The following is a 230686-nucleotide window of genomic DNA, read 5'->3' on the forward strand; positions in this document are numbered from 1 at the left end:
TCGACCAGTTTTTTATCTACACTGTCGAGCCAATATGGTTTAATGAGTGACATTTATGGTCTGTTCCTGCAGACAACCCGAGTAGTGCTGCCTTAGTTACGCTGTATACAGCGTGTATCTTAGGCATTTTTATTGGGTCGTTTTCAGGGAGATGGTTAAAGCATGAACAGCGGACTGGCAACAGCCAGGTTCAAACAGAAAGGTCATCGATGAGCTGGATTGAACGAATTCTTAACAAAAGCAATATCACACAAACCCGTAAAGCGAGTATTCCTGAAGGGGTGTGGACGAAATGTGACAGTTGCGGTCAGGTACTTTATCGTGCCGAATTAGAGCGCAATCTGGAAGTTTGTCCTAAGTGTGATCACCACATGCGTATGTCAGCCCGTGCACGGTTACATATGCTGCTGGATGCAGGCAGTGAAGTTGAATTGGGTAGCGAGCTGGAACCAAAGGATATCCTGAAGTTCAAGGACTCCAAAAAGTATAAAGACCGCATTTCTGCCGCACAAAAAACGACGGGCGAGAAAGATGCTCTGGTTGCCATGAAAGGGACCTTGCAAGGTATGCCGATTGTTGCTGCTTCATTTGAGTTTGCCTTTATGGGCGGTTCAATGGCGTCAGTGGTTGGTGCTCGCTTTGTTCGTGCTGTAGAACAAGCTCTGGAAGATAATTGTCCGCTGGTGTGTTTCTCTTCCAGTGGCGGTGCTCGCATGCAGGAAGCATTGATGTCTTTGATGCAGATGGCAAAAACCAGTGCTGCATTGGCAAAAATGCAAGAACGTGGTTTGCCGTATATCTCTGTGCTGACTGACCCAACCATGGGTGGGGTTTCGGCCAGTTTGGCAATGCTGGGCGATATTAATATTGCTGAACCAAAGGCCTTGATTGGCTTTGCTGGCCCTCGGGTTATCGAGCAAACTGTGCGTGAAAAACTGCCGCCGGGTTTCCAGCGCAGTGAGTTCTTGATTGAAAAAGGCGCTATCGACATGATAGTTCGCCGTCCGGTGATGCGTCAGACGCTGGCCAGTATCTTGTCTAAATTGACCAATCAGCCGCAACCAAGCGTGGTTGAAGTCAAGACCGATGCTGTTACGACTGATAATCAAGCTGATGCCTGATTAACCCAACGGGCATTACCCTGATAAGGTGGTGCCCGGTTATTGTGCATTATCGTAGCTTAAGCTCTTGAGCTTTAAGTCAGAAAAGAAAAGGCCAGTGACGGGACTCATGAACAATCATCTCATTCCCCAAGCCACGTCGCCTTTGGCCGCGTGGCTTGACTATCTTGAGCGTTTGCACTCTCAACCAATCGAGTTGGGTTTGGAACGTGTTAAACAGGTTGCTGAGCGTCTGGACTTGCTTAAACCTGCCCCTAAAGTATTTACCGTTGCCGGTACCAATGGCAAAGGCACCACTTGCTGTACCCTGGAATCAATTTTACTGGCGGCGGGTCTGCGGGTCGGGGTTTACAGCTCACCTCATCTTTTGCGTTATACCGAGCGGGTTCGTATTCAGGGGAAAGAACTCTCTGAAGCTGAACACAGCCACTCTTTTGCTCAAATTGAAGCCGGGCGTGAGGGTATCTCACTGACTTACTTCGAATTTGGCACCTTATCTGCACTGCAACTGTTTAAGCAGGCTAAGCTTGATGTGGTGATCCTCGAAGTGGGGCTGGGCGGGCGCTTGGATGCGACCAATATTGTTGATTCTGATGTTGCGGCTGTCACTAGCATTGCCATAGACCATACTGACTGGCTGGGGTTCGATCGCGAGAGCATTGGCCGTGAAAAAGCCGGGGTATTTCGGGGTGGAAAACCTGCAATAGTGGGTGAACCTGATATGCCTCAGTCGATTGCTGATGTTGCCACACAGTTAGGTGCATCACTGTACCAGCGAGATAAAGCCTGGCAGTTCAGTCAACATGACCAAAGCTGGGACTGGCAATGTGATGGCCGTCAATGGTGCAATTTACCGTTACCCAATGTCCCTTTGGCCAACGCTGCCACGGCACTGGCTGTGCTGCATTATTCCGGATTACCATTAAGCGAAGAAGTTATACGCCAGGGCTTACAAGCTGCCAGCTTACCCGGACGTTTTCAGATAGTCAGTGAACAACCGCTGCTCATTTTGGACGTTGCTCATAACCCCCATGCTGCACGTTATCTGACTGACAGGCTCGCGCAATTGCCGAAACAGGGCAAAGTTCGGGCGGTGGTGGGAATGCTATCAGATAAAGATATTGGTGGTACGCTGGCGTGCTTATCTGAGCAAGTGGATGAATGGTACTGTGCGCCGCTGGAAGGGCCGCGTGGGGCCAGTGCGGAGCAACTAGCCAAGCATCTCACGTTATCGCGTCAGTTCAGTGATGTAGAAACCGCCTGGCGTCAGGCGATGCAAGATGCAGGATCACGGGATGTGGTCATTGTCTGTGGATCTTTTCATACGGTTGCTGATGTGATGGCTGCATTGAATCTGTGACAGCATTAGGTTTGTAACGGCTGGATTTGTAAAGGTATTGAAGGAGTTCGAGTGGCAAGTAAGTTCCAGAACCGTTTAGTCGGGACCATTATTCTGGTGGCTTTGGGCGTGATTGTGCTGCCGGGGCTATTAGATGGTAAAAAGAAACATTATGAGGATGAGTTTGCTGCCATCCCATTAGTGCCAAAACCCGGTGATAGCCAGGAGATTGATGCGGTTCCTCCGGTCAGTCAGCCTCTGCCTATTGCGCCGCCGGAAGGTGCCGCGCAAGCCGTTGAAGTCCCTAAAGATGATTCCGCTTCTCAGGCTGCTAATGATGCCGGCAATCTGCCATCTGAACCTACTATAGTGGCACCGCCAGCACTGCAAAATAAGCCAGTTGAGGTAAAACCCGTTGAGAAGAAACCGGCCGAAGTTAAGCCGGTTGAAAGTCGACCAATTGAACCTAAACTGACTCCGGTTGAGAAAAAACCGCAGGAAGTGAAGCCAAAACCTGAAGTTCTGCCAGAGAGCAAACCGGCCACAGAAGAAAAAGCACCAGTAGGGCAGGCTTATGTCGTCCAACTGGGGGCGCTGAAAAATGCGGCCAAAGTGAATGAAATTGTTGCAACGTTGCGCTTGTCGGGCCATCGGGCATTTACCGTGCCAGCGACGCCGGTTCAGGGGCAAATTACCCGGTTGTATGTCGGGCCGGATGCGTCAAAACAGAAACTGCAATCGGCTTTGCCAGAGCTTAACTCATTGAGTGGCTTGAGTGGCCAGGTTCGGCCCTATAGTACGGGGCGTTAAAGTTTGACCAAGGGTTAAGATATCAGGGTGTACGGGGTTCTAGCGGCTTCGTTGGTGCGGCGATTGTTGTTTTTAAAATCGCCGCACTTTAATTTGTCGCGGGTAAGAATTCCGCTACGCAAACGTTTTCTTTTTCTGTTAGAATTCGCCGCGAACAGGATGCAGCGGCGATTTCGTCATTGGAATAGTCATGGTCTGGATTGATTACGTCATTATAGGGATTATCGGATTTTCTGCTTTAGTCAGCTTAATCCGGGGTTTTGTCCGTGAAGCATTGTCACTTGTAACATGGGGATGTGCGTTTTTTGTTGCCAGCCATTTTTACACTTACCTTGCTGTCTACTTCACCCGTTTTGAGGATGAAGTGGTTCGCAACGGAATTGCTATCGGCATTTTGTTCATCGCGACATTGATCGTCGGGGCTATTGTTAACTATGTGATTGGTTCGTTGGTTGAACGTACTGGGCTATCGGGGACTGACAGGGTGTTGGGGATCTGTTTTGGGGCGCTGCGAGGTGTTCTGATTGTCTCTGCCATGTTGTTTTTTCTGGATACGTTTACGGGGTTCTCACAGAGTGTTGACTGGAAGCAGTCACAATTAATCCCGCAGTTCAGTTATATCATCAGGTGGTTCTTTGACTACCTGCAGAGCACGTCGAGTTTCTTACCGAATCAATTACCGATTCGGAGCGGCTTATGAGGAAAAGACAACATGTGCGGTATTGTCGGTATCGCCGGTTTTTCACCGGTAAATCAGTCGATTTATGATGCGCTAACGGTGCTTCAGCACCGAGGCCAGGATGCTGCGGGCATCGTTACCATTGATGCCCATAATGGGTTCCGGCTGCGTAAAGCAAACGGCTTGGTGAAGGATGTATTTGAAACCCGGCATATGCTGCGCTTACAGGGGAATATGGGTATTGGCCATGTTCGTTACCCGACAGCAGGTAGCTCCAGCGCTTCCGAGGCTCAGCCTTTCTACGTTAACTCACCGTTTGGCATCACTCTGGCTCATAACGGTAATCTGACTAACGCTCACCAACTGAGAAAGAAATTATTCGAAGTTTCTCGCCGTCATGTGAACACCACTTCTGACTCAGAAATTCTGCTGAATATTTTTGCCAGTGAATTAGACCGTTTCCAACATTATCCATTGGAGTCTGACAACATTTTTGCCGCTGTTGCCGCAACGCATCAATTAATCCGCGGGGCATATGCTTGCGTCGCAATGATTATTGGCCACGGTATGGTCGCGTTCCGTGACCCTAATGGTATTCGTCCGCTGGTGATTGGTAAACGCACTTTAGCTGATGGCCGCAATGAATACATGGTTGCGTCTGAAAGTGTGGCATTGGATACCCTTGGTTTCGAATTCCTGCGTGATGTCGCGCCGGGTGAAGCGGTATACATCACCGAAAAAGGCCAGTTATTCACCCGTCAATGTGCTGAAAATCCAAAATACAATCCATGCTTGTTTGAGTATGTTTATTTTGCGCGCCCAGACTCCTTTATGGACAAAATTTCTGTTTACAGTGCGCGCGTACGCATGGGGCAGAAATTGGGGGCGAAAATTGCCAAACAATGGGAAGACTTGGATATTGATGTGGTTATCCCTATCCCGGAAACCTCTTGCGATATTGCACTGGAAATCGCCCGTATCCTGGATAAACCGTACCGCCAAGGGTTTGTGAAAAACCGCTATGTTGGCCGTACATTCATCATGCCGGGCCAGCAGGAACGCCGTAAGTCAGTGCGCCGCAAACTCAATGCCAACCGTGCAGAATTCCGCGATAAGAATGTGTTATTGGTCGATGACTCTATTGTGCGTGGTACTACGTCGGAACAGATCGTCGAGATGGCGCGTGATGCCGGGGCGAAGAAAGTTTATTTCGCGTCAGCGGCTCCTGAAATTCGCTTCCCGAATGTGTACGGTATTGATATGCCAAGTGTCAATGAATTGATTGCCCATGGCCGTGAAGTCGATGAGATTCGTCAGTTGATCGGCGCTGATGCGTTGATTTTCCAAGATCTTACAGACCTTATCGAAGCAGTACGCGAAGATAATCCTGACATCATTCAGTTTGAGTGTTCCGTCTTTAATGGCGTTTACGTCACTAAAGATGTGGATCAGAGCTATCTGGAGTATCTGGAGTCGTTACGTAACGATGATGCGCAAGCATTACGTAATCATAACGAAGCAGAAAATTTAGAGATGCATAACGAGGGTTAATCCCCTTCATCTTTCAAACTGCGGCCTACTTGCGACTTAAAGATATTGGGTATAGGTGCTTTCTGTTATCTATACCCAAAGAACGTAGAGTTGCAGGTAGGCAGCAAGTGAACTCATCCCGATGAGCTTACTCAGGTCAGTGATTCGGGTGTGTGAATGTAGCTAACACCCCTGCAACTTTAAGTATGAAGGGTTTGTGAATCAAAAAGGTGCAACCGATGTTCAGACGCGGTGCACCTTTTTTGTTATAGAGTCGGGCCGCTATTCTTAATCGTTCATCACCTAAGACAGTAAATTGGCCTGATTTCTGGTTATACTGTCGATAATTTGTTATTCGTCATTTGGTTGAGGCAGTTCCCATGAAACGACTTATTATCGGCATCAGTGGTGCCAGCGGTGCCATTTATGGCGTTCGGCTATTACAGGTGCTGCAACATGTCGAGGGCGTGGAAACCCATCTCATTCTCAGCAATGCGGCACGTCAGACATTGGCGCTTGAAACTGAGTTCAGTGTTAAGGATGTGCAGGCGTTAGCGGATGTTGTGCACGATGCTCGAGACATCGCTGCGTGCATATCATCTGGCTCATTCAAAACCAGCGGTATGGTTATTTTACCCTGTTCAATCAAAACGTTATCTGGCATTGTCCATAGCTATACCGATGGCTTACTGACCCGCGCTGCGGACGTGATATTGAAAGAGCGTCGGCCACTGGTGCTATGTGTGCGCGAAACTCCGCTACATTTAGGGCACTTACGCCTGATGGTACAAGCCGCCGAGCTAGGGGCGGTCATTATGCCGCCAATGCCGGCGTTTTATCATCGTCCACAAAGTATTCAAGATATTGTCGATCAGACGGTTAACCGAATTATCGATCAATTCGATATTGAGCTGCCTAAAGATCTGTTTATCCGTTGGCAAGGTTCAAATTAACATTATTTCCCTTAATTGATACATTTGTGCAACATCGCACTGAAATGGGGCGGATTATGCACCACAATGATGCTGTGTTAGGACGCATGCTGGTGCATGGCATTCGCATTTAGTTTCTGTTCATGGCCCGACGCCCGTATTTAGTAGTGATTCTGCTAAGAAATGGATGATGGAATTCGCTTTCCTTTCCAATAATTACTGGCACGATTACTGCAAATTGATTTATGGACGCTCTGGGTTATACAGAAAACTAACGCGCTTTGTGGCATCGAAAATCAATTTGAGGGTTATGTATGAATAAGAAGATTTTGGTTCTGCCTTTAGTATTAGCATTGGCTGCTGCCAGCAGTGCTTTTGCCGCCATTCCTAAAGATATCAAAATTGGTACTGATCCAACTTATGCTCCTTTCGAATCGAAAAATGCCAGTGGTGAGTTGGTAGGTTTTGATATCGATATAGCAAAAGAATTATGCAATCGGATTGATACCAAATGTACTTTTGTTGAAAGTGACTTTGATGCATTAATCCCGTCGCTGAAAGCTAAAAAAATTGATGCCATTATCTCCTCGCTCTCCATTACTGAAAAACGCCAAAAAGAAATTGCCTTCACAGACAAACTCTACGCCGCCAATGCCCGTTTAATTGCGACTAAAGGCAGCACTATTGAGCCAACGTTAGTCGCTTTGAAAGGCAAACGTGTTGGGGTATTGCAAGGCTCGACTCAGGAAGCCTTCGCCAATGCTGAGTGGCAACCAAAAGGTATTGATGTTGTTGCCTATCAAAACCAGGATTTAATTTATGCTGACTTGGCCTCTGGTCGCATCGATGCGGCTTTCCAGGATGAAGTTGCTGGTAGTGAAGGTTTCTTGAAACAAGAAGTAGGTAAAGGTTATGCCTTCGCCGGTCCATCAGTGAAAAATGATCAATTCTTTGGCGTAGGTACCGGTATGGGCTTGCGCAAAGATGATGTCGAACTGAAAGCGGCATTGGATAAAGCCTTTGCTGAAATACGCAAAGATGGCACTTACGATAAGCTCGCGAAAAAATATTTCGACTTTGATGTTTACGGCGGTTAATCCTATTTGCCGCTATGGCCTCAGCCGATTCAGGCTGGGGCCAACACAGAGCAATTAACCAGACTCCTTACTCAGTAAAACAGGATAACCCAGATGCTGGATGGATATTCGAAACTGATATTTGAAGGTGCGCTGGTGACGCTGGAGTTGGCACTGTGCTCAGTGTTGCTCTCAGTGATTATCGGCTTGATTGGTGCCGGTGGAAAGTTATCATCAAACCGGCTGTTATCTGGCTTGTTTGAGTGCTACACCACACTGATTCGCGGTGTACCTGATTTGGTTTTGATGCTGCTTATTTTTTACGGTTTGCAGATCACCTTAAACACCATTACTGAATCACTTGGTTTTGAGCAAATCAATATTGACCCTCTCTCTGCTGGGATTATCACTCTCGGTTTTATCTATGGTGCTTATTTCACCGAAACTTTCCGTGGCGCTTATATGGCAGTTCCTGCTGGCCAAATTGAAGCCGCGAGGGCATTTGGTTTTAATTCCAGCCAGATTTTCCGCAGAATCATGTTCCCTGCCATGATGCGCTATGCCTTGCCGGGGATTGGTAATAACTGGCAAGTCATCCTCAAAGCAACGGCATTGGTCTCTATTTTGGGATTGAATGATGTCGTCAAAGCGACACAACTGGCGGGAAAAGGCACTTATCAGCCTTTCTTCTTCGCGTTGGTGGCTGGTGTGGTTTATTTGGTGTTTACCACGGTTTCGAATGGTGTTTTGCTATGGTTGGAACGGCGCTATTCCCATGGGGTGAAGAGGGCTGAACTATGATTGATATTCTGCATCAATATTGGCAAGCCCTGCTCTGGAGTGATGGTTACCGCTTTACCGGGCTGTCCGTCACTTTGTGGTTATTAATTTCCTCCGTCGTGATGGGTGGGATGTTGGCCATTCCTTTGGCGGTGGCACGTGTCGCTGAAAGGCGCTGGATTCGTTTACCCGTCTGGGTTTTTACCTATATTTTCCGTGGTACGCCGCTCTACGTGCAATTATTGGTATTCTATTCCGGCGTGTACAGTTTGGAGATTATCCGAGGTAACGATCTACTTAATGCATTTTTCCGTAGTGGATTAAATTGCACTATTTTAGCGCTGACATTGAATACTTGTGCTTATACCACCGAGATTTTCGCCGGTGCTATTCGTTCAGTTCCTCATGGTGAAATAGAGGCGGCCAGAGCTTATGGTTTCTCACGTTTTAAAATGTATCGTTGCATTATTTTGCCTTCAGCATTGCGTATTGCTTTACCGGCCTACAGTAATGAAGTTATTTTAATGCTGCATTCCACCGCGTTGGCTTTTACCGCCACGGTGCCAGATATACTGAAGATAGCACGTGATATTAACGCTGCGACTTATCAGCCGTTTTATGCTTTTGGTATTGCTGCCGTACTTTATCTGATTATCTCCTTTACGCTAATTAGCCTGTTCCGCCAGGCAGAGAAACGTTGGCTGGCACATATAAAACCTCAGGCATCGCATTAAGTACGGAGAGACTATGACTGATACATTAAAAACTATGACTGACACATTAGAAACTAAAATAGCTGAAACCAAACTGTCTGTGACGGAGTTGCATAAGCACTATGGTGAGCATGAGGTTTTAAAAGGCGTTTCACTTTCAGCCAAAGCTGGGGATGTGATCTCCATTATTGGCTCTTCTGGCTCAGGGAAAAGTACCTTCTTACGTTGTATCAATTTCCTTGAGAAACCTAGCGAAGGGTCGATTAGTGTCAATAACCAGAATATCCGGCTGGTTCGTGATAAAGACGGGCAATTAAAAGTTTTTGATAAGAAAGAGCTGCAATTATTGCGCACTCGACTAACGATGGTATTCCAGCATTTCAATCTGTGGAGCCATATGACCGTGCTGGAAAATGTCATGGAGGCTCCAGTTCAAGTGTTGGGATTGAGTAAATCCGTAGCAAAAGAGCGCGCTATCCGCTATTTGGATAAAGTGGGGATTGATGAGCGCGCGCGGGCTAAATATCCGGTACATCTTTCTGGTGGTCAACAGCAGCGTGTCTCTATTGCCCGGGCATTGGCCATGGAGCCGGACGTATTACTGTTTGATGAGCCAACCTCAGCTCTGGACCCTGAGCTGGTTGGTGAAGTGTTGCGTATTATGCAAAAGCTGGCAGAGGAGGGGAAAACCATGGTGGTAGTGACTCATGAGATGGAGTTTGCACGCCATGTCTCCAGCCACGTCATCTTCTTGCATAAAGGTGTTATTGAAGAAGAGGGGCCGCCAGCCGAGCTTTTTGGCAACCCCAAGAGTACCCGCCTACAGCAGTTCCTTTCTGGCGCACTGAAGTAACAATGTAGTGGGATAGCTAACAGAGTTATCCCACTAAATACCTATGTTTTGGATGTTCTTTCCGGTCCCCTTCTCCCAACTAAATAGTTAGTTAATATATTCTTATATAATACAATAAATGTTTTTTAATTATGTGACATCAATATTAAATAATATAATTTTAACTAAATTATCTTGGTAAATAATATATTAATATGAGGTGTTATTTTGTCATTAATAGAGCAGTATTCTTTTGATTTTTCTCAAGGACGTGACTTGGTCAAAAAATTGGAGACATCATTGTATGAGATAGGTTATTACTCCGTTACGCCAGGAGATGTTGACGGCGCTAAAAAAATTTCAGGGGCATTATGTTACGCACTATCAACCAAGTTTATGATGGAAGAACGCAATGGTAATGTGGGGGGCGGGAAGCGGTACTTTTCCTGGTTGCAAAGAGCAATTGATAGTTATAAACAAAATGCTCAAATAGTTGATAGAGATCCGAGTAATATTCAGAGTAAATTACTAATGCAATATTATAGACAATTTCTTCATACCGAGTTGGAGAGAATATTAATATTGCAGAATAGTCAGTATGTAAATAACAATTATAAAGAAATAAAAAAGAACTTTGGTGGTGTTGCTAACCTTATGAAATCAGGTAAGCACGATAAGACCATGATTAGTCTATATGCTTTAATACAAGAAATAAAAGAAAAATCTGTCGGAGGTAGAATATCCCATAATGACTTAATTGATGTTATAGAAAAGTATGTGGCCTGTAATGACGAAGATTTTAAAAGTACTCTCAATAAAATACGTGAAAAAGGGAAGGATAAAAAATACTTAATTAGTTATATTCTGGATGATTTAGTTGAGCATCATAGTAAAATAAATAGAGTTTATAGTGAAGATGGGCAGCATGTAATGATGCCGAAGGATAAAGTGAAATCTGATCTTTTTGGTACAATGCTGGGTGCTGCAATAGAGAGTGAAAAGAGACGAGCCGCTGATATGTATGGTGGTCTTTTATTGGAAAGAGGATTAATCCGCAGTGGCGATAGGAGTGAAGATACCCGGCGCACTGAAATGAAAAATAATTTGATAGAAAGCAGTAGAAAATTAAAGCTTTTACTAAATGATATAAGTAATATTTCTCATAATACATATATTAGTATTTCGTCACCTAATCACACTCTTGCAATATCTATTGTTAAAAATGAAAAAAATAAAATAAGTTGGACTTTTTTCGATCCTAACTTCGGAGCGAAAACATTTGATAATCATACAGATTTTAAAAAACACATACATAATCATTTGAATAAGAAGATAACAAGAAACGGTTCCGAGATAGTGGTAGGAAAATACTATGATTTTCCTGTAGATGCTTTAGAAACGCTGGATTTTAGTGTTGCCTATATTAAATATGAAGACGACATGAGACCTCATCACGATTACAGTGTATCTAAAATATCTCAAGATGGTGAGCGGGTTTATATTATAAAATCACTCAAAGAAAATAAAATAGTTTTTAATTTATCACCAGAGTCTACGGCTAAAGTGATTGATTTTTCTGCCAAGGAGAAAGCTTCAGGCGAATGTCAGATTAAAAGTTTGGTCATGGAGATAACAGCAAGTGGAAAAGTATTTAATGTACATATGTCGGTTGATAGTTTTGATAATGCATTAAGCACATTAAAACCTAATATAGATATGCTAATTAATTACAAAAAAGATAATCCGACTGTTATGGATATCGATTTTACTCATGGGGTGATTAAAAAATATGCAGCGTCATCTTTTGATTTTGCAAAGCCAGGGAATTATAGCGAAATATCAATATATAACTTTGAGCTAGAGTCTCTTAGTTCACGCACTAAAAATGCCATCCAAATGTTAGACCGATTAGCCGAAGGGCGTATTTCCTTGACCCAATTAAGCTCGGAGACCCGGAGCTCACTTGCCGAATTTTTAGATGGTGGCAATGATATATTGGCAAATCGCAACATTTTAAAAGCCACTACTGATCCTGATTATTATCTGCAACTACGATTGGAATTATCTGAATTACAGCAAGTTAGTGTAAATAATCCTCAATTAGAATCAATTAAGATATCTGCAGCATTAGAAGTTAGTAAGCAATGGCATATTAATCAGAACAATAAAAATTCAAAATTAGTGACTTTCTCACATGAATTAGGTGCTAAAGGAGTCACTGCGGTTAATCAACTTTTAACCTTATCACTAGATTTAACAAAAGCAACAAAAAAACAGATTGACTTAGGTGTTTTATATTTTTACTCCTTGTTAAAAGGAGACTCTGTAAAATTCAAACAGCAGTTACTGGAGCATCGAAATTTAACTTATCTAAAATCAAATAATATAGCAACAGATAATGAAAATAGACAGTTAACTAATTTTAATAATTTAATTAATATCTTAAATGAACATCAACATAGTAATATTCGCACTTTCACTGCTGATGGTTTTTTAAATCAAGGTGTTAATTTATCAGATGTTGGCTATCATCAATTAATGACTGATGAGTTTTTATTAAATATTTCCATTGAAAAAACACGTGATCAATATTTATATCGTATTTACGATACTGAAGGCGGTGAGTTTACTCTTAGTGGTATAACGCTCCAAGAGATAAATAAAAAGCTAAATTCATTTATAGGACTGTATACGGCAGATAATATTAACACACCCTCCAACCAATCATATAAATTATATCGTATTAACCTGTCAGATAATGTGAATAATGGTTCTCAGTTGCTACTGGAAAATGTATTTAAACAAAACTTGACTAGCGAAAGGCAGCGATTAACTGAGCAAGGTAACATATTCTTTAACGGCGAAGTTATCGCTCTCCATACTCTTTATGATATGGGCGCTACACTAAATGGTAAAATTATTAGTGTAGAGGCTATTTTATCTGATGCTGACTGGCAACATAAATTACGCTTTGACCCTCTGCTGTTAAATGAATTTTATATACTCCCTGATGGGCGCAGCATTGAACAACAACAGTCGGTTAAAGTTCTGCGACAATTATTAACTGAAGATAATAATCATAAAATACTGGACAACGTCGTTGACTCTTTCGAGAGAGGGGAAGCTATTACACGACTGAATACCATAAAGCACCATGTCGAACGTGATGGAAATATTGATACTAAATTATGGCATGATTTAACACGGACTACCGCCACATCGAGGCGTTTCCAATCAATTGGCCAGACAGTCGGTAGTGGTGCTCAGACTCTGGGTTTTATTACCTCATCGATCTCGACGTCAGTCATGGTGAAAAGACTGCAAGATCCTGATATTACAGATAAAGAACGCGATGAAATAATGAAGCAGTTGGCGATCACTTGGGGTTCGAGAGGGGTGGATATTAGCACTGACTTGATGCAACCCACTTTTAACAAACTGCATAACTATTTTAGTAAAAAACTCTTGTCAGGTGCCCGCTCTGGCATTGGTCGCACGGGTTATAGTCTGGCAGCTAAATCAGCTAAATATGCTGGGACGGCATTTAATCTGGCTTCTGCTGGTTTTGACATCCATGATGCTGTCGAGAATTTTGACAAGGCAGCGAATGAAGAAAATACGGATTTAAAAACTGACTATTTGGTCAATGCTTCTCTTTCTACTATTAGTGCAGTCGTCTCTGTGACGACTGCTATTGCATTGGCTTTGGGCTTCGCGTCGGCGGGACCAATAGGTATTGTTGCGGGGGCAGTTATTATGCTGGCAAGTGCGATGTATAATGCAATACGGCAGACCCAATATATAAAAGAACAAGTCAGCCTTAGTTTAGATGAAGAGGTTAATACCGGATGGAATTTATTTGTCGGGGCAGAACCCCCGAAGTCTGTCAGGGATAAGTTGGCTCAAAAAAATCAAGAAGATTTGGATAAATATTTTATTCAATCAGTAAAGAATACATTAAAAGATCAACTGCAACCGATGGGGTTTAATCGATACTTTCATGGTCGCCAGAGATTTAACTCAGCATCAGTAACTAAATTTTGTATCATACATAAAGATGATGAGAAGTATGAAAAGTATTCAAAAGAAGAGCTGTTAAAAATATACTTACACCTAGATGCTAAAGTATATAGTGAAGATAAAATAATAAATAGAAAATATTCTAGTAGAGGTTCGGTAAGAAGATATTTTGTTATGCGCTACATGGTAGAACCGCTCAATTATTTTGAATATAACCGCTGGGCAGAGATTAATGCTTCTGATAAGCTGATATCTATCAGGATACAAGAAATTAGCTATAAGAATAGCTTTACCAGAAGTGTTGTCATCATAATGAATTATGAATTATTTAATTCTTATTTACTTCCCCATAATAAAAATTATTTACTGGGTCGAGTAAATAATAAGGATTTGTATGAAGAAGCCATTGACCCTGATGGTGATAATAATACTCACTTCCACATTGATAGCTCAAATAATATAATTTTTGGCTATGGTGATGCTAAGAATAGTTTTTACGTTAGTAAATTTAATAACATTTTAGTGGGTGGTCAAAAAGACGATATATTTTCTCTTTCTAGTTATTTGCCTCATAGTATGCAAGTAGTTCCCAATTTTCTTGATGGGCAAGGCGGTTCCGATACCTTATTGCTCTCTGGTCTTCGCATAGGTAATAAAGGTTTTAATGCAAATCTTTTAGAGGGCTATGTTTATATTAGAGGGAACGAAGGTAAAGGTGAGTGGGCGAAAGAAGCTAACTTGAAAGATATAGAAAATGTTATTGGTCAGGCATATTTAAATGATATTCTTCACGGTAACAATAATGACAATTATATCAATGGAATAAGTGGGTTTGATAATATAAAAGGTCTGGATGGTAATGATAAAATGCAGTTAATTAATGGTGTGGCAGACGGCGGGAGAGGTAATGATTTGTATCTCATTACCGCGCAAGATAAAGGTCATCATCAAGTGAAAATTATAGATTCTGGTCTGGATGAAATCAGTAGCATTCTCATGTCGTATTCTGTAACTGATCTAAGATCAATAAATTTGGATGACAATGATGTGATTCTTAAGTGGGAAAAGTCTGACCGCAGCCATACAATAATATTAGAAAATGCTTATAAACAGAAAAAATATAATAGCAAAAGAGTATTGAATCATAATTATATGTTTACTACCTCAGATGGCTTCATACTTTCAGCAAATTGGCCTGAAGAGGTGGATTTTAACGCCAATAGGTGGTTGTTATCACTTGAATTTTCAGCAGTATATAATTATCTGTCAGATACTACTCTCTATAAAAAAGATGAAGTGCCGATAAGCCCAAAAAAAATAAAAGTATTTCTTAATAAAAATAATAACAGTATGATAATTGATAGTAGAGTGGTGAAATTTCCCAACTGTGTAAATCCACTATTAATAGCCTATCCAACCAGTCAGAGTACACTTCTTACTGGCAATATAAAAAACAATGTTTTTCACCGGTTGAAGGCTGGCAGCCGTTCAGTCGGTTTTTCAGGGGATAACCGATACGAAATTTCTGATATTTTACGGGCGGATAATACTGAAAACTCGTTTATTGATATTGAGTTCTTTGCCGGTGATACTGTTGAAAATATTAAACAAAATACGATGACTATTGTATTTAATGATGTCAATGCTTACGATCTCAACGTAAGATACGACGAACGTCACTTAAGATTGTACATTGAACATCGGGACCAACCCAATGACTTTGCAATTGTGCGCATTGAACAGTTGGCCGAGGCAGTTTCATCGGATGGTAAAAAACTAATCACTTTAATAGATAAAAATAAAAAATCATTCTATATAGATATAGAAGGTGGATCATATAACATTCTAGAAAGCATACCGACTAATATTACTGCGACTAAATTTGATGATAATATTATTGTTCCTGATGGCTATCGTTTGGAGAATGATTTTTTAGATCTTTATGGTGGAGATGATACTGTCAGTGATTTAAGTGGTCAGGGTAACACTATTATATGTGGGAGCGGAAATGACATTATTTATGCTGCTGCCGGGAATAATGACATTCAGGGAGGGCCGGGAAATGATGAATTATTTACTGGTGATGGTGATGATATAATAAAGGGTGGTGATGATAATGATTTATTGAGTAGTGGTAATGGAAACGATAATCTGGACGGTGGGAATGATGATGATCGTTATGTCATTGAAAAAGGATATGGAAAAACTACTATTCATGATAATCATGGAAGGAATAGCATAACATTTAAAGATATTGATCATACTGAATTACAGTTTGAAAAAGAAAAAAATAATTTAAGGATCTCGATCAGGGGCTCAGCGAAGGTGGTAGTTATTAAAAACCACTATTTATATAATAATATGCGTTCCAATTTTGTTTTTAAGACCAATAATCATATTATTGAAGGTGATAATCTTGATTTATTGTTTAGCTCGATGACTGCACTCTCTGATAATATTCATAATAGCATTCAGGATCCCGGAAGTAGAATATATGGTTCGATGCACCAGAACTTGTGGGTACCTATTACTGTAGGGTGATTTTCATTATGACCAGGATATTCCTTTTTGAAGGAATATCCTGGTGATGAAAATGACAAATATATTATGGCGAGAGTTTAATCCTGAGAATGTTTTCTCGTCGGTTTCTTCAGCACATTACGCAAAGCTTCTTCCAGTTCGAAATAGCGGAATGCAAAGCCAGCTTCTTCCAACCGTTTTGGCACTGCCCGTTGCCCCCCTAATACCAATGCTGCAGATTCTCCCAACAATAAGCGAATGGCTGCCGCTGGGGTACGAATCACGGCAGGGCGTTCGAGTACTTCTGCCAGCGTAGCAATAAATTGTTCATTATGGACCGGATAAGGTGAAACCATATTGAATGGGCCATGCAACCCATCTGTGGTTAGTAAATAATGGATACCATGAACCATATCATCAATATGTATCCAGGGTAGGTATTGGCGACCATCGCCGATTGGGCCACCCAGACCCAGGCGTAATAGCGGTACCATTTTAGCTAATGCACCGCCATGAGGCGCTAATACAATACCGGTACGTAGCAAGCAAACCCGGGTTTGACTGCTTTGCGCTGCCAGTGCCAGGCTTTCCCAACGTTCGCATAACTGATGAGTAAACTCATCATGGGGTATCTCATCTTCGGTGACTAATGCTTGCCCCTGATCGCCATAAAATCCGACTGCAGATCCTGAAATAAACACTGTCGGAGGTTGACTGCTGGCTTTAATTAATGCGGTTAGTCTTTCGGTGATCTGCCAGCGACTCTGGCATAAAATTTCTTTTTGTTGTGAAGTCCAACGCTTCTCAGCAATAGGCTCACCCGCCAAATTAATCACCGCATCAAAACCATTGAGGTCATGCTTATCATTCAATGTTGACCAACAGGTGACTTGCGATCCAAGCACATGACTTGCTCGTTGTGGGTCACGGGTTAAGGCGGTTATTTGATGGGATTGCGACAAAAGAAAGGCGCAAAGACTACGCCCGATCAGTCCTGTAGCTCCAGTGATTAATATACGCATGGCCAATCTCCGTTTATCCCTTATTGTTTTGGTGTTATCGCGATAAATGTCTACTTATCCAGCTTCTCTTTTAGCATAGGTGATTCTGGGGTCTTCTCCTACGATGCTGAGCACATCCTGTGTTAATTTTTTCATTAAGATAGTATGTCGATCGCAGGCCACTAGCGGGTGAGAAGAATGTCCTAATGTTGTCAGCAGCATCATTTGAGAAAATAAAAAAATAATAACTAATAAATTCCGCATTCTGTCCGATTAATACAGTATTGTGCGCTCAGGTACTACCAGTTTGCCGACGTAGTTATGGCCTAAAAACTTTATTACTTCTGAGTGCTGACAATGGTTGAAAGGCCTACGCGACGACTTTTAAAACACTGAATTAGTGATTTTCTGCTAGAGTAAACATACTAATTTGAATAGAAAAGAGGCTACCAGCCTTTTCACCTTGTGAAGTTGGATGTTTTATAAAAAATGTTGGGTGTTTTATAAAAACTCACGGTGGCTTATAAATCCTCCGGCTGAGATCTGGTTGTGATCTCATTGTTGTTCATACACTTTTTCAGGTGCGCATGAAGCTAAACATCGAAGTTAATTGTTCTTATGTGTGTGAGCCTATACATAAGCAAGACGGTAGTTTATTAGCGGTTGAGCTATTAAGCCGATTTTCAACTAAATCTGTCGATTCGCCCATTGATGTCGAACATTTCATTAAAGAATTGGATGTGGGTGAAAAGACTAATTTATTCCAAGACCAATTACGTGCGGTGAAAGCCTATAGCGATTGGTTTATCACTAACAATGTTTTGCTTTCAATTAATATCGATTTTGACTTGGCCAGTGTGATTGTCACGGACAAACTGACTCGCCAAATCCTAGATGAAATGCCTTTCTTAAGGTTGGAGATTATGGAGACATTCTCCAATTTATCCGATGGAATGAATAACCCATTACTGCGTGAGTTGGCTGAGCTATATCCCCTATGGCTCGATGATTTAGGCAGAGGTGACTCCACCCTTAATGCGGTCACTGCCAATATTTTTGAGTATGTCAAAATTGATAAGCATTTCTTCTGGCAGCATAACAAGCATACTTTCCCAATCCTGATAAATAATATTAAGAAATATTGTCTTGGGGTTATTGTCGTTGGCGTAGAAAATCAAGATGAGTCAGAACAGCTTAAAGGCAGTAGGATTGATGCTATGCAAGGATATTTATTCAATCAGCTCACACTGGATGAACTGGTATCTCAATCTTGATTATAACGATTTCTCTCCCACTTGAGCTCACATTATGCTGACATGATTCTGTAATGTTAGCTTTGTCTTTTACGATAAAATTTTCTTATGGCAGATAGTGGCTTTTATCGGATTAATCCGACGGATTGGATGATAGAATAAAGCCACATTGAGTGCTCATTATCTGCCTGGGCTGACTGTATAGCCTGATTTAATCGAGTTAAATCTAAGAGACGACGATACCATGAAGTTAATGTTTGCTTCTGATTTGCATGGGTCGCTACCGGCCACAGAACAGGTTCTGGAAATTTTTGAACGTAGTCAGGCACAATGGTTGGTGCTATTGGGTGACTTGCTCAATCATGGGCCCCGCAATGCATTACCGGCCGGTTATCAACCGGCAGCGGTAGCAGAATGCCTTAATCCCTATAAAAACAACATTATTGCGGTACGCGGTAATTGCGACAGTGAAGTCGATCAGATGTTATTGCAATTCCCGATAATGGCGGGTTGGCAGCAGATTATTATGCCAGAAACGCGTCTATTTTTGACGCATGGTCACCTTTATCACCCTGCGGCTCTTCCTCCGTTGCGTCATGGGGATGTCTTAGTTTATGGTCATACACATCTGCCTCAGGCACAGTGGCAGGATGAGGTGATATGCTTTAATCCTGGCTCCGTCAGTATCCCAAAAGGAGGATATCCGGCGAGTTATGGCATGTTGGATGGCGGTGTTTTACAGGTTCTGGCCCTACAAGATGATGAACCTATCGCCCAGTTGGCATTAAAAACTAAATAAATATACCTCTTGATTAACAATTGCGCGGATACGCGCCCAGATAGAAGGTTTCAGAGGATGGTGGAGCAAAATCCAGCAGCAGTCATCGAGTGGGTTGATATTGTTGATGAGCAAAATGAAGTTATTGCTCAATCCAGTCGTCAACAAATGCGAGCTCAACGACTACGCCATCGTGCTACTTATATTGTGGTGCACGATGGAATGGGCAAAATTCTGGTACAACGTCGTACTGAGAACAAAGATTTCTATCCCGGAAAACTGGACGCAACAGCCGGTGGAGTGGTGCAAAGTGGTGAAAACTACCTTGAATCAGCTCGGCGCGAAGCGGAAGAAGAGTTAGGCATTGCAGGGGTGCCTTTTGCCGAACATGGTCAGTTTTACTTTGAAGAAGAGTGCTGCCGCGTGTGGGGTGCCTTGTTCAGCTGCGTCTCGCATGGCCCATTTGCATTACAGGCGGAAGAGATAGATGAAGTTCGTTGGATGCTGCCGGAAGAAATTACCGCCCGCTGCGACGAGTTCACGCCAGACTCCCTAAAAGCCTTGTCGCTGTGGCTAACACGCAATAATGAACAGGATTACGGAAAAATCACTCCGCGGGAAGATTAATCTACATCAGCCATAAAAAAAGCCCCTTACAGGGGCTTTTTCGTTCTAGCCTTTATCTTGCTGATTATCGAACAATAATACCCAGCAAAATACCCAGAGCACCGAAGTCGGCATCGCTGAATGTGGTGTTGGCAAAACCAATATCGCCCAACACTGGCAACAGGAACACTGGCAGGAAGGTAATTAATAAGCCTTGTGCGAATGCCCCCAGAATGGCACCACGACGTCCACCGGTCGCATTACCAAATACCCCAGCAGCAGCACCGACGAAGAAGTGAGGCACGACACCTGGGATAATGACCGTCATGTTCATTAAATACAGCGCGAACATCCCGATAAGACCTGCAGCAAAGCTGCTCAAGAAGCCAACTAATACGGCATTTGGCGCGTAAGGGAAGACGACCGGGCAATCCAGCGCGGGTTTAGCATTAGGAACTAATTTGTCTGAAATCCCTTTAAATGCGGGCACGATCTCGGCAATAACCATACGCACACCTTGCAAGATGATGTACACACCTGCGGCGAAAGTAATGGATTGCATCAGTGAGAACATGAACCAGTTTTTGCCGCCGCTCAGGCTTTTCACAACTTCCGGCCCGGCAAACAGGCAGGTTACGATGAAAATGATACACATGGTAAAGGAGATAGCCACTGGTGTATCACGCAAGAACAGCAGACTTTTCGGCACATTCATGTCTTCAGTCGAATGTTCTTTATTACCAAATTTACTGCCGATAAAACCGGCTAATACATAAGACAGGGTAGAGAAGTGGCCGATTGCCACGTCATCAGAACCGGTCACCTTTTTCATATAAGGGTGGGCGATGGCAGGGAAGAACACCATTGCAACCCCAACGACTAGTGAACCGATAACAATCAGTGTTACACCACTGACCCCGGCAGTTGCCAGAATAACGGCCACCATCATCGACATAAACAGAGTATGGTGCCCAGTCAGGAAAATAAATTTCCAAGGTGTAAAGCGAGCAATCAGAATATTGATAACCATAGCGAAGAACATAATCATCGCCATTTCTTTACCGAAACTCTTTTGTGCTACTGACACAATAGCTTCGTTATTTGGCACGACGCCCTGAATACCGAAAGCATGTTGGAAAATATTGGCGAAATCACCTAGAGATGACACTACCAAGCCAGCACCGGCACCCAAAATCACAAAACCCATGATGGTTTTTACGGTGCCTTTGATACATTCCGTGACCGGTTTTTTCTGGGCAATCAGACCGATTAAAGCAATCAGACCCACCAGCACCGCCGGTTCGGAGAGAACATCACTCATTAAAAAGCGAAAGAAATCCATGCCAGCCTCCGGTTACAAAGCGCCTAATTCGGTTAATGCCACAGATAAACGCTCTTTCATGGCTTTTTTATCGATCATGTTATCCAGAGCAACAATTTTGCCACCGACAGCCTGAGCAATTAACTGCTCAGCAATATCTTTGGTGCCGATGAAAATATCACTCGGCGTTCCTTTGGCTGAGCCCAGGTCAACATGATCAACCTCGGCACTGACTGCCAATTCTTTCAGAATATTTTTGATGCTGATTTCCATCATCAGGCTGGTGCCTAAACCATTACCGCAAACCACTGTAATTTTCATTTTCTTTCCCCTTAAAATTATTATCCAAACCTAATGTGGTGATTAATAACGCGCAATAACGGACAAAATATCCTGCTGCGTTTTGGCATTAAGTAAGGCGGTCACATCTGTATCGTTATCGAACAACTGCGCGAGTTGAGAAATAGCCTCGATATGGCTGGTACTGTCTGTCGCGCTCAACACTATGAGCAGTTTTACCGGATCGTTACCTTCTGCATTGAAAGTGACGCCCTCGGTGATGACGGTTAATGCCAGAGAGAGTTTATTCGCCCCTTCTTCTGGACGGGCATGCGGCATGGCAATCCCCGGCCCGACAACGTAGTAAGGGCCAATGGCCTCATGGGAGCGATAAATCGCCTCGACATAACGAGGTTCAATCGAGCCATTATCAATTAATGGCTGGCATGAAATCGCGATGGCATCACGCCAATCTTTTGCATGGCCGACCACCTGAATGACGTCTGGCGTTAACAGTGTTTTTAACATGATATTTATGACTCCCAATGACTGTTAACAGGAGAGTAGATAGTTATCACTGCTATTAATGTGATGAATATCTCAATTGATAGCGCTACCTGATAGCGCTATCAAATTTTGTGATAGCGCTATCATTTGTCGCACTATGGGCTTTGGCTATCTAGGAATAAGCCATATACAATGCAATGTATTGTCGGGGCCAATACGGAATGGCTGGTTGCTATAAGACAAGAAATTTTAATCAGGCAGGAAATCAGCATGGAAAAAACGCGCAAGCGTCGTAATACCGGGCGAGTCACTCTATCGGATGTGGCGAACTATGCCGGGGTAGGCTCGATGACTGTTTCCAGAGCGCTGCGAACGCCGGAGCAGGTTTCAGATAAATTACGTGAGAAAATAGAACAAGCGGTTGAAACTCTTGGCTATATTCCTAACCGTGCTGCTGGGGCATTAGCATCAGGCCACAGTGATACCGTCGCTGTTTTAATTCCGTCATTAACGGATAAAGCCAGTTCCCGATTTATGCAGGCGCTGCAACAGATTCTGAATAAAAATGAGTTTCAGCTATTACTTGGTTGCCACGAATATAATCAGCGCAAAGAAGCTGAAATATTGATGACCTTGTTACAGAGTAATCCGGCCGCTGTGGTGATATTTGGCTCACAACTGGCGGATAAAACTTATCAACTGCTTGAGCGGGCGAATATCCCAACGGTTAACGTGGTGGGTTCTTATTTCAAAGGGGCGAAAATTACCCTTGAGGCGGCTTTCTTTGAGTCAGCCTATGAACTGAGCCGTCATTTGCTGGAGCGGGGTTACCATAATATTGGTTTTATCGGCGCTCATATGGATAACCGTTTGCAGCGTCAGCAATTAAATGGTTGGCATAAAGCCATGTTAGAGCACTACAAAAATGGCGATCAAACTGTCACAACGCCGGAGAGTGCCAGTTTACAGTTTGGTCGTTATGCTCTGACAGAAATACTCCAGCGCCAACCTGAATTGGATGCAGTGATATGTAGCCATGAAGATATTGCTCTTGGCGTGTTATTTGAGTGCCAACGACGGCTATTGAAAATCCCTAGCGGAATTGCCGTGGCCTGTTTAGACGGTTCTGACAGTTGCGACCAAACTTATCCCACGCTGACATCGATGCGAATTGACTATAAAAAGATGGGGAAAGAAGCCGGTAAAATGCTGATTAATATGCTAGATAATGACGACGGCGAGGAAGATGAACCTCTGAGTCAGAGTTTTAGCTATAAGTTCGAACCACGGCAAAGTACCTGACAGCATCAGTCGACGGTATAAATAACTAAACAAAAACGCCAGCACGAGGCTGGCGTTTGTATACGGCTTAACCGGAAGATTAAGACGCGTCAGCTTGTGCTGACTGAATTGCGGTCAGTGCTACGGTATAGACGATATCGTCAACCAGCGCACCACGGGACAAGTCGTTAACTGGCTTACGCATGCCTTGCAGCATCGGCCCGATAGAGATCAGGTCGGCAGAACGCTGTACCGCTTTATAGGTGGTGTTACCGGTGTTCAAGTCAGGGAAGATGAACACGGTCGCTTTACCTGCAACTGGCGAGTTAGGCGCTTTGGATTTTGCCACGTCAGCCATGATTGCCGCATCATACTGTAATGGGCCATCGATGATCAGATCTGGGCGTTTCTCTTGAGCCAAGCGAGTAGCTTCGCGAACTTTTTCTACATCGCTACCTGCACCAGAATTACCAGTGGAGTAAGAGATCATCGCAACACGCGGTTCAATACCGAATGCCGCAGCAGAATCAGCAGACTGGATAGCAATTTCTGACAGTTGTTCCGCGGTTGGATCTGGGTTAATCGCGCAGTCACCATAAACCAGAACTTGGTCAGGCAGCAGCATGAAGAACACAGAAGAAACCAGTGAACTGCCCGGTGCGGTTTTGATCAACTGCAACGGTGGGCGGATAGTGTTTGCGGTGGTATGAACGGCGCCGGATACCAGACCGTCAACTTCGCCTTTCTCCAGCATCAATGTGCCGAGAACCACGTTATCTTCCAACTGCTCACGCGCCACCACTTCGGTCATGCCTTTGCTCTTACGCAGCTCAACCAGACGTGGAACATATTGCTCACGCACTGCAACCGGATCGATGATTTCAACACCTTTACCCAGCTCAACACCTTGAGCCGCGGCAACACGCTGGATCTCTTCTGGGTTACCTAACAACACACAAGTCGCGATGCCGCGTTCTGCACAGATAGAGGCGGCTTTCACTGTACGTGGTTCGTCACCTTCTGGCAGTACGATACGTTTGCCAGCTTTACGTGCCAGCTCAGTCAGCTCATAACGGAATGCAGGTGGAGACAGGCGACGTGAGCGTTCAGAAGTTGCGGTCAGAGAATCAATCCACTCGCTGTTGATATGGCTGGCAACATAGTTTTGCAGCTTCTCAACACGCTCATGGTCATCAGCTGGCACTTCCAGGTTGAAGCTTTGCAGGCTCAAAGAGGTCTGCCAAGTGTTGGTATCAACCATAAAGACCGGCAGACCAGTTTGGAAAGCGCGTTCACACAGACGTTTGATAGGCTCGTCAATGGCATAGCCACCGGTCAGTAGGATAGCGCCGATCTCAACGCCATTCATCGCTGCCAGGCAGGCAGAAACCAACACATCTGGGCGGTCTGCAGAGGTTACTAGCAGAGAACCCGGACGGAAGTGTTCCAGCATGTGTGGGATGCTACGGGCACAGAAAGTCACAGATTTAACGCGGCGAGTGTTGATGTCACCTTCGTTAATAATGCGCGCATTCAGGTGCTTGCACATGTCGATTGCGCGGGTTGCAATCAGTTCGAAGCTCCAAGGCACACAGCCCAGAACAGGCAGCGGGCTGTTGGCAAACAGCTGTTTTGGATCGATTTTTGCGACGCTAGCCTTGGTGGAATCATCAAAGATTTCAGACAGGTCAGGGCGGGTACGACCTTGCTCATCAACCGGGGCATTCAGTTTGTTAATGATAACGCCGGTGATGTTTTTGTTTTTGCTGCCACCGAAGCTGGAACGAGCCAGTTCGATTCGCTCTTTCAACTGATCCGGTGAATCATTACCCAGTGAAATCACAAACACGATTTCAGCATTCAGGGTTTTGGCGATTTCATAGTTCAGTGCATTGGCAAACTGATGTTTGCGGGTTGGCACTAAACCTTCAACCAGAACCACTTCGGCGTCTTTGGTGTTTTCGTGATAACGAGCAACAATTTCTTCCATCAATACATCTTGCTGGTTAGAACTTAGCAAGGCTTCCACATGATTCATATTCAGTGGTTCAGCAGCAGTGATGCTGGAGTTTGCACGAATGATGGTGGTAGTTTGGTCAGGAGCATCGTTACCAGCGCGTGGCTGTGCGATTGGCTTGTATACGCTAAGGCGTACACCTTTTTGCTCCATAGAGCGGATGACACCCAAGCTGACGCTGGTTAAACCAACGCTGGTGCCGGTAGGGATCAACATTATTGTACGGGACACGGCTAAACCTCTTTTAACGGTTGCTCGTTAGTCAAAAGTAGCACCGCAGCCAGAGGGCTGCGGTGTTGAGAATACTTACGCAGTCAGACGAGAGGCGTCTTGCGCGATGACCAGCTCTTCGTTGGTCGGGATAACCAGAGCTAGACGGCTGCTATCTTTGGTGATGGTGCCAGACTTGCCGAAGCGAGCTGCCATATTGCGTTCGTGGTCAATTTCAAAGCCCAGCAGAGCCAGTTTGTTTAACGTCAGTTCACGCACCATAGCGGCATTCTCACCGATACCGCCAGTGAAGACGACTGCATCCAAACGACCATCCATCAATGCAGCGTAGGCACCGATATATTTAGCCAGGCGGTGACAGAACACATCCATAGCGCGGCGTGCATCTGCTTTGGTTTCATAATTATCTTCAACATAACGGCAGTCACTGGTCACTTCAGTCAAGCCCAACAAGCCAGATTCTTTGGTCAGCAACTTGTTGATTTGATCAACGCTCATCCCCATTGAATCATGCAGGTGGAAAATGATTGCAGGGTCAATATCACCACTACGGGTACCCATGACCAGACCTTCCAGTGGCGTCAGGCCCATAGAAGTATCAACACATTTACCGTTACGCACTGCAGTGACTGAGCCACCATTGCCCAAGTGGCAAGTGATTACGTTCAGTTCTTCCAGTGGCTTGTTCAGAATTTTAGCGGCTTCCTGGCTCACATAGAAGTGGCTGGTACCGTGTGCGCCATAGCGACGGATACCGTGATCTTTGTATAAGCTGTACGGCAGGGCGTAGAGATAAGACTCTTCCGGCATGGTCTGGTGGAAGGCAGTATCAAAGACTGCGACATTTTTATCAGCCAGATTTGGGAAGGATTTCAATGCTTCAGCGATACCGATCAGGTGAGCAGGGTTATGCAGTGGTGCAAACGGGATGGAATCTTTGATACCCTGAATAACTTCGTCGGTAACGATAGCTGATGCAGTGAATTTCTCGCCGCCATGAACAATGCGGTGACCGATCGCGGTCAGTTGAGCGGAAAGCTCTGGTTTTTGTGCCAGAATAGTATTAACGATGTAATGTAGTGCTTCGCTGTGTGCTGCACCAGCACCCAATGCGGCTTCGTGTTTACCGCCATCCATTTTCCATTTGAGGCGAGCCTCTGGCAGGTGGAAGCATTCGGCTAAACCAGAGAGATGTTCTTCACCGTTGGTTGCGTCGATGATTGCGAATTTCAGGGAAGAGCTACCGCAGTTAAGAACCAGTACTAGCTTACTCGACATGGAAGTACCTATTTATAGTCGTGTTCAACATCTGTTTTTTTGCATGAACGATACAGTAGTGCATCGGGAGTACAAAACAGCGAAAAACACGTGGTTAATAAAACGTCAATCTGTCCAAAAGCGTAGCGCATATTGGCGTCGACATTAATGATTAACATCATGCGTCAGCAAAAAAGGCATGATGATGAAAAAATCGCTGATAAAACGTTAATGCCTGGTGGTAAAAACCTGTGCGATTTAACAAAATTGATTTAAATGCTGCGAAAAGTTGACATATTTAGCGTCATCTTCTAGCGGCCTAAAGGCCGGACTAGGATACCGATAGCGTCGGCTAAAAACAAAATATATTTAACAGACTAATTTTTAGTTTGTGAATTACAAAAAAAATTTTAATTTTTGCTTGTGAAGTTGAGGTGAGCCATGACAACAAAACCTTCTGATACCGTAAGCTGGTTTCAGGTACTCCAGCGTGGTCAGCACTATATGAAGACCTGGCCTGCTGACAAACGCCTGGCTCCGGTGTTTCCGGAGAATCGTGTGTCAACCGCCACTCGTTTTGGTATCCGCTTTATGCCTCCGCTGGCCATTTTCACGTTGACCTGGCAGATAGCGCTGGGGGGCCAATTAGGTCCTGCGATTGCCACTGCCCTGTTTGCCTGCGGCTTGCCGCTGCAAGGGTTATGGTGGTTGGGTAAACGCGCAATTACGCCGTTACCGCCAACATTATTACAATGGTTCCACGAGGTGCGTAACAAGTTGGCAGAAGCGGGGCAGGCGGTTGCACCGATTGAGCAGACGCCAACTTACCAGTCACTTGCCGATTTGCTAAAACGCGCCTTTAAACAGTTGGATAAAACGTTTCTTGATGACTTGTAGCCCTTGTTGAGGGCTGCTGCTCTTTTTGATGCCTACAGTGGCGTTGCCGAAGAACAGATACCGGGGCTTGGTATGCTGCCGGGGTTTCTTATGCATCGATTAACAGCAGCGCAAAATCCCCTGTCAAATCAAAGTATGACCCAACTCTGTATGCGATGATTTCCTCATTATTTATGTTTTAGGAGTTTAGTGATGGATATGACCAACGCCCAACGACTGATTTTGTCGAATCAGTACAAAATGATGACCATGCTGGATCCGGAAAACGCTGAGCGCTATCGTCGCCAGCAGACGATTGTCGAACGTGGCTTTGGTTTGCAGATGCGCGAGCTGGACCGCGACTTTGGTGAGATGAGCGAAGAGACTTGCCGGACCATCATTAATATCATGGAGATGCATCACGCTCTGCAAGTCTCCTGCGGGAATCTTAAAGACAAGCAAGACCTGGATGAACGCCGTATTGCGTTCCTCGGTTTTGATGCTGCCACTGAATCCCGTTACCTGAGTTATGTACGCTTTATGGTGAATACTGAAGGGCGTTATACCCATTTTGACTCTGGAACACATGGTTTTAACTCCCAAACGCCAATGTGGGACAAATACCAACGTATGCTGGCCATCTGGCAATCATGCCCGCGCCAATATCACTTAAGTGCCGTAGAGATTTCGCAAATTATTAATGCCTAATGTGCTGATTAGGTTATTGAATATATTGGTTTATTGATGAGGATGTGCTTGTGGAGTGTAAAGGTTTTCTTTTTGATTTGGACGGGACTCTGGTTGATTCATTACCTGCTGTTGAACGAGCGTGGATTGGCTGGGCGCAAGGTCGCGGCATTGATCCATCGGAAGTACTCGAATTTATCCATGGCAAACAAGCAATTACCTCTCTTCGTCATTTTATGCCTGGCGCAAGTGAAGCGGAGCTTCAGGCGGAGTTTCTGGCACTGGAACACATTGAAGCCAACGACACCGATGGTGTGACGGCGTTACCGGGGGCGGTATCGCTGCTGGAGCGGCTTAATAGCCTATCTATTCCGTGGGCCATCGTCACGTCAGGGTCTGTTCCTGTGGCTTCAGCTCGTCGTGCGGCGGGTCATTTAGCGAAACCTAAAGTGTTCGTGACTGCGGAGCAGGTGAAACATGGCAAACCTGAGCCGGATGCTTACTTGCTCGGAGCTGAGCGTTTAGGGCTGGCACCGGCTGATTGCATCGTGGTGGAAGATGCTCCGGCTGGGATTTTGTCCGGGCTGGCTGCCGGTTGCCAAGTGATTGCTGTGAACGCACCCGCTGATACACCAAAACTGGACCAAGTAGATTTAGTGCTCAGTTCACTTGAGCAAATAGCGGTTGAAGCCACCGCAAATGGTGCGGTTGTTCGTGTTATTGGCTAATTATTTGGACATATTGAATGAGGGCGCCTGATGGCGCTCTTTAATTATGTGAGGCTGACGGCTCAGGGTTGACCCTGGATGGATGATGCGGGCAGAGGGTGAAAACTATCCTCCAGACTATGCAAGTTTTGCGGTCCGACTCGAATAATCCCACCACGTGGGCTATCAATATCGGCGATGAGCATAAAAGAGAATGAAATCACCAACGGCAATATCAGTGTCATAATCTTGCCATTTTTGCCCTGTTTCGAACCATAACCCACCAAAGTACAACTGCAAACTGCAATAATCATCATCAATAACCAAGCTGCATGCGGGATTCTATTCCACCACGCCGCTTGTGTGTAACTCGCAGAGTTTAATACATCATTCATTCCGACAACGACCAACGCCCTTACCGGGTCAGGGTGTTGATTTACTGGTTCTTGTAGCACGACCCAAAGTGCATTTTCCAGTTGATTGGTCCGGTTATTAATCTCTGTCAGGCGGTTTTCATTGCGGGTGGTATAAAAAAGGATTCGTTGATCAAGATAGTGGATTAACAGCGTTTTGGTGGCGGAACTAGATGCTGCTGGCAGATAATCGGCACGCAGATATTCAGTGCCAATAGCATTGGCTTCAGCCTCTTCGTAATTTTTACGTAGATCATAGCGATTGATGGCCATTGAAAAACTAAATCCAATAATCAGGCCGAGTAAGGTCAGTGTCGCCCCTTGAATCACGGCGAAGTTCTCACGAATGTTGTCATCCAGGTCTTGTCCACGTCGGAAAAAAGCTTGCCCCACATAAGCTGAGCTATACAGCAGGGCCAATGACAGCAGAAAAAGGACAATTGGATAATCCGTGATATTGCTCATTCAGTACCGTACTCCAGTCCAGATAATTTTAATGACTGCCTGCTCTTCACTATTACCAGTATAGTCAGAGGGTTAAATACGGGTGAAGATCCAACTATTTGAGCCCGTTTTTTTAACTAACGAATGCTTCATCACATATTGACGAATTTTTTTTTCAGAAAAAAATGCAATTAATGCTGTCGTGGGATGGTAAGCGCATAAATTGGCAGTCATTATTGATCTCAAGCAGCGGTATAGACTTAATTTGATGTTTTACTACCATAGCTGGATATTCCTTTTCACTTTTTTGCCAACGAGGCCATTTTGAACAGCGAACTATTGTGGGTGTTGACGCTACTTCTAATAGCTATTGTGCTGTTTACCACCAATAAACTGCGGATGGATGTCGTGGCATTGTTGGTGATTATTGCCTTTGTGATGAGTGGTACGCTGTCATTAGGTGAGGCCACCAGCGGATTTAGTGACCCCAATGTGATTTTGATTGCGGCACTGTTTGTGATTGGCGAAGGGTTAGTGAGAACCGGCGTGGCCTATCAGGTCGGGGATTGGCTGGTAAAAGTCGCCGGTCACAGTGAAACCAAAATGCTGGCGCTTCTGATGGTGACCGTAGCAGGATTGGGGGCCTTTATGAGCTCTACCGGCGTGGTAGCGATTTTTATCCCGGTGGTACTGAGTGTGGCCAGTCGGATGAAAATCTCACCAGGGCGTTTGATGATGCCCCTGAGCTTTGCCGGGCTTATCAGCGGCATGATGACACTGGTTGCGACCCCGCCAAACATGGTGGTGAACAGTGAATTATTGCGCGAAGGTATGAAGGGCTTTGGTTTCTTCGGTGTCACGCCAATCGGCCTTATTATCTTGCTGATGGGGGTTGGCTATATGTTGGTAGCCCGGCGCTGGCTGGGAGGCAAACAGGAAAACTCAGAGAAAGAGCAGCAGTGGAAACGCCGTACTTTTCGTGATCTTATCCGCGATTACAAATTGACTGGCCGTGCTCGTCGTTTGGCCATCCGCCATGATTCACCGCTAATTGGTCGTTCCCTTGATGAACTGCATCTGCGTGTCCGCTATGGTGCGAATGTCGTGGGGATTGAACGCTGGAAGCGTTTTAGGCGGGTGATGGTGAGTGCGACCGGTTCCTCTGAATTGCATGAGAATGATGTATTGCTGATCGATATGTCTGATTGTGACATGGATTTACGCGAATTCTGCACCGAGCAAATGTTAGAACCGATGGTGCTGCGCGGTGAATATTTCTCTGAGCAGGCGCGCAACGTCGGGATGGCCGAAGTTTCTCTGATTCCAGATTCTGCCTTGTTGGGAAAAAGCTTACGTGAAGTCACTTTCCGCACCCGCTATGGCCTGAATGTGGTGGGTATTCGCCGCAATGGTAAGGCGTTGGAAGGTAAAATAGTCGATGAAAAATTGCAGTTTGGCGATATCTTATTGGTGATTGGCGACTGGAAATTGATCCGCCAATTGCAGCAAAAAACACGCGATTTTATCGTGCTGAATCTACCCGCTGAAGTTGACGAGGTGGCTCCGGCTATCTCCCAAGCGCCTCACGCCTTGTTCTGTTTGGCGCTGATGGTGGCAATGATGTTGACTGACGAAGTCCCGAATGTGATTGCGGCGTTGGTGGCTTGTTTGTTGATGGGGCAGTTCCGTTGTATTGATATGGAAAGTGCTTATCGCTCAATCCATTGGCCAAGCTTGATTCTGATCATCGGGATGATGCCCTTTGCACAAGCATTACAGAAAACTGGAGGGGTCGATTTAATCGTCCGCGGGCTAATGGATGTTGCCGGTGGGATGGGGCCTCGGGTGATGTTGCTGTGCTTATTTGTGTTGTGCGCCACTATTGGGCTGTTTATTTCTAATACGGCCACGGCGGTCTTGATGGCGCCGATTGCGATTGCTGCAGCCCGTGAAATGTCGGTTTCCCCCTATCCCTTCGCGATGATTATTGGTATTGCGGCATCGGCGGCTTTTATGACGCCAGTATCATCTCCAGTCAATACCTTGGTGTTAGGCCCAGGGGGTTATAAATTTGGTGATTTTGTCCGTATGGGCGTGCCGTTTACTTTCCTGGTCATGATTGTGAGTGTGATGGTGGTGCCGTTACTATTCCCATTTTAACCTTTGTCCTTGGCCCTACCAGGGTGTTGGCTGCATTCATTCACCCGAATCACTGACTTGAGTAAGCTCATCGGGACTCTTTCACTGGCCGCCTACTTGTAGTGCCAATGACGTTGGTTAATGACAGTTGGTTTTGGCCCTACAAGGGTGTTGCCTGCATTCATTCACCCGAATCACTGGCATGGGCCAGTTCATCGGGATTTATTCACTGGTTGCCTATTTGCAGCAGCAATAACTTTGGATACTCGCCTGGTCTGAGAGAAGCTTTTATGTCGTTCAATCCAGTGAGTCGAGGCTGATTTCATCCAGAGACAAACTGAAGCTGGGAACAAATACTGCCATAAAGTAATCCATTTCTGGGCTTTGGCGCATGGCGAGGGTTTTCTCCAATCGCGCCTTGGCTTGAATAAATTCATTATTGCCTGCAGATAACTCTTCCAGACATTTTAGATAAGCGCAAAGGGCATCAGCCTGTTTAACCAGTGCCTTTTCCTCTTCACTGTAATAATGCTCATCCAGCAGGCAGCGAAAATCGTGCTGCAACTCTTTGGGTAACATTTCAATCAGCTTTTGCTGTGCGACTTTCTCTATCTTCTTATATTCATGAGCAATTTGAGGATTGTAGTACTTGATAGGCGTGGGCAAGTCGCCGGTTATGACTTCACTGGCATCATGATACATCGCCAGCAGTGCTACACGGTCGGCGTTAAGATTGCCATTAAATTTACGGTTCTTAATAATAGCCAGCGCATGAGCAACAAATGCAACCTGCAGACTGTGCTCAGAAACATTCTCAGTGCGGACATTACGCATCAGCGGCCAGCGGTTGATGAGTTTCAGGCGGGATAGGTGAGCGAAGAAATGACTCATAATTTTCTCTCTTTTTAATATCAGAACCATGTAAATGAGGGCAACAACCCTCAGCCCACAAGGATAACACCAAATCGATTCTCTCGATGAGACAATGAGTTAATTAAACATCCTTACAATATCTCATCCTCTTATTAAATCCTCATTCCCCCTTGGTATTTCATCTTTATTATTCTCATCTATCTTATTAATTATAATATAAATTATTTAGCATTAACTCTATTGAATATGATAAGCGAAATAATTATTGTTTTTTTGTCCAGCTGACTGGGTATCGAATAACTACATGATTTGTTTATATTAAAAAACTAAGGATGGTCAGATGAAATTATTGTTTATTTCTGTATCCCTTTTATTATTCAGCACCGCCGCGCCAGCTCAAATTAAAATTTGTGAAGGTGGGAATGTGGAACCGTTCGGTGAGGAGTTTTGCGCCCGACACATTGCAGCGGAGCAAAAGCAGCGATGTAATAAATTGAAAGCAAAACAACGCTCGGCGCGAGCAGTTAGCCTGGATGATAATATTAAGGTTTTAGTGGATCGTCACGAAAGGGAGATACTCGGCTGTACAGGATAATCGCGGTATGAAAAAACAGGGCTTGTTAAACAAGCCCTGTTTCATTTTATTGGTGATATGTTTCGAGGAACCGCCCTAATTTACGCACCGCCATCTCTAACTCATCTACTCGGGGTAACGTCACAATCCGCACATGGTCCGGATATGGCCAGTTAAAGGCACTGCCTTGCACCAACAACACTTTTTCTTGCAGCAGCAGATCCAGGACTAACTTCTGATCGTCGTGCAGGTTAAATCGCTTGGCATCAATGCGCGGGAACATATACAGCGCGCCTTGAGGTTTTACGCAGGAAACACCGGGGATCTGGTTGATTAGCTCCCAAGCTCGATCACGCTGCTCGTATAAACGCCCGCCGGGCTGGATAAACTCACTGATGCTCTGATAGCCACCCAGCGCGGTTTGAATCGCATGCTGCATTGGCACGTTGGCACATAAACGCATGGATGCCAGCATTTCCAAGCCTTCAATATAACCTTTGGCGTGTTTCTTCGGCCCATTTAGAACCATCCAGCCTTGACGGAAACCCGCAACGCGATAAGTTTTGGACAAACCATTGAAGGTCACCGTTAGCAAATCAGGTGCCAGAGCGGCAATCGAATGATGCTGAGCGTCGTCATATAAAATCTTATCGTAGATTTCATCGGCGAAAATAATCAGGTCATTCTGGCGGGCAATTTCGACAATCTCCAGCAACAGTTCTTTGCTGTATACCGCACCCGTCGGGTTGTTTGGGTTGATAATCACTATGCCGCGAGTTCGTGGGGTGATTTTACTGCGGATATCATCCAAATCAGGGAACCAGCCTGACTCTTCATCACACATATAATGCACAGCTTTACCGCTTGAAAGCGACACTGCCGCCGTCCATAACGGGTAATCAGGAGCTGGCACCAGCATTTCATCGCCAAGATTGAGCAATGCTTGCATGGATTGGACAATCAACTCAGAAACGCCATTCCCAATGTAGATATCCTCTACCGTCAGGTCGCGCATCTCACGTGCCTGATAGTGCTGCATAATGGCTTTGCGCGCCGAAAACAGGCCTTTGGAGTCGCAATAGCCCTGTGCAGTCGGCAAATTACGGATCACATCCACCAGAATTTCATCCGGTGCATCGAAACCAAACGGGGCAGGGTTGCCAATGTTCAGTTTCAGGACCTTGTTACCTTCTTCTTCAAGACGCTTAGCTTCTTTTAGCACTGGGCCACGAATGTCATAACAGACGTTGTCCAGTTTGCTGGATTTCTCAATAGGGGACATAAAAAATTGAGCCTTTTACTGGTAAAAGCGTGTCCTCAGCGTGGAACACTGCAAGATGTCCAATGTACTCCGCCGCCGCCGATTTTTGAAGTTATATGCATATCTTTAGTGCAAATGTCTGTTGAGTAAAAAAGGTGGGACCTTGCACAGGGCTTTTTGCTGTTTAACTTGCTCGGTTATGCCTGATTGATGAGTTTGTCTGAAGTTTTATCCTGACCCATCTTGAGATACACAACCGTTAACAAAAAAAGTTTTTTCGCCGCGATATGGTCCATTTTCGTTTACACCAAGGCCTGGCAGTAAAACAGTATTAGCCTCTGTATATGTAGCACGACTGTTATAAAGATCTCAATTCAACAGTTTATATCATCATACATATTTAAAAGTGTGGAAAAGAAAAGGAATTGTAAATAGGAAAACTATTAAGAATGATTAATGTTATTCTTGCATGATCTCGCCAGTCACTAGATCTTAATAGTTGAATTTACTCAATTCAATACAAAAACCACAGAAAGATATATTGATAATTTTTAATAGTTCCTAACTGGTTAGCCCCGATAATTTAATTAAAATGGAGTTGAACTTTCATATAAGCAGCTCAAAAAATCAGAGTTGCTAAAGGAAAAAATCTTCATTTATCGAAGATTTAGCGATTTTTATGACCGAACTCATATACAGATACAGGGTTATACCAATAGTTTCTTTTAAAAAGAGATAGCGGTAACGAAATATAAGTAAATTTTTTGCCCTACTCTAATGAGTGGGGTACTGTCATACTTAGCGTTGTTCCTTATTGATGGCGCTAATACTTAAACACCAGGGTAGTTTGTAATTAGAATTCAAAAAAGTGAAGAATACACTATGACAAATGCAAATCGTCCGATAATTAATCTCGACCTCGATCTGCTTAGAACCTTTGTAGCTGTTGCTGACTTGAATACTTTTGCCTCTGCTGCGGCAGCGGTTTGTCGAACTCAGTCAGCAGTTAGCCAACAAATGCAACGGTTAGAACAGTTGGTTGGTAAGGAGTTATTTGCCCGTCATGGGCGTAACAAATTACTCACTGAACATGGTCTCCAGTTACTTGGCTATGCCAGAAAGATTTTGCGTTTCAACGATGAAGCCTGTACGTCACTTATGTACAGTAATATAGAAGGGTCACTTATTATCGGCGCATCTGATGATACTGCCGATACGTTGCTGCCTTTCTTGTTAAACCGAGTGGCAACACTGTATCCTCGGCTGGCAATCGATGTGCGGGTGAAACGTAGCCCACTCATCGCTGACATGCTGAGCCAAGGCGAAGTCGATCTGGCTATTACCACGGCTAAGATAGAAACTCATCCTCATGTGATCTTAAGAACATCACCCACGCTTTGGTATTGTTCCGCCGACTATCAGTTCCAGCCCGGTGAATCAGTACCTCTAGTGGTGATGGATGAGCCAAGTCCATTCCGTGATATGGCAATAGAGCATCTAACTAGAGCGGGCATAGCGTGGCGTATCGCCTATGTAGCTTCTTCGCTTTCTGCCATTCGAGCGGCAGTGAGGGCAGGGCTGGGGGTTACCGCCAGACCAATAGAGATGATGAGTCCTGATTTACGCGTATTGGGTGACACAGAAGGGCTACCTCGCCTGCCTGAAACAAATTACTCACTATGCAAAGACAGTCAGTGTGGCAACGAACTGGCATTAGCCATCTTCGATGCTATGCAGACGGGTCATCAACATGGCCCACAGTCTGGATCGGATTTAATGCTGGATTCTGATTATTTAATCGATGATCAAAGTTAAGCATTTACTTTAAGTAATCATCATAAGCCCCTTATTTAAGGGGCTTTTTTTGTCTAAATATTATTTTTTTCCACTTCAGTTTAATTTCAGCTGAAAAGTGTCGTTTTATTTTACTTATCGTCGTTTATCGGTATCTGATGGTGACTAATAAGCCTGATAACACAATGGTTAATATCTGCTTTTATAATCAGCGATTTATTTTTTAATAAAACAACGTTTCATTTTTTTTGAGTATTTAATAACAACTTTTCATGCCGAATATTTATGAAATAACACTCAAAACGTGTTCTGGATCAAAAAAATACCCCTAGCTAGTGAGTGGAAGAACCGGTTATTCCTGAGACAATGGTATAGTTAAACAGAACTATTCATGTTGGTTTATATGTGTATGTTCTGACTTAACAAATTACTGACTCGATTTAGCTTATCAAGTCGCACCAAATGTTAAGTAAGATCGTGCGTTTGTAAATTAATCTGTAGTTACTTTTGTCAAAGTTGACAAAAGGTTACTGAAAGGAGTAAAAAGCCCACAGTAAAACGCTGGCTAAACAGTTGTAAAGACAGTGTGTTTTGTGTGGTTTTTATCCTTCCCTTTGAATCGATGTGGTGCACTAACTGCCAACATAAGAGCAGGATGTCCGACGCCACTTTTGATGAGTAAGCAATGAGTATGTCAACAACCACTGAAGTTATCGCTCATCATTGGGCGTTCGCTGTATTCCTGATCGGCGCTATCGGGCTGTGCGGTTTGATGCTGCTAGGTGCGTTCTTTCTGGGCGGGAGAGCTCGGGCCCGTGCCAAAAACGTCCCCTATGAGTCTGGTATTGACTCAGTAGGCTCCGCGCGCATGCGCCTGTCGGCTAAGTTCTATCTGGTCGCCATGTTCTTCGTTATTTTCGATGTTGAAGCCCTGTACCTGTATGCGTGGTCAATCTCTATCCGTGAGAGTGGCTGGGTAGGCTTTATCGAAGCAACCATTTTCATTTTGGTGCTCTTGGCTGGTTTGGTTTATCTGGTGCGCATCGGCGCTCTGGATTGGACTCCTGTGCGTTCTAATCGCCGCGTGAGTAAACCGAGCATAGTCAAATACGCCAGCAGTCATCCGCAAGCACAAGATAATCGCCAATAATATAGCGAGGCATTAACATGGACTATACGCTCACCCGCATAGACCCTAACGGTGAGAATGACCGTTACCCCCTGCAAACTCAGGAAACCGTCAGCGGCGATCCTCTCGAGCAACATGTCCACCGTAGTGTTTACATGGGTAAACTTGAGAACGCCATGCATGACATGGTGAACTGGGGGCGTAAGAACTCTCTTTGGCCGTATAACTTCGGCCTTTCCTGCTGTTATGTGGAGATGGTGACCTCGTTCACCGCCGTACATGACGTGGCACGCTTTGGTGCAGAAGTATTGCGTGCTTCGCCACGTCAGGCCGATTTCATGGTGGTAGCCGGTACCTGCTTTACCAAAATGGCTCCGGTTATTCAGCGTTTGTATGAACAAATGCTGGAACCTAAATGGGTTATTTCCATGGGGGCCTGCGCCAACTCTGGCGGTATGTACGATATTTATTCCGTAGTACAAGGCGTGGATAAATTCCTGCCAGTAGACGTGTATATTCCTGGTTGCCCACCGCGCCCAGAAGCTTATATGCAAGCACTGCTACTGCTTCAGGAATCTATCGGTAAAGAGCGCCGTCCTCTCTCTTGGGTTGTTGGCGATCAAGGTGTTTACCGTGCCAACATGCAACCAGAAAGAGAACGTAAGCATGCTGAACGAATTGCAGTAACTAACCTGCGTACCCCTGACGAGATCTAAGTTTGCTATTTTTGTAAAAATAGCGGCTAAGGCCTCGGTGCGTAAGTGATTTGTTTTTGGATAGAACCGTTTTTCTTCCAGAACATGTGTGCGGCAAATGACCACAAAATGACACATTCAGTGTGGTGAAAAAACAGTGTGGTGAATAAATAATGACCGATTTAACGACGTCCGACAGCACCCAGCCTGCATGGCAGACCCGGGATCATCTCGATGATCCGGTGATTGCTGAACTGTCGAACCGTTTTGGGCCAGAGGCCTTTGTTGTTCAGGCCACCCGTACCGGTATGCCCGTGGTATGGGTTAAGCGTGAACAATTACTGGAAGTAATGTCGTTCCTGAGAAAACAACCGAAGCCGTATGTCATGCTGTTTGACCTGCATGGTGTAGATGAACGTCTTCGAACTCACCGCCAGGGCCTGCCTGATGCGGATTTTTCTGTTTTCTATCATCTGCTCTCCATCGAACGCAACCGTGACATTATGCTGAAAGTGGCACTGTCTGAAAAAGACATGCATGTGTCCACAGCCACCAAGATTTTCCCTAATGCCAACTGGTATGAACGTGAAACTTGGGAAATGTTCGGTATCACCTTCGATGGTCACCCACATCTGACGCGCATTATGATGCCGCAGAGTTGGGAAGGTCACCCGCTGCGTAAAGATTACCCAGCGCGGGCTACCGAGTTCGATCCCTTTGTGCTGACCAAGCAGAAAGAAGATCTGGAAATGGAATCACTGACCTTCAAACCAGAAGATTGGGGCATGAAGCGCGGGACCGAAAACGAGGATTTCATGTTCTTGAACCTCGGCCCGAACCACCCCTCTTCACACGGTGCGTTCCGTATCGTGTTGCAGCTTGATGGTGAAGAGATTGTCGACTGCGTGCCAGATGTGGGTTACCACCATCGTGGCGCGGAGAAGATGGGCGAACGCCAGTCTTGGCATAGCTACATTCCTTATACCGACCGTATCGAGTACCTCGGTGGCTGCGTGAATGAAATGCCTTATGTGCTGGCAGTTGAAAAACTGGCCGGTATTGAGGTGCCGGATCGCGTTAAAACCATTCGTGTGATGCTGTCTGAGCTGTTCCGTATCAACAGCCACTTGTTGTACATCAGTACTTTCATCCAAGACGTGGGTGCCATGACACCGGTGTTCTTCGCCTTTACCGACCGGCAGAAAGTGTACGACTTGGTTGAGGCTATCACTGGTTTCCGTATGCACCCGGCCTGGTTCCGTATTGGTGGTGTGGCGCATGACTTGCCACGTGGCTGGGAGCGACTGCTGCGCGATTTCCTTGACTGGATGCCAAAACGTCTGGATTCCTACGTCAAAGCGGCGTTACAGAACAGTATCCTGAAAGGACGCTCGATCGGTGTGGCTGCCTATAACGCCAAAGAAGCCTTGGAGTGGGGTGTGACCGGTGCTGGCCTGCGTGCTACAGGCGTTGAGTTTGACGTGCGTAAATGGCGCCCTTATTCCGGTTATGAAAACTTTGACTTCGAAGTACCAATCGGTAACAACGGCGACTGTTATGATCGCGTGATGCTGAAAGTGGAAGAGTTGCGTCAAAGCCTGCGCATTCTGGAGCAATGTTATAAAAACATGCCAGAAGGGCCATTCAAGGCTGACCATCCACTGACGACACCGCCACCGAAAGAACGTACGCTTCAACATATCGAAACGCTGATTACTCACTTCCTGCAAGTTTCATGGGGCCCAGTGATGCCAGCTAACGAATCATTCCAGATGGTTGAAGCAACCAAAGGGATCAACAGCTACTATCTGACCAGTGACGCCAGTACCATGAGCTATCGCACCCGGATACGTACCCCAAGTTATGCCCATTTGCAGCAGATCCCATCGGTTATCCGTGGCAGCCTGGTATCTGACTTGATCGTCTATCTGGGCAGTATCGATTTTGTAATGTCTGATGTGGACCGCTAATTATGAGTGATCAAAAAGAGACTCAGGTAAGTAACGAAAGCCAAGATGTGGCGAACCTGGCAGTCAATGCGGCTGAACCGGCGACCACGACCGACGTTTTCGAATTGAGTGCTGAAGAACGTGATGCTATCGAACATGAAAAGCACCATTACGAAGATGCCCGCGCTGCGTCAATCGAAGCACTGAAAATCGTGCAGAAGAAACGGGGTTGGGTACCGGATGGCGCGATTTATGCCATTGCTGATGTGCTGGGTATCCCGGCCAGTGATGTTGAAGGTGTGGCGACATTCTACAGCCAGATTTTCCGCCAACCTGTTGGGCGTCATGTGATCCGTTACTGTGACAGTGTGGTGTGCCACATCACCGGTTATCAGGGGATCCAGGCCGCAATTTCGAAAAAACTCAGTATTGAGCCGGGTCAGACGACTTTTGATGGCCGTTTTACATTGCTGCCAACCTGCTGCTTGGGTAACTGTGATCGTGGCCCGACCATGATGATCGACGACGATACTCACAGCCATCTGAAACCTGAAGATATTGAGAAGTTACTGGAGCAATATCCATGACAACAACTTCAGGTTTTACCAAAGAGATCGTCCGCACCCCGGAAATGCACCCGCTGACCTGGCGTCTGCGTGATGACAAACAGCCGGTGTGGTTGGATGAATATCGTAGCAAAACCGGCTATTTGGGCGCGGAAAAAGCTTTAAAAGGCATGGCACCACCTGATGTTGTTAGCTTGGTCAAAGACGCCGGCCTGAAAGGGCGTGGCGGTGCTGGCTTCTCCACGGGGTTGAAGTGGAGTCTGATGCCAAAAGACGAAAGCATGAATATCCGGTATCTGCTGTGTAATGCCGATGAGATGGAACCGGGCACCTATAAAGACCGCTTGCTGATGGAGCAGTTGCCTCATTTGCTGGTGGAAGGGATGCTCATCAGTGCCTTCGCGCTGAAAGCCTACCGGGGCTATATCTTCCTGCGTGGCGAATATATTGAAGCTGCCGCTAACTTGCGCCGTGCGATTGCCGAGGCTACCGAAGCCGGTTTGCTGGGTAAGAATATCATGGGCAGCGGCTTTGATTTTGAGCTGATTGTGCATACCGGTGCTGGTCGTTATATCTGCGGTGAAGAAACGGCATTGATTAACTCGCTGGAAGGCCGCCGTGCCAACCCGCGCTCCAAGCCACCTTTCCCAGCATCTTCTGGTGTTTGGGGTAAACCGACTTGCGTGAATAACGTTGAGACGCTGTGTAACGTTCCGGCCATTCTTGAGCATGGTGTGGAGTGGTACCAGGGGATCACGGCCGGTAAAAGTAACGATGCTGGTACCAAGTTAATGGGCTTCTCTGGCCGGGTGAAAAATCCAGGCCTGTGGGAACTGCCGTTTGGTATCACTGCCCGTGAAATTCTGGAAGATTATGCCGGTGGTATGCGTGATGGCTTGAAATTCAAAGCTTGGCAGCCGGGTGGGGCAGGTACTGACTTCCTGACTGCCGACCATCTGGATTTGCCGATGGACTTTGAGAATATTGCAAAAGCAGGCAGCCGTTTAGGGACTGCACTGGCCATGGCGGTTGACCATGAAATTGGTATGGTTACGCTGGTGCGTAATCTGGAAGAGTTTTTTGCCCGTGAATCTTGTGGCTGGTGTACGCCTTGCCGCGATGGTTTGCCATGGAGCGTGAAGATCCTGCGTGCACTGGAGCGCGGCGAAGGTCAGCCGGGCGACATCGAGACGCTGGAGCAACTGTGCCGCTTCTTGGGGCCGGGCAAAACTTTCTGTGCTCACGCGCCGGGCGCGGTTGAACCCCTACAAAGTGCGATCAAATATTTCCGGGAAGAATTCGAAGCCGGGATCGCAGCTAAGGACTATGGCAACACCCGAGCCATAGCCGGTATTCAACCGAATAACTTGCTGAAGCAGCGCTGGTAATACCTTGGTTCACAATGAGATGCGTTAAATGTAGCGGCTCAGTGAACCAGGTAAGAAAGTTTTTATAATTAATGCTTGAAAATAACCAAATAATTTGCGTGGCAGCAAGGCGGCAACGGAGAGAAGCGCCGGGAGTTTAGTGAACTAAATGACCGGGGTGAACGAAGGCAGCCAACGCCGCAGCAACGCAAAGAATGATGGTTATTTCAGGTCACTTGGAAGCATGCATATGGCTACGATTCATGTAGACGGCAAAGAATACGACGTAAATGGGGCCGACAACCTGTTACAGGCTTGTCTCTCCCTGGGACTCGATATTCCTTATTTTTGCTGGCATCCGGCGCTGGGAAGCGTCGGCGCTTGCCGCCAATGTGCGGTAAAGCAATACCAAAACGCGGACGACACTCGTGGGCGTTTGGTGATGTCCTGTATGACCCCGGCCACCGATGGAACCTTTATATCCATTGATGACGGCGAAGCCAAAGCGTTCCGTGAGAGTGTGGTTGAATGGTTGATGACTAACCACCCACACGATTGCCCGGTCTGTGAAGAGGGGGGTAACTGTCATCTGCAAGATATGACAGTGATGACCGGTCACAGTTTCCGCCGCTATCGCTTCAGTAAACGGACTCACCAAAATCAGGACCTCGGCCCGTTCATCTCCCATGAAATGAACCGCTGTATCGCCTGTTACCGCTGTGTGCGTTACTACAAAGATTACGCGGATGGCACTGACTTTGGTGTCTACGGTGCGCACGATAACGTCTACTTTGGACGTACTGAGAGCGGCACGCTGGAAAGCGAATTCTCCGGTAACCTGGTAGAAGTGTGCCCGACTGGGGTATTCACCGACAAAACCCATTCCGAGCGTTATAACCGTAAATGGGATATGCAGTTCGCGCCAAGTATTTGCCAGCAGTGCAGTGTGGGTTGTAATACCAGTCCAGGCGAACGTTATGGTGAATTGCGCCGTATCGAAAACCGCTACAACGGCACGGTAAACCACTACTTTATGTGTGACCGTGGCCGCTTTGGTTATGGCTACGTCAACCGCAAAGATCGTCCACGTCAACCACAGCAACTGCGTGGTAACGACTGGATCCATCTGAACGCTGAACAAGCGATGCAAGGTGCGGCAGATATTCTGCGTCAGGCGAAGAAAACCATTGGTATCGGTTCACCGCGTGCCAGCCTGGAAAGCAACTTTGCGTTGCGTGAACTGGTTGGTGCTGAAAACTTCTATACCGGTATCGCTGCAGGTGAGCAACAACGCCTGCAACTGATGCTGAAAGTACTGCGTGAAGGCGGTATTTACACGCCAGCATTACGTGAAATCGAAAGCTACGACGCCGTGCTGATTCTGGGTGAAGATTTGACTCAGACTGGCGCACGTATCGCGCTGTCAGTCCGTCAGGCGGTGAAAGGCAAAGCCCGCGAAATGGCCGCCGCACAAAAAGTGGCTGACTGGCAAATTGCCGCCATTATGAATATTGGTCAACATGCCAAGCATCCGCTGTTTATCACTAACGTTGATAACACCCGCATGGATGATATCGCGGCATGGAATTACCGTGCTCCGGTTGATGATCAAGCCCGTTTAGGTTTCGCCATTGCTCACGCATTGGATGAGTCGGCCCCGGCAGTCTCTGACCTTGACAGCAAGCTGAAAGGCAAAGTGGATATCATTGTACAGGCTTTGGCCGGTGCGAAAAAACCACTGATTATTAGCGGCAGCAGTGCGGGCAGTGATGCCATCATTGAAGCGGCCGCCAACGTGGCAAAAGCGTTGAAAGGCCGTGGCTCTGACGTCGGTATCACCTTTGTTGCCAGCGCGGCCAACAGTATGGGCCTGTCAATGATCGGCGGCGGCTCACTGGATCAAGCTCTGGAGTTGTTGACCCAAGGTGATGCGGACAGCGTTATCGTGATGGAAAACGACCTGTATCGCCATGCCGCAAAAGACAAAGTTGATGCTGCCTTGGAGAAAACCGCCAATCTGATCGTGGTCGATCACCAGCGCACGGCGATTATGGATAAAGCAGATTTGATTCTGTCTGCTGCCAGTTTCGCTGAAAGCGACGGTACATTGGTCAATCAGGAAGGCCGTGCTCAGCGTTTCTTCCAAGTGTATGACCCAACTTACTACGATGATCCGAAAAAACCGGAAAGCCGCAGCATTATGCTGGAGAGTTGGCGTTGGTTGCATTCCCTGCACTCAACTTATACCAGCCGCCACGTAGACTGGACTCAGCTTGATCACGTGATTCAAGCTTGTGTGGCTGCATTGCCACAGTTAGAAGGTATTGTTGAAGCCGCGCCAGATGCGACATTCCGTATTCGTGGTCAGAAACTGGCACGTTCACCGATTCGTTACAGTGGCCGTACAGCCATGCGCGCAGATATTAGTGTGCATGAACCACGTCAGCCGCAAGATATCGACACGCCGTTTGCCTTCTCAATGGAAGGGAACAACAGCCCACTGGCTGATCGTCAGCAGATTCCATTTGCTTGGGCACCAGGCTGGAACTCACCGCAAGCATGGAACAAATTCCAGGCAGAAGTGGGTGGCAATTTGCGCTTCGGTGATCCGGGTGTTCGTCTGATTGAAGCAGGGGAGGGAACTCTCGGTTACTTTGATTCGGTACCCGCAGCCTTTACCGCTAACACGGAAAGCTGGCAGATAGCGCCTTACTATCATCTGTTTGGTAGTGAAGAGATGTCTCAGCGCTCAGATGTAATTCAGCAACGGATGCCTTCACCTTACGTGATGGTCAACCCGGCTGATGCCGCCACGCTCGGGGTTAACCTCGGTACGCTGGTGGAGTTCAATTGCGCGGGGCAAACGTTGCGCCTGCCAGTCCGTTTGAGTGAAACCTTGGCTCAGGGTCAGGTCGGCTTGCCGCTTGGCTTACCGGGCATTCCACCGATTATGGTGGGTGCACGTGTTGAGAATCTGCGGGAGGCAGTACTATGAGCTGGTTTACCCCTGAATTGATTGAGATTTTAATCTCTGTCCTGAAAGCGGTAGTGATTCTGTTGGTGGTAGTGACTTGCGGCGCCTTTATGAGCTTTGGCGAGCGCCGCCTGCTGGGTCTGTTCCAAAACCGTTACGGGCCAAACCGTGTCGGTTGGGGTGGATCATTGCAGCTGGTTGCTGACATGATCAAAATGTTTTTCAAAGAGGACTGGGTACCGCGCTTCTCTGATCGGGCTATTTTTACTCTGGCACCGGTCATCGCCTTTACCTCACTGCTGCTCTCTTTTGCCATCGTCCCGGTCAGCCCGACCTGGGCGGTTGCAGACCTCAATATCGGTATTTTGTTCTTCCTGATGATGGCGGGGCTGGCGGTGTACGCGGTGCTATTCGCCGGTTGGTCCAGTAATAACAAATACTCTCTGTTAGGGGCGATGCGGGCATCTGCACAAACCCTGAGCTACGAAGTGTTCCTCGGCTTGTCGCTGATGGGCGTTGTCGCGCAGGCAGGCTCGTTCAACATGCAGGATATTGTTAACTCTCAAGAGCACGTCTGGAATGTCATCCCGCAATTCTTTGGTTTCGTGACCTTTGCCATTGCGGGTGTTGCAGTCTGTCACCGTCATCCCTTTGACCAGCCAGAAGCTGAACAAGAACTGGCCGATGGTTACCACATTGAATATTCCGGTATGAAATTCGGTTTGTTCTTCGTCGGTGAATACATCGGTATCGTGACCGTCTCTGCACTGATAGTCACCTTGTTCTTCGGTGGTTGGCAAGGTCCGTTCTTGCCGCCATTTATCTGGTTTGCGCTGAAAACGGCTTTCTTCATGGTGATGTTCATTCTGATCCGTGCATCCTTGCCGCGCCCACGTTATGACCAAGTGATGTCATTCGGCTGGAAAGTTTGCCTGCCGTTGACCCTGCTGAATCTGCTGGCGACTGCCGCGGTCATTTTGTACAACGCTCAATAAGGGGTGAATGAACCATGACGTTGAAAGAGTTAGTGGTTGGTTTCGGCACCCAAGTGCGCAGCCTGTGGATGATTGGCTCACATGCCTTCCACAAGCGTGAAACCCAAATGTATCCGGAAGAACCGGTTTACCTGCCGCCGCGCTACCGTGGCCGGATAGTGCTGACGCGCGATCCTGACGGTGAAGAGCGCTGTGTTGCCTGTAACTTATGTGCCGTTGCTTGCCCGGTTGGCTGTATCTCATTGCAGAAAGCCGAGCATAAAGATGGCCGCTGGTATCCGGAGTTCTTCCGTATCAACTTCTCGCGCTGCATTTTCTGTGGTCTGTGTGAAGAAGCCTGCCCGACAACGGCTATCCAGCTCACACCGGATTTTGAAATGGGTGAATTCAAACGCCAGGATCTGGTGTATGAGAAAGAAGATTTGTTGATCTCGGGGCCGGGTAAGTATCCGGAATATAACTTCTACCGGATGTCCGGTATGGCGATTGACGGCAAGCAGAAAGGCGAAGCCGAAAATGAAGCCAAACCGATCGACGTTAAAGGTCTGATGCCTTAGGAGCCAGCTTCCATGGAATTTGCATTTTATATTGCAGCATTGGTGGCAGTGGTGGCGACTATTCGCGTTATCACTCATACCAACCCGGTACATGCGCTGCTGTACCTGATTATCTCTTTGCTGGCTATTTCGGCCGTGTTCTTCTCGCTGGGGGCTTACTTTGCCGGTGCGTTGGAAATCATCGTATACGCTGGTGCCATTATGGTGCTGTTCGTGTTCGTAGTGATGATGCTGAACCTTGGCAATGTTGAACAACAAGAGCGCGACTGGCTGAAACCAAGCTTGTGGATTGGTCCCGGCTTACTGGCATTGGTGCTGTTGTCGGTACTGATTTATGCCATTAGCTCAGTCACCGATTCAGGTATCAGCGGTGAAATGGTGGATGCCAAAGCCGTCGGTATTAGCTTGTTCGGCCCTTATGTGCTGGCAGTTGAACTGGCTTCAATGCTGCTGCTGGCAGGTCTGGTGGTTGCCTTCCATATCGGGCGTGAACATAAGCCGGGTGAAGTGCTGGGCGCCAGCGATTCAGCGAAAAGAAAAACGGAGGAACAAGCATGATCCCTCTACAACATGGTCTGATTCTGGCGGCCATTCTGTTTGTGCTGGGGCTGACGGGGTTGCTGATTCGTCGCAACTTGCTGTTTATGCTGATAAGCCTTGAAGTGATGATCAACGCAGCGGCGCTCGCCTTTGTGGTGGCGGGCAGTTATTGGGGTCAGGCTGACGGTCAGGTGATGTATATCCTGGCGATTACGCTGGCGGCAGCGGAGGCCAGTATTGGTCTGGCATTGCTGTTACAGCTGTATCGTCGCCGTCATACTCTGAATATCGATACAGTCAGTGAGATGCGCGGATGAACCTATTATATTTAACAATTCTGCTGCCACTGCTGGGCTTCTTGCTGTTGGCATTCTCCCGTGGGCGTTGGTCTGAAAATACCTCCGCCACTGTCGGGGTCGGCTCTATTGGTCTGACGGCGCTGGTGACACTGTATGTCGCCGTGGATTTCCTCAGTCAAAAGGCAACCGGGGTACAGGTGTTTAACCAAACACTGTGGAACTGGATGTCTGTCGGCGCTTTCAACATTCCGTTGACTCTGACTCTGGACGGCCTGTCGCTGACCATGTTGTCTGTGGTCACCGGGGTGGGCTTCCTGATCCACATGTATGCCTCTTGGTATATGCGTGGGGAAGAGGGCTATTCCCGCTTCTTCGCTTACACCAACCTGTTTATCGCCAGTATGGTGGTCTTGGTGCTGGCGGATAACCTGATGCTAATGTATCTCGGTTGGGAAGGTGTTGGTCTGTGCAGTTACCTGCTGATTGGTTTCTACTACACCAACCCGGCCAATGGCGCGGCGGCAATGAAAGCCTTTATCGTGACCCGCGTGGGTGACGTGTTCCTGGCCATCGCCTTGTTCATCCTTTATCAAGAACTGGGCACGCTGAACATTCGCGAGCTGATGGTGTTGGCACCGCAGAAACTGGAAATGGGTTCTACCGCCATTACCTGGGCGACGCTGATGCTGTTGGGTGGCGCGGTCGGTAAATCGGCGCAGTTGCCGTTACAAACCTGGTTGGCTGATGCGATGGCGGGTCCGACACCGGTTTCTGCACTTATCCATGCGGCAACCATGGTCACCGCCGGGGTCTATCTGATTGCCCGTACTCACGGTCTGTTCCTGATGGCACCGGAAATTCTGCATCTGGTAGGGATTATCGGGGCGGTTACCTTGGTATTGGCAGGCTTTGCCGCCTTGGTACAAACCGACATCAAACGGGTCTTGGCCTATTCCACCATGAGTCAGATTGGCTACATGTTCCTGGCGCTGGGCGTGCAGGCGTGGGATGCGGCGATTTTCCACCTGATGACCCATGCCTTCTTTAAAGCATTGCTGTTCCTCTCTTCCGGTTCAGTCATTCTGGCCTGTCACCACGAGCAAAATATTTTCAAAATGGGCGGTCTGCGCAAGACTATCCCATTGGTTTATATCTGCTTCCTGGTGGGTGGTGCGGCGCTGGCAGCATTGCCAATCGTCACCGCAGGCTTCTACAGTAAAGACGAAATTCTGTGGGGCGCATTGGCCAGTGGCCATATCAATCTGATGGTTGCGGGGTTGGTTGGGGCATTCCTCACCGCGCTGTATACCTTCCGAATGATTTTCATTGTGTTCCATGGCGAGCCAAAAACCAAAGCGCATCCGGTCAAAGGGATCACTCATAGCCTGCCACTGATGGTGTTGCTGGTGCTGTCGACATTTGTTGGCGCGCTGATAACCCCACCGCTAGCGGGCGTGTTGCCAGAGCTTCACTTCGGTGAAGAGGGCAAAATGCCGCTGGAAATCTTCTCTGGTGTGTTGGTCGTGATCGGTATTGCACTGGCAGCGGCACTGTATCTGGGTAAACGTCAGTGGGTAAACAGCATCGCGCAAAGTGCACCGGGCCGCTTCTTTACGGTCTGGTGGTTCCATGCGTGGGGCTTCGACTGGCTGTACCGAAACGTGTTTGTTCGTCCGTATCTGTGGATTGCGAAACTGTTGCAACGTGATCCGCTGAACTCACTGATGAATACCCCGGCGATACTTTCGCGCTGGAGTAATCGCGGTCTGGCCGTCAGTGAGAATGGACAGGTGCGTTGGTATGTCGCGTCTATGGGTTTGGGTGCAGTCGTTGTACTGGCTCTGTTGCTTTTCGTTTAATTAGGGACACAAAACGCCATGCTATTACCTTGGCTAATTCTTATCCCCTTTATCGGCGGCTTACTGTCTTGGCAGTGTGAGCGCTTCGGTACTAGAGTACCGCGCTGGATAGCGCTACTCGCGATGGGGCTGACATTGGTGCTCTCCCTGCAACTTTGGGTGCAGGGCAGCTATTCACTGGTTAACCCAGCGGGTATCCCGCAGTGGCAATCAGAATTTACCTTGCCGTGGATCCCACGGTTCGGTATTGCTTTCCATCTGGCTTTGGATGGTTTGTCACTGCTGATGGTGGTGCTGACTGGCTTACTCGGCGTGCTGGCTATCCTCTGTTCGTGGCGTGAAATTCAGCGCAATCAAGGTTTCTTCTATCTGAATCTATTGTGGATTCTGGGTGGGGTCATCGGCGTGTTCCTCGCCATCGACATGTTCCTGTTCTTCTTCTTCTGGGAAATGATGTTGGTGCCGATGTACTTCTTGATTGCTTTGTGGGGTCACAAAGCATCAGACGGTAAAACTCGAATTGCGGCGGCCACTAAGTTCTTCATCTATACCCAGGCCAGCGGCCTTATCATGCTGATTGCCATTTTGGGGCTGGTGTTTGTGCACTACAACGCCACCGGTATCTGGACATTCAACTACGAAGACCTGTTGAAAACTCCGATGTCCCATAATGTCGAATATCTGCTGATGCTGGGCTTCTTTATCGCTTTCGCAGTAAAAATGCCAGTGGTGCCATTGCACGGTTGGTTGCCAGATGCACATAGTCAGGCACCGACGGCGGGTTCTGTTGACTTGGCTGGGATTTTGCTGAAAACGGCGGCCTATGGTTTGCTGCGTTTCAGCCTGCCACTGTTCCCGAATGCTTCCGCTGAGTTTGCTCCTATCGCCATGTGGTTGGGTGTCGTCGGCATCTTCTACGGCGCCTGGATGGCATTCTGTCAGACAGATATCAAACGCCTGATTGCTTATACCAGCGTATCGCACATGGGCTTTGTGCTGATAGCCATTTATACCGGCAGCCAATTGGCCTACCAAGGTGCGGTTATTCAGATGATTGCTCACGGCCTTTCTGCTGCCGGTATGTTCATCATCTGTGGTCAGCTTTACGAGCGCCTACATACTCGTGATATGCGCCAGATGGGTGGCCTGTGGGGTCGAATCAAATACTTGCCTGCGCTGTCGCTGTTCTTCGCGGTAGCCACATTGGGGATGCCGGGTACCGGTAACTTCGTCGGCGAATTTATGATTCTGTTCGGCAGCTTCCAAGTGGTTCCGGTGATTACCGTGATCTCGACTTTCGGGCTGGTTTTTGCTTCGGTTTACTCGCTGATTATGATGCAACGTGCTTATTACGGTGCGCCAAAATCACAAGAAGCATTGCCGGGCATGAGTGCAAGGGAACTGTCCATCATCCTGCTGTTAGTGGTGTTGTTAGTGTTGCTGGGGGTTTACCCGCAGCCGATTCTCGACACTTCCCATGCTGCGATGAGTAATGTACAGCAGTGGTTCTCAGCTTCATCTATTCCAACAACAAGGCCGTAATTCGCCATGACAATAACTCCTCAACAACTGATCGCAATGCTACCGCTGTTGATCGTCGGATTGACGGTGGTGGTTGTGATGCTGTCCATTGCGTGGCGACGCGATCACTTTCTTAACGCCACTCTGACGGTTATCGGGCTTAACCTGGCACTGCTGTCACTTTACTTTGTCGGTCAGGTCGGGCCGATGGATGTCACGCCGCTGATGCGGGTTGACGGCTATTCGATGTTCTATACCGGGCTGGTGATTGCTGCCAGTCTGGCAACCAGTACCTTTGCCTATCCGTGGCTTAATGGCTATCCAGATAACCGCGAAGAGTTTTACCTGCTGGTGCTGATTGCGACCATGGGTGGCATTCTGCTGGCCAGTGCCAATCATCTGGCTTCGTTGTTCCTGGGCATTGAATTGATTTCCTTGCCGCTATTTGGCCTGATTGGCTATGCCTATCGTCAGAAGCGCTCACTGGAAGCCAGTATCAAGTACATGCTGCTGTCTGCGGCGGCATCATCATTCCTGCTGTTTGGTATGGCGCTGTTGTATGCAGAGTCCGGTAGCTTGTCTTTCGCCGGTCTGGGCAAAAGCTTGAGTGACTCGGTTATTCACCAGCCGCTGATTCTGGCGGGGCTGGGGATGATGATTGTCGGCCTCGGCTTTAAATTGTCACTGGTGCCATTCCAACTGTGGACGCCGGATGTGTATCAGGGTGCACCCGCCCCGGTATCTACTTTCCTGGCAACAGCCAGTAAGATCGCCATCTTTGCAGTGGTGATGCGCTTGTTCCTCTATGCGCCTGCGGCCGACAGTGAAGCAGTCCGTTTGGTACTTTCACTGATTGCGGTGGCATCCATTCTGTTTGGTAACCTGATGGCTATCAGCCAGACCAATATCAAACGTCTGCTGGGTTATTCCTCTATCGCGCATCTTGGCTATCTGCTGATTGCGCTGGTCGCGGTACAAACTCACCAGTTGGCACTGGAAACTGTCGGTGTCTATCTGGCGGGTTATCTGTTCAGCAGCTTGGGTGCTTTCGGTGTGGTCAGCTTGATGTCTAGCCCGTACAAAGGCCCGGATGCAGAGTCGCTGTTCTCGTACCGTGGGTTGTTCTGGCATAAGCCGATTCTGTCTGCGGTGATGACGGTGATGATGCTATCTCTGGCCGGTATCCCAATGACACTGGGCTTTATCGGTAAGTTCTTTGTGGTGGCTATGGGTGTCAGTGCTAACCTGTGGTGGCTGACCGGTGCGGTGGTATTGGGCAGTGCTATCGGCCTGTATTATTACCTGCGTGTAACGGTCAGTTTGTACCTTAGTGCCCCGGAAACCTTGGTCCGCGATACGCCAAATAACTGGGCATTGACTGCCGGAGGTGTCGTAGTACTGATTTCCGCGATTTTGGTACTGGTGCTGGGTATCTATCCACAGCCATTGATTACCTTGGTACAAATGGCTCAGCCACTGATGTAATCATGCCGTAAAGAGTCAATAAACCCCCTGTGAGCATCGGCTGACAGGGGGTTTTGTTTTTTATATTGGGCAACTACATATCTTCGATAAATTTAAAACCCAGCTTGTTTTTCACAATTGCCGAGGGTTGGGATATCACAATCGAAACCAAACTTTTTTTGTTTTTTTCTTTGAGATGCTGGGCGAGCGCATGCACTGCGGCAGTACCGCTGCCTCGAACCGAACTTTCCGCTATTGGGTTAATAACATAAGCGGGTGCGGTAATCGATGCGGCCAACCCAACATTATCATTGCCAATATCTGTGGCGACAGCCAGGCTGATAATTTCTCCCCGCAACCTGACGACAACATAAATATAATCTTCACTGGGGGTGCGCAACCAGCTTCGGATAATATCACTGACTGTTCGACCCGTTTGTATAAAGGTGGCATCTTGAGAACTTGGCTGCCCACTGGGGACACGGGGAAGGCTGCGGCTAAAATAGGTTTCACGCCACTGTTCGGCGGTTTGTAGTATCCGTTGACGAGCTGCTGACGTCTCTTCTGGTGTACCACTAATGACCTCGACGTCAAAACGTAATTCAGGGTGTTCAACCCATTGTTGATATTCACGAATTCTGGGGATGATTTCCCTAAAAGTATAACTCTCAAGCTGAAGTTCATAGCGACCCATTGGCAGAGACTGTGCCTGTATAGGTTCTCTTGCCAGGGTAAATAACTCTTCTTGTTCGGCATCCAAAGCATTGAGTTCTTGATAGCCAACATAAGTCAGCTGAGCATAATCAAAGGCTGTTTTAATATGAGCTAGTTCAGTTGGACTTGTTGGGTGCAGGTGCTGTAATACCGCCGCAATCAGCCGATCTTCTATAATAGTATCCCGGACGGCGTAGCCAGTGGAGCCGCGAGCCATGATATTACTGATGATTTGGCCAAAATGATTACGATTCCAAGTAATAATGCTGCTGCCAAACAGCAGGGTATAATCAGTTAGAATATCCATGGTCCACAAAATACAGTTTGAACTCTGGCTCGGTTTTATCTGGCGATGGGTAATACGATGAGTTCCACCCACTAAGGGGTTTTTACAGGCGAATGTAGCTCCCGCGATGGACAAAGTATGTCCACGGGTATCAGCATTAATGTGAGTGAGCTGCATCAGCAGAGGATGAACCCTTGCAGAATGATCTGGCATATTGTTTTGTAGTGGTGCCAGCGGCTTGGCACTGCCAGCTACTTGCAGTATCTTTTCAGGGTGTCCCTCAATGTTGCTATTAAACAGTTTCTCTAGTTTGGTAACGAAGAGTTCAGGCTGATTACAGCGACCTTGCACAACATAGTTATAAAGCCCTAGCAATGGGTTGGTAATACAAATCATAATGTCATTGGTATTTCTTTTAGGTAGGGAGAACCCTCTGTTTACTGCAAACACAGCACTATTAAGAATTAATGGCCACTCTACTTCTTTATTATTAACAATAATACTGGGCTCTATTTTACTCATATCTATCGAATCAGATATAATCAGTGGTGAACTATTTATATATTGTTTGTTATAAGATTCGACATATTGAATTTCAACCACAGGGTCACTGATTCTGATAAGTAATGTGATCTCATTAGAGCTTTCATTTAGATAGAAGCTGAGGTCTTCTTGCTGGTTCTTTTGTCTAAAGGTGATTGTGGCATAGTTAACCAAGACATGATTATCCTCTAATAATATGATTTCATAATTATCATTTTTCGTTCTTTTCATATTTAACAGTATATATTTATGCGGGAGGTTATCATTAGTCCAATAGCTGTCAAATATTGAAGAGAGAGAGTAGGTTATTGATTTTTGAATAACACAGTTATCGATACAAAAAACGAACTTTTCATTGTATGTTCGTATGCTTGATATATCATTAAACATACCTATTTTACGTAATCCATCAGCATCAATGCTCTCATGAATGGAATAATAAGGCAGGTTAAAGTCATCATTTTTATATATAGAAACTAGCATATCTCTAGGGACATAAATTGATGAGATACTGTCATTTTTAATGCCATTAGTTTTTTTTGAATAAAAATCCTCGCTGTGGTCGGCGGCTAAACAATGTTGAGAGCCAGAAAAATGGTCTTCAGTATGAAAACATGCGGCAGAGGTTATATAAAGCGAACTGATATTATCTTGAAGCCCTAAATTCTTTAACTCATCCATACTGGTATCAGAATAAATTATCGTATCCCCTCCTTTATAAAAATAATCTTGATATATACTTACAGCTAAGCCTTTAGGGACTTTAATGGAAGATATTGAATTATTGTAATTACTGTTTAATTTACCCACGGCATTGTTATTTTCCAGGCAGAATAATTTATTTGAATAGTTTTCATCCTTATAAAAACACACATTGTCTTCGATAGGTGTAAGTTGGTCGTTATTCTTACTTGTCATGGCTGTTTGGCTATAAACAATAATTGGGATTACTATATAAATTAAATAGTTCATTTATATAACCTCATTATTATAAATGTTGTTTTTAGATTTTTTAGAGTAAATTAATTAATGACCAGAATAAATAATATATTTTAATTGTTATTTTATTAAAATAGTTACTTTGATATAGTTCCTCATTAAATTTTTACACTTTTTAGTGACTATTAAGTGTTTATATCTATTCGTAGGTGACGCCAGAAATTCTGCTGATGTGATTGCCTGTTATCTAGCCTCTTCATATTGGATTTTTGTGTGATATAAATCACATTGTAAGTCTTTTGTTTGCATTTCTATCATTTAATTTGTGACTCAACAAGCAAAATTCTACGTAGTTTTGGGTAAAATATACCCACTGTTCGATCCCTATTGATTGAATTTTATCGTGAGTGACGTAAATGAATATTATTCTGATGATTGCTATTACCACCGGGGTGCTTTCAGGCATTTGGGGGTGGGTCGCGGTCAGCTTGGGACTGATCAGTTGGGCGGGTTTTCTTGGTTGTACTGCGTATTTCGCCTGTCCGCAAGGTGGCTTGAAAGGGTTGCTTATCACTCTACTTACCTGCATGAGTGGGGTCTTCTGGGCGATGATGATTATTCAGGGCAGCGCTTTACAGCCAGAATGGGCAATCCTTGGGTATGTTCTAACGGGTATGGTGGCGTTTTTGATGTGCATTCAGGCGTATCAGCAATGGCTATCCTTTGTGCCCGGTACCTTTATCGGTGCTTGCGCCACCTTTGCCGGTAATGGTGACTGGAAATTAGTGACTGTCTCGGTATTGGTCGGGGTGGTGTTTGGTTATGCAATGAAAAACAGTGGATTGTGGTTGGCTGCAAGGCCGCGCCGTCAAGGGAAGGGTGCGACTTTACAGCATTCAACTGATGCAGAGTAAAATTGTTTTTTTACTGCAATAAAAAGCCCATGGAATAATATGGGCTTTAAGGATTGTGACTCTGGCTCGACGGCGGCCCCTCCTGACGAGATATAGACATCCAGTGCTGTCAGTAAGGCTATCGACCCCAGCGCCATATGCCGCCAGCGAAAACTAACCGCCACTTTATTGATATACGTAATAGATGTAAGGCAGGCATTGCACATAAGTGCCCGATAGAGTCCATGGAAACTCATCGCATCGCATAACAATACCCAATTTTTGAATATTAATTGAATGCGGCGAGCAGGAAAAAGTATTAAGCCGGGCATTGATGGCAGGCAGTTTCAGTGCTGGGTTTTTCTATCTGATAAACAACGGGATATTGTCGATTGTTTATCAGCAGGATCTCATCACGCCAGAGGCATTAGAAAAAAGACTGGCGGTGATGAAAGCCATTATTGCTTGCTGGATTAAACCTTAGCAAAATCACATCACAACAGATGATTCGCAACCTTAACCACTATCTTGCGCAGAGGGGCAACCTCAGCCAATGTCCCCATTGGGCGATGCAGCTCGCCTGGGAATAGCAGCACAATATCGCCAGGAGCCAGTGTTAACAAAGTTTCCGTGCTGATCCCCTCAAACAGGCCATAGTCTCGCTCAGTATCAAAATCCATTGTTGGGCGCTGGCCCTGAGCTGAGGGTGAAGCTCCAATCACCTCGTTGCCTTCCAGCAAAATATGAATATCAATGTAGTAACGATGCAATTCAGGGGCCTGTTCATAGAGTGGCTTGCTGTTGGCAATAATGTGATTCAGGTAAATCTCGCGGCCCTCAATCTCTTGTTCGCCCGCGGGCAGATTAGCTAAATCCATATTACTGATTGCCACCAGGGTGCGGCGGATAGCATCTGGATAGAGTGGGTTATTCACCGCATTTTTCAGTTCATCAAGTATCATAATAATTCCTAAATTCTTACGTCGGCATGATGCAAAGAGTACCTAAGCGCAATGGCTCACGTTGCTCTCTTGCTCTAGCGCGGCAATGCAGTGTTCAACAACACTGGCAACATTGGGCGAAATATCGATGGCAATCACGTCTGGCTCAAGGGCATCTGGGGTTTCCAGTGTCGCGAACTGGCTCTTTAACAGACTCTCCGGCATAAAGTGCCCGGCCCGCTGCTGCATCCTGTGCAATACCAAATCATAATCGCCGGTCAACCACAGAAAACGCACCCCCTGATTACCTTCGCGCAGGCGGTCTCGATACTGCTTTTTCAAGGCTGAACAAACCAGAAAGCCCACTTCATTTTTTTGTTGCAGGCTATAGGCCACGTCACTCAATCGCTCTAGCCAAGGGGCACGGTCTTGGTCATTAAGAGGCTGACTTGATGCCATTTTTTGGATGTTAGTGCGAGGATGCAGGTCATCGCCGTCTATAAATTTGGCACTCAGCGCTTGTGCTAATGCTTGGCCGACACAGGATTTACCGGTGCCGGAAACGCCCATAACAATAATGCATTTACCGGACATAACTTCCCTCGGCGATTTATTAATGGGTTAACACGCCGCAACGTGAATAGCGAAGATTAAACGGCGACCAACATGCCACCATCTACAAATAACAGATGGCCATTAACAAAATCAGAAGCTTTGGAAGACAAGTACACTGCGGCACCAATCAACTCTTGCGGATCCCCCCAACGGGCTGCCGGAGTACGTTTACACAGCCAATCAGTGAAGGCTTTGTCATCAACCAGTGCTTTTGTCATCTCTGTTTTGAAATAGCCGGGAGCAATACCATTGACCTGAATGTTGTATCTGGCCAACTCGACACACATACCGCGGGTCAGCATCTTGACTGCACCTTTAGAGGCGGCATATGGCGTGATGGTGTCGCGACCTAATTCACTCTGCATTGAGCAAATATTAATAATTTTGCCGCGTTGGCGTTTGACCATATAGCGGGAGACCGCTTGTGAAACCAAGAATACGGATTTTTGGTTGACTGCAATAACATCATCCCAATCTTTCTCCGGAAATTCAGTAAAAGCATGGCGACGTTGAATACCGGCATTATTAATTAAAATATCAATAGCGCCAATGCTGTTTTCTATTTGTGTAATAGCATCATTAACTGCATCATGGTCGGTAACATTAAAGGCTGCAGCATGAGCAATAAAACCACTGGTACGCAATTCAGCAACTGCTTTATCTGCTCGCTCAGCGGTAATATCATTAATAATTATTTCTGCGCCAAATTCGGCCAAGCCTTTTGCTAATAAAAATCCGATTCCTTGTGCGGAACCGGTAATTAATACTTTACGTTTTTCTAGCGAAAATAAATTCTTCATAATAAATTCCTGATGGTGCGAATTAAGCGACATATAAAATAAAAATCATTGCCGGATGACTACCGAATTAATACAGTAATAACTTAACTGTCAGTAATATGAAATGCTATAAAGTGGTGCCTGAAAACATGTGTCTATCAAACCGTTTTCTGCCTTGGCAAACCGTGATGTAGATCACTTTAAATCATGTTACGGCAAGCTGTTACCGCTTACGTGAGCTATATCGCCTTGATGAGGGGGGAATTGCGCTATCAGTCAAAGTTATGCCCATTTTAGGGTGGAATTTAAAATTAAACTATTGATAGTAAAGTAAATTAATAATGAATGGCATGCTTGTTATGGTATTTTTAACCTGTAACATGCTTTTCATTATCCGCACTAACAGTGCATAATCATTTCACTCTTCCTGCACACCACTTCCAGGTATAAGCCATGAAAAACCAGCGTGTTACGTTACAGGATATCGCGTTACTTGCCGGTGTGACCAAAATGACCGTCAGCCGCTACTTACGCACGCCGGAAAAAGTGGCTCCGGAAACCGGCGAGCGCATTGCTCAGGTGATGGCTGAAGTGAATTACAGTGTTGATTCTGATGGGGAAAGCAGTCTTAATCAAAAGAGCCCACGCATTGGTATCTTGGTGCCATCTTTTAATAACCAGATTTTCTCTGATTTACTGGCGGGCATTGAATCGGTCACTGCGGCGAGTGGCTATCAAACGTTAGTGGTTAACTATAATTACAATAAAGAACGTGAAGAGGAGCAGATAATCAATCTACTCTCCTGCCAGATTTCAGGACTGATTCTGACTGACTCTGAACATACCTTACGTGCTGATAAGTATTTGAATGCTTTGGAACTTCCCGTGGCACAAGTCATGGATCTGGAGCCACAGTCCAATCGTATTACTGTGGGTTTTAATAATTATCAGGCCGCCTATGATATGACGGCAACACTGCTGGCCAGTGGTAAACAGAATATTGTCTATTTTGGTTCGATGTCTGATGTGCGAGATCGCAAACGTTATCAAGGATATAGCCAAGCAATGAACGATGCTGGATTCTCGCCTTTGCACATTACCCCAAATAAAGTTTCGTCCGTCTCTATTGGTGCTGGCATGTTGGCATTGGCACGACAAATGTATCCGCAGGTCGATGCCATTTTCTGTACCAATGATGATATGGCTGTGGGTGTGTTACAAGAATGCTTAAAACTGGGCATTGCGGTGCCAGCAGAAATGGCCATTTCCGGTTTCCATGGGCTAGATATTGGTCAAGCGACGACACCGGTGCTGGCCAGTGTCACCACGCCACGTTTTGAAATGGGCAAAGTTGCGGCAGAAATATTGATTAAGAAAATAAAAAATATCCCTACAATTGAACAAGTTGATCTCCATTATCGCATTTCACTCGGTGGAACTATCTAACCTATCCACGGTTGTGCAAAGGATTGTCTACTGCCAATAACGGCCATTGTGCTTTTTGATGGCAGCGGCTTTCTTCTCTAATTATCCAGCCATAATGGTATTTCCTGCCATAACAAATAGCACCAATCGATAACATTTCAATTAATGCATTGCATAAGTCATTAACGCTCATCTGATTGGCTGAAACAATTCAGCTTAAGCAATGATAGGTCGGTCACGTTACCGGTAACATGTTTTCTTAACATGATTTACAGTGACCTTCGTCACAAAATAAAACATTGAAAACAGGTCTCATAACGACACTCGCTGAATGGCTCAATCATCCAATGATTACCTGTCGCCATTCTGGTTTTTTTTGATTTATTGACATGATCAGGTACTCGTAATGAAAAACAGCAAACAAGCCGTATTGATTATCGCGCCGGTAATGGACTATTTAACTGAGAAGCTGGAACAAAACTTCACTGTTCATAAACTCTTCCAATTTACTGATCCGGATGAGTTTCTGGCAGAGCAGGGCAAGAATATTAAAGCTATTGTGACTCGCGGTGATATTGGCGTGACCAACGAGGTGCTGGCGTTATTACCTGAAGTGCAGATTATCTCAATATTCGGTGTGGGCACCGACGCTGTGGATCTGGATATGACTCGTGAGCGCAATATCATTGTGACTACGACACCGGGTGTACTGACTGACGATGTGGCAGACACCGCGCTGGGGTTGATTATTGCCACCTCTCGTCGTTTATGTCAGGCCGATAAGTTCCTGCGTGCCGGGCAGTGGCCGCATAGCAGCCTGCCATTATCTTCTAAAGTGACGGGTAAACGTCTGGGCATTTTTGGTATGGGCCGTATTGGTCAGGCCATTGCCCGCCGTGCTGCTGGTTTTGATATGCAAATTGCTTATACCGACACCGTACACATCGAGAGCCTGCCGTACCAATATGTGCCGGACTTAATCACTCTTGCCAAACAAAGCGATATTTTGGTGGTGGCTATCTCGGGTGGGAAAGACAGCGCCGGTCTGGTGAATAAAACCACTTTTTCTGCTATGCCAAATCATGCGCTGCTGATCAATATTGCTCGTGGCAGCATGATTAATCAGGATGACTTAATTCACGCATTACAGCAGCAAGAAATTGGTGGTGCTGGTTTAGATGTATTTGCAGATGAACCTAATGTGCCACAAACCTTGATTGATATGGATAATGTTGTATTACTGCCGCATATAGCCAGTGCTACAACTGAAACTAGAATTCAAATGAGCGATATTGTTTTCTCAAATATTCTTGCCCACTTTTCAGGTGAAAAAGCGCCAACTGCAATCATCTACAAATAAATAAAATATTAGGAATAATAAGAATATTTCGTGATTTTTAATTAACAACAGAAAATATTTATTATTTGCTTTCGCTCTATCCTGCACTTTTATTCTTGGTGCAGGGTAATACTTTGCTATTATCATAAGGCGTATATATATGGACAGTAAGATCCCTAATGCCCGTTGGTTCCGCGTTATTGTTCCAATAATGATTGCTTGTATTATTTCTTTTATGGACCGGGTTAATATTAGTTTTGCACTACCGGGCGGTATGGAAAGTGATCTGGCTATTACCAGCCAAATGGCCGGTTTAGCGGGCGGTATTTTCTTTATTGGTTATTTATTTTTGCAAGTACCGGGTGGCCGCATTGCTGTTCATGGCAGCGGCAGAAAATTTATTGCTTACTCCCTTATGGTTTGGGCCGTCGTTTCTATTTTGACAGGCTTTGTCACTAACCATTATCAACTGTTATTCCTGCGCTTTGTGCTGGGGGTTTCTGAGGGCGGCATGTTGCCGGTGGTGTTGACCATGGTCAGCAACTGGTTCCCGGAACGTGAGATTGGCCGCGCCAATGCTTTCGTGATGATGTTTGCTCCTATCGGTGGCATGTTCACCGCGCCGCTATCCGGTTTTATCATCAATGCGCTGGATTGGCGCTGGCTGTTCTTCCTGGAAGGTTCGCTGTCAGCCGTGGTGCTGGTGATGTGGTGGTTTGTTATCAGTGATCGGCCAGAAGAGGCCAAATGGCTGTCAGCAAAAGAGCGTGATTATCTGGTCACCGAACTGGCGCGGGAACGTGCTGAGCGCAAGCTGGAAGCACCAGTGACTCATGCACCGCTAAAAGCTGTTTTCCTGAATAAAGGTTTGATGAAACTGGTCGCGCTGAACTTCTTTTATCAGACTGGAGATTATGGCTACACCTTATGGCTGCCCACGATCCTGAAAAATCTCACTGGCGGCAATATGGCCTCAGTCGGCATTCTGGCCATTCTGCCTTTTATTGCCACAACCGCCGGTATTTATCTCATCTCTGCGCTGTCGGATAAAACCGGTAAACGCCGCCTGTTAATTATGATTTCCCTGTTCTGCTTTGCCGCTGGTCTGGTGACATCGGTTATTTTCCGTCACAACGTGTTGATCTCTTATCTGGCATTGGTGGTGTGTGGTTTCTTCCTGAAAGCCGCGACCAGCCCATTCTGGTCTATTCCTGGGCGTATTGCCGTGCCGGAAGTGGCGGGCGGGGCGCGTGGTGTGATTAATGGATTAGGCAATCTGGGTGGTTTTTGCGGCCCGTATCTGGTGGGGGTGATGATTTTCTTCTACGGCCAGAGTGCCGCAGTTTGCATGTTAGCCGGTTCCCTGATTATTGCCGGGCTGATTACCCTGAGCTTGCCGAAAGAGTGTGATGTTGAAGTTACCGCCAAGGGGATTGCTGACAAAGGTTTAGCCAAAGCAAAACGCGCCTAAACCGGTAGGCGGCATTCGCTGAAATAGCCATGCCGCCGGCCCGCTAACACTGGAGAAATTCATGAATTTACCGCAGCAACTCGCCCACAGCCAACAGCATCAACAGCTGTTGCAATTGACACATTTCAATCATGAAGCTGTCTGGCTGCTAGGTGAAAAAATAAAGCATCAGGCAGAGCAACAAGGTGTGGCTCTGGCCATCAATATCACTGTGAACGGGCAGACTTTATTTAGCTACGCCATGCCCGGCACCAGCGCTGAAAACAGTGATTGGTTGCGGCGAAAACGTAATGTTGTGGAGTTATTGGGTACCAGTTCCTATGCCGCCGGGTTAATGCTGCAACAGCGGCAGACCTCGCTTGAGGCTCGCTATGGCGTCAGTTCGCGAGACTATGCCGCGCTAGGTGGTGGGTTCCCGCTACAAATTAAACAGGCCGGTATTATTGGCAGCGTTAATGTTTCTGGCGCACCACATTTAGATGACCACAATTTGCTGTTGCAAGTATTGGCAGACTTTATCGGTCTCCCTGCCGGCAGTATTGAACTTTTGACTCCCTTAAGTGAATAAGGAATGGCGATGAACCCGACTCTCACCCGTGTGACGCGGCGTATTATTGCGCGGTCTGCGCCGACTCGTACGGCTTATCTACAGCGAATCAGTGCGGCAAAAGAAAATACGGTTCACCGTTCGCAACTGGCTTGCGGCAATCTGGCCCATGGTTTTGCTGCTTGCCAACCGGATGATAAAGCCGCACTGAAAAATATGGTGCGCAGTGATATTGCCATTATTACTTCCTATAACGATATGCTGTCCGCCCATCAGCCGTATGAACATTATCCACAACAGTTGAAAGACGCGCTGCATCAAGTGGGGGCGGTCGGGCAGGTGGCTGGCGGGGTTCCCGCCATGTGTGATGGGGTGACGCAAGGGCAAGATGGTATGGAGCTGTCACTGATGAGCCGCGATGTGATTGCCCTGTCAGCGGCTATCGGCCTATCACACAATATGTTTGATGGCGCTTTATATCTTGGGGTGTGTGACAAAATCGTGCCAGGGTTACTGATGGCTGCTTTGTCATTCGGCCATTTACCGGCGATTTTCGTTCCCGCCGGGCCGATGAGCAGCGGTTTATCCAATAAAGAGAAGGTGCGGGTGCGCCAACTCTACGCTGAGGGGAAAGTTGACCGGCATGCCCTGCTGGAAGCCGAAGCGGCCTCTTATCACAGTGCCGGGACTTGTACGTTCTACGGCACTGCCAATTCGAATCAGATGGTGATGGAAGTGATGGGTCTACACTTGCCCGGCTCTTCATTTATCCAGCCTAACACGCCACTGCGTGGTGCTTTGACTGCGGCAGCGGCTCGTCAGGTCACTCGCTTGACCCAAATCAGTGGCAACTATCTGCCGGTTGGTCAGTTGGTGGATGAGAAAGTGGTGGTCAATGGCATGGTAGCCCTGCTAGCCACCGGGGGTTCGACGAATCACACCATGCATCTGGTGGCGATGGCACGTGCCGCTGGCATTATTATTGATTGGGATGATTTCTCCGAACTGTCGGAAGTCATTCCTCAGCTATGCCGCATTTACCCCAATGGCCCGGCCGATATTAATTATTTCCAGGCCGCCGGCGGGGTGGCCCTGCTGGTAAGGGAATTGATGCAAGGCGGTTTACTGCATGAAGATGTGCATACCGTGGCGGGGTTTGGCCTGCAACGTTATACCCAAGAGCCCTATGTGGAAAACGGCGAACTGCAATGGCGCAGCGGGCCGGTGCAGTCGTTGGATGACCAAGTGATTGCCAGTTTAGCTCAGCCGTTCTCGCCGCATGGCGGCACCAAAGTATTAAGTGGCAATCTAGGGCGTGCGGTGATGAAAACCTCTGCTGTGCCTCATGACCAGCAGATTATCGAAGGGCCTGCGGTGGTATTTGAAAGTCAGCATGATGTTGGGCCCGCATTTGAATCCGGTGCGTTGGACCGAGACTGTGTGGTAGTGGTGCGTTATCAAGGGCCGCGGGCTATTGGTATGCCGGAGTTGCATAAACTGATGCCGCCATTGGGGGTGTTATTGGATCGTGGTTTTAAGGTGGCATTGGTGACCGATGGTCGTTTATCCGGGGCTTCAGGTAAGGTGCCATCGGCGATCCATGTGACTCCAGAAGCGTATTGCGGCGGTTTATTGGCAAAAGTCCGTAATGGTGATTGGGTGCGGGTGGATGGTGTTAGCGGCGAACTTTCACTGTTGGTGGATGAAGGCGAATTGGCCACTCGCCACCCGAAATTGCCGGATATCTCGGCTTTCCATGTGGGTTCTGGGCGAGAGTTGTTTGGCGCACTGCGGGAGAGATTTACCGGAGCAGAGCAGGGGGCATGTAGTATTTATGATTGATTTGGTTCGAGGGGGGCCGGTTCGGCTGTTAGGACTGCGCGGCTCACTTAACTTACGAACCAATCCCCCTGCCGAATCAATCAAATAGCCAAACCAACCCCCATAACTCCCCATCCTCTTCGCAGATAGACTATCCTTACAGGATGCTCTTTTTTTAATCATGGAGAATGCATATGAACCGAGATAAAGAACAGCAAACCTCACTGGATGACGATCTGACTATGCTGACTGATACGCTGGAAGAGGTATTGCGGGCTTCTGGCGATGCTGCCGATGAAAGCTATCAGCAAATCAAAGCACGGGCGGAGAAAGCATTAAAGGAGGTTCAATACCGTTTGAGTGGCCGCAGTGAATGCTATATCAAACGGGCAAAAGCGCTTGCGTGTTGTACCGATGATTATGTGCGCGAAAAACCTTGGTGCAGTGTGGGAATTGGCGCAACGGTGGGGCTAGTCGTGGGCTTATTACTGGCTCGTCGCTAAGCTATTTCTGCCACCAGCCATGCCCTATAACCCATGAGAAAGGTAGGTGTATTCCTGCCTTTTAACCCTATTAAGAGGTAAGGATGGGGACCGATATCAAATATTAGTGTGATAACGAACAATAACTTTTCAATCTGACTTTTTTTATTATTCATGGCCCGTATAATCCCACTCTTTCTGTTGATTTGCCGAGGTGGTCGTGAAGCAACTTTCTGGTTTGTTGGGCGAATTACGGCAAAAGCTACGTGCCGGTTTCCCTAACCAGGCAGGTATTCGGCAAATTGTTTTGCCCGCGCCGGGGCAAGTGGGGAGTCAATTGCTGGAGTGGCTGGCGGCTCAGTGCCATTTCCCACAATTCTATTGGCATCATCGTGATGGTCATGAAGAGGCCGCCGTCTGTGGTCAGACCCGGCAATTTAATGATGTGCAATCGGCCGATCAGTTTATTCAACAGCACCACGCGGTCAGCGGGCTGCGAGTTTGGGGGCTGAATGCATTTGAACCCGTGAGTATTATTGCGCCCTCAACGGATGACCACTCTGATGGTCAATCTACACAAACCAGCTTCCTGTTTGTGCCCCGCATCGAAATTTTGCGGCGCGGTAATAACACCCATTTGACCCTCAATCTGGTCAGTGATTTTTCCCTGCAGCAAGATGCATTACTCGCTATCACCTTTATTGACCAGCTGGTTGCCGCCAAACCACTTCCTGCACTAGACCAGGTTATTGAACATGCCAGCCAAATACCGGAATATCCGCAATGGAGTAGCCTGATTCAGCAGGCTCTGGGTCGCATTGAGCAACAAAAGATGGAGAAGGTAGTGTTGGCGCGGGCCACTCGTTTAAGGCTGAATAAACCGCTCTCTTGTACGGCTTTTATGGCCGCCAGCCGCCAGGTCAATCATCATTGTTTTCACTATATGCTGCGCTTTGATGCTAAGCGGGCATTTCTCGGCTCTAGTCCGGAGCGCTTATATTTGCGCCAACTTTGCCATCTGGAAACCGAAGCATTGGCGGGTACGGTGTCCAATGACGATGATGCCGCGCAAGCCTGCGAACTGGCTAATTGGCTGATGAATGATGAAAAAAATCAGCGGGAAAATTTACTGGTGGTCGATGATATTTGCCAGCGTTTACACGGCGGAGTGGTGGCGGTGGATGTGATGCCGCCGGAGGTTATCCGCTTGCGCAAAGTGCAGCATTTACGCCGCCGTATTCATGCCGAACTGAATCGGACCAGTGATACTGATTGCTTGCAACGGCTACAACCAACAGCAGCGGTGGCCGGTTTGCCGCGCAATATTGCCCGGCAGTTTATTGCAGAGAACGAACCTTTTTCGCGCGGCTGGTATGCCGGTTCGGCGGGATATCTTTCACAAAAACAGAGTGAATTCAGTGTGACTCTGCGTTCAGCATGGGTGGAGGAGCAATGGCTCCAGTTGTATGCCGGTGCCGGTATCGTCGCGGGTTCTGATGCCGAGCAAGAGTGGCAAGAAATTAATAATAAATCGGCGGGCCTGCGAACATTGCTAGCTCAGCAACAGCAAGATAATAATTCATAAAATGCGGTAATTAACCGCACCAGTTATGTGGGCGGATTGTGGCTCCCCTGCGGCAGGTGTAAACTGTCAAAAAAGGTCACAACTCGGCAAATATAAGCTGCTTATGTTGTATAGATCGGTAAAAATTTAACCATTAATCAGTCACTCCGGAATTTTTCAGAGAACAATTTTGTTCCTCGAGCTGATTATCGGGATCGCAGTGTCTGTTAACTGACTTTTGGGCGAACCATGTCGACAAGCGTTTTTAACCGTCGTTGGGCGGCATTACTACTGGAGGCGTTAACTCGCCACGGTGTACGTCATATTTGTATTGCTCCGGGTTCCCGTTCTACACCGTTAACGTTGGCGGCTGCCGCGAACTCGTCACTGGTTTGCCATACCCATTTTGATGAGCGTGGCTTAGGGCATCTGGCCTTAGGATTGGCGAAAGCCTCCACTGAACCGGTCGCCGTGATTGTCACTTCAGGCACTGCTGCCGCCAATCTCTATCCGGCTTTAATTGAGGCTGGGCTGACGGGGGAGCGTTTGATATTACTGACGGCTGATCGTCCGCCGGAGCTAATTGATTGCGGGGCTAATCAGGCGATTCGCCAACAAGGTCTGTTTGCCAGCCACCCCACTGTCACGCTTAATTTACCACGACCGACGCCGGATATTCCGGCCAGTTGGCTGGTATCGACCCTCGACAGTGCAATGGCGCAGTTACATCATGGTGGTCTACATATTAACTGCCCATTTGCGGAGCCACTCTATGGCGGTGATGACCAACTTTATGCAGATTGGTCTGCCAGCTTGGGTGATTGGTGGCAAGATTGCCACCCGTGGCTACGTCAATCCCGCAATTTACCCCAGATAAAACAAGCTGATTGGTTCTCTTGGCGTCAAAAACGTGGTGTGGTCATTGCCGGTCGTATGAGTGCCGAAGAGGGGGTTCAACTGGCTGAATGGGCACAACTGCTGGGCTGGCCATTGATTGGCGATGTTCTGTCACAAACCGGCCAGCCATTACCTTGTGCTGACCTGTGGCTCGAGCATCCAGGCGCTCAACGTGTTCTGGCACAGGCACAGATAGTCTTGCAGTTTGGTAGTAGCCTGACCGGCAAGCGCCTGTTGCAATGGCAGGAACAGTGCCAGCCGCAGGAGTATTGGCTGGTGGATTCATTACCGGGCCGCCTTGATCCGGCTCATCATCGTGGGCGTAGAATTATTTCGCCAGTGAATGAGTGGCTGGCACAGCACCCGGCACAGCGCCGTACTGCGTGGGCAACCGAACTTATTTTATGGTCAGAAAATGCCCATGCCCATGTGGCACAAGCACTAAACGACCAATTCAGTGAGGCGGCACTGGCACATCAGTTGGCCGAATTATTGCCGGATAATGGCCAGCTTTTTGTTGGTAACAGTTTGATTGTTCGCTTGATTGATGCTTTAGGTCAATTACCGGCGGGCTATCCGGTTTACAGTAACCGTGGGGCCAGCGGCATTGATGGTTTGTTATCGACCGCCGCTGGTGTTCAACGAGCCACTGCCAAGCCGACGCTGGCGATTGTCGGGGATTTATCGGCTTTATATGACCTTAATGCCCTTACATTACTGCGCCAAAGTTCAGCGCCGACGGTGCTGTTGGTGGTGAACAATAATGGCGGGCAGATTTTCTCTCTGTTACCGACACCAGAAGCTGACCGCCAACGCTTTTACTGCATGCCACAGAATGTAAATTTTGAGCATGCAGCTGCCATGTTTGGCTTAGGTTATGCTCGGCCAGAAAGTATGTTGATGCTACAACAGCAGATAGAACAATGCTGGCTACACGGCGGTGTGACGCTGATTGAAGTGGTGGTGCCACCAAGCCAAGGGGCGCAAACGCTGCAACAACTGGTTCAACAGGTGGCCCAACTATGACTCTGGCTTGCCGTAAACTCGATCCGTATCCGCAATCTTCTACGCGGCAACATACCGGGCCATGGTTGGTCTGGCTGCATGGTTTATTGGGTAGCGGTCAGGATTGGCTGCCAGTGGCTGAATTGTGTGGCAATTATCCCTCACTGCTTGTTGACCTGCCGGGCCACGGTCAGTCTGCCGCTCTGACCACCAGCGGCTTTGCTGATATCAGCCGCCAGTTAGCACAAACATTGCAGGCTAACGGCATTCGCGAGTATTGGCTGGCAGGCTACTCTTTAGGCGGCAGAATCGCGATGTATCATGCCTGCTATGGTAGCCATCGTGGTATGCAGGGGCTATTGGTTGAAGGGGGAAACCTCGGGCTGGAAAGTGATGAATTACGTGGTCAGCGATTACAGCAAGACCGCCAGTGGGCACAACGTTTTCGTCACGAACCTTTGCCCCAAGTATTGGCAGATTGGTATCAGCAGGATGTGTTTGCTGATTTAGATGCGCAACAGCGGGAACAATTGGTGTTATTGCGCGCCGCTAACCATGGCCCGGCAGTGGCCGATATGCTGGAAGCCACCTCACTTGGGCATCAGCCTTGGCTGTTACCGGCCTTGCAGCGACTCAGCATCCCCTATACTTATCTGTGTGGCGCACGAGATGATAAATTCCAGCGATTGGCGCAGGAATTCAAGTTGCCATTACGTACATTGGCCCGCGCTGGGCACAATGCACATCGGGCAAATCCCGGCGCTTTCGCCGCACAGGTACTTTCATTTTTATCACAGTCTTCATTTTTGCCCCTCCCCCGTTAAAGGAATGCTTACTATGCTTTATCCGAGTGAAGAACAACTGTACGCCGCCATCGAATGGCAGGACTGCTCCGATGGGTTTGAAGATATTCGTTATCACAAATCCAGCGATGGGATTGCCAAAATCACCATTAACCGTCCACATGTGCGTAATGCATTCCGCCCGTTAACCGTGAAAGAGATGATCCAGGCGCTGGCTGATGCTCGCTATGATGACAATATCGGCGTGATCATTCTGACCGGTGAAGGTGAAAAAGCCTTCTGTTCTGGCGGCGACCAGAAAGTCCGTGGCGACTACGGCGGCTATCAAGATAATAGTGGTGTTCATCACCTGAATGTTCTGGATTTCCAGCGCCAGATCCGCACCTGTCCAAAACCTGTTGTTGCCATGGTTGCTGGCTATTCTATTGGTGGCGGCCATGTTTTACATATGATGTGTGACCTTACCGTTGCCGCCGATAACGCTATTTTCGGCCAAACTGGCCCGAAAGTGGGTTCATTCGATGGTGGCTGGGGCGCGGCGTATATGGCGCGTATTGTGGGCCAGAAGAAAGCGCGCGAAATATGGTTCCTGTGCCGCCAATACGATGCTAAACAAGCACTGGATATGGGGCTGGTCAACACTGTGGTGCCGCTGGCTGAATTAGAAAAAGAGACCGTGCGCTGGTGCCGTGAAATGCTACAAAACAGCCCAATGGCGCTGCGTTGCCTCAAAGCGGCATTGAATGCTGACTGCGACGGTCAGGCGGGCCTGCAAGAGTTGGCGGGTAACGCCACTATGCTGTTCTATATGACAGATGAAGGTCAGGAAGGGCGTAATGCATTCAATGAAAAACGCCAGCCGGACTTCAGCAAATTCAAGCGTAATCCATAATGCGCGCGGCTACCCTTTACCGCTATAGCATTCCGATGGAAGCCGGGGTGATCTTGCGTCATCAACGGCTGAAAAGCCGCGATGGATTATTGGTGAAGTTGCAGCAAGGCGAACAAACCGGCTGGGGGGAAATTGCTCCTCTGCCGGAGTTCAGTCAGGAAACCTTGGATCAGGCGCAAACGGCGGCCACCCAGTGGCTACAACACTGGGTAAAGGGGGAGGATCTTTCACTCGACATACTGCCTTCGGTGGCTTTTGGCCTCAGTTGCGCGCAAGCAGAGCTTGAGCAATCCTTGCCAATGACCGCAGATTACCGCAAAGCGCCACTTTGTACTGGCGATCCTGATGAGTTGTTTGCCGTGCTTCAGGCACTGCCCGGTGAGAAAGTTGCCAAGGTGAAAGTCGGTTTGTATGAAGCGGTGCGTGACGGTATGGTCGTCAATGTGTTGCTGGAGGCTTTACCAGACTTAACACTGCGGCTGGATGCTAATCGCAGTTGGACCAGAGCGAAAGCCGATGGGTTTGCCAAATATGTGAACCCTGAACTGCGTTCGCGCATTGCCTTTCTGGAAGAACCGTGCAAAACCCGTGCTGAATCGCGCGAATTTGCCCGTGACACCGGGATTGCTATTGCCTGGGATGAAAGTGTTCGCGAGGCTGATTTTCAGGTGGAAGCCGAGCCTGGTGTTGCCGCGATTGTTATCAAACCGAGCTTAGTGGGCAGTATCGCACGCTGCCAACAACTGGTGCAGCAAGCGCATCAGGCAGGCTTGGTGGCAGTTATCAGCTCCAGTATAGAGTCGAGCCTGGGGTTGACTCAGTTGGCGCGGTTGGCGAACTGGCTGACGCCAGCAACTATTCCGGGGTTGGATACACTGGATTTGATGCAAGCGCAGTTAATACGCCAATGGCCTGAGAGCCGTTTGCCGTTAGTGACCGTGGACCAACTGGATGTGTTATGGCACAGCTAAACGACTGGCCCTGGCAATATTGGGCCAATCAACGGCCTCAGGCTGTGGCGCTACGTGTGGGGTCACAACTGATCAGTTGGCAACACTTCGCGACTGATATTGATAATCTGGCCTCTGCTTTTCAGCAGCAAGGTGTGGCGCCCGGCAGCGCTATCGTGTTGCGGGGTAAAAATAGCTATTCATTGCTGCTGGCCTATCTGGCTGGGTTGCGGTGTGCGGCGCGCGTTTTACCCCTGAATCCTCAATTGCCAGAGGCGTTGTTAGCATCACTGCTGCCACAGCTTGATATTGATTTTATGCTGAATCTGGCTGATCCACTGCCTGCGCCATTAACCTTTCTTCCACTGCACCTCAGTACCGAGAATTGTGCGCCAAAGGCGGTGCCATGGGATAGCCAACGGCTAGCGACCATGACATTAACCTCTGGCTCCTCGGGTTTACCCAAGGCGGCGGTACATACTCTTGCGGCCCATCAGGCCAGTGCTGCGGGGGTATTGCAGCTCATGAATTTCACGGCAACTGACAGTTGGTTGCTCTCGTTACCGTTATTTCATGTTTCGGGGCAGGGAATTGTCTGGCGCTGGTTAAGTGTTGGGGCCAGGTTGGTGGTGCAAACTGGCATGAGCCTCTCTGAGGCATTAGTCGGATGTAGCCATGCATCACTAGTGCCAACCCAACTCTGGCGTCTGTTAGAGGGGGGCGACAGCAAGCTCAGCTTGAAAGAGGTGCTGCTAGGGGGGGCGAGTATCCCAACTGAACTGACCGAGCAAGCCGAAGCTCGTGGTATCCGTTGTTGGTGTGGCTATGGTTTGACTGAAGCCGCCTCGACAGTTTGTGCCAAGCGGGCTGACGGTTTACCCGGTGTCGGTGTCGCCCTTGCAGGTCGGCAAGTGAAGTTGGTCGAGGAGGAAGTCTGGGTCAAAGCCGATTGCCTGGCTGCCGGTTATTGGCGACACGGCCAGCTACAACCACTGACCGATAGTGATGGCTGGTTCCACACCCGTGATCGCGGTATATGGCAACAAGACGAACTGCGGATCCTTGGGCGGTTGGATAATGTATTTTTCAGTGGCGGTGAGGGGATACAGCCAGAGGATATCGAGCGGGTTTTACTGCAATATCCCGGCATACAGCAAGCTTTTATACTGCCGGTCCCCGACCCTGAATTCGGTCATCGCCCGGTAGCCGTTATTGATAGCAACCTGGCAGTGGATGAAATGGCACTAGCAGATTGGCTTAGGCCACAATTAGCGGTATTCCAGCGCCCGGTGGCTTTTTATCGCTTACCTGACGAGCTAAAAAACGGCGGAATTAAGGTTTCGCGGCGATTGGTGGCTGAGTATGTGAGTCGTTTGATCTGAGTCGCTAGAAGTTAGAGTCTGCATGTGGACAAAAGTTAATGATTTGTCTATCATGAGACTCAGTGACCCATCAGATGATCAGGAGAAAATCACATGACGAAGTCTCTTAACCCAGCGGCAAAAGCGGGTAGTCATCGTGACCTGATCGCTGTCAGGGCTGCTATGAACATCATGGATAAATGGGAATGTTCTGCCGAGCAACAACAAAACATCCTGCAACTCTCCAAGGCGACTTTCTACAAGTACCGCAGCAAGGCGACTAAAACCGCCTCCCTAAGTCATGACCAATTGACCAGAATCAGTTACCTGCTGAATATTCACTCTGCTCTGCGCGTTGTATTCAGTAATCCCGAAAATGTCTATGGTTTCATGACTATGAGCAACAACAACCCATTCTTTAATGGCATGACCCCATTATCACTCATTGAGAATGGTGAGTTTGGTCATCTTCATGAGGTGGCCAAGCGCATCGACGTGCTTCGTGGGGGGCTGGTTGGATGATTTATCCTGAAATCGCCAGGACGGCGGTAGTTCCCATCAAAGGTTATCGTCTGATTCACACCAAGTATCCCCCAATATCCATTTTTGCAGATGTTGCCAACCCAGAAGAGTTCGATATTCTATTTGAAATTCAAGAGATAACGAATCCTCGCTTATCAAGCGAAGTGGGTAATCTCAATCTACTTTCTCGTGAAGAATGGGTACTTGGGATACCCGGTGCACACTATGCTATGGCCGCTTTTACTCATGTTAATCCTGATGGGAGCCGTTTTTCGAACGGTGACTATGGGGTTTACTACATTGGGGACAGCAAAGATACGGCGATCGCAGAGGTGCGGTATCACTGCGAACGTTACTGGCAGAATGTGCCGGAGCTAAAATTTGAGTGCTTTGAGTACCGCTGTCTTGCGACTGAACTTGGTGGCGCGGTTTTCGTGGACGTGACCAGCCTGCCGGACGAACATGATTATTATCATCCGACCAACTACCGTGAAGCTCAAGTATTTGGTGCTGGTTTGCGCAGCGCCCGCGAGACCGGGGTTACATATCGATCAGTCCGTCATTCTGGTGGCGTCTGCTGGGGGCTTTTCACGCCAAAGATGATAACCAGCATTATTCCGTCCTCTCTGCATCAGATAATCTGGGACAAGGGCATTGTTTCTGTCAGTCAGGTGACCTAAAGAAGAATTTCACCTACTGCTCAGTCGTCAATACTGGGATGTAGGGGATAATGGTCAAGGGTATGCGCTCACACACCCTTGACTGGTTGAGATGCTGGAGGTCAGTTGAGCATAAATCCCACATCAACCGAACCTACCAACTCGCAAATATAAACGTCTTAATTTAATCCCAGCGCCTTCTTCACACCATTCCCGTAATCAGGATGAACCTGGGTAAACAGGGCGACCTGACGACGTTGGATCTCTTCAGGTACTTGCGACAACTCACCGGCAATGCGGGCAAACATCCGCTGATGCTCTTCTTCACTAAGTAGGTTGAATAGCGCCCGTGGTTGTGAGAAATAATCTCCATCTTCGCGGTGATTCCAGTGGTCAGCAGCCCCTTCCAGGGTTAGTGGTGGCTCGCTGAAATCAGGTTGTTCCTGGAACAAACCAAAGCTGTTTGGTTCGTAAGTCGCGGTATTGCCACTGTTACCATCAACACGCATTGCACCGTCGCGATGATAGTTGTGGAATGGACATTTGGCACTGTTTACTGGGATCTGATGATGATTAACCCCTAAACGATAACGTGCAGCATCGCCATAGGAGAAAAGACGGCCTTGCAGCATCCGGTCAGGGGAGAAACTGACCCCTGGAACGACGTTGGCCGGGTTGAATGCAGCTTGCTCAACTTCGGCGAAGTAGTTTTCTGGGTTACGGTTCAACTCAAAGTAACCCACATCGATTAATGGATAATCGCCGTGCGGCCACACTTTGGTCAGGTCAAACGGATTATAAGGTGTTTGTGATGCTTCGTGCTCTGGCATCACCTGAATCTGTAGATTCCAACGCGGGAAGTCACCGTGTTCGATAGCTTCGTACAAGTCACGCTGGGAGCTTTCTCTGTCTGTGCCAACCAGTTTTTCAGCCTCGTCATCCATAAGATTTTCAATGCCTTGCTGGCATCGGAAATGGAATTTAACCCAGAATCGCTCATTATTGGCATTGATAAAACTGAAAGTATGGCTGCCGAACCCGTGCATGTGGCGATAAGATTTTGGCAGGCCACGGTCACTGAAGTCGATGGTGAGCTGGTGTAGCGATTCGGGTAACTGGGAGAAGAAATCCCACTTATAAATGGGGTTACGCAGGTTGGTTCGTGGGTCGCGTTTTACTACGTGGTTTAAGTCGGGGAACTTCAGCGGGTCACGTAAATAGAACACTGGCGTGTCATTACCGACTAAATCCCAGTTGCCTTCCTCGGTGTAATATTTCATGGCGAAACCACGGATATCACGTTCAGCATCCGCAGCACCACGTTCACCAGCGACGGTCGAGAAGCGAACAAACATGTCGGTTTGCTTACCGATCTCGGAGAAAATTTTTGCTCGCGTGTATTGGGTAATATCATGAGTCACGGTAAACGTACCGTAAGCACCAGAACCTTTAGCATGCATGCGGCGCTCAGGGATAACTTCGCGATCGAAATGGGCGAGTTTTTCCAGGAACCACACGTCTTGCAATAACATCGGGCCACGTCGGCCAGCAGTGACAACATTATTATTATCAACAACGGGAGCACCAGCTGCGGTCGTCAATCCTTTCTTTTTGCTCATCATTTTCTCCAGTATAGCTGTTGAATTGATTGCGTTTTCGGGTTTTTTAAAGCATTACATTTCACCAAAAGCCTGATTGAAAAGATAATAACGTAAACAACATCAGGGATTTATTCTTTGATCTCCACACTAGTTGTAGCCTTATTGCCGCGATTCAGCAAATAGGCACGCCTTATCATTACCATCGCCAACATTAGACATATAAATTACATTACTATTTACAATCATATGAAAAATAGGGGTATTTAATCATTTTTTTCGGTTAAACTCGGTACAAGAAAAACCTGTTAGCCAGAGTCTGCTCATGGGTGACATCACGAATAATGAGAGAATAATATGAAGAAGCATTTAATTGCGGGCGCTGCCAGCTTGCTGTTTGTGGCGGGTTCAGCCAGTGCGGTGAGTTTCAACGCCGAAACCGGGCGTCATTACACCAACTTAGGGTTCGGCCTTGGCACTAATACTGGCGGCTTGGCAGTCAGTGGTAACTGGGCGCGTAGCGACCATGACGGCGATATCTATGGCATGGGGCTGGGCTTCAATTTACCCATTGGCCCAATGATGGCCACTGTCGGTGGAAAAGGCATTTATATGTCACCGGAAGACGGTAGCAATGGTGGTGCGATTGCGATTGGCGGCGGTTTAACCTATCCAATCAACAAGTCATTCACTTTATACGGTGAAGGCTATTTCGCCCCTGAAGAGTTGACCAGCGGTATGAAATCTTACAGCGAAGCCAATGGTGGCCTGCGCTGGAGCATCTTCCGCCCACTGACTGTTGATGTTGGTTATCGCTATATCAATATGGAAGGGAAAGAAGGCCATCGCGATAATCGCCTGGCGGATGGGGTGTATATCGGCGCTGGCTTGAACTTCTAATTCCCTGGTTTTAAATTAGCGGCTACTGCGCGTCGTCACTCTGAGATTGCGCAGTGCTCGGCCTCCTCGTGTACTATTGCGTACACTCTGGGGCACTCCGCGCTGGGCGCACTCAGACTGACTTAGCTCGCTACACCTTACGGGTTGTGTTTACAGGGGAAAGCTTACCCCACTGCGGGGAGTGCGCCAGTGACAATCCCTACCTGAATACTAATGACCACAACTCCACAAGCAAATACCGCGGCCAGTGCCGGTTTCCCACCCCAGACCCGATAACTTCCCTGATGAATTTTTCGTGCTTTCCACGCCAGCATGGCAGGTAGAATTAACGCCAGCACTGATAATGCGACGGCGGCAAAGCCCAGCGCCATAATAAAACCGCGTGGGTAAAACAGCGCAAACAGCAGCGGTGGCACAAAGGTAATGGCTCCCGTTTGCAGGCGGCCGCGTACTGAATTACGGCGTTTAAATAAATCAGCTAGATAATCAAACAACCCTAATGCGACCCCCAGAAATGAGGTGGCCAGCGCCAAATCGGCAAACAAGTGAACCGCCAACTCAACATGGGGTGAGGCCACTACATCGCGAACTGCTTGTAATAACCCATTCAACCCAGCTTGTTGCGCCAAGATACTCATAAAAGTCGGGGATGAAATAGATCCTAACGTGGTCAACTGCCAGAAAATGTAAGCAATTAGTGGGATGGCGCTGCCGATAATAAATACCCAGCGCAGCTTACGAATATTGCCACCCATATAATTAACAATACTTGGCACGCTGCCATGAAAACCAAATGAAGTGAAGATCACCGGAATAGCCGAGAGAGCCAGCCCTTGTTCCAATGGCAACGTTAATAAATTGGTTTTTTCAATATGTGGCATCATCAATGCCAACATCACAATTAGGAAGATAATTTTGGCGCTGAATAAAATGCGGTTAAACAAATCGACCGAGTGAGTCCCGATACAGACCACTCCACCGGCAACCAATGTAAACAGCAATACACCGAGTGAGGTGGGAAATGAGTGCTGAGTCCATTGGCTGATACTGGTTGCCAGCAATTCGCCAGCACCACTGATATAGGCTGCCGTCAGTGCATACATCAGAAACATCATGCTAAAGCCGGTGATCCATTGACCTCGATTGCCGAGATAACGTTTAGCCAAGGTACCCAGCCCGGTATCTGCCGCTTCATGCTGATAAACTTCAACCAACAGCAGTGCGGTGTAACACATTAATAACCATAGAGAAATTAATAGCGCAAGGGTAACGCCAAAGCCAACACCGGCGGCGGCCAGTGGCATCGCTAGCATACCGGCACCAATGGTGGTACCGGCAACGATAAATATACTGCCCAGAGTGCGATTCTTCACGTTTTCCTCTACTACATGACAATTTATTGGAATTATTGAGTGCAGCAGAGTAGTGGATTGGCTTATTTGTGTCAAATCGACGTTACGAATGGTGTAATTTTATATTTACACTGGTAGGTATATGAAAACAGATACATTTATTGCGCTTATTTTTTCTCCTGACGGGAAATGATTGTGTTTAGGTGCTGAGATTCATAAAGTGAATGGTATGGGTTGAACGGAGAAGAAAATGATCAGAGTTGAGATGTTGAGTACCGGGGATGAAGTGCTGCATGGGCAGATTATTGATACCAATGCTGCATGGCTGGCAAATTATTTGTTTAATCAGGGATTACCCATCAGCAGTAGGGAAACCGTCGGTGACTCACTCTCGGCTCTTATTGAGGTGTTAACTGAGCGTAGCCAGGTTGCCGATGTGTTGATTGTGAATGGTGGACTTGGGCCAACCAGTGACGATTTGAGTGCCTTGGCTGCGGCACGGGCAGCCGGAACTGAACTCATTGAGCATCCGGAATGGATTGCACGCATGGAGGCTTTCTTTCATGAGCGCGGCAGAGTGATGTCGTCGACCAACCGTAAACAAGCGCATATCCCAGCCAATGCAGAAATGCTGGATAATCCGGTCGGTACTGCTTGCGGCTTCGCATTACAGCTTAATAAGTGTTTGATGTTCTTTACGCCTGGCGTACCGTCAGAATTTAAAGTGATGGTTGAGCAGCAGATTATGCCGCGGTTACGCCAGCATTTTGATGTGGACGAACCGCCATTATGCTTACGAATGACCACCTTTGGTCGCTCAGAAAGTGATTTGGCGCTGGAATTAGATCCATTGCCACTCCCACAAGGAGCGGTGCTCGGTTATCGCTCATCGGCACCTATCATTGAATTGAAGTTAACCGGGCCAGCCTCACAGCGCCCAGCCATGGAGCAAGTGTGGCAGCAGGTCAGGGCAGTAGTGGGTGAGAGTATCATCTTCGAGGGTACGCAGGGCTTACCGGCATTGTTGGCCGAGCAACTGACGCTGCGCGGATTGCTGTTGGCGGTCAGTGAGCAATTTACTGCTGGGTTAATGTACTGGCAGTTACAAAGCGCGAGTACGCCATTGGCCGGGGGCGAGCTATTGCCAGCCCATTGTCAGGAATCTTTAGCCGAAGTTGCCAGCCGCGCCCAGTCATTATCTATGCTGTGTGCTGCGCAGGTGGTATTGGCCGTGAGTGCGATGCAAAATGACTGTCTGAGTGTGGCGCTACATACTCCTGATGGGACTTTTGCCCAGACAATACGTTATCAAGCCAGTCGCCATGGTTTACGCATTCGTCAGGAAAGTAGTGCCATGCTGGCATTGGATATGTTACGCCGTTGGCTGAAAGGCAGCCCAGTCTGCGGTCAACACGGCTGGTTGGAAGTGGTTGAGATGTTGTAGTTATCGGAGAGACAAAAAGGCAGAATATCAATTCTGCCTTTTGTGCTAGGTACTCTATCGTGCAGGATTATTTCACTTGTGCACTTCTGACTTCGTTGCCTGCTTCCCAAATCCGGTATTTCACGTCAACGCCTTGCGGTACATACACCACAATAGGCAAGCGGCTGTTGTAACGCTGCATCCCGGCATCACCCAGATTGGCGGCGATAAATTGCGGACGGCGCGTATTATCTGGGCAGGCCATCATGGTAGAGGCCGGTTCTGAGATTTTATCCATCACCAGATAATCAAATCCCCAGCCAGATAAGGTTCTGGTTTCCAGATTGCCGCCGAGCATATGGCGGTTACAGTCAACTTCAAGTGTTTTTCCGATTAGCAATTCAACTTTGAAGCGACTTTCATCTTCTTGTGGATCAAGGAAAATTACCTGGCGGCTCATGCCTTTTTCAGCCTGTGGATAAGGCGCAATCTTCTCTAACGGCTGCTGCCGATTGAGCGGCTGCTCTGTGGCAGCAATAGTACTGGCCGATGCTGCCATTAACAGGCTGGTTATCGCAATTGATACTATTTTCATCTTTTGTCCCTATGGTTTATCAGGTAATACCGGAGGCAAAATATCACACAACCGGGAGTCTGATTATAGGTGAATTCCGAACTTTACTGATGAGGAATACGCCAAGCTTATGTTTTGACGGCACAATATTTTTTGATGACGGTCTATCACTAAAGCTCGATTTCAATATCACCCTTTGGCTGACAGCAGCAGGGCAGGATCTCACCGGCCTGGATAAAGGCCAGCGGTTGCTGTTGATAACAGACTTCACCCTTCAGTAAACGTAGGCGGCAAGAGCCACAATAACCGGAACGGCATTGGTACTCGATGGGTATCTGATGGTGTTCGAGCGTTTCCAGCAAATTGCGGCTATTGGCAGGGGAGATAAGTTGAGCACCATTGGTGCTCAACGTGACAAGAAATTTCATCGATTACAACTCGAAATCACTCAGGTCATCAGCACTGACTTCTGAATCAATCTGACCGACCAGATAAGAACTGACTTCAACTTCCTGTGGCGCAACCTGCACATTATCGGAAACTAACCACGAGTTGATCCATGGAATCGGGTTGGTACGGGTATTAAATGGTATACCGAGACCGACAGCTTGCATGCGGATATTCGTAATATATTCCACATACTGACACAGAATTTCTTTATTCAGACCAATCATCGAGCCGTCACGGAACAGATATTCAGCCCACTCTTTCTCTTGCTGTGCGGCGAGAACAAATAAGTCATAGCACTGTTGCTGGCATTCTTCAGCAATTTCAGCCATTTCCGGATCATCTTCACCTGAGCGCATCAGATTGAGAATATGCTGGGTACCTGTCAAATGCAGGGCTTCATCGCGCGCAATCATTTTGATGATTTTCGCATTGCCTTCCATCAGTTCGCGCTCAGCAAACGCAAATGAGCAGGCAAAGCTCACATAGAAACGAATAGCTTCCAGCGCATTCACACTCATCAGGCACAGATAAAGCTGCTTTTTCAGCTCGCGCAGGTTAACCACGACGGTTTTGCCGTTAACCTGATGAGTTCCTTCCCCTAACAGATGGTAGTAGCTGGTCATCTCAATCAGGTCGTCATAATACGCCGAGATATCTTTCGCGCGTTTAAGGATCTCTTCGTTGGTCACGATATCATCGAAAACAATCGCAGGGTCGTTAACGATATTGCGGATGATATGGGTGTAAGAACGTGAGTGAATGGTTTCAGAGAATGACCAAGTTTCAACCCAGGTTTCCAGCTCAGGAATAGAGATAATTGGCAACAGGGCGATATTAGGGCTACGGCCCTGAATAGAATCCAGCAAGGTTTGGTATTTCAGGTTGCTGATAAAAATGTGTTTCTCGTGTTCTGGCAGATTCTGATAATCGATACGATCACGAGAGACGTCAATCTCTTCCGGACGCCAGAAAAACGACAGTTGTTTTTCGATCAGTTTCTCGAAAATAGCGTGTTTTTGCTGGTCGAAACGCGCCACGTTGACGGGTTGACCAAAGAACATCGGCTCGAGTAACTGGTTATTTTTATTTTGCGAAAAAGTGGTATAGGCCATGATTTCCTCAGGGAACAGCAAAGGGCAAATGAAGAGAGGCCCATGACATTCTGTATTTAGCGACAAAATGATTCATCCCCCGGCTGGTGCGTGATCTCATACGCGCCAGCCGGGGGAGGGCCTAAACTAAAAATCAGATCTTACATGCACCGCCTTCACAGTCATCATCACCAGGCTGACTCTGAATATCTTCCTGCACATCATCAGCACCATCACGGGTGTTTTGGTAGTAAAGGGTTTTTACGCCAAATTTGTAAGTCGTCAGCAAGTCTTTCAGCAACTGCTTCATCGGTACTTTACCTGACGGGAAGCGGGTTGGGTCGTAGTTGGTGTTAGCTGAAATCGCCTGATCGACGAATTTTTGCATCAAACCGACCAGTTGCAGGTAACCGTCGTTATTTGGCATATCCCACAGCAGTTCGTATGCATCTTTCAGGCGCTCATACTCAGGAACCACCTGGCGCAGAATACCGTCTTTCGATGCTTTGATACTGACATATCCACGCGGTGGCTCAATACCATTGGTGGCATTGGAGATTTGCGAAGAGGTCTCGGACGGCATCAGCGCAGATAACGTGGAGTTACGCAGGCCGTAAGTTTGAATATCTTTACGCAGCGTTTCCCAATCGTAATGCAGCGGTTCGTCGCTGATAGTGTCCAAATCTTTCTTATAGGTATCGATCGGCAGAATACCCTGTGAATAGGTGGTTTCGTTGAACCACTGGCAAGCACCTTGCTCGCGAGCCAGCGCATTCGAGGCTTTCAGCAAATAGTACTGAATAGCTTCAAAGGTGCGATGAGTCAGGTTGTTGGCGCTGCCATCGGAATAACGAACACCATTCTTCGCCAGATAATAAGCAAAGTTAATCACGCCAATACCCAAGGTACGACGGCCCATAGCACCACGTTGTGCCGCAGCAATCGGATAATCTTGATAGTCCAACAGGGCGTCCAGCGCACGTACCGCCAGCACGGCCAAGTCTTCTAAGTCATCAAGGCTGTCAATGGCACCTAAATTGAATGCTGACAACGTACACAGCGCGATTTCACCATTTTCATCGTTGATGTCATTCAACGGCTTGGTTGGCAACGCAATTTCCAGACACAGGTTTGACTGGCGCACCGGCGCAATTTTCGGGTCAAACGGGCTGTGGGTGTTGCAGTGATCCACGTTCTGAATATAGATACGGCCAGTAGAGGCACGTTCTTGCATCATCAGAGAGAATAACTCAACCGCTTTCACCCGTTGCTTACGGATGCTGCTGTCTTGCTCATATTTGGTATAAAGGCGCTCAAATTCATCCTGATCGGCGAAGAACGCATCATACAACCCCGGCACATCGGATGGGCTGAACAGCGTGATATCTTCACCTTTCAACAGGCGCTGATACATCAGTTTGTTGATTTGTACGCCGTAATCCATATGACGCACGCGGTTGCCTTCAACGCCACGGTTGTTTTTCAGAACCAACAGGCTCTCAACTTCCAAATGCCACATTGGATAGAATAAGGTGGCCGCACCGCCACGAACACCACCCTGTGAGCAGGATTTAACGGCTGTCTGGAAGTGTTTGTAGAAGGGAATACACCCAGTATGGAAAGCTTCACCACCACGAATTGGGCTACCTAATGCACGGATTCGACCCGCATTGATACCAATACCGGCACGTTGTGACACATATTTCACAATGGCGCTGGAGGTAGCATTAATAGAATCCAGGCTGTCACCACATTCAATCAACACGCAAGAGCTGAACTGGCGAGTTGGGGTACGAACACCAGACATAATCGGCGTTGGCAGCGAGATCTTAAAGGTAGAAATCGCATCATAGAAACGCTTGATGTAATCCAGACGGGTTTCGCGTGGGTAGTTTGAGAACAAACAAGCAGAAACCAGAATGTACAGGAATTGGGCACTTTCATAGATCTCGCCGCTGACGCGGTTCTGCACCAGATATTTGCCTTCCAACTGCTTAACCGCCGCATAGGAGAAGTTCATATCGCGCCAATGGTCGATGAAAGTGTCCATCTGTTCGAACTCTTCTGCGGTGTAGTCTTCCAGCAGATGCTTGTCGTATTTGCCCATCTCCACCATTTTCGTCACGTGGGCGAATAATTTTGGTGGCTCGAACTGACCGTAGGCTTTTTTACGCAGATGGAAAATGGCCAGACGTGCGGCCAGATACTGATAATCCGGTGCGTCGCGCGAAATCAGATCCGCTGCCGCTTTGATGATAGTTTCATGGATATCAGCAGTTTTAATACCATCATAAAACTGAATATGTGAACGCAACTCTACTTGAGATACTGAGACGTTATGTAAACCTTCCGCGGCCCAGTCGATGACCCGGTGGATTTTATCCAAATTGATGCGTTCTTTGCTGCCATCGCGTTTAGTAACAAGTAGGCTTTGGTTCATGTGTTCGGGACCTTTTTTCCCCCTTACTCTATGTCTATACAGCACAAATTTACGCTCTCCATGATTGCGATAATCATTGAGGCTGTAGTGTATTGTTCAGTATGTAAACACAATATATAGGGGGTGGGTAGTAGATAGATAACAAGATAGTGAGTATTGAGACTTTTGGCAAGTGAACAAGATCGATGAATTGTGTGGATAACTTGGGGGTGAATTGTTACGAAACCCTCACAACCTGCGTCAGCACTGGCGATCTTCGGTTGCCAATCTGGGGGATAAGATTCTGCTGAAAATCTTAAAACTTTGACCGTTTGCCGATTTATTAAACGCTGGAAATACCCTTTATCTTTCGCGCCGCAGTGATGTTAACCACAACGCGAAATCTATCGGGCATTGTTTAGTTTTTATACGTCATGCAGCGGTGCTATCGTCTGCCATTTGAGTATGAACCATATAATTCACATCGACGTTACGGCCGAGCTTAAAATGGTCAGTTATCGGGTTGTAGTGTAGCCCGATAATATGGCGCTCGCGCAGTGGAGTTTGATCGACCCAGCCGATAAGTTCTGATGGACGGATAAACTTTTTCGAATCATGGGTGCCTTTGGGCACCATTTTCAGAATATATTCCGCCGCGACGACCGCCATCAACCAGGATTTGGTATTGCGATTGATAGTCGAAAAGAATACATGGCCGCCGGGTTTGACTAGCTGCGCGCAAGCGCGAATAACAGAAGCGGGGTCAGGAACGTGCTCAAGCATCTCCATGCAGGTCACAACATCATAATGCTGCGGGCGCTTTTGCGCGTGGCTTTCAACGGTTTCCTGAATATAATCCAGTTTAACGCCGGTTTCTAGCGCATGTAGGCGGGCGACTTGTAGCGGCTCATAGCCCATATCCAGCCCGGTAACTTGTGCACCTTCACGCGCCATACTTTCAGCCAGAATGCCGCCACCGCAGCCCACATCTAGCACTTTCTTATCGAAAAGACCGCCTGAGCGCTGCAAAATATAATCAAGACGCAGGGGGTTGATGCGGTGAAGGGGCTTAAATTCACCCTCTAAATCCCACCAACGGGAGGCAACTGCCTCAAACTTAGCGATTTCTTGTTCATCGACATTTATTTGTTCAGCAACATAGCGATGAGGAGCTGTGGTATCTGCACGCATGACGGGTTCTCACTGTTGTGTTTCTTTGCGCAGATTATACATGTTCCCCATCAATTGGCGCAGTTTTGTGTCTACGACTTAAGCGCAATGCTGTTTCACCCAAACGTAATGTAGTTTCGCCAAAATCAGGGTTTTGTGATATAGTTTCGTACCTTTAAATCCGGTAATTAGTAGAGGGATAGCGGCTCAATGAGCGACCTTGCCAGAGAAATAACACCGGTCAACATCGAGGAAGAGCTGAAAAGCTCCTATCTGGATTATGCGATGTCCGTTATTGTCGGACGTGCTTTACCAGATGTCCGGGATGGACTGAAACCGGTTCACCGTCGCGTACTGTATGCGATGAATGTACTGGGTAATGACTGGAATAAACCATATAAAAAATCGGCCCGTGTAGTCGGGGACGTTATCGGTAAATATCACCCGCATGGTGACAGCGCGGTCTACGACACAATAGTGCGTATGGCCCAGCCGTTCTCACTGCGCTATATGCTGGTGGATGGGCAGGGTAACTTCGGTTCCGTTGATGGCGACTCCGCCGCAGCGATGCGTTATACCGAAATCCGTATGTCTAAAATTGCTCACGAGTTGTTAGCGGATTTAGAAAAAGACACCGTTGACTTCGTGCCTAACTATGATGGTACAGAACAAATCCCTGCCGTGATGCCGACCCGAATCCCTAACCTGTTGGTTAACGGTTCGTCCGGTATTGCCGTCGGGATGGCAACCAATATTCCGCCGCATAACCTTTCTGAGGTTATTGATGGCTGTCTGGCCTATATCGAAGATGAAAACATCAGCATTGAAGGGCTGATGGAATATATTCCGGGGCCAGACTTCCCAACCGCTGCGATTATCAATGGTCGTCGTGGTATTGAAGAAGCTTATCGTACTGGCCGCGGCAAGGTGTATATCCGTGCCCGTGCTGAAGTTGAAGCTGACGCTAAAACAGGTCGCGAAACCATTATTGTTCACGAAATCCCGTATCAGGTGAACAAAGCGCGGTTGATTGAAAAAATCGCCGAACTGGTAAAAGAAAAACGTGTAGAAGGCATCAGTGCGTTGCGTGATGAGTCTGATAAAGACGGCATGCGTATCGTGATTGAAATCAAACGTGATGCAGTTGGGGAAGTGGTTCTTAACAACCTCTATTCTCTGACGCAATTGCAGGTGACTTTCGGTATCAATATGGTGGCTCTGTCTCAAGGGCAGCCTAAATTGCTTAACCTGAAAGACATTCTGGTTGCCTTTGTGCGCCACCGCCGTGAAGTGGTGACACGCCGTACCATTTTTGAACTGCGTAAAGCTCGTGACCGCGCGCATATCCTTGAAGCGCTGGCGATTGCATTGGCTAACATCGATCCGATTATCGAATTGATTCGCCGTGCAGCAACCCCTGCGGAAGCGAAAGCTGGCCTGATTGCCAACCCATGGGAATTAGGTAACGTTGCATCAATGTTGGAACGTGCCGGTGATGATGCTGCCCGCCCTGAATGGCTGGAAGCTGAATTCGGTATTCGTGACGGCAAGTATTACCTCACCGAGCAACAAGCTCAGGCAATTTTGGATCTGCGCTTGCAGAAACTGACCGGCCTGGAGCATGAAAAACTGCTGGATGAGTATAAAGAGCTGCTGACCATCATTGGTGAGTTGATCTTTATTCTGGAAAATCCAGAGCGCTTGATGGAAGTGATTCGCGAAGAGTTAGTGGCAATTAAGGAGCAATATAATGATGCTCGCCGCACTGAAATTACTGCGAATACCTCTGACATCAATATCGAAGACCTGATTAATCAGGAAGATGTGGTCGTGACATTGTCCCATCAGGGTTATGTCAAATATCAACCGCTGACTGATTACGAAGCTCAACGTCGTGGTGGTAAGGGTAAATCTGCAGCACGTATCAAAGAAGAAGACTTCATTGATCGGCTGCTGGTTGCCAACACCCACGATACTATTTTGTGCTTCTCCAGTCGTGGTCGTCTCTATTGGATGAAGGTTTATCAGTTACCGGAAGCCAGTCGTGGTGCTCGTGGACGTCCGATCGTCAACTTATTGCCGCTTGAGCCAAATGAGCGTATTACCGCCATTCTGCCGGTTCGGGAATATGAAGAAGGTCGCCACATCTTTATGGCTACCGCCAGCGGTACCGTGAAGAAAACCGCATTGACCGAGTTTAGCCGCCCACGCAGTGCCGGTATTATTGCCGTCAATCTGAATGAAGGCGATGAGCTGATTGGTGTGGATCTGACCGACGGCAGCAATGAAGTTATGCTGTTCTCTGCGTTGGGTAAAGTGGTTCGATTCCCGGAAACACAGGTGCGGTCTATGGGCCGAACTGCAACCGGGGTCCGTGGTATCAACCTCAATGGCGATGATCGGGTTATTTCTCTGATTATCCCACGTGGTGATGGCGAAATCCTGACGGTAACTGAAAATGGTTACGGTAAACGTACCGCAGTGGAAGAGTATCCAACCAAGTCCCGTGCGACTCAGGGGGTTATCTCCATTAAAGTCAGTGAACGTAATGGTAAAGTAGTGGGTGCCGTCCAAGTGACACCAACTGACCAAATCATGATGATCACGGATGCAGGTACTCTGGTGCGCACCCGCGTCTCTGAAGTGAGCATTGTGGGTCGTAATACCCAAGGTGTGACACTGATCCGCACAGCGGAAGATGAGCATGTGGTCGGCCTGCAACGTGTAGCAGAGCCAGAAGAGGATGATGAAATCCTTGATGGTGAATCATTGGACGGTGAAGAAGGTGGCGAAGAAAACGCGGCACTGAATACACCAGAAGAAGATGAACCTGCTGCCGATGAAGCAGAAGACGACAACGCATAATGCATCATCTGTAAATGAAACAGCCAGCTTACGAGCTGGCTTTTTTATGGCTTATTGGTAGTGTATTGTGTTACTCACACAACCTGTCCGGCGATGCTTTAACCATGGTATCAGATTGAAATATCTTTCTTCATTTCGCACCACACTAAAAATATCCCGTTACCTATTTCGGGTATTGGCCGTCATGCTATGGTCACTTGGCGCGCTGCTCACTACCTTTTATATTCTTAACATTCTTAACGAGAAAAAATCTGATATCCGTCAGGAATATAATACTAACTTTGATCAGGCGCAGAGCTATATCCGGCATTCTTCCGATATTATTCGCGATATCAAGTACATGGCGGAGAACCACTTAAACCAGAATTTGGCGAGTAGTGATATTGCAGCGGGTGCTTTTGTCAAAAGTAAGACAACACCTAAATATTATCCGCTCAACTCACAAGCCGACTGCACCACACTGAATTCATCCCGTCACTCATCATTAGATTCTCTCAGTAGCCTTATTTTGTACTGGAAAGAGAACTTTGCCGCAGCCTATGACCTTAACCGGATATTCTTCATCGGCACTGACACGTTGTGCATGGTGGACTTCGATATTCGTAATGTTCCTATGGAGCATGAGAGTTTACTTAAATCACTGAATGAACATATTTTAAAATATCGTGAGGCCAATAATCAGGATAAAGACGGCCCACTGTATTGGATTGTCCCTGGCGTGCGGCCTGACATTGGTACCTTATATGTCATTAGCCCACTTTATGTCGGCAACAAGTTAGAAGCTTTAGTGGGCACTGAGCAAACTATCCGTTTGGAGGACTTTATCTCGTCAGGGCCGCTGCCCGTGGGTGTGACTCTACTGGGGCAAGACAATGAACCCGTATTACGGTTAGCCACCGGGGAGCGCTCTGCCTCAATGTTGAATGATTATCCAGACACCCCATCTTATTTTGGCTATGTAGATGATTACAATTATCTTATTCTGAAAAAGAATTTACTGCCATCCACACTCAGCATTGCTTATTCTTTACCTGTTAAGACCATTATAGAGATATTCAAGCTATTAATTTTTAATGCATTATTGCTCAATGCGCTCTCTGCTGTGGTGATATTCACCCTGGCCTGGTTATTTGAGCGGAAAATGTTCCACCCGGCTGAAGATAATGCTTTAAGGTTGGAAGAGCATGAACAATTTAACCGCAAAATTGTGGCTTCTGCGCCGGTGGGAATTTCCATCCTACGGATTAGTGATGGCACCAATATCCTCAGTAATGAATTAGCACATAACTATATTAACTTACTGACAAATGAGGATCGCGAGCGAATTACGCGCATTATTTGTGAGCAGCAAGCAAATTTTGTCGATGTGATGACCAGTAATAATAATAATCTGCAAATCAGCTTTGTTCACTCGCGTTATCGCAATGAAGATGTGGCTATCTGTGTACTGGTCGATGTCAGTTCGCGGGTGAAAATGGAAGAGTCATTGCAAGAAATGGCCGCCGCAGCAGAGCAGGCCAGTCAATCAAAATCGATGTTTTTGGCGACAGTCAGCCATGAATTGCGAACCCCGCTATATGGCATTATTGGTAACCTCGATTTATTGCAAACCAAAGAGTTGCCTCAAGGTGTTGACCGGTTAGTCACCGCAATGAATAACTCGTCTGGCCTATTACTGAAAATTATCAGCGACATTCTGGATTTCTCCAAAATAGAATCTGAGCAACTAAAAATTGAGCCGAGCGAGTTTTCTACCGTGGAGGTGATAACGCATATTACGGCGAACTATTTACCTCTAGTTGTGAAAAAACGCTTAGGTCTGTATTGCTTTATTGAGCCAGATGTCCCTCGGTTGATGCAGGGGGATGCGGTTCGCTTGCAACAAGTGATTTCTAACTTGTTGAATAACGCTATTAAATTTACCGATACTGGCTGCATTATCTTGCAGGTTCGGGTCCGTGGCTATTATCTGGAATTCCGGGTGCGGGATACTGGGGTGGGAATTAATGCGCGCGAAATAAATCAGCTATTTGATCCTTTCTTCCAGGTGGGGACTGGGGTTCAGCGCCATTTTCAAGGTACGGGATTAGGTTTGGCTATTTGTGAGAAGTTGGTCAACTTAATGGACGGGGACGTTGAGGTTGTTTCTGAGCTAGGAATGGGCAGTATTTTTGCTATTCGTATTCCGTTGTATCAGGCTAAAAATACGGTATTGCCACAAAGTGATCGTTGGCAAGGAAAAGTATTGTGGTTGGATATTCGCAATGCGCGCCTCGAAAGCTATTTGTTCGATCTATTAAGTCATTTCGGCGCAACCATTCAACGCTATGACAATGAACAGACTTTGCAGGAACAAGTGCTTATTTGTGATCATCGACCACAAATAAACTCGCCGCTGTCGGCTTGGATTCAGCTATCCATCGAACATATTGGCTTGCCGCAAGAAACACGGCCAGGATATTGGTTGCTGAGTACATCCACGCTGCTGGAAATCATCCCATTATTAGATAGTATATTACTTGAACAACCATTGGTTGATAATACGTCACTGCAATTGCCAGCCCCAAAAGCTAATCAAGATGATAATGCTGACCTGCAAATATTGGTTGTGGATGACCATCCTATCAATCGGCGACTATTGGCAGACCAGCTTACAACATTGGGCTATCGAGTAATTACAGCGAATGATGGGTTGGATGCTCTGGCGGTACTGAGTACTAATGACGTTGATATTGTGCTGACCGATGTGAATATGCCCAATATGGATGGTTATCGTTTGACGCAGCGCCTGCGGCAATTGAATCAGAATTTCCCGGTGATTGGCGTCACGGCTAATGCATTGGCAGAAGGCAAACAACTTTGCATTGAAGCGGGTATGGATAACTGTTTATCTAAACCGGTAACTTTGGATACCTTACGTCAAATGTTGCGTTATTACAGTGACAAGGTGCGACGCGCACGTTAAATCCGTAGAGTTCATTTGCCGCCAATCTGCAACCTCAATGACTTTGGGTATAAATTAGGGATAGCTAATACATTGGTAATACTAATGGAATGGGAGAAAAATAAACCCGGCACAGTTGCTTTACACCGGGTTTAGGAACGAGAATTATTCTTTATCTTGGCCGATAGTGACTGACGAAAGATAGTTTAACAACGCAATATCATTATCAACGCCCAGTTTCAGCATCGCCGACTTCTTCTGGCTACTGATGGTTTTAATGCTGCGATTAAGCTTTCTGGCGATCTCCGTGACCAGAAAACCTTCAGCAAATAACCGTAAAACTTCACTTTCTTTCGGGGATAAACGTTTATCGCCGTAGCCATTCGCACTGATTTTTTCTAGCAGTTTAGCCACACTTTCCGGCGTGAACTTTTTCCCTTTTTGTAATGCAGCCAAGGCCTTAGGTAAATCAGCTGGTGCGCCTTGTTTTAATACTATCCCGTCAATATCCAAGTCCAGAACTGAACTGAGAATAGCGGGGTTATTATTCATTGTTAGTACAATTATGGCTAAATCAGGGTAGTGCCGTTTTATATATTTAATCAACGTGATGCCATCACCGTACTTATCTCCTGGCATAGAGAGGTCAGTGATTAGCACATTAGCATCAAGTTTAGACAAGCTGTTAATAAGCGCTGTGGAGTCTTCAAACTCGCCAACAACGTTTACCCATTCAATTTGCTCAAGCGACTTTCGGATGCCAAACAACACAATTGGATGGTCATCAGCAATAATTACATTAAGGTTGTTCATGGTTATGGGTTACCTTGCTGCAACAGTCTGGTGATGAAAGAATCAATTTGACTGATGCTATTTTCGATCTTCAACCGATCGCCATCTGCGATATGCTGTTCTAATGTTTCACATAGTTGTTTGCCGAGAAGCAGATTCAACATAGCAAATACGCCTTTCAATCGATGTGCGGTCTGCGAAAGCGATATGAAATCACGTTGCTGAAGTTCAGTATACAGTTTCTTCAGATCTACCGGTACTGTCTCAACAAATAAGGAATAATAGTCACTGGATTTTAGCTGTTGCTCGTATGCACTTATATCATCATTAGCTATGGATTCAGACGTTTCAGAGGATTCATCCGATAAAATGCGCTGTTCAATTAGTAATAATATTGCATCAATGACTGCACTTCCTAAATTATAATTTACCCGAATATAATTATCCTGCAACTGCTGTAAACCCACTTCGTCCGGAGCAAGTAATAAAGTAAATTTATCATAGTGTTGCGGGTTATCCGTTACCGTTACATCGTAGTCTCTACCGGGTAAACGGTCATCTACGATAATGCAGTTAGCACCGAATGAATTCAATAATGTTGTGATGATGGAACGCACTTCTTCAGACGTTATATCTAATAAAGCAGTGACACCGTCCAATAACTTCTCTTGTTCCTCCTGTTGTTCATTTTGGACAGCAATTGTCACTCGGATAGTATAACGAGTGCCTATATCCACTTTGCTGCGAATCTCTAATTGACCGTTTAATTTTTTACATAATTGGTTACATAAAAAGAATGTTAATCCCGAACTGTGATTGTATCTATCGACCAATGTTTGGCTGAGGAAAGGATAATTAAGATTACTGATCTCCTCATCAGAAATACCTGCACCGGTATCGATTATCTGAATAAGTAGTTGTTCAGGGTGACCCGGTTCGTGGTCAACATTTAGTGTAACTTTGCCATAAGACGTCGTAATAATTGAGTAATGCAGCAGCAGTGAAAGTATCTTGCGTAATACTTTTTCATCACCCATATAATTCTGATCAATATTGATACGGTAGTGATTAAACAGAGTTAGCCCTTTCTGATTAATCGCCGGTAGCATCTCCAGCAACAGTTCATCGATTAATGCTGACAGGGAAAAACTGCGCTGCTCCGGTTGCCAGTCTTGTGTTTCCAAGCGGGTAAGCAGGGTAATATTGTCAATCAACTCAATGATATCTTCAGATTGTTTGACCAATTTATCCGTCAGTTCATGCTGCAACTGGATATCAGTGATGTTTTGTAATTCTTTGGCTATCTGGTTGAGGTGGTTCACGGGCTGATTCAGCTCAATACCCAAATTATGCAACATCAGTTTCCGTGCTTGCAGGCTCTTATCATATTCACGCCTTGCCTGTTGCAGCCTTTTATTGACCAACACTTCTTTATCCTGATCATTTAATAGGAAAAGATAGGTTTCCGGGGAAATCTTGCTGCGAAACATGCGAATTTCATAAACTTCATTATTCACGGTGCCCTGAATCACCCCATGGTGCTGCTCGGCCATATGGGCAATCTTTTGCAAATTAAGGTGGGGCATCAAGTTGTCTGCGATCTGATTGCTGGCGACCACGACATTATTGCTGAAATTATAAACCAGTAATCCTTGTGGCAGGTTGGTAATAATTTCTTGGCTCAATGAACTTTGTGTTTCTAATTGGTCGGCCATATCTGCACTTGGGTGTACGAATTGGCGGCGAATAAAATAGATCCCTAACATCGCCAGTGACAGCAGCAGAATATTGGCCAGGATCAACCAGAAGTTGTTCCTCAGCAAATCAATGGCCAGCACATTAATAGGCACGCGATAAACAATTTTCAGTGCGGCGTTTGTCAGCGGGGCGGAGAACTCTACCCAATAACCATTGAGTGTGACGTTGGCCGCGGTAATATCCTCTGGAGCCAGACCTTCATTAATGGGGGTTTTATCTGGTTGAAGCAGGAAGCCTGAACGCGCCATATTCGGTGGAATTAAATCATTAATCGGCAAATCAAAGGCGATCACTGTCGCCAGATGACCGGGATGATTAAAGGTGGTTCTGAGCGTAAAATAGTAGGCATTCTGAAAGCGTAATTTTCGCAGTGGCGAGAAACTTTCTCTTTCATCTAAAGTATTGGCCTGCTGCAGCATTTCCGCGCGTCGGGACTCTGCGGCAACCGTCAGATAACTCTCTTTAAATCGTGAAGTGACTTCTTTTAATGCCTGAGTCGTGATGAGCGACAGGCTATTATCCTGACCGTTCAGATAATACATTGAGTAGGTATCATTCTGCGAGCCCCAGTGGCTGTCGAGATAATTGGACAACTGCAATGTCATGGTCAGTGTCGCGGGCTCATGATTACCAAAAATGACCGCGTCAGTTTTTCTGCGCGTTTTTTCAAGATAGTAAATATCAGGGCGCAGACGGATTTCCTGCGCGGCGATCATCGGCTTGTCAGAGATATCGGGGCTATTGGCTAAGTCATAAATCTGATAAGTATGGTAACGATAGTCATCAATACGTTGTTGCAAACCGGTGGCAATATTGGTTAATGCATGCTTTTTCTCGGTCAGGTAAGCATTGGTATAGTTGTAGCCATACAACCCAATGGTGATGAGCAGCAATACAATAAACAGCCAGAAGCCGCGGGTGATATTAACTGAACTGGTAGATGACGAGTTATTTTGCATAGAAATAATGCATATTCCTTGGTTAGCGTGTGACGGCTCTGGCGCTGGCAGTCACTGTCAGTAATAACAGCGCCACGCAGCCAAAAGCGACCGATAAGCTACTTAGTTGGGCGACAAAACCAATTGCCGCAGGGCCAGCCAGAATCCCGGCATAGCCAATAGTGGTAATAGATGCGACGGCCAAATTGGCTGGCATCACGGTTTGATTGCCAGCGGCAGTGAATAAGATAGGGACCACGTTCGATGCACCCAATCCCACCAGCATAAAGCCAATAATCGCAGCCAGTGAATTATCAACACTTATCGCGGTAACTATCCCAATAGCGGCGCACAAACTCCCCCCTAATAATACCTTGTATCGGCCCAATCCGTTGACAATCCGATCACCATTTAAGCGACCCAGAGTCATCGCGATGGCGAATACCGCATAACCTACACCGGCTTGTGAGGGTTCCATACCCCGCAATGTGGTGAGGAAGACAGCACTCCAGTCAAGCATGGAACCTTCAGCCAGAAACATGACAAAACATAAAAAGCCGATAAACATCACCCAGCCACGCGGTAAAACGAATAGCGGGCCATCATGGGGTTCGCCGCTGCCTTGCAACAGGTTTTTATTGGCGGTTAGTAGCAGGATAATCATTAACACCACTGTGGCAATAATGGCGGTTAGTGGGCTTAAGCCCAGCCACAATAAAGCACTCACGCCACCCGCGCCGGCAATGCCACCAACACTGAATAATCCGTGGAACCCGGACATCATTGCCCGACCACTGGCTTTCTCGACAATGACCGCCTGAATGTTCATCGCAACATCTATTATGCCCATGGCGGCACCGAAGACTAACAAAGCCAGAGCCATGGTGACAGGGGTGTTCATTAAGACTAACAAGGGGAGGTCGAGACAGAGCACCGCGCCTGCCAGTAAAATCACGGCCCTGCAGCCCCACTTCGCAGTGAGTACCCCAGTCAACGGCATGGCGAGCATCGAGCCGACACCAATACATAATAGCAGTAAGCCCAGCGATGCATCATTCAGATCAATACGTTCCTTGGCAAAAGGCACCAACGGCGCCCATGCGGCCATACCCAGCCCAGCGATGAAAAAAGCCAGACGAGTCGAGATTTGCTGTGCAACACCGGGTTGCACTGTTGATTGGCGTGTTTTGGTGCTCATGAGGTATCAGATCTGCGATTGATATGAATCATAAATATAGACAGACGTTTCTATCACAAAGCGAAATGCGGGTCGAAGGGATTTATCCGGATTATCATAATACTTGGCAATAAATGACTTTACTGCAGATAATCACCTTAATGGGGCTGAGTAAAAAGTCAGTCAGACATTGAGCGGCACAACCCGCCATATTGAAATTGGCCGTCTAGCTATCATCACATTTATGTGCGCACTCATCGGGCTGATTTGACGAATAAAGTTGGGAAGTCATTGCCATATTACCGGGAATGGTGGTGAGTGTAGAAATTAAAACCGGCCAGAAAACGGTGTTAAACGACCTAATAAAGCCGCTAAATAAAGTGAATTAAGCATTGCGCGAGCGCTAATAACTCTGCTTAATTATTTGTCTCTATTGACGTTTTGCTACTGACGCTGAATACCCTTTATTATCTGATAAATATTAAACTATGTTAATAAATAGGTGGCTGCTAGTTAATCGATTAGGTTAATTATTAGCCCGAGATATTTAAGCTATTCGTGCTAAAATATTATAATGAAACTATATATCTTGCAAATCATTTCATTTTGAAAATATATCGTCATTGTAAATATACTTCACTATATATTTCAGGCAATAAAAAAGCCGGTCAAAGGACCGGCCGTAACGCTAACGAATTATCTGGCCGCGAAGGCCACAATGAAAGTAATAGTAAAATAATGATGATAGCGGATTTATTATAGTTGCTGTTTCTTAGATATTACTTGTCAATTTGTGCGGTGATGGTTTTATTATAACTAATTGTATTTATTTAAAAAATAATCATTCTTGATTATAGGTGCTATATTTTTTAGTATTTTAAGTTTTTGTGAAAGTTCGCAGTAATTTACATTTTGAAATGATTTTTGGAGGTATGAAACATTATCCGAGACTTGGTAGCATTTTCTGTATAGATAAATCCTAATCTTATTACCACAATAGAATAACCCCATTGGGATTATATGCTCGCAAGAGCAGTGGCATAGTTAGATCTAATAATTAGAGGATAATAACGATGAAACTTCGAGTTCTTTCCCTGCTTGTTCCAGCCTTATTAGTTGCAGGTAGTGCAGGTGCGGCTGAAATTTACAACAAAGACGGCAATAAGCTGGATCTGTACGGCAAAGTCGATGGTTTGCATTATTTTTCTGATGATAAGAGCAAAGATGGCGACCAGTCTTACATGCGTTTTGGCCTGAAAGGCGAAACTCAGATTAGCGACCAACTGACCGGTTACGGCCAGTGGGAATATCAGGCAAATTTAAACAAAGCTGAAGATCAAGACCAAGGTAACTTTACCCGTATTGGCTTCGCTGGTTTGAAGTTCACTGATTTTGGTTCTATTGACTATGGTCGTAACTACGGTGTGCTCTACGACGTTACTTCCTGGACTGACGTACTGCCAGAATTCGGTGGCGATACCTACGGTGCGGATAACTTCCTGTCACAACGTGGTAATGGTATAGCGACTTACCGCAACACCAACTTCTTTGGCCTAGTTGATGGCTTGAACTTTGCTCTGCAATATCAAGGCAAAAATGGTGACGGTACTGAAACCAACAATGGCCGTGATGTAGAAGGTCAGAATGGTGACGGTTACGGTATGTCCGTATCCTACGACCTTGGTTGGGGCGTGAGCGCTTCTGCGGCGATGGCAAGCTCTAAACGTACCGATGATCAAAATAAGCTGGCCTTTGGTCATGGCGATCGTGCTGATGCTTATACCGGTGGTCTGAAATATGACGCGAACAACGTTTATCTGGCCGCAACTTATGCCCAGACTTACAACCTGACTCGCTTTGGTAACTTCAGCAATACCAGTTCTGATGCGGCTTACGGTTTTGCTAACAAAGCACAAAACATCGAGTTAGTAGCCCAGTATCAGTTTGATTTCGGTCTGCGCCCATCAGTAGCTTACCTGCAATCTAAAGGTAAAGACCTTGGCAACGGCGTTGGTGACCAGGATCTGCTGAAATATGTTGATGTCGGTGCCACTTACTTCTTCAACAAAAACATGTCCACCTATGTTGATTACAAAATCAACCTGTTGGATGAAAACCAGTTCACCAAAAACGCCGGTATCAACACTGATGATATCGTAGCAGTAGGTTTGGTTTACCAGTTCTAATCCTGATAACAGGGTAGGTTCTGATAAAACGCGGTCACTTGGCCGCGTTTTTTTATGCCTGCGGTAGCGATAACCGAGCAGTAGTCTAGTTTAAACTAGCTGTGTTTTTGACCAGATTGGTTTTTTTTGACCAATTTCGGCATGAAGTTTAACCAAACGAATCGAATTTCAATTTTTTCTGAACCAAACACTAGACATATCATCACGCTATAGATGATAATGCCGCTCATTGGAAGGATGGCCGAGTGGTTTAAGGCAACGGTCTTGAAAACCGTCGACTGTAACAGGTCCTAGAGTTCGAATCTCTATCCTTCCGCCAAATTACGCCGGCATAGCTCAGTTGGTAGAGCAACTGACTTGTAATCAGTAGGTCCCGAGTTCGACTCTTGGTGCCGGCACCAATTAAAAGCCCGCTATCTGAATAAGATAGCGGGCTTTTGCTTTGGGCTTTAAATCACTTATCCAACAGGCAGAGTTACTCGCCGCCCTCTAAATGGCGGCAGTTTTTATCTCTGCCGCCGCTAGAATCAACTGTTCTTGGCTAATTGAGCAACCAGTTGGTTAACGCCATCACTCATATTGGTGAATTTAGTCAATTGAGTGCGTGTTACGACGACGAAAACGCCAATGTTTTTTTCTGGGATCATGGCCATGTAGGTGATGAACCCGCCACCGCCACCGGTTTTTTGCATAATACCCGGTAGTTCATCATTGGGTGCCATGTAAACCCAGCCTAAACCTAGTGCATCCGCCTGACCGGCTACATCCATTCCTTTTAATGAAACTAAATCGCGACGTTGGAAATACAGAGTTTGTTCACGTTTGGCTGAATTCTTACGCGCGCTGTTATCTGAAGATAAGAATTGTTGCATCCAGCGCTGCATATCTTCCGGTGTGGAGTAAATCCCGCCACTGCCGGCGGCGGCTGTGGTATTTTCACAACGGCTACTGCCAACGCCAATCATCAATCGGCTACATTGTTCAGCCGTCGGGGTCAGGGTGGTATTACGCATTCCTAGTGGGGCGGTGATTTTATCGCGCAATAAGCTGGTATAAGGTTTTCCAGCGGCCCGTGAGAGTGCATCCGCCAGTAAATCGTAGGCCAAGTTGGAATAAGCTGCTTTTACACCGGGGGGAACAGTGACAGCCGCCTGTTTAAGCCACTGCCAGCGGTTATCTTTAGTTGGCCAGGTAAACACCGGCCTTTTCTGTGGGCCACCCGGTTGTTCACGCGGCAGGCCGCTGGTATGGCTGGCCAGATTCAGCAGAGTAATGGGCTGCTTACTATTATAAGCCGGAACTTTGGCTCCACTTGGCGCATATTTTCGCAATGGGTCGGTCAATTTTACCGTGCCATCTTCAGCCAGCTTAACCATCACTTCGCTGGTCATCAGCTTGGTGATAGAAGCAATGCGAATCAATGAGTCTGGCCGTGGGCGAAGATTATTACCAGGCTTGGTTTCACCAAAACTACGGTTGACCACTTGGTTGTTATCGATAACCACTAATGCCATCCCCATAGCTCCACTATTATAGAAGATATGTTCGGCATATTGATCAACAACTTGTGATGTCAAAAGCTCAGTATCAGCATAGCTGTGCAAAGAGATCGCGAATAGTGCAGAGGCCAGCAATGGGGAGGAGAAATGTTTCAGCAATCTTTTATCCATATTCAAAAAAATAAATAAGTGGTCGTGGACTTATAGTAATCGGATATTTGTATAAAACATGCTGAAATTTTCAGATAGACGAATAATTTACATTGGCGGGCAGAGCTTGCCGGAGCAATAGTTTTATTACGAGTCAACCCAGAAAGACAATCAGCAGTATTTTCTCTGCTTTACCTCATGCTGAACTCCTGTGAGCGCCAAATGCCGTCTGAGTCCTGCTGTGTGTCTGACTGGGACACAACCATGCCAGGCGCTTACAATCATTCTAGCCAGTATCTTGTTGCCGCGAGGGGAGTTAAACAACATAGCATGTTAGAAAAGGAAAACTAGAGAGAGAAAATAGTAAGATTGTAATGATATCCCCCGAGCTAAAAAAACCGCACCGAAGTAGGGTCGGTGCGGTTTGCGGTGACTATCAGAAAGCAATTAACTTTCAGTGACTGGCTTAGGTACTATGCTAGGTGACTCTTTCATGCCTAGTGGGTTATTGCCCCAACACTGTTCGTACTTCCAGCCGGTGAGTTCTTCCGCGACAGCTCTGGCATGGGCCGGAATATCCGCCATGGCACCGCCACCTTTAATCCGCTCAATTTCTTCCAGCAGGATTTTGTGATTCTTGCGATCCAGTTTCATCTGTGTGGTGTAGTAGATAGCCACCAATGCCAGGGCGACCACCCCGATTGCGAAGACACCGACAATGGCTTGCACAGCCACTTCCGGCTGACTCGATTGACCGGAGACAAAGCCAAAGCGACTTAATGTCCACCCCATGGCGAAGACGATAATCGAACGTACCATTTTACCGGCAAAAGTCATGGCGCCAGCATAAATACCTTCACGGCGACGGCCGGTCAACACTTCGTCTACATCTGCCAGGAAGGTATAAACCGTCCATGGAATGTAGTAGATGCCACCGGTACTCAAGCCGAAAACAGCGGTGATGCAGAACAGCACAATTACTGTTGTGCTCTGAGACCAACCGGTGAAATAGAGTGCGGCATAAGCAATTACACTGACAATCACGACTTGCAGCGCAATCCGGAACGGGCGAGCAAAGCCCATTTTGACGCAGATTCCAATAAAGACGGCAGTAGAAATCAACTGCATGATTGAGCTGAAACTATTGAGCTGGGAGACCAGCGCAGCGTCTTGGCCTAAACCAAAAATAATAAAGTAGGTAAATGCGGAGGCAAACAACCATTCAGCACCAAAGCCAAACAGATACATCCCTAAATGTTTGCGGAAAATACGTAGATGGAAGGTTGATGCCATATCCACACACAGTTTTTTTAAGGCCTGCCCTAAGCTGCTCGTGGTTTCTCTAACTACTTCGCTGGCCGGACGTTCCCAGGATGAACTGTAAAGCCAGATCATGGCGCAGCACATAATCAGGCCATAGGCGATACCGGTATAGAGGAATGGTGTCGCCGAATCTTTACCATAAATGGCAATAAACTGGCCGGGAATGAAAGCGGCTAAAAAGTTAGCGACTTTGCCAAAGATAGCTTTAGAACCGGTCAGTTTTGAGCGCTTGGCAAAATCGGTGGTCATCTCGGTTGCCAGTGTTTCATAAGGCACCATGATGGAGGTGTAAATCAGTTCAAACAGCGCGTAGGTCAGTAGGTAATACCAGAAACCAAAGCCGCTCATCCACAGCATCGGATAGACCAATACCAGTGGGATCCCTAGCAAAATAAAGAAGCGACGGCGACCAAATATGCGGCCCAATCGGGTGTTGTAAAAGTTATCTGTGATATAACCCATTACCGGGTTACTAATAGCATCGAGAATACTGGCGATTGAAAAGATAGTGGCCGCTTCGACGACGGAAAGTCCGCAAAAGGTGGTGTAGAAATACATCAACCAAGCACCGCTGATTGCCAGTGCTCCGCTCCCTAGTAAGTTGGCACTCCCATACGCCAACGTATGTCTTGTTGTAATAGCTTTACTCATTTTTACCGCCACCTCAAATTAAAACAATGTTTCATTAATAATGGATAAGCGTTTTCTTTATAAAGGTATGGCGTTCATAAAAATGAGTGTTTGATCACGAAAAAGGGTTTTGTGGCCAGAAATGGCGCGTATTACAGTAAAAATTGATGTGAATCAAATTCATGGATGGAGGGAATATTCGGTAAAAAACAAAATATCCATAAAACGGCTAATGAGTGATAATGCATTTTTATGGCAATCATCACCGTGACAAATGTGGCAAGATTTCGATCAGTGACATGAAATATCCCTATTTGTATAAAGTTGGCTGCTTACATTGTGAAAATATCAATGTTTGATATACGTGAGCTGTGACGTAGCATATGAATGTATTCTGGCTGCACCAGTGGCTAGCAGTGAAGGATGTAAAATGGCGAAGAAAAACCCTTATTATGATGCCAGTAAGCCACACCACACAGAGTTTGGATTTCAGAATCTGGAACCTGTAATCCACCATCCACAGGATCTAAAACGTTGGCGCGAAGAGCGTAAACGTCAGTCGTTACCCAAACCGCCACAGCAGGGCTATGCGCAGTTTGTTACTGACTGGTGGCAAGCGGCTGATTTCAGTGGCCATCAGGATGCTTTATGGTGGCTGGGCCATGCTTCATTATTATTGCGTGTCGGTGGAAAAACTGTTTTGTTTGATCCGGTGCTTTCTTGCCGAGCTTCGCCCCTCAATTTTTACGGGCCAGTACGCAGAACCCCGGCTCCCGCCAGTGTTAAAGAATTGCCACATATTGATGTGGTCGTGATTTCTCATAATCACTATGACCATCTGGATGTCACGACCATTAATCAATTGATAGGTCGCTTCCCCGATGTGATTTTTTTGGCCCCACTGGGGCTGCAAAGTTGGTTTGTGCAGCATGGTGCCCATCATGTTCATGAGTTAGATTGGTGGGATAAGCATCTGGCGGCTGAATTTGAGTTTCATTGTGTCCCGGCGCGTCATTGGAGTATGCGCACACCGTGGGATCGTAACCAAAGTTTGTGGTCGGGTTGGGTGGTCAAACGCGGCAATATTAACTTCTATTTTACCGGGGATACTGGCTATTGCCAGCAACTGCTAACCATTGGGGAAAGGTTGGGGCCATTCAACTATGCGGCCTTGCCGATTGGCGCTTATGCGCCACGTTGGTTTATGAATGCACAACATATGGACCCACAACAGTCAGTACAATTGTTTCAACAATTACAGCAGCCGATGACCGTTCCTATTCATTGGGGCGTATTTGAACTGGCAGATGAGTCACTGGATGAACCACCGCAACAATTAGAGCAGGCGTTAACTGCAGCGGGTGTGTCACAAGATAATTTTGCCCCGATTAAGATTGGGGCGCGGATAGCGTTAGGGTAGGAGAGTTTCAGCGGATTTAATGACCATCCGCTGAAACTCACTATCAGTTTTTACTGAATTTGATGAGTTAGATCCTGAATTGATTTACGGCGCCGGTCAAATCAGCGGCTTGGGCTTGTAATGCAGCAGAGGCGGCCGTTGATTCCTGCACCAGTGCCGCATTTTGTTGCACCATGGTATCCAATTGAGCTACCGCACTATTGATCTCATGAATGCCACGCATCTGTTCATCCGCAGCATTGGTGATTTCTGACATTATAGTGGTGACATCAGATACGCTGCTGACAATCTCGGTCATGGTGTTACTGGCTTGACGTACCTGACCAGAACCTGATGCTACACTGCTGACGGTTGATTCAATTAATGTTTTTATCTCTTTCGCGGCCTGTGCACTACGTTGTGCCAGTGTGCGAACTTCACCTGCAACTACGGCAAAACCACGACCTTGTTCACCTGCCCGGGCAGCTTCCACCGCAGCATTCAGTGCCAGAATATTGGTCTGGAAGGCAATGCCATCAATCACGCTGGTGATATCCCCGATTTTGCCAGATGCTGCCTCAATTGATTCCATGGTAGTGATAACTTTGGCGATAACATCGCCACCACGTGAGGCATCATTGGCAGCAGAGAGCACTGCCGTGTTAGCTTGCCTTGCTGCACTGGCCGATTGAGCCACAGTTGCCGAAATTTGTTCTAATGCTGCGGAGGTCTGTTGCAAGCTGGCCGCCGCTGATTCTGTCCGGCCCGACAAGTCCTGATTCCCGGCGGCAATTTCATTGGCTGCAATTCGAACCGACTCACTGGTATCACGAATTTGTGCCATTACTGCACTAAGTTTGTCAGCAAAGTTATTGAATGAAAGCGCTATTTTTGCTACTTCATCGCGGCCCTCTACCGGCAAACGCTGTGTTAAATCTTCGGTACCCGAACTGATGGCATCCATAGCTTTATGCACATGAGTTAGTGGTGTCAGAGCGCGCTGGGTAATAAGACCAATAATTATTGCCGCGATGAGAATAATCACGATTAGCGTCACCAGCGAGGTGATTAATAATGAGCGCATTCCGGCGGTGGACTGAGCTTTGTCCAGTGCCACCACGGTAAACCATTGGGTGCCAGGTACCGCTTGTGCCAGCAGCAACTTACTGCTGCCACCGATGTCGGCAGTAATAGGCTGAGTGGCGGACAAAAGTGCTTTCAGATCCAGCGTTGGGGCAATCTCACTCAGTGGTTTTAGGGTTAATTGTGCATCCTGGTGGGCGATAATGGTGCCATCGGCATCAATCAACATACCGAAGCTATCATCCGCTGGATGTATAGACTTAACGTTTGCAATCACACTGTCCATGGTGACATCGGCAGCTAATACCCCTTTAACAGTGCCATCTTCAATGATAGGCAAGGCAAAAGTGACCACTAACTGGTTAGTTCCCGCGTCGACGTAAGGTGGTGTAACGACTGGTTTTCCTGCTTTCACTGCCTGCAAATACCATGGGCGCCCAGTGGGGTCGTAACCTGCGGGAATACCATCCGGATTAGAGAAGATGGCGGTCTTATTTGCATAACCAAGATAAACATTTATGAAATTACCGGCGGCGGCAACCTGACGAAGTGCGACAGTAGGGTCAGCAGCCAGAGCGGTGTCTTTTAATGACACAATCATTTGTGTTTTAGAAGTGACCCAATCTGCAATCCCAACACCATGGCTGGCAGTCACCGCCGTCAGAGTATTATCAATGGCACTGTTGTTGTATTTGTTAGCAACGGAATAGTTAAAGTAAGTATTAATGGCAAGCGAACTCGCCACGATAATGATACAGGCAGCCAAGATACGTGAACGAATGGAATCGAGCATAGAGCGTCCTAAGTAAAGGGGAATGCATGATTCAAGTAACGGCTTGGCGTGGAAAAACTTGAGCTGGGTCACGGTAACAAAGTGTAATATATGCACCATTGTTAATTATTTTTTATGTAATAGTGACGGCAGTGGTCGATTTTGTTGATATTGATATCCAATAAAAACATAAACTTGGTTGTTTTTTGATCTTGATTTTATTGGATTGAATAGCGAGAAAGTTGAAAAAAATAGAGATATTTAAAGTGTAAAATAAGCATCAATCAGGTGAAATGTGGCTATGTATTGAGATTGATGCTGAATATTTGAGCCTATAAGATAATCATAATTCACTGACTAACCATTGGTCGGCCTCGTCAAACATCTCTTCAACTAAACGATTAAGTACCGATTTTTCTTGTTTGCTGGCATCGGTATTTATGCCGTTAGCTTGCATCGGCTTGACCTTAACTTCCGCATTAGGGAAGACCTGATGCACGCGTTTGGTCAACTCTGCTTTAATCAGTTCATTAGCATTTGTCAGGCCGGCGACATTTCGTTTGTCATAAATTAATTCAACTCGCATCGCTTTTTTCCTAAGATTTTCCCATGTAAAATACTGTGTTAATATACAGTTATATTGGATGCGAGACAATAATATTTTAGCTATTTTAGCGGGGAACAGGCGAATAGGCTGTTTTTTTGATGATTTAGTTATATTTAAAATAACCGCCAGTGATTTATTGACTAATCACTGGCGGTTATTTTTTGTTTAATGTCTTAACTGATTGTTTATACAAATGATTTAGATTTTTTACTGGAGTCGTAAAACGATAAGGATAGCTGTATTGGGTTAATCTATCTCTAACCAGCGCGCATCGACCACCACGCCGAGTATCTTGCAGTTACCATTGAGTTCAATTAATCGGTAGGCGGGATTCAAGGGTTTCAAGTACTTAACCCCGGCATCGACAATTAATTTCTTGAATGTGGCTTCGTTATCATCAGTGAGTTTGGCGACCACAAAATTACCTGGCATCGGTTCTTTTTCCGGATCGACGAGAATAATCATGCCTTCGGGAAAACTGATACCTGACGGCGAGGTCATTGAATCGCCTTTTACACTCAACCAAAATGCATTGTCATGCGCATTCTTGGTCGACTCCGGCCAAATTTCAATATCGCGCAAGGTATAGGGCTCTATTGCTTCATACCAGTTGCCCGCACTGATCCAACTGATGAGTGGATAACTGTTGGCGACGGATCCGGCCGGTTTATCATTTAGCCCGCTACGGGTAGAGATAGACAAACTTTCAGCCATCTTTGCCAACTCCTTTGCCAATGAAGGACTAAAGCTGCTGATGGGTTCATTCAGCACTTTGGCAAAAGCAGCGGCATTGGTCACATTGAGCGGATTTATACCGTTCAGGAATTGGTTAACCGCACTTTGGCCGACGCCTAATTCATGCGCAACAGACTCCTGGGATATACCCAGTGCTTTTTTCTTGGCATTAAACAGCTCTTTCAGCCGCTTAGCGTCGTCTAACTGTTCTGGCGTCAATGGCTTCTTTTTCATGAGTCAATTTTATTACCGTTAGCAATAATATCCAATCACCTGCGGTATTGACTATAAAATCACTTGCGGTAATAATCAATCAAAATATATAAGAGAAACGCATGGAATCGCACCTGCAACACGTACTCTTGGTCGTGTCATCAGCCTTCGTGCCGTGAGTTGCTCTGGTTATCACAAGAAGACGGCAGCCAGGTGTTTCGGGGCTTCCGTTGCTGAACAATCGATAGGTTGAGGTGTCATCCTGTGGCCCCGCCTTTTGTGGAGTAGCTATATATGAGTTCAATCAACGGCCCAAAAGGCATAAGCCATAGTCAGAAGATGCCCGGCATGAGAGACATTCAATTAGTATTAGCACGCTGGGGGGTATGGGCGAGATATAGCTCGGGGTTGGATTACTCATCGATTGCCGCGGGTTTCAAAGGACTCCTACCTGATACGTCTAAAAGTAAAGCATCATGTTGCGACGATGATGGCTTAGTGGTGGATGGTTGTGTGGCCCGATTAAAACAATACCGACCAGATGAATATGAATTGATTATTCGTCATTATGTCCTCAATCAATCAAAGCGAGCCATTGCACGCCAGCAAAAAAGAGATGAAAAGTTAGTGAGAATTAATATGCAAATGGCCGAAGGCTTTGTTGATGGTTGCTTGGCTATGTTGAATATAAAATTAGAAATGGACCCATTAATTGAAAATTTACATATTTATGAAAAAACATTAACGCGGTCCGCAAAAAGTGTATTAGTCTGATATTACTGGTTGGTTTGTTACGCAAGAATAATATTTTAAGACCCCGCTTAGACGGGGTTTTTCTTTTCATAATCCCAACGTTTAGAGTTAATAAATAAATTTAAAATTTTAATAAAAAGCATTAACGCGGTCCGCAAAAAATGTATTAGTCTGATATTACTGGTTAGTTACATACTGATTAAAAACAGGAAAGCCCCACAATGTTGGGGCTTTCCTGTTTCTGTTGGCAATACACGCCAGTGTATCTGAGTAGGAGGTAATAAATGAATGAACAAAGCCAACTGCCCTATTGGTGGACAGGATCACTGGCACTATTTTCAGCTCTGAGCTTACAGGATTACATCTTTATTCTCGGTACAGTGATTAGCGTGATATTCACGATTAAAACTTATTACGTCAATTTACATGAGAAGGCCGAAATAATTAAAGAGGAGCAGCGTCGAACTGAGATATTACGAGATTTTTTACGTAATAAAACAATAGAAAATATTCCGGCTGCCATTGCGGTATGCAATGACGCATTGCACAAGATGGAGAGCTGATATGACGCCCACGTTACGTAACAAAGTGTTGGGCGCTGCTGCTGGAGGGGCTATTGCGATTGCTGGTGCATTACTTGGTGGGCATGGCGGCGTCGAGGGCCGTGAATATCGTGCTTATTATGATGTCGCAGGTGTTCTGACGGTATGTGATGGTCACACTGGCAGCGACATTATTCGCCATAAGCAATATAGCGATCAGGAGTGTGATGCACTGCTACAGCAGGACTTACTGCCTATAAAGGCACGGGTTGATCGTGCCGTACAGGTCCCGGTAGGGGATTACACTCGCGCAGCACTCTATTCCTTTACCTACAACATCGGGCAGACCGCATTTATCAACTCAACTTTATTAAAGAAATTGAATAGTGGCGATATAGCAGCTGCGTGTGACGAATTGCGGCGCTGGATTATGGCGGGTGGTAAACGGTGGCAAGGCTTGATTAATCGGCGCGAGATTGAACGCGAGCTGTGCATGATGCCAGCGCCGGTTGTAAAGAAAGTCGCGGAGGATAAATGAAGAGGCGAATGATCAGCATGGTGTTGCTGTTGTTCTTGCTACTTGGCCTTACGGCCAATACTTACCGGCTTAGCACCAGGCAAAAGCAAGAACATGCCCAGTTACAGGCGGAACTGCTGGTGAATCAAACCTTGGGTAACATCATTGATGCCTACCAGTTAAACGACGCAGCCAATCGAGCGGCTACCCTCCGACAGTTAGAAAGCGAAAGGGCGTTACGACATGAAACAGAGGATCGCCTCAAGCGCTTTGCGGCTGCGGCAGCAACTGACAACTGTGCTGTTAGTCGCATGCCTGAGTCTGGCATTAGTATCTTGCGCGAATGAACCGCGTGCTCTGTTAGTCAATTCCCCGCAGTTATTGCCGCCAGAGTCGGCGATGACTGAATGTGAAATTCCACAGTTTACCGGATCAACATGGGGTGACAGCGCCTTATATGCCCTGAACCTCAAACGGGAGTTACTCATCTGCAAAGGGCGGTTAGATGAAGTCATTCATTGGCGTAATACCCTCCACCCTTGAGGTATTCGTTCTATTCCATTACTCGCCCTTAGTGGTCGACCGCGTTTATCCCCCTAACGGGGCAACTATTCATCAGGAGAATAATCATGGCAGGTATTGATGTCGGAATAGGTATTTTTTATCGGGTGAAATCATGAATGCAGCGCAAATCAGGCAACTGGCAGCCGCAGCGCTAGTCGGGAAAACCGATGCTGAAGATCGGATCTATTCAACTGACGCATGGCCAGTAACCACTTATCCAGCCATTTTGTTACAGACACCGGAGGAAGTTAAAGAGTCCATTGGCCGTAATGCGCCACAGTTCAAGACCATGACAACCTTGCGAATCAGTGGGCATATCCAACTCAGTGAGGCGGAAAGTCGGGTCACGGAAGCTGCATCTGCACTGGAGCGTTTGTGTGAGCAAATTCAACGCGCGGTGATTAACAGCTATGAGCTAACCCGACAGATTCAGCAATTTGCCAAAGTGCGCACCACCATGGGCATCGACACCAGCAGTGAGCAGCACTTTGCTGAAGTTAAAGTGGAGTTGGATCTTGAGTATTACCAAGGGCCGGAAGATTTCTTCCCGCATGAAACCACCCCATTAGAGGGCATCGACATCACTATTGATATGCCCGATGGTGCCACGGATCCCCTGATCGCCATTACCTTCCTGGAGTAACCCTATGTTCGTGAAACCGATGGCCGGTCGCGCGGTGCGTGACCCGGTCAAGGGCACCCTTTTGCCTGAATCCGGCACCGAGGTTCCTGATAACACATTTTGGCGTCGTCGAATTCAAGACGGCGATGTGATGCAGATAGCCGCTAAATCAGTGATATCTGCATTTGAAGTATCAACAACGGAGAGTACAACACTATGACCATTCCTTTCACTAATATCCCAAGCAATTTACGCACGCCTTTGTTCTTTGCGGAATTTGATAATTCCCAGGCTAATACGGCGAGTACCACCCAACGGACATTGATTATCGGGCAAGCATTGCCAGAAAGTAGCTTGCCTGCCAATGTGCCATTACTGGTTTCATCAACGGCAACGGTGGCCGGTTTAGCGGGGGCCGGTTCGATGCTGCATGGGCAAATGGCTGCTTATTTGGCAAACGACACTGCCGGTGAGGTTTATCTTCTGCCGCTGAGTGACACTGATGCCATGGTGGCCGCTACGGGTAAAATCACCGTCACCACACCAGCCTCGGCGACTGGGGTTATTTCACTGTACATCGGCGGTATTCGGGTACAAACCACCGTGGTTGCGACGGATGACGCGAATGCTGTTGCCACCGCACTGGCCGCGGCCATTGAGGGTAAACCCGAATTGCCCGTGACGGTTGTTCATACTGAAAGTGTGGCGGCGGAAGATGGCATCATTGTCCTGACGGCGAAAAATAAAGGTGCACATGGCAATAATATTGACTTGCGCTTGAACTATTTAGGCAGTGCCGGTGGGGAAGTGACGCCAGACAGCTTAGTTCTAACGATTACCCCGATGGCAGGTGGCGCAGGTACTCCTGAGTTGGCTGGTGGATTGGCGAATTTGCAGGATCGCACCTTCGATTTCATTATCAATCCTTATACCGATACGACGTCGTTGGATGCTATCAAAGCTTTCCTTTCCGATAGCACCGGGCGTTGGAGCTACAGCCAACAGTTGTATGGGCACAGTTTTGCCGCACAATCGGGCACTTATGGCCAACTGACCGCTGCCGGAGAGCTACGTAATGACCAGCATGCTTCACTGCTGGGTATGCATAACTCACCGACTCCGGCTTACATCTGGTCAGCAGCTTATGTGGGGGCAATCGCTCAGAGTCTACGCAATGATCCCGGTCGTCCACTGCAAACGCTGACTGTCAGTGGGGTGTTAGCACCGCCGTTGTCTAGCCGTTTCACACTGACGGAACGTAATAACCTGCTGCACAGCGGTATTTCCACCGTGACCGTGGCGGATGACGGTACGGTTCAAGTGGAAAATATCATCACGACCTATCAGACCAATAAATACGGTGCTGAAGATGATAGTTACCTACAAATCGAAACCTTGTTCTTGTTGATGTTTGTCACCCGCTACCTGCGTACACAAGTGACGTCCAAGTTTGCTCGGATGAAGTTAGCTGCAGATGGCACCCGTTTCGCTGCCGGTTCGGCGATTATTACTCCAAATGTTATTCGTGCTGAGTTGATTGCCCAGTATCAGACTTTGGAATTTAACGGCTATGTGCAGGATGCCAAAGGCTTCGCCCGTGGGCTGATTGTTGAGAAGAACGCCAGCAACCCAAATCGCGTCGATGTGCTGTGGACAGGGGTGCTGATTAATCAGCTACGTATCTTTGCGGTACTCAATCAATTCCGTCTGCAAGCGGCTGTTTAACTCTTAACTTTTTAAAAATAAAAGGAAATAAATTATGAGCGATTCTTCAAACCGCCTGGCGGGCACTGCTTATGTCACTGTTGATGGCATTACTATCATGGTCGCTGGCCAGTTCAAATACAGCCCGTCAAAAGTCAAACGTGAAACCGTAATGGGGATGGACGGTATTCACGGCTATAAAGAAACCGTGGTTGCACCGTCAATTTCTTGCACCATCCGCGATAGTGGCGGTGTTTCCATCAGTGACTTCAATGACCAAACCAACGTCAATATCGTGTGTGAATTGGCAAATGGCAAAACCATTATCGGTAGCGGTATGTGGTCAGTGAGTACTTTGGTGGTGGACAGTACCGAGGGCACGGTTGATGTCAGTTGGGAAGGCGGTTCGGTGACGGAGAACTGATATGGCTGAATTGGAGCGCAGTAAAACCATTTCGCTGGTTAAACCCATTTCGCATGAGGCGACCAAGACCACTTATGAGGTGATCGAACTTTGCGAGCCAACTCTATTGCAAGTGCAGCAATTTTACGATGAGCAAACCAAGACCGGCTCGCTTAGCGGCATGGGATTGCTGATCGCATTAGTGTCTGGGGTGCCGCGTGAGGCCATCAAAAAAATGGCTTTCACCGACTACAAAACTTGCGAGGTCTACATGATGGGTTTTTTAGCCTACTCCCCAATGGGGGACGATGGCGCGAAATAGTCGCTGACGTCACTTACTACTATAGCTGGGGGCCAGGCGATGCCTGGTCCCTGACCTACAGCAAATTAATGTGGTGGTGCCAGCAGGCCGAGCGGATTAATAAAATTAAGGCTGGCAAAAATGGCTAATAAATTTGATTTTGAATTAACCACTAATGCTCAGATAACTGAGTCAGTTAAGCGTATGAATAAGGCAGTAAAAGAATTAGTGCCTCAATTTTATGAGCTACGTAAAAGTGTCGTGGCGGTTGAACAGGTCATTCCTCTACCAATTAAGGAGATCGAAAAACGTCTTGAAAAATATAATAAGAGTGTAAAAAGCAATGCTGTTAGTGCAGGTTTAGAGAGCCAAGAAGATAAAACCTCAGATAGAGTGAAAAGTATTTATAAATTAACTAGACGAGCTAATCTTATTTATACAGCCAGCGCTGAGGTTGCCAGTGGATTAAATAGAGCGGCTGAGCAGGCCCATACTGTAAATACAGCAGCTCGAAATGTCAGTGCGCCTATTAGCCAATTTAGCCAGGTTAGTGGTGCTATGCGCATTCGCAGTGCTGAGGAAAATGCTTCAATCAAATCGACTGAGCAACTCTATAGTAAGTTGAATGATATGCTTTGGGGGCATAATGAGCAGGGGTTAGCTCAGCTACGTAACTTCGGTTTTGATATTATCAGTAATAAAAATGGCACAGCGGACGTTCCTGCAACTATGGTTAACATTGCCAGTGGTTTTTTACAAATGGATCCCAAAGCACAAAGCATACTGATTAGCACTCTTGGCTTGGACAGTAATGCTATTGAGTTATTACGAGAGGGGGTACGTCTAAAAGACTTACTGGCTAAATCGACTAGATTTGGGTTAATGATTGATCCTGAACTCAATACACAGTTAACGGAATTAGACCGCAAAACTAATGAGTTAAGTGTGGCTTGGGATGGGTTGAAAGATAAAGTATCCAATAAATTATATGGCATTCTAGTTTCCGATGGCTCTATAGCTGATGGTATAGGAGGAGTCACTGATTTGATGACGTACGGTCTAGATAGCTTCGCTATTATGCGAACCCTTGGGGGAATCAGTGGCGAAGAATCCGATAAAATGCGTTCGGCATATAATGATGCGGATTTTTATCGACAGCTAAATCGATATGAAAAAGAAATGCTTAAGCTTGGTTTGATGACTGATGGTTTTCGCAAAAAGTACCAAGGTTATTCTGAGTTCAAAAGTGCCGAGCCATTAGTCTACAAAGAAGTTATTACAAATGCTATTCCTGGACTTACATCATCTCCACCTGAACCTAATCCATTGACGGATATATTTAATCTGGGGAACAAATCTAATTCTGATAACAATACATTTGATCTGGAAACTGAAAATACTTGGAATAATAACCGAGTCCGTGATCTTACAGTATCGGATCCTTACTCCCTTGAACCATCAATTACTATTTCACCCGATGGTAACTTAGTCACTAGCTCTGAAAATATATCACCCAACGACAATATCGTCAGCAACACTGCCAATATATCGCCTATTTATTCTGAGTCGGTGAGCGGCTTTAATGCCGGTGATATTACCGATGTTATTGCGACTGCTATGCAAAATAACCGAGTGCAGATCGAACTGACATTAATCGACAGCCGAACCGGGGAATCTTCAGTGTTATTGGGGCAGGGGGGCGGGCGGATTAGCTACGCCATGGCCATGCCAATGTAATTGCGTGAATTATGTCATTTCGACTCTATAAAAACCCGCTTCGGCGGGTTTTTAACTTTCTATCGTAAGAATCCTAAACAGGAGAATGCCATGTCACTCATCGGCAATACCTTATCAGCGCTATTAGGCGGCGGTGACAACAGTTGGCAATGGTCGGAACATCTGCATCAAGCTTCATTTCGTGGTGTTCCTTTTGTCATTGATAAAAGCACTGGCACCTTTGGCCGCCGTCAGGCAGTACACAGCTACCCTTATCGTGATATCAGTTATATCGAGGATCTGGGGCGCAATGCCAGAAGTATGACTCTGGACGGTTTTCTGGTGCAAAACAGCCAGATTTATACCGCACCAGATGTAATGACTCAGCGTGACTCATTGATCGCCGCCTGTGAAATGCCGGGGTCAGGAACCTTAGTGCACCCGACTCTTGGTGAAATGACAGTCAGTGTGAGTGAATTGAAAATTAATGAAAGTACCGCCGGTGGGCGGATATTTTCATTCACCTTAACGGCGCATGAATCTGGTTTACGTGCCTTTGCCATCACCGGTGCGACTGAAATGAGTGCATCAATTCAATCTTCCTGGCTAGGTTTGAGTGCAAAAGCTGTCGCGGGTTTTATCGCTACAGTGAAAGGGGAAATGCGCTCTACGACTCAGGCGCTAAAAACACTGAAAAGCACGGCGGCGTTTTGGGCGCGCATGGTCACGAATACCGCCAATGAAGCCAGTAATCTGGGGAATGCACTGCGCTCAACTTTTGGTCGCAAGCGCTATGGCCGCTACAACCACGGCACGGTAGGCGGCAGCAGTTCGGGGGCCACAGAGGTCGTCAATCTGGAAAGTGATACTACAGATCTGGCACTTTTGGTGTCGCAGCGGTTGGCATTAACAGTTGAGGGGCGAGCGGCTGTCGATACAGCGGTAAATGAACTGCTCGAGGTAAACAGCATTGATGCTCATGCCGACAAGATGTTGGCGCTGGTCAATACACTGCAAAGTAGCGGCGTCAGTATCTTAGATGTTATTCGCATGATGGAAAATCTGGCGATAACTCAAGACGATATATTTCGTGCCAATGATAACGATGTCGCGGTTGCTGACGCCAGCCAGCATTTAATGACGACATTATGCACGGGCGCCATGGTCCATGCCGCGTCGCAATATCAGCCGGAAAGTTATGATGATGCTATCGATATTTTAGCGCGAGTGTGTGGGGTCATCGACAGCAGAGCTCTGGCTGCCGCCGACAGTGGCAATGATGAAACCTATGGTGCATTGATGCTGATGCGGGAATCTATTGTGCTGAAATTACAGCAAGCTGGCGCAAATTTATCGCGTGTTGGTGAGGTGAATTTTAGCCGCTCACAACCCGCCTTAATGTTGGCAAATCGTCTGTATCAGGATGCCTCGCGCACCGATGCCTTGGTGAAAATGGCCAACCCGGTTCACCCGGCATTTATGCCGATCCGCTTTAAGGCATTGAACTTATGAGTGATAAACGAATAAACGATGATCTAACACTCGAGGTGGGCGGCCGGGCAATCACCGGCTGGAGTAAAATTCAGGTTACCCGAGGCATTGAAAAGTTACCCAGCAGCTTTGAGCTGTCATTGATGGACCGCTATCCCGGCAGTGAAGGGCAGCAATGGATAAATCCCGGTGATCCCTGTGTGGTTAAACTGGGTAATGATGCCGTCTTGACTGGCTATATCGACAGTTGGGATAGCACCATCACAGCCACCCGCCGCGAGGTTACAGCTAAAGGACGCAGCAAATGCCAAGATTTGGTGGATTGCTCCGCTGAATGGCCCAATAGCGTAATCAGTCAGTCTACGGTATTGCAAATTGCACAAAAACTGGCCGAGCCATATGGCATTAAGGTGACATCAGACATTAACGACATGGTCGTGGTGCCGAAATTCACCCTTAACTGGGGGGAAACCGCACAGGCGGTTATTGAGCACGTCACCCGCTGGGCAGCACTGCTCTATTACGACCAACCCGATGGCAACTTATACCTCACAAGGGTTGGCACGCGCCAAGCTGCCAGCGGCGTGGAGCAGGGAGTCAATATCTTGAGTGCCAATCTGCATACGGATATCAATCAGCGTTTTATTGACTATACCGGTGTCGCCCTTTCCAGCAATACAGTCGCTCGCCGTTCTGCTCCGGGCGGCAATAATACCTCGGTTCTGGTGAAAATTCAGGATACGCAACTGGCTGAACAATTTCCGGCTCGCCACCGAAACAAGATAATTATCGTCGAAAATACCCTTAACTCACCAAACTTAGTCAGGAACAGCCTTGATTGGAGCATGAATCGTAATAATGGTCGTTCCAAAGCCCTCAAGGTACAAGTTGATAACTGGCGTGATCGCGAACAGCAGCTATGGCAAACCAACTCGTTGATTCCTATCGCTATCCCGTCCTTGGGGCTGAAAGATGAATTGTGGCTGCTATCGGAGGTGGTTTATCAGAAAGATGCCAGCGGAACGGTGGCGACCATGACGCTGATGCCTCCTGAGGCCTTCGCAGTTCAAACCTATAAAATTAAATGAAACCGGGGGTTATATGCACGACGTAAGTGGGCAAATCTCAACCTTGTACCGGCAGATAAAAATGCTACTGGGGCTCGGGCGGGCAACAGCTTTCGATGACAGTGACGGGGTACAAACCGTGCAATATCAGACATCGTTGGAAGTTCACAGCGACACGCCACGGTTAGCTGAGTTTGGTTTTTCGTCAGGATTACCGGCGGGCAGTGATGTGGTGATAGGGTTTCTGGGGGGTGATCGCTCCAGCGGCATGATCATTGCATCTAACCATCCGTCTTTTCGCCATAAAGAATTAAATCCAGGGGAAACAGTGATTTACTCCCAATGGGGGCAATTTATCAAATTGACCGAAAGTGGGGTGATCATTGAGGCCAATAACCAGCCAGTGACGGTAAATACTGCCACCGAGGTGACCGTCAATGCATCGGTAAAAGTACGGTTAAACACCCCGCTACTGGAGGTCAGCGGCGATATTATGGATAACGCCGACAGCAATGCGACGACGCTAAAAACCTTACGTGATACCTACAACAGTCACAATCATCAACTCAAAAATGTACAGTCGGGTAGTGCAACACTCACCAGTGAGACACCCGCTAAGGTGGTGCAATGACAACAGATATTAAAACAGTTTGGGATGTCGATGCTTCGCTGGGGGATTGGCGGACAGGCGGTGGTGGGTTGCTGGATGGTGATGATCTGCATACTGCCATTTTGTTGAGTCTATTCACTGACCGTCTGGCCCGCGCTGATGACGATATCGATGGTGATGATCGTCGGGGTTGGTGGGGGGACAGTGGTGCGACATCGGCTATTGGCTCACGGCTTTGGCTATTGCGGCGGCAAAAGTTGACCACTCAAGTTGCTATTAAAGCTGAAGATTATGCGCGGGAAGCATTGGTCTGGCTGATGGAGGATGCCGTTGTCACCACTATTAGCACTCAGGCGAAAATCATCTTCCCGAATACATTATTGCTGGTTATTGCTTATCAGCAACCGGGTAAAACTCAATCATCCGTTAAATTTTCATGGGTATGGGAGGAGTAATTCATGCCATTTAATCGACCCACATTAAGCGAGTTGCGCCAGCGAAATCAGTCCTATATCCAGTCTGAACTGAAAACCGGTGGCAATTTATTGCGTTTCTCTAACATTGGTGTGATCAGTGACGCGGATGCTGGGATGGCTCATCTGCATTACGGCTATCTTGATTATATTGCCCGACAAGCGACACCTTATAATGCCAGCGATGAATACCTTGCGGCTTGGGCGGCACTGAAAGATGTATTTCGCAAAGCCGCCAATCCGGCCCGCTGTGCAGATGTGCGTTTCAGTGGCATTGTCGGGCAGGTTATTCCTGCTGGCCGACGGCTGAATCGGGCTGATGGTTATCAGTACTTGCTGGACAATACAGTAATAATCGGCACCGATGGCAGCGCAATCGGTGAAATTACGGCTATTTTACCCAGCCCGTTGGACGATGCAACTGGCGGAGGAAATCGAGGTAACAGTGCGCCAGGAACCCTACTGACGCTGGATATCGCCATTGATGGTGTGCAGGCTACGGCCACGGCATTGAGCAAAATTACCGGAGGAGCCGATATTGAATCCGAAGATGCATTTCGCTCTCGCATGTTATTGGCTTACCAAAATATCCCGCAAGGAGGTAATGATACTGACTATCAATCTTGGGCGTTGTCAGTGCCAGGTGTTACCCGATGTTGGGTTAAACGGCGCTTGATGGGGGCCGGTACTGTCGGCATCTATATCATGTGTGATGATAATGATTATGCGGGTTTCCCACAGGGCAGTGATGGGATTTCATCTCTTGAAGAGTGGGGAGCGGTGAAAGCCAGCGGTGACCAACGGCGAGTAGCGGATGCGATTTATCCGCAGCAACCGATTATCGCGTTGGTTTATGTTTGTGCCCCTGTCGCACAACCCATTGATTTTGTTATTAGTGGTATATCTCATGCCGACAGCGCAACCACCGCGGCCATTAATGCGGCCATCGACGAGGTATTTTTCACCGAAGGAGAACCTGGTGGAAAAATTCTATGGTCATCGCTGCTGCTGGCCATCGGCGAGGTCGCCGGCACCGGGGGCTTTATTATGCAATCTCCGGCAGCCAATATTGAGCTGCAAACCGGTAAACTCCCCATCAGGGGTACAGTGAGCTACTTATGAGCCGCTATTCTGTCAGTGAATATACTGAAGCTTTACAGGCGCTAATGCCAATAGGTTTGGTCTGGCCACGACGGCCTGACGGAGTACAAACCGAAGTTCTACGGGCATTGGCTCATGCTTATCGGCGCAGTGATGAAGAAGCTCAAGACTTATTGTCTGGCGCTTTTCCGGCAACCGCCACGTCAATGCTACCGGAGTGGGAAGCAACACTCGGGTTACCGGATTTGTGTGCTATTGGTGAAGTCGACAGCATGATCCAGCGCCAACGCGCGGTGGTGTCGAAGTTATTTGGTATTGGTGGGCAGTCCGCAGCTTATTTTATCCGGGTAGCAAAGGCGCTAGGTTACTCCATTACGGTGACCCAATACCGACAAGCTTGCGCAGGTATGGCGGTCTGTCGAGATGCCTTGAATGGTGAAGAATGGCCATTTACCTGGTTAATTACCGCCCCGAAAACCACCATTCATTACGCCCAAAGTGGCTTAACCTATTGCAGTGACCCATTACGTTCATGGGGTAATAAACAACTTGAGTGCAGATTAGCAGTATTAAATCCGTCTCATACGATTTTGAAATTCGGCTACGTTAGTTAACTAATCCCTGTTATTCATTTTTAAGTGCCTTAACTGGCGAGGATTTTCTATGCAAAAAATTGGCGATATTCCTAATACACGCGCCGACAATAACGGCGAATTTACTGACGGCAATGTTGCCGCCGGTGTTCCACCAACGATATTACCAGCTGAATGGTTTAATACCCTACAGCGGGAATTAATTAAAGTCGTTCAAGAAGGAGGATTAACATTAGATCCCAATGACGATACCCAGATATTAGCTGCCCTGAATAAACTGTTTTTACAGTCGGGTAATAACCTATCCGAGATAAAAGCCGCCGGCCCAACAGCCGTTGCAGCGGCTCTCGCAAACCTTGGTTTGGGCGATGCCGCACATTTACCGCAATTGACCGGCGTGGTGGGTACCTCACGTAATGCTCGAATGAGTGTCACCGCCGCCTCAGCAACAGCCACATTTACCGCCGATGAATTGATTGTTCAGACAGCATTGGGAGGGTGTCAATACAAATTAAGTAGCTTCAATAAATCAGTTAATCTTGCCATAACCGGTGCTGGTGGGATGGACACTGGCACGGTGCCGGTAGCCGGATTTGTGGCTCTGTATGCGATTTATAACCCGACAACTCAAGCATCAGCATTACTTGCAGTGAATGTCACGTTAATCACCGCCCCAGAGATTTACGGCGGTGCTAATATGCCAGCTGGTTATACAGCATCGGCGCTTGTTTCTGTGTGGGCGACAAACGGTAGTGGACAATTTATTCCTGGCTTTTTGACGGGTAGAAATTTAATTTTTATGGCTAATGCAGTTATTACGTCATCCTCAATTCCTGCAACCATCACTGCACTCTCGCTTGCCACAGCAATCCCGTTAAATGCTGTAGACGTCAGGGCTTCAGTCCGATTTACATCTATAACTGGGACTGGGGCCGCAGGGTATGTAGTTGCATCTGATGCACAAGAAATTTGTAGGTCTGCTTCAGGTGCTTACGCTTCAAGTTCAGTGATTCCTGAAGCAACACCATTTTCGTTGGGTATCATTACCAAGCAAATGTGTTATCACCGCATCTCTCTTTCAGGGGTAACCGGATATACATATGTTTTATATATAACGGGGTATTCAATATGATATATGTACAATTTCTTGAAGAAGAAAAGTTAACGATTATCAGCTGGTTCGCTGGACCACAAAACCCTGATGATTACCCTTACTTTGATACTATCACCACAGATGATCCCAAGTGGATTGCTTATTATGACTCACAAGATGAAGTGGTGAAGGAAATTTTGCCTAAGCCAATATATCCATAAGTGTATACCGGGCTTAATTGCCCGGTTTGTATTTGCTACACAGGTTCAGTCATCCCTGGAACGGATGGCTTCATCATGTCATAAAAAACTTTCCACCGTGGATCGCTGACCTCTACCTCTCCAAGGTTTATTACTCCATTTCTGTCTCAGTATTTACCTCTGCCTCAATTTCTAAATGTGCCTTAATTTCAGGCTCAGTTGCTTCTCTTGCCCCTTCTATTTTGTCTCCTGTGTAAATAAACCCGTCGTTATTGATATAAAATTTAATTTTAATGTTTTCCATAATTTCACCTAATACCAGACTCTGAATATATAGTGCCAGTTACTCACGGCGGAGTTAGTTATCAATTCCCCAGTAGTTCTATTTATAAATTCAATGCCTGAAATCCCACTGGCGGGGGCTGGGGTAAATAATCGAATATCTGTTAATGAGATACTAGGGACAACCGAAAGCGTGTGATATGCAACAGCATTGATCGTAAATGATGCCGAAAGTGCCGTTTCTCCAACTGCATACCCATCACCAGCAATCGCACGTTTTAAGACGACATCACATTTACATCGCAACAGATCTAACCCAGTTACCCCGTGGGTAACTATGGTTACAGTGTTATTAACTGGTGTGTATTCGTTTGATACCCAAAGTCGGGTATTTGGAGCATCAACTTTCATATAGCGGGTATCACCAATAGAAATATCAGGAACATTTGTGCTTCCCGTTCCTATGGTCCTTTTAGCGGCATCGCCCAAACCAAGGTTTGTTATCCCGCATTCTTTCAAAGCCATTTTTCCTATAGATTCCTTGTGACAAATTTCGGCTATTTCACAAGGGGAAATAAGGTGCTTATTGGCTATATTAGGGTGTCAACAAATGACCAAAACACAGAGTTGCAACGCAACGCGCTGGTTAGTGCGAATTGTGAGCAGATATTTGAAGATAAAATAAGCGGAAAATCATCAGATCGACCGGGTTTAAAACGAGCCATGCGTACAATGTCCGAGGGAGATACTCTAGTTGTGTGGAAACTCGATCGGCTGGGGCGTAGTGTTCGCCACCTGATTGCTCTGATTGAAGAGCTGAAAAAACGCGGGGTACATTTTCGCAGCCTGACTGATAGCATCGATACTGGTACAGCAATGGGCCGATTTTTCTTTCATGTTATGTCGGCACTAGCTGAAATGGAACGTGAATTGATAGTGGAGCGGACCCTTGCCGGATTAGCGGCTGCGAGAGCAGAAGGACGAATAGGGGGTCGCCGCCGAATAATGACCCCTGAAGTTGTCGAGCGAGCTAAACGTATGTTTACCAACGGGGCAAGTTTACATCAGGTTGCTTTGGTCATCGATGTCTCACCTAAAACTATCTACAAATACATTTCGGCTGAAGAGCGCCGTAAATTAATATAAAATCCAATGTGAAATGAGAACGGCCAATTAGGTTTTTAACTATAGATTTAGCGGCTACTTTGTAAGGGCTAAATCTATAACTCTCAATGGCTCATCTCAACCCCACACCAATCCCCCTCGTGACTCTCCCCATTTCATGGTAAATTCTCATATCACAGGCTAATGCATCGTTTTAGGTACCAGTATGTTTACATATAAAGAAATATCATCGCTAAACGAACTGGAACTGATTGTCTATAACTACATCATAAAGAACACTGACAAAGTGATGTATATGACCATCAGAGAACTGGCTGATGCTGCAGGTGTTTCTACCACTACGGTTTTGCGTTTTTGCAAAAAAATGAATTGTGATGGCTACTCTGAATTCCGCGTTCGTTTTAAATTATACTTAGAGCATGATGAGAAACCGCTAGCTAGCTTTGGTATTAGTGAAATAATTAGTTATTTTAAAAGTATCAATAATAGTGAGTTTGATGAATTACTTGATATGGCCGCGGCACAAATAGCAGCAACACGGCGAGTTATTTTTGTTGGAATAGGGACCTCTGGTGCATTAGGTAAATATAGTGCTCGTTTCTTTTCTAATATAGGGAAATATAGCACTTACATTGACGATCCTTATTACCCGATCAATAGTGATATGTATCAAGATGCTATTGCGATTATCCTCTCGGTCTCCGGTGAGACGGAAGAAATTATCCGCATTGCCAATCAGTTCAGTTTGCACAATTGTAAGATTATCAGCCTGACTAACAGTGATAACTCTACGTTAGCCAAGATGGCCGATTTGAATATCTCTTATCATATGCCGCCGATTGTTTTGGACGGTCATTATAATATTACGACTCAAATTCCGGTGTTGTATATTATTGAAACTATAGGCAAGAAACTCCCACCATTAAATAATAAAAAAACCTAATAAAACAGGGTGTTTTTTATCTGTTACATATTCCAAATCACTGTTTTTGTTATATCGTGACTTCACTTCTTTTTTTGTTAAACTCCAGTCTCAATCGACCAAAAATATTAATAATAAACCGATAACACTCTGTTTATCTTATACCAGCGTCCGTAGCAGGAGACTCATAATGGCAATTGATTACTCATTAACCGCGCAGGAAATTATAAAATATATTGGTGGCGACAATAATGTGATTACCGTCACACATTGTGCGACGCGTTTACGTTTTATATTGAAAGATAATAAAGCGGTCGATAAAGAAAAATTAAATCGTGTTAAAGGCGTTATTACCGTTATCGAAGCTGGTGGGCAAATGCAGGTGGTGATTGGCAACCATGTCGGTGATGCCTACAAACATGTTACCCACTTGATTAATATCGATGAAAGTGCGCCAGTAGCCGCTCCTAAAGTCGGTATTGTTAGCCGCTTGATGGATATTATCTCCAGCATTTTTGCCCCTTTTCTTTACCCATTGGCGGCATGTGGTATTTTACAGGGGATTATTTCATTCCTCGCGGCTATTGGTTGGATGGATGCCGCCAGCGGTACTTATCGAATTTTGAACTTCGTTTCCTGGACCGGTTTTACTTTCCTACCAGTTATGGTGGCTTTCACCGCAGCTAAAAAATTCAATGTTAATCCTTTTACTGCCGTCATTACGGCATGTGCGCTGATCAGCCCCGATTACATGAGTATGCTGACTGCCAATAAGATAGTCACTATCAATTCAGCGGACCCGACGGTTCAGCAACTGATGCATGAAGCCGTGAATAACCCACAAATTGCTCAGATTTTGAATACGATTGCAGGTATTCCGTTGTCCTCTCCGACATTGGATTTCTTCGGTATTCCCGTGCAATATCTGAGCTATACCGCCTCGGTTATTCCGATCATTTTGATGGTTTGGGCCATGTCATATGTGCAGAGATTCTTTGAGCGCATCTTGCCGATGGTGGTGCGTAACCTGTTTACGCCAATGTTCTGTATTGCCATTATGGTGCCATTAACTCTGCTGGTTTTCGGCCCAGTAGGTAACTTGATTGGCGGTGCTATCGGGGGCGTTTACAATACACTTTATAATCTTAGCCCAGCGATTGCAGGGTTTATGGTCGGGGCATTCTGGCAACCCTTGGTCACTTTAGGAGTCCATTGGGGCATTACACCGGTGACTGTTGGTAACTATGCAACACTGGGTTACGACACCTTTACAGGCTTGCAAGCTTCAGCCGTCTTTGCGATGGCTGGCACCATGTTTGGGGTTTATTTAAAAACCCGTAACCGAGAAATGAAAGGTATTTCATTGTCGGCTGGCATCACTGCTTTATTCGGTATTACCGAACCAGCCATTTACGGTGTGGCATTACGACTGAAAAAACCTTTCTTATGCAGCTGTGCCGCTGGTGGGATTGGTGGGGCTATCGCCGGAAGTTTTAATGCGGTGTCCTGGAGCTACTGCCTGCCGGGAATTGCGGTGTTACCGGTCTTCTTTAAAGAAGGACATATGACTCAATTCCTCGGCTTATTACTGTCTATTACTGTCGCATTCGTATTGGGTGCGGTGTTTACCTGGTTGGTTGGGTTTACCGATGAGAGCGAAAGTGCAGAGGAAAAAACATCAGCAACACCAATTGCTCAGGCACAAATGAATCAGGGCTAAAATAGTTTTAAGGTTTAGGCGGGCAATCAACCGCCATTGAATTTCATTTTCAGGGCGAATAGTTGCCCACAGTACTAAGGGAGAAAGTTATGAGCCACAAACAATTACCGAAAGATTTCTTATGGGGCGGCGCGGTCGCAGCACATCAGGTTGAAGGCGGCTGGAATAAAGGCGGGAAAGGCGTGAGTATTGCCGATGTACTTTCCGGCGGTGCACATGGTGTTGACCGTGTAATGACCGATGGTGTGCAGGAAGGTTATCGTTATCCAAACCATGAAGCGGTTGATTTTTATGGTCATTATAAAGAAGATATCGCATTGTTTGCCGAAATGGGCTTCAAATGTTTCCGTACTTCTATTGCCTGGACTCGTATTTTCCCGCAGGGCGATGAATTGCAACCGAATGAAGCTGGCCTGCAATTTTACGACGATATGTTTGATGAGTTGCTGAAATACGGTATCGAGCCAGTCATTACTTTATCTCACTTTGAAATGCCGTGGCATTTAGTTAAAGAATATGGTGGCTGGAAAAATCGCAAAGTGGTCGATTTCTTTGTGAAATTCAGTGAAGTGGTCATGGAGCGCTATAAAAGCAAAGTCAAATATTGGATGACTTTTAACGAGATAAATAATCAACGTAACTGGAAATATCCGTTATTTGGTTATTGCTGCTCTGGCGTAGTGTTCACTGAACAAGATAATCCTGAAGAGACGATGTATCAGGTTCTGCATCATCAGTTTGTTGCCAGCGCTAAAGTGGTCAAACTGGGCCATGCGATTAATCCTGAGTTCAAAATTGGCTGTATGGTCGCGATGGTGCCACTGTATCCATTCTCCTGTCACCCTGACGACATGATGTATTCCGTGGAAGCCATGCGTGAGCGTTATCTATTCGGTGATGTTCATATGCGCGGTTATTACCCTTCGTATATTTTGAATGAGTGGGAGCGTCGCGGTTTCACCATCAATATGGAAGAGGGCGATCTTGAGGTCCTGCGTGAGGGATGTGCTGACTACATGGGGCTGAGTTACTACATGAGTAACGCAGTTTCGGCGACCCATCCAGGGAGCGGTAATTCCCTGTCTGGTTTCGAGGGCAGTGTGCCTAACCCACATGTTAAAGCCTCTGACTGGGGATGGCAGATTGACCCAGTGGGCTTACGCTATTCACTCAGTGTATTGTATGAGCGTTATCAAAAACCATTATTTATTGTTGAAAACGGCTTTGGTGCCATCGATAAAGTGGCTGATGACGGCATGGTCCACGATGATTATCGTATTGCTTATCTCAAAGCACATATTGAACAGATGAAGAAAGCGGTGTTTGAAGACGGCGTTGATTTGATGGGTTATACCCCATGGGGTTGCATTGATTGCGTGTCATTCACTACCGGTGAGTACAGTAAGCGTTATGGTTTTATCTATGTGGATAAAAATGATGATGGTACCGGCACAATGGCGCGTTCGCGTAAACTGAGTTTTGATTGGTATAAAAAAGTCATCGCCACCAACGGTGAAGAACTTTAAATCTGTAATGCGTTAGATATATAGCCTGTTATTGGATAAGGCCGTTTAATATAGAACGGCCTTACTTTCTTATCCATCATCTTTTATTATTGAAGCAGAGCAAGAGCTCAACTTCAATTTAAAGGATGCCAATGACCTCGTTACCCCCTTCATTGATTGTCAGTGCTTTTTTCCTTGGTTTAATGTTTTCGTCCTCAATTGCTGTTGCTGAGTCTGGGCTAAGTGCTGAAAGCCGAGAATATAAATTACTGCTGAAACCAGGTCGACTCAGCGATAAACAGCAAGCAATGGATTATTACGGGCAAGCGATACAACAGGCTGCCATTCAAAGTGGGCTAACAGTCAAACCCGCCAAACATCCTCTAAAACAAAAAACGTCACTCTACACTTATCTGGATACAGTGGATCAACAACTCAATGCCAAGCACATTATTTTAAGAGTGGTTCAGCCGCTAAAAAATAATCAGCCAGAAGACAAGAACAATGTCACTCTGAAATATCGGGTATCTGGGGATAAAATAGTAAAGGCCTCCGAGCTTAACGTTTCTCCGAGTTATCCTGTAGTGGTTAAGTTTGAGACGGATGTGGTCGGTTTTATTGATGCAAAAGTAGGGCACAATGAGCAACAAAATTCGTTGTCTGCGCAAATTAAAGGACTACCTGTGATACCGGCGCGTACTGTTCTAAGCCAATATGCAGAGTTGTTCCCAACTTTGGCGAAACTCGGGATAAAGCCAGATAGCCCACTCAATATTGTTGGTAGCACGATTCTTAATGAAGAGTTGTCACTTGGCTCGCTGCATTTTACCGATGGCACTAAAACTAAGTTAGCGATGGTCATTTGGTCTGATAATCAAAGTCACAAATTAATTGTTGGTGAGATTTCTTTTGCTATTAACTTGAAACCAGAAAGTCCTGCACGGGTAGAGCAGAGCCAGAAATTTTTTGATGCGCTACAGCAACAATTAAAAGATGATTTGCTGCCGGGAGCGACTAAAACCTCTGTGGTTTATCAGCGAGATAACTGAAGTATTGCGCGTTTTATTGCGCGTATTTCTGATCCATCCCACAAACAAAAAAACCAACCCTAACAGGTTGGTTTTCTTAAGGTATTTTGGTCGGCATGAAAGGATTTGAACCTTCGACCCCCGACACCCCATGACGGTGCGCTACCAGGCTGCGCTACATGCCGATGCTCTGGCATTTATACTACATTTTACAGTGGGTAATGCAATACCGGATAAAAACAGTTGCCGGTTTTTTAAGCGCATCATGCTTGGTTTTTAGAGCTAGTTCGCAATAAAACGTTTTATATCCGTCAGCACTTGCAATAGTAATGGGAGCTGAGGCTTTTCATCTTTAATTTCATTGCCTTGCTGATCATAGGTTCGATATTCACCATTATTATCTAACACGATCGTTTGTGTTGGTGTCGTAATAACCAACATGCCGTTATCGCCGGTAGCCACCCAGTTATGATTACGTTGCGCTGCGAATAAATCTTCCCCTTGCGAGTAATCCTCTGATGCCGTTTTGACGTGTAATAACCGCTGCATCAGGGTTGTCATGATGTCTTCGTGGTTAGTTAGCTTATTAACGGTTTGTGCCGGTGTACCAGGCCAATGAACGATGAGTGGCACTTGTAGCTGTTGGCGATTGAAATTGCTGCCTGAGCCCCAATTATCATTGCCGTAGTCATTAAATTCAACACCATGGGTAGCCGTAATAACAACCACAGTTTTATCGAGTTGCCCACGTTGCTTCAGAGTGTCCAGGATGGCGGCAATCTGCTGATCCACATCTTGTGCTCCCGCCTTATAGTGGCGGATAAAATCGGTGGGTAAGGCAATTTTATTACCTTTGATGGGATCTTGTGCTTCAACTGCGCCATTGAGATTAATGTATGAGAACCACGGCGCACTGCTGGTCAGGGTTGATAACCATTGTTGCCATTGTGCGGTCGTTTCACGGTCCATCTGCTCGGTCGGCGCAGGTAAGGTGAAATCAGATAATAACGCTTGGCGGTAGAGTGGCGATGCAAAGCCATCAGATGAGAACAGACCAAACTGGTAGCCTTGTGCACTTAATGCGGTAATGAATGCAGACGGTTTCCGGGCAGAGAGAACACCGTCCAGATAAGTTGGAGATATACCATAAAACAGGCCAAACAAACCGGTATCTTGGCGGTTACCCGAGCTGTAATGCCGGTCAAACTGAATGTTTGAGCGACTAAACTCGGCTAATGCTGGCATATCTTTTTGCAGGCTATCGGCGCGGATACCATCAACCACAATCAATAGCAGATTATAGCCACTACCTTTATCACTAAAAGTTATCGGGCTGAGGGGATATTCAACCGTCAATGCATCTGGATTCCCTTGTTCCACCAAGCGGCGCTGATATTCCTGTTGGTCAAGCAGGCCATGCTTTTCAAGGAATTTACGCGCGGTCATTGGGTATGACAGCGGCAAGTTGGCGCGTTGCATACTGATCGGGCGATAGAAATTAGCATCGGCCCAGATATAGATCAGGTGTGAAGCAAAGAATGCGGAAATAAACACTGCAACCAATGGCTTAACAAAGCGTTGTCGATTGAGACTGCGCAGTTTTTGCCATGCCCAGGTGCCGAAAAGCATCTCGACCAGAAAAATGACTGGCACGGCAATAAACATCAGTTGCCAATCACGCGCCAGCTCAGTTTGGTCTGGGTTAATCACTAACTCCCATACTACGGAGTTAAGATGCAAGTGGAAACGGGTGAAAACTTCAGTATCGACCAAGAGCAGGGTTAAACCCGCAGTGGCAAAAGCCGCGGAAAGGAAGCGCAGCAATCGTTGTGACATCACCACAAAGGTTAGTGGGAATATAACCAATAAATAGGCGGCAAAAACGATAAAACTAAAGTGCCCGAGCCAACTGACAAGGGCATAGATACGGCCAATTAGCGATGACGGCCAATCGGAAACAAACAAATAGCGACTACCCAGCACCAGGCTGAACAGGATATTAAACAAGGCGAACCAGTGCCCCCAGCTAATCATCTGGGAGACTTTTTCACGATAGCGCTGACGATTTGTCACCATATTGAGATTGCAGTCTTGGCCGATAAATTAATGAGCTTTATCTTCACGTACTGAAGCTTGAAGGGCTTCAGCGAAAGAACGAGCCAATACTTTGCGTTGCGCAGGGGCGACGCTGGTATTGATCAGATTTGTTACCATATTTCCCAAAACCATCAAAGAAAGATCGGTTGGGGTACGATGTTTTTCCAGTACGCTGACCAGTTCAGACAGCAATTTTTCAACGTGTTCGTCGCTATAACGGGATGACTGTGGCATAAAAATTGTGCTCAACACCTGACAAAGTCCCATATCTTACCGTATAGAGTCGCGCTTTTCCGCTATTTTATAGCATTAAGAATCATTAGCCATTAATTGAGGGCGGCGATAGCTTTTGGGTTGCAGCTCTCAGGTATCAGTGATTGAATACGCCCCTAGCCAAAAGGAGTATTTATCATGAGTCTGGATATTGACCAGATAGCCTTACATCAGCTTATCAAACGTGATGAACAAACGCTTGATGTGGTGTTGCGCGATTCGCTGTTACCTGCCAATGCTGTAGTTGAAGAAATGATGGCCGAGCTGCATCGGGTCTACAGTGCCAAAAGCAAAGCTTACGGCTTGTTTAATGAGCAAAGTGAGCTGGCTGAAGCACTGAAACGAAGCCGTAAGGGTGATGAAGACTTCCTCAGCTTTAGTCGTGCGGCAACCGGGCGTTTACGTGATGAGTTAGCCAAGTATCCCTTTGCTGAAGGCGGGGTGGTGCTATTTTGCCAATACCGTTATCTGGCGGTGGAGTATTTGCTGATTTCGGTACTGAGTAGCTGTAATAGTATGCGAGTAAACGAGCAGTTGGATCTGAGTACCACCCATTATCTTGATATAAATCGCGCTGATATTGTGGCTCGTATTGATTTAACTGAATGGGAGAATAACCCGGAATCAACCCGTTATCTGACATTCCTGAAAGGGCGAGTCGGGCGTAAAGTGTCTGACTTCTTTATGGATTTCCTGTCCGCAGCAGAAGGGTTGGATACCAAAGCGCAGAATCGTGGATTATTACAGGCGGTCGATGACTATTGTGCTGATGCTGAGCTGGGTAAAAATGAACGTCAAGCCTATCGTCAGCAAGTTTATAGTTATTGTAATGAGCAGTTGCAGGCCGGTGAGGAGATTGCTTTACAAGAGCTTGCACAAGAGTTACCGAAGTTGGGTGAAAAAGATTTCCAACAGTTCTCTGCTGAGCAGGGTTATGCATTGGAAGAGAGCTTCCCGGCAGATCGCGGTACTCTACGTCAGTTGACCAAATTCGCGGGTAGCGGCGGCGGGTTGAGCATCAATTTTGACGCGCTATTACTGGGTGAGCGTATTTTCTGGGATGCCGCAACAGATACGTTGACCATTAAAGGCACTCCGCCGAATTTGCGCGATCAGTTGCAGCGCAATGCAGGGAAGTAGAATGGGGCGAGTGATGAGTAAATCACTTGATTAGCCAATAAAAAACGCCGCATAAGCGGCGTTTTTTATTTCGGCGTCCCGAATATCGAAAGCGACGCGATTAAACGCGAACGAAGTCGATATGAGTCAGTTTTGGCTTGAAAGCGTGACGCTGAACAGCCTGTACTTTAACTTTGGTTTCTTTACCGTCAACAACCAGAGTCAGTACTGAATCATAAAAGCCCGGTTTCAATTCAAGGTTCTTGGTGGTGTCATGATCAAGAGCAATAGAAATTGCTGCTTCAGAACCACCGTAAATGATTGCCGGAAATTTATTTGCTGCACGCAGGCGGCGGCTCGCACCCTTACCCTGGTCGTTACGTACTTCTACATTGATAGTGGTCATTTTGTTTTCTCTTAAAGAAAATTTACCCTGCTACAGGCGACCCAGCAACAGGTTCGATACTCGGCTTTGATTGGGTAAACCCAGAGCAAAGCGGGCGATATTCTAGCGAAGTATCAACCAGACAGCAAACAATACCGCATATAACCTACTTACTTGACGCCGCGGCAGTGTTGGCAGCGCGTGCTCGCCCGAATCACTTACTGGCCTGAAGTTGTCGTGGTATCCATTAAGCCAGTGAGTCTGCTTTTCTAAAACGCCCCTGATAGTCAAAGATCTTTTCTCGGATTTGCCACCATTGCCCACGAGGACGAGCGACAACAAAATCCGGGTAACGCAATAATGCCTGTTGCGCGATAATATCTGCGGCATTTTGCCATTTGAGGGGAATACCTGGCGCCCGCTGGTGGGGGCGCAGGAAAATTTGTTCAAATGCCATCCGCTGGGCTGGCGTGGTTAAACGAAAACGTTCAGTGGTATTGGTACCCTCTTCATCGTAATAAGTGATTTTTAACCATTCACCTTTCGCATCATTCCCAGCTTCCAAACTCATTCCGCCGCAACGCAGTACCAGAGCATCTTTCAATTTCAGTGCAGCTTTTAGCATATCATCGGGGTCGACCAGCACTTCCTGACACTGATGACAGCGACGCGCAGCAATATCATTCTCAGCGCCACAATGTGGGCAGGATTTAAAGCGAAAGCGGTAGTCACATTGTGCTCGAGCCCCCGCATCATCTTCAAACCAGCCCTGACAGCGACGACCATAGTGTTCGATAATCTCGCCAGCTTCAGTACATTTTCCCCAGAAAATATTGGCAAAGCCGCAGTCAGGGCAGAAGACTTGCACTGGTTGGCTATCACTGTGAGGTTTGCTGGTACCCACTTCTGGCGTGAATAGGTCGTGGGGATTGCCAGCATAATCCAGAATCAGACAATCTTTTTTACCCGGTGAGAGTCGCAAGCCACGGCCGACAATTTGTTGATATAAGCTGACCGATTCAGTCGGGCGCAGAATCGCAATCAAATCAACATGTGGGGCATCAAAGCCGGTCGTCAGCACGGCAACATTGACCAAGTAACGTAGTTGCTGCTGCTTAAAAGCGCTAATAAGGGCATCGCGCTCTGCTGGTGGCGTTCCGGCACTGACCAGTGCGGCCTCACCTTTGGGCAGAAGCCCGTAAACCTCTTTCGCATGTTCAACTGTGGCGGCGAAAATCATCACCCCACGACGATGAGCGGCATACTCAATTATCTGGCTAACAATATGTGGAGTAATTCTTTGCTGTTGTTTAAGCTCGCGGTCTAGATCGGCCTCACGGAACATGCCGTCACTGTTGCTGGTCAAGCGGCTGAAATCATATTGTACCACGGGCATATCCAGCCGCTCTGGTGGCACCAGAAAGCCGTGCTTAATCATGTAGCGCAGGGGTAATTCATAAATACAGTCGCGGAACAGCGATTGTCCATCACCACGGGTGATACCGTGATAGTGGAATTGATAAATCCAGCCCTTACCTAGACGATAAGGTGTGGCTGTTAGTCCCAGCAGCCGTAAGCGTGGATTAGTGCTACGTAAATGCTGAATAATTTGCTGATATTGGCTGTCATCATCGTCACTAATACGATGACACTCATCAATAATCAGTAACGAAAAAGCACTATCAAACAAAGCAAGATTGCGTGCCACAGATTGCACACTACCGAAGACCACTTTCCCTTCACTTTGACGTTGTTGCAGGCCAGCGGCGAAGATATCTGCCTCTAAACCATAGGCACAGTATTTGGCGTGATTCTGTGCCACCAGTTCTTTAACATGAGCCAGCACCAAAACGCGTCCACGTGCCAGTTTTGCCAGTTCGGCAATGACCAGACTTTTCCCAGCACCAGTGGGTAAGACAATCAATGCGGGTTCGGCATGGCGACGAAAATGGGCAAGAGTCGCATCCACGGCTTCTTGCTGATAGGGGCGTAATGTGAATGCCATTACACTGCGTGACCATTGGCTGGATACATGATTTGCAACACTCTTTTACTGGGTATAAACAACATTTATCTCTACGAATAGTGAAAAAATTTCTACTCTATTATGCCCATGGGTGGGGATTGGGGCGATAACTGAATTTTACCACGATACGCTTTCTAAATAAGGGCTTTACTGCAACTGTTCCTAGGATGATAGGACAACCGCCGCTATACTGGTGGATTAGGTTGGTTAGGCAACAAATTATTTTCCCCTATACCACGTTACTGTTTCATTCATTCCACACCGTATCATCTCCCGTATCTTTTAAGATGCAGGCGTGATTGCGGGTATCGTGCCCATCACTGGCACGACAATACAACAGGCAAAGTAGATTCAATGCGATTGGACAAGTTTTTATCTCAGCAATTAGGTGTTAGCCGGGCGTTAGTCGCGCGCGAGCTACGGGCAAAACGCGTGACCATCGATGGTGAAGTGGTCAAAAGTGGTGCCATTAAGCTGACGCCAGAGCAAGACGTGAGATTTGATGGCAACCCATTACAACAAACGGTTGGCCCACGTTACTTCATGCTGAACAAACCGCAGGGCTATGTGTGTTCTACCGAAGATCCCGATCATCCGACGGTGCTATATTTCCTCGATGAACCTGTAGCATACAAACTTCATGCCGCGGGCCGGTTAGATATTGATACCACCGGGTTAGTCCTGATGACTGATGATGGTCAGTGGTCACACCGCATCACTTCTCCGCGCCACCATTGTGAAAAAACCTATCTGGTGACCTTGGAGCATCCGCTGGCGGAGGATACGGCGCAGCAATTTGCTGATGGTGTACAGTTACATAATGAACAGTCCCTGACCAAACCGGCACAGCTTGAGGTTATTGAGCCGCAGGTTGTGCGTCTGACCATTAGCGAAGGGCGTTATCATCAAGTTAAACGGATGTTTGCCGCCGTCGGGAATCGGGTGTTAGAACTGCATCGCGAACGCATTGGCGAAATCAAGTTAGATGATGATTTGGCTCCAGGCGAATATCGTCCACTGACGGCAGAAGAGATAGCGAGTGTCGGCGCTCCCCATCTGTAAATGATTTTCTATTGCAGCGTGGCGAGCTGTTTCCACGCTGTTTTGCCGTTGATATAACCTGCAGTCGGTTATGGAAGGAGTTGTTGAACGTGCATGCCAGTAATCAAAATGACGGGAAGACCCGGACATCCCACTTTGGCTTAATCTTTATCCTGGGCCTGCTGTCGATGTTGATGCCCCTGGCGATTGATATGTATCTGCCTGCCATGCCCACCATTGCGCAAGAGTTTGGCGTAGAGAGTGGCGCGGTGCAGATGACTTTGAGTGCGTATGTGTTGGGGTTTGCCATCGGGCAGATGTTCTATGGGCCGATGGCTGATAGTATCGGGCGCAAGCCGGTCATCTTCTGGGGGGCGCTAATCTTCGCACTGGCGGGTATGGCCTGTGCTATGGCGCAGTCGATTGAGCAATTGATTAACATGCGTTTTTTGCATGGTTTGTCCGCCGCCGCCGCCAGCGTAGTGATTAATGCATTGATGCGAGATATGTTCACCAAAGATGACTTCTCCCGCATGATGTCTTTTGTTGTCTTGGTGATGACTATTGCGCCACTATTGGCCCCAATTATTGGTGGTGCACTACTGGTGTGGTTTAGCTGGCATGCTATTTTCTGGACTATGGCGGGTGCCGCTTTGGTCGCGGCGATACTGGTTTCACTGTTTATCAAAGAAACCTTACCGCAAGAGAAGCGACAGCGGTTTCATTTGCGCACCACTATCGGCAATTTCGCGACCTTATTCCGTCATAAGCGGGTACTGAGCTATATGCTGGCCAGCGGCTTCTCTTTTGCCGGAATGTTTTCATTCTTAAGTGCCGGTCCCTTTGTTTATATTGAGTTAAACGGCGTTTCTCCGCAGAACTTTGGCTATTATTTTGCGTTGAATATTGTCTTTTTATTCTTGATGACATTGATAAATAGTCGCAATGTTCGCCGCTTCGGCGCACTGAAAATGTTCCGCTTTGGCATGTTAGTCCAACTGGTGATGGGTGTCTGGTTGCTGGTGGTATGTGCAACCGGGCTGGGGTTCTGGGCGCTGGTATTGGGCGTGGCGGCTTATGTCGGCTGTATCGCGATGATCACCTCAAATGCCATGGCCGTTATCTTGGATGATTTCCCACATATGGCGGGTACGGCTTCTTCTTTGGCCGGAACGTTGCGCTTTGGTATCGGCGCAATAGTGGGAACGCTATTGTCGATGGCACCATCACGTAGTGCCTGGCCAATGGTGAGCTCAATGGCCTTTTGCATAATTGTCGCCATGCTGCTGTATCTTTATGCCAGCCGTCCACGCAAGTGTGCGGTAAAATAAGGAATAAAGAGATATAAAGAGGAGGGGCTCCCGAGAGCTCCTTTCATACCTCTTATTTATTGATTAACATTTTGCTCATATTTCCTTTCTGCTTTTCCCGTCACTTCATTAAATATCACTCTAATAGTCACTAAAAAGCACACAATTATTGCGCCTCATCAATATAATAAGCATGCATATCATTATTTATTGCATAGTTATGTTTGACGCCATATTGTTAACTTTTTGAGCGATGAAATAAAAAAGTTGAAGCTGTCATAACATGATTTTTATCTGTTATGCGTACTCATAAAAGAGTGATTGATATCATTGAATATATATATTTATCAATTAATTAAATGGATTTTGTTTGCGTATGTTAACCTTGCTTTGTTCTTGAAATGTAAAATGTTGATTGGTATTAAGTAACATCTTTGCAAGAAAAATGGTTGAGATAGCCGCCATAAAGGTATAAATATAACAAAAAATGGGATCTAAATCCCAAACCAGCAGTCCCGTGCTTGGCATTGGTGGCTGAATCAAGGTTAGAGACAGCACAAAAAATAGCATTGTGAATTTTTAGTTTCTAAATTGTTATCAATGTTGTGTTTTGATAGAGGTTGAATCAGGCACAATGGCAACTTAGCAGCTATAACTTTAGTAAGTGTGAGTCATTGTGGTGCTTTTATGATTTCTTGAATTTTTATTTTTGACTAGGAAAAACACGTGAATAATATCCAACTTTCGGTAGTACATCGTCTGCCGCAAAGTTACCGTTGGTTATCTGGATTTATTGGTGTGAAAGTTGAACCGATACCGCTGACGGCGATAGACGAGACCAATAATGACCTCATGGGGCTGAAATTACTTAGCCACGATGGTAAACACGCGCAAATTATCATGCAGCGGTTACATCTCTCGTTACAAGAGATACAGGTAGATTCTGCGATTGTTGAGTGGGAAGGCGAGCCTTGCTTATTTGTTCACAATCAAGATGAAAGTGCCACCATATGCCGCCTGAAAGATGTTGGTGTGGCTATTGCTGAAACCATGACGGCACTTTATCCCTTCTGATACGCTATCGAGCACTCGTTAGCGGTCTTTCGTCAGCGCAGTTTGTCACGCAAATATGCTGGCGCTTTTTTATGTCTTACTACCTGATTTACAAAGGATCAATCTGCAAATTGTAGCAGTTGCTGGGTATATTGCTGCTTGGGCGCGGCAAATATTGCCTGGCAGTCACCTTGCTCCACCACCTCACCTTGTTTTAACACAATCACCTGATGACAGAGCGAACGAACGACTTGTAAGTCATGGCTGATAAACAGGTAACTGAGTTGGTAACGTTGCTGCAGGGATTTCAGCAAAGCCAGAATTTGCGCCTGTACTGATTTATCCAGTGATGAGGTCGGCTCATCCAGAATCAGCAATTGAGGTTGCAAAATGAGTGCTCGCGCAATAGCAATGCGCTGGCGCTGCCCACCAGAGAACTCGGTTGGGTAGCGGTAGCGGCTCACCGGATCCAGCCCAACTTCTTCCATTGCCTTAATTACCCGCTGCTCACGGTGTACTGCACTGAGTTTCTGATGCACTTCCAGCCCTTCAGCAATGATTTGCTGCACATTTAAACGTGGGTTTAGTGCCGAGTAAGGGTCCTGAAATACCACCTGAATGCGGCTACGATAAGGCAGCATCTGTTTTGGCGAAAAACTGTGTAGCGGCTGACCGTTAAACCATATCTCCCCTTTAGAGGGCAGTAAGCGCAGCAATGCCAGCCCGGTAGTGCTTTTTCCTGAGCCAGATTCTCCCACCAGACCTAAACTTTCACCGGGCTTTAAATCAAAGCTGAGATCTTTCAGCGCATAGTGATGAGAAACCGTCCGGCGCAGTAAGCCACGCTTAATGGGAAAAGCCACTTGCAACCCTTTAACTTGCAATAAGGGTTGCAGGTTCATGGGCAGTGGCAATGGGTCGCCCTGTGGCTCGGCATCCAATAATTGGCGGGTATAGGGGTGCTGTGGGGTGTTGAACAGTGTCTGCCGGTTATTTTGCTCAACAATACGACCTTCACGCATCACAGCAACGTTATCTGCCAGACGGCGCACAATATTCAGGTTATGAGTGATAAACAGTAAACTCATGCCCATCTCTTGCTTTAATTCTTTCAGCAAACTCAAAATCTGAGCCTGAACCGACACATCCAGCGCGGTGGTCGGTTCATCGGCAATCAGCAATTTGGGTTGGGTCAACACCGCCATGGCAATCATGACGCGCTGACGTTCCCCACCAGATAACTGATGCGGGAAATCAGCCAGCCGGCCTTTGGCATTACGAATTCCCACCCGGTCAAGGCACTGAATAATCTCCGCTCGAGCTGCTTCCTGACGCATTCCTCGATGCAGGGACAGAACTTCAGCCAACTGTTTCTCAATGGTATGCAATGGATTCAGTGAGACCATAGGTTCTTGAAATATCATTGAAACCTGGTCGCCACGGATACTGCGTAATGTCGGCTCATCAGCATGTAGCAGTGATTTTCCGGCAAACAGAATATCACCCGTTGGGTAGACCACTGGCGGTGAGGGCAATAAACGCAATATTGATAAGGCGGTAACACTCTTGCCGGAGCCCGATTCCCCCACCAAGGCCATTGTTTCGCCCGGCGCGACCTGCAATGACAGTTCGCTGACCACTTGACGTTCAACACCTGCCTGACGAAATGCAACGCTGAGATTCTGAATATCCAGGAGTGGAGAGGTTGCCATATCAGTACACCTTACTTGGGTCAAAGGCGTCACGCACTGCTTCGCCGATAAAGATCAACAGAGATAACAGCACGGCCAATACCAGGAATGCGGTGATCCCAAGCCAGGGCGCTTGCAGGTTATTTTTGCCTTCCAATAACAGCCCACCCAATGAGGGAGAACCCATTGGCAAGCCAAAACCAAGGAAATCCAGTGAGGTTAGAGTGGTAATAGAACCACACAGAATGAAGGGTAAGAAGGTCAGCGTGGCCACCATGGCATTAGGTAGCATATGCCGCGACATAATAACCCGGTCACGTACCCCCATGGCACGAGCCGCACGGATATAGTCATAATTTCGCGTACGCAGAAACTCTGCCCGCACCACACCCACCAAGCCCATCCAGCCGAATATCACGGTAATACCTAATAACCACCAGAAATTTGGTTGCACGATGCTGGACAGTAAAATCACTAAAAATAGGGTTGGCATACCCGACCACACTTCAATAAATCTCTGACCCCATAGGTCAACTCGGCCACCGTAATAGCCTTGTACTGCTCCAGCGCAAATCCCAATCACGCTGGAAAACAGCGTCAACGTCAGGCCAAATAACAGCGAAATACGGAATCCATAAATGATTTTCGCTAACACGTCGCCACCGGTGCTGTCCGTCCCCAATAAATTGGTACGGCTAGGGGGCGAAGGGAAGGGCACATCAGTGGCAAAATTAATGGTGTTATTGCTAAAACGGATAGGCGCCCAGATGGCCCAGCCATTATCTTTAATTCGATCAATGACATAGGGGTCTTGATAATCGGCGGCAGTGGTTAAAATGCCGCCAAAGGTCGACTCACTGTAATTAGTCATAAAGGGCATATAAATTCGCCCTTGATAGCTCACCAGCAGCGGTTTGTCATTGGCGATAAGCTCGGCAAACAAGCTAATAATAAACAGTGTCAGAAAAATCCACAGCGACCAGTAGCCACGGCGGTTCTGACGAAATCGCCCCCAGCGGGCCTGATTAATAGCACTTAGCCGTATCATTATTGCCGGCCCTCAAAATCAATCCGTGGGTCAACCAAGGTGTAGGTGATATCGCTGAGAATATTCAGCAGCAAACCAATTAGGGTGAAAATATAAAGAGTGCCAAACATTACCGGGTAATCGCGCTGTAAGGTGGCGTCATAGCCCAGTAACCCTAAGCCATTCAATGAAAACATCACCTCGATCAACAGTGAGCCGGTGAAAAACATACTGATAAAGGTGGCGGGGAAACCGGCGATCACCAGCAACATGGCATTGCGAAAGACATGGCGATAGAGAATTTTTTCTTCGGGTAGCCCTTTGGCGCGCGCGGTGACGACATACTGCTTGCGGATTTCGTCGAGAAAGGAGTTTTTAGTCAGCATGGTCAATGTGGCAAAGCCACCAATCACTGTGGCCAATACCGGTAAAGTGATATGCCACAAATAGTCGGTTATTTTGCTGTACCACGGCAGAGTATCCCAATTACTGGAAACCAGTCCGCGCAGCGGGAATAAATCGAAATAGCTGCCGCCGGAAAACAGCACTACCAGCAAAATAGCAAACAAAAACGAAGGGATAGCATAGCCGATAATAATTAAGGTGCTGCTCCATGTATCAAAAGCAGTACCACTTCGCACCGCTTTTTTAATCCCCAGAGGAATGGAAACGATATAAATTATCAGCGTGCTCCATAGTCCGAGAGAGATGGACACCGGTAGACTGTGCTTAATCAATGACATGACCGATTCGCCACGAAACAGACTGTCGCCAAAATCAAAGCGCACATAGCTCCATAACATATCGAAATAGCGTTGGTGCAGTGGTTTGTCGAAACCAAAGCGCTGTTTGATTTCAGCAATGACTTCCGGGTCTAATCCGCGTGAGCCGCGATAGTTACTGTCGCCTACTTGGGCTGCATTCAAGCCCACCTTCGCGCCGCCTAAACCGGCATCACCGCCACCGGCGGTATAGCCACTGGAATGGCCCAGTTCAATGTTGGCTATCGCCTGATCAACTGGCCCGCCAGGGGCGATTTGCACAATAAAAAAGTTAATAGTAATAATCGCCCACAAGGTGGGAATGACCAGCAATAACCGCCGTAACAGATATACGCCCACAACTGCCCCCTAGTGACGTTCTGCTGGCAGGCGAGCTGCCTTGTTGACATCAAGCCACCAGCTATCAAACCCTAGCGAATAAGTGGGGCGTTCCGCAGGCATTGAGAACTTATCCCAGTACGCAAAGCGGGTATGATTGGAATACCACATCGGAATCATCAAGTAATTCCAAGTCAATACGCGATCAAGGGCACGCCCCAGAGACCGCAAGGCCTCGGGCTGTTCCTGGTGTTTGATAATCTGTTCAATCAAGTGGTCAATAGCCGGATCTTTAATGCCGGAAGCATTATAACTGGAATCAATATAGGCCGAGCTCCACAAGATTTGTAGATTTGGACTAGGGTACGGGAATGCACTGTAAACGGTCGGGATCATATCGTAATCACGACTGCGTAGGCGGTTAACAAATTGTGAGCTGTCAACCTCACGGATATTCATGGTGATGCCCAAACGCTGCAAATTATGTTTGAACGGCTGAACATATTGGAAGTTACTGCCACTGAGTAACAGTAATTCAAACTCAAAAGGTTTGCCGGTTTTGCTATTAACCAATTGCTGATTTTTCACTTCCCAGCCAGCCTCACTCAGTAATTCGCGCGCTTTTAACAGATTATCCCGCGAATCACCGCTGCCATCGGTTTGTGGTGGCTGATATATTTGTGTAAATACCTCTGGCGGTATTTTGCCTTTAAGCGGCGCTAACCAAGCTAATTCAGCACTGTCCGGATAACCTGTTGCGGCATATTCGGTATTCTGGAAGAAGCTATTAGTACGCTGATAGCTGTTGAAATAGAAGGCTTTATTCATCCAATCAAAGTCAAACGCCAATGTGAGTGCCTGACGAACTCGGCGGTCACTAAAAATAGGGCGTTGGACATTAAAAGCCAACCAGCGGGTATTTTGCGCCGAGTTATCAACGATATCCTGTTTCACGATATAGTTTTTTGCAAAGTTGCCCCCCACATACTGTGTCGCCCAACTTTTTGGTGAGGTCTCTTCACGGAAATCAAACGCTCCGGCTTTAAAGGCTTCCAGCGCGACTTTATCGTCTAAATAATAATCATAGCGGATGGTATCAAAATTATACTGACCGCGATTGACGGGTAAGTTAGCCGCCCAATAATCTCTGACCCGCTCATAGGTAATAAACTGACCCATTTTATATTTACCAATACGATAAGGGCCGCTGCTGATGGGCGGTTTACTCAGTGGATCACTGAGTTTATGGTTTTTCCAAAAATGCTCAGGCATCACCGGTAAACCAAATAGACCCAGCATTTTATCTTTATTAGGTTCCGGGAATTCAAAACGTACAGTCAGACGAGAAATAGCTTTTACCTGCACGCCTTTATAGACGATGCGAAATTGCGGTACACCCTCGGTCATGAATTTATTGAAAGTGAAAGCGACATCTTGCGCGGTAATGGGGGTGCCATCATGGAAACGGGCATGGGGATTGATATCAACTTCAATCCAGTGAAAGTCCGGGGCAAAACGCGCTGACTCGGCAATTAATGGGTAATAGCTACCAATCTCGTCATCCGAGGTCGTAAATAGTGAGTCATATAGCCGCTCAGTCCGCATCGCTGGATTGCCACGCAAGGCATAACGGTTAAAGTTATCAAAGGTACCAATAGCAGATAGTGTGATATCACCGCCTTTAGGAGCGGCCGGATTAACATAATCAAAATGGCTAAAATCTGATGAGTATTTAGGTTCGCCCAGTATGGCAAAAGAGCTGCCTTCTTTAATAGTTTCAGCCTGTAGGCCAAAACTTAGGGCCGAAAGTGCTAAGGCAGCAAGTAGGCGTAACAACATATTGGTGGTGATCTCCTGCTGTTATTCGAATTGTTATACTCTAAATGAAATTACCAGTTTGCAAGGGTAAAGCAAACATTAAGCCAATGAGTTTTTGTTACGAATTCTGTTTATTACAAAACTTGGCTAAATCCTCAACAGACAACGGCTTGCTAAGTAAATAGCCTTGCAAGTAGTTAACCCCATGTTGGGCCAAATACTGTAGTTGTTGCTCCGTTTCAACGCCTTCAGCAACAGTCTCAATATTGAGGTTTTGCGCCAACATTAATACAGCATCTAATACCGGTGCCGCGACCGTATTAATGCCGATGGTGCTCACAAAGCCACGATCAATTTTAATATAATCTAATGTAAAACGTTCTAAATAGATCAGCGCACTGTGCCCGGTACCAAAGTCATCTACCGCGATTTGTACCCCTTGGGAACGTAACCAGGCGAATTGCTTAATAGCTAATTCTTCTTCAACCATGCCACGTTCGGTAATCTCGAATACCGGAGAAAAAATATCGGTATTTAATTGCTGCAACATGTGTGAGACATCTTTACGGAAGCCATCATCAGCAAGATGCACTGGGGAAATATTGAAGGCAAGCTTTGTTCCAGCAGGAACGTAATCTTCCATTAATTTACTGTCATTGATGATTAATTCAAATAAATGTCGAGTCAGTGGCTGAATCAAATGCTGAGCTTCTGCATACGGAATAAAGAGATCCGGGGAAATTATCCCTTCAATGGGATGTTTCCAACGAATAAGTGCCTCGAGGCCTGACATAGTGCGTTGATGTGAACGAAATACTGGCTGATACACAATGAAGAACTCACCACGCCGAATACCGCGCAGAATTTCAGCTTCAGCACTTTGACGGGTAATCAAAATATAATATGCCAAGATACCGACTAAACCTGAAAGTAGCAGGCCGCCTAATAGGCTCATGCGAATATCATCCGCAGTTAGGCTCGTGTGATAAATCAATATTTTGATTGGGTAGCCGGGTAATTGTACCTCATGTGAGGATCTGGACGGTAATTGGCTGACTGGTATGACTTTAGAGCCAAAGGTAGTTATCGCCAAATCATCAATAACAATAGCTAAGTTATTAACTTGGTTTTCAGCTGAGTTCAGCAAGAAATAAGGATGCAAGGTTAATTCTAGTGTTGCTAATACCCCGGAGTTACCCCGCCCAGCCTCACGCAACCAAACTCCAATTGCCGGCTTACTCGGCATCATGGGAGTACCTTGCTGAATTTTAAAATCTAAAGGTTGGTATAAGTTAATTTTAGGATATAACGCACTGACTGGTGAGTGCATTTCACCCGTAGCTGAAGAACAATAAGTAATATCGTCATGAACCAATAAGAAAGCTCTGACGCCATTGGTAAATGCAGCTCGGTAGTGCAGTGCTGAACTGGCTTGTTCACATGTCTTTGTGCTTTGTGGGATAAGCTGAGACATCGTTGTCGTCAGTTCATTAAGGAACTTAGATGAATAGGATATAATATGTTCACTTTGTGTTGTTAATTTACGCTCGCTGCTGCGATAAAGTAATGACAACGTAATAACAACAAAACAAATAAAGAAACAGAGTGCGAGGATGACACTTTTTTTTACAAGGTGGCGTCTGGATAAAATATTGCGGGAGAACGTACTGTTTGAACCCATGTTACGTCGCTCCTCAGCATGATTGATATAGTGTTATGAGTATAAGTAAGTTGGCAGCACAGCGCTACCGGTTTGCTAGTCCGCAATATTGGCATTAATAAGCTTATCGATTTGAAATCCATCCAAATATAAAGAATAAAGGTGCATGTAAAATGCATCAAATAAGTGGTTCAGGCATTCAAATTTGTACTGATGTGTATATTCAGGAATATATATATCAGTAAAACAAATTTTCAGCTTATTAACACAATCTACTTAATTCTAGAAAGGAGAATCGTTGGTTGATATGTCTTAGTGCCAGAAAACTCTTGGTCAAGCAGGGCGAATTTTACACAGAAATTTCTTGAATTTCGCGGTTCTTAAAAAAAAAAGACATTTCCTACAAATGGGAAGGAGAAAGAGGTAGTCATAGAAAGCAGATATAAAAAACGCCGCTAATGCGGCGTTTCATAGTTTCGTTTGGCATCTCGAACAACAGGAATAAAAATCAGTTAGCTGCGCGAACCGCTACTTAGTACTCGGCGTCCATCGCGATAACGCTTATTCCAATAATCTTCATTAAGGCTCGATATAGTCACACCGACACTGGTCGATGCATGAACAAATTTATCGTTACCTAGGTAGATACCAACATGGCGTCCAGTCGAACCCGCTCGGAACAGTACTAAATCACCGGGACGTAACTTGGTACGTTGAATTTTCTTGCCAAGATCCTGCTGCTCAGATGTCGAGCGTGGCAAATCCATACCAAATTGTTCACGGAAAGTGGTTTGTACAAATGCGGAACAATCAATACCGCGTTTGGTGCTACCGCCTAAACGATAACGAACGCCTTTCCACCCTGCATACTGTTCTAAAATTTTTGACTTGACGTCAACGTTGCGCACCATCGCTTCGAATTCATCCTGAGAGGCTTGCAGTAAAAGCCCATCTTTGTCATTAACTGCACGCATCTCAGCTTGCGTATTATGTAAGTTCGAAGTCTGTGGTGAACTACACGCGGATAACATTACCGCTGCTGCAACTGCAGGAATGACCCGCAGAATATATCTCATAATAGGTTGAGACTTGACCATTGTTGTTGTTTTCCCTTGCTGTCCTTACGACGGATGTCGCTACCAAAAATGCCAAACGAATCGAGATTATTGATTGTGGTCTGATGAGACAATCACTTAACCAAATAAATGTGCAGGAACGCACAATATTAATCAGGACAGTGGTGAAATGCCGGTATCCGAGCACAAACGTTTTTGAGACTACCGTAATAGTTAATAAAAGGCGAGAGCTTTTATAACCATTACTTTACCAAATGTTAATGAAACTTAATGTGTGATATTAAAAACGAGATGGTTAATTTTGTTGCCGCGTGGTGATCGTAAAGGAAGGAACACGTTAATGGTCGTTGGAGCAAAAAATAGACTTTTGCCCCAACATAAAAGGGGGGCAAATTACTTCTTTATGAATCCAGGCAGATTCCGATTAATGAAATCAATGGCTTTATCGCCGAGCGGTGTCAGCAGTACCCAGCTTGTCCCAACCAGAACTACCGAAAGAGAGCCAACCGCAATATCAGTAAACCAATGCGCGCCAATCATCACTCGCGGCATCGAGAAGACAATCATAATCAATAAGGCGATGGCAAAAGCACGGCAGGAAAAATAGCGCAACATAAAGCAGGCAAAGATCATCAACATCATGCCATGATCGCCAGGGAAACTGTCACCAGAGGCGTCTTTGGTTGGAATACCGGTTAACTCACTGACGCGATTAATATTCTCAAACACCAGTGTTGGGCTGGGATGTGAAACGGGCAACATGTGGCCTAACTGGTTGAGAATAACCGCAGTCAACAACATGACAAACCCGGTGACTATCAATCGACGACGACCTGCGGGGGCTTCTTTTATATAAAAGTATAAATAAAGCAGGCCCATACACATTAGGGAAATAACATCAAAAGCTCGATTGTTGGTGAGCGCCACTAAATGCAGAAAGGCAGGGCTAGAGAGCAGATGCTGGTTAAAATAGAAGAATATTGCCGAATCTATCTTAAACCAAAAACCGTGGTTTTCCGGGATGTACCAAGACAAGAACAGAGCAATCCCAAGTAAGTTGAGCAGTAAAATTGTCGGTAAATTACGACGGGTCATGCGGCGGCCTATACTATAAATTGTGTAATGAATAAAAATCGGGGCATATCATACCCCTTTATTTAACCGGATATTCAGTAATTCATGCTGTAGTGCATTCCAATCAGCTTCATGCGCGCTAATCAGTTCAATCCGGCTATCTAGCGGGGGGATTTGACGAGTTTCTATTTGTAGGTCATTCCCTTGTTTGTTAATCACTAATGTTCCCTCGGTGATACGCATCACTCCCTTTACCCGCTCGACTGGATTTAATCGTACCCATTCCAATAGTGGAACTGTATCAAATACGGTATTGGCATTAAATACCCAGCCACAGCTAAGATAACCTTGACCTTTATTCAGTGCACGACGCCAAGGTTCTACCCCTTTCAAACTTAATGCTGCCAACCCATGTTGTCGGGTTGATCCGTGGTGATGTGCGCCGTTAGGTAATTCATCATTATTACTGTGTGGTATATCGAGCAGGGCAACATCAATTTTCCCTTGTTCCGCATAATAGAGTGGGCGTGATGTGGGTTGCTGCTCATGCCATTGTTGCAATGTGGCGTAATCTGTTGTGCTGTAAGTATCCTGTTTATTCGCCACCAGGATATCTGCGGCAGCCAATTGGTCGCGGAAATTTTCATTCTTGGTATAGCGAGACTCACTCAATTGGCGAGCATCCAGCAAGCTCAAGGTGGCTCGCAGATCAATCCATGGTTGATAAATATCCGAGGTCAATAAAGAGAGAATTTGTTTGGGGTGGCCTAATCCGGTTGGCTCAATCAGCAAACGATCAGGTTTTGCCTGTTGTAGCAACATATTCAAACCAACTTGCATTGGCAGACCATTAACACAACACATACACCCACCAGGTATTTCTTTTAATACTGCTCCGCTCTGCGCTAATAGCGCACCATCAATACCTATTTCGCCAAATTCGTTTACCAACACAGCCCACTTTTCATGTTCCGGCTTTTGTGCCAACAAATGACGAATAGTGGTGGTTTTTCCACACCCCAAAAATCCGGTAATCAAGTTGGTTTTTGTCATATGGATTCTCCGCAATGAAATTTTTTTTTAATTAGCTATTAAGTTAATGGAATTTTAGCCGTTGTTATTAGAGGAGGATAGAACCACACATAGGCTAATTATTAAACGCAAAATGCCAAAATTAAGAGTATTTCCTAGGAAATTTCAGATCATCGCCTAATGGCGGCCCTGAGAGACGAAATATAATTAGCTTATTCCGAGGATTTTAGTGAGTTATAGACGGGATAGGGCAATAAAAAAAGCTCTACCATTCCTATTGCTTACGCTGAAATCCTCTATCTTTAAAATGACAGATATGAAAGTCGAGGTGTTTATGAGCAATTATCGAGTACTAATTATCTTAGCGATAATGTTTTCGTGGGTAATATCTTTTTCTGCAAGTAGTGCGCAATCTACCCTGTCTGTTTCAGGAACAATCACCTTTTCCGGAGCCATTGTAGACAGTCCATGTGATACCGCATTAGAAGACCAAACAATAACAACTCGCTGTTATCGTAATGGTGAAACACTGACTCAACGACAAACTCTCTCACATAATATGCCTCTGACTTCCCGATTACCCGGTAATTTAGCCTCTTCCCGTCTGGAATGGTTGAATTCACAACGTAGTCTGGGAATTTTAACCTTCACTTATCTCTAATACATCAGTTTGTGTTGTTTATATCTGTGAATATTTACCTCTGTAGAAACCTACTTCTATAAACACGACTTATCTTGGTGATAAGTCGTGTTAGCTCACCAGATTTTTTACCCTCAAGAAGTTATTTGACCACAATGAAATTGTGTGACCACATGATATACTCAGTGCTATTCAGATACTCTTTGGTCAGGCCAATTTGGTATTATCAACGCCAATGCCCGATGCAGGAAATAAGGCTATGCGGTTATATCAGGAAGTGGGCAGTCAACTGCGTGCAGCGATTGTCAGTGGTCAATATAACGTAGGCGATCGTTTACCGCCTGAGCGCGATATTGCCGAAAATTTCAGTGTCAGCCGTAGTGTAGTGCGTGAAGCGCTGATTATGTTGGAACTGGAAAAATTGGTAGAAGTGCGTAAAGGCTCTGGTGTTTATGTGGTCAATGTCCCTGAGATGTTGGCAGGGGGAGAGTCTGCCGCTTCAACCGACAGCGGTTTTGGCCCGTTTGAGCTATTGCAAGCTCGTCAGTTACTGGAAAGTGAAGTTGCTGCTTTTGCTGCTATGCAAGCCACTAAAGCCGATATCATCAAAATGCGCCATGCCATCGAGCAAGAAAAAACCGCTTTAGAAGCGGGGGCGGTGGATGAAAGTGCGGATGAACTGTTTCATTGCCTACTGGCTCAATCGACACAAAATAGCGTGCTGGCCAATATGGTTGCAGAGGCTTGGCAGGCGCGGAAAACCAGCGCAATGTGGCTAGGAGCTCATGGTCATACTGTTGATTTCAGCTACCGCTGGCAGTGGCTGGAAGATCATCAGAAAATCTTGCAAGCTGTGTTGCGCCGTGACGGTAAGGCAGCTAAGCAAGCTATGTGGCAGCATTTGGAAAATGTAAAACTGAAATTGTTGGAGCTTTCTGATGCTGACCATCCAGATTTCGATGGCTATTTATTTGAGTCTGCACCGTATCAGTTGGAAGAGTAAACGCTCATTGAGTCATTAGAATATTGGCTGGATAACAAGCATAAATGTCATCCAGCCAATAGTAAGTTATGATATTAAGCTTGTTCAGCTAAACGTTTCACACTTTCTTTCGCGCCCAATTGTTGCAGGCTGAGATAGGCCTCGGTGACGGCTTGGACGAAAGTTTGCTGTTGTGGCAAGGACTCGCTAAATAGTGCTTTCAGCGCTAGCAAACTCTGTACTCTGGCAACACCATCTTCACTGTTAGCGACACATTTTTTAAAGTTGTCGACCATAGGGTCACGAATATCAATAGGCTGACCGTTATCATCTACCCCACTGACATAACGCATCCAACCGGCAATACCTAATGCCAGACAGCGGTAGTTTCCGCCATGCTGTAAATGCCAGCGCACGGAATCTAACATTCGCTGTGGTAATTTCTGGCTCCCGTCCATAGCAATCTGCCAAGTCCGATGTTTTAACGATGGATTGGTATAACGTTCGATCAACTGATCTGCATAGGCATTAAGGTCAACACCGGTGACGCGCAGAGTAGGCGCTTGCTCATCTATCATCAAGCGGCGAGCGGTAATACGGTAATTTTCATCAGCCATACAGTCATTAATATGCTGATAACCGGCCAGATAACCCAGATATGCGAGGTAGGAATGGCTGCCGTTCAACATCCGTAGTTTCATTTCTTCAAAGGGTAATACGTCATCCACCAACTGCGCCCCGGCGATCTCCCAATCAGGACGACCAGCGACAAATTTGTCTTCAACAACCCATTGAATGAATGGCTCACAGGCAATTCCGCATGAATCTATTACGCCAAGTTCATCGGCAATCTCTTGTAAGGTTTCTGCAGTTGCGGCCGGCACAATGCGGTCAACCATGGTGTTTGGGAAGGTGACGTTCTGGCTAATCCAGTTGGCCAGTTCAGGATCACGGGCCGTTGCCAGACCCAGCACTGCATTTTTCACCACATGGCCATTTTCTGGAATGTTGTCGCAGGAAAGCACGGTAAAAGGAGGTAAACCGCGCAAGCGGCGTAAACGGAGGGCTTCAACCAGCACACCCGGTGCGGAAGTCGGAGCATCAGGTATTAACAAGTCGGCACGAATAAACTCATGTTGTAAATCCAATTGGCCGGTACCCGGTTCGATGCAATAACCTTTTTCAGTAATGGTCAACGAGACAATCGCCACTTGTGGTTCGGCCAATTTCTCCAGTACTTGCATGATGCCGTCTAGCCGGGCATGTACGGACTCACAAACAGAACCGACGATAATTGCCTGATTGCTTTGTGCGCCTTTTTCCAGAACAGAGAAAAGATGGTCTTGCTGGCGTAAATTTTGAATCAATGCGTCGCCACCTAATAAGCTGATTTCGCAAATACCCCAGTCTCCCCCTTGCTGATTTAATACTCGGTCAGTGAGCAATGCCTGATGAGCGCGATGAAATGCGCCAAAACCAATGTGAACAATACGGCTTTTCAGCGCTGTTCTATCATAAGTAGGCTGCTGTACGGTTGAGGGGAGAGTGCTGTTGGCTATGGTGTTCATACGTGGCTCCAAAATCATTCACCCCAAGGGTTCACCGGGGGAGTTGACATAAAAGGTGGCAAATAAAAAGTTGTTAGACCAGTTTTTATAGGTTGATTGTAGGAAAAACCCACACCACACCGATCGTTTTCTTTTGCTCGTTGCCATGAATATCGGCTTGCAGTGTAAGGCCATATGACAGAAAATAAAATTGGTAAGTCCAATATTGGTTATATTCGTGAAGTGGATCAACCAATGAGGTTTTGCTTTTTGACTCTTAGCGCTGAAAGAGTAAGGATAAAGCTGAGTGATACCTCTTGGAAATCTGTATAACAGCATTTTTAGCACACCTGAATAGTTTACATAGAAGGTAAAAAAATAAATGGAACAAACATGGCGTTGGTATGGCCCGAATGATCCGGTGTCCTTAGATGATATCCGTCAGGCTGGCGCAACTGGAGTAGTGACCGCGTTACACCATATCCCGAATGGCGAAGTTTGGCCGGTGAGTGAGATCAAACAACGTCAGGCTGAATTGGCGGCGAAGGGTTTGGTCTGGTCGGTGGTGGAAAGTGTCCCGATTCATGAAGAGATCAAAACACACAGCGGAAATTATCAGCAACACATTGAAAATTATCAGCAAACGCTACGCAATCTGGCCGCCTGTGGTATTGATACCGTGTGCTACAACTTTATGCCAGTGTTGGACTGGACGCGCACTGATCTGGAATATCAATTGCCTGATGGTTCCAAAGCATTGCGTTTCGACCAGATAGCTTTTGCGACCTTCGAATTGCATATTTTGAAACGCCCTGGTGCTGTGAATGATTACACCGCTGAAGAGCAGTCTCAGGCGGCTGACTATTTCGCTGCTATGTCTGAAGCTGATATTGCCAAGCTGACAGGCAATATTATCGCCGGTCTACCGGGGGCGGAAGAGGGCTATACGCTGGACCAGTTCCGCGCGCGTCTGGCCGAATATGACGGTATTGATAAAGCGCAACTGCGTGAAAATATGGCTTATTTCCTGCGTGCGATTATACCTGTTGCTGAGCAGGTAGGATTACGTATGGCGGTACATCCAGATGATCCACCGCGCCCAATTCTTGGCCTGCCGCGTATAGTTTCAACGATTGAAGATATGCAGTGGCTGAAAGAAACTGTTGATAGTATTCATAACGGTTTTACGATGTGCACCGGTTCTTATGGCGTACGTGCTGACAATGACTTGGTGAAAATGATCGAAACCTTTGGTGATCGCATTCACTTTACGCATCTGCGTTCAACCTGCCGTGAAGGGAACCCAAAAACCTTCCATGAAGGTGGTCATTTGCAGGGTGATGTTGATATGTACTCTGTCGTTAAGGCTATCTTAACCGAGGAACAGCGTCGTCAGGCTGCTGGAGATATGCGCCCAATCCCGATGCGACCAGACCATGGTCACCAGATGTTGGATGACTTGCATAAGAAGACCAATCCGGGTTATTCCGCCATTGGTCGCCTAAAAGGATTGGCAGAAGTGCGTGGTGTGGAGTTGGCACTGAAGCGAGCGTTTTTCCCTGAGCTAAAATAGCCATCCATACCCGTCATCTTTCATGTTACAGCGGTATTTTAGGATAAAAAAGCAAAAAGGGCCGAGAAATCGGCCCTTTATTGTAGGTATACCCAATAGATTTCACGATGCAGGAAGGCGGCAAACGAACTCATCCCGATGAGCTTACATGAGTAAGTGATTCGGGTGAGTAAGAGCAGTCAACACACCTGTATCGTGAAAGATGATGGGGATATTATTCGGCGCGTCCCATATAGCGACGCTCCGCAATATGAATACGAATTTTCTCACCAGGGCTGATATATTCTGGTACCTGAATGGACAAACCGGTGCTCATCACAGCCGGTTTGTTACGGGCACTGGCGGATGCACCTTTGATGCTAGGTGCGGTCTCGACAATTTCCATATCAACGGTTTGTGGCAATTCCAGCGCTAACAATTGGCCGTCCATCGTCAGCACCTGCATGCCCGGCATACCGCCTTCAGGAATAAACAGCAGCTCGTCTTCAATCTGCTCTTTCTTGAAGTTGTATGGCGTAAAATCTTCATCATCCATAAAGACGTATTCGTCGCCATCAATGTAGGAAAAGTTCACGGAACGACGGGTTAAAGTGATGGTGTCGAGGATCTCATCGCCTTTAAAACGCTCTTCAACTTTCAAACCGGTACGTACATCAGAAAAACGCATTTTATACAGGGTACTCGCGCCACGGGCACTTGGGCTTTGCACGTCAATATCTTTCACCAGCAGTAATTTGCCGTTGAGGTTGACCGCCATACCGCGTTTTATTTCGTTAGCTCTTGCCATTTATTAACCGCCAATCAGAATTGAAGATAAGTTGCGACAAGTTACTCGTGCCGCGTGTTTCAGGCAAGCAGATAGCGCAAAAAAGAGTGATATTTTCGCTATAAAATCGGCCCTATTGATAGACCGGTAAAAGACCAAATAAAGCGGCAATATGGGTGACGGCATTGATCAGGCCAAACAGGATAATAAAGCCAATCATCATGCGCCCACCGGGAGCCCGATAAACCGCTTGTGGGAAGCGCTTGCGGCTGGCTCGCGCCATCAATGCAGGAACAATTACTGCCCAAATAGTCGCGGCTAAACCGGCAAAGCCGATGGCATAGAGAAAGCCATTCGGGAACAATAGAGCACCGATGGTTGGCGGCACAAAAGTGATTAAGGCAGATTTGGTGCGCCCACCACGATCATCGGCAAACTTAAAGAAGTCGGCAATATAGTCGAATAGTCCAAGAGACACGCCAAGGAATGAGCTAGCCAATGCCATATAAGAGAAGGCATTGAGGAGTTGGCTGGTGGCTTGACTGGCCGAAACCGCATCCATCTGTTTCAGTAAACTACCAATATTACCGCCATCAGCAATCACTTGTTTGAATGCATCGCGGGCAATATTGCCCTGAATGGCATACTGCCACAGGATATAAATGACCAATGCGGTCAAGGTGCCGAACACCAAGCTTTTCACTACAGCTTTACTATCTTTATGATAGTACTTCACCAGCCCCGGCACATTGCCGTGGTAGCCAAATGATGTCAGTAAGTAGGGCAGAGCCGCCAAGGCATAAGGCAGATAGCTGGCGTTGCTGTCGATCTGATTGAACAGAACCACACTTTCCACATGGCTAAACATATCACCGACAGACATGACAAATGTGATGACCATGCCGCCAATCAATATTGTACTTAAGCGATCGACGGCTCGGGTTGATAACCAAACAATAAACGCCACCAACAGTGCAAAAATAAAGCCTGCGCCAGCCTGACCAATCCCCACACTATTTTGCAGTGTATGGGTAATGATTGAACCACCGGCAGAGATATAGGCGTAGGTTAAAATATAGAGGACAAAGGTGATGGAAAGCCCATTGATTGAGCTCCAGACCTTACCGAGCAGGTCTTGCACCATCGTGTGGAAACTGGCCCCACTTGGGTAGTTTAAGTTAGCTTCCAGAATCATCAGACCGGAAATCAACATACAGGCCCAAGTATAAATCAACAGAGCCACAGAGCCGCTGAACCACACACCGGCTGTCACGATTGGGATTGAGAACATCCCTGCGCCCACAGCGGTGCCAGCAACTATCATTGCACCGCCCAGCACAGAAGGCCGTGATAAGGGTTGGGTTAAGTCCATCGACATTTGTTACTCCAAATATCCTTCGTACTTGAAGTCGCTTGGGGCGCTGTGCTCACTCACTTGAATCACTGACTTCGTAAGCTCGTCGGGATGAGTTCGTTTGCCGCCTACCTGCAACACCAATTACTTTGGGAATAGTTCTAAATAGGGTTAATAATTCTCTTGTACTAGCTTAATGGTACATGGTGGCAGCGAAACTGTAAACAGATGAATATGCTTGTCGGGATAGACTGGTTAGTGATTAGTCTGGCTGTAGTATTAAGTTTTGATTAAATATCGTACTGACAAGAGTTATTCAGGTTGAAGAATAAACTGAAAATAAGGGGCTGAAAGGCGGAACTTGCGGGGGTATCTGCTATTGTGTCGTTGATCGAGGATAATGCTGGTAGTTGATGAGGGCGGTTGCTATTGTCCGCAGCTATGCCACCAGCCTACAGGAGCCTGCTGATGGACTGTCGCTCAAATTGCGGTGCCTGCTGTATAGCCCCTTCGGTTTCCAGCCCGATCCCCGGCATGCCTTTAGGCAAGCCTGCCAATACTCGTTGTCTGCATTTGGATGACAATATGCGCTGCGGTATTTTCCACTCGCCATCCCGTCCGGCAGTCTGTGCCAGCCTACAAGCCTCGCGTGAAATGTGCTTTGATACCCGCGAACAAGCGCTGGTGTATTTGAGTAAGCTGGAAGCGGATACTGCGCCTAATCGTCGCGAAGAGCGATATGATGACCGCCCTTCGCTGATGACTTAATGCTATTAAGCTCCGGCTGGAACCGCGTGGGCGGTATTTTTCAGTACTGGCCCGCGGTACTTTTCAATTTCAAGTTGTGCCATCTGCCCGCAGTTGCCTTGCGCTAAACTGGATGAGCCAATATCGAAAGTCAGGCAGTTGATATTGCCGTTTTTACACAGAGAACCTGGCACTGATGGGTCCGCTGGGTCAAACCAGGCACCTTCACTGATCCGCACCACACCCGGGCGAACATCGTCCGTCACCACGGCACCGACCAAAATCTGCCCGCGATCATTAAAAGCTCGAACCAAATCCCCGTTGACAATTTCCCGCGCGCTGGCATCTTGCGGGCTGATGAGGATCGCTTCGCGGTCGGCAACAGCATACTTTTCGCGTAGCGGGGTGTTATCCAATTGCGAATGCAGGCGATTGATAGGGTGCGCGGTATTCAGTGACAGTGGATATTTCTTGGCTTCGGCGCCACGATACCATTCATAAGGTGGCATCCAGGTTGGGATCCCCTGACAATCGGCATATTCCATTTTGGCGATAGTATCAGAGTAGATTTCAATCTTACCGGATGGCGTGCCGAGAGGGTTGAGTAGCGGGTTCTCACGATAATCAGCAAAACGTACCCACTGCTTGTTCGCTTCAGGAATAGGGAAGCGAATATAGTTGTTCGACGCCCAAAACATATCGAAAGGAGGCAGGGCGACGCGAGCAGTACGGGCTTGTGATTTCATATCGTCATACATTGATTTCAGCCACTGTGTCTCATCTTTGCCCTCGGTAAAGGCATCAATGACACCCAGTCGGGTGGCCATGGCGGCAAAAATATCAAAATCATTGCGCGATTCATGCTGTGGTGGGACGCACTGATGCATCGGGAAAACATAAAGCTGCGAATAGTCGCCGCCCATTTCCAAATCGTTACGTTCATAACTGGTGGTCGCGGGCAATACGATATCGGCATGCTTGGCGGTGGCGGTCCAGTATGGTTCATTGACCACAATAGTTTCTGGGTGTTGCCATGCTTTGACCAGATTATTGGTATCCTGATGCTGGTGGAAGGTATTGCCGCCAGCAACATAGACCATTTTGACATCGGGATAGGTCACTTTGGTGCCATTGAAATCAATGGTTTTCCCCGGATTCGCCAGGCACTCGGCAATACGAGCCACCGGAATTGGCGTTGGCGAGTTCTTTGGTGCATTCCCGGCAGAGATTCCCGGCAAAATACCGCCTTTGGCAGTTGGGCTGCCACCGGAAGAGTAGTGGTAACTGAAACCAAAACCGCCCCCTGGTAAACCAATTTGGCCAAGCATTGCGGCGACGGTCACCAGTAGCCAATGTTGTTGCTCACCGTGGTGCTGGCGCTGAATCCCCCAACCACCCATGATCATGGTGCGCTGTTTTGCCATATCCCGCGCCAGTTGGCGCAGTACCTCAGCATCCACGCCACTGATATCAGCCGCCCATTCAGCATTCTTCGGCTGGCCGTCAGTTTCCCCTAACAGATAAGCCTGGAACTTATCAAAACCGATGGTGTAGGTCTTGATAAAGTCTGGATTGTGAAGCTTTTCAGTCAGTAAGGTATGGGCAATCCCGATAAGCATGGCGCTATCAGTGTATGGGCGCGGGGCAATCCATTGAGCATTAGTGAATTTAGCGCTGTCATTATGTACTGGATCAATACTGATAACTTTGGTGCCTTTCTTCTTCAAGGCCTCAAAACCGGTTTGACCGACATGATCCGGAATATTCCAGCTATTTTTCAAGGTGATCATCGGGTTACAACCCCATAGAATCACCAGTTCGCTGTTCTCAACCACATTGGGCCAGGCGGTTTGCTGTTCATAAACCTCCATCGATCCCATGACGTGGGTCATAATGACCTGCGCGGCACCGGTTGAATAGTCACCGGCATAACCAAGGAAGCCGCCACTTAGGTTCATCAAACGTTGCAGTAAAGTCCGGCTGTTGTGCAACATCCCGACACTTTTCCAGCCATAAGAACCGGCATACAGTGCCTGCGGGCCGTGATCTTTCTGTACCCGCACGATTTCGTTGCACACCAGTTCGGTGGCTTGATCCCAACTGACGCGCACCCACTCATCACGACCGCGCAACTCGGTGTGGCTGCCGGGGCCGCCTTCCAGCCAGCTTTTCCGCACCATTGGGTATTTGATACGGTTATCGGCGTGCACCTGATAAGGGGCCATGGTGATAAGGTCATTGGGCCACGGATCATCTTTGACCGGTTGAACCCCCACCATACGTCCATTCTCGACGATAGCTTCAAATGCACCCCAGTGAGCGCCAGTCAGAATGCCTTTTTGTGCCTGACGCAGCGCCAAAAACTGAGGTAATGCCTGACTGATAGCTTCCGCCAATGCTGATTTAGGCCACAGACCACCGACTATCGGCAAGACGGCCAGCGCGCTGGTTCCCAGTAAGAAGCGGCGGCGGCTCATTTTTAAAGGTTGTTGTTGGTATTTAGTCATTTTCGCCTCTTATTTACAGCTTGGCCGGCATATCACTGGCATGCTTTTGTACATATTGTGTCATCACGCGCAACTGCTCCTGAGTCAGGGAGGTGCGTGGTGCCATGCCTTTGATTACCCCAATCCATTGGTTCGCATTGAAGCGGTCCAGAGCAGTTAAACCGTGACACCCGGTACAGTTAGCGGACATCATATCGGCGGCATAACGCCAGATCTTCTGCTGGTCATCAACCAGTTGTTTCTTCGGCAACCACACCTGAAGTGCCACTTGATGCCAGACCAGATTGGTTTCCGGATCCGTTTGGGTATTGAGTGTTTTCAGTGCTTTTTGTGCATCTTCACCCAATAACACACTCAGAATGCGTTTTCCTTGTGCGGCATAGAACACCTCGGCCACACCATCTTGTTGCCAGCCTTTAACATCAACCAGCACCTGCTCACCTTGCTGTTTCACCACATCGACTTCGGTCGATGGCATCAGGTTACCGGCATTATGGCTATCACCGGCATTCATAAAGAAGGGCTCGGTGGCGATGGTATAGAGCTTGGTTGCCGTGGCAGGAGTTTGTGCTGCCGCGGTAGCCAGTTCGGCGGCACCGGCCTGAGTCACTTCACTCATGTCCGGCAGGATATGGGCAACACCTTTATGGCAGTCAATACAGGTTTCGCCATTCTTAATGGCAACTGGGTGCTGAATGCGGGCTTCAGCACTTTGCCCAGTGATATCCATGGCATCATAGCTATGACATGAACGGCAGGTCGCGGAATCATTCTCTTTCAGCGTTTTCCATACTGATTGAGCCATCGCGAGTTTGTGGGCTTCGTATTTTTCTGGTGTATTTATTGTGCCAGCCATTTCACCGTAGATATCTTTCACTGCCCGGATTTTGGTCCAGAGATAGTCCAGTGGTTCGTGAGGCACATGGCAGTCAGCACATTCAGCACGGATACCTTTGGTATTTTGGAAGTGGACGCTCCCTTGATATTCAGCCAATGGTTGCTGCATGGTGTGGCAGGAAACGCAGAACGCAGTATCGCTGGTTTTATGGAAAACGGTGGCAGTCCCTGCCAATAGCGCCGCGCCAATAATGATGCCGATCAGCAAGATCCATAACCATCCCCACCGGCGTCGCTTGACGAAGCCAGTCTGTTTATTGCTCATAATTGCACCCACTGTTATCTACCCTTGATATTTCAAGCCACAACTATTCATCTCACTGCCGGAGAGTCATGTCGTTGCTGTCACTTGAAACCTATTGGGTATGTCTAATGATTGTTGGTAAAACGGACGGATTAAATGTACGAAAGGATAAAATGCCAAATAATCTGCCAACAGATTCTTATCAGTTAGTGATAAATATTTCCCACAAAATAAGTATGACTATTGTAGGGGGATTTTTTACTGATGACTAACCCAATGGAGGTATTTAGCAATAATAGTTCAGATTTGCTGAGTAATAATGGGATAAAGGGATAAATTTTTGCGTGATAGTGCAAATAACCAGCTGTATTTGCTGGTTATATAGTTATTTATATATCGCTATTTTTTAGTCGAAGGAGACGTAAAACTGCTGATTTAGCCATAAATCGATAGCATGGCGGCTGGCTTCAAAATGGGGCTCGGGTAATTGTCGCGGATTGCACCATATCCATTGCTGACATTTATCGGGCTCTTTCAGCTCTGGCTGACCACCGGGGTGTGACGCCAGCAAACAAACTGAAACTGTGTGTTTACCTTCGGCCCGCCAGGTCGCAAGATTATTACACAATGCGATAACCTTTATCTTGTTGATGTATAAACCTGTTTCTTCCTGTATTTCCCGCTGGGCGGCTTGTTCAAATGATTCTCCCGCCTCCATATGACCGCCGGGAATTGACCAGTAAGGTGCATGCTGACCACAGCGTTTGCCCAGTAACACTTCACCTTGTTGATTGACGATAATGACGCCAACACCTACCACGACAGACATCGTATTGACTCCTTTTCAATGCGTGTCAGCAAGCATCAGCAATTCATGCTATTTTGCTGCCGACACAGACCTATTCATCATGAAAATGTGCGGAGTGTCAAAAATCCATCAAGAATAAAAGCAGAAAACTTGCATATATTCTTAGTCGGAAACACACTCCTTGAAACGTTTCAGCGTTATCTCGTCACCAGATGATAAAGGGTAACGCTCCTTTTTCTCACTAAAGCTGAAACGATTCAATTTCAGCAGAGAGGAGACATAATGTTCCAGTTATCAACCAAAGATATCCATCTGGCTGCACAAGCAGGCAGTAAAAACGAGGCTATCACCCAGGTCGCGGCTGCGTTGACTCAGGCAGGCTGTGTTGCCGCCGCCTATGTCGATGGCATGTTGGCCCGTGAGCAGCAAACTTCGACTTATCTGGGTAATGGCATTGCTATCCCACATGGTACCACTGATACCCGTGACTTGGTGCTGAACACTGGCGTACAGGTTTTCCAATTCCCGCAAGGTATCGCGTGGGGCGAAGATCAAACGGCCTATATCGTTATCGGTATTGCTGCGCGCTCTGACGAACATCTGGCCTTACTGCGTCAGCTAACACATGTATTAAGTGATGATGCTGTTGCTGCGAAGTTGGCAAAAACCACGTCAGCTGAAGAGTTACGCAGTTTGCTGATGGGCGAGCAAAAAACCGCGGAATTCCACTTTGACACTTCACTGATTGCACTGGATGTTGCGGCGGACAATCTGATCACGCTGCAAGCGCTGAATGCGGGCCGCTTACAACAAATAGGGGCGGTTGATGCTCGCTTTGTTAGTGATGTGATTACCCGTGAGCCACTGAATCTGGGGCAGGGCATTTGGCTGAGTGACAGCACTGAAGGCAATTTGGTCAGTGCCGCGACGGTAAGCCGCCCGGCCACTGCATTTGAGCATAACGGAGAGAAAGTGGCCCTGCTGCTGACATTGTCGGTTGCCGATGACCAGCCGCTCTCGGTGCTGAACTATTTAAGCGACCTGTTATTGGCGAAAAAAGCTGACGTGTTGCTGAACGCGGATGCGGCGGCCCTGTTGGCGCTGCTGACCAGCGAGTATGTCGAGCAGAACGAAGTATTAAGCGCTGAGTTTGTTATCCGCAATGAACATGGGTTACATGCGCGCCCAGGGACGATCTTAGTCAATACAATCAAACAGTTTACCAGTGAAATCACCGTGGCCAATTTGGACGGCACCGGTAAACCCGCTAATGGACGTAGTCTGATGAAAGTTGTGGCTTTAGGGGTTAAAAAAGGCAATCGCCTGCGCTTTACCGCCAGCGGTGAAGATGCACAAGCAGCATTGGATGCCATTGGTGAAGCTATCTCCGCCGGTTTGGGCGAGGGGGCAGCATGAGCAGAAGAGTCGCAACTATCACACTGAACCCAGCTTATGATCTGGTCGGTTTCTGCCCGGAAATTGAACGTGGTGAAGTTAACTTAGTGAAAACAGCCGGTCTACATGCCGCAGGTAAAGGCATCAATGTTGCCAAGGTACTGAAAGATTTAGGCATTGATGTCACTGTCGGTGGTTTCCTGGGCAAAGATAACCAAGACGGCTTCCAACTGCTATTCAGTGAGCTGGGTATCGCTAACCGTTTTCAGGTGGTGCCGGGCCGTACCCGCATTAACGTCAAACTGACTGAAAAAGATGGCGAAGTCACTGACTTTAACTTCTCCGGCTTTGAAGTGACTAAACCGGATTGGGATCGCTTCGTGACCGACTCATTGAGCTGGTTGGGGCAATTCGACATGGTTGCCGTCAGCGGCAGTCTGCCCGCTGGTGTTAATCCTGATGACTTTACCGACTGGATGAAGCGCCTACGTAGCCAATGCCCGTGCATTATTTTCGACAGCAGCCGTGAAGCACTGGTGGCAGGCCTGAAAGCCTCGCCATGGTTGGTAAAACCCAATCGCCGTGAACTGGAGATTTGGGCCGGTCGCCCATTACCAGAACTGAGTGATGTAGTCGCAGCCGCGCACGCACTGCGTGATGAGGGGATTGCTCACGTGGTTATCTCGCTCGGGGCTGAAGGGGCGCTGTGGGTTAATGCCTCTGGTGCATGGTTGGCAAAACCGCCGGCTTGTGAAGTGGTTAGCACTGTGGGTGCTGGCGACTCAATGGTCGGTGGCTTGATCTATGGGCTGTTGATGCGCGAATCCAGCGAACACACGCTGCGTTTGGCAACAGCTGTCGCTGCTTTGGCAGTCAGTCAGAGCAATGTTGGTATTACGGATCGCCCGCAGTTGGCAGCCATGATGGCGAAAGTTGACCTGAAACCCTTTAATTGATCTCCGGAGGCGAAATGAAAACGCTACTAATAATAGACAGTTCGCTCGGGCAGGCCAGAGGCCACCTTGCGACACTGATGTTGGGTGCTGCGGCGGCAAAAGCAGGACTGAGCTGGGTTGATAAGGCCGCGGATGCCGAGTTGGTGATTGTCGCAGGGCAATCCATCCCGGCTGATGCTGCGCTAAATGGTAAAAAAGTCTATCTCGGTGAGGTGGAAAAAGCGGTACGCGACCCGGAAGGTTTTTTAGCCCAGGCGATTGCGCAGGCGACACCTTATCAAGCCGCTGTTACTGCTACACCAGCCACATCGTCAGCGACCGCGCCTAAACGTATTGTGGCGATCACTGCGTGCCCTACGGGCGTAGCTCACACGTTTATGGCCGCTGAAGCTATTGAAAGTGAAGCGAAGAAACGCGGCTGGTGGGTAAAAGTTGAAACCCGTGGTTCCGTTGGCGCAGGTAATGCAATTACAGCAGAAGAAGTGGCCGCAGCCGATTTAGTGATTGTGGCGGCTGACATCGAAGTGGATCTGGATAAGTTTGCCGGTAAACCGATGTACCGCACTACCACCGGCCTGGCCCTGAAGAAAACTGCACAGGAGCTGGATAAAGCCTTGGTTGAAGCTGAAGTTTATCAAGCGAAAACCGGTAGCAGCACTGGGGTGAAGAAAACAGAAACGGGTGGCCCATATCGCCATCTGCTGACCGGTGTATCTTACATGTTGCCAATGGTGGTTGCTGGTGGCCTGTGTATTGCACTCTCCTTCGTGTTCGGTATTAAAGCCTTTGAAGTCAAAGGCACCTTGGCTGCGGCCTTGATGCAAATTGGTGGCGGTTCGGCTTTCGCCTTGATGGTGCCAGTGTTAGCGGGCTTCATCGCCTTCTCAATTGCTGACCGTCCGGGTCTGACGCCGGGGTTGATTGGCGGTATGTTAGCCGTCAGCACCGGTGCCGGTTTCCTTGGCGGTATTATTGCCGGTTTCCTGGCCGGTTATGTAGCCAAAGCTATCAGTACTAAGCTGCGTTTGCCGCAAAGTATGGAAGCGCTTAAGCCAATATTGATTATTCCGCTGGTGGCTAGCCTGATTGTGGGTTTGGTGATGATTTATGTGGTCGGTACGCCGGTGGCAAAAATCATGACTGGCCTGACTAACTGGCTGCAATCCATGGGCACCGCGAATGCGGTACTGCTGGGAGCCATTTTGGGTGCCATGATGTGTACCGATATGGGTGGGCCGGTGAACAAAGCTGCTTACGCCTTTGGGGTGGCACTGCTGAGTTCCTCTGTTTATGCACCAATGGCGGCAATCATGGCGGCGGGAATGGTGCCACCGTTGGCAATGGGCCTGGCAACACTGCTGGCGCGTCATAAGTTCGATAAAGGCGAGCAAGAAGGGGGCAAAGCGGCGCTGGTACTGGGTCTGTGCTTTATCTCTGAAGGTGCGATTCCCTTTGCAGCGCGTGACCCAATGCGTGTCTTGCCGTGCTGTATCGCCGGTGGCGCATTGACTGGCGCACTCTCTATGGCATTCGGCGCACAGCTGATGGCACCACACGGTGGTCTGTTTGTGCTGTTAATTCCAGGGGCGATTCATCCGGTACTGCTGTATCTGGTGGCGATTATTGCCGGTACAGTCTTGGCCGGTGGTTTGTATGCGATGCTGAAACGTCCTGATGCTGCAGTAGCAAAAGTGGCTTAAGTTTAGAATTAATCAGGTGCTCAAGCTGCACTGTTCATAAAAAAACCGGCCTCAAGTGCCGGTTTTTTTTATCTGCTGAATGCTACGCTGTTAAACTTCCGCCTGCGATTTCAACCAGGCTATCTCTTCAGCCCAGATATCCGGATTGACCGTTTCCAGAATCAGCGGGATATTATCAAAACGCGAGTCGCGCATAATATAACTGAACACGGTTTTACCGATATTGCCTTCACCCAAGCTGTGGTGGCGGTCAACGCGGCTGTTAAATTCACTTTTGGCATCATTAAGATGCATGCCTCGCAGATATTGGAAGCCCACGATATCCCCCAGTGCGGCGAAAGTGCGCTGACAATCCTCTTCAGTGCGCAAATCATAACCGGCAGCAAAGGCATGGCAGGTATCAATACAAACACCGACACGGCTTTTATCCTCTACGCCATCGATAATGGCGGCCAAATGCTCAAACTTAAAACCAAGATTGCTGCCTTGACCGGCGGTATTTTCAATCACCGCAATGACCCCTTCAGTGGCATTCAGTGCAATATTGATGGATTCGGCGATACGAGCCAGGCATTTATCTTCATCAATTTGCAGTAAATGGCTGCCGGGATGGAAATTCAGTAATGACAACCCCAGTTGCTGGCAACGCACCATCTCATCGATAAAAGCTTCACGGGACTTTTCCAGTGCCTCGGTAACCGGGTGACCAAGGTTAATCAGATAGCTGTCGTGAGGCAGGATTTGAGCGGAAGTGTAGCCGTACTGCTCGCAGGCCTGTTTAAATTTCTCAATAACCTCTTCTGCCAGTGGCGCGGCGCGCCATTGACGTTGATTCTTGGTAAACAGGGCAAAGGCAGTAGCCTCAAGTTGGTGTGCCCGAATCACCGCCTGATCGACACCACCCGCTGCGCTAACATGTGCACCGACAAATTTCATTCCATTCTCCTTTGATGACCGGGGCATTATGGCATTGATAGCGGCATGATTGAATGAGATAAAGTGTAGGGAAAGAGAAGGGCTGCTAATGCAGCCCTTGAACAAGAAGTGTTATGCGGCAAAATGCTGAACCAGTAAGTTGATGCCGGTACCACCGACCAACAACCAGACAAACAGTATTAAAGCCAGTAATAGCGGTTTTATCCCTGCCTGACGAATAGAGCCAACATGGGTGGTTAACCCTAATGCCGCCATTGCCATCGCCAATAAGATAGTATCCAGTGCAATCAGATGGTTAACCCATGCTGCTGGCAGCAAGTTGAGCGAGTTGAAACCGGCCATCAGAATAAATATCACTGCAAACCACGGAATGGTGATGGCACTTTTCTCACGCTTTTCACCGTGGGTTTTCATGCTGCTGCGGCCCAAATAAGCTGAAAGTAACAGCAAGAAGGGGGCTAGCATCATGACGCGGATCATTTTGGTGATAACCGCCGCATTTTCAGCATCAGGTCCCATCGCATGGCCTGCAGCCACGACCTGCGCCACTTCATGAATTGTAGAACCGGCAAAAATACCAAAGGTTTCCTGACTCAATGGCAGCCATTGATAATGCAGGTTTAACTGATACAGCCAAGGGTAAACAAAAATAGCCAACGTCCCGAAAATCACCACGGTTGCTACTGCCACCGCGACTTTGCTGGCATCGGCTTTCAGCACCGGCTCTGTCGCCATGATTGCCGCAGCACCACAAATACTGCTACCGGCACCAATCAGCATCACAGTTTGCTGGTCCAAGCCAAATATGCGTTTACCCAGCCAGCATGCCAATATAAAAGTCGAACTTAAGGTTAAAAGGTCGATAACCATCCCGGTAGCACCGACATCAGCAACTTGCTGAAAAGTCAGCCGGAAACCATACAAAATGATCCCCAGACGCAGCAAATGCTGTTTGGCAAGCACCACCCCATCAGCACAGACTGGCTGTACCCATGGGTATAATGTATTGCCCACGACAATACCGAATAGAATAGCCAGAGTTAGGGCTCCTAGCCCCATATTGATAAACCACGGCATATCACCCACTTCAAGTGCTACCCCTGTAAGCACACCGGTTAATACCAACCCAGGGATATAGCGGGTTAGAGTAAACTGCTGTGGTTGGGAGAGTCCTTTAATATGAGAAGTCGCCATGTTATCTCCTATGTCCTGTAAAGATTGTGCCTAGTTTACCTATTTGCGACATAATAGATAAATTCATTATATATTTATAATCAATCGATATAACTGGTAAGTGGGGGTTAGAAAACGTTGTCAGTCGGCGGGTCTGCTATAAATGATGCAGGCATACAGAAGAGTGTATGCCTGATAATCCTCTTATGAGGAAGCTGGCTGCTCTGTTTGCCCGGTGACTGGAGACGTGGTCTGGTCATGCGGATTGGGTGTTCCTCCCAGCATGCAGGCGTTGTAGTCCTCGACTTCTGGTTGTAGACAGGCCGTGATACATTCGTCTTCACTTAATCCTGCGAGCTCACAAGCATTTGCGGACCAAGGAATAACCGAAACAGTTAACGAAAGTAGTAGATATTTAATAGGATTATTCATAAGTAAAACCTCAATAAGTTAAGTGAATCTATTTATTTAAGATGTGAGGGGGACATTGATAATATTCTTATTTAAACGCTAATTAATGATATTTATACTGAATATATACAATGAGTTACCACATCACGAGAAGAGTATGTTGATAAAGTAAAAGGTTCAATTAACTAATACTCGCCCTAATCGGACTAAAGCATCGGAACAACCTGCAGATGGTTGGCGGCGGCGGCGGGGAGAGCAAGCATCGGCGTTACAGTTGCAACATTTAATCAGCAATATAAGGTTTTAATATGAAGAAGATAAAACCAGAAAAGTCGCTTTGGGTGATATTGGTGATTGCACCACTTATTTATTTATTGATCCCACCTTATTTAGTCGCTTATTTTTTCAAGTTATATAACTTGAATCCTTTCCATATAGCGTCTTTGCCACATTTTAATCCGTTCAAGGCCGAGCGTGGCATCCCATTATCACATACCTTTAGCTATCTTCTGGTTATGTGGTTGATTTTAAACATGGTTGTTTGCGTGCTTGTGGCAATGGTTTATCGGCTATTCTTTCGTTCAGATGATAATAAATAGTATTTTCGCTGCTTAATTTGATCCCTGATAACCTCCCGATTTTACTCAAAGGTGTTAGTCTTATACGGTAATTGAGGCTATATAATCCTTTCGTCAGCAATTACTTTGGGTAGACATTAGCTCCTCTCATCTGGCAACTGACGAACAGAGTGATGATAGCGTCCTCCATTTTTTACTACAGAGACCGTTATGCACATAACCTTACGTCAACTTGAAGTCTTTACTGAGGTGCTAAAGAGCGGCTCCACCACCCAGGCATCGGTTGTGCTGGCGCTTTCACAATCGGCAGTCAGCGCCGCCTTGGCGGATTTGGAAGGGCAATTAGGGGTGCAACTTTTTGATAGGGTCGGTAAGCGTTTAGTGACCAATGAGCATGGGCGTCTGCTTTACCCCAAAGCGCGTGCGCTACTCGATCAGTCGATTGAAATAGAACAACTTTTCTTACAGGATTTAGGTGCACTCCGCATTGCGGCCAGTAGCACTATTGGCAACTATATGTTGCCGGGCATGATTGCCAAGTATCGGCGTGATTTTCCTGGCACGCCGCTGGAACTGAATATTGGTAATACCCAGGATGTCATTGAAGCTGTAGCTGATTTTCGCGGAGATCTGGGGCTGATTGAAGGGCCGTGCCACATGCCAGAGCTATTGACACAGGCTTGGCAACGAGATGAATTGGTGGTGTTTGCGGCTCCTGATAATCCGCTATGTCATAAAATGCTGACCTTGGATGAGCTCGCCGATGCGGCTTGGATCTTAAGAGAGCGAGGCTCAGGTACAAGAGAAGTGCTCGACCATTTGCTGTTGGCAAAATTGCCGCATTTTAAATTAGTCATGGAACTGGGGAACTCAGAGGCCATTAAGCGGGCAGTGCGTTACGGCATGGGGATCAGCTGTTTATCGCGTCAGGTTATTGCTGATCAACTCGCCAACGGTGAACTGGTCGCGCTTAACATCCCTTTACCCCCCCTCTTTCGCACGCTATATCTGATTCATCATCGGCAAAAACACATCTCCAATGCTTTGCAACGTTTTCTGAGTTACTGTCAGGAAGAGACTTAAACTCGACCAGTGTATTAGCAACAGAGTAGGGAGGATTTTAAGTGTTTTACGCCAGTTAAAAAGGGGATTGTGGCCTGAATACCCTGTCAGTATGAGCTTATTCTGACAATTGAGCTTTTGCTAATAATTGGGCTGGGATCATGAAGGTATCTTATATCAGCGCATTGTTACTAACAGAGCCGGTGGGATTTGTTACAATCCCGCCTCATTTTTAAGGGCGGATTAGGGTAAGAATGACTCAGCAACATACTAAAATCCCAGCGCAGCAGGGTGCACAGCGCTTACGCCGAGAGCTTAAATCACGGCATCTAGCCATGATCGCTATCGGTGGTTCAATTGGTACCGGTCTATTTGTGGCCTCAGGGGCGACGGTATCACAGGCAGGCCCAGGTGGAGCATTGCTCTCCTATGCATTGATTGGCCTGATGGTTTATTTCTTGATGACCAGCCTGGGTGAACTGGCGGCATTTATGCCGGTATCCGGTTCATTCTCGACTTACGGCTCAAAATATGTTGAGGAAGGCTTCGGCTTCGCCCTCGGCTGGAACTACTGGTACAACTGGGCGGTGACTATTGCCGTTGACTTGGTTGCCGCACAATTAGTGATGAATTACTGGTTCCCGGACACCCCAGGCTGGATCTGGAGTGCGTTGTTCCTCGGCCTGATGTTTTTACTGAATTGGATATCAGTAAAAGGCTTTGGTGAAGCGGAATACTGGTTCTCACTGATTAAAGTGACCACAGTGATTATCTTCATCATTGTGGGCGTGATGATGATAAGCGGCATCATGAAGGGCGGCGAGAGTGCTGGTTGGCACAACTGGACTATTGGCGATGCACCGTTTGCCGGTGGTTTCTCCGCCATGATCGGGGTGGCAATGATTGTCGGTTTCTCTTTCCAGGGGACTGAACTTATCGGTATTGCTGCGGGCGAGTCAAAAGATCCGGGCAAGAACATTCCACGTGCGGTGCGCAAAGTGTTCTGGCGTATTTTGCTGTTCTATATCTTCGCTATCCTTATTATCAGTTTGATCATTCCGTACACCGACCCAAGTTTGTTACGTAATGATGTTAAAGATATCAGTGTCAGCCCATTCACCTTGGTATTCCAGAATGCAGGTCTGTTGTCAGCGGCTGCGGTGATGAATGCGGTTATCCTGACGGCGGTATTATCCGCAGGTAACTCAGGGATGTATGCTTCAACCCGTATGTTGTTTACGCTGGCTTCAGAAGGTAAGGCACCGCGTATTTTCGCCAAGCTTTCTAGCGGCGGTGTACCGCGTAATGCACTCTATGCGACGACTGTAGTGGCTGGCTTGTGCTTCTTGAGCTCGATGTTTGGTAACCAAACTGTCTATCTGTGGTTGCTTAATACCTCAGGGATGACGGGCTTTATTGCCTGGTTGGGGATTGCCATCAGTCATTACCGTTTCCGTCGCGGTTATATGATGCAGGGCCGTGATTTGAATGACTTACCTTATCAGTCAGGTTTCTTCCCATTAGGGCCGATTTTTGCTTTTGTGCTGTGCTTGATCATTACTTTGGGTCAGAACTATCAGGCATTCCTGCAAGATCGTATTGACTGGTATGGCGTCACCGCCACCTACATTGGTATTCCATTGTTCTTGGTCATTTGGTTTGGCTTTAAGCTGACCCGTGGTACTCGGGTAATCAAATACCAAGATATGGAATTCCCTAAATGGCGTGATGAGAGCCATGATGAGCAAGAACCAAAAAAGTCGGTACTGATTTCTGACTAACGCAACGACATCATGAGAGAAGGGCGATAATGTTATCGCCCTTTTTTACGTCCTCAAAATGAGTGTTATCTGCTCGATCTCCTGCAAATATTTTCGTTAACTTCCCCTTCACTCCCTCATTCTGCCATGGGTAAAATTAACCCTATTGATTAAATAATTTTATAAAACAAGCAGTTAAATATAATTATATGAAATCAGTTATAGTAATCTTATTGATAAGTATTATCGTTTGCTTTATTGTTAGCGCCATCTGATCAGAAAGTGTAAAGGGCATTGGGTCGCGTGAGTCTGAAGAGCGTTCTGCTGACACTCCTTGAGACTAATAATGGCCATGGCAGGTAGCAGACTTAAATGAGTGTATTGACTGAACCCATGACAGACACGCCGCAGCAAACTGATGTCAGCGTTATGGGCCGTTATAAGAATATTGTACGTCACCGCCTATTAATTATGAGCGTGTTGGTGTTGGCGATTGTCGACTGCTTGTTTTCATGCCTTATTTCACGCGGTGCATCCGCACTGTGATGTAAGGCATATATTTGAGCAGTAACTGATTTCATAAAATAAAAATTATGTATTAAGCAGGAATTGTTGGAAGCGCTATTGCTGCTTTGGTGAGCTATTGCCGATTTGTATAAAAATAATATTTGTCACCTGCCCGTCAGGCGGTATCGCTGCAGGCAAAAAGAACCTGATGGAAAGGCTCTGAGTAAATTTATATCTCATGGAGAACGTATAATGGCGAAGGCCAATAAGAGTTTTAGGAAATCTAATGCTGCGGCATTGGTAATAGCGACAATTATCTCATCTCAGGCATATGCCGCTGAAACCAATACCACAACAACAGATACCATGGTAGTCACGGCAACCGGCTTCCAGCAACGAATTCAAGACTCAGCAGCGTCTATTTCTGTTGTGACCCGCGAGCAAATAGAAAATAAAGCTTATCGTGATATTACTGATGCACTGAAAGATGTTCCGGGCGTGGTAGTGACGGGCGGCGGTAGTCACAGTGATATCAGTATTCGTGGTATGGCCGCGAAATACACCTTGATTCTGGTGGATGGTAAACGGGTTGATACCCGAGGCACACGGCCAAATAGCGATGGTTCAGGTATTGAACAGGGCTGGTTACCACCATTGGCGGCTATTGAGCGCATTGAGGTGGTTCGCGGCCCGATGTCCTCTTTATATGGCTCAGATGCCATGGGTGGGGTCATTAACGTTATTACCCGCAAAGTGGGCAAAGAGTGGCACGGAACCGTGCGTGCTGATGCAACTTTGCAAGAAGATTCTAAATCTGGTGATATTTATCAAACTAATGCCTATGCCTCTGGCCCATTAATTGACGGTTTACTGGGATTAAAAGTCAGCGGTCTGCTTTCTCATCGTAGTGAAGATAAAATTATCGATGGATATAATGAGCAGCGTCTAAGAAATGGTGCAGCGACATTTACCCTGACCCCAGATGACAAGAACGAACTTGATTTTGATATTGGTCATTATGTGCAAGACAGAAATTCTACTGCTGGGCGCTCAGTGGCATTAAATGGCAAAAGTAGTGATGTGCAATATGACCGCAATAATTATGCGATTACTCATCACGGCTATTATGATTTTGGTAATTCAACCAGCTATGTTCAGCGTGACGAAACCCGCAATCCATCGCGCGAAATGAAAAGTGTCGATAATGTCTTTAATAGCCAAACTTCATTCCTATTCGATAGCCACACATTAATTCTTGGCGGCCAATATCGTTACGAAGAATTATATGATGAAGGCAACCAATTAGTATCAGCGAGTGATTTGACCAAATTGACGCGCTGGAGTTGGGCACTATTTGCTGAAGATGAATGGCAGATGACCAATGATTTTGCCCTGACCGGCGGCATCCGCATGGATCAGGATGAAAACTATGGCACTCACTGGACACCACGTTTATATGGGGTCTGGCATCTGGCAGAGCAATGGACATTAAAAGGCGGGGTGTCCGGTGGCTATCGTTCACCTGATTTGCGTCAGGCCACTGAAAACTGGGGGCAAATCACCGGTGGTCGTGGTGATCCAGCGATCATTATTGGTAATGCCAACCTGAAACCAGAAAGAAGCATCAGCCAGGAAATTGGCATTCTCTGGGATGATCAGGAAGGGATGAATGCCGGTGTTACGCTATTTAATACTGATTTTAAAGATAAAATCACCGAAGTCCGCCGCTGTACGGATACCACGGGTAATGCGTCCGGCCAGTGTATGATTAATGGCACCAGCTATAAGTTTATTAGTGACCGTACCAACGTGGATAAAGCCATGACGCGCGGTGTGGAAGCCACCTTCGGCTGGGATATCAATAAAGAGTGGTCACTGACGTCCAACTATACCTTTACTCAATCTGAGCAGAAGAGCGGGCAGTTCTCTGGTCAGCCACTGAATCAGATGCCGAAACATATGCTGAACGGCACACTGAACTGGCAAGCGAGTGAAGAATTGGCCACCTGGATTCGGGCAAACTACCGGGGTAAAACCTCGGAATATCTTGACCGTACCAGTATGGGTACCCAAACCCCGTCTTATACTTTTGTTGATGTTGGGGCCAACTACCAACTGACCAAAGAGTTCCGTCTAATGGGCGGCGTCTACAACGTGCTGGATAAACGTGTGGATATTGAAGTTAACGATAAAGTGCTGGATGGGCGTCGTTATATGGTTGGGGCGAGCTACGATTTCTAATTCCCCTTTGTCCTTGGTGTCGCAGGGGGTTAGCTGCACTGACTCACCCGAGTCACTGACTTGAGTCGGCTCGTCGGGATGAGTTCGCTGGCTGCCAACTTGCGGCGATTTGATGTTGCAGGGGTTAGCGATATTGGCTGCCCCTGCGGCTTCATTAGCTCAGACCAATATCTATCACTTTCTGGAATGCCTGTCTCTGTGCCAGCTGTTGATACCAACGCTGTAAGTGCGGTAATTCCGGGCGCTCAATCTGCATATTAAACCAGGCATAGGCCTGGCACCCTAACGGAATATCACCGATACCGAACTGATCACCAGAAAGATAGGCTTGCTTGCTCAGGGCCGCATCAGCAATTGTCATCAATCTATTCAGTTGCTCAATACCTTGAGCTATTTTCACTTTATCTTGCTGTTCAGGTGCAGTGCGTACAAGCCCATGAAATACTGCCTTATATGGCTCCACGACACTGGACGACGCCCAATCCATCCATTTTTCGGCACTGGCTCGTTGCCGTGCATCTGGTAGATAAAGAGTATCTTCGCCATATTGCGCTGCCAAATAGCGCACAATTGTATTGGATTCCCACAAAATAAAATCGTCATCTTGTAAGCAAGGGATTAGGCCATTTGGGTTCAATGTGCGATAAAGTGGCTCATCGAGCTGGCCATACTGACCACCCACATCAATTCGCTCATAGCGGATACCTAACTCTTCCAAACACCACAGCACTTTTTTGACATTGGTCGAATTGTTCCGACCCCAGACCGTCAGCATATAACCCCCCTTTTTATTTAACGCCGTTGCCAATGATGGATATCCCAGTCATGCAAAATTGCCAAATCAACTAATTCGTTTCCCGGATTGATAACTGCAGCGCGATCGACATATTCCAACAGCGGTTTGTCATTGATGGAGTCACTGTAGCCATAAGTGTGCTGGAAATCTAACTGGGGTGACTCTGCGAGCCACTGTTTCAACCGATCGACTTTACCTTCACGATAAGTCAGGGTGCCGTATGTCTTGCCAGTGTAGCGGTTATTTTCCACTTCAACCCCGATAGACAAGGCCGCATTAGCAGAGAAATGCTGGGCGATTGGCGTGACCAAATGCTCGCCAGTAGCTGAAATAATGACAATGTAATCGCCACGATTACGGTGCCAGGTGAGCAATTTTCTAGCTTGCGGGTAAATACGCGGCAAAATATCACGCTCAATAAAACGCGCCACCCAGCCAGCCACTTCAGACGGATGTTTACCAATCAAGGGAGACAACGTTGACTCCATATAACAGGACATCGATAGGCTGCCTTGATAATACTGCTTCATTAAATATTGTTCTTGTTCTGCCAGTTCGATAGGCGCCAGCCCCTCATCAACTAACCAACGCAGCCATAGGCCAGAGCTGTCATCGCTTATCAGTGTTTCATCAAGGTCAAACAGGGCCAAATCCATTAAGCCACCTCCAGGTAGATAAATCGAATGAAGTGAAACTTAACAGTGCGTGTGCTGGACATCAGAAAATTCCCCACCGGAAAAACAACTATCAACCGTTAACCTAATACTTTCTACCCAAATAGGGAAGTTAAGTAGATTAGTCGGCAAATAAGACAGAACAATGAAATCTATTTCATTTATCTCATCGTACGGTAATCGTTTGCCATCACTCTTCCAACTCATTGAGTTATCGCAACTCTCTGAGGCTGACTTAATGGAACAGCACACACGGAGTTCAAATGGGTTGCCGCACCAACTTGAAATCGATTGGGCAAAGATCTCTGGGATAAAAATGAAAGAAATAACATAGAACGGATTGATATTGGTGTGCTGAGGGATTTGGGTGTTAATTGTTTATATCGTTTGGATATAGATTGTTAAATATCTAGTCGATAACGCGCTTAAAACAACTTTCACCCCTTACAGCTATGGAGCTGATTATGCTGATTCTTCGTTTGTATGGTTGTCCAGTCTTCATTGGTTCTGAGCAAAAAAAGCAGCCAACTGAACATTCTGGAGTGAAAAATGAGTCATCAACCCTTAAGCAATCAATTATTTACTCATCAATCTGCCGTTAATGCCGTATCCGCGAATACATTGCCTTTATTGGACCTTTCATTGCTGAATGGCAGTGACACTGAACGTCAGGCATTCTTGAGCGCCTTACGCCATGCCGCCCGCGATATTGGTTTTTTCTATCTTACCGGACATGGAATTGACCCCGCACTACTCAAGCAGATCCAAACCCTTTCACGTGAATTCTTTGCACTGCCAGATGAAGAAAAACGGGCGGTCGCCATGGTGCGCTCCCCGCATTTTCGCGGCTATAACCGCGCGGCTTCTGAGCTTACGCGCGGTCAGCCCGATTGGCGCGAACAGTTTGATATCGGTGCTGAGCGAACGCCATTACCGCAAACCCCCGGCACGCCAAGTTGGACGCGGCTGCAAGGCCCCAATCAGTGGCCCGAAGGATTACCCGAGCTAAAACCCGCATTGTTGCAATGGCAGCGGGAAATGACCGGTATGGCTCTGCGCTTGCTGCGCGCTTTTGCTCTGGCATTGAACTTGGATGAAAACGCCTTTGATGAGCTATATGGTGATAAACCCAACGAGCATATCAAGCTTATTCGCTATCCGGGGCGAGAAACCACACAAAGCGGACAGGGAGTCGGAGCTCATAAGGATTCAGGTTTTCTGAGCTTTTTATTGCAAGACCAACAACGTGGTTTGCAGGTGGAAGTGGAAGAGGGCCGCTGGATTGATGCGCTTCCGCAGGACGGCACCTTTGTCGTCAATATTGGTGAGTTGCTGGAGCTGGCCAGTAATGGATATTTACGCGCCACAGTACATCGGGTGGAAACCCCACCTGCGGGCTCTGACCGCCTGTCTATCGCTTTTTTCCTCGGTGCGCGCCTGGATGCCGTGGTGCCATTGTATCAACTGCCGGACTCTTTGGCGCTTGAAGCTCGTGGGCCAGCCAGTGATCCGCACAACCCGCTGTTTCGTGACGTCGGGCTTAATTATCTCAAAGGGCGTTTGCGCTCGCATCCGGATGTGGCCGAACGTTATTACCCGGAAACCCTTGGCTCTTGAAACCAACCCAATAGCGTTGGGTTAATTAATGATAAAAACTTATTTTTGGGATGATAATCATGACTAAGAAACCTGTTTCTGGCTGGATTCGTGTGGCATTACTGACCGCGTTGGGCTCCACTTTTACGTTATCAGCGCAGGCCGCTGACGCACTGCGGGTAGCCGCAGATCCTGTTCCTCATGCAGAAATTCTGCAATTTGTACAAAAACTGGACCCATCGTTAAATCTGAAAGTCATTGAGATCCCCAATGGTGTGAACTCCAATGAGTTGTTAGCGCACGGAGATGTGGATGCCAACTACTTCCAGCATGTTCCTTACTTGCACTCACAAGAGCAGGCGCTGGGGCAGAAATTTGCTGTTGCCGCCGTAGTACATATTGAGCCACTCGGCGTCTATTCTCATAAACACAAAACCTTGGCCGATGTGCCGGAGAATGGCACGGTGGCCGTGCCAAACAACGTCACGAACCTTAGCCGTGCACTCTATTTATTGCAAGATCAGGGGCTGATCACCTTGAAACCGGGCTTTACCGATCCGGCTAAAAATCAGGCAACACCTAAAGATATTGCCAGCAATCCAAAACACCTAAAAATCTTGGAGATTGAATCACCGCAGATTCCACGTTCTTTAGATGATGTTGATTTAGCTGTGATTAATGGCAACTATGCACTAGAGGCTGGGTTAAGCCCGGCAAAGGATGCATTGGGGCTGGAGAAAGCTACCGGTAACCCTTATGCCAATATTCTGGTCACCACGCCAGCATTGGCAACTGACCCGCGCATCAAACAACTGGCGAAAGATTTACAATCGCCAGAAGTGGCGAAGTTTATCACTGAGAAATATGCCGGTTCAGTTATCCCAGTGGCAGGCATTAAATCATGATTAGCATCGAACGCCTGAGTAAAACCTATCCGCAGGGAGGGCTGCCGATGGTGGCCCTGGAGGAGGTCTCGCTTGAGATCCCGACCGGCTCGGTGTTCGGGATTATTGGCCGCAGCGGGGCAGGTAAAAGTACCTTAATCCGCTGCCTTAATTTATTGGAACGGCCCACTTCGGGCCGTATTCAGGTTGATGGTCGCGAATTAACCACACTTTCTGATCGTGAGTTACGTGTACAGCGACAAAATATCGGCATGATCTTCCAGAATTTTCACTTACTTCATTCGCGTAATGTCTGGGACAACATTGCTGTGGGTTTGGAAATTATTGGCATGCCTAAACCGCAGCGCCAAAAACGTGTCGCAGAGTTATTAGATTTAGTGGGATTGAGTGATAAAGCCCATGCTTTCCCCTCTCAGTTATCCGGAGGGCAAAAGCAGCGTGTAGGTATTGCCAGGGCGCTGGCGGCAAAGCCTTCATATCTACTATCTGACGAGGCTACCAGTGCACTGGACCCAGAAACAACCGCCTCTATATTGGCACTGCTCAGCGATATTAATCGCCAGTTGGGGTTAACCATCGTGCTGATTACCCATGAGTTGGATGTGGTGAAATCTATCTGTGATAACGCGGCGTTACTTGAACGTGGGCGGGTGGCCGAAACCGGCGCTATTGCGGATTTACTGGCTTCTCCTCACTCCCGTTTAGGGCGCTCGTTACTACCCGCCCGTGGTCCGGCTTCTTTATCCGGCACACCGGTGGCGGAGCTTACCTTCTTTGATACGTTAGCAGCCTCGCCGGTGCTAAGTGAATTGGCACACCAACATGCTGTAGGCGTCACTTTGCTCGGGGGCGGAGTGGAATCGATTGGCGGGCAACGAGTCGGGCGTTTGCAGGTTGATTTCAGCCACCCAGACGGCGGGTTGAATTTGGCAGAAGTCCTACAATTTCTTAATGAGCGTGGTGTGAGGGCAGAGTTGATATGAACAACCACATGAGTTGGCAGGATCTGCTGGCACTGGTCGCTAATGCTACCGGAGAGACCATTTATATGGTGGTGATTGCCACCTTTTTTACCGTGCTGATTGGTTTGCCTTTAGGAGTATTATTATTTGTTTCACGTACTAATGGGGTATTACCTGCGCCTCGGCTAAATACCTTAATAGGGGCCATAGTGAATTTAGGGCGTTCAATGCCATTTGTAGTGTTACTCATTGCATTAATTCCCATTACCCGCTGGATTATCGGGACGACACTGGGCAGTACCGCCGCCATTGTGCCTATTACCCTTGGGGCGATTCCGTTTTTTGCTCGGGTGGTTGAAGCTGCTTTAGATGAGGTTGATAAAGGGCGAATTGAGGCCATTTTATCTATGGGGGGTTCTGCGCAGCATGTGATCCAAAAAGTGTTGTTGCCGGAAGCATTACCCGCTTTGTTGGCGGGGATAACTTTAACCATCGTCATGCTAGTGGGGTTCTCATCTATGGCGGGTGTCATCGGCGGTGGCGGCTTGGGTGATTTGGCTATTCGTTATGGTTATCAAAGATTTAATAATGAAGTGATGGTTGCGACTTTAATCATATTGGTGATTCTGGTTCAGGGTGTACAAAGCCTGGGTGACAAGTGGGTCAGGTCACTGGCTCATCGGCGCTAAGGTTTTTGCATGCTATTTTTTGTTTATCTCCCACTGTTTTCTTTCATTTCTTTTCTTCTCTGTCCATTCTGATGTTCTCTTTTGTACCTATCAAAATGATAGGTACAAAATTGAGGGATGAATGAATGGAATCTAATACACCTTTACGTTATCCGGGAATGACTGTCAGGGAGTTTCCGCTCAGCGCTATTTCAGCACGAAAAATAGTTAACGACTTGGCTATGAATCATACTGGTCATATTCGAATCAGCCGACATGCTAAGTAAAGGATGCCTGAACGGTGTGTCACGCTGCGGCAAATTTTGCATGTTTTTGCCAGTAAACACAGCCGATTTATCGAGGTACCACACCAAACTGCCACGGGTGATGCGATTGAAATAGTGACGGCACTGAAACGGCATGAGGACGACCCACCAGTGTTTGTTGTCACGGTGATGATTAAGTAAGAGAGAAAAAGTCATGTATCACTATACGGAGAGCGGTTTAACCACGGTATGGTTGGCTAATGGTTATCACTGTGATGTTATTGATGGTGAGCAGTTTACCAGTATTGATGATGTTGATGGTTTACATCGTCTAATTGACAAGATATTCGTTAACCGCTGTAACCCCTTAGCCGCCGATGAAATTCGTTTTATACGTATTGAAATGAATATGTCCCAGAAAGCACTTGCGGCATTACTCGGTGTAGATGTTCAGACGGTGGCTCGTTGGGAAAAAGAGCAAACCAACCTGCCACGAACAGCGGAAGTCTCTTTACGGGCGCTGTATGGGGAATCTATTAATGAGGCCAGTGGGGGGGCCATTTCTTAGGTACTCTGGCCGATTCTGCAGCACAGTAATCAATAGAAAAATTGATTTTTGAAGAGCGTGAACATAGATTGCAAAGAGCTGTTTAGTCTTTGGCTCTGTAAATATCACGGTAGGAATGGCATCCACTCCCACCGTATTTCTTGTTAAAAATTAACCGTTTAGCGCTTGAGCTAAATCTGCTATCAAATCCTCCGTATCTTCAATGCCGATGGATAACCGCAGTAATTGCGGGGTAATGCCGTGTTTGAGTCGGGTTTCTAAGGGGATTGAAGCATGGGTCATGCTGTAAGGCTGGCTGATTAAGCTCTCGACACCACCAAGACTTTCGGCCAGGGTAAACAGATGTGAGCGCTTAATCACCGCGCGGGCAAAGGCATCATCCGCTTTCAAGCGGACAGATATCATGCCACCAAAACCGGCCATCTGTTTGGCTGCTAAGGTATGTTGTGGATGACTTTTCAGTCCCGGATAATACACATTTTCCACTTGTGGCTGCTGTTCAAGCCATTCAGCGATGCGCTGAGCACTGTGATTATGTCGTGCCATACGCAGAGCCAGAGTGCGTAAACCGCGCAATGTCAGGAAACTGCTAAATGGATCTAAAATCCCTCCCACCGCGTTGTGCAAAAAGCCCAACTGCTCAGCCAGCTCAGGGTTATTCCCGACTGCCGCCACTCCGGCTACCACATCAGAATGGCCGTTAAGATATTTGGTGGCTGAATGCACCACAATATCAAAACCCAATTCCAAAGGGCGCTGAATGTAAGGCGAGGCAAAGGTATTGTCCGCCACAGTGATCAGGTGGTGCTTCTTGGCAATCTCAGCGATGGCAGCAAGGTCGGCCAGCTTTAACAATGGGTTAGTCGGTGTCTCCACCCAGATCATTTTGGTGTCAGGTAAAATGGCCTGTTCCAGCGCCGCGGTGTCCGCAGGAGAGACATAAGTCACGCGCAATCCGGCGGTGCGGCTGCGCACTTTCTCCAACAACCGGTACGTGCCACCATATAAATCATCAACTGCGATGATATGGCTGCCTTGATCCAGCAGTTCAAGCACAGTTGAACAAGCCGCCAGACCAGAAGCAAAGGCATAACCACGAATCCCACCCTCCAGTTCGGCAATGGCTTTTTCCAGTGCAGTACGAGTGGGGTTACCACTGCGGGAGTACTCATATCCGGTATGTTCACCGGGAGCCGGTTGTGCAAACGTGGATGTCGCGTAAATGGCGGGCATGACGGCACCGGTACTATCTGGGGTATAACCGGCGTGGACGGTCAGAGTATCGAACTTTGCCATAGTAAAAATCCTTAATAAGAGAAGGTTAAGCCAGCTTTTGACGCCAGGTATTCAAGACATCGGTGCGGGTAATTAGGCCCAGAAAGTGTTCACCATCCAGTACCACCGCGACATGACCCTCATTAAAAGTGGCCAGTAGTGAGTGGTAATCCGCCTCTTTTTGCAGTGTATGAACCTGACGTGTCATGGCGGTACTGACGGGTAATTTAAAATGGGTAGCATCGGTTTTGACTGCATTCAGGAGATCCCACTCATCAATCAGACCAACCACTTTTTCGCCGTCTAAGACCGGTAACTGTGAGATGTCATACAAGCGCATCCGCGCATGAGCGACTGCCAGTGTGTCTTGTGGTGTGACCGAGACTGTCGCGCCATCCTGATGGCTGTAAGTGATGTAATCGCGCAAATCGCCATGTTGAGGTTTACTGAGTAAACCTTGCTCCAGTAGCCAGTAGTCATTGAACATTTTTGATAGGTATTTATTTCCACTGTCACAGACAAAGGTCACGACCCGTTTAGGCGTAGTTTGCTCGCGGCAATAGCGCAGTGCCGCAGCCAGCAAGGTGCCGGTGGAAGATCCAGCTAAAACCCCTTCTTCGCGTAATAGGCTGCGAGCGGTGTTGAAAGCCTCAGCATCACCAATTTGATAGGATTTTTTTACCTGAGAGAAATTGCTCAGCGGCGGAATGAAATCCTCACCAATACCTTCGACTAACCAACTGCCCGCATCATTAATCTGCGAGCTGTTGACATAATCAGCCAAAATAGAACCGGCGGGATCAGCGAGCACAAATTCGGTTGTCGGCGAAACCTCAGCAAAATATTGGCTCAACCCACTCAAGGTGCCACTTGAACCGACACCTACCACGATGGCGTCGATCTGTTCCTCCATCTGCTGCCACAGTTCTGGGCCGGTGGATGTCCGGTGAGCTGCCGGATTCGCTGGGTTATTGAACTGGTCAATATAGAAAGCGCCGGGAATCTCCTGTGCCAGACGCAGGGCATAATCCTGATAATAAGCCGGATGACCTTTACCTACATCAGAGCGAGTGAGCAGCACTTGTGCGCCCAACGCCCGTAGATGGAAAATTTTCTCCTGACTCATTTTATCCGGTACCACCAAGACCAGCTTGTAGCCTTTGAGTGCCGCCACTAGCGCCAGCCCTAGGCCAGTATTGCCTGCAGTGGCTTCAATGATGGTACCACCAGGCAGCAACAGGCCATCTTGTTCAGCCTGTTCAATCATCGACAGCGCGACTCTATCTTTAATCGAACCGCCGGGGTTTTGATTTTCCAACTTCACAAACAATTGGCACGGGCCAGTATCAAAGCGGGTCAGTTCCAAAAGGGGGGTATGGCCGATAAGATCAAGCACCGAGCGAGGGATAGCCATTATTTTCTCCAGCCAAAAAAGAGTGGGTTCGGTTAACAACCTATGGCGGGATAATAGCGCTAGCGACTTAGGCACTAAAAAGAACAAATAACCCATTTATATTCCTTTTTGGAATATGATTATTGTTTTTTAGACGTTTGGGTGCTTAGCTGTAAAGACGTTTAGACAGGGAGATGGTTAGCCGTTTAGCCATCAATATTCATTGAAAAAGAACATCTTTACAAAACAAAACGTAAAACTATGCCCAATTGACTCGGCAATGGGATAAATTTAGAAAAGGTACTGAAGTATGACTAAGCTAGTATTTCAGTATCAGTGAAAAGATGTGACTTTTTCGCTAATTGGACTGTGGTTTGTTCTGGGAATACCACTTATTTCCGATTATTTGCAAGGATACTCTGGCGACCTCATGATGAAATTTACCCTCCCGTTTAAGATAAAAAAGTTTTCTTTCAGTGCCGGATTATTGCTTTTGGCACTGCCTGCTGCTGAGGCGGCTGACGCTCCGGCAGCTCCGGCGATAGATGCCAAAGCCTATGTATTGATGGACTATGACAGTGGGAAAGTGTTGGCTGAGGGGAACAGTGACCAACGCCTTGACCCGGCGAGTTTGACCAAAATTATGTCCAGCTATGTGATTGGACAGGCGATTAAAGCCGGTAAAGTTCATCCGGATGATTTAGTTACTGTTGGGAAAGATGCCTGGGCTACCGGTAATCCGGCTTTACGTGGCTCTTCACTGATGTTTTTGAAACCAGGCGATCAGGTAAAATTGTCCGATTTGAATAAAGGTATTGTTATTCAATCAGGTAATGATGCCAGCATCGCATTGGCGGATTATATCGCGGGGAGTCAGGATAGTTTCGTTGGTTTGATGAATAATTACGCCAAAGCACTAGGGCTGAATAATACCAACTTTATGACGGTGCATGGGCTTGATGCACCGGGGCAGTACAGTACCGCACATGATATGGCCGTATTAGGCCAAGCACTAATCCGTGATGTGCCCGAAGAATATGCGTTGCACAAAGAGAAAGAATTTACCTTTAATAAAATCCGCCAGATTAACCGTAACCGTCTGTTATGGAATACTAATCTCAACGTCGATGGGATGAAAACCGGCTATACCACCGGGGCGGGGCATAATCTGGTCGCTTCAGCGACCGACGGCCCAATGCGATTGATTTCTGTGGTGTTAGGTGCGCCCAGCGATAGAGTGCGTTTCAGTGAAAGTGAGAAACTTCTGACGTGGGGATTCCGTTTCTATGAAACAGTGGTACCGATTAAAGCCACGAAACCTTTTGTGACGCAAAAAGTGTGGTTTGGTGACACGGGGCAGGCTGAACTTGGTGTTGCACAAGATGCCGCCATCACCATCCCGAAAGGGCAAATGAAGAATTTGAAAGCCAGTTATAAGCTGGATCAGACTGAACTGCGCGCACCGCTGGCAAAGCATCAGGTGGTGGGGACGATAGATTTTCAGCTGGATGGCAAAACTATCGATCAGCGACCGCTGGTGGTATTAAACGAAGTCAAAGAGGGCGGCTTCTTTAGCCGTATCTGGGATTTTGTCATGATGAAAATTAACCAGTGGTTTGGCGGGATTTTTGGTTAATTTTAAGATGATTGAATAGGGCGGCTATCAAGTCGCCCAATTACCCTTCGTATTTGACGCCGCAGGGGTGTTAGCCGCGGGAGCTCACCCGAGTCACTGACTTGAGTCAGCTCATCGGGATTCGCTCTCTTGCTGCCTACCTGCAACATCAAGTCCTTTGGGTAAACCCTTCGTATTTGACGCCGCAGGGGGGTTAGCCGCGGGGGCTCACTCGAGTCACTGATTTGACCCGGAGAGCATCAGTTACAGGCGACGATCTTGATTGCCAGCCCACCGCGAGAAGTTTCGCGATATTTTGAGTTCATATCTTTACCGGTTTCATACATCGTTTCGATGACTTTATCCAGACAGACACTTGGCTCACTGGTTCGACGCAGCGCCATCCGAGCAGAGTTAACTGCCTGCACGGCGGAAATGGCATTACGCTCAATGCAAGGCACCTGAACTTGCCCAGCCACAGGGTCACAGGTCAGCCCTAGGTTATGCTCCATGGCGATTTCAGCGGCGATACAGACCTGAGCAGGGCTACCCCCCATTAACTCAGCCAAACCAGCTGCTGCCATTGAACAGGCAACCCCGACTTCCCCCTGGCACCCCACTTCTGCGCCAGAAATGGATGCGTTCATTTTATACAGCGCACCAATAACCCCCGAAACCAGGAAATAGCGACTGTAAGAGTTTTCATTCACTGGGCGAATGAATTTATCGTAATAAGCCAAAACCGCAGGAATAATACCGCAAGCCCCATTGGTTGGTGCTGTGACCACTCGTCCACCTGCCGCGTTTTCTTCGTTAACGGCTAAGGCATACATATTGATCCAATCAACCACCATCATTGGGTCAGCATTATGCTTATCTGTGGTGACCAGCATCCGGCGCAATGCAGCAGCGCGGCGTGGCACTTTCATCGGGCCGGGTAACAGACCTTCAGTATTAATACCGCGTTCAATCCCGGCACGCATCACATCCCAGATTGCCGCAAAGTGCGCGCTTATCTCGGCTTTACTGTGCAAAGCCAACTCATTTTGCATCACTAAGCCCGATAAAGATAAGCCGGTATCTTTACAGTGTTTTTGCAGGTCGCGGGCAGAATTGAAGGGATAGGGCACGGCCACTGCGTGGCTATCTTGCTGACCAAACTGAGTTTCATCGACAATAAACCCGCCGCCGATGGAGTAATAGGTTTTACTAAAAATACAGTCATCACCCGCGTGTGCACTGATGGACATGCCATTTTCATGTAGTGGCAAATTGGTTTCATGGAAGTTCATGCCGCCCATTGCCGGGAAATCAACCTCATGGCTGCCATTGGCCAGTAGCAGACGTCCCCGCGATTCTACATCGCGGATAAACCCTTGTATTGCATCAATATCAACGGTATCGGGCAAGTTCCCCGCTAGCCCCATGATAATGGCGATATCAGTATGGTGACCTTTACCAGTAAGAGACAAAGAGCCGTAAACATCAACAGTGATTCGGGTGACGGCAGGAAGATGTCCTAGTGTGATTAAATCATCGGTAAACAGCTTGCCGGCTTTCATTGGGCCGACGGTGTGGGAGCTGGATGGACCAATACCAATCTTGAAAATGTCAAAAACGCTGACCATATATTCGCCTCCTTCATGTTAAAGGCGTTATACCCATGCTGGGTAATATTATTAAAATGCTTACATTACCGTGGAATAGAGAGCCGGCGCGGACGCACCGGCTTTTGAAACAATTTACACAGTCAGATGATGGTTATGAGCTGGCCGTGGGCACTGGCCAGCCTCAGAATCATTTACCAAACAGGCTGAACAAGATTGCAGAGATAGCAATGAGGCCCATAATGACGACGAATACGTTGCTGATGTGACCGCTGTATTTACGCATCGCAGGAACTTTATGGATGGCATACATTGGCATCAGGAACAGCAGCATTGCGATGATTGGGCCACCCAATGTTTCAATCATGCCCAAGATGCTTGGGTTCATGGTTGCTACGATCCAGGTTGTTACCAACATGAACAACGCAGTAATACGGTTCAGTTTGTCATGATTGATGGCTTTGCCTTTGCTACGCAGCGACTTGATAATCATGCCGTTAAAGCCTTCACGTGCGCCTAAGTAGTGACCCAGGAAAGATTTGGTGATAGCGATAAAGGCAATGACTGGCGCCATGTAGGCAATCATTGGGGTATTAAAGTGGTTAGCCAGGTAAGACAGAATGGAGATGTTCTGGCTTTTGGCTTCGGCCAAATCTGCCGGAGACAGGCTCAGCACGCAGCTGAATACGAAGAACATCACCGTAACAACCATCATGATGTGAGCAAAAGCCAAAATGCGGGAACATTTTTTCTCTGCATCTACACCGTATTCTTCACGTTTTGCTACCGCAAAGGCAGAAATGATCGGGGAGTGGTTGAACGAGAATACCATCACTGGAATTACCAGCCACAAGGTCATCCACAGGCCACTGCCGGTACCATTGCCATCCATTGATACATGTTCAAATATTGCACCTGACCAGTTAGGGATCAGATAGACCGCCAACAGCATCAATACGGCAACAAATGGGAATACCAGAATACTCATTGCTTTCACAATGGCATGCTCACCAAAACGCACGATAGTCATCAGGCCGATGATCAGAATCAACGACAAAATGGCACGTGGTGGTGATGGCAGATGCATCTGATGTGTGATGAAGCTATCAACAGTGTTGGTAATCGCCACACTGTAAACCAACAAGATTGGGTAGATTGCGAAGAAGTAAAGCAGAGTAATCAGTTTACCTGCGCCTTTACCAAAATGTTCTTCAACCACTTCGGTAATGTCTTCACCCGGATTTTTACCTGACAGCACAAAGCGGCACAGACCGCGGTGTGCATAGAAAGTCATCGGGAAAGCGATGATAGCCATAACAATAAGCGGCAGAAGGCCACCGATACCCGCATTGATTGGCAGAAACAGTACGCCAGCACCGATTGCTGTGCCATATAGGCCCAACATCCACATGGTGTCGGTTTTACGCCATGTACTTGATGAAACTTTTCCCGTGGAGGCAATAGTGCCTACTTGAGTAGTGTCCATGAAAAATCTCCATAGTGAACACGTTAATTTAAAATTAAGAACCGAAAGTTAGGTTCCTGTAATGCTTTATTTAGCGACATTATCAGGTGAAAAATTCAGTCAAAACGATTTGTTTAAAATGAGTGCCCTGGTTATTACTTGGTGCCGTAGTCGTGTGTTATACCTAAAAGTTAAAGTGCAAAATTTAACCGATTATCAGCGTGTGAATTCGTTTTATCGGATATTCTTATTGTTCTGATAAGAACCCTAGTTTTTGCTGGCGGCAAGATAGCGATTTGTAGTGAAAACTACCGTGATCCTGCTCTCAAATGCTCAATAAACTCGTCGGCGATCATTTGTTACGAATTTACATCTGATTGTTATATTAATGTTTATATTTTATCACTAGGGCTAATAAATAAGCATTTCTCACACTGTTCAATAAATAAACAATCAATTTTTCATTCCCTCTATCTTGGTGGGAAATATATTTTAACCACGCTGATGAATCTAGTGAAAATCAAGTTATTCACTGATTTATTGATGAATATCATTAATGTAAAATATACGAATAATTATAACTCATTGATTTTAATTTGTTTTATATTTTTATTGTTACCAGTATAGGCGCTGATAACTGGCGGTAATATAAGCACTTAAATAAAGTGAAAGGGGAGGTTTATTGTTGGATTAAATAAGTCAGCGAGTGACTATTTGCATTCCATGATTTATTTGTCATATGAAATTTTGCCGTCGCAATTTGTCTGACAATATAACTGATGCTATTTCTTGGCTCAGATGTATTAAAAGAATGGCAAATGTTAAATTAATTTACCTTAAACTCAGCGATTACTAGCACTTAATTATGGAATGAAATTGTGTTTTAAAATTTTTATGGATTAAAAGCCATATTAAGCACAATTAAAATATGGTTATTACCTGTTGGCTTGTTTTGCTTAAATATAATACGTTTTTTAGATAATACACCTCCAACGTATTCATCCAATATTTACACAATTAAGATTTTTGCTATGTAATCAAGACGATCTGTCGACTAGCGACAAAATCAGTATTTAGAGCGGCAAATCTCCCATGCCAACGAGATAGTGCGCATAGCACACCTCTCATTAGCAGAGGGAATGGTCAGTGGGGCAGGGCGTGCGGGCTTAACAGTAGGTTTTAATACCGTGTTGTAACAAGAATTGGCTGAATTCATCATCAGGTTGGCGATCAGTCACCAATGCATCAAACAGGGTCAGTGTGCCAATGCTGGCAGGTTTTATTTTGCCAAACTTACTGTGGTCAGCGACCAGAATTTTATGCTGGGATTTGGCAATAGCTCGGTGCTTGAGTAGGATCTCGTCGAAGTTAAAACAAGTTGCGCCATACTCAATTGAAACACCCGCCGCGGAGATAAAAGCTTTATTCGGGCAGGCATTATCTAGTTCATTATGCTGACTGATAGGGGTGAAAATGTAGTTATTCGGTTTGAACTCACCACCACACAGGATCACTTTACAGTTAGGTTTATCTTGTAAGGAAAGGAACGTGTTGAGGGAGTAGCAAATGGCAGTAAATGACAGTTCTTCATCTATCTCGTCAATGATTGATGGAATTGTGGTACCGCAGTCAAAAAAAACAGTGTCATTTTCAGCAATAAGACGTGCTGCCAACTGGCCGATTCGGCGTTTTTCTTCCACCTGCTTAGCTTGTTGGTCAGAAACAAAATAGTTATTGGCATTATTACTTTTTGGGTCCATCACCACGTAACCACCCAACAAAATGACGGCAGTCGGTTCAGCGCTGAGGTCCCGGCGAATGGTCATTTCAGACACTCGCAACAGATTGGCGGCATCTTTCAGATGGATTTTGTCGGAACGCTTAAGAGCCTGCGTCAGTTTATTAATTCGTTCAGCACGGCGAGTTTCCATAAGCTATTCCTGACAAGTTATTTTCAAAACCAAATATTGCGTACAACTCTTTGTAATGCAATCTAAAACAAGCTGTTGCAAGATAAAAATAGAGTTAAACAGTCGATGGTAATAATTAAGCCCGGCAATTACCGGGCTTACAATAATTTAATAGCTTGATGCGGAGACTGACTGGCCTGAAACGATGGCCACTCCTGAACTGGTGCCAATTCGTGTTGCCCCTGCTTTAATCATGGTTTCCGCAGTTGCTTTATCTCGAACAGCACCGGATGCCTTAACACCCATGACCGGGCCGACAGTGGCACGCATCAATTTTACATGTTCTTCTTTCGCGCCACCGGTGCTGAAACCCGTTGAAGTTTTAACAAAAGCGACGTCAAGCTCACGGCAGATATCACAAACTTGTACAATCTGTGCATCGCTAAGCAGGCAAGTTTCTAATATTACCTTCAACGGTGTAGCGCCGCAATTATCACGCACAGCCTTGATATCGGCTTTAACCTCATCAATTTTGCCACTTTTTAACCAGCCAACATTGATAACCATATCAATCTCTTGTGCGCCAGCCTTGATAGCAGCTTGAGCTTCAAAGGCTTTTGCTTCGGTCAGACCTGCCCCCAGAGGGAACCCAATCACTGAACATACTTTTACTGGGCTACCCGCCAGTTGCTGCGCTGCCAGGGGAACATACCCAGAGTTAACACATACAGTATAGAAATGATGCTGTTTAGCTTCTTCACACAGCTTAATGATTTGGGCTTCAGTGGCGTCCATTGCCAGTAGGGTATGGTCAATGTAGCTAGCGTAATTGATCGTCATGATTATTATCCTTTTGTTTATCTATAAGTTGGCTCTATTGTTATAATAGTAACATTTAAAAGAAAAAACAAAGGTAATTATCACAAATATGACTGTTTTAGATTTTGTTTTGTTATTTTAATTACATTTGTGGGGGTTAAATAGACAGCAGATACATTTAATTTAAACGCATCTGATTGAATTTTATTGGTTTTAAATAGGACGGTATTTCTGACGAGAAAGATTGCCGGTCTTTTCGCTTACCGGCAATGTGAGATAAGTTACGTGAGGAGGATTAGCTTCTGACCCATCCTTTACTGATCGGTAAGGCAAAACTCAAGTGATAAAGGCGCTGCATACCATTCGAGATAGCTTCCCCGAATAAATTCCACACCAGTTGTGCGAACAAACAGCCGACAATCCCTAACAGGAAGGCTCCCACCATATCTAATGGCCAATGAACACCCAGATAAATGCGTGACCAGGCAATGGCAATAGCCACGGTCATCATGCTGACTGCCGACCAGAGTTTGTGCCAGAAAACAAAAGCTAAGGCCACGGTAAAAATAGCGGTACCGTGATCACTTGGGAAAGAACTGTCCGGTGAGTGCGGCATAAAGTTATAGCCAAAACCCACAACAAAAGGCCGGTCATGGGGGATAAGCATGCCAATACAGGCGGCTGAGAGCATGGAGAATGCCAGTGCAATGGCGGCTTTAGTGACCATTGTGCGCTGCATATCCATGGTGTTTTTCGGCCCCCACAACCACAGCCCGACGAGCAAAATAGGGATAATCATAATCAGATCGCGTGCGATAAAAGTCGCAAAAGAAATTATCCATGATGGTGATGCTGGAGTTGCATTTATCATGGAAAAGAAAAAGTAATTCATTTGTTCCATCATTCTGTACCTTTATCGCGGCGGTAAAAACCGCTAATCATCCCAAACACAGCCAACTGGCTGAGCCATACCCACCAACCCGCCCACAGGTTGTGGCTAAGAAAATGCGCCCCACGCATAATTTGACCAAATCCCATCAACATGCCAAGGCCGACTCCAACAAACCAACACAGTGTGGCCAATCGCGGCCGCTCTGGGTAAAACAAGAAAAACAGAGCCATTATTGCAAAACCACTGGATGCATGGCCCCCAGGGAAGCAGTGGCCGGGGCCTGCACCGATCGGCGCCGTTCCCATCAGCACGTAGTTCAGAGATTTACCGCCATACTCCACTAGATCCCAAGGGCAGGAGTGCGCGCTAGTAGCTTTTAGCATACCGATCACCAATGGACCGATACCCAGCAGCAACATGGTGGTCACCAAGCGACCATTACGCCGATAAATACCCCACATCAATGCGATAATAGCCGCACTGATAATGCTCAGTTTCAGTAACCGGTGGTTGAGTAAATCCAGCCAGTAATTATTCTCCCATGGAAAATGTTGGTCGATCGGGTCAAACCAGTAATTACTGATAAACCAATCCAACTGTTCGTCGCGGGATAACCAGAGAAACAGCAATCCGCTGATCAACAACCCAAAAACCTGCCAAAAATAAAAGGATAACGGCAGTGAGTAAAGGGACTTTGTCCTAATTATCTGTACCGTTGAGGTATTATTTAATATAGGCACAGTGGGGTTTGATTGAGTGGGCAGTTTGTTGGTCTTCACGAAATGGCCTGAAGCAGAGGTTGTGATGCTAATATTGTGTTTATTTTGTCTTAAGAAAGCCTTAAGAGCTGATATGAGAAGGGAATTACAGCGGGACTCAAATTTCAGGCAAGAAAAAACCCGATTAGTCTTGAACCTAAGAAGGCGGGACTATCGGGCTCCTCAATATGGGGACATCAAAGAAAAGCAGTGGCACTAATTCAGACCCCTGCTTGGTAAGAAAGTTCTGGGCAAATGAAAAAAGTATAAAATAATGTTTAGTTTTATCTTAAATGCACTTTTTCTTACCCTAGCCTAATACACCCGGCCAGACAATGACGATTAATGAACCAGCTAACGTCAGTAATACGTTCGCGATGGCATAAGTTCCTGCGTAGCCTAGCGCTGGGATATTACTGCGGGCGGTATCACTGATAATATCCATGGCGGGAGCGCATGTCCTCGCCCCCATTATTGCTCCGAAGAGCAGAGCGCGGTTCATACGTAATACATAAGCGCCAAAGATAAAGCAGATAACCACTGGCACCAGACTGACTATCAGGCCCGATATTAGCATCTGCCCGCCAACGGCTCCCAGACTACTATTAATTCCCCCACCGGCGCTTAGCCCGACACCGGCCATAAAGACCATCAGCCCGAATTCTTTCACCATATTTAGTGCCCCTTGCGGGATATAGCCGAAAGTCGGATGATTCGCCCGCAAAAAGCCAAGCATGATGCCTGCCATTAATAATCCGGCAGCATTACCAATACCGAAGCTAAAATTACTGAATTGGAAGGTAATCAGGCCAATCATTAATCCCAAAATAAAGAAGGCGCAGAAAGCCAGCAAGTCGGTAACTTGACTGTGAATGGAGATAAAGCCAATCTTTTCGGCCACGCTTTTCACTCGGCGGGCATCGCCGCTGACTTGCAATACATCGCCTTTATTCAATACCACATTGTCATCAATGGGCATTTCGATTTGGCTGCGGATCACCCGGTTAAGGAAACAGCCGTGGTCGGTTAGTTTTAAATGACTCAGACGTTTGCCCACCGCATTGCTGTTTTTGACCACAATCTCTTCAGTCACAATGCGCATGTCCAGCAGGTCACGGTCAAAGACCTCTTTCCCATTACGGAAACTGGGGTCAAGACGTGAGTGAGCATCGGGATAACCTACCAGCGAGATTTCATCACCCACTTGCAGCACCGCGTCGCCATCAGGGTTTGCCAGAATACCATTACGGCGAATTCTCTCGATATAACAGCCAGTTTGACGATAGATGCCTAACTCACGTAGATTTTTGCCATCAGCCCAAGCCACCAGTTCAGGGCCAACACGATAGGCACGAATCACCGGCAAATAAACTTTACGTTGACTGTCGGTATCAAGGCCACGTTCGCGCGCAATTTGCTGAGCACTGGTCGGTAAGTCTTGATGCTGAAGTTTAGGGAGATAGCGGGCACCTAAAATCAGGCTAACCAACCCAATCAGGTAGGTCAGGGCATAGCCGAGGCTCAGATTATCTTGGGCATGCTGTAGGGCCGGATTATTGGCGATGGTATGGCGCAGTGTGTCGCCAGCCCCCACCAAGACAGGCGTCGATGTCATTGAACCCGCGAGCATACCGGCCGTCAGACCAATATCCCAGCCAAATAACTTACCCAGACCCAGAGCCAGAATCATGGCACTGCCCACCATGACCAAGGCGAGCATCAGGTAGTTTTTACCGTCGCGGAAGAAAATAGAGAAAAAGTTTGGGCCAGCTTCGACACCGACACAAAAAATAAAAAGCATAAAGCCCAGATTTAGCGCTTCTGTATTGATAGTGAAATGCTGTTGCCCAAGCAACAGTGAGACCACCAACACACCGATAGCGTTACCTAATTGGATGGGACCCAGCCGCAGTTTGCCCAGGCATAATCCCAGTGCTAAAACTACGAATAACAGCAAGATGTAGTTGCCGTTTAACAAATTTGCGACGTTTATATTCACTAGTATGACTTTCTATTTAGCTCGGATGACGATGATTTACCATGCACTCGCCCTCAATCTAACGTTAGAGCGACACATATCTTTAAATTCAAAAATATTATCGCCAAACAAGAAATAAATATTGGCAATAGCGGGGCTTATTCTAATCTGTCTGTTGCGAGACAGCCAGTAGTAAGCAGGAAGTTTGGTATGGCCAGATAGATGTGCTTGATTACGAGTTAAAATTGGGCTGATATGCTATCAATAGTGAGCGAAGGGCGGCTTGGGGACGATATTTTTGCTGTAATGAGATAAATAACAGGAAATAAAAAAGGGTGTTAAACACCCTTTATCGGATAAAACCAACCAAAATTGACAGAAAAACCATATTAGTATAGAAAACTTCGGTTGGTTGCTAACCGGATTATTGGAACAGGCTCAGATTTTGTTTAGCGTAAGCTTCAAAATCGGTGCAACCGCCAATGTGTTTTTCATCGATAAAGATTTGTGGCACGGTTTCTACTGGCTTGCCGACTGTTTTTTCCAGGTCAGCTTTGGTAATACCTTCCGCATGAATATCGATGTAACGGAATTTAAAATCGTCGCGTTCAGTTTCCAACTTTTCCGCCAATTCTTTGGCACGAACACAGTAAGGACATCCAGGACGCCCAAAAATCACAGCAAACATGTAGAACTCCTTGATTAAATTGAGATAATCACTTCGTCAACAGTTACTGATATATTCAACTGTTAAATGACTTTTAGCGTATTACTTACTCTCACTGGGGTCTACTATGCCCCTTGGGGGCGTGAAAAAAAAGCAGGAATTACCTGTTAGTCTGATTAATCTTACCTATTTGCTTATTGATACTGTTACAAACAGTGGTGATTCAATACACTGAATCAAAGTTGTTATTGAGCTTATCGGAGGTAAAGATGCGCTCGCTAGGAGATATGCCCCGCATTGTGATCATTTCAGAAGTGTTGGGGATGGTATTACTGGTTGTTGCCTATCTCAGTATTAATGACTTCGTGTCATTGCCTGGTTCGATGGGAACACCCACTGTTGCGATTATTATGATTTTTGTCGGAATCGGCCTGATGTTACCGGCAGCCGCCTATATTGTTTGGCGGGTTGCCAGTGGTTTTGGGCCATTATTAGGCAGTGCAGATAGGATATCCAAACCACAATCCAAGAAAGAGTTAGATGAAGAACGAATCAAAAAAGAGAACAAATCTGAGTAAGGTTATGACCAGGTCTCCTTTAGGGCATCAAATTTAGCCGGGATTGAAGTGGCGCTAGCGACCAATATTCCGTAAGCTATGCCACTTTTCGTATTATGAGAATCGTGAGGTAGGTAGTTATGGATTCACTCATCGTCCCGGATTTAGCCTTATTACGGCGTTGGCTGGATCAGCTCGGTATCTCATTTTTTGAATGCGATTCCTGCCAGGCCCTGCATTTGCCGCATATGCAAAATTTTGAAGGGGTGTTTGATGCCAAAGTTGATTTGGTTGATAACGTCATTCTGTTCTCTGCTCTGGCAGAGATTCGGCCGACAGCATTGATCCCATTAGTGGCAGATCTCAGCCAAATTAACGCCAGTTCACTGACGGTGAAAGCCTTTATTGATATTCAGGATGATAATTTGCCCAAACTGATTGTCTGCCAGTCGCTGACAATAGAAGTTGGGGTGACATTTGCCCAATTTGGCTACTTTATGCAGCAGTGCGAAGAACAGATCTCAATGATTATTCTGGAAGCACGCGCCAATGATTTGCTATTTATTGGCAACAGTGACGATGATGAGTTACCACAAACTGCCACCGCTTATCCCGTAATTCATTAATTGCCGCCTCATATTAATCATCAGCGTGCTGCTGGTCATCAGTGGCACACTACTATTCCCCTTAGAAACCATAAGATATTCTGCTTTTTACCCTCCTTTGCCAGATATTTGTCGCCGTTTATACCGTTAGTGGCGCATTACATAGATAGAAAATGCATAAAAAATCGATAAAAGGCGTTTTTTACCCTAGAGTATGGTGTGAATTGCGAACTGCGGTTATGCTGCTGTTTCTGCAAAGAGCATAATATTCTTCCGCAATATCAGTGATTATTCTTGTTAGGTTAATAATCACACACCGTGCATAGTCATGCATCTGGTGTTTGTGGCAATCGCACTCGGCAGGCCAAAGGTGTTGTATCCCATCGGATACAAATTTGCGTACGACCTCACCCCCTATTTTGGAGGAGTTAACGGATGTTCACCCAACGTAAAAAGTGGTTATCGGGTGTTGCTGCTGGCCTATTAATGGCCGCGTCCGTCTCAGCATCTGCTGAGGAAAAAACACTGCACGTTTACAACTGGTCCGATTATATCGCGCCGGATACGCTGGCTAATTTTCAAAAAGAGACCGGCATTAAGGTTGTCTATGATGTGTTTGACTCCAACGAGGTGTTGGAAGGTAAATTGATGGCGGGGAGTACCGGGTTTGACTTGGTAGTGCCATCTGCCAGTTTCCTCGAACGCCAATTGTCTGCTGGCGTATTTAAGCCGCTGGATAAAAGCAAATTACCGAATTATAAAAATCTTGATCCCGAATTGTTGGCGCTGGTCAGCAAACACGATCCTGAGAATAAGTACGCGATTCCTTATCTGTGGGCGACAACGGGTATCGGCTATAACGTAGAAAAAGTTAAAGCAGCACTGGGCACCGATGTGCCAGTTAATAGCTGGGACTTGGTATTGAAGCCCGAAAATCTTGAGAAGCTTAAAAGCTGTGGCGTCTCTTTCCTGGATGCACCCAGTGAGATTTTTGCCACCGTGCTCAATTACTTAGGCAAAGATCCCAACAGTATTCAGGCCAGTGATTACACCGGTCCTGCCACTGATTTACTGCTGAAATTGCGGCCGAATATCCGCTATTTCCACTCGTCACAATATATAAATGATTTGGCTAACGGCGATATTTGCGTTGCAGTCGGTTGGGCCGGTGATGTTATGCAGGCTTCTAATCGCGCCAAAGAAGCTAAAAATGGCGTGAATGTGGCTTACAGTATTCCAAAGGAAGGGGCATTAGCTTTCTTTGATGTGTTTGCGATGCCATCTGATGCCAAAAATCAGGATGAAGCATATCAGTTCCTCAATTACCTGATGCGCCCTGATGTGATTGCGAATATCAGTAACCACGTGTTCTATGCCAATGCCAACCAAGCGGCGACGCCACTGGTGAACGCAGAAGTTCGTGATAATCCGGGTATTTACCCGCCAGCTGATGTACGTGCCAAAATGTTCACACTGAAAGTACAAGATCCGAAAATTGATCGTGTGATCACCCGGGCCTGGACCAAAGTGAAAAGTGGTAAATAAATCCTTGGCGTGAATCAGTTATCTATTGATGACTGTTAACCCATTGATAAAAAGTAAAATAGACCATGGTAGGAACAGGGAGTGTATCTTCCTGTTCCTGTTTTTTTATTGTGCCGCAGCTTGAATGCGGCCTGTTCTGCTTTTACGGAGAGCACGCTGAGTGAATGATGTAATTCCCCGCCCGCAGCCAAAATCCCAGAAGGTGTTTACCCCTTTGCTGGAAATTCGCAATTTAACCAAATCATTTGATGGTCAGGCCGCGGTAGATGATGTCAATTTGACTATCTATAAAGGTGAGATTTTTGCGCTGTTAGGGGCTTCAGGCTGTGGTAAATCCACTCTGTTGCGTATGCTGGCCGGTTTTGAACAACCGACTCAGGGGCAGATAGTGCTCGATGGGCAGGATTTGTCGCATGTGCCGCCTTATCAGCGCCCAATCAACATGATGTTCCAGTCGTATGCCTTATTCCCGCATATGACTGTTGAACAAAATATCGCCTTTGGTTTGAAGCAAGACAAACTCCCTGCTGATGAAATCAAAAGCCGGGTAGCCGAAATGCTGACACTGGTGCATATGCAAGAGTTTGCCAAACGTAAGCCACACCAGTTATCGGGTGGTCAGCGTCAGCGAGTGGCACTGGCGCGCAGTTTGGCAAAGCGGCCAAAACTGCTGCTGCTAGATGAGCCAATGGGCGCGTTAGATAAAAAGCTGCGTGACCGCATGCAACTGGAAGTGGTGGATATCTTAGAGCGTGTGGGAGCCACTTGCGTCATGGTGACCCATGACCAGGAAGAAGCGATGACCATGGCCGGGCGCATTGCCATTATGAACCGTGGCAAGTTTGTGCAAATTGGTGAGCCAGAAGAGATCTATGAACACCCAAACAGTAGATTCAGTGCTGAGTTCATCGGTTCGGTGAATGTGTTTGAAGGCGTGCTAAAAGAGCGTTTGGATGATGCGTTAGTCATTGATAGCCCCGGCTTACGCCATCCGTTGAAAGTTGATTCCGATGCCTCAGTGGTTGACGGTGTGCCCGTTTTTGTTGCCCTGCGCCCCGAAAAGGTAATGTTGTGTGAACAGGTGCCGGAAGATGGTTGTAACTTTGCGGTGGGTGAAGTGGTACACATTGCCTATCTGGGCGATTTGTCTATTTATCACGTGAAATTGCACAGTGGGCAGATGCTGAGTGCGCAACTACAAAATGGCCATCGCTACCGTAAAGGGATGCCAACTTGGGGTGATGAAGTGCAACTTTGCTGGGATGCGGATAGCTGTGTCGTTCTGGGCAGCTAATCATTTTGGGTCGCTGATAGTATTGGGAGTTTAATATTGTGATACCAGAATCTACCCGTGGAGTCGCCGAGCCACCGACCCGCACAGTCGGGCCAATTAAGGCACTGATACAGCGCTTCCAAATGTTGCATGGTCGTAAGCTAGTGATTGCTATGCCCTATTTGTGGCTATTTCTGTTGTTTATGTTGCCATTCCTGATTGTGTTTAAAATCAGTCTGGCGGAGATGGCGCGTGCAGTTCCTCCTTATACCGACCTGGTGACCTGGTTGGACGGTAAGTTGGATATCTCGCTCAATCTTGGCAACTATCTGCAACTGCTTGATGATCCACTGTATATCGATGCTTACCTGCAATCACTGCAAGTGGCGGCGGTATCAACATTGTGTTGCCTGATTATCGGCTATCCATTGGCTTGGGCGATTGCTCATAGTAAATCATCCACGCGAAATATCTTATTGCTGCTGGTTATTTTACCGTCGTGGACATCGTTCCTGATTCGAGTTTATGCCTGGATGGGGATACTGAAAAACAACGGCATTCTGAATAACTTTCTGCTGTGGACTGGGATTATCGATCAGCCGCTGATTATTCTGCACACCAATCTGGCGGTATATATTGGTGTGGTCTATTCCTATCTGCCTTTTATGGTGCTCCCTATCTATACTGCGCTGACCCGGCTGGATTATTCGTTGGTTGAAGCCGCATTGGACTTGGGCGCGAAGCCATTTAAAACCTTTGTCAGTGTTATTGTGCCGCTGACCAAAGGGGGGATTGTTGCCGGTTCCATGTTGGTCTTTATTCCCGCGGTCGGTGAGTTTGTTATCCCTGAACTGCTCGGTGGGCCGGATAGCATCATGATTGGCCGTATTTTGTGGCAGGAGTTCTTCAATAACCGTGACTGGCCGGTGGCCTCAGCGGTAGCAACGGTGATGTTGGTGTTGCTGATTGCGCCGATACTCTGGTTCCACAAACATCAGAATAAAGAGATAGGAGGCCCGGTATGAATAACCTACCGGAAGTGCGCTCGGTCTGGCGCCGGGTGATCCTGATTGTCGGCTATACATTCTTGTATGCGCCGATGCTGATGTTGGTTATCTATTCGTTTAACAGTTCAAAGTTGGTCACCGTGTGGGCGGGGTGGTCAATCCGTTGGTATATCGAGCTTTTTAATGACTCGGCGATGATATCTGCTGTTGGCTTGAGTCTGACTATCGCCGCGGCATCTGCCACGATGGCGGTGGTACTGGGGACCATAGCCGCAGTGGTTATGGTGCGTTTCGGGCGTTTTCGCGGCTCTACCGGCTTTGCTTTTATGCTGACCGCACCGCTGGTTATGCCCGATGTTATCACCGGTTTGTCGCTGTTGTTGCTGTTCGTTGCTATGGGCCACGCCATTGGCTGGCCGGCGGAGCGCGGTATGTTTACCATCTGGCTGGCTCATGTGACGTTCTGTACTGCCTATGTGACAGTGGTGATCAGCTCTCGTTTGCGCGAGTTGGATCGGTCAATCGAAGAAGCGGCCATGGATTTGGGGGCAACTCCATTAAAAGTCTTCTTCGTGATTACCGTGCCGATGATTGCACCTGCGCTCATCTCCGGTTGGTTGCTGGCCTTTACCTTATCGCTGGATGACTTGGTGATTGCCAGCTTTGTTGCCGGGCCGGGCGCGACCACTTTACCGATGTTGGTATTCTCCAGTGTGCGCATGGGGGTTAATCCAGAGATAAATGCATTGGCGACTCTTATCTTGTTGGTGGTCGGGATTATCGGTTTAATTGCCTGGTGGTTTATGTCCCGTGCGGAAAAACAGCGATTGCGCGAATTACGTAAAGCTGCCCGTAGCTGATTAGTCTTAAAACTGTTAGGCTTTCATCATCTTATAACGCCGCGTTTCAGCGGCGTTATTGTCAAGGATAACATCAGGTTGCAAAACCCGAACAGGGAGACCGACAGGGCAATATGAGATCGTTATTTTCATCCTCAGCGTTTTCATCTGCGGCAACTACGCCGGTGCCGGTGTTAATTGCCGGAACGGCTATTATTGCGACCCGTTTTATCGGGGTAGTACTGTTGGTGGCGGAGTTGGGCTGGAGCGGCACCGGCAGTTTTATTGATGAAAGTCTGCAAACCTGGGGTTCCGGTTTCGTCTTTACTGCCAGTGTGTTGCTGCTGCTACTGGAGATTGTGTGTGGCGTCGCAGTCTGCTTGCGGCAAAATTGGGCGCGATGGTCTTATTTGCTCTGCCAGTTACTGGTCATTGTTTATTTATTGATGGTGTCGCTGGATTGGTTATCCCTTGATGTGGATGTTTTCCGTGTTGAAGGGGATACTGGCGCTGAAATCCTGCATAGCTTGTTGCTACAGAAAATCCCGGATGTGGTGATTATCGGTTTGTTATTCTTCCCTTGGCATCGCTACTTCCGCGCGTCAAAGTGAGTGTTTAGCGTGGCACAATGCTACAATCCATCCCCATCAACAGCCTCGGCTGAAAATTATTTAACGTCTCAGATTATAACGGTCAATTATTAATGCATTGCGCACAGTATACGGCGGGTAGCTGTCGTTCCTGTCAGTGGCTGGATAAACCTTATCCCCAGCAACTGGCTGACAAACAACATCATTTAGAGAGTCTATTATTCGGTCACGCCGTGGCTCAATGGCTGGAACCGGTATTCGGACGTGAAAGCGCTTTTCGTAATAAAGCGAAAATGGTAGTCAGTGGCAGTGTTGAACGCCCACTGTTGGGTATGTTACATCGCGACGGGTCGGCAGTTGATTTGTGTGATTGTCCACTTTATCCCGCCAGTTTCGCGCCTGTTTTTGCGGTGCTTAAAATCTTTATTGCCCGCGCAGGTTTGACGCCCTATAACGTGGCCCGTAAACGGGGGGAGTTGAAGTTCCTGCTATTGACTGAAAGCACCTATAGCGGTGAACTTATGCTGCGTTTTGTACTGCGCTCTGAAGCTAAACTGGCGCAACTGCGAGCAGCTTTGCCGTGGCTACAGCAACAATTGCCTCAACTGGCGGTTATCTCGGCCAATATTCAGCCGGTGCATATGGCAATTTTGGAAGGGGAGCAGGAGATTGCACTGACCGAGCAGCAGGCGTTGCCAGAATTATTCAATCAGGTGCCGCTGTTTATCCGGCCACAAAGTTTTTTCCAGACCAATCCACAAGTGGCGGCCTCGCTATATGCCACGGCCCGCCAGTGGGTGCGTGAACTGAATATTGATAGCATGTGGGATTTGTTCTGTGGGGTCGGCGGGTTTGGTTTACATTGTGCCGACACCGAGACCCAATTGACTGGGATTGAAATCAGCACTGAAGCTATTGCTTGCGCGCGGCAGTCAGCGGATCAGTTAGGGCTAAAAAACGTTAATTTTGCCGCGCTGGATTCAACCCGATTTGCCACCGCTGAAGCACAAGTGCCACAGTTGGTGTTGGTCAATCCGCCGCGTCGCGGAATTGGCACCGAACTGTGTCGCTATCTTAGCCAGATGGCACCTGAGTTTATTCTCTATTCCAGCTGCAATGCCGAGACAATGGCAAAAGATATTGCTCAATTAGCGGATTACCGTATTGAGCGGGTGCAGTTGTTCGATATGTTTCCGCATACCAGCCATTATGAAGTGCTAACCTTACTTACCCTTAGTCCTTGAAGTCGCAGGGGGTTAGCTGACCACCTATCTGCAACTCCAATGACTTTGGGTACTGATTAACGTGTGGATCAGTTAGGGAACCACTTATCATTGATGGCTTTATAAGTCCCATCAGCTTTCACTGCATCAATCGCTTTATTCAGTTTTTCCAACAGTGCGGTGTTCTCTGGGCGTACGGCAATACCCAGCCCAGTACCGAAGTACTGCGGATCAGTCACATGCTCGCCAACTGACGCCAGGTTCGGGTTGGTTTTCAGCCACTCATTGACCACTGCTGTATCACCGAATACCCCATCAATACGGCCATTTTTCAGGTCGATAATGGCATTTTGGTAACTGTCATAAGCTACGGTTTGAATTTCAGGGTGCTTATCCTGCAAGTATTTCTGATGAGTGGTGCCATTTTCCATGCCGATTTTCTTACCTTTCAAGTCAGCGAAAGAGCTGAATTTACCTTTCGGGGCGATGACAATGGCTGAGTTTGCATAGTACGGCTGGGTAAATGTCACTTGCTTGCTACGTTCAGGAGTAATGTCCATACCGGAAATCACGGCATCGTAACGTTTGAATTTAAGCGCTGGAATCAAGCTATCAAAAGCCTGATTGGTGAAAGTACAGTTGGCTTCCATCTGCTTACATAATGCTTTTGCCAAATCCATATCAAAGCCAACAATTTCGTTATTGGTGCCGATAGATTCAAACGGTGGGTAGGTTGCTGAGGCGGCAAAACGGATTGTTTCTGCGGCAGTCGCACTGAAAACCATACCACTTAAGATTGTTGCCAATAGTAGCTTTTTCATGCTTAAACTCCTGTCTGAATATTTTTAATAGAATACGTTATTAGTTATTGATTTTATTATTACTGGTGATGCTTCATCGCGATTTATTCGGATGATTGATGGCATTTACATTGCCATTTTATGAATTTATATGCAAGTAATGTGATTAAAAATTTAGTTTTTATTTTTGTGAAGAAAGGAGGAGGGGAGATATTTCGGTTGATATACATTTAGGTGTTCGGTTCGGTTGTTAAAGCTTCATGGCTCACTCAATTTCGGTAGCCTCAATCCACCGTCCATGGCGGATTACCTTGCCGACTCTCTTCGCTCGGCTGCTCAAATGTGCTTTTAACATCAAAACCCAAAAACATGGTTTTGCCGTTGAGCGCAATCAGGAGTATTGCTGACCAGGATGGAGGGTAGAGTGGGCGGGTGAGGATGCCCGCCAGACGCAGGCGGTTTATCCGCAGGGCAATATTTCGCGCAAGCGCAGGATTCCACAAGGGTGTGCGCTCACACCCTTTGGCGGTTGGTTCATCCAAGATTAGATGAGCTGTGAAGCTTTAACAACTGAACTGAGCACCTGGTTCAAGCTCTGAGTCCAAACTCTTAGGGATAATTTCCCCCTAATTACGCCGCTCAAACGCCAATGCTTTGCGCTCCACCAACCGCATTAGCAGGGTCAGTAAGCCATTCACACACAGGTAAACAATCCCCGCAGCACCGAAGACCATGACGTCATAGGTACGGCCATACATCAATTGGCTGTAACCCATAACCTCCATCAATGTGATGGTGTAAGCCAATGAGGTACTTTTGAACACCAATACCACTTCGTTGGAATAGGAGGATAGTGCACGTTTGAAAGCATAAGGCAGCAGAATACGCAACGATTGTGCCTTAGACATCCCCAGTGCTTCACATGATTGCCACTGACCGGCCGGAATAGCGCGCACGGCACCGTGGAACAGCAAGGTGGTATAAGCCGCACTGTTCAGGGCGAGTGCTATCATAGCGCACAACCAAGGTTGCGATAGCACATGCCATAGCCACGGAAATTCCCGAATCGCCGGGAACTGGCCGGGGCCATAATAAATCAGGAAAATCTGCACTAACAGCGGAGTGCCGGTAAACAAAGTGATGTAAATCTTCACCACTTGGGTCGCTATCGGGGTCTTCAGTGTCAAAATAATCGTGAAAATCAACGATAGAACCAAAGCCACTAGCAATGAGGCGATGGTTAATGTCAGGCTGGTATGCAGCCCTTTAAGAATCTCAGGTAAGTATTCCAACATCAGGATGGGCTCCGCTCAAAACGGGTGGTACGGAGTTCAATCCATTTGAGTACATACTGGCTCAGTAGGGTAACCAGCAGATAGATTGCTGCGGCAATAACATACCAAGTGAAGGGTTCTTGTGTTCGAGTGGCAATGCTTTTGGTTTGCAGCATCAAGTCATTAACACTGATCAGTGACACTAACGCAGTATCTTTCAGCAGTACCAGCCATTGGTTACCCAAGCCGGGTAAGGCATGACGCCACATCTGCGGCATAATCAGGCGAAAGAAGATAGCGGCCTGACTTAAACCCAGCGCCTGACCTGACTCCCATTGCCCGACTGGCACCGCTTTCAGTGCGCCGCGTAAGGTTTGCGAAGCATAAGCGGAATAGAGCAGGGCCAGAGCGATAACACCACACAAGAACGGGCTGACCTCGAAATCATCAATATTGAGCTTAATGGGTAGCTCAAACAGATAGAGATTCAACGTAAAGCCGTCTGATAGCATCATCAGCAGTTGAGACGAGCCAAAATAGATAAACAAGACCACCAGTATCTCGGGTAGTCCGCGCAAAATGGTGACCCAGCCGGTGGTCAGATAGCTGACCACTTTCCAACGTGATGATTCACAGACGGCAAACAGCATCGCCAGAACCAGACCGAGAACCAAGGCACAAACGGCAAGGCCGACGGTCATGCCGGCGGCGCTTGCTAAAGGTTGAAATTCATTCATGGGTGCTTAAATTATTGCTGGAACCATTTTTTATAAATTGTCTGATAGGTGCCATCTGCTTTAACTTTCGCCAGTGCAGCATCTAACTTACCCTGTAGTTCGGTATTGTTTTGACGAACCGCAATACCTAAACCGGTACCGAAATAGTTAGCATCAGTCACTTTATCACCCACTGCTACCAGTTGGTTGTTCTGCTTCAGCCACTCATTGACCACGGCAGTGTCACCAAATACGGCATCCAGACGACCATTTTTCAGATCAAGAATGGCATTCTGATAGCTGTCATAAGGAACGGCAGTGATTTCAGGATGTTTTTCCATCAGGAATTTTTGATGGGTAGAGCCATTTTGCATACCAACACGTTTACCTTTCAGCGCCGCTAAATCAGCGATTTTGCCTTTCTCTGCAATAAACAAGGCAGAGTTTTCATAGTAAGGCTGAGTGAACGCTACTTGTTTCTGGCGCTCAGGGGTGATGTCCATCCCAGAGATAACCGCATCAAAACGTTTGAATTTCAGGCTTGGGATCAAGCTGTCGAAAGCCTGATTGGTAAAGGTACACTCGGCTTGCATCTCTTTACACAGGGCATTCGCCAGATCGATATCAAAGCCCTGCATTTTATTATTGGCATCAATAAATTCAAACGGCGGATAAGTTGCTTCAGCGGCGAAACGAATAGTTTCAGCGGCAGAGGCCGATAAGCTGATACTGGCGAGGACTGCAGCAATTATTAATTTTTTCATCGCAAATTCCCAAATAGATATCAATGTGACAGATAGCTGGCAAAAGCTTCAGTTGTTGGTTGTGCAAAGTGGCTGGCATCACCCTGTTCCACTATGTGGCCATTTTCCATGTACACCACACGGCTGGCCGTTTTGCGGGCCACTTCAACCTCATGGGTAACAATCACTTGGGTAATACCGGTTCCGGCCAATTCACGGATAATACTGACGATTTGCGCGGTAATTTCTGGATCAAGTGCTGCAGTCGGTTCGTCAAACAGCAAAACCTGTGGCTCCATCATTAATGCACGTGCAATCGCCACTCGCTGTTGTTGACCACCAGAAAGGTGCAGCGGGAAGCGATCAGCAAAATCAGTCAAACGCAGACGGGTCAGTAATTTTTGTGCCCGTGCCATGGCTTCATCTTTTGACAGACCCAGCACACGGCAAGGGGCTTCAATCAGATTTTGTACCACTGACAAGTGGGGCCAAAGATTATATTGCTGGAAGACCATACCCACATTCTGGCGTAATTCGCGGATAGCTTTTGCGCCCGGAGCCTGGGTAAAGTCGAAGTGATTACCGGCGATCTGCAAGGTTCCTGAACGAGGCATTTCCAGCAGGTTAAGTACACGCAGCAATGAGCTTTTACCGGCACCACTTGGCCCTAATAGCACCAAGGTTTCGCCCGCAGGACAGTCTAATGTAATGTCGAACAGCGCCTGGTGTACGCCGTAGTAACAGTTAATTCCGTTAAGTTGAATACTCATGCGCCAAATCTGAATAGCCAATGATGCGGTGAATGGTAACTTCCGCGGCATACTTATGCAATCTTTGTGCGTTAAAATTTATTAATAACCAGCGTTACGGCTAAATAACAGCATAACATTTGGATTTGAATGCTATCGAAGGGAATTTGTCACGCGATGAATAAATCTGACAGAGCATCCGCAGTGTGGGTTAAAAAACAACCAAAATAGGTTTGTACTTGCAAATCAAAGAGTACCGGTTTACTGGAATAAAACCGGTACACCGAATACCGCTATTTCAATTTTACCTGATTGAATGTTGTGAAGATGCTCTCAACATCAGCCTCTGTTAAATTATGTTGGCGGATGGTTTTGATAAATAGTGCTTTATTGCCCATCTCTGCTGGCTTACAGGTTTTTAGCTCTTGCGCTATCTGTTGCAGAATATGGCTGCTTAACTGACTGATGTGGGTTCGAACCTCATCCAGCGGTTTTGGCTGCCAATGTGTTTCCGGTTGTGATAGCCAATCTGCACGGTAACGATATTGGATGGCTTTTGCCGCATTGATTTGTGCCTCCATGAACGGTTTGATAGATACGCCACTTAACCCCAGCGACTCGGCTTCAGCCAGACTTTTATCCATCACTTTATCTTCTTGGATAAGGTCTTCTATCGGCAAATGTTTTGCGGCTTTATAGCCCGCGACATCCTTCATATAACTTAAACGTTCATTAAGCAGTTGGGCGGTTTGCCCACAATCTTGAGCTTGTACTGTTGCAGTGATAAAAAAACAGCTAACAGCGATAAACCGGATGAATGGAGGCATAATGACGACGTCCTTGTTAAGGTTTATATTTGCAGTGAATGACGGGAAATAGCTTTTATATCAAGTAACTTCCAGTAAACACAAAGGTTGTTTACTGGAAGAATAGATAATGGAGTTAGTGATCGCCGAGAAGTTGACGCAGGCTGCTGGCTGGGGCAGATACGCCCATAAAGCGAATATCATCAACCACCCAGCAGGTTCCTTCGCGGATCATTAACACTTCATCCTGCCACGCTACGGATTTCCCGTCTGCTGTTTGGTGCGTTAAATTGACACGTAACGGAATATTGCGCGCATCGGTATTAGGGATGGTTGAGGCGCTGGCGACGTCGGCACTGGTGCTGCCCTCTCGGAGGCTAGTAAAAATATCACCATTAATAGTTTGGGTGGTATTCACCTGAGTCGCGCTGCGGTTTCCGGCCTGTTTTCTGGCAGTTTGGATGGTTTCATACAGTGCCTGACTCAGATAAGGACGAAATTGGGCTGATAAATTGTCATCAGGTAAGCCGCTCTTCGTGCCAATTTGCTGAACCCGCAAGTCATAGAATTGTTGTGCGACCTGGTCTGGGCCGCCCTCAACACAAGGTGCGCTGCGGCTGCTGATGTCCTTGAATGCTGGGGAAACGGAACTGGTACAAGCGCTGAGCAAAACGGCGAGAGGGAGAATCAGGGCAATATTTTTCTTTTTCATATGATGACCTTAAGTGAAAGAATCTATTATGAAAGTGATTGTAGTATAAAACCTATTTTCCTCACTGTCTTATGCTGAGCGTATATTGCTTTTGCCAATAATGCGATAAGCGGCTAGTTATTATTGATATTAATCTGAGATTTGGATTTCTTGTTTGGTTTACCTTGTAAGCCAACTATTCCTATTGATGGGTCTTTACGGGCATAGCTGACAATTTTATTGGTTGTATTGAGTTTGGTGCTACCAGCCATTACGGCTTGATCCTTGCCACAAGCATGGCAAATAGTCGTATTAGCGATATTCATTGAGCCACAGAATGGGCATTTTATTCCTGGGAGATGCCGCTGAAGATCTTTTTTAGCCATTACCCCTAATGGGCTAACATCGGATGACAATGACCAAACCAGGCTCACAGCCCAACCAATAAGTGTCCAGCCAAACAGTAGGTTAGCCAGGAAAATAGAGCCCGTTTTATTATGTTTACGATTTTTCGCAATAATAAAAGGGACAAAATAAAGGATAATAAGTATCAAGCTATTGATGATAGAAGGCATTGTTTAACGCTCAGCGTTTATGGTGTAGTTAGCCAATAACCCTATCAGTAACATCACTGATAAATAAGTACTGGCCCGAATTATCACCATGAGTGGTGGTGATAATGAACAGTAAAAATAGCGGATGAGGGAAATGCCAACTTCCTATTTCTGGTCGTCATCCACTCTTATCAACCGCGTAATTTACCATGTTCTTTTAACCAGCGAGCGGTGCGAATAATACCTTCGTCCAACGAGACTATGGGGCGATAACCCAACTCCAATTCAGCACGATGGGTATCGAGTGTTAGGTCAAAATTGAGTTTAGCGACGCCATAATGGGTCAGGACCGGCTCTTTCTCGGCTTTATTGCCCAACTTCTCCATCGCCCTGGCCATAATATCCATCATCGGGTAGGGCACGGAGCGAATACGGCATGTCATCCCCAGCTCTTCCAACAAATGTAGCACGATAGTGCGCAGCGGGCGGGGTTGCTGATTGGTAATATTGTAAGCTCGACCCGACAAGGTACTCTGGCTTTGGGTCGCCTGCCACATGGCATGAACAGCATTTTCCAGATAGGTCATGTCCACCAATGCATCACCGCTGCGTGGGAGCAGCAAGGTGCCATAATATTTAATCATCTGTAGCAGGCGCGGGAGCATCACCGTGTCATGCGGGCCGAATAAACCTTGCGGCCGCAAAATAGTGAAATGGGTCTGCGGGTTGGACAGCGCCAATTGTTGGATAACTTCTTCTCCGGCGGCCTTACTACGGGCGAATTCGTTGGCAAAACGTACCGGACGGAAATCCTCCTGAATATTACGATGGTGGTGATAATCGAAATAAATGGCAGGTGAGGAGATATGAATAAAATTCTCTACGCCATAAGCAGCGGCCCATTCACCCAAGCGGCGTGTGGCGCGGACATTTGCCAATTCAAAAGCTTGTTCAGTCCCCCACGGCGAGGTAAAACTGGAGCAATGCCACAAAGTATCGACATCCGCCAGCATGGCTTTTGCCTGCGAGGAAACCAGATTTGTCAGATCAGCATGAATAAATTCAGCGCCTATTTTTGTCAATAATGCGCCCATCGCCGGGTTGTTACCGGTGGCGATGACTTTGATGCCTTGACGACGGAGATATTCAACGGCATTTCGGCCTAGCCCGCAGGTTGCACCGGTAACCAATACCTTCATAGCAAATTCGGTTCCCACCAAAAATCAGAATGCTAGAGCTTTGAATTATTCGCTCAGCAAATAAGATGCCATTCTTCCGTGAAATGATGCGCTATGCAATCAGAAACGACCTATACCCTTCATCTTTCAAGCCGCAGGGGTGTTGGCTGCTTTCATTTGCCCGAATCACTTACTGATGTAAGCTCATCGGGACGCTTTCATTTGCCGCCTACCTGCGATTTGAAATCTATCGGGTATGCGGGTTATCTTTCAAGCCGCAGGGGTGTTGGCTGCTTTCATTTGCCGCCTACCTGCGATTTGAAATCTATTGGTTATGCTGGTTATCTTTCAAGTTGGAGAGGGAGCCGCCCTCTGGGCTGTTCTCGCGGTCATATTGTTCGGCTAAGGTAGTAATTCGCTTGGCCATCCCACGGAAAATAAACAGGTGTGCGGGCATCATGACAAACCAGTAGAGTAATCCGTTAAAACCTGCCGGGTGCCACCATGCCCGAACATCAAAACTTCGACGCCCACCCAAGTCTTTGATAGTAAAGGTCAGACGCCCCAGTCCCGGCGCTTTCATACCAAACATCATGGCTAACTGGCGCATTGGCTTGAGAGTGATAACTTTCCAGCCATCAATCAGGTCACCCAATTCGAGTGTTTCCCTCTGTGGGCGACCATAAACGACGCCACCACCGGCAATGTCATCCATCCAGGCGCGGATTTTCCACAGCGGATTACCATAGAAATACCCCTCTTTGCCGCCAATTTGTTGTACCACGTGCCACAGTGCCTCACTGGAGGCGGTGGTATAGAGTTGGCAGCCCGCCTGTTTGGGATAAAAACCGTAACCCGGACGCCAGCGTGCGCGCGCCTCTGGGTCATAGCCCCAATCCGCTGAGTCCACCACCTCATCTTCACGGCGCAACGTCTCTTTAACGGCATCATCAAAACTGATGAGTTGCTGAGGAATTAGTGCTTGTAAAGCTTGTCCGTCGGCAGGCAAGTCGTGATTCAGCCCTTCAATCAAGGCGCTGGCAATTGACGTTGGTACCGAGGTGATCATATTGATGAAATAGACGGAGATAAAGCGGGTAGGGAGAGGAATAGGCACCAGCCAACGCCGTTTGCCACTGATGGCGATAAAGCGCTCGAACATGGTCTGATAACTTATATATTCCGGCCCGGCGACATCGAAAATACGGTTTTCGGCCGACGGATGATTGAGCAACTCGGTCAAATAAACCAGCAGATTTTCTAATGCAACCGGTGAGGATTTTGACCGTACCCAACGCGGTGGCGTTAGGATTGGCAGGTTATAGACCATATCGCGCATCACTTCAAAGGCCGCAGAGCCGGGGCCAATGATGATACTGGCGCGCAGTTCTGTCACCGGGATGCCACTTTGGCGCAGCAAGTCACCGGTCAGTTTGCGGGCAATCAGGTGAGAGGATTTGCTATCATCGGGCTGTGAGGCTCCCAGAAAAATAACCTGCTTGACCGGAGAAGATGATGTACTGGCAACATGCTGTAAGGCGACCTTCATATTATTGGCCGCAATACGTTCTTGCTCAATCAAATCCTGCCCGTCACCCATGCCATGCACCAGATAGTAAACAATATCAATATCTTGCAGGGCGGCATTTAAGGTTGCGGGCTGATAAAGGTCAACAAAGCGGCAATCGACTCCAGGCCATGGTTGCTCTTTTAACCACTCGATACGGCGGGCGGCAGCAATGACTTGGTGCCCCTGTTGGCTAAGCTTTGGAATAAGGTGCTGACCGATATAGCCACTGGCACCTAGTACCAAGATCCGTTGTGGTGTCATGAGCGCTGTTCTATCAAAAATTCACGCCACAACGCGACCACTTTTTCCAGATCTGCGCGGCTGATATTAAGATGAGTAATCATTCGGGTGATGGGGCCGGCGCTGATTAATACACCACGTTCGTGCATCCAAGGGCCAAGTTTGGCTGCATATTCAGCCGATTGCTTAATATACAACACATTGGTTTGTGCGCCGGGAGCCACAATTTCGATATCCAATGAGCCAAGTTGTTGCTCCAGCCATATGGCATTGTCGTGGTCGTCTTTTAGGCGAGCGACATGATGCTCTAAGGCATATAACCCTGCGGCGGCAAGGATCCCAGCCTGACGCATGCCTCCGCCGGTCATTTTTCGCCAACGGCGGGCGCGGTGAATGTATTCAGCACTGCCACACAGCAGCGAGCCTACCGGTGCGCCCAAGCCCTTAGAAAGACAAATGGTTAAGGTGTCGCAATATTGGCTAATCTCGCTTAATGGCACATTTAGTGCCACTGCAGCGTTAAAGATACGTGCGCCATCAATGTGCAGTGCGAGCTTATGCTCACGAGTCAATGCTCTGGCTTGCTGTAAATAGCTCAGTGGCAATACTTTACCGCTGTGAGTATTTTCCAAACTTAACAGTCGGGTTTGGGCAAAATGAATATCATCAGGCTTGATGGCTGCCAGAACTTTATCTAAAGGCAGCGTGCCGTCATCATTGGCATCAATAGGTTGTGGCTGAATACTCCCAAGAACAGCGGCACCGCCAGCTTCATACAGGTAGTTATGCGCCTTCTGGCCGACAATGTACTCTTCACCACGCTGACAGTGAGTTAACAGCGCCACCAAATTTGCCTGGGTGCCGGTTGGCAAGAAGAGTGCAGCTTCTTTACCTGATAACCGGGCTGCTTGAGCTTCTAAAGCATTAACTGTCGGGTCATCGCCATACACATCATCACCCACTTCGGCATTGGCCATAGCATTGCGCATCGCGGCGCTAGGTTGCGTTACTGTGTCACTGCGTAAATCGATAAGCATAATTTTCTCGCGGCTGGGAAAGAAAAGCGTTGTTTCATCATAGCGAGAATATTGAAACAAAAAAGCCCACTGAAGCGTTATTTGTTTTAAATAGCATAATAGGCTCGAGCCAGAAGCTTATTGGCTGATTTTATTCTGATTTTTATTTAATAGCGTGGGCGATAGCCAGCGCGGTATTCAGTTTGCCCAGCACCTTTCCTGGTGAATGAGTAAAAAAAGCGCTTTTCAAGAATATTGGCATCCATTTCACCAAGCAGTTTCATATGGTGTTTATTGAGAAAAGTATCCAACTGCCCTTTTTCTATGCCAAAAAGCATGTGCTCACCGATATTTTTTAGCCCTTCAAACTAAAACAGCCTCATGCGTCTGCATAATTCTTGTCTATATATGATGTGAAATCTGTTAACTGGCTGGAGGCAATAGAAGAATGGTGTGCCAATGATGCCGATACAACAGCGGTATCATTGGCGGGAAAAACGAGGAGGATTTTTATTAATTGAAACGCGGCTTATCAACGTAACCAGTTAGTTTTTGCCAGTTCGACCACTTCATCACCTCGGCCATTAATAATAGCTCTGAGCATGTACAAGCTGAATCCTTTGGCTTGCTCAAACTTGATTTGTGGTGGCATCGAAAGTTCTTGCTTGGCGGTGACTACATCCACCAATACTGGCCCCGGATGCGCGAAAGCACTCTCCAGTGCGGTATTCAACTCAGAGGCTTTTTCTACTCGAATTCCTTTGATCCCGGCGGCATTGGCAATCGCAGCAAAGTCTGGGTTATGTAAGTCGGTGCCGTCAGTCAGATAACCCCCGGCCTTCATCTCCATGGCGACAAAGCCCAGCACGCTGTTATTAAATATCACAATTTTTACTGGCAATTTTAGCTGCGCCAGCGTGAGGAAATCCCCCATTAGCATGGTGAAACCGCCATCGCCACATAAGGCGATAACTTGCCTGTCCATATCAGTGGCTTGTGCGCCAATAGCTTGCGGCATGGCATTCGCCATCGAACCATGGTTAAACGAACCTAACAAACGCCGCTTACCGTTCATTGCCAGATATCGCGCAGCCCAGACGGTTGGCGTGCCAACATCGCAAGTAAAAATGGCATCATCAGTAGCATGGCGGCTAATTTGCTGCGCCAGATACTGGGGATGAATAGGTTGGCTGTCATTAGCGGTTGCCAGCCCGTCAAGATCTTTACGGGTGGTACGATAGTGTTCCAGCGCTTTATTCAAGAATGCCTTGTCACTTTTGGCTTCTAGCTGTGGTAACAGTGCACTAAGGGTGGTTTTGATGTCACCGACCAGCGCCATATTGACCGGGCAGTGAGCACCGATGCTGCCTGGATTGATATCAATTTGAATAATGTTCGCATTGGTTGGATAAAACGCGCGGTAGGGGAATTGTGTTCCTAATAGCACCAAGGTATCGGCGTTGATCATCGCATGATAGCCGGAGGCGAAACCAATCAGCCCGGTCATCCCCACGCTATAAGGATTATCCCACTCAATATATTCTTTTCCACGCAGGGCATGCACCACCGGAGCTTGAAGCATTTCAGCTAATTTTACGACTTCATCATGGGCATCGGCGCAACCACTGCCGCACATCAGCGTGATATTTTTTGCTTGGTTAAGGGTCTGCGCCAAAATATTCAACTCACTCATCAGTGGCTGAATTAACGGCAGTTTAGGGGTTTGCCACACGATGGCAGCATCTTCAGGCGCGGCTTGTAGCGCAACATCACCCGGCAACACAATCACTGAAACACCGCGGTTAAGAATGGCTTTGCGCATGGCAATTTCCAGCACGCGCGGCAACTGTTCTGGATTAGAGACCAATTCACAGTAGTGACTGCATTCACGGAACAGTTCTTGTGGGTGGGTTTCTTGGAAATAGCCGCTGCCAATTTCGCTGGAGGGAATATGCGCGGCGATGGCGAGCACCGGAACGTGGTTGCGATGGCAATCAAATAAACCATTAATCAGATGCAGGTTGCCTGGGCCACAGGAACCGGCACACACGGCTAACTGCCCGGTGAGCTGAGCTTCGGCTCCAGCGGCGAAAGCGGCAACTTCTTCATGGCGAGTCCCTAACCATTCGATAGTTCCCATACGGTGCAGGCTGTCACTCAGGCCGTTGAGTGAGTCCCCAGTTACACCCCAAATTCGCTTAACGCCAGCTTGCTCCAACGTTTTCGCGACCAGTGTTGCCACGGTTTGCTTCATAGTTGTTCCCTCAAGGATTAATGGCGAGTCATTATTCTATGAGGTCAAAGTATGGCGTGTTTAACAATAATTGCCCCATTAAAAGGTAGATATACACCAGTATGGGGCGGCTAAAGGTGGGTTTAGGCCAGTTGGATATCACCTTGCAACTGACAACTGCATGCCAGCACATAACCTTGGGCAATGTCTTCTGGTGTCAACGTCATGGTGCTGGTGGTGGTGTATTTACCCTGCACAATACGGGTCTTACATGAGCCACAGACTCCTGCACGACAAGCGGCCATGACTGGGACTTGGTGTTGTTCCAGAGCAAATAACAGTGAAGTACCGACTGGGACTTTCACTTGGCGCAGTGGGTGGCTGATAGTCATCGTCAATTGATTACTGGCATCAATAGCATTGTCGGCAGTGCGAAATTGCTCTTTCTGGAAATGATCCGTGGGCACCGACTGCTCGCGACAATACTGCTCGACCCAATTCATATAGGGTGCAGGCCCGCAGGTCATGACACGACGGCGGGCAATGTCCGGAGCCACTTGCTGCATCACCTGAGCATTAATTCGCCCAGCAATAAATCCGGCTGTTGCTTCAGACTCTGCCATCAGTGTCAGTTGTAATTGTTGTGGATAACGCTGCAATAATCTTTGCCACTCATCAGCAAAAATCACATCCGCCGGGGTGCGAACATTAAAAATGACGCGGATATCTGCTTGCGCGCGGCGGGCCAGCACATCACGGCACATCGATATTATTGGAGTAACACCGCAGCCAGCAGCCAGCATCAGGTAGTGATCATCAGCAGCGTGGGCGCAAGTAAATTCGCCTTGAGCATCAGATAACCACAGATAATCACCCTCGTTGACCTGTTGAGTCAGCCACCTTGAGCCTTCGCCATCGGCTAAGCGGCGCACCGTCAATTGGATAAAAGGGCTTAATCCGGGAGTGGAGGAGATCGTATAAGCTCGTAGGGTTTCATCACTGTTACGAATACTGACTAAAGCATATTGCCCCGGTAAGTAGGGGTAAAAATCGTGATTAATTAAGCGCAGGCTCCAGACATCAGGGGTTTCTTGCACGATTGAGTGGACTTGCATGCGGTTAGGGCAGAGGGAGGTTGGGCAGTCACTGGGAATAAAATCGGTCATCGGGGCCTCACAACGAATCAGATAATTAGCAAAAAAGCAGTCAGAAATCATGAATAAAAGCCCGGTCAGAGGCGAAAAATGCATTAACCGGGCTGGCTGTTATCGGCTTAGTTACCCAAAATCGCGTTCATATCTTGCTCTACGGTCGTAATGGGCCGCATGCCAAATTTCTCATAGAGAATGGCCATCAGGTTGTCAGTCAGGAACCCCGGAGCTGTCGGGCCGGTATAAATATTTTTTACACCTAATGACAGTAAGGTCAGCAAAATAACAATGGCTTTTTGTTCAAACCAAGACAGCACCAGACTCAGTGGCAGGTCATTGACGGTACAGCCTAACTTTTCTGATAACTTAACCGCCAACATAATGGCTGAATAGGCATCATTGCATTGGCCGACATCCAGTAAACGCGGTAAGCCTTCCAGAGTGCCAAAATCCAATTTATTGAAACGATATTTACCACAAGCCAGTGTCATGATGATGCAATCTTGCGGTACACTGCGAGCAAAGTCGGTGAAATAGCTGCGTTCTGTACGGCTTCCATCACAGCCACCCACCAGGAAAACATGGCGCAGTTTTTTGCTGGCGACTAAATCAATGACAGTGTCTGCGGCATTCAGTAAGGTCTGGCGACCAAAACCGACTGTAATCAGATGTTCCAGTTCATTGTAGGGGAAACCGGCCATGCCCTGTGCTTGCTCAATAACCCGTGCAAAGTCGTCGCCTTCCAGATGATTGACACCCGGCCAGCCAACAATACTGCGCGTCCAGATGCGGTCGCCGTAATTGCCTACATTCGGGTCAATAATACAGTTGGATGTCATCAATATAGGGCCGGGGAATTTGGCAAATTCTGTCTGCTGATTCTGCCAACCACTGCCGTAGTTCCCAACTAAATGTGGGTAACGTTTTAACTCTGGGTAGCCGTGGGCGGGCAGCATTTCGCCGTGGGTATAAATATTCACGCCGGTACCCTGAGTCTGTTCCAGCAGCATCTGTAAGTCTTTGAGATCATGGCCGGAGATCAGTATGGCTTTACCGGCGACAGGGCGCACGTTAACCGACGTTGGCTGTGGATCGCCGTAAGCCTGGGTTTCACCACGGTCTAAAATAGCCATGACATTGAAGTTCATTTTGCCAATGCCCATGGCATTATTGAGCAACGTATCGACATCACGTGGTTGCGTGCCCAACCACGCCATGTAGGCATGATATTCGGCATAAATCTGCTCATCAAACTGGCCTAATACATGGGCGTGTTCCATATAGGCCGCCGCCCCCTTTAGGCCATACAAACACAGCATCCGCAAACCATGAATATCGTCACCGACCTCAGCTTTGTCGCTATTTAATGCGAATTGCTGCGATTGTTGTTGCAAGATAGAGATGTCGTCTGACTGCAGTTGTAGTTCGGCCAGCGGATGGTCGACAGTAATAGTGTTGTCAATCAGACGGCAGCGAATAGCCAGTGAATGGCGTAGCTGGATGGCTTCTTTGGCATAGCCGACAATGCGGTCTGAATCAAAATTTACATTGGTTAAGGTTGAGAAAAAGGCTCTGGGTGCAAAGCTATCAATCTGATGATCGACAATGCCAAGTTCGCGGGCGGTCAATGCCCAAGCCGAAAGCCCTTGTAATACCGCAACCAATAAGTCTTGTAAATCAGAGGTCTCGGCGGTTTTTCCACACATTCCTTGCGCGTAAGAGCAACCGTTACCCGCAGGTGTTCGGATGGTTTGTTCACATTGCACACAGAACATAATTATTTTTCCTTTTTAAAGTTGCATTTGTAATGCGTGTTTAAAAGCATAGAGGTGCCACGGGAGTTTAAAAAGGCTTTTTTAATGCAACTTTAACTTGTTTTGATTTAGCGCAACTTTTGCTGCGAATGAGAATTTATTCAGTATTAGGCAGGGGTATTGCGCAGTAAACCGAGAGACTTACTGCGCAATAGAAACGCTATGAGGAGAAAAAAGCAATCAAGATCGGTGCCAGCAAGCTTAGTAAAAAGCCGTGCACGATAGCCGCTGGAACCATTTCCAGCCCGCCACTGCGCTGTAATACTGGTAAGGTGAAGTCCATAGAGGTGGCACCGCATAAGCCCAATGCAGTAGAACGGCTACTGCGCACCAGTGTGGGGATCAGCATAATCGCCACCAGTTCGCGGGCCAGATCATTGAAAAATGCGGCACTTCCAATTACTGGGCCGAATGTATCGGTCAATAAAATGCCTGATAGAGAATACCAGCCAAAACCGGAAGCCATCGCTAACCCCGTTTTAACCGGCAATCCAATCAATACTGCGGCAATAGCGCCACCTGCCAATGCACTGATCGCCACCACAAATGCCACTATGGTGCCACGGCGATTTAACACAATTTGGCGCAGTGTCATGCCACTGTTACGTAATTGAATACCCACTAAAAACAGCAAGAAGATCAGCGCCAGTTCGCTGCCTTTCGCCGCAAATTGTAGCCACTCCCATTGGGTCAACCCCAGCAGAAAACCGACAATCACTACGCCGCACAGTTTTAGTGATTCCAATGCCATATGCAGGCGCGATGGCAGCGCTTCTTGGCGATGTGTATTTTTCCATGGAGTTTTGCGTTCGAGTAAAAACAATGCCAGTAAATTGGCGCAAAAAATACACAGAAAAAAGATGCCGGTATATTGAAATATAAGCAACAGGTTAGCACTGAGGTTTTCGAGAAATGCCAGGCTGATACCCATAAAAAATAAAATAACGTAGACCATCCAGCTTAATAAGCGGTTGATCAATTGAATTAATGGTTTGCGGCTAAGTGGGATTAGATAACCAATAATTAACGGCAAAAGAATGATCAGCAATCCTGAGTACACGAGTTATACCGTCCTATACCTTTCTTCATTGACCTTACAGTTGTGCTAGCGGCCTGTACGCGTCTGCTATGTATACTCATCGGGTTTATGAGCTTTATTAGAGGCGCCAGCGCAATTGCTGTTCAAATCGGTTTACAACCAATTTGTCATTCGTTTGCGGCCTTGCTGTAATGCCAATGACTTTGGGTATTATAAGTAGATGAATAATGGGCTGTGGCGCAATAAACTATCTAAAATCAGGGAGAGAGTAAAGAGCGCCAACTGCCGTGGTACTTGAGCTATAAGGTTTTTTGCTTCAGATAATCAGGTAATAGATTAAGCCTGGAATCTGATAGTATCACTACGAATACATTCGCACCGGAGGCGTAGCATGTATCTTGAACGTGTCGATATTGTCGGTTTTCGCGGTATTAATCGCATTTCATTGAATCTTGATGATAATACAGTGCTTATCGGTGAGAATGCTTGGGGTAAATCCAGCTTATTAGATGCCCTCACGTTACTTTTATCCCCTGAACCTCAACTTTACCATTTCACCTCGCAGGATTTTTATCACCCTGCAGGAGATGAAAGTGCGAAAGAACGCCACTTACAGATTATTTTCACATTTTGCGAAAAAGACATTGGTCATTGGCGTGCCCCCCGTTACCGCCAATTAGCGCCGCTGTGGATAAAAAATGACGATGGTTTACATCGTATTTATTATCGGATTGAAGGTGAGCTAGCTGACGATGATACCGTGTGTACTTGGCGCAGTTTCCTCGATTTAGAAGGGCTGCCACTGGCATTGCACGATATTGAAAAACTGGCGCGTGGTGTTATTCGTATTCATCCGGTGTTACGGTTGCGGGATGCACGCTTTATACGTCGGCTACGCACTACCACCGCAGAGAATAACCTCCAACCCGATAAAATGGTTCTGAACCAGCAACTGAATCAATTAAGCCGAGAGTTGGTACGTAATCCGCAGAAATTAACTAATTCCGAACTGCGCCAAGGGTTGGAAGCGATGCGCCAACTGCTGGAGCACTACTTTGCAGAATTTGGATCACAATCAGCCAACTTGCGTAACCACCACTATCGGCCACAACCGGAACGCGAGGCATGGCTTGCTCTCGATAGCATCAACCGTATGGTGGCAGAACCCAATAGCCGCAGCATGCGACTCATTATTCTGGGAATGTTTTCAACATTACTGCAAGCCAAAGGGCCACTAAGTCTTGATCCACATGCTCGCCCACTGCTGTTGGTCGAGGACCCGGAAACCCGTTTGCATCCCATTATGCTGTCTGTTGCCTGGGGACTGCTTAGCCAGCTTCCCCTTCAGCGCATTACCACCACCAACTCCGGCGAGTTAGTGTCGTTAGTGCCAATTGAGAGTATTTGTCGGTTGGTACGTGAGTCTTCTAAAGTTGCGACTTACCGCATTGGGCCGCGCGGTATGAGTTCTGAAGACAGCCGTCGTATCGCATTTCATATTCGTTTCAATCGGCCCTCGGCATTGTTCGCCCGCTGCTGGCTGTTAGTTGAAGGGGAAACCGAAATCTGGTTACTTAACGAACTGGCGCGCCAGTGTGGCTATCACTTTGAAGCTGAAGGAGTAAAAGTGATTGAGTTTGCTCAGAGTGGCCTACGGCCGTTACTGAAATTTGCCAACAGGATGGGGATACAGTGGCATGTTCTGACTGACGGTGATGAGGCGGGTAAGAAGTATGCAGCGACAGTACGTAATATGGCGGTTGACGGGCGAGATCACGAACGCGATCGTTTGACTATCTTACCCGCGCCAGATATGGAGCACTTTTTGTATCGTGAGGGTTTTGACGAGGTGTATCACCGAATCTCGGCTATTCCAGCTAATGCGAAAACGCAGCCGCGCCGGGTGATTGAAAAAGCCATTCATCGCACATCAAAACCGGATTTAGCTATTGAGATTACCAATCAGGCCAGAGATTGGGGGGTAGAGTCGGTCCCCCCATTATTGAAAAAAATGTTTTCTCGAGTCGTGTGGCTGGCGAGAGGGCGGGCTGATTAACGTCATATATATTAAATGGTTAATGCTATAAATTGCGGGTGAAATGCGTGCTCAAGCCGTTTTCGAGTTGCTCAAGTAATTGATAACGACGGCGATATTCGGCACGTTTTTTACTGGCAATATCTTCAATCGATTTGCGTGCAATCTTGGCCGGTAAACGGAAATGGCCTTCTGCGCACGGCACCCCACCTAGAGATATCCAGAAGTTGTCATAATCTGCGTGTAATTTATCTTTTTTCTTCGCTCGGTAACGCCAGTTTTGATAAATATGTGTGGCATTCCCTACGGCAATAATGTGTGTGATTCCCATAAGTTCCGCGAGGCAGCAAGTGGCTTCCAAAACCAGGCGTTTAGGAAATAACCCATGACAAGCTTTGGTACTGGCATGAATTTCGTGATGCGGTGTTTCATTATCTGCACCTTGTAAGCCACCAATAAACAAGGTTTTTTGGTTTTGATAATAAAATAGGCTAAAGGTCAGCTGTGCCAGTGTTTGTTGTTGCTCATTAGCCAACATCAGCGTAATTTCGCCCTCTTTATTGAATTTTGCAAGGCTACCCAAATAAAGAGAATACTGTTCATCATTTTTACCGATTAACTCAGTCAGTTTGTAAGGTGAATGATGTAAAATATTGTGGTGCAGTGATTCAGGGATACATTGGTTGGTCAGCTTGAAGTGATCCTGTAATACCCTCAGTTTTTGGCGATTATTGAGCGTGTTCGTCAGATAGGGGCGATGCAATTTACAGGGTAAATCAGGTTGAGCGCGAAGTATGTTGTTAAGCAGCGGCTGTTTCACCAGCACGCCGAGCAAGTTAAAGGTCAGCTTTGGGCAAATTAAGGCCCTGGCAATAAATTTAAGCCGAAACTGTAATTCTTTCCATGAACCGCCGAGTGCTTGATGACCTTTGAATAGTAATGTAATTAACCCCCAACGGTTAATATCATTAGGGATTAATACGGTATTCTTTATGTTTTGCATTATTAAATCCGTCATATCAATGTATTTCCGGCGCTATTGAAACAAATGGGAACTAAACAGAGCCTCAATGCATCTTAGATTCCCCCTGTTGCCAGATAGGCATTGATATTTGGTTTAGCTAAATGAGAATTTCTGATGCTATTTTCAACGGGTTGGTCATTAACAATTAAGGAAGGTAATTGCTTTGATGCAGTTAAGTAGAAGTCAGCGCCGATGGTTTATCGCAATTGCAGTGTTAGTTATCGGTGGCTTTTTCATTATTCGACACCTGATGGCACCCGCACCGGTGCAATTTCAAACTGTGAAAGTGGCCCATCGTGACCTGCAACAAAATGTACTGGCAACCGGTAAACTCGATGCTGTTCGCAAAGTTGATGTGGGCGCTCAGGTGAGTGGTCAGTTGGAAAAACTGTATGTGGAAATTGGCGACCAAGTTAAGCAAGGGCAACTGCTGGCGATGATTGATCCGCAACAGGCGCAGAACCAAATTAAAGAAGTCGAGGCGACATTGCAGGATCTGAATGCCCAGTTGGTGCAGGCAAAAGCTGAGCAACAACTGGCGGAAGTGACTCTGCGTCGTCAGCAAGAACTGGCGAAATTGCAGGCCGTTTCACGTCAGGACTTGGATCAAGCCAGTACCACGCTGGCGGTGAAAAAAGCGCAGGTTGAGACTATTAATGCGCAAATCAATAAAACCAAAGCTAGCCTGGATACGGCCAATATTAATCTGGATTACACCAAGATTTCGGCACCCATGGATGGCGATGTGGTGCAAATTACCACCTTGCAAGGCCAGACCGTGATCGCCGCGCAGCAAGCACCGAATATTCTGACGCTGGCGGATATGAGCACCATGCTGGTTAACGCACAGGTTTCAGAAGCCGACGTTATTCATCTTAAACCGGGCATGAAAGCCTCATTTACGGTGTTGGGTGACCCCGGCAAGCACTTTGATGGCGTATTAAAAGATATCCAACCCACCCCTGAAAAAGTGAATGATGCGATTTTCTATTCGGCGCGTTTTGAAGTGCCGAACCCGGATCGGCTATTGCGGCTACAAATGACGGCGCAAGTGTCAATCCAGCTAGCGAATGTTCCGCAGGCGATGGTTATCCCATTATCGGCATTAGGCGATGAACTGGGGATTAATCGTTACCAGGTTGCGGTACTGAAAGAGGGTAAAGAAGAGAAACGCGAAGTGACAATTGGCATTCGCAATAACGTTGATGTGCAGGTGCTATCGGGTTTAAATGTGGGTGAGGAAGTCATCGTAAGCCGCGGTGGCGCGGAGGAAGCATAATGGCGGCATTGCTTGAATTAAATGGCATCCGTCGTAGCTATCAGTCCGGCGAAGAAATCGTTGATGTACTGCAGGATGTCTCACTCACGATCAATGCCGGTGAACTGGTGGCAATTATTGGTGCTTCCGGCTCAGGTAAATCTACGCTAATGAACATTCTTGGCTGTCTGGATAAGCCGAGTGCCGGTGTTTACCGCGTCGCAGGTCAAGATGTTGCCGCATTAGATAACGATGCACTGGCAGCACTGCGGCGTGAACATTTCGGCTTTATTTTCCAGCGCTATCACCTGTTGCCTCATCTTAGCGCGGCCCACAATGTGGAAGTTCCGGCGGTTTATGCCGGTGTGGGTAAAAATGAACGCCGTGAGCGGGCGAACATGTTATTAACCCGGCTAGGGCTGGGTGACCGTGTCAGTTATCAACCTAATCAACTCTCTGGTGGGCAACAGCAGCGCGTCAGTATTGCTCGTGCTTTAATGAATGGCGGGCAGGTGATTCTTGCCGATGAACCCACTGGCGCACTGGATAGCCATTCCAGTGTCGAAGTGATGGCCATCTTGAAACAGCTACAACAGCAGGGACACACGGTCATTATCGTGACTCATGATCCGACTGTCGCGTCTCAGGCCGAGCGAATCATTGAGATTAAAGATGGCCGCATAATGGCCGATTCTGGGTCAAAAACAGTAGCAACCGCCGCAGCTTCAGAGGCCATTAGTCTGACGCCACCGGCACCGTCATGGCAGCAGTTAACTGGCCGTTTCCGTGAGGCACTATTGATGGCTTGGCGTGCTATGTCGGCCAATAAAATGCGTACCGCGCTGACCATGTTGGGCATCATTATTGGTATTGCTTCGGTGGTCTCGATATTGGTGGTTGGGGACGCCGCCAAACAGCTGGTGCTGGCGGATATTCGAGCCATTGGTACCAATACCATTGACGTTTATCCAGGCAAAGATTTTGGCGATGATGATCCCAGTACTCGGCAAGCATTGGTTCATGACGACATGACGGCACTGAGAGCGCAGTCTTATGTCAGTGCCGTATCCCCGACAATCGCCGGCAGTATGCGGCTGCGCTATGGCAATATTGATGTGGCTGCCAGTGTGTCTGGGGTGAGTGAGCAGTATTTTCGGGTATATGGCATGAAACTCGAACAAGGAACTTCGATTACCAGTGAACAGGTTGAGCGTCAGTCACAAGTGGTGGTTATTGACCGTAATACTCAGCGCCGCCTGTTTCCTCACCTCAAAGAGGTTGTTGGGGAGGTGATATTGATTGGCAATATGCCCGCAACGATTGTGGGTGTGGTTGAGGAAAAGCAATCCATGTTCGGTAGCAGCAAAGCGCTGCGGGTATGGGTTCCTTACAGCACTATGGCGAGCCGGCTGATGGGGCGCTCCTATTTTGACTCAATCACTATCCGCATCAAAGAGGGCTATAGCAGTAAAGAGGCTGAACAGCAGTTGGTCAGGTTATTGACCATGCGTCATGGCAAGAAAGACATATTCACATACAACATGGATAGCTTGCTGCAAACGGCAGAAAAAACCACTCGAACCATGCAATTGTTCCTGACATTGGTGGCGGTAATTTCGCTGGTGGTCGGTGGAATTGGCGTGATGAATATTATGCTGGTGTCAGTGACCGAACGTACGCGAGAGATCGGTATCCGTATGGCCGTGGGCGCGCGCTCCAGTGATGTTATGCAGCAATTCTTAATTGAGGCAATACTGGTTTGTCTGGTGGGTGGGGCGCTCGGTATCTCGCTATCCTTTGCTATTGGCTTGATTGTGGAAATGTTTTTACCTAACTGGCAAATTGCTTTCCCACCAATGGCTCTATTCAGCGCGTTCCTGTGCTCAACCGTGATAGGGGTGGTGTTTGGCTATCTACCCGCCCGCAGTGCTGCCAGGCTAAACCCTATTGATGCCTTAGCGCGTGAATAATTGACACTGAGCTGAGGGTTGATATTGACGATTCTGGCCGCATAATAGAAGTATGACAAAGAAAAATGCCAGTCATCACTGGCTGGCATTTTGAACAGATGTTTTGAATAGTAACCGATGTAGGACTGCAACAAACCGCCTTGGGAATACCTTTGGCACCAGAATTTTTTCGGTGATGGTATGCCCGAGATAAGCAGGCAGAGAAGTGCGTGGTGTCAGGCCAATGCAGCGAGTTCCTGCGGTACGGCTTCTTGCAATATCACATCTAACTCTAGTGGAACAATTAGGCTGGCATGATTCCCCTTTGGCCCCTGATGGACATCAAAGTTAACCATTTGACCCGCTTTTAACGTTCGGTAGCCATCCATCTGGATAGTTGAATAGTGAGCGAAGATATCTTCGCCGCCGCCCTCAGGGCAAATAAAGCCAAAACCTTTGGCATTGTTGAACCATTTAACAGTACCCGTCTCCATACTTCTACGTTCCTCGCAAGGCTATTCTAGTTCGAGATGAGGTAATCACTGGTTAAAGTGAGCGCGAATTGGTTAAAACTCCAACAGCTCACGAAAATACACTCTAGTGGAAATGGCCTTAACGTCAAGGGGACGGCTTTTGTCAGAGCGGGGCAGTTCTTCAAAGTTTGATGTAGCTAACGCTATTGTATTTATTTGGGTACAATTTAATCGTTCTTAATGTCAATAACCTTACTTTTTTCTCGAGCAGCGCTATGACATAAGTGATGATAAAATAATAATAGATATCTGCATGAAATGGTCTTATAACCGGAGTGAGATGTTGCTCCTGTGTGGTTCAGTAAAACGATGGGCAGGCAATGGGCAAGAACAACGACTGGCTGAATTTTGAACATTTAGTCAAAGATAAACAAATCGAGGCGCTCAAACCGCCGTCTATGTATAAAGTTATACTTAACAACGACGATTACACACCGATGGAATTTGTGATTGACGTTCTGCAAAAGTTCTTTTCTTATGATATTGAACGTGCAACACAACTGATGCTCAATGTGCATTATCAAGGAAAGGCGATTTGTGGTGTTTTTACTGCCGAAGTCGCAGAGACCAAAGTCGCACATGTAAATCAATACGCCAGGGAGAACGAGCATCCGTTGCTTTGTACGCTGGAAAAAGCCTGATTAAGGCAATTATTGGGAGGTGCCTATGCTCAATCAAGAACTTGAACTCAGTCTCAATATGGCTTTCGCCAGAGCGCGTGAGCACAGACACGAGTTTATGACCGTGGAGCACCTATTGCTGGCATTGCTAAGCAATCCAGCCGCGCGGGAAGCGCTGGAAGCGTGTACGGTTGATCTGGTGGCATTACGCCAGGAACTGGAAGCGTTTATCGAACAAACCACACCAACATTACCTGCGAGTGAAGAAGAGCGCGACACTCAGCCGACGCTCAGTTTCCAGCGCGTGTTACAGCGTGCAGTCTTCCACGTCCAGTCATCAGGGCGCAATGAAGTTTCTGGTGCCAACGTGTTGGTCGCCATCTTCAGTGAACAAGAATCTCAGGCGGCCTATCTGTTGCGTAAGCATGATGTCAGCCGTCTGGATGTAGTGAACTTTATTTCCCACGGCGCCCGTAAGGACGAACCGGGTCAGGCACCGAATGCAGAAAATCCGGTGAATGAAGAACAGGCAGGAGGGGAAGACCGTATGGAAAACTTCACCACCAATCTGAATCAACTGGCCCGCGTTGGCGGCATCGACCCACTTATTGGTCGCGAGAAAGAGCTGGAACGAACCATTCAGGTATTGTGCCGTCGCCGTAAAAATAACCCGCTGCTGGTGGGGGAATCCGGTGTAGGCAAAACAGCTATCGCGGAAGGCTTGGCCTGGCGGATCGTGCAGGGTGACGTCCCTGAGGTGATGTCAGAATGCACATTATATTCATTGGATATAGGTTCACTGCTGGCCGGTACCAAATATCGTGGCGATTTTGAAAAACGTTTCAAGGCGCTGCTGAAACAGTTGGAAAACGACAAAGACAGTATTTTGTTTATCGATGAGATTCACACCATCATCGGAGCAGGGGCCGCGTCTGGTGGGCAGGTCGATGCCGCTAACTTAATTAAACCATTGTTATCCAGTGGTAAGATTCGGGTTATTGGCTCCACGACTTACCAAGAGTTCAGCAATATCTTCGAAAAAGATCGTGCTCTGGCACGACGCTTCCAGAAAATTGATATTACTGAGCCAACACCAGAAGAGACTGTGCAGATTATCAACGGCTTGAAACCGAAATATGAAGCGCATCATGACGTACGTTATACCGCGAAAGCGATACGTGCGGCGGTGGAGTTGTCGGTTAAGTATATCAATGATCGCCATTTGCCAGATAAAGCCATTGATGTGATTGATGAGGCTGGTGCACGTAGTCGTTTGATGCCAGTGAACAAACGTAAAAAAACAGTCAATGTATCGGATATTGAATCCGTAGTTGCCCGTATTGCCCGTATTCCGGAAAAAACAGTATCAGCCAGTGACCGTGATGTGCTGAAAAACTTGAGCGACCGCCTGAATATGCTGGTGTTCGGTCAGGATAAGGCCATCGAGGCACTGTCTGAGGCGATCAAAATGAGCCGTGCAGGCTTGGGCCATGAGCATAAACCGGTTGGATCCTTCCTGTTTGCTGGCCCCACAGGGGTCGGTAAGACAGAAGTGACCGTGCAATTGGCCAAAGCGCTGGATATCGAACTGCTGCGCTTTGATATGTCGGAATATATGGAGCGCCACACGGTTAGCCGACTGATTGGTGCACCTCCGGGCTATGTTGGTTACGACCAAGGCGGCCTGCTGACCGATGCGGTTATCAAGCATCCGCATGCCGTTTTGCTGCTGGATGAAATTGAGAAAGCTCACCCGGATGTGTTTAACCTGTTATTGCAGGTGATGGATAATGGGACTCTGACGGATAATAATGGGCGTAAAGCTGATTTCCGTAACGTCATTTTGGTGATGACCACCAATGCCGGTGTCCGGGAAACCCAGCGTACCTCTATTGGCTTTAAACAGCAGGACAACAGCACTGACGCGTTGGAAGAGATCAAAAAAGTGTTTACACCGGAGTTCCGTAACCGGTTGGATAACATCATTTGGTTCAACCACTTGTCACCTGCGGTTATCCAGCAAGTGGTCGATAAGTTTATCGTGGAGTTGCAGGCGCAATTAGATGCTAAAGGCGTGTCACTGGAGGTCAGTGAGGAAGCACGTAATTGGTTGTCTGATAAAGGCTATGACAAGGCGATGGGGGCGCGACCAATGGCGCGGGTGATTCAGGAAAATCTGAAGAAACCACTGGCTAACGAGCTGCTGTTCGGCTCTCTGGTTGATGGTGGCTCAGTCACTGTTGGGCTGGATAAAGAAAAACAACAACTGGCTTATGAGTTTCAGAGTGCGCAAAAACGCAAAACTGAAGGTGCGGTCCACTAAGTCAGTGAGCAGCTAATACTGCGATAGTTTGATATTAAGAAAAATAAAGGGCGATAAGCTAATTTAGCTATCGCCCTTTTTATTTTTTTGCACATTTTACTTTTGTTTGTTCGATAAACAATTGGTGCGACGAGCTAATTACACTCAATCGACAAAGATTAAATCGACAAATAAAAGAAAACGCAAAACGCCCTTACCATGAATAGGAAGGGCGCCGGAGGGGACTACATCCTCAGAGCTCGCGAGTCGTCGACTTGCGACAGATTAGCCGATTAACGGCTACGGAAGACAATGCGGCCTTTGCTCAGGTCGTACGGGGTCAGCTCTACAGTGACTTTGTCACCCGTCAGGATGCGGATATAGTTTTTACGCATTTTACCGGAGATATGAGCGGTTACCACGTGCCCGTTTTCCAATTCAACGCGGAACATGGTGTTCGGCAGCGTATCAAGAACGGTGCCCTGCATTTCAATATTGTCTTCTTTGGCCATCGAATCCTCTAGGTGTAACTACCTTAGTTTTTAACCGGCAAGATAATGCCGAAAAACCCACATTATGTAAAGAAGTGTTGGCGGTCATCGCACCATTTCAGCAAAATTAGTCTGCCGGTAAGAGGGGATAAAGCCTAATGTGGGGTTCTTTTCAACGGTTGAGCTTTACTGCATCGCGGATGAAAAATTCAACGATTGCGGTAACCAGCATTCAGCCGGTAGTGGACTAAACTGGAGTTGACTCAACTGCTGTAAAAAAAAGTTGCGTGGGATCTCAATTGCACCCAGCGACGCAGTGTGAGCGTTGAGGACCTGACAGTCAATCAGTTCTCCACCATGATGGGTAAAATGATGACAAAAAACCATTAATGCGCTTTTTGAAGCATTGTCAGCCCGGCTAAACATCGATTCACCACAAAACAGTGAGCCTACGGCTATTCCATATAAACCACCAACCAGTTCATTTTCCAACCAAACTTCTACTGAGTGGGCATGACCCAAAGCATGTAGCTGGCAATAAGCCCGTTGCACATCGTCACCAATCCAGGTTCCCTCATCACGTTGAGACGCACAGGCGCTGACAACATCTTTAAAAGCATGGTTGAGAGTGAAATGATAAGGGCAGCGGCGTAGAAAACGCCGCATACTCCGGCTGATATGCAAATCTTCTGGAAATAATACGGCTCGCGGATCGGGAGACCACCATAAAATCATCTCTCCTGGACTGAACCAGGGAAAAATTCCTCGCTGGTAAGCCGCCAGTAAACGAGGTGCGGATAAGTCCCCCCCCAGAGCCAACAGCCCGTTTGGTTCGCGCAGAGCCAGCTCCGGTGAGGGGAACGCGAATGATTGAGATGAGAGCTGTGTGATGCGCATAGATCCCCTTGGTGACGTTTACAGGCCCATATCCTTCGTCCTTGGCGTGGCAGGAGGGTACCGGTTACCTAACCTGCGTATCTAATGACGTTGGGTATCATGTTCAAAAACAAATAATACTGCTTTAGTTTCAGCTGCTTTACTTAATATTAGCTACAAATCTGCTGATTATCTGCCTGTATTCCATTGGCGCTCACACTTGTTACCGTTGCATTAATACCGTCGATTAATGTGCATTAATGTCGTTGATGGAACTGATAATAACGGCCTTTTTTCTGCAACAAGCTCTGGTGGTCGCCTTGCTCGACTATCTGCCCGCCATCCATTACGCAGATTCGATCCATATATTCCAGCCCATACAAGCGATGAGTGACAATAATCAGGCTTTTCTGCTGACAATGCTGGCGCAGTAGCGTCAGAATTTGCTGTTCGGTTTCTGCATCCAACCCTTCGGTAGGTTCATCTAGCAGCAAAAGTGCCGCCGGATGCAGCAGGGCACGAGCAATGCCTAAACGCCGCTGCTCGCCACCGGACAATGGCCGACCACCGTCACCCATCCAGGCATTTAATCCTTCGCTATTATCCAACAAGTTGGCCAACCCCACTTGTTGCAGCACTGTTTTTAGCTGCGAATCAGATGCAGTAGGGCAGGCTAGTAACAGGTTGTCGCGTAAGGTACTGCTGAAAATATGTACTCGCTGGCTGACGACAGTCATCATTTGGCGCAATGTGGCTTCATCATAGCTGGCTAATGGTTTCCCATTGAGGGTGATAGCGCCCTGATTGGCATCCCAGGCTCGGGTTAATAACTGTAATAGCGTGGATTTACCACAGCCGGTACGACCCAATAGCGCAATATGCTCCCCTGCGGCCAGTGACAGCGATATATTCTGTAAAACAGGTAAGGGTTGCTGTGGGTAAGTAAAACTCAACCCTGTCACTTCTAGCGCTACCTGTGAGGCTAGTGCTGGGCCACTGGTCGGGAATGTCACTTCAGCCTTTTGTTCCATTAACTGACCAACACGAGTTGCAGATGCAATCACTTGCCCCAAGTGTTGGAAAGCACCGGCTACTGGTAGTAGGGCTTCAAATGCCGCTAACGAGGTGAAAACAAACAAAGCCAGCAATGCGCCAGGCTGGCTATCCCCACCAATCCCTGCTGCGGCTAGCCATAAAATCAATGTTACTGTCAGACCTGAAGCCAAAATCATTAGGGCTTGCGCCAATCCGGCCAAAGAAGCTTGTTGTTTTTGGCGGCTCATCCAGCGTTGTTCAATGCTCTCCAAAGAAACGCGGAAGCGATGTAATGCGCCGAACACCAGTAACTCGGCCTGGCCTTGTAACCAAGAAGTTAATTGTGAACGATACAGACCACGCAAGTCGGTCAAATCACGGCCAATAGGTTGACCAGCACGGTAGAAAATCAGCGGCACTAGCAATAACAATCCGAGCAGAATAGCCCCTAGCGTCAGAGCTAAATTAACATCCAGATAACTCAGGCCAAAAGTCACTGCAGCAATAATGACAATGGCGGCCACCAATGGCGATATGACTCGAAGATAGAGATGGTCCAGTGTGTCAACATCGGCTACCAGTCGGTTTAGCAGCTCACTTTGGCGAAAACGGGCAATACCGGCAGGGGACAGTGGCAGGATCTTTTGGAATGCAAATACCCGTAAATGCGCCAGTACACGAAATGTTGCATCATGACTGACCACTCGCTCAGCATAGCGGCCAGCGGTCCGGGTAATAGCCGCCCCTCGCACACCCGCCGCTGGCAGCAGGTAGTTAAACGTATATAGCCCTGCTGGGCCTGCAATGGCTGTTCCTGCCAGGAACCAACCTGACAATGTAAGCAAGCCGATGCTGGCCAGTAGCGTTACAATTGCCAGTACAATACCTAGACAAATTAGGAACCAATGGCGGCGATATAGCGCCAGAAAAGGGAGAAGTACGCGCATGATTAAAGCTCCTCACTGCGGTGGGACAGCAGGTTGGCAAATGAGCCAGCGGATTGACTTAAGCTTGAATAATCACCTTGTTGAATCAAAAGGCCGCTATCCATTACCCAAATCTGATCATATCCTAAGGTATCTTCCAGCTGATGGGTGACCAGCAGGGTTGTCTGTTGGCGGGAAGCTTCCTCTAACGCCTTCATAACTAACTGCTCACTATGGGCATCCAAGCTCGCTGTGGGCTCATCTAGCAGCAATAGGCGGCATGGGTTCAGGAGTGCTCGGGCAACAGCAACTCGCTGGGCTTGCCCAACAGAAAGCCGCGCTGAATGGTCACCAACTTCAGTATTCAGCCCTTGTGGTAAATCATTAAGGAATTCATTGATATATGCACGCTCAACCGCCAGTTGCAGTTGGTTATTATCTGCATCAGGTTGGCCCAACAAGATATTGGCGACAAGTGTTTGCTCTGGTAAATGCGGGTTTTGACCTACCCAACTTAACTGAGCACGCCAGGCTTGTGGGTCCAGTTCACGCAATTCTACACCGTTGACTTTTAACGAGCCGCGATAGGGCAAAAAGCCTAATAGCAAGTTAAGTAATGAACTTTTACCCGCACCACTCAGACCAACAATGGCAACTCGTTTTCCTGCTGGTAGGGAGAAGGTGAGTGGCCCAGCTAAGCGAGTACCCGTGGGCGCCAGAATTTCCAGCTCGTCAGCCTCCAAAGTAATGGCATCAATGCCACTTAGAACTTTATCACCTTGCCCGATAGTTTCACTTTCACTGCTCAAAAATGTTACTAACGACTCTGCGGCACCGACGGCTTGTGCTTTGGCATGATAGAAAGTGCCCAAATCCCGCAAAGGCTGGAAGAATTCGGGGGCTAAAATTAACACCAGAAAACCAGCAAATAGCGTCACTCCCAGGCCGTAACTACCAAAATTCAATTCTCCCAAATAGGAAAAACCGAAATAAACCGCAACCACAGCAATGGATATAGCCGCGAAAAACTCTAATACAGCAGAGGAAAGGAATGCCAGCCGTAGCACTTCCATGGTGCGACGGCGGAAATCTTCTGAAGAGTCGCGAATTTGATCAGTTTCTGCTTTGGCGCGGTTAAATAACCGCAAAGTGTCCAAGCCACGTAAGCGGTCGAGGAAGTTACCACTTAAACGAGCCAGTGCCACAAAATTGCGGCGATTGGCATCAGCAGCACCCATGCCGACTAAAGCCATAAACAAAGGGATCAGGGGAGCTGTGACAAATAAAATCAAACCTGCTGCCCAGTTGATGGGGAAAACAGCAATCAGAATCAGGACGGGAATAAAGACGGCTAAATACATCTGTGGCAGATAGCGAGAATAGTAATCTTGCATATCTTCAATCTGTTCCAGAATGATAGTTGCCCAACTTCCGGCAGGTTTACCTTTCACCCAGGCAGGGCCCAGTTGCTCTAATCGGTCTAACACCATTTTGCGGATTTGCTGCCGTACCTTCATGCCACAAATAAACCCGACTCGTTCGCGTAACCAACTGATCACTGCACGTAAAGCAAAGGTTCCTGCTAGCAACCCAAAGTCAGCAATCAATACTGCACGAGGTACTTGGTCAATGATCAACGATTGCAGCAAG

At 47.0% G+C, this 230686-nt stretch carries 200 protein-coding genes, 3 tRNA genes and 3 pseudogenes (1 of these 206 cut by a window edge); 119 read left to right on the forward strand and 87 right to left on the reverse strand.

Annotated elements, in window-relative coordinates:
- The first annotated feature begins 209 nt into the window (after positions 1 to 209).
- From accD to DJ58_RS16360, 11 genes are all read left to right on the forward strand, one after another.
- The gene (gene accD, locus DJ58_RS16410; protein ID WP_004708853.1) at positions 210 to 1121 is read left to right on the forward strand and encodes an acetyl-CoA carboxylase, carboxyltransferase subunit beta; all 912 of its coding nucleotides are present in this window, start codon (positions 210 to 212) and stop codon (positions 1119 to 1121) included.
- Positions 1122 to 1230: 109 nt separating this feature from the next.
- Positions 1231 to 2481, forward strand: coding sequence for a bifunctional tetrahydrofolate synthase/dihydrofolate synthase (folC, locus tag DJ58_RS16405; protein WP_032910982.1), 1251 nt, complete (start codon positions 1231 to 1233; stop codon positions 2479 to 2481).
- Between the two features lie 51 nt (positions 2482 to 2532).
- Positions 2533 to 3270 carry a cell division protein DedD gene (gene dedD, locus DJ58_RS16400; protein WP_004708849.1) on the forward strand — a complete coding sequence of 246 codons (738 nt, stop codon included), beginning with the start codon at positions 2533 to 2535 and terminating at the stop codon, positions 3268 to 3270.
- Between the two features lie 190 nt (positions 3271 to 3460).
- Positions 3461 to 3970, forward strand: coding sequence for a colicin V production protein (gene cvpA, locus DJ58_RS16395; protein ID WP_004708846.1), 510 nt, complete (start codon positions 3461 to 3463; stop codon positions 3968 to 3970).
- 12 nt (positions 3971 to 3982) lie between these two features.
- Positions 3983 to 5500 (forward strand): amidophosphoribosyltransferase, encoded by a 1518-nt coding sequence (purF, locus tag DJ58_RS16390; protein WP_004708844.1) that lies wholly within the window; start codon positions 3983 to 3985, stop codon positions 5498 to 5500.
- Positions 5501 to 5859: 359 nt separating this feature from the next.
- On the forward strand, positions 5860 to 6432 hold the full coding sequence (locus tag DJ58_RS16385) for a UbiX family flavin prenyltransferase (RefSeq protein ID WP_004708842.1): 573 nt from the start codon (positions 5860 to 5862) through the stop codon (positions 6430 to 6432).
- A gap of 293 nt (positions 6433 to 6725) precedes the next feature.
- Positions 6726 to 7508, forward strand: coding sequence for a histidine ABC transporter substrate-binding protein HisJ (gene hisJ, locus DJ58_RS16380; RefSeq protein ID WP_004708840.1), 783 nt, complete (start codon positions 6726 to 6728; stop codon positions 7506 to 7508).
- A gap of 93 nt (positions 7509 to 7601) precedes the next feature.
- A complete protein-coding gene (locus DJ58_RS16375) occupies positions 7602 to 8288 on the forward strand; it encodes a histidine ABC transporter permease HisQ (RefSeq protein WP_004708838.1) in 687 nt (228 codons plus the stop codon).
- Positions 8285 to 9001 carry an ABC transporter permease gene (locus tag DJ58_RS16370; RefSeq protein WP_032910981.1) on the forward strand — a complete coding sequence of 239 codons (717 nt, stop codon included), beginning with the start codon at positions 8285 to 8287 and terminating at the stop codon, positions 8999 to 9001. The genes DJ58_RS16375 and DJ58_RS16370 overlap by 4 nt, the downstream gene beginning before the upstream one ends.
- Positions 9002 to 9035: 34 nt before the next feature.
- On the forward strand, positions 9036 to 9833 hold the full coding sequence (hisP, locus tag DJ58_RS16365) for a histidine ABC transporter ATP-binding protein HisP (RefSeq protein ID WP_072088104.1): 798 nt from the start codon (positions 9036 to 9038) through the stop codon (positions 9831 to 9833).
- 207 nt (positions 9834 to 10040) lie between these two features.
- A complete protein-coding gene (locus DJ58_RS16360; RefSeq protein ID WP_004708831.1) occupies positions 10041 to 16373 on the forward strand; it encodes a YopT-type cysteine protease domain-containing protein in 6333 nt (2110 codons plus the stop codon).
- A 77-nt stretch (positions 16374 to 16450) separates the two neighbouring features.
- Here the strand turns inward: DJ58_RS16360 and DJ58_RS16355 are convergent, their stop codons facing one another.
- The gene (locus DJ58_RS16355) at positions 16451 to 17374 is read right to left on the reverse strand and encodes a TIGR01777 family oxidoreductase (protein ID WP_032910978.1); all 924 of its coding nucleotides are present in this window, start codon (positions 17372 to 17374) and stop codon (positions 16451 to 16453) included.
- A gap of 566 nt (positions 17375 to 17940) precedes the next feature.
- On the opposite strand from DJ58_RS16355, the gene DJ58_RS16350 reads away from it, so the two are divergent.
- The 3 genes from DJ58_RS16350 to yfcD all read left to right on the forward strand — a co-directional run bounded on the left by DJ58_RS16350 (position 17941) and on the right by yfcD (position 20011).
- Positions 17941 to 18627 carry an EAL domain-containing protein gene (locus DJ58_RS16350; protein WP_032910976.1) on the forward strand — a complete coding sequence of 229 codons (687 nt, stop codon included), beginning with the start codon at positions 17941 to 17943 and terminating at the stop codon, positions 18625 to 18627.
- A gap of 223 nt (positions 18628 to 18850) precedes the next feature.
- On the forward strand, positions 18851 to 19405 hold the full coding sequence (gene yfcE, locus DJ58_RS16345; RefSeq protein WP_004708825.1) for a phosphodiesterase: 555 nt from the start codon (positions 18851 to 18853) through the stop codon (positions 19403 to 19405).
- A gap of 57 nt (positions 19406 to 19462) precedes the next feature.
- Positions 19463 to 20011, forward strand: a complete 549-nt coding sequence (yfcD, locus tag DJ58_RS16340; protein WP_004708824.1) for an NUDIX hydrolase YfcD — start codon at positions 19463 to 19465, stop codon at positions 20009 to 20011.
- A 64-nt stretch (positions 20012 to 20075) separates the two neighbouring features.
- Here yfcD and DJ58_RS16335 read toward each other — a convergent pair whose 3' ends face one another.
- From DJ58_RS16335 to DJ58_RS16325, 3 genes are read right to left on the reverse strand one after another with little or no spacing between them, the layout of a single operon-like run.
- The gene (locus DJ58_RS16335; RefSeq protein ID WP_004708822.1) at positions 20076 to 21332 is read right to left on the reverse strand and encodes a PTS ascorbate transporter subunit IIC; all 1257 of its coding nucleotides are present in this window, start codon (positions 21330 to 21332) and stop codon (positions 20076 to 20078) included.
- Between the two features lie 12 nt (positions 21333 to 21344).
- Positions 21345 to 21632: a PTS sugar transporter subunit IIB gene (locus tag DJ58_RS16330; RefSeq protein ID WP_004708821.1), complete on the reverse strand. Its 288-nt coding sequence runs from the start codon at positions 21630 to 21632 to the stop codon at positions 21345 to 21347.
- A 42-nt stretch (positions 21633 to 21674) separates the two neighbouring features.
- The gene (locus DJ58_RS16325) at positions 21675 to 22118 is read right to left on the reverse strand and encodes a PTS sugar transporter subunit IIA (RefSeq protein WP_004708818.1); all 444 of its coding nucleotides are present in this window, start codon (positions 22116 to 22118) and stop codon (positions 21675 to 21677) included.
- Positions 22119 to 22367: 249 nt separating this feature from the next.
- On the opposite strand from DJ58_RS16325, the gene DJ58_RS16320 reads away from it, so the two are divergent.
- Positions 22368 to 23399, forward strand: a complete 1032-nt coding sequence (locus tag DJ58_RS16320) for a LacI family DNA-binding transcriptional regulator (protein ID WP_032910974.1) — start codon at positions 22368 to 22370, stop codon at positions 23397 to 23399.
- A 79-nt stretch (positions 23400 to 23478) separates the two neighbouring features.
- Here DJ58_RS16320 and pta read toward each other — a convergent pair whose 3' ends face one another.
- Both pta and ackA read right to left on the reverse strand, forming a co-directional pair.
- Positions 23479 to 25611, reverse strand: coding sequence for a phosphate acetyltransferase (gene pta / locus DJ58_RS16315; RefSeq protein WP_004708815.1), 2133 nt, complete (start codon positions 25609 to 25611; stop codon positions 23479 to 23481).
- Between the two features lie 90 nt (positions 25612 to 25701).
- The gene (ackA, locus tag DJ58_RS16310; protein WP_004708812.1) at positions 25702 to 26904 is read right to left on the reverse strand and encodes an acetate kinase; all 1203 of its coding nucleotides are present in this window, start codon (positions 26902 to 26904) and stop codon (positions 25702 to 25704) included.
- Between the two features lie 420 nt (positions 26905 to 27324).
- On the opposite strand from ackA, the gene yfbV reads away from it, so the two are divergent.
- From yfbV to DJ58_RS16295, 3 genes are all read left to right on the forward strand, one after another.
- On the forward strand, positions 27325 to 27780 hold the full coding sequence (yfbV, locus tag DJ58_RS16305; RefSeq protein WP_004708807.1) for a terminus macrodomain insulation protein YfbV: 456 nt from the start codon (positions 27325 to 27327) through the stop codon (positions 27778 to 27780).
- Positions 27781 to 27972: 192 nt separating this feature from the next.
- Complete coding sequence (locus DJ58_RS16300) at positions 27973 to 28467, forward strand: YfbU family protein (protein WP_004708806.1); 495 nt, start codon at positions 27973 to 27975, stop codon at positions 28465 to 28467.
- A gap of 50 nt (positions 28468 to 28517) precedes the next feature.
- The gene (locus DJ58_RS16295) at positions 28518 to 29174 is read left to right on the forward strand and encodes a sugar phosphatase (RefSeq protein ID WP_004708803.1); all 657 of its coding nucleotides are present in this window, start codon (positions 28518 to 28520) and stop codon (positions 29172 to 29174) included.
- A 62-nt stretch (positions 29175 to 29236) separates the two neighbouring features.
- Here the strand turns inward: DJ58_RS16295 and DJ58_RS16290 are convergent, their stop codons facing one another.
- Positions 29237 to 30031, reverse strand: a complete 795-nt coding sequence (locus DJ58_RS16290; RefSeq protein WP_004708801.1) for a bestrophin-like domain — start codon at positions 30029 to 30031, stop codon at positions 29237 to 29239.
- A 303-nt stretch (positions 30032 to 30334) separates the two neighbouring features.
- Here DJ58_RS16290 and DJ58_RS16285 point away from each other — a divergent pair, with 303 nt between their 5' ends.
- Positions 30335 to 32170, forward strand: a complete 1836-nt coding sequence (locus tag DJ58_RS16285) for an SLC13 family permease (RefSeq protein WP_032910971.1) — start codon at positions 30335 to 30337, stop codon at positions 32168 to 32170.
- A 276-nt stretch (positions 32171 to 32446) separates the two neighbouring features.
- Here DJ58_RS16285 and yfbR read toward each other — a convergent pair whose 3' ends face one another.
- Positions 32447 to 33040: a 5'-deoxynucleotidase gene (gene yfbR / locus DJ58_RS16280; protein WP_032910970.1), complete on the reverse strand. Its 594-nt coding sequence runs from the start codon at positions 33038 to 33040 to the stop codon at positions 32447 to 32449.
- Between the two features lie 322 nt (positions 33041 to 33362).
- Between yfbR and DJ58_RS16275 the strand changes: the two genes are divergently transcribed.
- Complete coding sequence (locus DJ58_RS16275) at positions 33363 to 33617, forward strand: hypothetical protein (protein WP_032910968.1); 255 nt, start codon at positions 33363 to 33365, stop codon at positions 33615 to 33617.
- A gap of 46 nt (positions 33618 to 33663) precedes the next feature.
- Here the strand turns inward: DJ58_RS16275 and DJ58_RS16270 are convergent, their stop codons facing one another.
- A complete protein-coding gene (locus DJ58_RS16270; protein ID WP_004708791.1) occupies positions 33664 to 34878 on the reverse strand; it encodes a pyridoxal phosphate-dependent aminotransferase in 1215 nt (404 codons plus the stop codon).
- A gap of 861 nt (positions 34879 to 35739) precedes the next feature.
- On the opposite strand from DJ58_RS16270, the gene rovM reads away from it, so the two are divergent.
- From rovM to nuoN, 14 genes are all read left to right on the forward strand, one after another.
- Positions 35740 to 36672, forward strand: a complete 933-nt coding sequence (gene rovM / locus DJ58_RS16265) for a virulence transcriptional regulator RovM (protein WP_032910966.1) — start codon at positions 35740 to 35742, stop codon at positions 36670 to 36672.
- 664 nt (positions 36673 to 37336) lie between these two features.
- Positions 37337 to 37801, forward strand: a complete 465-nt coding sequence (gene nuoA / locus DJ58_RS16260) for an NADH-quinone oxidoreductase subunit NuoA (RefSeq protein ID WP_032910965.1) — start codon at positions 37337 to 37339, stop codon at positions 37799 to 37801.
- Between the two features lie 17 nt (positions 37802 to 37818).
- Positions 37819 to 38496, forward strand: coding sequence for a NuoB/complex I 20 kDa subunit family protein (locus DJ58_RS16255; RefSeq protein WP_002210278.1), 678 nt, complete (start codon positions 37819 to 37821; stop codon positions 38494 to 38496).
- A 152-nt stretch (positions 38497 to 38648) separates the two neighbouring features.
- Positions 38649 to 40445 (forward strand): NADH-quinone oxidoreductase subunit C/D, encoded by a 1797-nt coding sequence (nuoC, locus tag DJ58_RS16250; protein WP_004708784.1) that lies wholly within the window; start codon positions 38649 to 38651, stop codon positions 40443 to 40445.
- A 2-nt stretch (positions 40446 to 40447) separates the two neighbouring features.
- Entirely contained in the window at positions 40448 to 41011 is a 564-nt protein-coding gene (gene nuoE, locus DJ58_RS16245; protein WP_004708782.1) for an NADH-quinone oxidoreductase subunit NuoE, read from the forward strand.
- The gene (nuoF, locus tag DJ58_RS16240) at positions 41008 to 42378 is read left to right on the forward strand and encodes an NADH-quinone oxidoreductase subunit NuoF (protein ID WP_032910963.1); all 1371 of its coding nucleotides are present in this window, start codon (positions 41008 to 41010) and stop codon (positions 42376 to 42378) included. Before nuoE ends, nuoF begins: the two co-directional genes overlap by 4 nt.
- A 229-nt stretch (positions 42379 to 42607) precedes the next feature.
- On the forward strand, positions 42608 to 45352 hold the full coding sequence (nuoG, locus tag DJ58_RS16235; RefSeq protein WP_032911005.1) for an NADH-quinone oxidoreductase subunit NuoG: 2745 nt from the start codon (positions 42608 to 42610) through the stop codon (positions 45350 to 45352).
- A complete protein-coding gene (nuoH, locus tag DJ58_RS16230) occupies positions 45349 to 46326 on the forward strand; it encodes an NADH-quinone oxidoreductase subunit NuoH (RefSeq protein ID WP_005159221.1) in 978 nt (325 codons plus the stop codon). The genes nuoG and nuoH overlap by 4 nt, the downstream gene beginning before the upstream one ends.
- A gap of 14 nt (positions 46327 to 46340) precedes the next feature.
- On the forward strand, positions 46341 to 46883 hold the full coding sequence (nuoI, locus tag DJ58_RS16225; RefSeq protein ID WP_004708775.1) for an NADH-quinone oxidoreductase subunit NuoI: 543 nt from the start codon (positions 46341 to 46343) through the stop codon (positions 46881 to 46883).
- Between the two features lie 12 nt (positions 46884 to 46895).
- Positions 46896 to 47441 carry an NADH-quinone oxidoreductase subunit J gene (gene nuoJ, locus DJ58_RS16220; RefSeq protein ID WP_004708772.1) on the forward strand — a complete coding sequence of 182 codons (546 nt, stop codon included), beginning with the start codon at positions 46896 to 46898 and terminating at the stop codon, positions 47439 to 47441.
- Positions 47438 to 47740: an NADH-quinone oxidoreductase subunit NuoK gene (nuoK, locus tag DJ58_RS16215; RefSeq protein WP_032815102.1), complete on the forward strand. Its 303-nt coding sequence runs from the start codon at positions 47438 to 47440 to the stop codon at positions 47738 to 47740. Before nuoJ ends, nuoK begins: the two co-directional genes overlap by 4 nt.
- Positions 47737 to 49581, forward strand: a complete 1845-nt coding sequence (gene nuoL / locus DJ58_RS16210) for an NADH-quinone oxidoreductase subunit L (protein ID WP_032910961.1) — start codon at positions 47737 to 47739, stop codon at positions 49579 to 49581. The genes nuoK and nuoL overlap by 4 nt, the downstream gene beginning before the upstream one ends.
- Before the next feature lie 18 nt (positions 49582 to 49599).
- Positions 49600 to 51123, forward strand: a complete 1524-nt coding sequence (gene nuoM, locus DJ58_RS16205) for an NADH-quinone oxidoreductase subunit M (RefSeq protein WP_004708767.1) — start codon at positions 49600 to 49602, stop codon at positions 51121 to 51123.
- 6 nt (positions 51124 to 51129) lie between these two features.
- Positions 51130 to 52587 carry an NADH-quinone oxidoreductase subunit NuoN gene (gene nuoN, locus DJ58_RS16200; protein WP_004708764.1) on the forward strand — a complete coding sequence of 486 codons (1458 nt, stop codon included), beginning with the start codon at positions 51130 to 51132 and terminating at the stop codon, positions 52585 to 52587.
- Positions 52588 to 52660: 73 nt separating this feature from the next.
- Here the strand turns inward: nuoN and DJ58_RS16195 are convergent, their stop codons facing one another.
- Positions 52661 to 55081 (reverse strand): hypothetical protein, encoded by a 2421-nt coding sequence (locus DJ58_RS16195; protein WP_004708761.1) that lies wholly within the window; start codon positions 55079 to 55081, stop codon positions 52661 to 52663.
- A 383-nt stretch (positions 55082 to 55464) separates the two neighbouring features.
- Between DJ58_RS16195 and DJ58_RS16190 the strand changes: the two genes are divergently transcribed.
- Together DJ58_RS16190 and DJ58_RS23340 are read left to right on the forward strand one after the other, a co-directional pair.
- Positions 55465 to 55962, forward strand: a complete 498-nt coding sequence (locus DJ58_RS16190) for a DUF1097 domain-containing protein (RefSeq protein WP_004708759.1) — start codon at positions 55465 to 55467, stop codon at positions 55960 to 55962.
- 313 nt (positions 55963 to 56275) lie between these two features.
- Complete coding sequence (locus DJ58_RS23340; RefSeq protein ID WP_004708756.1) at positions 56276 to 56425, forward strand: hypothetical protein; 150 nt, start codon at positions 56276 to 56278, stop codon at positions 56423 to 56425.
- 10 nt (positions 56426 to 56435) lie between these two features.
- Here the strand turns inward: DJ58_RS23340 and DJ58_RS16185 are convergent, their stop codons facing one another.
- The 3 genes from DJ58_RS16185 to idnO are packed head-to-tail and all read right to left on the reverse strand — an operon-like array spanning position 56436 to position 58297.
- On the reverse strand, positions 56436 to 56903 hold the full coding sequence (locus DJ58_RS16185; RefSeq protein WP_004708754.1) for a NanQ anomerase/TabA/YiaL family protein: 468 nt from the start codon (positions 56901 to 56903) through the stop codon (positions 56436 to 56438).
- Positions 56904 to 56945: 42 nt separating this feature from the next.
- Positions 56946 to 57476, reverse strand: a complete 531-nt coding sequence (locus tag DJ58_RS16180; RefSeq protein ID WP_004708751.1) for a gluconokinase — start codon at positions 57474 to 57476, stop codon at positions 56946 to 56948.
- Between the two features lie 56 nt (positions 57477 to 57532).
- A complete protein-coding gene (gene idnO, locus DJ58_RS16175) occupies positions 57533 to 58297 on the reverse strand; it encodes a gluconate 5-dehydrogenase (protein ID WP_004708749.1) in 765 nt (254 codons plus the stop codon).
- Positions 58298 to 58729: 432 nt separating this feature from the next.
- Between idnO and DJ58_RS16170 the strand changes: the two genes are divergently transcribed.
- From DJ58_RS16170 to DJ58_RS16105, 14 genes are all read left to right on the forward strand, one after another.
- Complete coding sequence (locus DJ58_RS16170) at positions 58730 to 59722, forward strand: LacI family DNA-binding transcriptional regulator (protein WP_004708747.1); 993 nt, start codon at positions 58730 to 58732, stop codon at positions 59720 to 59722.
- 385 nt (positions 59723 to 60107) lie between these two features.
- Positions 60108 to 61061, forward strand: a complete 954-nt coding sequence (locus DJ58_RS16165) for a 2-hydroxyacid dehydrogenase (RefSeq protein WP_004708744.1) — start codon at positions 60108 to 60110, stop codon at positions 61059 to 61061.
- A 139-nt stretch (positions 61062 to 61200) separates the two neighbouring features.
- Complete coding sequence (locus DJ58_RS16160) at positions 61201 to 62511, forward strand: MFS transporter (protein ID WP_004708742.1); 1311 nt, start codon at positions 61201 to 61203, stop codon at positions 62509 to 62511.
- Between the two features lie 61 nt (positions 62512 to 62572).
- A complete protein-coding gene (locus DJ58_RS16155) occupies positions 62573 to 63079 on the forward strand; it encodes a heme-degrading domain-containing protein (protein ID WP_004708741.1) in 507 nt (168 codons plus the stop codon).
- Positions 63080 to 63088: 9 nt separating this feature from the next.
- Entirely contained in the window at positions 63089 to 64900 is a 1812-nt protein-coding gene (gene edd, locus DJ58_RS16150; protein WP_032910959.1) for a phosphogluconate dehydratase, read from the forward strand.
- 173 nt (positions 64901 to 65073) lie between these two features.
- Positions 65074 to 65382 carry an ElaB/YgaM/YqjD family protein gene (locus tag DJ58_RS16145; RefSeq protein ID WP_032910957.1) on the forward strand — a complete coding sequence of 103 codons (309 nt, stop codon included), beginning with the start codon at positions 65074 to 65076 and terminating at the stop codon, positions 65380 to 65382.
- A gap of 199 nt (positions 65383 to 65581) precedes the next feature.
- Positions 65582 to 66946: an isochorismate synthase MenF gene (menF, locus tag DJ58_RS16140; RefSeq protein ID WP_032910956.1), complete on the forward strand. Its 1365-nt coding sequence runs from the start codon at positions 65582 to 65584 to the stop codon at positions 66944 to 66946.
- A 228-nt stretch (positions 66947 to 67174) separates the two neighbouring features.
- Positions 67175 to 68848, forward strand: a complete 1674-nt coding sequence (menD, locus tag DJ58_RS16135) for a 2-succinyl-5-enolpyruvyl-6-hydroxy-3-cyclohexene-1-carboxylic-acid synthase (RefSeq protein ID WP_004708732.1) — start codon at positions 67175 to 67177, stop codon at positions 68846 to 68848.
- Positions 68845 to 69651 carry a 2-succinyl-6-hydroxy-2,4-cyclohexadiene-1-carboxylate synthase gene (menH, locus tag DJ58_RS16130; protein ID WP_032910954.1) on the forward strand — a complete coding sequence of 269 codons (807 nt, stop codon included), beginning with the start codon at positions 68845 to 68847 and terminating at the stop codon, positions 69649 to 69651. Before menD ends, menH begins: the two co-directional genes overlap by 4 nt.
- 13 nt (positions 69652 to 69664) lie before the next feature.
- The gene (gene menB / locus DJ58_RS16125; protein WP_032910952.1) at positions 69665 to 70522 is read left to right on the forward strand and encodes a 1,4-dihydroxy-2-naphthoyl-CoA synthase; all 858 of its coding nucleotides are present in this window, start codon (positions 69665 to 69667) and stop codon (positions 70520 to 70522) included.
- On the forward strand, positions 70522 to 71493 hold the full coding sequence (gene menC / locus DJ58_RS16120) for an o-succinylbenzoate synthase (RefSeq protein WP_004708729.1): 972 nt from the start codon (positions 70522 to 70524) through the stop codon (positions 71491 to 71493). Before menB ends, menC begins: the two co-directional genes overlap by 1 nt.
- Positions 71481 to 72854: an o-succinylbenzoate--CoA ligase gene (menE, locus tag DJ58_RS16115; RefSeq protein WP_032910950.1), complete on the forward strand. Its 1374-nt coding sequence runs from the start codon at positions 71481 to 71483 to the stop codon at positions 72852 to 72854. The genes menC and menE overlap by 13 nt, the downstream gene beginning before the upstream one ends.
- A gap of 93 nt (positions 72855 to 72947) precedes the next feature.
- On the forward strand, positions 72948 to 73355 hold the full coding sequence (locus DJ58_RS16110; protein ID WP_032910948.1) for an MbcA/ParS/Xre antitoxin family protein: 408 nt from the start codon (positions 72948 to 72950) through the stop codon (positions 73353 to 73355).
- Positions 73352 to 74035, forward strand: a complete 684-nt coding sequence (locus tag DJ58_RS16105) for an RES family NAD+ phosphorylase (RefSeq protein WP_004708725.1) — start codon at positions 73352 to 73354, stop codon at positions 74033 to 74035. Before DJ58_RS16110 ends, DJ58_RS16105 begins: the two co-directional genes overlap by 4 nt.
- A gap of 158 nt (positions 74036 to 74193) precedes the next feature.
- On the opposite strand, the gene DJ58_RS16100 is transcribed toward DJ58_RS16105, so the two are convergent.
- Positions 74194 to 75633, reverse strand: a complete 1440-nt coding sequence (locus DJ58_RS16100) for a catalase (protein ID WP_172460464.1) — start codon at positions 75631 to 75633, stop codon at positions 74194 to 74196.
- 336 nt (positions 75634 to 75969) lie between these two features.
- Here DJ58_RS16100 and DJ58_RS16095 point away from each other — a divergent pair, with 336 nt between their 5' ends.
- On the forward strand, positions 75970 to 76512 hold the full coding sequence (locus tag DJ58_RS16095; protein WP_004708721.1) for a YfaZ family protein: 543 nt from the start codon (positions 75970 to 75972) through the stop codon (positions 76510 to 76512).
- A gap of 164 nt (positions 76513 to 76676) precedes the next feature.
- Here the strand turns inward: DJ58_RS16095 and tyrP are convergent, their stop codons facing one another.
- Entirely contained in the window at positions 76677 to 77885 is a 1209-nt protein-coding gene (tyrP, locus tag DJ58_RS16090; RefSeq protein WP_004708719.1) for a tyrosine transporter TyrP, read from the reverse strand.
- Positions 77886 to 78114: 229 nt separating this feature from the next.
- Here tyrP and DJ58_RS16085 point away from each other — a divergent pair, with 229 nt between their 5' ends.
- The gene (locus DJ58_RS16085; RefSeq protein WP_032910946.1) at positions 78115 to 79308 is read left to right on the forward strand and encodes a nicotinamide mononucleotide deamidase-related protein YfaY; all 1194 of its coding nucleotides are present in this window, start codon (positions 78115 to 78117) and stop codon (positions 79306 to 79308) included.
- A gap of 67 nt (positions 79309 to 79375) precedes the next feature.
- Here DJ58_RS16085 and eco read toward each other — a convergent pair whose 3' ends face one another.
- From eco to ubiG, 5 genes are all read right to left on the reverse strand, one after another.
- Positions 79376 to 79882 carry a serine protease inhibitor ecotin gene (gene eco, locus DJ58_RS16080; RefSeq protein WP_004708715.1) on the reverse strand — a complete coding sequence of 169 codons (507 nt, stop codon included), beginning with the start codon at positions 79880 to 79882 and terminating at the stop codon, positions 79376 to 79378.
- Positions 79883 to 80031: 149 nt separating this feature from the next.
- On the reverse strand, positions 80032 to 80289 hold the full coding sequence (yfaE, locus tag DJ58_RS16075) for a class I ribonucleotide reductase maintenance protein YfaE (RefSeq protein ID WP_004708713.1): 258 nt from the start codon (positions 80287 to 80289) through the stop codon (positions 80032 to 80034).
- A gap of 3 nt (positions 80290 to 80292) precedes the next feature.
- A complete protein-coding gene (gene nrdB / locus DJ58_RS16070) occupies positions 80293 to 81423 on the reverse strand; it encodes a class Ia ribonucleoside-diphosphate reductase subunit beta (protein ID WP_032910944.1) in 1131 nt (376 codons plus the stop codon).
- Positions 81424 to 81556: 133 nt separating this feature from the next.
- On the reverse strand, positions 81557 to 83842 hold the full coding sequence (gene nrdA, locus DJ58_RS16065; protein ID WP_004708709.1) for a class 1a ribonucleoside-diphosphate reductase subunit alpha: 2286 nt from the start codon (positions 83840 to 83842) through the stop codon (positions 81557 to 81559).
- A gap of 411 nt (positions 83843 to 84253) precedes the next feature.
- Positions 84254 to 85012: a bifunctional 2-polyprenyl-6-hydroxyphenol methylase/3-demethylubiquinol 3-O-methyltransferase UbiG gene (ubiG, locus tag DJ58_RS16060; RefSeq protein WP_004708707.1), complete on the reverse strand. Its 759-nt coding sequence runs from the start codon at positions 85010 to 85012 to the stop codon at positions 84254 to 84256.
- A gap of 189 nt (positions 85013 to 85201) precedes the next feature.
- On the opposite strand from ubiG, the gene gyrA reads away from it, so the two are divergent.
- Together gyrA and rcsC are read left to right on the forward strand one after the other, a co-directional pair.
- Positions 85202 to 87856, forward strand: coding sequence for a DNA topoisomerase (ATP-hydrolyzing) subunit A (gene gyrA, locus DJ58_RS16055; protein ID WP_004708706.1), 2655 nt, complete (start codon positions 85202 to 85204; stop codon positions 87854 to 87856).
- Between the two features lie 115 nt (positions 87857 to 87971).
- Complete coding sequence (gene rcsC / locus DJ58_RS16050) at positions 87972 to 90821, forward strand: two-component system sensor histidine kinase RcsC (protein ID WP_004708704.1); 2850 nt, start codon at positions 87972 to 87974, stop codon at positions 90819 to 90821.
- A 144-nt stretch (positions 90822 to 90965) separates the two neighbouring features.
- On the opposite strand, the gene rcsB is transcribed toward rcsC, so the two are convergent.
- The 3 genes from rcsB to DJ58_RS16035 are packed head-to-tail and all read right to left on the reverse strand — an operon-like array spanning position 90966 to position 95486.
- A complete protein-coding gene (rcsB, locus tag DJ58_RS16045; RefSeq protein WP_004708702.1) occupies positions 90966 to 91613 on the reverse strand; it encodes a response regulator transcription factor RcsB in 648 nt (215 codons plus the stop codon).
- Positions 91614 to 91615: 2 nt separating this feature from the next.
- Positions 91616 to 94309: a phosphotransferase RcsD gene (rcsD, locus tag DJ58_RS16040; RefSeq protein WP_004708701.1), complete on the reverse strand. Its 2694-nt coding sequence runs from the start codon at positions 94307 to 94309 to the stop codon at positions 91616 to 91618.
- A 22-nt stretch (positions 94310 to 94331) separates the two neighbouring features.
- Positions 94332 to 95486 (reverse strand): MFS transporter, encoded by a 1155-nt coding sequence (locus DJ58_RS16035; RefSeq protein ID WP_004708700.1) that lies wholly within the window; start codon positions 95484 to 95486, stop codon positions 94332 to 94334.
- 210 nt (positions 95487 to 95696) lie between these two features.
- Here DJ58_RS16035 and DJ58_RS23850 point away from each other — a divergent pair.
- The 4 genes and pseudogenes from DJ58_RS23850 to DJ58_RS16020 all read left to right on the forward strand — a co-directional run.
- Positions 95697 to 95854 (forward strand): annotated as a pseudogene (locus DJ58_RS23850) (secretion protein HlyD); the annotation flags it as partial.
- A gap of 684 nt (positions 95855 to 96538) precedes the next feature.
- Positions 96539 to 97651 (forward strand): porin OmpC, encoded by a 1113-nt coding sequence (locus DJ58_RS16030; protein ID WP_004708697.1) that lies wholly within the window; start codon positions 96539 to 96541, stop codon positions 97649 to 97651.
- 231 nt (positions 97652 to 97882) lie between these two features.
- A tRNA-Ser gene (locus DJ58_RS16025) sits at positions 97883 to 97970 on the forward strand.
- A 6-nt stretch (positions 97971 to 97976) separates the two neighbouring features.
- Positions 97977 to 98052 (forward strand) — tRNA-Thr (locus DJ58_RS16020).
- A gap of 126 nt (positions 98053 to 98178) precedes the next feature.
- Here DJ58_RS16020 and ampH read toward each other — a convergent pair.
- Positions 98179 to 99321: a D-alanyl-D-alanine-carboxypeptidase/endopeptidase AmpH gene (gene ampH / locus DJ58_RS16015; protein WP_004708694.1), complete on the reverse strand. Its 1143-nt coding sequence runs from the start codon at positions 99319 to 99321 to the stop codon at positions 98179 to 98181.
- Positions 99322 to 99747: 426 nt separating this feature from the next.
- Positions 99748 to 101274 carry an MFS transporter gene (locus DJ58_RS16010; protein ID WP_032913203.1) on the reverse strand — a complete coding sequence of 509 codons (1527 nt, stop codon included), beginning with the start codon at positions 101272 to 101274 and terminating at the stop codon, positions 99748 to 99750.
- A 409-nt stretch (positions 101275 to 101683) separates the two neighbouring features.
- On the opposite strand from DJ58_RS16010, the gene DJ58_RS16005 reads away from it, so the two are divergent.
- Complete coding sequence (locus DJ58_RS16005) at positions 101684 to 102673, forward strand: MBL fold metallo-hydrolase (RefSeq protein WP_032910942.1); 990 nt, start codon at positions 101684 to 101686, stop codon at positions 102671 to 102673.
- Between the two features lie 67 nt (positions 102674 to 102740).
- On the opposite strand, the gene DJ58_RS16000 is transcribed toward DJ58_RS16005, so the two are convergent.
- From DJ58_RS16000 to DJ58_RS15990, 3 genes are all read right to left on the reverse strand, one after another.
- Positions 102741 to 104528, reverse strand: a complete 1788-nt coding sequence (locus tag DJ58_RS16000; RefSeq protein WP_032913205.1) for a methyl-accepting chemotaxis protein — start codon at positions 104526 to 104528, stop codon at positions 102741 to 102743.
- A 322-nt stretch (positions 104529 to 104850) separates the two neighbouring features.
- Entirely contained in the window at positions 104851 to 105093 is a 243-nt protein-coding gene (locus DJ58_RS15995) for a DinI-like family protein (RefSeq protein WP_004708679.1), read from the reverse strand.
- Between the two features lie 267 nt (positions 105094 to 105360).
- Positions 105361 to 106083, reverse strand: coding sequence for a LexA family protein (locus DJ58_RS15990; protein WP_004708676.1), 723 nt, complete (start codon positions 106081 to 106083; stop codon positions 105361 to 105363).
- Positions 106084 to 106410: 327 nt separating this feature from the next.
- On the opposite strand from DJ58_RS15990, the gene DJ58_RS15985 reads away from it, so the two are divergent.
- The 19 genes and pseudogenes from DJ58_RS15985 (at position 106411) to DJ58_RS15905 (ending at position 119833) form a co-directional block, all read left to right on the forward strand.
- A complete protein-coding gene (locus tag DJ58_RS15985; RefSeq protein ID WP_261371440.1) occupies positions 106411 to 106836 on the forward strand; it encodes an antiterminator Q family protein in 426 nt (141 codons plus the stop codon).
- A 263-nt stretch (positions 106837 to 107099) separates the two neighbouring features.
- A complete protein-coding gene (locus DJ58_RS15980; RefSeq protein ID WP_004708672.1) occupies positions 107100 to 107378 on the forward strand; it encodes a hypothetical protein in 279 nt (92 codons plus the stop codon).
- A 1-nt stretch (position 107379) separates the two neighbouring features.
- On the forward strand, positions 107380 to 107895 hold the full coding sequence (locus DJ58_RS15975; RefSeq protein WP_004708671.1) for a lysozyme: 516 nt from the start codon (positions 107380 to 107382) through the stop codon (positions 107893 to 107895).
- Entirely contained in the window at positions 107892 to 108221 is a 330-nt protein-coding gene (locus DJ58_RS15970) for a DUF2570 domain-containing protein (RefSeq protein WP_032910938.1), read from the forward strand. Before DJ58_RS15975 ends, DJ58_RS15970 begins: the two co-directional genes overlap by 4 nt.
- Positions 108118 to 108417: an Rz1-like lysis system protein LysC gene (gene lysC / locus DJ58_RS24100; protein ID WP_186373089.1), complete on the forward strand. Its 300-nt coding sequence runs from the start codon at positions 108118 to 108120 to the stop codon at positions 108415 to 108417. The genes DJ58_RS15970 and lysC overlap by 104 nt, the downstream gene beginning before the upstream one ends.
- Before the next feature lie 133 nt (positions 108418 to 108550).
- Positions 108551 to 109081 (forward strand): hypothetical protein, encoded by a 531-nt coding sequence (locus DJ58_RS15965; protein WP_004708664.1) that lies wholly within the window; start codon positions 108551 to 108553, stop codon positions 109079 to 109081.
- A gap of 4 nt (positions 109082 to 109085) precedes the next feature.
- On the forward strand, positions 109086 to 109280 hold the full coding sequence (locus DJ58_RS15960) for a DUF2635 domain-containing protein (protein WP_032910937.1): 195 nt from the start codon (positions 109086 to 109088) through the stop codon (positions 109278 to 109280).
- Entirely contained in the window at positions 109277 to 110785 is a 1509-nt protein-coding gene (locus DJ58_RS15955) for a phage tail sheath subtilisin-like domain-containing protein (protein WP_004708661.1), read from the forward strand. Before DJ58_RS15960 ends, DJ58_RS15955 begins: the two co-directional genes overlap by 4 nt.
- 34 nt (positions 110786 to 110819) lie before the next feature.
- Positions 110820 to 111188, forward strand: a complete 369-nt coding sequence (locus tag DJ58_RS15950) for a phage tail tube protein (protein ID WP_004708659.1) — start codon at positions 110820 to 110822, stop codon at positions 111186 to 111188.
- A 1-nt stretch (position 111189) separates the two neighbouring features.
- Positions 111190 to 111489, forward strand: coding sequence for a phage tail assembly protein (locus tag DJ58_RS15945; RefSeq protein WP_004708656.1), 300 nt, complete (start codon positions 111190 to 111192; stop codon positions 111487 to 111489).
- A gap of 120 nt (positions 111490 to 111609) precedes the next feature.
- Positions 111610 to 113205, forward strand: a complete 1596-nt coding sequence (locus tag DJ58_RS15940) for a hypothetical protein (protein ID WP_004708654.1) — start codon at positions 111610 to 111612, stop codon at positions 113203 to 113205.
- 90 nt (positions 113206 to 113295) lie between these two features.
- Entirely contained in the window at positions 113296 to 114696 is a 1401-nt protein-coding gene (locus DJ58_RS15935; protein ID WP_032910935.1) for a DNA circularization protein, read from the forward strand.
- Positions 114697 to 114707: 11 nt separating this feature from the next.
- Positions 114708 to 115763, forward strand: a complete 1056-nt coding sequence (locus DJ58_RS15930) for a phage baseplate assembly protein (RefSeq protein WP_032911003.1) — start codon at positions 114708 to 114710, stop codon at positions 115761 to 115763.
- Positions 115764 to 115776: 13 nt separating this feature from the next.
- Positions 115777 to 116373: a phage baseplate assembly protein domain-containing protein gene (locus DJ58_RS15925; RefSeq protein ID WP_004708648.1), complete on the forward strand. Its 597-nt coding sequence runs from the start codon at positions 115777 to 115779 to the stop codon at positions 116371 to 116373.
- Positions 116370 to 116807: a phage GP46 family protein gene (locus DJ58_RS15920; protein WP_032910933.1), complete on the forward strand. Its 438-nt coding sequence runs from the start codon at positions 116370 to 116372 to the stop codon at positions 116805 to 116807. The genes DJ58_RS15925 and DJ58_RS15920 overlap by 4 nt, the downstream gene beginning before the upstream one ends.
- Positions 116808 to 116810: 3 nt before the next feature.
- A complete protein-coding gene (locus DJ58_RS15915; protein ID WP_004708645.1) occupies positions 116811 to 117947 on the forward strand; it encodes a baseplate J/gp47 family protein in 1137 nt (378 codons plus the stop codon).
- A complete protein-coding gene (locus DJ58_RS15910) occupies positions 117944 to 118540 on the forward strand; it encodes a YmfQ family protein (RefSeq protein WP_032910931.1) in 597 nt (198 codons plus the stop codon). The genes DJ58_RS15915 and DJ58_RS15910 overlap by 4 nt, the downstream gene beginning before the upstream one ends.
- A 49-nt stretch (positions 118541 to 118589) precedes the next feature.
- Positions 118590 to 118904, forward strand: a pseudogene (locus tag DJ58_RS23735) (gp53-like domain-containing protein); the annotation flags it as partial.
- A 743-nt stretch (positions 118905 to 119647) separates the two neighbouring features.
- Positions 119648 to 119833: a hypothetical protein gene (locus DJ58_RS15905; protein ID WP_050129976.1), complete on the forward strand. Its 186-nt coding sequence runs from the start codon at positions 119648 to 119650 to the stop codon at positions 119831 to 119833.
- 130 nt (positions 119834 to 119963) lie between these two features.
- On the opposite strand, the gene DJ58_RS23620 is transcribed toward DJ58_RS15905, so the two are convergent.
- Both DJ58_RS23620 and DJ58_RS15900 read right to left on the reverse strand, forming a co-directional pair.
- Positions 119964 to 120116: a hypothetical protein gene (locus tag DJ58_RS23620; RefSeq protein WP_004712760.1), complete on the reverse strand. Its 153-nt coding sequence runs from the start codon at positions 120114 to 120116 to the stop codon at positions 119964 to 119966.
- Positions 120117 to 120124: 8 nt separating this feature from the next.
- A complete protein-coding gene (locus DJ58_RS15900) occupies positions 120125 to 120619 on the reverse strand; it encodes a hypothetical protein (protein ID WP_032912300.1) in 495 nt (164 codons plus the stop codon).
- A gap of 54 nt (positions 120620 to 120673) precedes the next feature.
- Between DJ58_RS15900 and DJ58_RS15895 the strand changes: the two genes are divergently transcribed.
- From DJ58_RS15895 to DJ58_RS15875, 5 genes are all read left to right on the forward strand, one after another.
- A complete protein-coding gene (locus DJ58_RS15895; RefSeq protein WP_032911527.1) occupies positions 120674 to 121240 on the forward strand; it encodes a recombinase family protein in 567 nt (188 codons plus the stop codon).
- 184 nt (positions 121241 to 121424) lie between these two features.
- On the forward strand, positions 121425 to 122162 hold the full coding sequence (locus tag DJ58_RS15890; protein WP_004710869.1) for a MurR/RpiR family transcriptional regulator: 738 nt from the start codon (positions 121425 to 121427) through the stop codon (positions 122160 to 122162).
- 169 nt (positions 122163 to 122331) lie between these two features.
- Positions 122332 to 123861 (forward strand): PTS transporter subunit EIIC, encoded by a 1530-nt coding sequence (locus DJ58_RS15885; RefSeq protein WP_004710867.1) that lies wholly within the window; start codon positions 122332 to 122334, stop codon positions 123859 to 123861.
- Between the two features lie 89 nt (positions 123862 to 123950).
- The gene (locus DJ58_RS15880) at positions 123951 to 125387 is read left to right on the forward strand and encodes a 6-phospho-beta-glucosidase (RefSeq protein ID WP_004710866.1); all 1437 of its coding nucleotides are present in this window, start codon (positions 123951 to 123953) and stop codon (positions 125385 to 125387) included.
- A gap of 131 nt (positions 125388 to 125518) precedes the next feature.
- Positions 125519 to 126415 carry a hypothetical protein gene (locus DJ58_RS15875; RefSeq protein ID WP_032911525.1) on the forward strand — a complete coding sequence of 299 codons (897 nt, stop codon included), beginning with the start codon at positions 125519 to 125521 and terminating at the stop codon, positions 126413 to 126415.
- An 87-nt stretch (positions 126416 to 126502) separates the two neighbouring features.
- Here DJ58_RS15875 and DJ58_RS15870 read toward each other — a convergent pair.
- From DJ58_RS15870 to DJ58_RS15860, 3 genes are all read right to left on the reverse strand, one after another.
- Positions 126503 to 126579, reverse strand: a tRNA-Pro gene (locus DJ58_RS15870).
- Positions 126580 to 126676: 97 nt separating this feature from the next.
- Positions 126677 to 128470, reverse strand: coding sequence for an LPS biosynthesis-modulating metalloenzyme YejM (yejM, locus tag DJ58_RS15865; protein WP_004710863.1), 1794 nt, complete (start codon positions 128468 to 128470; stop codon positions 126677 to 126679).
- 27 nt (positions 128471 to 128497) lie between these two features.
- Positions 128498 to 128725: a YejL family protein gene (locus DJ58_RS15860; protein ID WP_004710862.1), complete on the reverse strand. Its 228-nt coding sequence runs from the start codon at positions 128723 to 128725 to the stop codon at positions 128498 to 128500.
- 177 nt (positions 128726 to 128902) lie between these two features.
- On the opposite strand from DJ58_RS15860, the gene yejK reads away from it, so the two are divergent.
- Positions 128903 to 129904, forward strand: coding sequence for a nucleoid-associated protein YejK (gene yejK / locus DJ58_RS15855; protein ID WP_004710861.1), 1002 nt, complete (start codon positions 128903 to 128905; stop codon positions 129902 to 129904).
- Positions 129905 to 130004: 100 nt separating this feature from the next.
- On the opposite strand, the gene rplY is transcribed toward yejK, so the two are convergent.
- Together rplY and radD are read right to left on the reverse strand one after the other, a co-directional pair.
- Positions 130005 to 130289 carry a 50S ribosomal protein L25 gene (rplY, locus tag DJ58_RS15850; RefSeq protein WP_004700538.1) on the reverse strand — a complete coding sequence of 95 codons (285 nt, stop codon included), beginning with the start codon at positions 130287 to 130289 and terminating at the stop codon, positions 130005 to 130007.
- Positions 130290 to 130515: 226 nt separating this feature from the next.
- Positions 130516 to 132273, reverse strand: coding sequence for a DNA repair helicase RadD (gene radD / locus DJ58_RS15845; protein ID WP_004710858.1), 1758 nt, complete (start codon positions 132271 to 132273; stop codon positions 130516 to 130518).
- Between the two features lie 375 nt (positions 132274 to 132648).
- Here radD and rsuA point away from each other — a divergent pair, with 375 nt between their 5' ends.
- From rsuA to DJ58_RS15830, 3 genes are all read left to right on the forward strand, one after another.
- Positions 132649 to 133356 (forward strand): 16S rRNA pseudouridine(516) synthase RsuA, encoded by a 708-nt coding sequence (rsuA, locus tag DJ58_RS15840; RefSeq protein ID WP_004710857.1) that lies wholly within the window; start codon positions 132649 to 132651, stop codon positions 133354 to 133356.
- Between the two features lie 89 nt (positions 133357 to 133445).
- A complete protein-coding gene (locus DJ58_RS15835; RefSeq protein WP_004710854.1) occupies positions 133446 to 134666 on the forward strand; it encodes a Bcr/CflA family multidrug efflux MFS transporter in 1221 nt (406 codons plus the stop codon).
- Between the two features lie 705 nt (positions 134667 to 135371).
- Entirely contained in the window at positions 135372 to 135719 is a 348-nt protein-coding gene (locus DJ58_RS15830; RefSeq protein ID WP_004710851.1) for a YejG family protein, read from the forward strand.
- 98 nt (positions 135720 to 135817) lie between these two features.
- Here DJ58_RS15830 and yejF read toward each other — a convergent pair whose 3' ends face one another.
- The 8 genes from yejF to DJ58_RS15790 form a co-directional block, all read right to left on the reverse strand.
- Positions 135818 to 137410 (reverse strand): microcin C ABC transporter ATP-binding protein YejF, encoded by a 1593-nt coding sequence (gene yejF / locus DJ58_RS15825; RefSeq protein WP_004710850.1) that lies wholly within the window; start codon positions 137408 to 137410, stop codon positions 135818 to 135820.
- Between the two features lies 1 nt (position 137411).
- A complete protein-coding gene (locus DJ58_RS15820; RefSeq protein ID WP_032911522.1) occupies positions 137412 to 138437 on the reverse strand; it encodes an ABC transporter permease in 1026 nt (341 codons plus the stop codon).
- The gene (locus tag DJ58_RS15815) at positions 138437 to 139537 is read right to left on the reverse strand and encodes a microcin C ABC transporter permease YejB (protein WP_004710849.1); all 1101 of its coding nucleotides are present in this window, start codon (positions 139535 to 139537) and stop codon (positions 138437 to 138439) included. Before DJ58_RS15815 ends, DJ58_RS15820 begins: the two co-directional genes overlap by 1 nt.
- A 9-nt stretch (positions 139538 to 139546) precedes the next feature.
- Positions 139547 to 141355, reverse strand: a complete 1809-nt coding sequence (locus tag DJ58_RS15810; protein WP_004710847.1) for an extracellular solute-binding protein — start codon at positions 141353 to 141355, stop codon at positions 139547 to 139549.
- Positions 141356 to 141452: 97 nt separating this feature from the next.
- The gene (locus DJ58_RS15805; RefSeq protein WP_032913206.1) at positions 141453 to 143015 is read right to left on the reverse strand and encodes a cyclic di-GMP phosphodiesterase; all 1563 of its coding nucleotides are present in this window, start codon (positions 143013 to 143015) and stop codon (positions 141453 to 141455) included.
- 491 nt (positions 143016 to 143506) lie between these two features.
- A complete protein-coding gene (mepS, locus tag DJ58_RS15800) occupies positions 143507 to 144091 on the reverse strand; it encodes a bifunctional murein DD-endopeptidase/murein LD-carboxypeptidase (RefSeq protein ID WP_032911521.1) in 585 nt (194 codons plus the stop codon).
- A 372-nt stretch (positions 144092 to 144463) separates the two neighbouring features.
- Positions 144464 to 145165 (reverse strand): phosphatase PAP2 family protein, encoded by a 702-nt coding sequence (locus DJ58_RS15795; RefSeq protein WP_004710843.1) that lies wholly within the window; start codon positions 145163 to 145165, stop codon positions 144464 to 144466.
- 48 nt (positions 145166 to 145213) lie between these two features.
- On the reverse strand, positions 145214 to 146197 hold the full coding sequence (locus DJ58_RS15790) for a CobW family GTP-binding protein (RefSeq protein WP_004710841.1): 984 nt from the start codon (positions 146195 to 146197) through the stop codon (positions 145214 to 145216).
- A gap of 313 nt (positions 146198 to 146510) precedes the next feature.
- On the opposite strand from DJ58_RS15790, the gene DJ58_RS24105 reads away from it, so the two are divergent.
- On the forward strand, positions 146511 to 146837 hold the full coding sequence (locus DJ58_RS24105; RefSeq protein ID WP_032911535.1) for a fimbrial protein: 327 nt from the start codon (positions 146511 to 146513) through the stop codon (positions 146835 to 146837).
- Positions 146838 to 147075: 238 nt separating this feature from the next.
- Positions 147076 to 147819, forward strand: a complete 744-nt coding sequence (locus DJ58_RS15780) for a GntR family transcriptional regulator (RefSeq protein ID WP_032911520.1) — start codon at positions 147076 to 147078, stop codon at positions 147817 to 147819.
- 74 nt (positions 147820 to 147893) lie between these two features.
- Here the strand turns inward: DJ58_RS15780 and DJ58_RS15775 are convergent, their stop codons facing one another.
- Complete coding sequence (locus DJ58_RS15775) at positions 147894 to 149366, reverse strand: mannitol dehydrogenase family protein (protein WP_032911519.1); 1473 nt, start codon at positions 149364 to 149366, stop codon at positions 147894 to 147896.
- A 361-nt stretch (positions 149367 to 149727) separates the two neighbouring features.
- On the opposite strand from DJ58_RS15775, the gene uxuA reads away from it, so the two are divergent.
- The gene (uxuA, locus tag DJ58_RS15770) at positions 149728 to 150918 is read left to right on the forward strand and encodes a mannonate dehydratase (RefSeq protein WP_004710835.1); all 1191 of its coding nucleotides are present in this window, start codon (positions 149728 to 149730) and stop codon (positions 150916 to 150918) included.
- A 214-nt stretch (positions 150919 to 151132) separates the two neighbouring features.
- On the opposite strand, the gene yeiP is transcribed toward uxuA, so the two are convergent.
- Both yeiP and mtr read right to left on the reverse strand, forming a co-directional pair.
- Positions 151133 to 151705, reverse strand: coding sequence for an elongation factor P-like protein YeiP (yeiP, locus tag DJ58_RS15765; protein ID WP_004710833.1), 573 nt, complete (start codon positions 151703 to 151705; stop codon positions 151133 to 151135).
- A gap of 112 nt (positions 151706 to 151817) precedes the next feature.
- Positions 151818 to 153062, reverse strand: a complete 1245-nt coding sequence (gene mtr / locus DJ58_RS15760) for a tryptophan permease (RefSeq protein ID WP_032911518.1) — start codon at positions 153060 to 153062, stop codon at positions 151818 to 151820.
- 444 nt (positions 153063 to 153506) lie between these two features.
- On the opposite strand from mtr, the gene DJ58_RS15755 reads away from it, so the two are divergent.
- Entirely contained in the window at positions 153507 to 153806 is a 300-nt protein-coding gene (locus DJ58_RS15755; protein ID WP_050413906.1) for a YkgJ family cysteine cluster protein, read from the forward strand.
- 5 nt (positions 153807 to 153811) lie between these two features.
- On the opposite strand, the gene torA is transcribed toward DJ58_RS15755, so the two are convergent.
- The 3 genes from torA to DJ58_RS15740 all read right to left on the reverse strand — a co-directional run bounded on the left by torA (position 153812) and on the right by DJ58_RS15740 (position 158262).
- Positions 153812 to 156292, reverse strand: a complete 2481-nt coding sequence (gene torA / locus DJ58_RS15750) for a trimethylamine-N-oxide reductase TorA (RefSeq protein ID WP_004710828.1) — start codon at positions 156290 to 156292, stop codon at positions 153812 to 153814.
- A gap of 13 nt (positions 156293 to 156305) precedes the next feature.
- On the reverse strand, positions 156306 to 157454 hold the full coding sequence (locus DJ58_RS15745) for a NapC/NirT family cytochrome c (protein WP_032911532.1): 1149 nt from the start codon (positions 157452 to 157454) through the stop codon (positions 156306 to 156308).
- 385 nt (positions 157455 to 157839) lie between these two features.
- Entirely contained in the window at positions 157840 to 158262 is a 423-nt protein-coding gene (locus DJ58_RS15740) for a nucleotide triphosphate diphosphatase NUDT15 (RefSeq protein ID WP_004710824.1), read from the reverse strand.
- 261 nt (positions 158263 to 158523) lie between these two features.
- On the opposite strand from DJ58_RS15740, the gene fruB reads away from it, so the two are divergent.
- From fruB to fruA, 3 genes are read left to right on the forward strand one after another with little or no spacing between them, the layout of a single operon-like run.
- Complete coding sequence (fruB, locus tag DJ58_RS15735; RefSeq protein ID WP_004710823.1) at positions 158524 to 159657, forward strand: fused PTS fructose transporter subunit IIA/HPr protein; 1134 nt, start codon at positions 158524 to 158526, stop codon at positions 159655 to 159657.
- Positions 159654 to 160592: a 1-phosphofructokinase gene (fruK, locus tag DJ58_RS15730; protein ID WP_032911517.1), complete on the forward strand. Its 939-nt coding sequence runs from the start codon at positions 159654 to 159656 to the stop codon at positions 160590 to 160592. Before fruB ends, fruK begins: the two co-directional genes overlap by 4 nt.
- A gap of 14 nt (positions 160593 to 160606) precedes the next feature.
- Entirely contained in the window at positions 160607 to 162292 is a 1686-nt protein-coding gene (fruA, locus tag DJ58_RS15725) for a PTS fructose transporter subunit IIBC (RefSeq protein WP_004710821.1), read from the forward strand.
- Between the two features lie 90 nt (positions 162293 to 162382).
- Here the strand turns inward: fruA and nfo are convergent, their stop codons facing one another.
- The 3 genes from nfo to DJ58_RS23350 form a co-directional block, all read right to left on the reverse strand.
- Positions 162383 to 163228, reverse strand: coding sequence for a deoxyribonuclease IV (nfo, locus tag DJ58_RS15720; protein ID WP_004710820.1), 846 nt, complete (start codon positions 163226 to 163228; stop codon positions 162383 to 162385).
- A 111-nt stretch (positions 163229 to 163339) separates the two neighbouring features.
- Positions 163340 to 164422, reverse strand: coding sequence for a YeiH family protein (locus DJ58_RS15715; protein WP_004710819.1), 1083 nt, complete (start codon positions 164420 to 164422; stop codon positions 163340 to 163342).
- Between the two features lie 183 nt (positions 164423 to 164605).
- Complete coding sequence (locus tag DJ58_RS23350; protein ID WP_138070076.1) at positions 164606 to 164833, reverse strand: hypothetical protein; 228 nt, start codon at positions 164831 to 164833, stop codon at positions 164606 to 164608.
- Between the two features lie 287 nt (positions 164834 to 165120).
- Between DJ58_RS23350 and DJ58_RS15710 the strand changes: the two genes are divergently transcribed.
- From DJ58_RS15710 to DJ58_RS15695, 5 genes and pseudogenes are all read left to right on the forward strand, one after another.
- Complete coding sequence (locus tag DJ58_RS15710) at positions 165121 to 165411, forward strand: hypothetical protein (protein ID WP_032911516.1); 291 nt, start codon at positions 165121 to 165123, stop codon at positions 165409 to 165411.
- Between the two features lie 189 nt (positions 165412 to 165600).
- Positions 165601 to 166473, forward strand: coding sequence for a DNA-binding transcriptional regulator YeiE (gene yieE, locus DJ58_RS15705; protein ID WP_032913207.1), 873 nt, complete (start codon positions 165601 to 165603; stop codon positions 166471 to 166473).
- Positions 166474 to 166706: 233 nt separating this feature from the next.
- Positions 166707 to 168233 carry an amino acid permease gene (locus DJ58_RS15700; protein WP_004710817.1) on the forward strand — a complete coding sequence of 509 codons (1527 nt, stop codon included), beginning with the start codon at positions 166707 to 166709 and terminating at the stop codon, positions 168231 to 168233.
- Between the two features lie 351 nt (positions 168234 to 168584).
- Positions 168585 to 168719 (forward strand): annotated as a pseudogene (locus tag DJ58_RS23355) (iron ABC transporter permease); the annotation flags it as partial.
- Between the two features lie 252 nt (positions 168720 to 168971).
- The gene (locus tag DJ58_RS15695; RefSeq protein ID WP_004710814.1) at positions 168972 to 170960 is read left to right on the forward strand and encodes a ligand-gated channel protein; all 1989 of its coding nucleotides are present in this window, start codon (positions 168972 to 168974) and stop codon (positions 170958 to 170960) included.
- Positions 170961 to 171114: 154 nt separating this feature from the next.
- On the opposite strand, the gene DJ58_RS15690 is transcribed toward DJ58_RS15695, so the two are convergent.
- Positions 171115 to 171735: a glutathione S-transferase family protein gene (locus DJ58_RS15690; RefSeq protein ID WP_004710812.1), complete on the reverse strand. Its 621-nt coding sequence runs from the start codon at positions 171733 to 171735 to the stop codon at positions 171115 to 171117.
- A 17-nt stretch (positions 171736 to 171752) separates the two neighbouring features.
- Positions 171753 to 172412 (reverse strand): HAD family hydrolase, encoded by a 660-nt coding sequence (locus DJ58_RS15685; protein ID WP_004710810.1) that lies wholly within the window; start codon positions 172410 to 172412, stop codon positions 171753 to 171755.
- A 567-nt stretch (positions 172413 to 172979) separates the two neighbouring features.
- Between DJ58_RS15685 and DJ58_RS15680 the strand changes: the two genes are divergently transcribed.
- The 6 genes from DJ58_RS15680 (at position 172980) to DJ58_RS15660 (ending at position 177395) form a co-directional block, all read left to right on the forward strand.
- Positions 172980 to 174047, forward strand: a complete 1068-nt coding sequence (locus DJ58_RS15680; protein WP_004710804.1) for an isopenicillin N synthase family dioxygenase — start codon at positions 172980 to 172982, stop codon at positions 174045 to 174047.
- A 59-nt stretch (positions 174048 to 174106) separates the two neighbouring features.
- A complete protein-coding gene (locus DJ58_RS15675; RefSeq protein WP_004710802.1) occupies positions 174107 to 174931 on the forward strand; it encodes a MetQ/NlpA family ABC transporter substrate-binding protein in 825 nt (274 codons plus the stop codon).
- Positions 174928 to 175914 carry a methionine ABC transporter ATP-binding protein gene (locus DJ58_RS15670; protein ID WP_032911514.1) on the forward strand — a complete coding sequence of 329 codons (987 nt, stop codon included), beginning with the start codon at positions 174928 to 174930 and terminating at the stop codon, positions 175912 to 175914. Before DJ58_RS15675 ends, DJ58_RS15670 begins: the two co-directional genes overlap by 4 nt.
- Complete coding sequence (locus DJ58_RS15665; RefSeq protein ID WP_032911512.1) at positions 175911 to 176582, forward strand: methionine ABC transporter permease; 672 nt, start codon at positions 175911 to 175913, stop codon at positions 176580 to 176582. The genes DJ58_RS15670 and DJ58_RS15665 overlap by 4 nt, the downstream gene beginning before the upstream one ends.
- A gap of 269 nt (positions 176583 to 176851) precedes the next feature.
- Positions 176852 to 177028: a hypothetical protein gene (locus tag DJ58_RS23855; RefSeq protein ID WP_004710799.1), complete on the forward strand. Its 177-nt coding sequence runs from the start codon at positions 176852 to 176854 to the stop codon at positions 177026 to 177028.
- 13 nt (positions 177029 to 177041) lie between these two features.
- On the forward strand, positions 177042 to 177395 hold the full coding sequence (locus DJ58_RS15660; RefSeq protein WP_004710797.1) for a helix-turn-helix domain-containing protein: 354 nt from the start codon (positions 177042 to 177044) through the stop codon (positions 177393 to 177395).
- A gap of 150 nt (positions 177396 to 177545) precedes the next feature.
- Here DJ58_RS15660 and DJ58_RS15655 read toward each other — a convergent pair whose 3' ends face one another.
- The gene (locus DJ58_RS15655) at positions 177546 to 178691 is read right to left on the reverse strand and encodes a trans-sulfuration enzyme family protein (RefSeq protein WP_004710795.1); all 1146 of its coding nucleotides are present in this window, start codon (positions 178689 to 178691) and stop codon (positions 177546 to 177548) included.
- 25 nt (positions 178692 to 178716) lie between these two features.
- Positions 178717 to 180084 carry a pyridoxal-phosphate dependent enzyme gene (locus DJ58_RS15650; protein ID WP_032911510.1) on the reverse strand — a complete coding sequence of 456 codons (1368 nt, stop codon included), beginning with the start codon at positions 180082 to 180084 and terminating at the stop codon, positions 178717 to 178719.
- A gap of 409 nt (positions 180085 to 180493) precedes the next feature.
- On the opposite strand from DJ58_RS15650, the gene DJ58_RS15645 reads away from it, so the two are divergent.
- Positions 180494 to 181699 carry a serine hydrolase gene (locus DJ58_RS15645; protein WP_004710791.1) on the forward strand — a complete coding sequence of 402 codons (1206 nt, stop codon included), beginning with the start codon at positions 180494 to 180496 and terminating at the stop codon, positions 181697 to 181699.
- Between the two features lie 239 nt (positions 181700 to 181938).
- Here DJ58_RS15645 and DJ58_RS15640 read toward each other — a convergent pair whose 3' ends face one another.
- The 8 genes from DJ58_RS15640 to DJ58_RS15605 all read right to left on the reverse strand — a co-directional run bounded on the left by DJ58_RS15640 (position 181939) and on the right by DJ58_RS15605 (position 191795).
- On the reverse strand, positions 181939 to 183306 hold the full coding sequence (locus tag DJ58_RS15640; protein ID WP_004710789.1) for an L-serine ammonia-lyase: 1368 nt from the start codon (positions 183304 to 183306) through the stop codon (positions 181939 to 181941).
- Between the two features lie 169 nt (positions 183307 to 183475).
- Positions 183476 to 184771, reverse strand: coding sequence for an HAAAP family serine/threonine permease (locus DJ58_RS15635; RefSeq protein WP_004710787.1), 1296 nt, complete (start codon positions 184769 to 184771; stop codon positions 183476 to 183478).
- Between the two features lie 1145 nt (positions 184772 to 185916).
- Positions 185917 to 186681: a DNA-binding transcriptional repressor DeoR gene (deoR, locus tag DJ58_RS15630; RefSeq protein ID WP_004710779.1), complete on the reverse strand. Its 765-nt coding sequence runs from the start codon at positions 186679 to 186681 to the stop codon at positions 185917 to 185919.
- A 147-nt stretch (positions 186682 to 186828) separates the two neighbouring features.
- Positions 186829 to 187500, reverse strand: a complete 672-nt coding sequence (deoC, locus tag DJ58_RS15625; protein WP_004710777.1) for a deoxyribose-phosphate aldolase — start codon at positions 187498 to 187500, stop codon at positions 186829 to 186831.
- 274 nt (positions 187501 to 187774) lie between these two features.
- Positions 187775 to 188380 (reverse strand): undecaprenyl-diphosphate phosphatase, encoded by a 606-nt coding sequence (gene ybjG / locus DJ58_RS15620; RefSeq protein ID WP_161598511.1) that lies wholly within the window; start codon positions 188378 to 188380, stop codon positions 187775 to 187777.
- Positions 188380 to 189051: a phosphatase PAP2 family protein gene (locus DJ58_RS15615; RefSeq protein ID WP_032911531.1), complete on the reverse strand. Its 672-nt coding sequence runs from the start codon at positions 189049 to 189051 to the stop codon at positions 188380 to 188382. Before DJ58_RS15615 ends, ybjG begins: the two co-directional genes overlap by 1 nt.
- Before the next feature lie 388 nt (positions 189052 to 189439).
- On the reverse strand, positions 189440 to 191128 hold the full coding sequence (locus DJ58_RS15610; protein WP_032911505.1) for an aspartate:alanine antiporter: 1689 nt from the start codon (positions 191126 to 191128) through the stop codon (positions 189440 to 189442).
- Between the two features lie 403 nt (positions 191129 to 191531).
- Entirely contained in the window at positions 191532 to 191795 is a 264-nt protein-coding gene (locus tag DJ58_RS15605) for a GrxA family glutaredoxin (protein WP_004710767.1), read from the reverse strand.
- Between the two features lie 248 nt (positions 191796 to 192043).
- Here DJ58_RS15605 and DJ58_RS15600 point away from each other — a divergent pair, with 248 nt between their 5' ends.
- The 8 genes from DJ58_RS15600 (at position 192044) to rlmC (ending at position 199434) form a co-directional block, all read left to right on the forward strand.
- Positions 192044 to 192352, forward strand: coding sequence for a YbjC family protein (locus DJ58_RS15600; protein ID WP_032911504.1), 309 nt, complete (start codon positions 192044 to 192046; stop codon positions 192350 to 192352).
- A 119-nt stretch (positions 192353 to 192471) separates the two neighbouring features.
- Positions 192472 to 192957, forward strand: a complete 486-nt coding sequence (locus DJ58_RS15595) for a type III secretion system chaperone family protein (RefSeq protein WP_004710760.1) — start codon at positions 192472 to 192474, stop codon at positions 192955 to 192957.
- A gap of 414 nt (positions 192958 to 193371) precedes the next feature.
- Positions 193372 to 194481 carry a spermidine/putrescine ABC transporter substrate-binding protein PotF gene (gene potF, locus DJ58_RS15590; protein WP_004710758.1) on the forward strand — a complete coding sequence of 370 codons (1110 nt, stop codon included), beginning with the start codon at positions 193372 to 193374 and terminating at the stop codon, positions 194479 to 194481.
- 160 nt (positions 194482 to 194641) lie between these two features.
- Positions 194642 to 195775: a putrescine ABC transporter ATP-binding subunit PotG gene (gene potG, locus DJ58_RS15585; RefSeq protein ID WP_032911503.1), complete on the forward strand. Its 1134-nt coding sequence runs from the start codon at positions 194642 to 194644 to the stop codon at positions 195773 to 195775.
- 38 nt (positions 195776 to 195813) lie between these two features.
- Positions 195814 to 196779, forward strand: a complete 966-nt coding sequence (gene potH / locus DJ58_RS15580; protein ID WP_004710754.1) for a putrescine ABC transporter permease PotH — start codon at positions 195814 to 195816, stop codon at positions 196777 to 196779.
- A complete protein-coding gene (gene potI / locus DJ58_RS15575) occupies positions 196776 to 197621 on the forward strand; it encodes a putrescine ABC transporter permease PotI (RefSeq protein WP_032911502.1) in 846 nt (281 codons plus the stop codon). Before potH ends, potI begins: the two co-directional genes overlap by 4 nt.
- Before the next feature lie 113 nt (positions 197622 to 197734).
- A complete protein-coding gene (locus DJ58_RS15570; RefSeq protein WP_032911501.1) occupies positions 197735 to 198211 on the forward strand; it encodes a YbjO family protein in 477 nt (158 codons plus the stop codon).
- Positions 198212 to 198303: 92 nt separating this feature from the next.
- Positions 198304 to 199434, forward strand: coding sequence for a 23S rRNA (uracil(747)-C(5))-methyltransferase RlmC (rlmC, locus tag DJ58_RS15565; RefSeq protein ID WP_004710748.1), 1131 nt, complete (start codon positions 198304 to 198306; stop codon positions 199432 to 199434).
- Between the two features lie 68 nt (positions 199435 to 199502).
- Here the strand turns inward: rlmC and DJ58_RS15560 are convergent, their stop codons facing one another.
- The 17 genes from DJ58_RS15560 to DJ58_RS15490 all read right to left on the reverse strand — a co-directional run bounded on the left by DJ58_RS15560 (position 199503) and on the right by DJ58_RS15490 (position 216008).
- Positions 199503 to 200234, reverse strand: a complete 732-nt coding sequence (locus DJ58_RS15560; protein ID WP_004710746.1) for an arginine ABC transporter substrate-binding protein — start codon at positions 200232 to 200234, stop codon at positions 199503 to 199505.
- A gap of 263 nt (positions 200235 to 200497) precedes the next feature.
- Positions 200498 to 200755, reverse strand: coding sequence for a hypothetical protein (locus DJ58_RS0121655; protein WP_004710744.1), 258 nt, complete (start codon positions 200753 to 200755; stop codon positions 200498 to 200500).
- A gap of 84 nt (positions 200756 to 200839) precedes the next feature.
- Positions 200840 to 201508: an arginine ABC transporter permease ArtM gene (artM, locus tag DJ58_RS15555; protein ID WP_032911500.1), complete on the reverse strand. Its 669-nt coding sequence runs from the start codon at positions 201506 to 201508 to the stop codon at positions 200840 to 200842.
- Positions 201508 to 202224 (reverse strand): arginine ABC transporter permease ArtQ, encoded by a 717-nt coding sequence (gene artQ, locus DJ58_RS15550; protein ID WP_004710742.1) that lies wholly within the window; start codon positions 202222 to 202224, stop codon positions 201508 to 201510. Before artQ ends, artM begins: the two co-directional genes overlap by 1 nt.
- Before the next feature lie 11 nt (positions 202225 to 202235).
- Entirely contained in the window at positions 202236 to 202967 is a 732-nt protein-coding gene (gene artJ, locus DJ58_RS15545) for an arginine ABC transporter substrate-binding protein (RefSeq protein ID WP_004710740.1), read from the reverse strand.
- Between the two features lie 20 nt (positions 202968 to 202987).
- A complete protein-coding gene (gene artP, locus DJ58_RS15540; RefSeq protein ID WP_032911530.1) occupies positions 202988 to 203716 on the reverse strand; it encodes an arginine ABC transporter ATP-binding protein ArtP in 729 nt (242 codons plus the stop codon).
- A gap of 272 nt (positions 203717 to 203988) precedes the next feature.
- Positions 203989 to 204522, reverse strand: a complete 534-nt coding sequence (locus tag DJ58_RS15535) for a chorismate mutase (RefSeq protein ID WP_004710733.1) — start codon at positions 204520 to 204522, stop codon at positions 203989 to 203991.
- A 115-nt stretch (positions 204523 to 204637) separates the two neighbouring features.
- A complete protein-coding gene (locus DJ58_RS15530; RefSeq protein ID WP_004710730.1) occupies positions 204638 to 205213 on the reverse strand; it encodes a lipoprotein in 576 nt (191 codons plus the stop codon).
- A gap of 113 nt (positions 205214 to 205326) precedes the next feature.
- The gene (locus DJ58_RS15525) at positions 205327 to 205767 is read right to left on the reverse strand and encodes a superinfection immunity protein (protein ID WP_004710728.1); all 441 of its coding nucleotides are present in this window, start codon (positions 205765 to 205767) and stop codon (positions 205327 to 205329) included.
- 170 nt (positions 205768 to 205937) lie between these two features.
- Entirely contained in the window at positions 205938 to 206945 is a 1008-nt protein-coding gene (locus DJ58_RS15520) for an NAD-dependent epimerase/dehydratase family protein (protein WP_004710726.1), read from the reverse strand.
- Positions 206946 to 207249: 304 nt separating this feature from the next.
- Positions 207250 to 208755 (reverse strand): DUF2867 domain-containing protein, encoded by a 1506-nt coding sequence (locus DJ58_RS15515; RefSeq protein WP_050413905.1) that lies wholly within the window; start codon positions 208753 to 208755, stop codon positions 207250 to 207252.
- The gene (gene ltaE / locus DJ58_RS15510; protein WP_004710723.1) at positions 208752 to 209771 is read right to left on the reverse strand and encodes a low-specificity L-threonine aldolase; all 1020 of its coding nucleotides are present in this window, start codon (positions 209769 to 209771) and stop codon (positions 208752 to 208754) included. Before ltaE ends, DJ58_RS15515 begins: the two co-directional genes overlap by 4 nt.
- Positions 209772 to 209917: 146 nt before the next feature.
- Complete coding sequence (locus DJ58_RS23360) at positions 209918 to 210088, reverse strand: hypothetical protein (RefSeq protein WP_004710722.1); 171 nt, start codon at positions 210086 to 210088, stop codon at positions 209918 to 209920.
- 194 nt (positions 210089 to 210282) lie between these two features.
- A complete protein-coding gene (gene poxB, locus DJ58_RS15505; RefSeq protein ID WP_004710721.1) occupies positions 210283 to 212004 on the reverse strand; it encodes a ubiquinone-dependent pyruvate dehydrogenase in 1722 nt (573 codons plus the stop codon).
- A gap of 122 nt (positions 212005 to 212126) precedes the next feature.
- Positions 212127 to 213149, reverse strand: a complete 1023-nt coding sequence (gene hcr, locus DJ58_RS15500; protein WP_032911528.1) for an NADH oxidoreductase — start codon at positions 213147 to 213149, stop codon at positions 212127 to 212129.
- 107 nt (positions 213150 to 213256) lie between these two features.
- Positions 213257 to 214909 (reverse strand): hydroxylamine reductase, encoded by a 1653-nt coding sequence (gene hcp, locus DJ58_RS15495; protein ID WP_004710719.1) that lies wholly within the window; start codon positions 214907 to 214909, stop codon positions 213257 to 213259.
- A 199-nt stretch (positions 214910 to 215108) separates the two neighbouring features.
- Positions 215109 to 216008 carry a LysO family transporter gene (locus DJ58_RS15490; protein ID WP_004710718.1) on the reverse strand — a complete coding sequence of 300 codons (900 nt, stop codon included), beginning with the start codon at positions 216006 to 216008 and terminating at the stop codon, positions 215109 to 215111.
- Between the two features lie 370 nt (positions 216009 to 216378).
- On the opposite strand from DJ58_RS15490, the gene DJ58_RS15485 reads away from it, so the two are divergent.
- Positions 216379 to 218043, forward strand: a complete 1665-nt coding sequence (locus DJ58_RS15485) for an ATP-dependent endonuclease (protein WP_004710717.1) — start codon at positions 216379 to 216381, stop codon at positions 218041 to 218043.
- 25 nt (positions 218044 to 218068) lie between these two features.
- On the opposite strand, the gene DJ58_RS15480 is transcribed toward DJ58_RS15485, so the two are convergent.
- A complete protein-coding gene (locus DJ58_RS15480; RefSeq protein WP_032911499.1) occupies positions 218069 to 219025 on the reverse strand; it encodes a VirK/YbjX family protein in 957 nt (318 codons plus the stop codon).
- 187 nt (positions 219026 to 219212) lie between these two features.
- Here DJ58_RS15480 and macA point away from each other — a divergent pair, with 187 nt between their 5' ends.
- The gene (macA, locus tag DJ58_RS15475; RefSeq protein WP_032911498.1) at positions 219213 to 220325 is read left to right on the forward strand and encodes a macrolide transporter subunit MacA; all 1113 of its coding nucleotides are present in this window, start codon (positions 219213 to 219215) and stop codon (positions 220323 to 220325) included.
- Positions 220325 to 222274, forward strand: coding sequence for a macrolide ABC transporter ATP-binding protein/permease MacB (macB, locus tag DJ58_RS15470; RefSeq protein ID WP_004710702.1), 1950 nt, complete (start codon positions 220325 to 220327; stop codon positions 222272 to 222274). Before macA ends, macB begins: the two co-directional genes overlap by 1 nt.
- A 215-nt stretch (positions 222275 to 222489) precedes the next feature.
- On the opposite strand, the gene cspD is transcribed toward macB, so the two are convergent.
- On the reverse strand, positions 222490 to 222747 hold the full coding sequence (gene cspD, locus DJ58_RS15465; protein ID WP_004710700.1) for a cold shock-like protein CspD: 258 nt from the start codon (positions 222745 to 222747) through the stop codon (positions 222490 to 222492).
- A gap of 359 nt (positions 222748 to 223106) precedes the next feature.
- Here cspD and clpS point away from each other — a divergent pair, with 359 nt between their 5' ends.
- The gene (gene clpS / locus DJ58_RS15460) at positions 223107 to 223427 is read left to right on the forward strand and encodes an ATP-dependent Clp protease adapter ClpS (RefSeq protein ID WP_004389612.1); all 321 of its coding nucleotides are present in this window, start codon (positions 223107 to 223109) and stop codon (positions 223425 to 223427) included.
- Positions 223428 to 223452: 25 nt separating this feature from the next.
- A complete protein-coding gene (clpA, locus tag DJ58_RS15455; RefSeq protein ID WP_004710698.1) occupies positions 223453 to 225729 on the forward strand; it encodes an ATP-dependent Clp protease ATP-binding subunit ClpA in 2277 nt (758 codons plus the stop codon).
- Between the two features lie 272 nt (positions 225730 to 226001).
- On the opposite strand, the gene infA is transcribed toward clpA, so the two are convergent.
- From infA to cydD, 4 genes are all read right to left on the reverse strand, one after another.
- Entirely contained in the window at positions 226002 to 226220 is a 219-nt protein-coding gene (gene infA, locus DJ58_RS15450; protein WP_002211347.1) for a translation initiation factor IF-1, read from the reverse strand.
- Between the two features lie 165 nt (positions 226221 to 226385).
- Entirely contained in the window at positions 226386 to 227096 is a 711-nt protein-coding gene (aat, locus tag DJ58_RS15445) for a leucyl/phenylalanyl-tRNA--protein transferase (protein ID WP_032913209.1), read from the reverse strand.
- 236 nt (positions 227097 to 227332) lie between these two features.
- Positions 227333 to 229057, reverse strand: coding sequence for a heme ABC transporter ATP-binding protein/permease CydC (gene cydC, locus DJ58_RS15440; RefSeq protein ID WP_004712733.1), 1725 nt, complete (start codon positions 229055 to 229057; stop codon positions 227333 to 227335).
- A 2-nt stretch (positions 229058 to 229059) separates the two neighbouring features.
- On the reverse strand, positions 229060 to 230686 hold the 3' portion of the coding sequence (gene cydD / locus DJ58_RS15435) for a heme ABC transporter permease/ATP-binding protein CydD (protein ID WP_032912278.1). It continues 140 nt past the right edge of the window; the window shows 1627 of its 1767 coding nt (coding positions 141-1767); its start codon lies off the right edge, out of view — the gene reads right to left on this strand; its stop codon occupies positions 229060 to 229062.

It is taken from the genome of Yersinia frederiksenii ATCC 33641 (assembly GCF_000754805.1).
GTDB classification, from domain to species: domain Bacteria; phylum Pseudomonadota; class Gammaproteobacteria; order Enterobacterales; family Enterobacteriaceae; genus Yersinia; species Yersinia frederiksenii.

Coding starts and splice junctions, on each gene's coding strand:
- yieE (WP_032913207.1), top strand. CDS start 165,601: ATGCACATAACCTTACGTCAACTTGAAGTCTTTACTGAGGTGCTAAAG.
- rsuA (WP_004710857.1), top strand. CDS start 132,649: ATGCGATTGGACAAGTTTTTATCTCAGCAATTAGGTGTTAGCCGGGCG.
- DJ58_RS15700 (WP_004710817.1), top strand. CDS start 166,707: ATGACTCAGCAACATACTAAAATCCCAGCGCAGCAGGGTGCACAGCGC.
- DJ58_RS16160 (WP_004708742.1), top strand. CDS start 61,201: ATGGACAGTAAGATCCCTAATGCCCGTTGGTTCCGCGTTATTGTTCCA.
- DJ58_RS15635 (WP_004710787.1), bottom strand. CDS start 184,771: ATGGACACTACTCAAGTAGGCACTATTGCCTCCACGGGAAAAGTTTCA.
- DJ58_RS15905 (WP_050129976.1), top strand. CDS start 119,648: ATGATATATGTACAATTTCTTGAAGAAGAAAAGTTAACGATTATCAGC.
- eco (WP_004708715.1), bottom strand. CDS start 79,882: ATGAAAATAGTATCAATTGCGATAACCAGCCTGTTAATGGCAGCATCG.
- DJ58_RS15650 (WP_032911510.1), bottom strand. CDS start 180,084: ATGGCTATCCCTCGCTCGGTGCTTGATCTTATCGGCCATACCCCCCTT.
- DJ58_RS15875 (WP_032911525.1), top strand. CDS start 125,519: ATGACCTCGTTACCCCCTTCATTGATTGTCAGTGCTTTTTTCCTTGGT.
- DJ58_RS15915 (WP_004708645.1), top strand. CDS start 116,811: ATGCCATTTAATCGACCCACATTAAGCGAGTTGCGCCAGCGAAATCAG.
- nrdA (WP_004708709.1), bottom strand. CDS start 83,842: ATGAACCAAAGCCTACTTGTTACTAAACGCGATGGCAGCAAAGAACGC.
- nuoK (WP_032815102.1), top strand. CDS start 47,438: ATGATCCCTCTACAACATGGTCTGATTCTGGCGGCCATTCTGTTTGTG.
- DJ58_RS16185 (WP_004708754.1), bottom strand. CDS start 56,903: ATGATACTTGATGAACTGAAAAATGCGGTGAATAACCCACTCTATCCA.
- nuoN (WP_004708764.1), top strand. CDS start 51,130: ATGACAATAACTCCTCAACAACTGATCGCAATGCTACCGCTGTTGATC.
- yejF (WP_004710850.1), bottom strand. CDS start 137,410: ATGGCAACCTCTCCACTCCTGGATATTCAGAATCTCAGCGTTGCATTT.
- DJ58_RS16100 (WP_172460464.1), bottom strand. CDS start 75,633: ATGAGCAAAAAGAAAGGATTGACGACCGCAGCTGGTGCTCCCGTTGTT.
- DJ58_RS15790 (WP_004710841.1), bottom strand. CDS start 146,197: ATGACAAAAACCAACTTGATTACCGGATTTTTGGGGTGTGGAAAAACC.
- DJ58_RS15780 (WP_032911520.1), top strand. CDS start 147,076: ATGCGGTTATATCAGGAAGTGGGCAGTCAACTGCGTGCAGCGATTGTC.
- DJ58_RS15515 (WP_050413905.1), bottom strand. CDS start 208,755: ATGACACCACAACGGATCTTGGTACTAGGTGCCAGTGGCTATATCGGT.
- DJ58_RS15680 (WP_004710804.1), top strand. CDS start 172,980: ATGAGTCATCAACCCTTAAGCAATCAATTATTTACTCATCAATCTGCC.
- infA (WP_002211347.1), bottom strand. CDS start 226,220: ATGGCCAAAGAAGACAATATTGAAATGCAGGGCACCGTTCTTGATACG.
- DJ58_RS15880 (WP_004710866.1), top strand. CDS start 123,951: ATGAGCCACAAACAATTACCGAAAGATTTCTTATGGGGCGGCGCGGTC.
- idnO (WP_004708749.1), bottom strand. CDS start 58,297: ATGAAGAATTTATTTTCGCTAGAAAAACGTAAAGTATTAATTACCGGT.
- deoC (WP_004710777.1), bottom strand. CDS start 187,500: ATGACGATCAATTACGCTAGCTACATTGACCATACCCTACTGGCAATG.
- DJ58_RS15925 (WP_004708648.1), top strand. CDS start 115,777: ATGCACGACGTAAGTGGGCAAATCTCAACCTTGTACCGGCAGATAAAA.
- ybjG (WP_161598511.1), bottom strand. CDS start 188,380: ATGGAACAAATGAATTACTTTTTCTTTTCCATGATAAATGCAACTCCA.
- DJ58_RS15745 (WP_032911532.1), bottom strand. CDS start 157,454: ATGAGCAATAAACAGACTGGCTTCGTCAAGCGACGCCGGTGGGGATGG.
- clpA (WP_004710698.1), top strand. CDS start 223,453: ATGCTCAATCAAGAACTTGAACTCAGTCTCAATATGGCTTTCGCCAGA.
- DJ58_RS16350 (WP_032910976.1), top strand. CDS start 17,941: ATGAAGCTAAACATCGAAGTTAATTGTTCTTATGTGTGTGAGCCTATA.
- DJ58_RS23340 (WP_004708756.1), top strand. CDS start 56,276: ATGGCAGGCAGTTTCAGTGCTGGGTTTTTCTATCTGATAAACAACGGG.
- DJ58_RS16110 (WP_032910948.1), top strand. CDS start 72,948: ATGACGAAGTCTCTTAACCCAGCGGCAAAAGCGGGTAGTCATCGTGAC.
- DJ58_RS15820 (WP_032911522.1), bottom strand. CDS start 138,437: ATGATACGGCTAAGTGCTATTAATCAGGCCCGCTGGGGGCGATTTCGT.
- nrdB (WP_032910944.1), bottom strand. CDS start 81,423: ATGGCCTATACCACTTTTTCGCAAAATAAAAATAACCAGTTACTCGAG.
- potI (WP_032911502.1), top strand. CDS start 196,776: ATGAATAACCTACCGGAAGTGCGCTCGGTCTGGCGCCGGGTGATCCTG.
- DJ58_RS16330 (WP_004708821.1), bottom strand. CDS start 21,632: ATGAAAATTACAGTGGTTTGCGGTAATGGTTTAGGCACCAGCCTGATG.
- DJ58_RS16000 (WP_032913205.1), bottom strand. CDS start 104,528: ATGCTCGATTCCATTCGTTCACGTATCTTGGCTGCCTGTATCATTATC.
- DJ58_RS15955 (WP_004708661.1), top strand. CDS start 109,277: ATGACCATTCCTTTCACTAATATCCCAAGCAATTTACGCACGCCTTTG.
- DJ58_RS16145 (WP_032910957.1), top strand. CDS start 65,074: ATGAACCGAGATAAAGAACAGCAAACCTCACTGGATGACGATCTGACT.
- DJ58_RS15805 (WP_032913206.1), bottom strand. CDS start 143,015: ATGGGTTCAAACAGTACGTTCTCCCGCAATATTTTATCCAGACGCCAC.
- DJ58_RS23855 (WP_004710799.1), top strand. CDS start 176,852: ATGCCTGAACGGTGTGTCACGCTGCGGCAAATTTTGCATGTTTTTGCC.
- DJ58_RS16170 (WP_004708747.1), top strand. CDS start 58,730: ATGAAAAACCAGCGTGTTACGTTACAGGATATCGCGTTACTTGCCGGT.
- hcp (WP_004710719.1), bottom strand. CDS start 214,909: ATGTTCTGTGTGCAATGTGAACAAACCATCCGAACACCTGCGGGTAAC.
- DJ58_RS15755 (WP_050413906.1), top strand. CDS start 153,507: ATGGACTGTCGCTCAAATTGCGGTGCCTGCTGTATAGCCCCTTCGGTT.
- potF (WP_004710758.1), top strand. CDS start 193,372: ATGTTCACCCAACGTAAAAAGTGGTTATCGGGTGTTGCTGCTGGCCTA.
- macB (WP_004710702.1), top strand. CDS start 220,325: ATGGCGGCATTGCTTGAATTAAATGGCATCCGTCGTAGCTATCAGTCC.
- DJ58_RS16255 (WP_002210278.1), top strand. CDS start 37,819: ATGGACTATACGCTCACCCGCATAGACCCTAACGGTGAGAATGACCGT.
- DJ58_RS15990 (WP_004708676.1), bottom strand. CDS start 106,083: ATGAAAAAGAAGCCATTGACGCCAGAACAGTTAGACGACGCTAAGCGG.
- DJ58_RS15960 (WP_032910937.1), top strand. CDS start 109,086: ATGTTCGTGAAACCGATGGCCGGTCGCGCGGTGCGTGACCCGGTCAAG.
- edd (WP_032910959.1), top strand. CDS start 63,089: ATGAACCCGACTCTCACCCGTGTGACGCGGCGTATTATTGCGCGGTCT.
- DJ58_RS15965 (WP_004708664.1), top strand. CDS start 108,551: ATGAATGCAGCGCAAATCAGGCAACTGGCAGCCGCAGCGCTAGTCGGG.
- artJ (WP_004710740.1), bottom strand. CDS start 202,967: ATGAAAAAATTAATAATTGCTGCAGTCCTCGCCAGTATCAGCTTATCG.
- uxuA (WP_004710835.1), top strand. CDS start 149,728: ATGGAACAAACATGGCGTTGGTATGGCCCGAATGATCCGGTGTCCTTA.
- DJ58_RS15795 (WP_004710843.1), bottom strand. CDS start 145,165: ATGACCCGTCGTAATTTACCGACAATTTTACTGCTCAACTTACTTGGG.
- ltaE (WP_004710723.1), bottom strand. CDS start 209,771: ATGCTTATCGATTTACGCAGTGACACAGTAACGCAACCTAGCGCCGCG.
- hisP (WP_072088104.1), top strand. CDS start 9,036: ATGACTGACACATTAGAAACTAAAATAGCTGAAACCAAACTGTCTGTG.
- DJ58_RS15950 (WP_004708659.1), top strand. CDS start 110,820: ATGAGCGATTCTTCAAACCGCCTGGCGGGCACTGCTTATGTCACTGTT.
- rcsD (WP_004708701.1), bottom strand. CDS start 94,309: ATGCAAAATAACTCGTCATCTACCAGTTCAGTTAATATCACCCGCGGC.
- DJ58_RS15910 (WP_032910931.1), top strand. CDS start 117,944: ATGAGCCGCTATTCTGTCAGTGAATATACTGAAGCTTTACAGGCGCTA.
- DJ58_RS23620 (WP_004712760.1), bottom strand. CDS start 120,116: ATGGAAAACATTAAAATTAAATTTTATATCAATAACGACGGGTTTATT.
- DJ58_RS15975 (WP_004708671.1), top strand. CDS start 107,380: ATGACGCCCACGTTACGTAACAAAGTGTTGGGCGCTGCTGCTGGAGGG.
- menE (WP_032910950.1), top strand. CDS start 71,481: ATGGCACAGCTAAACGACTGGCCCTGGCAATATTGGGCCAATCAACGG.
- DJ58_RS15695 (WP_004710814.1), top strand. CDS start 168,972: ATGGCGAAGGCCAATAAGAGTTTTAGGAAATCTAATGCTGCGGCATTG.
- gyrA (WP_004708706.1), top strand. CDS start 85,202: ATGAGCGACCTTGCCAGAGAAATAACACCGGTCAACATCGAGGAAGAG.
- nuoJ (WP_004708772.1), top strand. CDS start 46,896: ATGGAATTTGCATTTTATATTGCAGCATTGGTGGCAGTGGTGGCGACT.
- fruB (WP_004710823.1), top strand. CDS start 158,524: ATGTTCCAGTTATCAACCAAAGATATCCATCTGGCTGCACAAGCAGGC.
- DJ58_RS15605 (WP_004710767.1), bottom strand. CDS start 191,795: ATGTTTGCTGTGATTTTTGGGCGTCCTGGATGTCCTTACTGTGTTCGT.
- DJ58_RS16385 (WP_004708842.1), top strand. CDS start 5,860: ATGAAACGACTTATTATCGGCATCAGTGGTGCCAGCGGTGCCATTTAT.
- DJ58_RS16325 (WP_004708818.1), bottom strand. CDS start 22,118: ATGTTAAAAACACTGTTAACGCCAGACGTCATTCAGGTGGTCGGCCAT.
- DJ58_RS15570 (WP_032911501.1), top strand. CDS start 197,735: ATGAGATCGTTATTTTCATCCTCAGCGTTTTCATCTGCGGCAACTACG.
- DJ58_RS15710 (WP_032911516.1), top strand. CDS start 165,121: ATGAAGAAGATAAAACCAGAAAAGTCGCTTTGGGTGATATTGGTGATT.
- DJ58_RS15480 (WP_032911499.1), bottom strand. CDS start 219,025: ATGCAAAACATAAAGAATACCGTATTAATCCCTAATGATATTAACCGT.
- DJ58_RS15595 (WP_004710760.1), top strand. CDS start 192,472: ATGGATTCACTCATCGTCCCGGATTTAGCCTTATTACGGCGTTGGCTG.
- artQ (WP_004710742.1), bottom strand. CDS start 202,224: ATGAATGAATTTCAACCTTTAGCAAGCGCCGCCGGCATGACCGTCGGC.
- yeiP (WP_004710833.1), bottom strand. CDS start 151,705: ATGGCAAGAGCTAACGAAATAAAACGCGGTATGGCGGTCAACCTCAAC.
- DJ58_RS15970 (WP_032910938.1), top strand. CDS start 107,892: ATGAAGAGGCGAATGATCAGCATGGTGTTGCTGTTGTTCTTGCTACTT.
- rlmC (WP_004710748.1), top strand. CDS start 198,304: ATGCATTGCGCACAGTATACGGCGGGTAGCTGTCGTTCCTGTCAGTGG.
- DJ58_RS15995 (WP_004708679.1), bottom strand. CDS start 105,093: ATGCGAGTTGAATTAATTTATGACAAACGAAATGTCGCCGGCCTGACA.
- DJ58_RS15900 (WP_032912300.1), bottom strand. CDS start 120,619: ATGGCTTTGAAAGAATGCGGGATAACAAACCTTGGTTTGGGCGATGCC.
- menC (WP_004708729.1), top strand. CDS start 70,522: ATGCGCGCGGCTACCCTTTACCGCTATAGCATTCCGATGGAAGCCGGG.
- DJ58_RS15520 (WP_004710726.1), bottom strand. CDS start 206,945: ATGAAGGTATTGGTTACCGGTGCAACCTGCGGGCTAGGCCGAAATGCC.
- ampH (WP_004708694.1), bottom strand. CDS start 99,321: ATGGATAAAAGATTGCTGAAACATTTCTCCTCCCCATTGCTGGCCTCT.
- DJ58_RS15885 (WP_004710867.1), top strand. CDS start 122,332: ATGGCAATTGATTACTCATTAACCGCGCAGGAAATTATAAAATATATT.
- yfbR (WP_032910970.1), bottom strand. CDS start 33,040: ATGAGTCATTTCTTCGCTCACCTATCCCGCCTGAAACTCATCAACCGC.
- DJ58_RS24105 (WP_032911535.1), top strand. CDS start 146,511: ATGAGCAATTATCGAGTACTAATTATCTTAGCGATAATGTTTTCGTGG.
- DJ58_RS16375 (WP_004708838.1), top strand. CDS start 7,602: ATGCTGGATGGATATTCGAAACTGATATTTGAAGGTGCGCTGGTGACG.
- DJ58_RS15940 (WP_004708654.1), top strand. CDS start 111,610: ATGGCTAATAAATTTGATTTTGAATTAACCACTAATGCTCAGATAACT.
- DJ58_RS16180 (WP_004708751.1), bottom strand. CDS start 57,476: ATGTCCGGTAAATGCATTATTGTTATGGGCGTTTCCGGCACCGGTAAA.
- DJ58_RS15645 (WP_004710791.1), top strand. CDS start 180,494: ATGATGAAATTTACCCTCCCGTTTAAGATAAAAAAGTTTTCTTTCAGT.
- DJ58_RS15685 (WP_004710810.1), bottom strand. CDS start 172,412: ATGGATTTGGCCCTGTTTGACCTTGATGAAACACTGATAAGCGATGAC.
- DJ58_RS15945 (WP_004708656.1), top strand. CDS start 111,190: ATGGCTGAATTGGAGCGCAGTAAAACCATTTCGCTGGTTAAACCCATT.
- DJ58_RS15665 (WP_032911512.1), top strand. CDS start 175,911: ATGAACAACCACATGAGTTGGCAGGATCTGCTGGCACTGGTCGCTAAT.
- DJ58_RS23360 (WP_004710722.1), bottom strand. CDS start 210,088: ATGCTTTTTGGCATAGAAAAAGGGCAGTTGGATACTTTTCTCAATAAA.
- DJ58_RS16095 (WP_004708721.1), top strand. CDS start 75,970: ATGAAGAAGCATTTAATTGCGGGCGCTGCCAGCTTGCTGTTTGTGGCG.
- hisJ (WP_004708840.1), top strand. CDS start 6,726: ATGAATAAGAAGATTTTGGTTCTGCCTTTAGTATTAGCATTGGCTGCT.
- DJ58_RS23350 (WP_138070076.1), bottom strand. CDS start 164,833: ATGAATAATCCTATTAAATATCTACTACTTTCGTTAACTGTTTCGGTT.
- DJ58_RS16370 (WP_032910981.1), top strand. CDS start 8,285: ATGATTGATATTCTGCATCAATATTGGCAAGCCCTGCTCTGGAGTGAT.
- nuoI (WP_004708775.1), top strand. CDS start 46,341: ATGACGTTGAAAGAGTTAGTGGTTGGTTTCGGCACCCAAGTGCGCAGC.
- ubiG (WP_004708707.1), bottom strand. CDS start 85,012: ATGCGTGCAGATACCACAGCTCCTCATCGCTATGTTGCTGAACAAATA.
- aat (WP_032913209.1), bottom strand. CDS start 227,096: ATGCGCATCACACAGCTCTCATCTCAATCATTCGCGTTCCCCTCACCG.
- DJ58_RS15775 (WP_032911519.1), bottom strand. CDS start 149,366: ATGAACACCATAGCCAACAGCACTCTCCCCTCAACCGTACAGCAGCCT.
- DJ58_RS15660 (WP_004710797.1), top strand. CDS start 177,042: ATGTATCACTATACGGAGAGCGGTTTAACCACGGTATGGTTGGCTAAT.
- DJ58_RS15935 (WP_032910935.1), top strand. CDS start 113,296: ATGTCACTCATCGGCAATACCTTATCAGCGCTATTAGGCGGCGGTGAC.
- cvpA (WP_004708846.1), top strand. CDS start 3,461: ATGGTCTGGATTGATTACGTCATTATAGGGATTATCGGATTTTCTGCT.
- menB (WP_032910952.1), top strand. CDS start 69,665: ATGCTTTATCCGAGTGAAGAACAACTGTACGCCGCCATCGAATGGCAG.
- cspD (WP_004710700.1), bottom strand. CDS start 222,747: ATGGAGACGGGTACTGTTAAATGGTTCAACAATGCCAAAGGTTTTGGC.
- DJ58_RS15530 (WP_004710730.1), bottom strand. CDS start 205,213: ATGAAAAAGAAAAATATTGCCCTGATTCTCCCTCTCGCCGTTTTGCTC.
- yejM (WP_004710863.1), bottom strand. CDS start 128,470: ATGGTGACAAATCGTCAGCGCTATCGTGAAAAAGTCTCCCAGATGATT.
- DJ58_RS16035 (WP_004708700.1), bottom strand. CDS start 95,486: ATGAGCACCAAAACACGCCAATCAACAGTGCAACCCGGTGTTGCACAG.
- DJ58_RS15640 (WP_004710789.1), bottom strand. CDS start 183,306: ATGGTCAGCGTTTTTGACATTTTCAAGATTGGTATTGGTCCATCCAGC.
- DJ58_RS16085 (WP_032910946.1), top strand. CDS start 78,115: ATGATCAGAGTTGAGATGTTGAGTACCGGGGATGAAGTGCTGCATGGG.
- hcr (WP_032911528.1), bottom strand. CDS start 213,149: ATGACCGATTTTATTCCCAGTGACTGCCCAACCTCCCTCTGCCCTAAC.
- DJ58_RS16195 (WP_004708761.1), bottom strand. CDS start 55,081: ATGAACTATTTAATTTATATAGTAATCCCAATTATTGTTTATAGCCAA.
- DJ58_RS15810 (WP_004710847.1), bottom strand. CDS start 141,355: ATGTTGTTACGCCTACTTGCTGCCTTAGCACTTTCGGCCCTAAGTTTT.
- fruA (WP_004710821.1), top strand. CDS start 160,607: ATGAAAACGCTACTAATAATAGACAGTTCGCTCGGGCAGGCCAGAGGC.
- fruK (WP_032911517.1), top strand. CDS start 159,654: ATGAGCAGAAGAGTCGCAACTATCACACTGAACCCAGCTTATGATCTG.
- cydC (WP_004712733.1), bottom strand. CDS start 229,057: ATGCGCGTACTTCTCCCTTTTCTGGCGCTATATCGCCGCCATTGGTTC.
- DJ58_RS15525 (WP_004710728.1), bottom strand. CDS start 205,767: ATGCCTTCTATCATCAATAGCTTGATACTTATTATCCTTTATTTTGTC.
- DJ58_RS16190 (WP_004708759.1), top strand. CDS start 55,465: ATGAATATTATTCTGATGATTGCTATTACCACCGGGGTGCTTTCAGGC.
- DJ58_RS16105 (WP_004708725.1), top strand. CDS start 73,352: ATGATTTATCCTGAAATCGCCAGGACGGCGGTAGTTCCCATCAAAGGT.
- DJ58_RS15890 (WP_004710869.1), top strand. CDS start 121,425: ATGTTTACATATAAAGAAATATCATCGCTAAACGAACTGGAACTGATT.
- folC (WP_032910982.1), top strand. CDS start 1,231: ATGAACAATCATCTCATTCCCCAAGCCACGTCGCCTTTGGCCGCGTGG.
- menD (WP_004708732.1), top strand. CDS start 67,175: ATGTCGACAAGCGTTTTTAACCGTCGTTGGGCGGCATTACTACTGGAG.
- accD (WP_004708853.1), top strand. CDS start 210: ATGAGCTGGATTGAACGAATTCTTAACAAAAGCAATATCACACAAACC.
- DJ58_RS15740 (WP_004710824.1), bottom strand. CDS start 158,262: ATGTCTGTCGTGGTAGGTGTTGGCGTCATTATCGTCAATCAACAAGGT.
- yfaE (WP_004708713.1), bottom strand. CDS start 80,289: ATGAAATTTCTTGTCACGTTGAGCACCAATGGTGCTCAACTTATCTCC.
- DJ58_RS16030 (WP_004708697.1), top strand. CDS start 96,539: ATGAAACTTCGAGTTCTTTCCCTGCTTGTTCCAGCCTTATTAGTTGCA.
- yfbV (WP_004708807.1), top strand. CDS start 27,325: ATGACAACAAAACCTTCTGATACCGTAAGCTGGTTTCAGGTACTCCAG.
- nuoE (WP_004708782.1), top strand. CDS start 40,448: ATGAGTGATCAAAAAGAGACTCAGGTAAGTAACGAAAGCCAAGATGTG.
- DJ58_RS15980 (WP_004708672.1), top strand. CDS start 107,100: ATGAATGAACAAAGCCAACTGCCCTATTGGTGGACAGGATCACTGGCA.
- artP (WP_032911530.1), bottom strand. CDS start 203,716: ATGAGTATTCAACTTAACGGAATTAACTGTTACTACGGCGTACACCAG.
- DJ58_RS16005 (WP_032910942.1), top strand. CDS start 101,684: ATGGCGAAGAAAAACCCTTATTATGATGCCAGTAAGCCACACCACACA.
- DJ58_RS16155 (WP_004708741.1), top strand. CDS start 62,573: ATGAATTTACCGCAGCAACTCGCCCACAGCCAACAGCATCAACAGCTG.
- pta (WP_004708815.1), bottom strand. CDS start 25,611: ATGTTGATCCCTACCGGCACCAGCGTTGGTTTAACCAGCGTCAGCTTG.
- DJ58_RS15920 (WP_032910933.1), top strand. CDS start 116,370: ATGACAACAGATATTAAAACAGTTTGGGATGTCGATGCTTCGCTGGGG.
- DJ58_RS15860 (WP_004710862.1), bottom strand. CDS start 128,725: ATGCCACAGTCATCCCGTTATAGCGACGAACACGTTGAAAAATTGCTG.
- DJ58_RS16300 (WP_004708806.1), top strand. CDS start 27,973: ATGGATATGACCAACGCCCAACGACTGATTTTGTCGAATCAGTACAAA.
- nuoM (WP_004708767.1), top strand. CDS start 49,600: ATGCTATTACCTTGGCTAATTCTTATCCCCTTTATCGGCGGCTTACTG.
- DJ58_RS15985 (WP_261371440.1), top strand. CDS start 106,411: ATGAGAGACATTCAATTAGTATTAGCACGCTGGGGGGTATGGGCGAGA.
- purF (WP_004708844.1), top strand. CDS start 3,983: ATGTGCGGTATTGTCGGTATCGCCGGTTTTTCACCGGTAAATCAGTCG.
- DJ58_RS16355 (WP_032910978.1), bottom strand. CDS start 17,374: ATGCGTATATTAATCACTGGAGCTACAGGACTGATCGGGCGTAGTCTT.
- nuoA (WP_032910965.1), top strand. CDS start 37,337: ATGAGTATGTCAACAACCACTGAAGTTATCGCTCATCATTGGGCGTTC.
- nfo (WP_004710820.1), bottom strand. CDS start 163,228: ATGAAATTTGTCGGTGCACATGTTAGCGCAGCGGGTGGTGTCGATCAG.
- lysC (WP_186373089.1), top strand. CDS start 108,118: ATGAAACAGAGGATCGCCTCAAGCGCTTTGCGGCTGCGGCAGCAACTG.
- DJ58_RS15600 (WP_032911504.1), top strand. CDS start 192,044: ATGCGCTCGCTAGGAGATATGCCCCGCATTGTGATCATTTCAGAAGTG.
- rplY (WP_004700538.1), bottom strand. CDS start 130,289: ATGACCACTATCAATGTAGAAGTACGTAACGACCAGGGTAAGGGTGCG.
- DJ58_RS16335 (WP_004708822.1), bottom strand. CDS start 21,332: ATGGATTTCTTTCGCTTTTTAATGAGTGATGTTCTCTCCGAACCGGCG.
- torA (WP_004710828.1), bottom strand. CDS start 156,292: ATGACTAAATACCAACAACAACCTTTAAAAATGAGCCGCCGCCGCTTC.
- DJ58_RS16290 (WP_004708801.1), bottom strand. CDS start 30,031: ATGAGCAATATCACGGATTATCCAATTGTCCTTTTTCTGCTGTCATTG.
- DJ58_RS16320 (WP_032910974.1), top strand. CDS start 22,368: ATGGAAAAAACGCGCAAGCGTCGTAATACCGGGCGAGTCACTCTATCG.
- nuoG (WP_032911005.1), top strand. CDS start 42,608: ATGGCTACGATTCATGTAGACGGCAAAGAATACGACGTAAATGGGGCC.
- DJ58_RS15655 (WP_004710795.1), bottom strand. CDS start 178,691: ATGGCAAAGTTCGATACTCTGACCGTCCACGCCGGTTATACCCCAGAT.
- menH (WP_032910954.1), top strand. CDS start 68,845: ATGACTCTGGCTTGCCGTAAACTCGATCCGTATCCGCAATCTTCTACG.
- artM (WP_032911500.1), bottom strand. CDS start 201,508: ATGTTGGAATACTTACCTGAGATTCTTAAAGGGCTGCATACCAGCCTG.
- yfcE (WP_004708825.1), top strand. CDS start 18,851: ATGAAGTTAATGTTTGCTTCTGATTTGCATGGGTCGCTACCGGCCACA.
- radD (WP_004710858.1), bottom strand. CDS start 132,273: ATGGCATTCACATTACGCCCCTATCAGCAAGAAGCCGTGGATGCGACT.
- macA (WP_032911498.1), top strand. CDS start 219,213: ATGCAGTTAAGTAGAAGTCAGCGCCGATGGTTTATCGCAATTGCAGTG.
- deoR (WP_004710779.1), bottom strand. CDS start 186,681: ATGGAAACTCGCCGTGCTGAACGAATTAATAAACTGACGCAGGCTCTT.
- DJ58_RS16165 (WP_004708744.1), top strand. CDS start 60,108: ATGAAAAACAGCAAACAAGCCGTATTGATTATCGCGCCGGTAATGGAC.
- DJ58_RS15690 (WP_004710812.1), bottom strand. CDS start 171,735: ATGCTGACGGTCTGGGGTCGGAACAATTCGACCAATGTCAAAAAAGTG.
- DJ58_RS16010 (WP_032913203.1), bottom strand. CDS start 101,274: ATGAGTAAAGCTATTACAACAAGACATACGTTGGCGTATGGGAGTGCC.
- DJ58_RS15535 (WP_004710733.1), bottom strand. CDS start 204,522: ATGCCTCCATTCATCCGGTTTATCGCTGTTAGCTGTTTTTTTATCACT.
- DJ58_RS15715 (WP_004710819.1), bottom strand. CDS start 164,422: ATGGCGACTTCTCATATTAAAGGACTCTCCCAACCACAGCAGTTTACT.
- DJ58_RS16275 (WP_032910968.1), top strand. CDS start 33,363: ATGAAATTATTGTTTATTTCTGTATCCCTTTTATTATTCAGCACCGCC.
- clpS (WP_004389612.1), top strand. CDS start 223,107: ATGGGCAAGAACAACGACTGGCTGAATTTTGAACATTTAGTCAAAGAT.
- mepS (WP_032911521.1), bottom strand. CDS start 144,091: ATGGTCAAGTCTCAACCTATTATGAGATATATTCTGCGGGTCATTCCT.
- DJ58_RS15485 (WP_004710717.1), top strand. CDS start 216,379: ATGTATCTTGAACGTGTCGATATTGTCGGTTTTCGCGGTATTAATCGC.
- rcsB (WP_004708702.1), bottom strand. CDS start 91,613: ATGAACAACCTTAATGTAATTATTGCTGATGACCATCCAATTGTGTTG.
- DJ58_RS15670 (WP_032911514.1), top strand. CDS start 174,928: ATGATTAGCATCGAACGCCTGAGTAAAACCTATCCGCAGGGAGGGCTG.
- mtr (WP_032911518.1), bottom strand. CDS start 153,062: ATGTCGATGGACTTAACCCAACCCTTATCACGGCCTTCTGTGCTGGGC.
- DJ58_RS16270 (WP_004708791.1), bottom strand. CDS start 34,878: ATGTCCCCTATTGAGAAATCCAGCAAACTGGACAACGTCTGTTATGAC.
- DJ58_RS15675 (WP_004710802.1), top strand. CDS start 174,107: ATGACTAAGAAACCTGTTTCTGGCTGGATTCGTGTGGCATTACTGACC.
- nuoC (WP_004708784.1), top strand. CDS start 38,649: ATGACCGATTTAACGACGTCCGACAGCACCCAGCCTGCATGGCAGACC.
- nuoH (WP_005159221.1), top strand. CDS start 45,349: ATGAGCTGGTTTACCCCTGAATTGATTGAGATTTTAATCTCTGTCCTG.
- rovM (WP_032910966.1), top strand. CDS start 35,740: ATGACAAATGCAAATCGTCCGATAATTAATCTCGACCTCGATCTGCTT.
- ackA (WP_004708812.1), bottom strand. CDS start 26,904: ATGTCGAGTAAGCTAGTACTGGTTCTTAACTGCGGTAGCTCTTCCCTG.
- poxB (WP_004710721.1), bottom strand. CDS start 212,004: ATGAAGCAAACCGTGGCAACACTGGTCGCGAAAACGTTGGAGCAAGCT.
- DJ58_RS15560 (WP_004710746.1), bottom strand. CDS start 200,234: ATGAAAAAGCTACTATTGGCAACAATCTTAAGTGGTATGGTTTTCAGT.
- nuoL (WP_032910961.1), top strand. CDS start 47,737: ATGAACCTATTATATTTAACAATTCTGCTGCCACTGCTGGGCTTCTTG.
- yfcD (WP_004708824.1), top strand. CDS start 19,463: ATGGTGGAGCAAAATCCAGCAGCAGTCATCGAGTGGGTTGATATTGTT.
- yejK (WP_004710861.1), top strand. CDS start 128,903: ATGAGTCTGGATATTGACCAGATAGCCTTACATCAGCTTATCAAACGT.
- nuoF (WP_032910963.1), top strand. CDS start 41,008: ATGACAACAACTTCAGGTTTTACCAAAGAGATCGTCCGCACCCCGGAA.